Annotated in this window: 236 protein-coding genes, 1 tRNA gene, 5 pseudogenes, 4 riboswitches and 2 other annotated features (2 of these 248 running past the window's edge); of the genes and pseudogenes, 173 read left to right on the plus strand and 69 right to left on the minus strand. The window is 41.6% G+C overall.

The window, feature by feature from the left end; translation table 11 throughout:
* A protein-coding gene (locus C6W21_RS00675) for an EcsC family protein (protein ID WP_106048915.1) crosses the window boundary here: on the plus strand, positions 1-211 show its end. Its footprint begins 497 nt before the window's first position; 211 of the gene's 708 nt are visible here — the last part of the coding sequence; its start codon lies off the left edge, out of view; it ends in the stop codon at positions 209-211.
* A gap of 181 nt (positions 212-392) precedes the next feature.
* Here C6W21_RS00675 and C6W21_RS00685 read toward each other — a convergent pair whose 3' ends face one another.
* Positions 393-1,580, minus strand: coding sequence for a M20 family metallopeptidase (locus C6W21_RS00685; protein WP_106048917.1), 1,188 nt, complete (start codon positions 1,578-1,580; stop codon positions 393-395).
* A gap of 285 nt (positions 1,581-1,865) precedes the next feature.
* On the opposite strand from C6W21_RS00685, the gene C6W21_RS19140 reads away from it, so the two are divergent.
* Entirely contained in the window at positions 1,866-2,018 is a 153-nt protein-coding gene (locus C6W21_RS19140) for a hypothetical protein (protein WP_223249501.1), read from the plus strand.
* A gap of 85 nt (positions 2,019-2,103) precedes the next feature.
* On the opposite strand, the gene C6W21_RS00695 is transcribed toward C6W21_RS19140, so the two are convergent.
* The gene (locus tag C6W21_RS00695) at positions 2,104-2,589 is read right to left on the minus strand and encodes an antibiotic biosynthesis monooxygenase family protein (protein WP_106048918.1); all 486 of its coding nucleotides are present in this window, start codon (positions 2,587-2,589) and stop codon (positions 2,104-2,106) included.
* 127 nt (positions 2,590-2,716) lie between these two features.
* Here C6W21_RS00695 and C6W21_RS00700 point away from each other — a divergent pair, with 127 nt between their 5' ends.
* From C6W21_RS00700 to C6W21_RS00730, 7 genes are all read left to right on the plus strand, one after another.
* The gene (locus tag C6W21_RS00700) at positions 2,717-4,852 is read left to right on the plus strand and encodes a transglycosylase domain-containing protein (protein ID WP_106048919.1); all 2,136 of its coding nucleotides are present in this window, start codon (positions 2,717-2,719) and stop codon (positions 4,850-4,852) included.
* Between the two features lie 124 nt (positions 4,853-4,976).
* Positions 4,977-6,035 carry a uroporphyrinogen decarboxylase gene (hemE, locus tag C6W21_RS00705; protein ID WP_106048920.1) on the plus strand — a complete coding sequence of 353 codons (1,059 nt, stop codon included), beginning with the start codon at positions 4,977-4,979 and terminating at the stop codon, positions 6,033-6,035.
* 31 nt (positions 6,036-6,066) lie between these two features.
* Positions 6,067-7,005, plus strand: a complete 939-nt coding sequence (gene hemH, locus C6W21_RS00710) for a ferrochelatase (protein WP_106048921.1) — start codon at positions 6,067-6,069, stop codon at positions 7,003-7,005.
* A gap of 22 nt (positions 7,006-7,027) precedes the next feature.
* Positions 7,028-8,440, plus strand: a complete 1,413-nt coding sequence (gene hemY / locus C6W21_RS00715; protein ID WP_106048922.1) for a protoporphyrinogen oxidase — start codon at positions 7,028-7,030, stop codon at positions 8,438-8,440.
* A gap of 173 nt (positions 8,441-8,613) precedes the next feature.
* Positions 8,614-9,192 (plus strand): TetR/AcrR family transcriptional regulator, encoded by a 579-nt coding sequence (locus tag C6W21_RS00720; RefSeq protein WP_189318128.1) that lies wholly within the window; start codon positions 8,614-8,616, stop codon positions 9,190-9,192.
* 63 nt (positions 9,193-9,255) lie between these two features.
* A complete protein-coding gene (locus C6W21_RS00725; protein ID WP_106048924.1) occupies positions 9,256-11,565 on the plus strand; it encodes a YhgE/Pip domain-containing protein in 2,310 nt (769 codons plus the stop codon).
* A gap of 143 nt (positions 11,566-11,708) precedes the next feature.
* On the plus strand, positions 11,709-12,758 hold the full coding sequence (locus tag C6W21_RS00730) for a M42 family metallopeptidase (RefSeq protein ID WP_106048925.1): 1,050 nt from the start codon (positions 11,709-11,711) through the stop codon (positions 12,756-12,758).
* Between the two features lie 33 nt (positions 12,759-12,791).
* Here the strand turns inward: C6W21_RS00730 and gltT are convergent, their stop codons facing one another.
* The gene (gene gltT / locus C6W21_RS00735; RefSeq protein ID WP_003211494.1) at positions 12,792-14,081 is read right to left on the minus strand and encodes a glutamate/proton symporter GltT; all 1,290 of its coding nucleotides are present in this window, start codon (positions 14,079-14,081) and stop codon (positions 12,792-12,794) included.
* A gap of 339 nt (positions 14,082-14,420) precedes the next feature.
* Complete coding sequence (gene yhfH, locus C6W21_RS00740) at positions 14,421-14,558, minus strand: protein YhfH (protein WP_008359029.1); 138 nt, start codon at positions 14,556-14,558, stop codon at positions 14,421-14,423.
* A gap of 156 nt (positions 14,559-14,714) precedes the next feature.
* Between yhfH and C6W21_RS00745 the strand changes: the two genes are divergently transcribed.
* The 3 genes from C6W21_RS00745 (at position 14,715) to C6W21_RS00755 (ending at position 18,175) form a co-directional block, all read left to right on the plus strand.
* Positions 14,715-15,458, plus strand: a complete 744-nt coding sequence (locus C6W21_RS00745; RefSeq protein ID WP_189318161.1) for an MBL fold metallo-hydrolase — start codon at positions 14,715-14,717, stop codon at positions 15,456-15,458.
* Between the two features lie 2 nt (positions 15,459-15,460).
* Positions 15,461-16,450 carry a lipoate--protein ligase gene (gene lplA, locus C6W21_RS00750; RefSeq protein WP_106048927.1) on the plus strand — a complete coding sequence of 330 codons (990 nt, stop codon included), beginning with the start codon at positions 15,461-15,463 and terminating at the stop codon, positions 16,448-16,450.
* Between the two features lie 171 nt (positions 16,451-16,621).
* On the plus strand, positions 16,622-18,175 hold the full coding sequence (locus C6W21_RS00755; protein WP_106048928.1) for a fatty acid--CoA ligase family protein: 1,554 nt from the start codon (positions 16,622-16,624) through the stop codon (positions 18,173-18,175).
* A 117-nt stretch (positions 18,176-18,292) separates the two neighbouring features.
* Here the strand turns inward: C6W21_RS00755 and C6W21_RS00760 are convergent, their stop codons facing one another.
* A complete protein-coding gene (locus C6W21_RS00760) occupies positions 18,293-18,700 on the minus strand; it encodes a YhfM domain-containing protein (RefSeq protein ID WP_106048929.1) in 408 nt (135 codons plus the stop codon).
* 177 nt (positions 18,701-18,877) lie between these two features.
* Between C6W21_RS00760 and C6W21_RS00765 the strand changes: the two genes are divergently transcribed.
* Positions 18,878-20,161 (plus strand): M48 family metallopeptidase, encoded by a 1,284-nt coding sequence (locus tag C6W21_RS00765; RefSeq protein ID WP_106048930.1) that lies wholly within the window; start codon positions 18,878-18,880, stop codon positions 20,159-20,161.
* Positions 20,162-20,204: 43 nt separating this feature from the next.
* Here the strand turns inward: C6W21_RS00765 and C6W21_RS00770 are convergent, their stop codons facing one another.
* The 5 genes and pseudogenes from C6W21_RS00770 to C6W21_RS00785 form a co-directional block, all read right to left on the minus strand.
* Complete coding sequence (locus C6W21_RS00770) at positions 20,205-21,350, minus strand: serine alkaline protease SapB (protein ID WP_106048931.1); 1,146 nt, start codon at positions 21,348-21,350, stop codon at positions 20,205-20,207.
* 387 nt (positions 21,351-21,737) lie between these two features.
* On the minus strand, positions 21,738-22,322 hold the full coding sequence (locus C6W21_RS00775) for a histidine phosphatase family protein (RefSeq protein ID WP_106048932.1): 585 nt from the start codon (positions 22,320-22,322) through the stop codon (positions 21,738-21,740).
* A gap of 61 nt (positions 22,323-22,383) precedes the next feature.
* Complete coding sequence (locus C6W21_RS19415; RefSeq protein WP_411266020.1) at positions 22,384-22,995, minus strand: methyl-accepting chemotaxis protein; 612 nt, start codon at positions 22,993-22,995, stop codon at positions 22,384-22,386.
* A 144-nt stretch (positions 22,996-23,139) separates the two neighbouring features.
* Positions 23,140-23,679 (minus strand): annotated as a pseudogene (locus C6W21_RS19420) (protoglobin family protein); the annotation flags it as partial.
* Positions 23,680-23,770: 91 nt separating this feature from the next.
* Positions 23,771-25,303, minus strand: coding sequence for an FAD-dependent oxidoreductase (locus tag C6W21_RS00785; protein WP_106048934.1), 1,533 nt, complete (start codon positions 25,301-25,303; stop codon positions 23,771-23,773).
* 147 nt (positions 25,304-25,450) lie between these two features.
* On the opposite strand from C6W21_RS00785, the gene C6W21_RS00790 reads away from it, so the two are divergent.
* Positions 25,451-26,311, plus strand: a complete 861-nt coding sequence (locus tag C6W21_RS00790) for an SDR family oxidoreductase (protein ID WP_106048935.1) — start codon at positions 25,451-25,453, stop codon at positions 26,309-26,311.
* A 56-nt stretch (positions 26,312-26,367) separates the two neighbouring features.
* Here C6W21_RS00790 and C6W21_RS00795 read toward each other — a convergent pair whose 3' ends face one another.
* Complete coding sequence (locus C6W21_RS00795) at positions 26,368-26,604, minus strand: IDEAL domain-containing protein (RefSeq protein WP_008348804.1); 237 nt, start codon at positions 26,602-26,604, stop codon at positions 26,368-26,370.
* A gap of 289 nt (positions 26,605-26,893) precedes the next feature.
* Between C6W21_RS00795 and C6W21_RS00800 the strand changes: the two genes are divergently transcribed.
* The 8 genes from C6W21_RS00800 to C6W21_RS00835 all read left to right on the plus strand — a co-directional run bounded on the left by C6W21_RS00800 (position 26,894) and on the right by C6W21_RS00835 (position 33,682).
* Complete coding sequence (locus C6W21_RS00800) at positions 26,894-27,472, plus strand: competence protein ComK (protein WP_003212419.1); 579 nt, start codon at positions 26,894-26,896, stop codon at positions 27,470-27,472.
* A gap of 289 nt (positions 27,473-27,761) precedes the next feature.
* On the plus strand, positions 27,762-28,244 hold the full coding sequence (locus tag C6W21_RS00805) for a hypothetical protein (RefSeq protein ID WP_106048936.1): 483 nt from the start codon (positions 27,762-27,764) through the stop codon (positions 28,242-28,244).
* 289 nt (positions 28,245-28,533) lie between these two features.
* Complete coding sequence (locus C6W21_RS00810) at positions 28,534-28,809, plus strand: barstar family protein (RefSeq protein WP_106048937.1); 276 nt, start codon at positions 28,534-28,536, stop codon at positions 28,807-28,809.
* 165 nt (positions 28,810-28,974) lie between these two features.
* A complete protein-coding gene (locus tag C6W21_RS00815; RefSeq protein ID WP_106048938.1) occupies positions 28,975-29,925 on the plus strand; it encodes an ABC transporter permease in 951 nt (316 codons plus the stop codon).
* On the plus strand, positions 29,918-30,868 hold the full coding sequence (locus C6W21_RS00820) for an iron chelate uptake ABC transporter family permease subunit (RefSeq protein WP_106048939.1): 951 nt from the start codon (positions 29,918-29,920) through the stop codon (positions 30,866-30,868). Before C6W21_RS00815 ends, C6W21_RS00820 begins: the two co-directional genes overlap by 8 nt.
* On the plus strand, positions 30,859-31,617 hold the full coding sequence (locus C6W21_RS00825; RefSeq protein WP_106048940.1) for an iron ABC transporter ATP-binding protein: 759 nt from the start codon (positions 30,859-30,861) through the stop codon (positions 31,615-31,617). The genes C6W21_RS00820 and C6W21_RS00825 overlap by 10 nt, the downstream gene beginning before the upstream one ends.
* 22 nt (positions 31,618-31,639) lie before the next feature.
* A complete protein-coding gene (locus C6W21_RS00830) occupies positions 31,640-32,584 on the plus strand; it encodes a siderophore ABC transporter substrate-binding protein (RefSeq protein WP_106048941.1) in 945 nt (314 codons plus the stop codon).
* 141 nt (positions 32,585-32,725) lie between these two features.
* On the plus strand, positions 32,726-33,682 hold the full coding sequence (locus C6W21_RS00835) for an LCP family protein (protein ID WP_106048942.1): 957 nt from the start codon (positions 32,726-32,728) through the stop codon (positions 33,680-33,682).
* 68 nt (positions 33,683-33,750) lie between these two features.
* Here the strand turns inward: C6W21_RS00835 and C6W21_RS00840 are convergent, their stop codons facing one another.
* On the minus strand, positions 33,751-34,113 hold the full coding sequence (locus tag C6W21_RS00840; protein WP_106048943.1) for a YhjD family protein: 363 nt from the start codon (positions 34,111-34,113) through the stop codon (positions 33,751-33,753).
* 150 nt (positions 34,114-34,263) lie between these two features.
* On the opposite strand from C6W21_RS00840, the gene C6W21_RS00845 reads away from it, so the two are divergent.
* Complete coding sequence (locus tag C6W21_RS00845) at positions 34,264-34,881, plus strand: TVP38/TMEM64 family protein (protein WP_034663493.1); 618 nt, start codon at positions 34,264-34,266, stop codon at positions 34,879-34,881.
* The gene (gene lepB / locus C6W21_RS00850) at positions 34,881-35,393 is read left to right on the plus strand and encodes a signal peptidase I (protein WP_106048944.1); all 513 of its coding nucleotides are present in this window, start codon (positions 34,881-34,883) and stop codon (positions 35,391-35,393) included. The genes C6W21_RS00845 and lepB overlap by 1 nt, the downstream gene beginning before the upstream one ends.
* 34 nt (positions 35,394-35,427) lie before the next feature.
* Here lepB and C6W21_RS00855 read toward each other — a convergent pair whose 3' ends face one another.
* Entirely contained in the window at positions 35,428-36,573 is a 1,146-nt protein-coding gene (locus C6W21_RS00855; protein WP_106048945.1) for an AbrB family transcriptional regulator, read from the minus strand.
* A gap of 266 nt (positions 36,574-36,839) precedes the next feature.
* On the opposite strand from C6W21_RS00855, the gene C6W21_RS00860 reads away from it, so the two are divergent.
* From C6W21_RS00860 to C6W21_RS00870, 3 genes are read left to right on the plus strand one after another with little or no spacing between them, the layout of a single operon-like run.
* The gene (locus C6W21_RS00860; RefSeq protein ID WP_024425495.1) at positions 36,840-37,262 is read left to right on the plus strand and encodes a BlaI/MecI/CopY family transcriptional regulator; all 423 of its coding nucleotides are present in this window, start codon (positions 36,840-36,842) and stop codon (positions 37,260-37,262) included.
* Positions 37,255-38,094, plus strand: coding sequence for a M56 family metallopeptidase (locus C6W21_RS00865; RefSeq protein ID WP_106048946.1), 840 nt, complete (start codon positions 37,255-37,257; stop codon positions 38,092-38,094). Before C6W21_RS00860 ends, C6W21_RS00865 begins: the two co-directional genes overlap by 8 nt.
* A 57-nt stretch (positions 38,095-38,151) precedes the next feature.
* Complete coding sequence (locus C6W21_RS00870) at positions 38,152-38,562, plus strand: DoxX family protein (RefSeq protein WP_106048947.1); 411 nt, start codon at positions 38,152-38,154, stop codon at positions 38,560-38,562.
* A gap of 197 nt (positions 38,563-38,759) precedes the next feature.
* Here the strand turns inward: C6W21_RS00870 and C6W21_RS00875 are convergent, their stop codons facing one another.
* Positions 38,760-39,206 (minus strand): ferritin-like domain-containing protein, encoded by a 447-nt coding sequence (locus C6W21_RS00875; protein WP_106048948.1) that lies wholly within the window; start codon positions 39,204-39,206, stop codon positions 38,760-38,762.
* Between the two features lie 167 nt (positions 39,207-39,373).
* Between C6W21_RS00875 and addB the strand changes: the two genes are divergently transcribed.
* The 5 genes from addB to C6W21_RS00900 are packed head-to-tail and all read left to right on the plus strand — an operon-like array spanning position 39,374 to position 51,475.
* A complete protein-coding gene (gene addB, locus C6W21_RS00880) occupies positions 39,374-42,883 on the plus strand; it encodes a helicase-exonuclease AddAB subunit AddB (RefSeq protein ID WP_106048949.1) in 3,510 nt (1,169 codons plus the stop codon).
* On the plus strand, positions 42,861-46,565 hold the full coding sequence (addA, locus tag C6W21_RS00885) for a helicase-exonuclease AddAB subunit AddA (protein WP_106048950.1): 3,705 nt from the start codon (positions 42,861-42,863) through the stop codon (positions 46,563-46,565). Before addB ends, addA begins: the two co-directional genes overlap by 23 nt.
* A gap of 26 nt (positions 46,566-46,591) precedes the next feature.
* A complete protein-coding gene (gene sbcD, locus C6W21_RS00890) occupies positions 46,592-47,767 on the plus strand; it encodes an exonuclease subunit SbcD (RefSeq protein ID WP_106055876.1) in 1,176 nt (391 codons plus the stop codon).
* Positions 47,764-51,156 carry an AAA family ATPase gene (locus C6W21_RS00895; protein WP_106048952.1) on the plus strand — a complete coding sequence of 1,131 codons (3,393 nt, stop codon included), beginning with the start codon at positions 47,764-47,766 and terminating at the stop codon, positions 51,154-51,156. Before sbcD ends, C6W21_RS00895 begins: the two co-directional genes overlap by 4 nt.
* A gap of 19 nt (positions 51,157-51,175) precedes the next feature.
* A complete protein-coding gene (locus C6W21_RS00900; protein WP_106055877.1) occupies positions 51,176-51,475 on the plus strand; it encodes a hypothetical protein in 300 nt (99 codons plus the stop codon).
* A gap of 46 nt (positions 51,476-51,521) precedes the next feature.
* Here the strand turns inward: C6W21_RS00900 and C6W21_RS00905 are convergent, their stop codons facing one another.
* The 8 genes from C6W21_RS00905 to C6W21_RS00940 all read right to left on the minus strand — a co-directional run bounded on the left by C6W21_RS00905 (position 51,522) and on the right by C6W21_RS00940 (position 54,988).
* Complete coding sequence (locus C6W21_RS00905) at positions 51,522-51,740, minus strand: spore germination protein (RefSeq protein ID WP_003211468.1); 219 nt, start codon at positions 51,738-51,740, stop codon at positions 51,522-51,524.
* 22 nt (positions 51,741-51,762) lie between these two features.
* Positions 51,763-52,194, minus strand: a complete 432-nt coding sequence (locus C6W21_RS00910; protein ID WP_106055878.1) for a spore germination protein GerPE — start codon at positions 52,192-52,194, stop codon at positions 51,763-51,765.
* The gene (locus C6W21_RS00915) at positions 52,194-52,370 is read right to left on the minus strand and encodes a spore gernimation protein GerPD (RefSeq protein ID WP_106048954.1); all 177 of its coding nucleotides are present in this window, start codon (positions 52,368-52,370) and stop codon (positions 52,194-52,196) included. Before C6W21_RS00915 ends, C6W21_RS00910 begins: the two co-directional genes overlap by 1 nt.
* Complete coding sequence (locus C6W21_RS00920; RefSeq protein WP_106048955.1) at positions 52,367-52,981, minus strand: spore germination protein GerPC; 615 nt, start codon at positions 52,979-52,981, stop codon at positions 52,367-52,369. The genes C6W21_RS00915 and C6W21_RS00920 overlap by 4 nt, the downstream gene beginning before the upstream one ends.
* Before the next feature lie 31 nt (positions 52,982-53,012).
* Positions 53,013-53,246, minus strand: coding sequence for a spore germination protein GerPB (locus C6W21_RS00925; RefSeq protein ID WP_003210877.1), 234 nt, complete (start codon positions 53,244-53,246; stop codon positions 53,013-53,015).
* A 14-nt stretch (positions 53,247-53,260) separates the two neighbouring features.
* A complete protein-coding gene (locus tag C6W21_RS00930) occupies positions 53,261-53,482 on the minus strand; it encodes a spore germination protein (protein WP_003211745.1) in 222 nt (73 codons plus the stop codon).
* A gap of 127 nt (positions 53,483-53,609) precedes the next feature.
* The gene (locus C6W21_RS00935) at positions 53,610-53,771 is read right to left on the minus strand and encodes an aspartyl-phosphate phosphatase Spo0E family protein (protein ID WP_012009503.1); all 162 of its coding nucleotides are present in this window, start codon (positions 53,769-53,771) and stop codon (positions 53,610-53,612) included.
* A 122-nt stretch (positions 53,772-53,893) separates the two neighbouring features.
* Positions 53,894-54,988, minus strand: coding sequence for a CotH kinase family protein (locus tag C6W21_RS00940; RefSeq protein WP_106048956.1), 1,095 nt, complete (start codon positions 54,986-54,988; stop codon positions 53,894-53,896).
* Between the two features lie 205 nt (positions 54,989-55,193).
* Here C6W21_RS00940 and C6W21_RS00945 point away from each other — a divergent pair, with 205 nt between their 5' ends.
* The 3 genes from C6W21_RS00945 to C6W21_RS00955 all read left to right on the plus strand — a co-directional run bounded on the left by C6W21_RS00945 (position 55,194) and on the right by C6W21_RS00955 (position 57,211).
* Positions 55,194-55,718: a CotG/ExsB N-terminal domain-containing protein gene (locus C6W21_RS00945; protein ID WP_106048957.1), complete on the plus strand. Its 525-nt coding sequence runs from the start codon at positions 55,194-55,196 to the stop codon at positions 55,716-55,718.
* 126 nt (positions 55,719-55,844) lie between these two features.
* Positions 55,845-56,750 carry a fumarylacetoacetate hydrolase family protein gene (locus tag C6W21_RS00950; RefSeq protein WP_106048958.1) on the plus strand — a complete coding sequence of 302 codons (906 nt, stop codon included), beginning with the start codon at positions 55,845-55,847 and terminating at the stop codon, positions 56,748-56,750.
* A 92-nt stretch (positions 56,751-56,842) separates the two neighbouring features.
* Positions 56,843-57,211: a YisL family protein gene (locus tag C6W21_RS00955; RefSeq protein WP_034663442.1), complete on the plus strand. Its 369-nt coding sequence runs from the start codon at positions 56,843-56,845 to the stop codon at positions 57,209-57,211.
* A gap of 38 nt (positions 57,212-57,249) precedes the next feature.
* On the opposite strand, the gene C6W21_RS00960 is transcribed toward C6W21_RS00955, so the two are convergent.
* A complete protein-coding gene (locus tag C6W21_RS00960) occupies positions 57,250-57,777 on the minus strand; it encodes a DUF2777 family protein (protein ID WP_106048959.1) in 528 nt (175 codons plus the stop codon).
* 155 nt (positions 57,778-57,932) lie between these two features.
* Between C6W21_RS00960 and asnB the strand changes: the two genes are divergently transcribed.
* From asnB to C6W21_RS00980, 4 genes are all read left to right on the plus strand, one after another.
* Positions 57,933-59,774: an asparagine synthase (glutamine-hydrolyzing) gene (asnB, locus tag C6W21_RS00965; RefSeq protein WP_106048960.1), complete on the plus strand. Its 1,842-nt coding sequence runs from the start codon at positions 57,933-57,935 to the stop codon at positions 59,772-59,774.
* Between the two features lie 147 nt (positions 59,775-59,921).
* Positions 59,922-61,439, plus strand: a complete 1,518-nt coding sequence (locus C6W21_RS00970) for a phytoene desaturase family protein (protein ID WP_106048961.1) — start codon at positions 59,922-59,924, stop codon at positions 61,437-61,439.
* Positions 61,436-62,911, plus strand: coding sequence for a phytoene desaturase family protein (locus tag C6W21_RS00975; protein ID WP_106055879.1), 1,476 nt, complete (start codon positions 61,436-61,438; stop codon positions 62,909-62,911). The genes C6W21_RS00970 and C6W21_RS00975 overlap by 4 nt, the downstream gene beginning before the upstream one ends.
* The gene (locus C6W21_RS00980) at positions 62,904-63,743 is read left to right on the plus strand and encodes a phytoene/squalene synthase family protein (protein ID WP_106055880.1); all 840 of its coding nucleotides are present in this window, start codon (positions 62,904-62,906) and stop codon (positions 63,741-63,743) included. The genes C6W21_RS00975 and C6W21_RS00980 overlap by 8 nt, the downstream gene beginning before the upstream one ends.
* Positions 63,744-63,772: 29 nt before the next feature.
* On the opposite strand, the gene C6W21_RS00985 is transcribed toward C6W21_RS00980, so the two are convergent.
* The gene (locus C6W21_RS00985) at positions 63,773-65,149 is read right to left on the minus strand and encodes an MATE family efflux transporter (RefSeq protein ID WP_106055881.1); all 1,377 of its coding nucleotides are present in this window, start codon (positions 65,147-65,149) and stop codon (positions 63,773-63,775) included.
* A 113-nt stretch (positions 65,150-65,262) separates the two neighbouring features.
* Between C6W21_RS00985 and C6W21_RS00990 the strand changes: the two genes are divergently transcribed.
* The 3 genes from C6W21_RS00990 to C6W21_RS01000 all read left to right on the plus strand — a co-directional run bounded on the left by C6W21_RS00990 (position 65,263) and on the right by C6W21_RS01000 (position 67,065).
* Positions 65,263-66,129 (plus strand): AraC family transcriptional regulator, encoded by an 867-nt coding sequence (locus C6W21_RS00990; protein WP_106048964.1) that lies wholly within the window; start codon positions 65,263-65,265, stop codon positions 66,127-66,129.
* 14 nt (positions 66,130-66,143) lie between these two features.
* Positions 66,144-66,707, plus strand: a complete 564-nt coding sequence (locus C6W21_RS00995) for a GNAT family N-acetyltransferase (RefSeq protein WP_106048965.1) — start codon at positions 66,144-66,146, stop codon at positions 66,705-66,707.
* A 97-nt stretch (positions 66,708-66,804) separates the two neighbouring features.
* Complete coding sequence (locus tag C6W21_RS01000; RefSeq protein ID WP_044139886.1) at positions 66,805-67,065, plus strand: hypothetical protein; 261 nt, start codon at positions 66,805-66,807, stop codon at positions 67,063-67,065.
* Here C6W21_RS01000 and C6W21_RS01005 read toward each other — a convergent pair.
* A complete protein-coding gene (locus C6W21_RS01005; RefSeq protein WP_106048966.1) occupies positions 67,060-67,596 on the minus strand; it encodes a serine O-acetyltransferase in 537 nt (178 codons plus the stop codon). The genes C6W21_RS01000 and C6W21_RS01005 overlap by 6 nt on opposite strands.
* Before the next feature lie 386 nt (positions 67,597-67,982).
* On the opposite strand from C6W21_RS01005, the gene C6W21_RS01010 reads away from it, so the two are divergent.
* The 6 genes from C6W21_RS01010 to C6W21_RS01035 are packed head-to-tail and all read left to right on the plus strand — an operon-like array spanning position 67,983 to position 76,293.
* Positions 67,983-69,329, plus strand: a complete 1,347-nt coding sequence (locus tag C6W21_RS01010) for an aspartate aminotransferase family protein (RefSeq protein WP_106048967.1) — start codon at positions 67,983-67,985, stop codon at positions 69,327-69,329.
* The gene (locus tag C6W21_RS01015; protein ID WP_106048968.1) at positions 69,316-70,812 is read left to right on the plus strand and encodes a pyridoxal phosphate-dependent decarboxylase family protein; all 1,497 of its coding nucleotides are present in this window, start codon (positions 69,316-69,318) and stop codon (positions 70,810-70,812) included. The genes C6W21_RS01010 and C6W21_RS01015 overlap by 14 nt, the downstream gene beginning before the upstream one ends.
* Positions 70,809-72,590 carry an IucA/IucC family protein gene (locus C6W21_RS01020; RefSeq protein WP_106048969.1) on the plus strand — a complete coding sequence of 594 codons (1,782 nt, stop codon included), beginning with the start codon at positions 70,809-70,811 and terminating at the stop codon, positions 72,588-72,590. The genes C6W21_RS01015 and C6W21_RS01020 overlap by 4 nt, the downstream gene beginning before the upstream one ends.
* On the plus strand, positions 72,587-73,141 hold the full coding sequence (locus C6W21_RS01025) for a GNAT family N-acetyltransferase (protein ID WP_106048970.1): 555 nt from the start codon (positions 72,587-72,589) through the stop codon (positions 73,139-73,141). The genes C6W21_RS01020 and C6W21_RS01025 overlap by 4 nt, the downstream gene beginning before the upstream one ends.
* On the plus strand, positions 73,116-74,465 hold the full coding sequence (locus C6W21_RS01030; protein ID WP_106048971.1) for a lysine N(6)-hydroxylase/L-ornithine N(5)-oxygenase family protein: 1,350 nt from the start codon (positions 73,116-73,118) through the stop codon (positions 74,463-74,465). Before C6W21_RS01025 ends, C6W21_RS01030 begins: the two co-directional genes overlap by 26 nt.
* A 13-nt stretch (positions 74,466-74,478) precedes the next feature.
* A complete protein-coding gene (locus C6W21_RS01035) occupies positions 74,479-76,293 on the plus strand; it encodes an IucA/IucC family protein (protein WP_106048972.1) in 1,815 nt (604 codons plus the stop codon).
* Between the two features lie 41 nt (positions 76,294-76,334).
* Here the strand turns inward: C6W21_RS01035 and C6W21_RS01040 are convergent, their stop codons facing one another.
* From C6W21_RS01040 to C6W21_RS01055, 4 genes are all read right to left on the minus strand, one after another.
* A complete protein-coding gene (locus C6W21_RS01040) occupies positions 76,335-77,192 on the minus strand; it encodes a GNAT family N-acetyltransferase (protein WP_106048973.1) in 858 nt (285 codons plus the stop codon).
* Between the two features lie 112 nt (positions 77,193-77,304).
* Positions 77,305-80,733, minus strand: a complete 3,429-nt coding sequence (gene metH / locus C6W21_RS01045; RefSeq protein WP_106048974.1) for a methionine synthase — start codon at positions 80,731-80,733, stop codon at positions 77,305-77,307.
* Complete coding sequence (locus C6W21_RS01050; protein WP_106055882.1) at positions 80,717-82,558, minus strand: bifunctional homocysteine S-methyltransferase/methylenetetrahydrofolate reductase; 1,842 nt, start codon at positions 82,556-82,558, stop codon at positions 80,717-80,719. Before C6W21_RS01050 ends, metH begins: the two co-directional genes overlap by 17 nt.
* 78 nt (positions 82,559-82,636) lie before the next feature.
* A riboswitch (SAM riboswitch) is annotated at positions 82,637-82,755 on the minus strand.
* 81 nt (positions 82,756-82,836) lie between these two features.
* Positions 82,837-83,328, minus strand: coding sequence for a YajQ family cyclic di-GMP-binding protein (locus tag C6W21_RS01055; protein WP_034663377.1), 492 nt, complete (start codon positions 83,326-83,328; stop codon positions 82,837-82,839).
* Between the two features lie 237 nt (positions 83,329-83,565).
* On the opposite strand from C6W21_RS01055, the gene C6W21_RS01060 reads away from it, so the two are divergent.
* The 3 genes from C6W21_RS01060 to C6W21_RS01070 all read left to right on the plus strand — a co-directional run bounded on the left by C6W21_RS01060 (position 83,566) and on the right by C6W21_RS01070 (position 87,270).
* Complete coding sequence (locus tag C6W21_RS01060) at positions 83,566-84,414, plus strand: CvfB family protein (RefSeq protein WP_106055883.1); 849 nt, start codon at positions 83,566-83,568, stop codon at positions 84,412-84,414.
* Between the two features lie 232 nt (positions 84,415-84,646).
* Complete coding sequence (locus tag C6W21_RS01065; RefSeq protein WP_106031491.1) at positions 84,647-85,624, plus strand: BMP family lipoprotein; 978 nt, start codon at positions 84,647-84,649, stop codon at positions 85,622-85,624.
* Complete coding sequence (locus tag C6W21_RS01070; RefSeq protein WP_106055884.1) at positions 85,621-87,270, plus strand: methyl-accepting chemotaxis protein; 1,650 nt, start codon at positions 85,621-85,623, stop codon at positions 87,268-87,270. The genes C6W21_RS01065 and C6W21_RS01070 overlap by 4 nt, the downstream gene beginning before the upstream one ends.
* 48 nt (positions 87,271-87,318) lie before the next feature.
* On the opposite strand, the gene C6W21_RS01075 is transcribed toward C6W21_RS01070, so the two are convergent.
* On the minus strand, positions 87,319-88,176 hold the full coding sequence (locus C6W21_RS01075) for a DegV family protein (protein WP_034663363.1): 858 nt from the start codon (positions 88,174-88,176) through the stop codon (positions 87,319-87,321).
* A 140-nt stretch (positions 88,177-88,316) separates the two neighbouring features.
* On the opposite strand from C6W21_RS01075, the gene C6W21_RS01080 reads away from it, so the two are divergent.
* Both C6W21_RS01080 and C6W21_RS01085 read left to right on the plus strand, forming a co-directional pair.
* The gene (locus C6W21_RS01080; RefSeq protein WP_034663360.1) at positions 88,317-89,159 is read left to right on the plus strand and encodes a YitT family protein; all 843 of its coding nucleotides are present in this window, start codon (positions 88,317-88,319) and stop codon (positions 89,157-89,159) included.
* Between the two features lie 14 nt (positions 89,160-89,173).
* A complete protein-coding gene (locus C6W21_RS01085) occupies positions 89,174-89,629 on the plus strand; it encodes a BsuPI-related putative proteinase inhibitor (RefSeq protein WP_106055885.1) in 456 nt (151 codons plus the stop codon).
* A 60-nt stretch (positions 89,630-89,689) separates the two neighbouring features.
* Here the strand turns inward: C6W21_RS01085 and C6W21_RS01090 are convergent, their stop codons facing one another.
* The 3 genes from C6W21_RS01090 to C6W21_RS01100 all read right to left on the minus strand — a co-directional run bounded on the left by C6W21_RS01090 (position 89,690) and on the right by C6W21_RS01100 (position 90,931).
* Entirely contained in the window at positions 89,690-89,881 is a 192-nt protein-coding gene (locus C6W21_RS01090; protein WP_024425070.1) for a DUF3813 domain-containing protein, read from the minus strand.
* Positions 89,878-90,030 (minus strand): competence protein, encoded by a 153-nt coding sequence (locus C6W21_RS01095; protein WP_106055886.1) that lies wholly within the window; start codon positions 90,028-90,030, stop codon positions 89,878-89,880. Before C6W21_RS01095 ends, C6W21_RS01090 begins: the two co-directional genes overlap by 4 nt.
* A gap of 88 nt (positions 90,031-90,118) precedes the next feature.
* Positions 90,119-90,931, minus strand: coding sequence for a Cof-type HAD-IIB family hydrolase (locus C6W21_RS01100; RefSeq protein WP_012009535.1), 813 nt, complete (start codon positions 90,929-90,931; stop codon positions 90,119-90,121).
* Between the two features lie 136 nt (positions 90,932-91,067).
* Between C6W21_RS01100 and C6W21_RS01105 the strand changes: the two genes are divergently transcribed.
* The 13 genes from C6W21_RS01105 (at position 91,068) to C6W21_RS01165 (ending at position 105,543) form a co-directional block, all read left to right on the plus strand.
* On the plus strand, positions 91,068-91,853 hold the full coding sequence (locus tag C6W21_RS01105) for an alpha/beta fold hydrolase (protein ID WP_060595985.1): 786 nt from the start codon (positions 91,068-91,070) through the stop codon (positions 91,851-91,853).
* A 45-nt stretch (positions 91,854-91,898) separates the two neighbouring features.
* Positions 91,899-92,207, plus strand: coding sequence for a metal-sulfur cluster assembly factor (locus C6W21_RS01110; protein WP_060595986.1), 309 nt, complete (start codon positions 91,899-91,901; stop codon positions 92,205-92,207).
* Positions 92,208-92,329: 122 nt separating this feature from the next.
* Complete coding sequence (locus C6W21_RS01115; RefSeq protein WP_106055887.1) at positions 92,330-93,775, plus strand: FAD-binding oxidoreductase; 1,446 nt, start codon at positions 92,330-92,332, stop codon at positions 93,773-93,775.
* Positions 93,772-94,320 carry an MFS transporter gene (locus C6W21_RS01120; protein WP_034663338.1) on the plus strand — a complete coding sequence of 183 codons (549 nt, stop codon included), beginning with the start codon at positions 93,772-93,774 and terminating at the stop codon, positions 94,318-94,320. Before C6W21_RS01115 ends, C6W21_RS01120 begins: the two co-directional genes overlap by 4 nt.
* Before the next feature lie 137 nt (positions 94,321-94,457).
* Positions 94,458-95,495: an N-acetyl-gamma-glutamyl-phosphate reductase gene (gene argC / locus C6W21_RS01125; protein ID WP_189318129.1), complete on the plus strand. Its 1,038-nt coding sequence runs from the start codon at positions 94,458-94,460 to the stop codon at positions 95,493-95,495.
* Between the two features lie 20 nt (positions 95,496-95,515).
* Positions 95,516-96,736 (plus strand): bifunctional ornithine acetyltransferase/N-acetylglutamate synthase, encoded by a 1,221-nt coding sequence (gene argJ / locus C6W21_RS01130; protein WP_106048990.1) that lies wholly within the window; start codon positions 95,516-95,518, stop codon positions 96,734-96,736.
* A gap of 14 nt (positions 96,737-96,750) precedes the next feature.
* Positions 96,751-97,527, plus strand: a complete 777-nt coding sequence (gene argB / locus C6W21_RS01135; protein WP_106048991.1) for an acetylglutamate kinase — start codon at positions 96,751-96,753, stop codon at positions 97,525-97,527.
* The gene (gene argD, locus C6W21_RS01140) at positions 97,524-98,675 is read left to right on the plus strand and encodes an acetylornithine transaminase (protein ID WP_106048992.1); all 1,152 of its coding nucleotides are present in this window, start codon (positions 97,524-97,526) and stop codon (positions 98,673-98,675) included. Before argB ends, argD begins: the two co-directional genes overlap by 4 nt.
* 69 nt (positions 98,676-98,744) lie before the next feature.
* On the plus strand, positions 98,745-99,806 hold the full coding sequence (locus tag C6W21_RS01145; RefSeq protein ID WP_106048993.1) for a carbamoyl phosphate synthase small subunit: 1,062 nt from the start codon (positions 98,745-98,747) through the stop codon (positions 99,804-99,806).
* Entirely contained in the window at positions 99,799-102,879 is a 3,081-nt protein-coding gene (carB, locus tag C6W21_RS01150; RefSeq protein ID WP_106048994.1) for a carbamoyl-phosphate synthase (glutamine-hydrolyzing) large subunit, read from the plus strand. The genes C6W21_RS01145 and carB overlap by 8 nt, the downstream gene beginning before the upstream one ends.
* Positions 102,876-103,826, plus strand: coding sequence for an ornithine carbamoyltransferase (argF, locus tag C6W21_RS01155; protein WP_106048995.1), 951 nt, complete (start codon positions 102,876-102,878; stop codon positions 103,824-103,826). Before carB ends, argF begins: the two co-directional genes overlap by 4 nt.
* A 101-nt stretch (positions 103,827-103,927) precedes the next feature.
* On the plus strand, positions 103,928-104,107 hold the full coding sequence (locus tag C6W21_RS01160; RefSeq protein WP_034663316.1) for a YjzC family protein: 180 nt from the start codon (positions 103,928-103,930) through the stop codon (positions 104,105-104,107).
* Positions 104,108-104,277: 170 nt separating this feature from the next.
* Positions 104,278-105,543, plus strand: a complete 1,266-nt coding sequence (locus tag C6W21_RS01165; RefSeq protein ID WP_106048996.1) for an MFS transporter — start codon at positions 104,278-104,280, stop codon at positions 105,541-105,543.
* Between the two features lie 117 nt (positions 105,544-105,660).
* On the opposite strand, the gene C6W21_RS01170 is transcribed toward C6W21_RS01165, so the two are convergent.
* The gene (locus C6W21_RS01170; protein ID WP_003211779.1) at positions 105,661-105,855 is read right to left on the minus strand and encodes a YjzD family protein; all 195 of its coding nucleotides are present in this window, start codon (positions 105,853-105,855) and stop codon (positions 105,661-105,663) included.
* 211 nt (positions 105,856-106,066) lie between these two features.
* On the opposite strand from C6W21_RS01170, the gene C6W21_RS01175 reads away from it, so the two are divergent.
* The 4 genes from C6W21_RS01175 to C6W21_RS01190 all read left to right on the plus strand — a co-directional run bounded on the left by C6W21_RS01175 (position 106,067) and on the right by C6W21_RS01190 (position 108,719).
* A complete protein-coding gene (locus C6W21_RS01175) occupies positions 106,067-106,807 on the plus strand; it encodes an alpha/beta fold hydrolase (RefSeq protein ID WP_106048997.1) in 741 nt (246 codons plus the stop codon).
* Positions 106,808-106,882: 75 nt separating this feature from the next.
* Positions 106,883-107,458, plus strand: coding sequence for a nad binding enzyme (locus C6W21_RS01180; protein ID WP_106048998.1), 576 nt, complete (start codon positions 106,883-106,885; stop codon positions 107,456-107,458).
* 90 nt (positions 107,459-107,548) lie between these two features.
* Positions 107,549-108,511, plus strand: a complete 963-nt coding sequence (locus C6W21_RS01185) for a BMP family ABC transporter substrate-binding protein (RefSeq protein ID WP_106048999.1) — start codon at positions 107,549-107,551, stop codon at positions 108,509-108,511.
* A 10-nt stretch (positions 108,512-108,521) separates the two neighbouring features.
* Positions 108,522-108,719 carry a ComZ family protein gene (locus tag C6W21_RS01190; RefSeq protein ID WP_003211983.1) on the plus strand — a complete coding sequence of 66 codons (198 nt, stop codon included), beginning with the start codon at positions 108,522-108,524 and terminating at the stop codon, positions 108,717-108,719.
* Positions 108,720-108,729: 10 nt separating this feature from the next.
* Here the strand turns inward: C6W21_RS01190 and C6W21_RS01195 are convergent, their stop codons facing one another.
* Complete coding sequence (locus C6W21_RS01195; RefSeq protein WP_106049000.1) at positions 108,730-108,963, minus strand: hypothetical protein; 234 nt, start codon at positions 108,961-108,963, stop codon at positions 108,730-108,732.
* Between the two features lie 169 nt (positions 108,964-109,132).
* On the opposite strand from C6W21_RS01195, the gene C6W21_RS01200 reads away from it, so the two are divergent.
* The 11 genes from C6W21_RS01200 to C6W21_RS01250 all read left to right on the plus strand — a co-directional run bounded on the left by C6W21_RS01200 (position 109,133) and on the right by C6W21_RS01250 (position 121,254).
* The gene (locus tag C6W21_RS01200; protein WP_012009552.1) at positions 109,133-110,071 is read left to right on the plus strand and encodes a beta-ketoacyl-ACP synthase III; all 939 of its coding nucleotides are present in this window, start codon (positions 109,133-109,135) and stop codon (positions 110,069-110,071) included.
* 21 nt (positions 110,072-110,092) lie between these two features.
* Positions 110,093-111,334 carry a beta-ketoacyl-ACP synthase II gene (gene fabF / locus C6W21_RS01205; protein WP_106049001.1) on the plus strand — a complete coding sequence of 414 codons (1,242 nt, stop codon included), beginning with the start codon at positions 110,093-110,095 and terminating at the stop codon, positions 111,332-111,334.
* A gap of 77 nt (positions 111,335-111,411) precedes the next feature.
* A complete protein-coding gene (locus C6W21_RS01210) occupies positions 111,412-112,206 on the plus strand; it encodes a DUF2268 domain-containing putative Zn-dependent protease (RefSeq protein WP_106049002.1) in 795 nt (264 codons plus the stop codon).
* Between the two features lie 170 nt (positions 112,207-112,376).
* Positions 112,377-113,357: an ABC transporter ATP-binding protein gene (locus tag C6W21_RS01215; RefSeq protein WP_106049003.1), complete on the plus strand. Its 981-nt coding sequence runs from the start codon at positions 112,377-112,379 to the stop codon at positions 113,355-113,357.
* Positions 113,354-114,376 carry an ABC transporter ATP-binding protein gene (locus tag C6W21_RS01220; protein ID WP_106049004.1) on the plus strand — a complete coding sequence of 341 codons (1,023 nt, stop codon included), beginning with the start codon at positions 113,354-113,356 and terminating at the stop codon, positions 114,374-114,376. The genes C6W21_RS01215 and C6W21_RS01220 overlap by 4 nt, the downstream gene beginning before the upstream one ends.
* A gap of 81 nt (positions 114,377-114,457) precedes the next feature.
* The gene (locus tag C6W21_RS01225) at positions 114,458-116,092 is read left to right on the plus strand and encodes a peptide-binding protein (RefSeq protein ID WP_106049005.1); all 1,635 of its coding nucleotides are present in this window, start codon (positions 114,458-114,460) and stop codon (positions 116,090-116,092) included.
* A 133-nt stretch (positions 116,093-116,225) separates the two neighbouring features.
* Complete coding sequence (locus C6W21_RS01230) at positions 116,226-117,176, plus strand: ABC transporter permease (RefSeq protein WP_060595999.1); 951 nt, start codon at positions 116,226-116,228, stop codon at positions 117,174-117,176.
* Between the two features lie 33 nt (positions 117,177-117,209).
* Positions 117,210-118,109 (plus strand): oligopeptide ABC transporter permease, encoded by a 900-nt coding sequence (gene opp4C / locus C6W21_RS01235; RefSeq protein ID WP_106049006.1) that lies wholly within the window; start codon positions 117,210-117,212, stop codon positions 118,107-118,109.
* A gap of 118 nt (positions 118,110-118,227) precedes the next feature.
* Positions 118,228-118,980, plus strand: coding sequence for an SAM-dependent methyltransferase (locus C6W21_RS01240; protein ID WP_106049007.1), 753 nt, complete (start codon positions 118,228-118,230; stop codon positions 118,978-118,980).
* Positions 118,981-119,142: 162 nt separating this feature from the next.
* Positions 119,143-120,429 carry an MFS transporter gene (locus tag C6W21_RS01245; RefSeq protein ID WP_223249503.1) on the plus strand — a complete coding sequence of 429 codons (1,287 nt, stop codon included), beginning with the start codon at positions 119,143-119,145 and terminating at the stop codon, positions 120,427-120,429.
* A gap of 72 nt (positions 120,430-120,501) precedes the next feature.
* Positions 120,502-121,254: a YjbA family protein gene (locus tag C6W21_RS01250; protein ID WP_073979845.1), complete on the plus strand. Its 753-nt coding sequence runs from the start codon at positions 120,502-120,504 to the stop codon at positions 121,252-121,254.
* A 35-nt stretch (positions 121,255-121,289) separates the two neighbouring features.
* Here the strand turns inward: C6W21_RS01250 and trpS are convergent, their stop codons facing one another.
* Positions 121,290-122,285 carry a tryptophan--tRNA ligase gene (trpS, locus tag C6W21_RS01255; protein WP_106049008.1) on the minus strand — a complete coding sequence of 332 codons (996 nt, stop codon included), beginning with the start codon at positions 122,283-122,285 and terminating at the stop codon, positions 121,290-121,292.
* A 53-nt stretch (positions 122,286-122,338) separates the two neighbouring features.
* Positions 122,339-122,557: a binding site (T-box leader), on the minus strand.
* Between the two features lie 480 nt (positions 122,558-123,037).
* On the opposite strand from trpS, the gene C6W21_RS01260 reads away from it, so the two are divergent.
* From C6W21_RS01260 to spxA, 8 genes are all read left to right on the plus strand, one after another.
* Positions 123,038-124,675, plus strand: a complete 1,638-nt coding sequence (locus C6W21_RS01260; RefSeq protein ID WP_106049009.1) for a peptide ABC transporter substrate-binding protein — start codon at positions 123,038-123,040, stop codon at positions 124,673-124,675.
* Positions 124,676-124,791: 116 nt separating this feature from the next.
* Positions 124,792-125,736 (plus strand): ABC transporter permease, encoded by a 945-nt coding sequence (locus tag C6W21_RS01265; RefSeq protein WP_034663268.1) that lies wholly within the window; start codon positions 124,792-124,794, stop codon positions 125,734-125,736.
* 3 nt (positions 125,737-125,739) lie between these two features.
* The gene (locus C6W21_RS01270; protein ID WP_106049010.1) at positions 125,740-126,657 is read left to right on the plus strand and encodes an ABC transporter permease; all 918 of its coding nucleotides are present in this window, start codon (positions 125,740-125,742) and stop codon (positions 126,655-126,657) included.
* 12 nt (positions 126,658-126,669) lie between these two features.
* Complete coding sequence (locus C6W21_RS01275; RefSeq protein WP_034663262.1) at positions 126,670-127,749, plus strand: ABC transporter ATP-binding protein; 1,080 nt, start codon at positions 126,670-126,672, stop codon at positions 127,747-127,749.
* Between the two features lies 1 nt (position 127,750).
* Positions 127,751-128,671: an ABC transporter ATP-binding protein gene (locus C6W21_RS01280; RefSeq protein WP_106049011.1), complete on the plus strand. Its 921-nt coding sequence runs from the start codon at positions 127,751-127,753 to the stop codon at positions 128,669-128,671.
* A 205-nt stretch (positions 128,672-128,876) separates the two neighbouring features.
* The gene (locus C6W21_RS01285; protein WP_223249504.1) at positions 128,877-129,062 is read left to right on the plus strand and encodes a hypothetical protein; all 186 of its coding nucleotides are present in this window, start codon (positions 128,877-128,879) and stop codon (positions 129,060-129,062) included.
* 136 nt (positions 129,063-129,198) lie between these two features.
* Positions 129,199-129,777, plus strand: a complete 579-nt coding sequence (locus C6W21_RS01290) for a GNAT family N-acetyltransferase (protein ID WP_106049013.1) — start codon at positions 129,199-129,201, stop codon at positions 129,775-129,777.
* A 193-nt stretch (positions 129,778-129,970) separates the two neighbouring features.
* The gene (gene spxA / locus C6W21_RS01295; protein ID WP_003211421.1) at positions 129,971-130,366 is read left to right on the plus strand and encodes a transcriptional regulator SpxA; all 396 of its coding nucleotides are present in this window, start codon (positions 129,971-129,973) and stop codon (positions 130,364-130,366) included.
* Between the two features lie 39 nt (positions 130,367-130,405).
* Here spxA and C6W21_RS01300 read toward each other — a convergent pair whose 3' ends face one another.
* Entirely contained in the window at positions 130,406-131,071 is a 666-nt protein-coding gene (locus C6W21_RS01300; protein WP_106049014.1) for a TerC family protein, read from the minus strand.
* Positions 131,072-131,246: 175 nt separating this feature from the next.
* Here C6W21_RS01300 and C6W21_RS19425 point away from each other — a divergent pair.
* The 5 genes and pseudogenes from C6W21_RS19425 to pepF form a co-directional block, all read left to right on the plus strand.
* Positions 131,247-131,367 (plus strand): annotated as a pseudogene (locus C6W21_RS19425) (hypothetical protein); the annotation flags it as partial.
* Positions 131,334-131,999, plus strand: a complete 666-nt coding sequence (mecA, locus tag C6W21_RS01305; RefSeq protein ID WP_106049015.1) for an adaptor protein MecA — start codon at positions 131,334-131,336, stop codon at positions 131,997-131,999. The pseudogene C6W21_RS19425 and the gene mecA, both read left to right, overlap by 34 nt.
* A gap of 85 nt (positions 132,000-132,084) precedes the next feature.
* Positions 132,085-133,605 (plus strand): cardiolipin synthase, encoded by a 1,521-nt coding sequence (cls, locus tag C6W21_RS01310; protein ID WP_106049016.1) that lies wholly within the window; start codon positions 132,085-132,087, stop codon positions 133,603-133,605.
* A gap of 161 nt (positions 133,606-133,766) precedes the next feature.
* Positions 133,767-134,927, plus strand: coding sequence for a competence protein CoiA (locus C6W21_RS01315; protein WP_106049017.1), 1,161 nt, complete (start codon positions 133,767-133,769; stop codon positions 134,925-134,927).
* 214 nt (positions 134,928-135,141) lie between these two features.
* On the plus strand, positions 135,142-136,968 hold the full coding sequence (gene pepF / locus C6W21_RS01320; protein ID WP_317615072.1) for an oligoendopeptidase F: 1,827 nt from the start codon (positions 135,142-135,144) through the stop codon (positions 136,966-136,968).
* Between the two features lie 103 nt (positions 136,969-137,071).
* Here the strand turns inward: pepF and C6W21_RS19145 are convergent, their stop codons facing one another.
* From C6W21_RS19145 to C6W21_RS01340, 5 genes are all read right to left on the minus strand, one after another.
* On the minus strand, positions 137,072-137,245 hold the full coding sequence (locus C6W21_RS19145) for a hypothetical protein (protein ID WP_223249505.1): 174 nt from the start codon (positions 137,243-137,245) through the stop codon (positions 137,072-137,074).
* 296 nt (positions 137,246-137,541) lie between these two features.
* Positions 137,542-138,453, minus strand: coding sequence for a ClpXP adapter SpxH family protein (locus C6W21_RS01325; protein ID WP_106049018.1), 912 nt, complete (start codon positions 138,451-138,453; stop codon positions 137,542-137,544).
* Positions 138,450-138,848, minus strand: a complete 399-nt coding sequence (locus C6W21_RS01330; protein ID WP_008355333.1) for a globin domain-containing protein — start codon at positions 138,846-138,848, stop codon at positions 138,450-138,452. Before C6W21_RS01330 ends, C6W21_RS01325 begins: the two co-directional genes overlap by 4 nt.
* A 275-nt stretch (positions 138,849-139,123) precedes the next feature.
* A complete protein-coding gene (locus C6W21_RS01335; protein WP_106049019.1) occupies positions 139,124-139,891 on the minus strand; it encodes a lytic transglycosylase domain-containing protein in 768 nt (255 codons plus the stop codon).
* Between the two features lie 21 nt (positions 139,892-139,912).
* On the minus strand, positions 139,913-140,491 hold the full coding sequence (locus C6W21_RS01340) for a CYTH domain-containing protein (protein WP_106049020.1): 579 nt from the start codon (positions 140,489-140,491) through the stop codon (positions 139,913-139,915).
* A 236-nt stretch (positions 140,492-140,727) separates the two neighbouring features.
* Here C6W21_RS01340 and C6W21_RS01345 point away from each other — a divergent pair, with 236 nt between their 5' ends.
* The 4 genes from C6W21_RS01345 (at position 140,728) to C6W21_RS01360 (ending at position 143,533) form a co-directional block, all read left to right on the plus strand.
* Positions 140,728-141,093 (plus strand): UPF0738 family protein, encoded by a 366-nt coding sequence (locus C6W21_RS01345; protein ID WP_106049021.1) that lies wholly within the window; start codon positions 140,728-140,730, stop codon positions 141,091-141,093.
* 33 nt (positions 141,094-141,126) lie between these two features.
* Positions 141,127-141,756 (plus strand): GTP diphosphokinase, encoded by a 630-nt coding sequence (gene yjbM / locus C6W21_RS01350; RefSeq protein ID WP_003211990.1) that lies wholly within the window; start codon positions 141,127-141,129, stop codon positions 141,754-141,756.
* A 65-nt stretch (positions 141,757-141,821) separates the two neighbouring features.
* Entirely contained in the window at positions 141,822-142,622 is an 801-nt protein-coding gene (locus C6W21_RS01355; protein ID WP_060596013.1) for an NAD kinase, read from the plus strand.
* Positions 142,623-142,666: 44 nt separating this feature from the next.
* Positions 142,667-143,533 (plus strand): RluA family pseudouridine synthase, encoded by an 867-nt coding sequence (locus C6W21_RS01360; RefSeq protein WP_106049022.1) that lies wholly within the window; start codon positions 142,667-142,669, stop codon positions 143,531-143,533.
* 42 nt (positions 143,534-143,575) lie between these two features.
* Here the strand turns inward: C6W21_RS01360 and prpE are convergent, their stop codons facing one another.
* Complete coding sequence (prpE, locus tag C6W21_RS01365; protein WP_106049023.1) at positions 143,576-144,319, minus strand: bis(5'-nucleosyl)-tetraphosphatase PrpE; 744 nt, start codon at positions 144,317-144,319, stop codon at positions 143,576-143,578.
* A 162-nt stretch (positions 144,320-144,481) separates the two neighbouring features.
* Here prpE and C6W21_RS01370 point away from each other — a divergent pair, with 162 nt between their 5' ends.
* From C6W21_RS01370 to C6W21_RS01420, 11 genes are all read left to right on the plus strand, one after another.
* Positions 144,482-146,323 carry a monovalent cation:proton antiporter family protein gene (locus C6W21_RS01370; protein WP_106049024.1) on the plus strand — a complete coding sequence of 614 codons (1,842 nt, stop codon included), beginning with the start codon at positions 144,482-144,484 and terminating at the stop codon, positions 146,321-146,323.
* 59 nt (positions 146,324-146,382) lie between these two features.
* Positions 146,383-146,492: riboswitch (TPP riboswitch) on the plus strand.
* A 78-nt stretch (positions 146,493-146,570) separates the two neighbouring features.
* Positions 146,571-147,281, plus strand: a complete 711-nt coding sequence (gene tenA, locus C6W21_RS01375) for a thiaminase II (protein WP_106049025.1) — start codon at positions 146,571-146,573, stop codon at positions 147,279-147,281.
* A complete protein-coding gene (gene tenI / locus C6W21_RS01380) occupies positions 147,256-147,873 on the plus strand; it encodes a thiazole tautomerase TenI (RefSeq protein ID WP_106049026.1) in 618 nt (205 codons plus the stop codon). The genes tenA and tenI overlap by 26 nt, the downstream gene beginning before the upstream one ends.
* Entirely contained in the window at positions 147,857-148,969 is a 1,113-nt protein-coding gene (thiO, locus tag C6W21_RS01385) for a glycine oxidase ThiO (RefSeq protein ID WP_106049027.1), read from the plus strand. Before tenI ends, thiO begins: the two co-directional genes overlap by 17 nt.
* Positions 148,966-149,169 (plus strand): sulfur carrier protein ThiS, encoded by a 204-nt coding sequence (gene thiS, locus C6W21_RS01390; protein WP_106049028.1) that lies wholly within the window; start codon positions 148,966-148,968, stop codon positions 149,167-149,169. The genes thiO and thiS overlap by 4 nt, the downstream gene beginning before the upstream one ends.
* 4 nt (positions 149,170-149,173) lie before the next feature.
* Positions 149,174-149,941 (plus strand): thiazole synthase, encoded by a 768-nt coding sequence (locus C6W21_RS01395; protein ID WP_106049029.1) that lies wholly within the window; start codon positions 149,174-149,176, stop codon positions 149,939-149,941.
* Positions 149,938-150,951 (plus strand): thiazole biosynthesis adenylyltransferase ThiF, encoded by a 1,014-nt coding sequence (locus tag C6W21_RS01400; protein WP_106049030.1) that lies wholly within the window; start codon positions 149,938-149,940, stop codon positions 150,949-150,951. The genes C6W21_RS01395 and C6W21_RS01400 overlap by 4 nt, the downstream gene beginning before the upstream one ends.
* Before the next feature lie 17 nt (positions 150,952-150,968).
* The gene (thiD, locus tag C6W21_RS01405) at positions 150,969-151,778 is read left to right on the plus strand and encodes a bifunctional hydroxymethylpyrimidine kinase/phosphomethylpyrimidine kinase (protein WP_106050185.1); all 810 of its coding nucleotides are present in this window, start codon (positions 150,969-150,971) and stop codon (positions 151,776-151,778) included.
* 140 nt (positions 151,779-151,918) lie between these two features.
* On the plus strand, positions 151,919-152,695 hold the full coding sequence (fabI, locus tag C6W21_RS01410; protein WP_003211867.1) for an enoyl-ACP reductase FabI: 777 nt from the start codon (positions 151,919-151,921) through the stop codon (positions 152,693-152,695).
* Positions 152,696-152,809: 114 nt separating this feature from the next.
* Positions 152,810-153,478, plus strand: a complete 669-nt coding sequence (locus C6W21_RS01415) for a CotO family spore coat protein (RefSeq protein WP_106049031.1) — start codon at positions 152,810-152,812, stop codon at positions 153,476-153,478.
* Positions 153,479-153,609: 131 nt separating this feature from the next.
* Positions 153,610-154,961, plus strand: a protein-coding gene (locus C6W21_RS01420) for an IS1182 family transposase (RefSeq protein WP_106049032.1) whose coding sequence is annotated in 2 segments (ribosomal slippage) — positions 153,610-153,817 and positions 153,817-154,961 — 1,353 coding nt in all. Because the reading frame shifts where the segments join, the coding sequence is not laid out codon by codon here.
* A 118-nt stretch (positions 154,962-155,079) separates the two neighbouring features.
* Here the strand turns inward: C6W21_RS01420 and C6W21_RS01425 are convergent.
* From C6W21_RS01425 to C6W21_RS01445, 5 genes are all read right to left on the minus strand, one after another.
* Positions 155,080-155,523, minus strand: a complete 444-nt coding sequence (locus C6W21_RS01425; RefSeq protein WP_106041592.1) for a CotY/CotZ family spore coat protein — start codon at positions 155,521-155,523, stop codon at positions 155,080-155,082.
* A 206-nt stretch (positions 155,524-155,729) separates the two neighbouring features.
* Entirely contained in the window at positions 155,730-156,221 is a 492-nt protein-coding gene (locus C6W21_RS01430; protein ID WP_003211658.1) for a CotY/CotZ family spore coat protein, read from the minus strand.
* A gap of 146 nt (positions 156,222-156,367) precedes the next feature.
* Positions 156,368-156,847, minus strand: coding sequence for a spore coat protein (locus C6W21_RS01435; RefSeq protein WP_106049033.1), 480 nt, complete (start codon positions 156,845-156,847; stop codon positions 156,368-156,370).
* An 88-nt stretch (positions 156,848-156,935) separates the two neighbouring features.
* A complete protein-coding gene (locus C6W21_RS01440) occupies positions 156,936-157,271 on the minus strand; it encodes a spore coat protein (protein ID WP_106049034.1) in 336 nt (111 codons plus the stop codon).
* Positions 157,272-157,314: 43 nt separating this feature from the next.
* Positions 157,315-157,710, minus strand: coding sequence for a spore coat protein (locus tag C6W21_RS01445; RefSeq protein ID WP_223249506.1), 396 nt, complete (start codon positions 157,708-157,710; stop codon positions 157,315-157,317).
* 167 nt (positions 157,711-157,877) lie between these two features.
* Between C6W21_RS01445 and C6W21_RS01450 the strand changes: the two genes are divergently transcribed.
* The 5 genes from C6W21_RS01450 (at position 157,878) to spoVIF (ending at position 159,354) form a co-directional block, all read left to right on the plus strand.
* Complete coding sequence (locus tag C6W21_RS01450; protein WP_034620057.1) at positions 157,878-158,228, plus strand: DUF1360 domain-containing protein; 351 nt, start codon at positions 157,878-157,880, stop codon at positions 158,226-158,228.
* Between the two features lie 71 nt (positions 158,229-158,299).
* Positions 158,300-158,428 carry a hypothetical protein gene (locus C6W21_RS19325; RefSeq protein ID WP_262982808.1) on the plus strand — a complete coding sequence of 43 codons (129 nt, stop codon included), beginning with the start codon at positions 158,300-158,302 and terminating at the stop codon, positions 158,426-158,428.
* A gap of 86 nt (positions 158,429-158,514) precedes the next feature.
* Positions 158,515-158,736, plus strand: coding sequence for a hypothetical protein (locus tag C6W21_RS01455; protein ID WP_106049036.1), 222 nt, complete (start codon positions 158,515-158,517; stop codon positions 158,734-158,736).
* Between the two features lie 84 nt (positions 158,737-158,820).
* Positions 158,821-158,958 carry a YjcZ family sporulation protein gene (locus tag C6W21_RS01460; protein ID WP_003212017.1) on the plus strand — a complete coding sequence of 46 codons (138 nt, stop codon included), beginning with the start codon at positions 158,821-158,823 and terminating at the stop codon, positions 158,956-158,958.
* Positions 158,959-159,096: 138 nt separating this feature from the next.
* Positions 159,097-159,354: a sporulation-specific transcription regulator SpoVIF gene (gene spoVIF / locus C6W21_RS01465; protein ID WP_003212292.1), complete on the plus strand. Its 258-nt coding sequence runs from the start codon at positions 159,097-159,099 to the stop codon at positions 159,352-159,354.
* Positions 159,355-159,370: 16 nt separating this feature from the next.
* On the opposite strand, the gene C6W21_RS01470 is transcribed toward spoVIF, so the two are convergent.
* Positions 159,371-161,683 carry a UvrD-helicase domain-containing protein gene (locus tag C6W21_RS01470; RefSeq protein WP_106049037.1) on the minus strand — a complete coding sequence of 771 codons (2,313 nt, stop codon included), beginning with the start codon at positions 161,681-161,683 and terminating at the stop codon, positions 159,371-159,373.
* A 126-nt stretch (positions 161,684-161,809) separates the two neighbouring features.
* Between C6W21_RS01470 and C6W21_RS01475 the strand changes: the two genes are divergently transcribed.
* Positions 161,810-162,067, plus strand: coding sequence for a hypothetical protein (locus C6W21_RS01475; RefSeq protein WP_034663177.1), 258 nt, complete (start codon positions 161,810-161,812; stop codon positions 162,065-162,067).
* Positions 162,068-162,145: 78 nt separating this feature from the next.
* Here the strand turns inward: C6W21_RS01475 and C6W21_RS01480 are convergent, their stop codons facing one another.
* The 3 genes from C6W21_RS01480 to C6W21_RS01490 are packed head-to-tail and all read right to left on the minus strand — an operon-like array spanning position 162,146 to position 163,895.
* Entirely contained in the window at positions 162,146-162,580 is a 435-nt protein-coding gene (locus tag C6W21_RS01480) for a GNAT family N-acetyltransferase (RefSeq protein ID WP_106049038.1), read from the minus strand.
* Positions 162,581-162,586: 6 nt separating this feature from the next.
* Complete coding sequence (locus C6W21_RS01485; protein WP_106030372.1) at positions 162,587-163,102, minus strand: YjcG family protein; 516 nt, start codon at positions 163,100-163,102, stop codon at positions 162,587-162,589.
* 52 nt (positions 163,103-163,154) lie between these two features.
* Entirely contained in the window at positions 163,155-163,895 is a 741-nt protein-coding gene (locus tag C6W21_RS01490) for an alpha/beta hydrolase (RefSeq protein WP_106049039.1), read from the minus strand.
* 221 nt (positions 163,896-164,116) lie between these two features.
* Positions 164,117-164,238: riboswitch (SAM riboswitch) on the plus strand.
* A 78-nt stretch (positions 164,239-164,316) separates the two neighbouring features.
* Here C6W21_RS01490 and C6W21_RS01495 point away from each other — a divergent pair.
* From C6W21_RS01495 to C6W21_RS18930, 5 genes and pseudogenes are all read left to right on the plus strand, one after another.
* On the plus strand, positions 164,317-165,435 hold the full coding sequence (locus tag C6W21_RS01495) for a methionine biosynthesis PLP-dependent protein (RefSeq protein ID WP_106049040.1): 1,119 nt from the start codon (positions 164,317-164,319) through the stop codon (positions 165,433-165,435).
* Positions 165,432-166,610 carry a cystathionine beta-lyase gene (gene metC / locus C6W21_RS01500; RefSeq protein WP_106049041.1) on the plus strand — a complete coding sequence of 393 codons (1,179 nt, stop codon included), beginning with the start codon at positions 165,432-165,434 and terminating at the stop codon, positions 166,608-166,610. The genes C6W21_RS01495 and metC overlap by 4 nt, the downstream gene beginning before the upstream one ends.
* Positions 166,611-166,738: 128 nt before the next feature.
* A tRNA-Val gene (locus C6W21_RS01505) sits at positions 166,739-166,811 on the plus strand.
* Positions 166,812-166,957: 146 nt separating this feature from the next.
* A pseudogene (locus C6W21_RS01510) lies at positions 166,958-167,207 on the plus strand (peptidoglycan-binding domain-containing protein); the annotation flags it as partial.
* 107 nt (positions 167,208-167,314) lie between these two features.
* Positions 167,315-167,491, plus strand: coding sequence for a hypothetical protein (locus C6W21_RS18930; RefSeq protein WP_189318130.1), 177 nt, complete (start codon positions 167,315-167,317; stop codon positions 167,489-167,491).
* A 121-nt stretch (positions 167,492-167,612) separates the two neighbouring features.
* Here C6W21_RS18930 and C6W21_RS01515 read toward each other — a convergent pair whose 3' ends face one another.
* Positions 167,613-167,906: a hypothetical protein gene (locus C6W21_RS01515; RefSeq protein WP_106049042.1), complete on the minus strand. Its 294-nt coding sequence runs from the start codon at positions 167,904-167,906 to the stop codon at positions 167,613-167,615.
* A 269-nt stretch (positions 167,907-168,175) separates the two neighbouring features.
* On the opposite strand from C6W21_RS01515, the gene C6W21_RS01520 reads away from it, so the two are divergent.
* From C6W21_RS01520 to C6W21_RS01540, 5 genes are all read left to right on the plus strand, one after another.
* Complete coding sequence (locus tag C6W21_RS01520) at positions 168,176-169,006, plus strand: sialate O-acetylesterase (RefSeq protein ID WP_106049043.1); 831 nt, start codon at positions 168,176-168,178, stop codon at positions 169,004-169,006.
* Positions 169,007-169,160: 154 nt separating this feature from the next.
* A complete protein-coding gene (gene catA, locus C6W21_RS01525) occupies positions 169,161-169,823 on the plus strand; it encodes a type A chloramphenicol O-acetyltransferase (protein ID WP_106049044.1) in 663 nt (220 codons plus the stop codon).
* 205 nt (positions 169,824-170,028) lie between these two features.
* Positions 170,029-171,147, plus strand: coding sequence for a Rap family tetratricopeptide repeat protein (locus C6W21_RS01530; RefSeq protein WP_106049045.1), 1,119 nt, complete (start codon positions 170,029-170,031; stop codon positions 171,145-171,147).
* Complete coding sequence (locus C6W21_RS01535) at positions 171,137-171,313, plus strand: RapH phosphatase inhibitor (RefSeq protein ID WP_106049046.1); 177 nt, start codon at positions 171,137-171,139, stop codon at positions 171,311-171,313. Before C6W21_RS01530 ends, C6W21_RS01535 begins: the two co-directional genes overlap by 11 nt.
* Positions 171,314-171,459: 146 nt before the next feature.
* The gene (locus C6W21_RS01540) at positions 171,460-172,281 is read left to right on the plus strand and encodes an SMI1/KNR4 family protein (protein ID WP_411266021.1); all 822 of its coding nucleotides are present in this window, start codon (positions 171,460-171,462) and stop codon (positions 172,279-172,281) included.
* Positions 172,282-172,321: 40 nt separating this feature from the next.
* Here C6W21_RS01540 and C6W21_RS01545 read toward each other — a convergent pair whose 3' ends face one another.
* From C6W21_RS01545 to C6W21_RS01560, 4 genes and pseudogenes are all read right to left on the minus strand, one after another.
* Positions 172,322-172,570, minus strand: coding sequence for a DUF2651 family protein (locus tag C6W21_RS01545; RefSeq protein ID WP_106049047.1), 249 nt, complete (start codon positions 172,568-172,570; stop codon positions 172,322-172,324).
* Between the two features lie 19 nt (positions 172,571-172,589).
* Complete coding sequence (locus C6W21_RS01550; protein WP_223249507.1) at positions 172,590-173,045, minus strand: hypothetical protein; 456 nt, start codon at positions 173,043-173,045, stop codon at positions 172,590-172,592.
* A gap of 293 nt (positions 173,046-173,338) precedes the next feature.
* Positions 173,339-173,706, minus strand: a pseudogene (locus tag C6W21_RS19150) (GNAT family N-acetyltransferase).
* A 16-nt stretch (positions 173,707-173,722) separates the two neighbouring features.
* On the minus strand, positions 173,723-174,613 hold the full coding sequence (locus C6W21_RS01560) for a LysR family transcriptional regulator (RefSeq protein WP_106049048.1): 891 nt from the start codon (positions 174,611-174,613) through the stop codon (positions 173,723-173,725).
* Positions 174,614-174,740: 127 nt separating this feature from the next.
* On the opposite strand from C6W21_RS01560, the gene C6W21_RS01565 reads away from it, so the two are divergent.
* From C6W21_RS01565 to C6W21_RS01640, 11 genes and pseudogenes are all read left to right on the plus strand, one after another.
* Positions 174,741-175,898, plus strand: a complete 1,158-nt coding sequence (locus C6W21_RS01565; RefSeq protein ID WP_106049049.1) for an MFS transporter — start codon at positions 174,741-174,743, stop codon at positions 175,896-175,898.
* A 258-nt stretch (positions 175,899-176,156) separates the two neighbouring features.
* Positions 176,157-176,399 (plus strand): GNAT family N-acetyltransferase, encoded by a 243-nt coding sequence (locus tag C6W21_RS19430; protein ID WP_411266010.1) that lies wholly within the window; start codon positions 176,157-176,159, stop codon positions 176,397-176,399.
* A gap of 189 nt (positions 176,400-176,588) precedes the next feature.
* Complete coding sequence (locus tag C6W21_RS01575) at positions 176,589-177,110, plus strand: ClbS/DfsB family four-helix bundle protein (protein WP_106049050.1); 522 nt, start codon at positions 176,589-176,591, stop codon at positions 177,108-177,110.
* A gap of 1,110 nt (positions 177,111-178,220) precedes the next feature.
* On the plus strand, positions 178,221-178,679 hold the full coding sequence (locus tag C6W21_RS01590) for a GyrI-like domain-containing protein (RefSeq protein ID WP_106049052.1): 459 nt from the start codon (positions 178,221-178,223) through the stop codon (positions 178,677-178,679).
* A gap of 750 nt (positions 178,680-179,429) precedes the next feature.
* Entirely contained in the window at positions 179,430-179,723 is a 294-nt protein-coding gene (locus C6W21_RS01605) for a hypothetical protein (protein WP_106049054.1), read from the plus strand.
* 478 nt (positions 179,724-180,201) lie between these two features.
* Positions 180,202-180,825, plus strand: a complete 624-nt coding sequence (locus tag C6W21_RS01610; RefSeq protein ID WP_106049055.1) for a hypothetical protein — start codon at positions 180,202-180,204, stop codon at positions 180,823-180,825.
* A gap of 288 nt (positions 180,826-181,113) precedes the next feature.
* Positions 181,114-182,295 (plus strand): alanine racemase, encoded by a 1,182-nt coding sequence (gene alr, locus C6W21_RS01615; protein ID WP_106049056.1) that lies wholly within the window; start codon positions 181,114-181,116, stop codon positions 182,293-182,295.
* Positions 182,296-182,501: 206 nt separating this feature from the next.
* Positions 182,502-182,753, plus strand: a complete 252-nt coding sequence (locus tag C6W21_RS01620) for a Kelch repeat-containing protein (protein WP_223249508.1) — start codon at positions 182,502-182,504, stop codon at positions 182,751-182,753.
* A gap of 203 nt (positions 182,754-182,956) precedes the next feature.
* Positions 182,957-183,796, plus strand: coding sequence for a flagellin Hag (hag, locus tag C6W21_RS01625; RefSeq protein WP_106049058.1), 840 nt, complete (start codon positions 182,957-182,959; stop codon positions 183,794-183,796).
* Positions 183,797-184,085: 289 nt separating this feature from the next.
* The gene (gene hag, locus C6W21_RS01630) at positions 184,086-184,907 is read left to right on the plus strand and encodes a flagellin Hag (protein WP_044141245.1); all 822 of its coding nucleotides are present in this window, start codon (positions 184,086-184,088) and stop codon (positions 184,905-184,907) included.
* Between the two features lie 365 nt (positions 184,908-185,272).
* A pseudogene (locus tag C6W21_RS01640) lies at positions 185,273-185,650 on the plus strand (methyl-accepting chemotaxis protein); the annotation flags it as partial.
* 36 nt (positions 185,651-185,686) lie between these two features.
* On the opposite strand, the gene C6W21_RS01645 reads toward C6W21_RS01640, so the two are convergent.
* Positions 185,687-186,058 (minus strand): DUF5412 domain-containing protein, encoded by a 372-nt coding sequence (locus tag C6W21_RS01645; protein WP_044138938.1) that lies wholly within the window; start codon positions 186,056-186,058, stop codon positions 185,687-185,689.
* A 244-nt stretch (positions 186,059-186,302) separates the two neighbouring features.
* On the opposite strand from C6W21_RS01645, the gene C6W21_RS01650 reads away from it, so the two are divergent.
* Positions 186,303-186,926 (plus strand): poly-gamma-glutamate hydrolase family protein, encoded by a 624-nt coding sequence (locus C6W21_RS01650; RefSeq protein WP_106049059.1) that lies wholly within the window; start codon positions 186,303-186,305, stop codon positions 186,924-186,926.
* Between the two features lie 25 nt (positions 186,927-186,951).
* Here C6W21_RS01650 and C6W21_RS01655 read toward each other — a convergent pair whose 3' ends face one another.
* Positions 186,952-187,500 (minus strand): ImmA/IrrE family metallo-endopeptidase, encoded by a 549-nt coding sequence (locus C6W21_RS01655; protein WP_106049060.1) that lies wholly within the window; start codon positions 187,498-187,500, stop codon positions 186,952-186,954.
* 310 nt (positions 187,501-187,810) lie between these two features.
* Here C6W21_RS01655 and C6W21_RS01660 point away from each other — a divergent pair, with 310 nt between their 5' ends.
* Complete coding sequence (locus C6W21_RS01660; RefSeq protein WP_106049061.1) at positions 187,811-188,710, plus strand: N-acetylmuramoyl-L-alanine amidase; 900 nt, start codon at positions 187,811-187,813, stop codon at positions 188,708-188,710.
* Positions 188,711-188,930: 220 nt separating this feature from the next.
* On the opposite strand, the gene C6W21_RS01665 is transcribed toward C6W21_RS01660, so the two are convergent.
* The 5 genes from C6W21_RS01665 to C6W21_RS01685 all read right to left on the minus strand — a co-directional run bounded on the left by C6W21_RS01665 (position 188,931) and on the right by C6W21_RS01685 (position 192,289).
* Positions 188,931-189,107 (minus strand): type II toxin-antitoxin system SpoIISB family antitoxin, encoded by a 177-nt coding sequence (locus tag C6W21_RS01665; protein ID WP_106049062.1) that lies wholly within the window; start codon positions 189,105-189,107, stop codon positions 188,931-188,933.
* The gene (locus C6W21_RS01670) at positions 189,076-189,846 is read right to left on the minus strand and encodes a type II toxin-antitoxin system SpoIISA family toxin (protein WP_106049063.1); all 771 of its coding nucleotides are present in this window, start codon (positions 189,844-189,846) and stop codon (positions 189,076-189,078) included. The genes C6W21_RS01665 and C6W21_RS01670 overlap by 32 nt, the downstream gene beginning before the upstream one ends.
* Positions 189,847-189,992: 146 nt before the next feature.
* Positions 189,993-190,991, minus strand: coding sequence for an inorganic phosphate transporter (locus tag C6W21_RS01675; RefSeq protein ID WP_106049064.1), 999 nt, complete (start codon positions 190,989-190,991; stop codon positions 189,993-189,995).
* Positions 190,992-191,006: 15 nt separating this feature from the next.
* The gene (locus C6W21_RS01680) at positions 191,007-191,624 is read right to left on the minus strand and encodes a DUF47 domain-containing protein (protein ID WP_003212390.1); all 618 of its coding nucleotides are present in this window, start codon (positions 191,622-191,624) and stop codon (positions 191,007-191,009) included.
* A gap of 206 nt (positions 191,625-191,830) precedes the next feature.
* A complete protein-coding gene (locus tag C6W21_RS01685; RefSeq protein WP_106049065.1) occupies positions 191,831-192,289 on the minus strand; it encodes an ASCH domain-containing protein in 459 nt (152 codons plus the stop codon).
* Positions 192,290-192,516: 227 nt separating this feature from the next.
* Between C6W21_RS01685 and ggt the strand changes: the two genes are divergently transcribed.
* From ggt to C6W21_RS01755, 14 genes are all read left to right on the plus strand, one after another.
* A complete protein-coding gene (gene ggt / locus C6W21_RS01690) occupies positions 192,517-194,268 on the plus strand; it encodes a gamma-glutamyltransferase (protein WP_106049066.1) in 1,752 nt (583 codons plus the stop codon).
* Between the two features lie 528 nt (positions 194,269-194,796).
* Entirely contained in the window at positions 194,797-195,264 is a 468-nt protein-coding gene (locus tag C6W21_RS01695; RefSeq protein ID WP_106049067.1) for a PTS sugar transporter subunit IIA, read from the plus strand.
* A gap of 53 nt (positions 195,265-195,317) precedes the next feature.
* Complete coding sequence (locus C6W21_RS01700) at positions 195,318-196,691, plus strand: PTS galactitol transporter subunit IIC (RefSeq protein WP_106049068.1); 1,374 nt, start codon at positions 195,318-195,320, stop codon at positions 196,689-196,691.
* 19 nt (positions 196,692-196,710) lie between these two features.
* Entirely contained in the window at positions 196,711-196,989 is a 279-nt protein-coding gene (locus tag C6W21_RS01705; RefSeq protein WP_003212259.1) for a PTS sugar transporter subunit IIB, read from the plus strand.
* 61 nt (positions 196,990-197,050) lie between these two features.
* Positions 197,051-197,497: a hypothetical protein gene (locus C6W21_RS01710; protein ID WP_003211419.1), complete on the plus strand. Its 447-nt coding sequence runs from the start codon at positions 197,051-197,053 to the stop codon at positions 197,495-197,497.
* Positions 197,494-198,525, plus strand: a complete 1,032-nt coding sequence (locus C6W21_RS01715) for an alcohol dehydrogenase catalytic domain-containing protein (RefSeq protein ID WP_106049069.1) — start codon at positions 197,494-197,496, stop codon at positions 198,523-198,525. Before C6W21_RS01710 ends, C6W21_RS01715 begins: the two co-directional genes overlap by 4 nt.
* Positions 198,526-198,707: 182 nt before the next feature.
* A complete protein-coding gene (gene pdhA, locus C6W21_RS01720) occupies positions 198,708-199,691 on the plus strand; it encodes a pyruvate dehydrogenase (acetyl-transferring) E1 component subunit alpha (RefSeq protein WP_106049070.1) in 984 nt (327 codons plus the stop codon).
* A 31-nt stretch (positions 199,692-199,722) separates the two neighbouring features.
* On the plus strand, positions 199,723-200,703 hold the full coding sequence (locus C6W21_RS01725; RefSeq protein WP_106050186.1) for an alpha-ketoacid dehydrogenase subunit beta: 981 nt from the start codon (positions 199,723-199,725) through the stop codon (positions 200,701-200,703).
* Between the two features lie 17 nt (positions 200,704-200,720).
* Positions 200,721-202,043 (plus strand): dihydrolipoamide acetyltransferase family protein, encoded by a 1,323-nt coding sequence (locus C6W21_RS01730; RefSeq protein WP_106049071.1) that lies wholly within the window; start codon positions 200,721-200,723, stop codon positions 202,041-202,043.
* Between the two features lie 12 nt (positions 202,044-202,055).
* On the plus strand, positions 202,056-203,438 hold the full coding sequence (gene lpdA, locus C6W21_RS01735; RefSeq protein ID WP_106049072.1) for a dihydrolipoyl dehydrogenase: 1,383 nt from the start codon (positions 202,056-202,058) through the stop codon (positions 203,436-203,438).
* 25 nt (positions 203,439-203,463) lie between these two features.
* Positions 203,464-204,165, plus strand: a complete 702-nt coding sequence (locus tag C6W21_RS01740) for an SDR family NAD(P)-dependent oxidoreductase (RefSeq protein WP_223249509.1) — start codon at positions 203,464-203,466, stop codon at positions 204,163-204,165.
* Positions 204,143-204,928, plus strand: coding sequence for an SDR family NAD(P)-dependent oxidoreductase (locus C6W21_RS01745; RefSeq protein ID WP_106049074.1), 786 nt, complete (start codon positions 204,143-204,145; stop codon positions 204,926-204,928). The genes C6W21_RS01740 and C6W21_RS01745 overlap by 23 nt, the downstream gene beginning before the upstream one ends.
* A gap of 93 nt (positions 204,929-205,021) precedes the next feature.
* Positions 205,022-205,978: a sugar-binding transcriptional regulator gene (locus C6W21_RS01750; protein ID WP_034663059.1), complete on the plus strand. Its 957-nt coding sequence runs from the start codon at positions 205,022-205,024 to the stop codon at positions 205,976-205,978.
* Positions 205,979-206,041: 63 nt separating this feature from the next.
* Entirely contained in the window at positions 206,042-206,371 is a 330-nt protein-coding gene (locus C6W21_RS01755) for a bh protein (protein ID WP_088003241.1), read from the plus strand.
* Between the two features lie 11 nt (positions 206,372-206,382).
* On the opposite strand, the gene C6W21_RS01760 is transcribed toward C6W21_RS01755, so the two are convergent.
* Positions 206,383-207,708 carry an APC family permease gene (locus tag C6W21_RS01760; protein ID WP_106049075.1) on the minus strand — a complete coding sequence of 442 codons (1,326 nt, stop codon included), beginning with the start codon at positions 207,706-207,708 and terminating at the stop codon, positions 206,383-206,385.
* A 318-nt stretch (positions 207,709-208,026) separates the two neighbouring features.
* Here C6W21_RS01760 and C6W21_RS01765 point away from each other — a divergent pair, with 318 nt between their 5' ends.
* Positions 208,027-208,983 carry a ring-cleaving dioxygenase gene (locus tag C6W21_RS01765; RefSeq protein ID WP_106049076.1) on the plus strand — a complete coding sequence of 319 codons (957 nt, stop codon included), beginning with the start codon at positions 208,027-208,029 and terminating at the stop codon, positions 208,981-208,983.
* Positions 208,984-209,142: 159 nt separating this feature from the next.
* Here C6W21_RS01765 and C6W21_RS01770 read toward each other — a convergent pair whose 3' ends face one another.
* Positions 209,143-210,459, minus strand: coding sequence for a S1C family serine protease (locus C6W21_RS01770; RefSeq protein ID WP_106049077.1), 1,317 nt, complete (start codon positions 210,457-210,459; stop codon positions 209,143-209,145).
* Between the two features lie 166 nt (positions 210,460-210,625).
* Here C6W21_RS01770 and proG point away from each other — a divergent pair, with 166 nt between their 5' ends.
* From proG to C6W21_RS01820, 10 genes are all read left to right on the plus strand, one after another.
* Positions 210,626-211,450, plus strand: coding sequence for a pyrroline-5-carboxylate reductase ProG (proG, locus tag C6W21_RS01775; protein WP_106049078.1), 825 nt, complete (start codon positions 210,626-210,628; stop codon positions 211,448-211,450).
* 189 nt (positions 211,451-211,639) lie between these two features.
* Entirely contained in the window at positions 211,640-212,464 is an 825-nt protein-coding gene (locus C6W21_RS01780; protein WP_106049079.1) for a M55 family metallopeptidase, read from the plus strand.
* An 18-nt stretch (positions 212,465-212,482) separates the two neighbouring features.
* The gene (locus C6W21_RS01785; RefSeq protein ID WP_106049080.1) at positions 212,483-213,418 is read left to right on the plus strand and encodes an ABC transporter permease; all 936 of its coding nucleotides are present in this window, start codon (positions 212,483-212,485) and stop codon (positions 213,416-213,418) included.
* On the plus strand, positions 213,415-214,377 hold the full coding sequence (locus tag C6W21_RS01790) for an ABC transporter permease (RefSeq protein ID WP_106049081.1): 963 nt from the start codon (positions 213,415-213,417) through the stop codon (positions 214,375-214,377). The genes C6W21_RS01785 and C6W21_RS01790 overlap by 4 nt, the downstream gene beginning before the upstream one ends.
* 7 nt (positions 214,378-214,384) lie before the next feature.
* Positions 214,385-215,395 carry an ABC transporter ATP-binding protein gene (locus C6W21_RS01795; protein WP_106049082.1) on the plus strand — a complete coding sequence of 337 codons (1,011 nt, stop codon included), beginning with the start codon at positions 214,385-214,387 and terminating at the stop codon, positions 215,393-215,395.
* Positions 215,395-217,017 (plus strand): peptide ABC transporter substrate-binding protein, encoded by a 1,623-nt coding sequence (locus tag C6W21_RS01800; protein WP_106055889.1) that lies wholly within the window; start codon positions 215,395-215,397, stop codon positions 217,015-217,017. Before C6W21_RS01795 ends, C6W21_RS01800 begins: the two co-directional genes overlap by 1 nt.
* A 119-nt stretch (positions 217,018-217,136) precedes the next feature.
* The gene (locus C6W21_RS01805) at positions 217,137-218,078 is read left to right on the plus strand and encodes a S66 peptidase family protein (RefSeq protein WP_106049084.1); all 942 of its coding nucleotides are present in this window, start codon (positions 217,137-217,139) and stop codon (positions 218,076-218,078) included.
* A complete protein-coding gene (locus C6W21_RS01810; protein ID WP_106049085.1) occupies positions 218,075-219,154 on the plus strand; it encodes a mandelate racemase/muconate lactonizing enzyme family protein in 1,080 nt (359 codons plus the stop codon). Before C6W21_RS01805 ends, C6W21_RS01810 begins: the two co-directional genes overlap by 4 nt.
* A complete protein-coding gene (locus C6W21_RS01815; RefSeq protein ID WP_106049086.1) occupies positions 219,154-220,071 on the plus strand; it encodes a C40 family peptidase in 918 nt (305 codons plus the stop codon). The genes C6W21_RS01810 and C6W21_RS01815 overlap by 1 nt, the downstream gene beginning before the upstream one ends.
* Positions 220,061-221,029, plus strand: coding sequence for an ABC transporter ATP-binding protein (locus tag C6W21_RS01820; protein WP_106049087.1), 969 nt, complete (start codon positions 220,061-220,063; stop codon positions 221,027-221,029). Before C6W21_RS01815 ends, C6W21_RS01820 begins: the two co-directional genes overlap by 11 nt.
* Positions 221,030-221,069: 40 nt before the next feature.
* Here the strand turns inward: C6W21_RS01820 and C6W21_RS01825 are convergent, their stop codons facing one another.
* On the minus strand, positions 221,070-221,951 hold the full coding sequence (locus tag C6W21_RS01825; RefSeq protein WP_106049088.1) for a dimethylarginine dimethylaminohydrolase family protein: 882 nt from the start codon (positions 221,949-221,951) through the stop codon (positions 221,070-221,072).
* 179 nt (positions 221,952-222,130) lie between these two features.
* Here C6W21_RS01825 and C6W21_RS01830 point away from each other — a divergent pair, with 179 nt between their 5' ends.
* The 5 genes from C6W21_RS01830 (at position 222,131) to C6W21_RS01850 (ending at position 225,024) form a co-directional block, all read left to right on the plus strand.
* Positions 222,131-222,652, plus strand: coding sequence for an acyl-CoA thioesterase (locus C6W21_RS01830; protein ID WP_060596084.1), 522 nt, complete (start codon positions 222,131-222,133; stop codon positions 222,650-222,652).
* 115 nt (positions 222,653-222,767) lie between these two features.
* Positions 222,768-223,094 carry a PadR family transcriptional regulator gene (locus C6W21_RS01835; protein WP_106049089.1) on the plus strand — a complete coding sequence of 109 codons (327 nt, stop codon included), beginning with the start codon at positions 222,768-222,770 and terminating at the stop codon, positions 223,092-223,094.
* A 4-nt stretch (positions 223,095-223,098) separates the two neighbouring features.
* On the plus strand, positions 223,099-223,851 hold the full coding sequence (locus C6W21_RS01840) for an HAAS domain-containing protein (RefSeq protein ID WP_106049090.1): 753 nt from the start codon (positions 223,099-223,101) through the stop codon (positions 223,849-223,851).
* Between the two features lie 120 nt (positions 223,852-223,971).
* Positions 223,972-224,460 carry a small multi-drug export protein gene (locus C6W21_RS01845; RefSeq protein WP_106049091.1) on the plus strand — a complete coding sequence of 163 codons (489 nt, stop codon included), beginning with the start codon at positions 223,972-223,974 and terminating at the stop codon, positions 224,458-224,460.
* Positions 224,461-224,478: 18 nt separating this feature from the next.
* Positions 224,479-225,024, plus strand: a complete 546-nt coding sequence (locus C6W21_RS01850; RefSeq protein WP_106049092.1) for a GNAT family N-acetyltransferase — start codon at positions 224,479-224,481, stop codon at positions 225,022-225,024.
* An 18-nt stretch (positions 225,025-225,042) separates the two neighbouring features.
* Here C6W21_RS01850 and C6W21_RS01855 read toward each other — a convergent pair whose 3' ends face one another.
* Positions 225,043-226,086, minus strand: coding sequence for a bifunctional transcriptional activator/DNA repair enzyme AdaA (locus C6W21_RS01855; RefSeq protein ID WP_106049093.1), 1,044 nt, complete (start codon positions 226,084-226,086; stop codon positions 225,043-225,045).
* 279 nt (positions 226,087-226,365) lie between these two features.
* Positions 226,366-226,473: riboswitch (guanidine-I (ykkC/yxkD leader) on the plus strand.
* A gap of 66 nt (positions 226,474-226,539) precedes the next feature.
* Here C6W21_RS01855 and C6W21_RS01860 point away from each other — a divergent pair.
* Both C6W21_RS01860 and C6W21_RS01865 read left to right on the plus strand, forming a co-directional pair.
* Positions 226,540-226,869, plus strand: coding sequence for a DMT family transporter (locus tag C6W21_RS01860; RefSeq protein WP_106049094.1), 330 nt, complete (start codon positions 226,540-226,542; stop codon positions 226,867-226,869).
* The gene (locus tag C6W21_RS01865; RefSeq protein ID WP_012009690.1) at positions 226,866-227,180 is read left to right on the plus strand and encodes a DMT family transporter; all 315 of its coding nucleotides are present in this window, start codon (positions 226,866-226,868) and stop codon (positions 227,178-227,180) included. The genes C6W21_RS01860 and C6W21_RS01865 overlap by 4 nt, the downstream gene beginning before the upstream one ends.
* Positions 227,181-227,213: 33 nt before the next feature.
* Here C6W21_RS01865 and C6W21_RS01870 read toward each other — a convergent pair whose 3' ends face one another.
* A complete protein-coding gene (locus tag C6W21_RS01870) occupies positions 227,214-227,399 on the minus strand; it encodes a hypothetical protein (RefSeq protein ID WP_106049095.1) in 186 nt (61 codons plus the stop codon).
* A 162-nt stretch (positions 227,400-227,561) separates the two neighbouring features.
* Between C6W21_RS01870 and purU the strand changes: the two genes are divergently transcribed.
* The 3 genes from purU to C6W21_RS01885 all read left to right on the plus strand — a co-directional run.
* Positions 227,562-228,464: a formyltetrahydrofolate deformylase gene (gene purU / locus C6W21_RS01875; RefSeq protein WP_106049096.1), complete on the plus strand. Its 903-nt coding sequence runs from the start codon at positions 227,562-227,564 to the stop codon at positions 228,462-228,464.
* A 43-nt stretch (positions 228,465-228,507) separates the two neighbouring features.
* Positions 228,508-228,725: a binding site (T-box leader), on the plus strand.
* 55 nt (positions 228,726-228,780) lie between these two features.
* The gene (proB, locus tag C6W21_RS01880; RefSeq protein ID WP_106049097.1) at positions 228,781-229,878 is read left to right on the plus strand and encodes a glutamate 5-kinase; all 1,098 of its coding nucleotides are present in this window, start codon (positions 228,781-228,783) and stop codon (positions 229,876-229,878) included.
* A gap of 12 nt (positions 229,879-229,890) precedes the next feature.
* Positions 229,891-230,686, plus strand: partial view of a glutamate-5-semialdehyde dehydrogenase gene (locus C6W21_RS01885; protein WP_106049098.1) — the 5' portion only. 452 nt of this gene lie beyond the right edge of the window; the window shows 796 of its 1,248 coding nt (coding positions 1-796); it begins with the start codon at positions 229,891-229,893; its stop codon lies off the right edge, out of view.

The following is a 230,686-nucleotide window of genomic DNA, read 5'->3' on the forward strand; positions in this document are numbered from 1 at the left end:
CTTAGATGATTGGGAAACGAGCCGCGAGGAAATGGATTGGTACAGCTTTCAGCAGGAGTATCGAGATTATATTGATCTAGTGAAGCTGTTTCAATTAATGCCGATCGTTGGAGCCGCTGTTGGCGGTATGGCAAATCATCACCTGACAGGACAGCTCGGAGATGTCGCTCGTCATGTGTTTCACTTACGGGTGTTGAAAGAAATGAAATAGAAAAGCCGCTTGCGACAGCGGCATCAGCGTGTAGACAAACCCTCGCATTCGTTGTCAGATCTACGTTCCGGTGCTCACGAATGTTCAATTCGCTCCACTCCGGTACTCGTCCTTCCTAGACTGCAAAGGTTTTCTATCACGCTGAAAGAAGACAAAAGCCGCTGGCGACAGCGGCTTTTTTTCATTCATCGTAGGAAAGGACAGCACGGGCGAGTACCTTTGCTGCGACAGGCATTGCTTTTTCGTTAATATCAAACTTCGGGTGATGATGGGGATACACGTCCTGGCTGTTTTCAGGCATGGCGCCTGTGTAAAAGAAGGTACCAGGGACATGCTGAAGATAGTAAGCAAAATCTTCTCCACCCATTTGGGTTTCCGCTTCTTTTACTTCTGTGACACCTTCTGTCTGTTTTGCGATGTCAGCAATATATTCAGTCGGCTTTGAATGATTTTTGACAGCAGGATACCCTCTCACATATTCATATGTGTAGGCGGCATCATGCATGGCGCACACCCCTTTTACGACCTGTTCAATTTCTCGTTCGATGGTGTGTCGTGCACTTTCTTCAAAGGATCGTGCAGTACCAGTCAAAACAGCTGAATCTGCAATGACGTTAAAAGCATTCTCTGCCACAAAACCTCCAACAGATACAACCGCAGAATCAACTGGATTGACTTTACGGGCAACGACTTGCTGCAGGTTTGTGACGATTTGTGAACCGATGAGTACAGCATCTTTCGTTAAGTGAGGCTGGGCGCCGTGTCCGCCTTTCCCCTGGACTCGAATTGAGAAGCGATCGGCGGCTGCCATAAAGTTCCCGTTTTTATAAAGAACCGTGCCACAAGGCTCTGGAGACCAAAGATGCGTACCGAATATGACATCGACACCGTCTAAGCAGCCGTCTTCAATCATTGGTTTTGCACCGCCTGGCGCATATTCTTCTGCGTGCTGATGAATGAGGACGATTTTCCCTTTTAATTGATCGCGGTGCGCATTCAAGATTTTCGCTAAAACAAGAAGTGTCGCTGTGTGCCCATCGTGCCCGCATGCATGCATCACACCGGGCTTTGTCGATTTGTAGGAAACTTCCTTCTCATCGTGGATGGGAAGTGCATCAAAATCAGCCCTGAGGGCAATCGTCGGCCCCGGAGAAGCTCCTTCAATAAAGGCGAGTACGCCATGGCCACCCACCTGTGTACGTGTTGGTATATGTAATGTGTCATAGTAGTTGGCGATGAAAGCGGCTGTTTCTTCTTCCTGGAAAGAAAGTTCAGGATTCATGTGGAGATGGCGTCTAATTTCAACCATTTCCTCATAATGTTCATCAAGACGTTCATTGATGCTTTTTTGTAAAGTGGATATTGTCATTGAGTTGAAAACCTCCTTCATGCTCTTTTACTGATTGTATGGTAATTGTTAGAATCTTTCAACAGAAGAGGATGTCGTATGCTGCATCAAAAGGTCATTTTACATAAAAGTTGAAGTTGCTATGAAGCGGGGAAAAAGGGGGGAATTGTTTTGGGAAGCTGTCCAAATTGTTCAAAAGCATTTTCTTTCGTTGAGAAGTTTCATTTATCACATACGAAAATGATGATGTGTCCAAGCTGTCGGCATCAAATCAAAGAAACCTTTGTATCAAAAATGAGTTTTTTCATGATCTGTTTGATTCCGCTATTGGTGATGCTCATTCAATTGAAAGGTGCTTCACCTATGTTGAAGTGGCCGATCTTATTAGGATGGATCCTATTGAATTTCTATGTGCTTCAGCCGATCATTCATCGGTACGAGCTGACATCACGACGATAAAATGAGTGCTGAAAGCAGCACTTCCTAGATTGTTGACAAAGGGCTAAAATGATCTTTATTTTAGCCCTTTGTCTTCTTTACTTCCTTAACTGTCTGTAACGACATGATAGGATGTGAGATAGGCGGGACGAGAGAAGATGGAGCCGGTATCATCGTTTGGCTGAAAGAACGCTTCTGATTCTTGAAAGTCTTCAAATAAGTCCTCTGATTCCCAAAGTGTCAAAATCAAATACACTTCTTCATCTTTTTTCGGTCTTAAAACTCGAAGAGCCTGGAAGCCCCGCTGATGTTCTGAGATGTTTGTCTTCTTCTGAAAAGTAGATTCAAAAAGTGCTCTGCTTTCAAGCTTCACAGGGATATGATTCAAGGTGACGAAGCCAGAATGGACTAGCTCACCTTTCGCATAAATCACATCATAGGCATGAGGGGCTTTAAAAATAGTCTCGCCCTCCGTCTCATGGAAAAGAGCTGCTTGTTCTTTTCCGACCATATAAAGCAGATGTTCCTGATCGTGTTTCTTTGCGATTTTATGCAAGAAATCTGCTGTTCCATATGTGATATAGACATTCATCTAAACCGCCTCCTGCTTGATAGTATAACAAAAGAATGATATATAATTCTTTGGTAGTCAATCCATAAAACATATTATGAAGCAATACATCCCATACTATCCGTATAAAGGAATGAGGTGACCTAATTTGAAGAAAAAGAAGATAATCATTCCATTAGTCATTGCAGGAAGTACCATCGTACTTTCATTTATTGGCTATCTGACCATTTTATTTTTAGGACATTATGTCATAGATGAAAAGAAGCTTGTTTTTCACGCTTCATCCCAAATCATTGATCGGAATGGAAAAGAACTCACAAGTATGTATTCAGAAAATCGGGACCCTGTGTCAATAAAGGATGTACCTGATAAAGTAGCAAAAGCTTTTGTGGCTGTCGAGGACAAGCGGTTTTATGAGCATCATGGAATTGATGCGCAGTCAATTTCAAGGGCGATTTATCGAGATATATTAGCAGGTGGAAAGGTAGAGGGCGGCAGTACAATTACTCAGCAGCTCGCAAAAAATATTTTTCTCACAAATGACAAAACCTTTCTTCGAAAAACAAAAGAAGTCATCATTGCGATTAATTTAGAAAGAGATTATTCAAAGGATAAGCTGCTTGAGATGTATTTGAATCAGCTTTACTTCGGTCATGGCGTTTACGGTATTCAGGCAGCAGCCAATTATTACTTTAGTAAAGATGTGAAAGATTTAACTGTCAGCGAAGGGGCTACACTCGCTGCGATGCCGAAGGCGCCGTCTACTTACTCGCCTGTTTTACATCCTGATAAAAATAAACAAAGGCGGGACACCATCCTTAATTTAATGAATGAGCAAGGATATTTATCATCAACAGAAACAGTAGAAGCAAAAGGGAGAACACTAGGCATTCATTTGAAAAAGAAATCAGAAACACCTTGGGTGGACAGCTATGTCGATCTCATCATTAAGGAAGCAGAATCAGAGTATGCCATTTCACATGAACAATTGCTTCAAGGCGGTTATACCATTACAGTTCCAATCGATATGAATTTGCAAAAGGTCGCCTACGATGCGATGAAAAACAACCGTTATTTCCCGGGAAAAAGCGGTTCTCCTGAAAGCAGCGCCGTCTTTATTGATAACGAGTCTGGGGGAGTAAAAGCAGCGATTGGAGGACGAGAATATCAAGCAAGGGGCTATAACAGGGTCACTGCTGTTAGACAGCCTGGATCTGTTTTCAAGCCGATCGCGGTATATGGTCCGGCGCTGCAGGAGAAAAAATTCCGACCTTATTCCCTGCTTGAAGACAAAGAAAAAAGCTATGACGGCTACTCACCAAAGAATTACGATGGGCAGTATGAAGGCAAGGTCACGATGGTGGAGGCCCTCATGAAAAGTAAGAATACAGCTGCGGTGTGGACATTAAGCCAGCTAGGCATCGATACCTCGAAATCACATCTCGAGAAAATGGGAATGGATATTTCGGATCAAGGACTTGCCATGGCGCTTGGCGGATTAGAAAAAGGGGTTTCTCCACTTCAAATCGCTGGAGCTTTCCACACATTTGCAAATGAAGGCGTATATAAAAAGCCTTTCTTCATTCAGAAAATCACCAATGATGAAGGAGAAACTGTAGAGAAAAATCGCAGTAAGCCAGAACGAGTGTTTAGTGTGCAGAATGCTTGGAATATGACAAGAATGCTGCAGCAAGTCGTCAAAGACGGAACAGCCCAGAGCGGTTCATATGCTGGAGATTTAGCAGGTAAAACAGGAACGACCACATATTCGGGTGTAAAGGGTGCAACAAAAGATGCTTGGTTTGCCGGCTATACGCCAAGTACAACGGGTGCGATCTGGATGGGGTATGACAAAACCGATAACAGTCACTATTTAACTGGCGGCAGTCAATACCCAGTGCAGCTGTTTAAGGATATTTTAACGGCAGCCCAAATTACTAATGAAACGTTTGAAAAACCAGAGGGGATTAAAGAACTTCAAGCGCCAATCCATTTAGAGGGACTTTCAGGATTTGAAGCCCGCTATGCGTTTAAAATCAAAGGGTTGTTTACATTAGAGCTGTCTTGGGACAAGCAGGAGGATAAACGAGTTGAATACCGTATTTATGAGAAGAGAAATGGAAACGAGACGCTGATCGATTCAGTGACAGGCGTGGGCAGCTACACAATGCCGTATGCCAACGTGTTTTCAGATGCGGAGTATAAGGTTGTTCCATATAATACCCAAACGCAAGAAGAAGGAGAAGGCAGTCCGTATGTCAAGCCAGAGGCTTTTGGACGTTAATATTCGGCGATTTTTTGAACATTGAGCCGCTTTAGTATACCGTGCCTTGAAAAAGCGGTATAGTAAAAGCAGTGTTTGAGCCTTATACAAAGAGAGTGTAAGGCGAAAGGTGGAATGAAAGGTAATGGGAAAAACGATGGCTTTTAATGACACGTTCTTAAAGGCGTGCAAAGGGGAAAAAACAGACCATGTACCAGTTTGGTATATGAGGCAGGCAGGACGCTCACAGCCTGAATATCGTGCCCTTAAAGAAAAATACGGGCTATTTGAAATTACGCATCAGCCAGAGTTATGCGCTTATGTAACACGACTTCCTGTAGAACAATATGGTGTAGATGCCGCGATTTTATATAAAGATATTATGACCCCACTTCCGGCGATTGGAGTGGACGTTGAAATTAAAAATGGAATTGGACCTGTCATTGATTCACCGATTCAGTCGAAAGCAGATATCGAACGTCTTGGGGAACTTCATCCTGAAGAAGACCTGCCATATGTGCTTGACACCATTCAGCTTTTAACGAAGGAACAGCTGAATGTACCGCTCATCGGTTTTGCTGGTGCACCATTTACGATGGCTAGCTATATGATTGAAGGCGGTCCATCTAAAAATTATCATAAAACAAAAGCGCTGATGTATCGTGAGCCTGAGACATGGATGCTGCTCATGAACAAATTAGCTGATATGACGATCACTTACATACGCGCGCAGGTAAAAGCAGGGGTCAGTGCATTTCAAATCTTCGACTCATGGGTGGGCGCTTTAAATGCAGCAGATTACCGGACATTCATTAAACCTGTCATGCAGCGAATTTTCACAGAGTTGAAGAGTGAAAATGTACCAATGATCATGTACGGAGTTGGTGCAAGCCATCTCGTGAAAGATTGGCATGACCTCCCGCTAGATGTCGTTGGACTGGATTGGCGTATGAGTGTAGACGAAGCGCGAAAAGAAGGGCTCACAAAAACGTTACAAGGAAATCTTGATCCAACGATCTTACTTTCTCCTTGGGAAGTCATTGAAGAAAGAGCAAAAGAGATTTTAGATCAAGGGATGAAATCAGATCATTTCATCTTTAACTTAGGTCATGGGGTATTTCCAGATGTTTCACCAGATACGTTAAAGAAGCTGACCGATTTTATTCACGACTATTCAGCTACACGTAAAAAATCATCCATCTAAACTATTCAAATGATCTGAAGGAGTGTTGGTTGTGGAGAAAAAGAAAATGGGGCTTCTTGTCATGGCATATGGCACCCCATATAAAGAAGAAGACATTGAGCGTTATTATACACATATTCGTAGAGGCAGAAAGCCGGAGCCGGAAATGCTGCAAGATTTAAAGGATCGCTACAAGGCAATCGGCGGTATTTCTCCTTTATCAAAAATAACAGAGCAGCAGGCAAATGGTTTGTGTGAGCACTTGAATGACATTCAAGACGACATTGAATTTCATGTCTACATTGGCTTAAAACATATCGAGCCTTTCATCGAGGATGCAGTTGCTGACATGCACAAGGACGGCATTACAGAAGCTGTGAGTATCGTTCTTGCGCCGCATTTCTCAACCTTCAGTGTGAAATCGTATAACAAACGTGCACAAGATGAGGCAGACAAGCTGGGCAATCTACAGATTACGTCTGTTGAAAGCTGGTACGATGAGCCGAAGTTTGTGGACTATTGGGTGAAGCAAGTGAAGGATACGTATGCATCAATGAGTCAAGAGGAAAGAGATTCCGCGGTACTTATTGTATCTGCACACAGTCTGCCTGAAAAAATTATTGCAGCAGGAGATCCTTATCCTGATCAGCTCGCACAATCTGCCAAAATGATTGCGGAAGGTGCGGGCATTGAACGCTATGAAATTGGCTGGCAAAGTGAAGGCAACACGCCGGATCCATGGCTTGGACCAGACGTGCAAGACTTAACGCGCGACTTATTTGAACAAAAAGGCTATCAAACATTCGTGTATGTGCCTGTTGGTTTTGTCGCTGATCATCTTGAAGTGTTATACGACAACGATTATGAATGTAAAGTCGTGACAGATGAAATTGGTGCAGCCTACTATCGTCCAGAAATGCCAAATGCGAAACCAGCATTTATTGATGCTCTGGCAACAGTCGTATTAAAGAAGCTTGACGAAAGCAAGTAATCATATAAAAGAAGGCGATCCTATGCATGACAATCAAAAACACCTTGTCATCATTGGCGGTGGCATCACTGGTTTAGCCGCCGCCTTCTATTTGGAAAAGGAAGTCGAAGAAAAAGGTCTTCCGATTCAAATATCTCTTATTGAAGCGAGCCCTAGGCTAGGTGGAAAAATACAAACATTATATAAAGACGGGTACATCATTGAACGTGGACCTGATTCATTTTTAGAAAGAAAGGTCAGTGGACCGCAGCTGGCGAAGGATGTCGGTCTGTCCGATCAGCTCGTCAATAATGAAACTGGGCAAGCGTATGTACTCGTCAATGAAACGCTTCACCCGATGCCAAAGGGTGCTGTGATGGGGATTCCAACTCAAATCAGCCCATTTATTACAACTGGTCTTTTTTCAGTTGCGGGGAAAGCGAGAGCGGCGATGGATTTCGTGTTGCCAAAAAGCAAGCAGACCGAAGATCAGTCGCTTGGTGAATTTTTTAGAAGACGTGTGGGTGATGAGGTCGTTGAGAATTTAATCGAGCCGCTTCTATCAGGCATTTATGCAGGGGATATTGACCGCCTGAGCTTAATGTCCACCTTCCCGCAATTTTATCAAACAGAACAGCAGCATCGCAGTTTGATTCTTGGGATGAAAAAATCAAAGCAGCATGAGAAAGCGCAGCAAGTGACTGCGAAAAAACAAGGACAGTTCCAAACGATCAATCAAGGACTGCAGTCGCTTGTGGAAGCAGTAGAAAGTAAGCTCAAGCTGACAACGGTGTATAAAGGGACAAAAGTGAAGCAGATTGAAAAAACAGAGGGAGGCTATGGCGTACAATTAGACAGCGGTCAAACGCTTTTTGCCGATTCAGCCATTGTCACGACTCCGCATCAATCGATCTATTCCATGTTTCCTAAAGAAGCAGGGCTAGAGTATTTGCATGACATGACCTCTACTTCTGTTGCAACAGTAGCACTCGGTTTTAAAGAAGAGGATGTTCATAATGAATATGACGGCACTGGTTTTGTCATCTCAAGAAACAGTGATTTCTCTATTACGGCCTGTACATGGACAAACAAAAAATGGCCGCATACAGCTCCGAAAGGAAAAACGCTATTGCGTGCGTACGTCGGAAAAGCTGGTGATGAATCGATTGTCGAGCAGTCAGACAGTCAAATCGTCAGCATTGTGCTGGAAGATTTAAAGAGAATCATGGATATTAAAGCAGATCCAGAATTGACGACAGTGACTCGCTGGAAGACCAGTATGCCGCAATATCACGTCGGTCATCAGAAAGCTATTTCGAACATGCGAGAAACGTTTAAGCAATCATATCCTGGTGTTTATATCACAGGTGCTGCTTTTGAAGGTGTCGGAATCCCTGATTGTATTGATCAAGGAAAAGCCGCCATCTCAGAGGCTGTATCGTACCTATTTTCATAAAAACAACTCCCTTTTCTGTCATGGAAAGGGAGTTTTTCATGTTCGAATCATTCGAAAAGAGTTGGGAATCATAAATATGAACAAAGTTGTTGCATCCGGGGAAAAGGATATGGTATATTACTTTCTGTACTTAATGACCAAAACGTTCAAATAGTCATTTCGGGAGTGAGATCATGAGTGTTGATAGGAGACAAATGATTTTAGATGGTGCGACGAAGGCATTTACTCAATTCGGGTATAAAGCGACCACAATGGACCTTGTGGCAAAGCTTGCCAACGTCGGAAAAGGAACCATTTATACCTTTTTCAAAAACAAAGAAGAGTTGTTCGATGAAATTTTCACATCCCTTTTACTAGAGATGAGGAAAATTGCGGATGAGGCAATTGATGAGAAGAATAGTTTCTCTGAAAACCTTCACTTAGCACTCTTTGCAATTTTAGAATTTCGAAAAAACCACCAGCTCACAATTAAGATTTTTCAGGAAAATACGGAGCTTGGCACGTCAGCGGTCAAGGAAATGATCGAAAAGATGGAGCAGATGATCATTCGCTATATCAAAATGAAAGTACAAGAAGCGATGGATAAAGGCGACATTAAGCCTTGTGATCCTGAATTGACTGCATTTGTGATGGTGAAGCTATATATTGCACTGATTTTTGATTGGGAAAAGCGATACGAGCCTTTAACAAAAGAAGAGGTAGCCGAATCGCTGGAGCTTTATGTTTTAAAAGGGCTTTCTGTAACAACATAATTTTTTTGAGTTCAAATGACCAAATTTCATATTTAGTCATTCATCTATGGGAGGAAAACAGCAATGAATTTAATTCGGAATCAATGGAAAGACATTGTAACGAGCAAAAAACTACTGATCCCGATTTTAGCTGTCTTATTTATTCCGCTGATTTACAGTGGTGTATTTTTAAAAGCATATTGGGATCCATATGGTACAGTTGATCAACTGCCTGTAGCGGTTGTCAACTTAGATGAAGGCAGTCATTATGACGGGAAAACCCTTCATGTTGGCGATGATTTAGTGAAGGAACTAAAGAAAAACGATAATTTCAAATGGAACTTTGTCGATAGTGAAGAAAAGGCCGTGAAGGGATTAAATAACGAAGATTATTACCTCGTTGTGGAAATACCAAAGGATTTTTCGAAAAATGCAAGTACAGTGCTAGATAAACATCCGAAAAAATCGAATCTGAAATATTATACGAATCCAGGCGCCAACTATGCTGCGTCACAAATTGCGAATAATGCCATTATCAAATTAAAAGATTCGGTTTCAAAGGAAGTCACAAAAAATTATGCTGAGGTCATCTTTGATAACTTCAAAACGATTGCAAAAGGATTAGATCAAGCAAGCGATGGTGCGAAGAAAATTGATGAAGGAACAAAAAACGCAAAAGATGGAAGTACAAAGTTAAAAGACAATTTAGCCAAATTGGCAGAAGGTACGTTAACCTATAGCGAAGGTGTTCATCAGTTCGCAGGGAAAATGGGTGAACTGAACACAGGCATACAGTCTCTAGACAGTGGTCTTGGTCAACTATTAACAGGCTATCAAACCATTGATCAGAAATTTGGAGAGCTTGGTACAGGAATTGATACATTGACCGAAGGGTTAAACACAAGCCAAGAAGGACATCAGCAGCTTGCTTCTAAAATGCCGCAATTCACAGCGGGCATTGAGCAGCTAAACAACAAAGCCCAATCCTTTTCGGAAAAAATTGCAGCAGTAGAAAAAGTCTTGTCGTCACCAGAATTAGCGAATCTAGAGAAGATGGCGCCTAAACTCGATCAGGTGAAAAAAGACGCAAAAACGTTCAGTACGAAACTTGCTTCATTAAAAGAAGCATTATCAAATCGAGATGCTAAAGTAAAAAGCATTATTCAAAACAGCTCCATGACAGATGAAGAGAAAAAGGCGGCAATGGATCAGCTTGACAGTCTGCCTAAAATCGAACTGCCTGATCTGTCTGGACTTGAACAAAGCTTAGCGGCCTTGCAGGAACTGCCTGATGCAAGTGAGGTTCAATCTGCGGTTGCTTCTGCAAAAGCACAGCTGCAGCAAGTCAAACAGCTGCCAAAGAAAACGGAACAGCTGTACACGTCTACAGTCGCGATACAAAATGCGATCGATCAAATGACATCTGGTACGAATAAATTGTATCAAGGTGCACTGAAGCTTCAAACAGGTCAAGGCCAATTACAAGATGGCCTGCAAACAGCAAATGGAAAGCTTGATACAGCGAAAAGCGGAGCGGATAAGCTTGCAAATGGATCAAGCCAGCTGAGCGCAGCGTTAAATAAGCTGGAAAGTGGTTCAACCAATATCCAAAGCAATACATCTAAGCTTGCCGAAGGCTCAAAATCGCTTGATAAAGGATTGGGAGATTTAAAGAGCGGTACAGGTAAGCTGTCCAATAAATTGAAAAGCGCCGCTGATGAAACAGGAGAAATTGATGCTGGGCAAGACAATTACAATATGATTGCTAGCCCAGTTAAAACAGAAAATGATACAGCGAAGAAGATTGATAATTATGGAACAGGGCTCACGCCTTATATTTTATCCATGGGACTCTTTGTTGGGGCTCTGATGCTCACTGTTGTATTCCCAATGAAAGACCCTGCTGGGCGCCCTAGAAATGCGTTTGAATGGTTTGTCAGCAAATATAGCGTGCTCCTGCTTGTCGGTATCTTGCAAGCAGTCATTGCAAGTACTATGCTCATCTTTGGGCTTGGTCTTGAGGTGGAAAGCCTATGGCGCTTCTATCTCTTTGCGATCATCGTCAGTCTAACATTCTTAGCGATCATTCAGCTGCTAGCGACAACAATGGGGAACCCAGGACGCTTCATTGCCGTCATTATCTTAGTTCTTCAGCTCGCAGCAAGTGCTGGTACATTCCCGCTTGAGCTTGTGCCGAAATTCTTCCAAGTCATTCATAGCCTGCTTCCTATGACGTATACAATCAATGGATTTAGAACGATCATTGCAAGCGGTGATGACAGCTATTTATGGCAACAAGCAGCGATTCTTGGAACAGTTGCGATCATCATGATGGCGGCAACAACCGCATACTTTGCTTGGAACGTAAGAAAAATGAAACAAGACGAAGCTTAATCAATGAATCCTTTCTCTTTATAGAGGAAGGGTTTTTGATTTGAAATTCGACATCTTGAACCCGAAGCGATATATTTTAAGAAGAGATGCTATAAAAGGCATACATGGAAGGAATTGCTTTCAGACAAAGGAGGAAATGCCGAATGACAACTGAAGTAAACGAAACCGTTCAGCTGATTCAAAAGCTCGTATCAATCCCAAGTCCGTCAGGTAATACAGAAAAGGTGATCGGCTTTGTTGAACGCTTTTTACAAGATGTAAATATTGAGACAAAACGAAATCGAAAGGGCGGCTTAATTGCCACAATCAAAGGAACAGACGACAAGGAGCACCGTATGCTGACAGCACATGTCGATACGCTCGGTGCGATGGTAAAGGAAATTAAATCAAATGGACGGCTTCGTCTTGCACTGATTGGAGGCTTTCAGTATAACTCAATCGAAGGTGAATACTGTGAAATTGAAACCGCTTCAGGCCATACATACACAGGAACCATTCTCATGCATCAAACGTCAGTTCATGTTTATGCGGATGCGGGAAAAGCAAAACGAAACCAAGAGAATATGGAGATCCGACTCGATGAAAAGGTGCAAAATGCAGACGATGTCAAAGCACTTGGCATTCAAGTAGGAGACTTTATCTCGTTTGACCCGAGAGTGGAAGTGACGTCTTCAGGTTTTATTAAATCTAGACATCTTGATGACAAGGCAAGTGTGGCGCTCTTGCTGAGACTTATCCACCGCATTCAAAAGGAAAACATCACATTGCCGCATACGACGCACTTCTTAATTTCCAATAATGAAGAGATTGGCTACGGTGGAAATTCCAATATTCCAGAAGAAACGGTGGAATACCTCGCTGTTGATATGGGGGCTATTGGCGATGGCCAATCGACAGATGAATACAGTGTATCTATTTGTGTGAAGGACTCAAGCGGTCCTTATCATTATGGATTACGCAAGCATTTAGCCGCATTAGCAGAAAAGAATCACATTGATTACCGTCTAGATATTTACCCTTATTACGGCTCTGATGCATCAGCAGCGATTAGAGCAGGGCATGATATCATTCATGGACTGATTGGTCCTGGCATAGATTCCTCGCATGCTTTTGAACGAACGCATGAGGATTCCCTTGTCCATACAGCGAATCTTCTTTATCACTATGTTCAATCAGCATTAATCACGGCATAAAAAAAGAACCCCGATAGAAGGGGTTCTTTTTGATTAGCTTGAAAGCTGAGTCGGTTCAGGTACATCTTGTCCAGTCATCACGCGATGTCCTTTTTCAGGGTCATATTGCCCTTCCCATTTAGACATCACAACAGCTGCAAGTGCATTTCCTGTTAAGTTAACAACTGTTCGCGCCATATCCATGATACGATCCACACCTGCAATAAATGCAAGACCCTCAGCAGGTACACCAATCGTTCCTAATGTGGCGAGTAATACAACAAAGGAAGTACCAGGAACGGCAGCCATTCCTTTAGATGTCACCATCAGCACAAGAACAAGTGTGAGCTGCTGGACGATCGTAAGGTCAATGCCGTATACCTGTGCAAGGAAAAGCGCAGCGATCGCTTGATACAAGACAGAGCCGTCCAGGTTAAACGTATAACCGATTGGGATAACGAAAGAAACAATTCCCTTTGGACATCCGATGCGCTCCATTTTATCCATAACTCTTGGTAAAACTGTTTCAGAGCTGGATGTACTAAAGGCAAGAAGCATTTCGTCTTTCATGTAAGCAAGAAATCTGAAAATATTGACGCCAATCATCTTTCCAATAATTCCGAATACAACGATAAGGAAGAGAGCGAGCGCAAAATAAACAAGACCTACAAGCTTACCTAATGAAATAAGAGATTCAAGACCAAATTTTGATACAGTCACACCAATGAGTGCGAAGACACCAAATGGTGCAGCTTTCATCACAACATTGACGACATGGAACATGGCGTGTGATACACCTTCGAAGAAGGCGAGCACTGGTTTGCCGCGTTCACCAATGGCTGAAACGCCAAGAGCAAATAACACAGTGAAGAAAATAATCGCAAGCAAATCACCTTCTGCCAATGATTGGAAGAAGTTCGTTGGAACGATATGAAGGAACGTATCAGCAACTGATTTGCTGCTTTGCTCTTTTTCCGTTTCAACATACTGGCTAATATCTTGTTTTTCCGTATTTCCAAAGTCAACGCCTGCACCAGGTTGAACAAAGTTTGCAAGCACAAGACCAAGAATAATCGCAAATGTTGTGATAATTTCAAAATAAAGAATAGTTCTAAAACCAAGTTTCCCTACTTTTTTACCATCACCGGCACCTGCAACACCTAAAATTAAGCTAGATACGACAATTGGTATAACAATCATCTTAATGAGTCTTAAGAAGAAGTCTCCAATTGGTTTTAAATAAGTCTCAACGCCTGGGTTACCGAAAAAGATTGCCCCGACAACGACACCGAGAATAAGACCGATTAGGATTTGTGTAGCTAATCCAAATTTTAATTTTTTCATAGATTTCCTCCCTAACATATTCATTAAAGGAATATTCCCATCATATTAAGTTTTAATATATGAATTAAAGTATAACTAAAATTAAATAGATTCGTCCACGATTAAATTATATTAAGAAAATACAAAATTATTTGAAAAAATGAACATTTAGAACCTCCTTTATTGATTCAAGTCAATAAAAAGTGCCTTCAGAACTAAAACTCATCATATGAAAATACTAAAAAAACCTTTTAGGACAAGGGTTTTACCTTTTTACCTATTTTTCAGAAAAAATAAAAAGCACTTTTGACTCCAACTGACGATGGAGGAAAAAAGTGCTTTTTAATTCAATTTTTTACCTTATTTAAGATAACTTACTTGTGAGCATTCCTCACATTCATTACCGTAACACTCGTGTTGTTCCATTAAATCATTTCCACATTTTGTGCATTTCTTTGAGGGCAAATTTCTAAAAAACTCAGTGATTTTTCCTAGCATTTGTCATCCTCCAATACGTTTTGTTGTTATCATTGTATTATAACAGATTGATAATTGTCAATCTGTTTTGTAACAATAGGCGGAAAGAATGCTTTTTTCATGAAAAATGGGTATATTGTAAGAAGGGGATTTTTAGAAAAGGAGGGAAAAATGATGATGAAATTAACTGTCATTGGATGCTACGGAGGGTTTCCGGCCGCTGGTGAAGCGACGTCAGGGTACCTTTTTGAATCAGATGGCTTTCGCCTGCTTGTAGACTGCGGGAGCGGTGTTCTTTCCAAACTGCAGCAATACATTGATATAGAAGAACTAGATGCTGTTCTCCTTTCTCATTATCACCACGATCATATTGCAGATATCGGACCACTCCAATATGCGAAGCTAGTGGGATATCATTTAGGAAAAAGCAACGGTCCGCTTCGGATCTATGGACATACGGGTAATCATGAAGCATTTGGGCGGCTTGCGGATGGTGTACATACTAAGGCAGAGGCTTATCAGCCAGAAGAGGGAATTCAAATTGGGCCATTTCAAATTGATTTTTTGAAAACGGTTCATCCGGCAGAATGCTATGCTATGAAAATTCAGGCAGGGGGTGCTGTGGTGGTGTATACAGCAGACTCAAGTTATCAGGACGCATTTATTCCATTTAGCAAGGATGCGGATTTACTGATTGCTGAAAGCAATTTTTACGCTGGACAGGACGGATTGGGTGCAGGACATATGAACAGTACAGAGGTGGGCAAGCTTGCAAAGGAAGCAAATGTTGGGGAGCTCATCATCACCCATCTGCCCCATTTTGGTCGTCATAAAGACCTAGTCAATGAAGCACAGGCGTTATATACTGGCAATATACACCTTGCCCATTCAGGGCTTAGATGGAACAAGGAAGGAAGATAGAAATGCTGTTTATCGATAACGAACAACATTATGATCCAATGATTAATTTAGCAATTGAAGAGTATTGCTTAAAATATTTAGATCCAGAAGAAACGTATTTGCTGTTCTATATTAACCAGCCGTCGATTATCATTGGAAAGAACCAAAATACAATAGAAGAAATCAATACGAAGTATGTGGAAGACAACGGCATCAAAGTTGTACGCCGACTGTCCGGTGGTGGCGCAGTTTACCATGACAAAGGAAACTTAAACTTCAGCTTTATCACAAAAGATGACGGGGACAGCTTCCATAATTTTAAAAAGTTCACGGAGCCAGTCATCAAAGCGCTTGAAAAGCTAGGCGTCAAAGCTGAATTAAGCGGCAGAAATGACATCATGGCAGATGGTCGGAAAATTTCTGGAAATGCCCAGTTCGCTACAAGAGGACGTATTTTTAGCCATGGCACGCTTTTATTTGATTCAGAAATTGAACATGTCGTTTCGGCTTTAAATGTGAAAAAAGAAAAGATTGAATCAAAAGGCATTAAATCTATTAGAAGCAGGGTTGCCAATATTAGTGAATTGATGGATCAAAAGATGACAACAGAAGAATTTAGAAAAATTCTTTTAAGCTACATTTTCGATACGAATGGGGATGTCCCTCAATATCAGTTGACTGAGAAGGATTGGGAAAAGATTCACGAGATTTCTCGGGATCGATATCAAAAGTGGGAATGGAACTACGGCCGTTCACCGAAATTTAATTTACAGCATTCTAAAAGATTCTCAGCAGGCTCCATTGATCTTCGATTAGAAGTGAAAAAAGGCAGCATCCAAGACTGCAAAATCTTTGGTGATTTCTTTGGTGTAGGGGATATTGCTGATATTGAAAAAAGACTCATTGGGCAGCAATATGATCGCAAAACGATCAGTGACGTTTTAGAAGATATGGACATGCGCCACTATTTCGGCAATGTATCAAAAGAGGATTTTCTTGATTTGATTTATTAAGAGGGAAAAGCACGGCTAGAGATAGCGGTGCTTTTTTGATTGTAAGAAATGAAAGCGATTCATATTTGATCTTGTGGATTTTTTCGATTGTCTATTATAATAGAAAGGAGGAATGTTTGGCCATAAAATGAATGGTTATTCATTCATTGAAGACATGTAAGGGGTGGGAGAATGGATTTGATCAAAAATCTAGAGCAGACGGCGATGAAGAAGGGAGAAAATATCGCACTGATCTTTGAAGGAAAAAAGTGGACCTATCGAGAGCTAATGACAAGTATCGAGCGATTTGCAGATGGAATAGTGAGCGAAGGATTTCAAGCTGGTGATCATATCGCGCTTATTTTAGGAAATTCACCGCATTTTGTCATTTCTTTTTTTGGTGCCTTAAAGGCAGGGCTTATCGTAGTACCAGTCAATCCAACATACACGCCTAGTGAAATTGGCTATATGCTGATTACAGGTGATGTAAAAGGCATTGTTGCCCCTGAACAACTGCTGCCAGTATACGAGCAGGTGTACGAACAGCTTCCGTCTATTGAACGGGTGATTATTTGTGCAGAAAATGAATCTGCATGCAGATCAAGTTTTAAGGAAGTATCTGATCGTCTTGTCTTCTTTGGAAAGCTTGTGTCTGGTCATGCGAAAGAGAACGTGCATCCTTCTATTCATCAGGACGATACGGCAGTGATTCTATTTACATCTGGCACGACAGGTAAACCAAAAGGTGCGATGCTGACTCATTTCAACCTTTATTCAAATGCCAGAGACGTCGCTGAGTACCTATCCATTGATAAAAAGGACAAGGTCATTGCCGCATTGCCGATGTTCCACGTATTTTGTTTAACGGTTTGTATGAATGCACCATTGATTCATGGCGCGACCATTTATGTCCTTCCGCATTTCAGCCCATCAGAGCTTTTGCGTATGATGGAAAAAGAGAAGCCAACGTTATTTGTTGGAGTTCCCACTATGTATAACTATTTGTACCGCCAGGAAGGACACGAGGAAGCGATGTCCTCAGTGAGGATTTGTATATCAGGCGGTGCCTCAATGCCTGTCGCCTTACTTCACGGTTTTGAGAAAAAATTTGGTGTCACGGTGCTGGAGGGCTATGGATTATCAGAGGCTTCCCCAGTGACTGCATTCAATCCTCTTGATGGAAAAAGAAAACCCGGTTCAGTTGGGACCGACATTATGAATGTGAAGAATAAGATCGTGAATGAACTGGGAGAAGAAGTCGGTCCAAATGAAGTCGGAGAGCTGATAGCAAAAGGACCAAACATTATGAAAGGCTATTATCAAATGCCAGAAGATACTGAAGCTGCACTAAGAGGCGGCTGGCTGTACACCGGTGATTTAGCGAGAAGAGATGAAGAAGGATACATTTATATTGTTGATCGGAAAAAGGATATGATTCTCGTTGGCGGTTATAATGTGTATCCAAGAGAAGTAGAAGAAGTGCTTTATCAACATGAAGCTGTAGCAGAAGCCGTCGTCATCGGTGTGCCAGATCCGAACACCGGAGAGGCTGTCGTCTGTTACATTTCCCCTAAGAAACATGCTCACATCAATCACGAAGACATCATCACACATTGTTCACGCTTTTTAGCGAAATATAAGCAGCCCCAAACGATCCATTTCATAGATAATATTCCAAAGAACACAACAGGTAAAATTTTAAGAAGAGCACTAAAGGAAAAGTATCAAGCAGAGGAAAGTAAATAAAAAAGGGAGTCTCTTATGAGGAGACTCCCTCAGCGTGTAGACAAACCCTCGCATTCACGTCTGAAAAAGTTTTCTATCACGCTGAAAAGAAGACAAAGGGCTAAAATAAAAATCATTTTAGCCCTTTTGAATCGCTTCTTTTAACTGTTTCTGAAAAGAATTAGACTGTTTTTGATTCAGTTCATAATAAGTCCCACTTACTAAAAAAACGACCTGTGAACGGCTCGTCCAGAGCTGAAAGGTGGTGCCATTTGTTCGGCCGTACATCACCTTGGCGATATAATCTGGTTCCTTTAAATTTTTCTTGAGATGATTACTTGTTTGCTTGCCTTTGTTTAATTCTTCTATTAAATCTTCTGCTGTGTCCTTATCATCTATTTCATAAGAAATGGACTCGTTTGCAGGTGAAAGCAGCAATTTTTCTGCTCGATTCTCATCAAAGATTTCGCTCGTCCGGCTGAACACATAAAAGAAGGTAATAAGTAAAAGTCCAAAGATCACAACTCCTGCAAGGATTTTCTTCATTTTGATCCTCCAACTCTCTGTTTTATATGTAGCATCTCCGATTTTCAAGTAGCATAATCATTTTTTTCGCGAAAGCTTTTTCAGATGGGGCATGCTATGATGGAGCCACATGAGACATGTTCTAAACAAAAAAATGAATGATTAGAATAGAGAGAGGGAAGGAAAGGAGGCTGACCTGTGCGAGTACGTAAATGGGTAGCTCTTGCAACGGTAGCATACATATTGTACGGTCTTTTTATTTATTCTTATTTGTTTCTATTTGGGGATTCATCGGTTCCTGAAAGTGTAAAAGGAACAAGTGCAGATCCGCATACCTTTATGACAAGCCATGAGCTTGTCATCAGTGAGAATTTCTCAAACATACGTAATTTGCTGTATTTCATGACAATTCCATTAGATTGGTATGTCTTTTTTCTTCTGCTCATTTCAGGGTTTTCACGAAAATTAGCAGACTGGAGCCTGGCAGCAGCTCGCTTCACATTTTTAAGCAAACTTGTATATGTGTTTGTGCTGTCGCTTTTGACAATGCTGATTTCATTGCCCATTAAGTGGATTGGCTATCAGCTGTCTTTGCACTACGGAGTATCTGCTCAAAGTACGGCAAGCTGGTTTAAAGATCAAATACTGGATTTTTGGATTCAATATCCACTTCTTGCCCTATGTGCAATTGTATTCCTTTGGCTCATTCAAAAAAGAAGAAAACGCTGGTGGCTTTATGCCTGGTGTTTGACAGTTCCATTCACGCTGTTCCTTTTCTTTATACAGCCGGTCGTCATTGATCCGTTATATAACAATTTTTATCCACTGAAGGATCAAGCGCTTGAGAACAAGATCTTAACGCTTGCAGACAAAGTAAATATCCCGGCAGATCATGTATATGAGGTCAATATGTCTGAGAAAACGAATACAATGAATGCTTATGTCACAGGGATAGGTGAAAATAAGCGAATTGTGTTATGGGATACGACACTGCAAAAGCTGAAAGATCGCGAAATTTTATTTATCATGGCACATGAAATGGGACATTACGTCATGAAGCATGTCTATATAGGATTAGCAGGATATCTAGTGCTGTCGCTTGCCGGTTTTTTTGCAATCGACCGTCTTTATTTTTATTTTTATCAAAAGGGAGCAGTCCCATTTCGGCTGAAGGTGCCACATGACATCGCTGCTCTTCCGCTTCTTCTCATTATTGTATCGATGCTGTCATTTGCAGCTTCACCTTTTACAAATGCAGTTTCAAGGCATCAAGAACGAGCAGCTGACGAATATGCGGTAAACCTGACAAAAGACGGGGAAGCAGGAGTGACCTCTTTTCAAAAGCTTGCAAAATCAGGGCTGTCTCAAGTGAATCCACCATTTTTAGTGAAGGTATTCCGCTACGGGCACCCAACCATGATGGAGAGAATCATGGACATGGAAAAAGCAGCGGAAAAAGAGGAAACATCGAGGAAGCAATGAATAAAAAAATCCGGCTGAATCAGCCGGATTTTTTGACGCTTGTTTAGTTAGAAGCCGCTTGAACGTTGATTAACCCTTTTCCGTAATAGAAGGAGTTACCAAGCGGTGTTGCCGTGTTTTCTAAGCGCTGGCGAACCTGTGAATTTGATAGATTCGGGTTCTTAGAAAGAATAAGCGCTGCTGCTCCTGCTACATGAGGAGACGCCATAGAAGTTCCAGTATAAGATGTGTATCCACTGCTTGGTACTGTACTTAAAATAGAAGTACCAGGTGCAGAAACATCTAATTCAGGACCTGCGCTGGAAGACGAGTTTCTCACGTTGCTGCTGTTTACATTGGCAACGGCAATGGTAGAATCATATTTTGCTGGATAGCCAACTGTACTTGTAGAGCCAGTGGAACCTGAGTTACCTGCGGCCGCCACAACAACGACTCCGCGGTTATTTGCTGTATCAACGGCATTTTTAAGCGCTGTTGAACCGTTTGGTCCGCCTAAACTCATATTGATGACATCCATATTATTGGCTACTGCCCATTCGATACCGCTAATGATCCAGCTATATTGTCCGTCGCCATTTCGGTCTAATACTTTAACAGCATATAGGGAAGCACTTGGAGCGACCCCAAGAACACCAATTGTGTTATCAAGGGCTGCAATGGTTCCGGCTACGTGAGTTCCATGTGATTGAAAGTCTTGGGTGGCATTTGGCTCTGAAGGGACGAAGCTGGCACCGCCTGCAACATTTAAGTCAGGATGTGCAGCGTGGATGCCAGTATCAAGGACAGCTACTTTGACATTAGCGCCTTTATAACCTTGAGCGTGTACAGCTGGAGCTTTGATTTGAGGGATTCCATAAGGGACGGTTTGTGCATATGCTTCTGCTTTGTGGTCTTCTTCTACGTAAGCAATGCTAGGGTCATGTTCAAGTTTTTTTGCGGCTTGTTCGGACATCTTCACTTGTGCGGCATTAATGAGACGATATTGCTTTTCAAGTTTTCCGCCATTTTGAGTGACCGCTTGTTTCTTAGAACTGTTTGTGGAGGCAGAGGCTTTAAAGCCAACAATATAGCTCTTTTCACTATCTGACTTTGAGACCGTCTCGGCATTTGCCATGGAGCCTCCAAACCCTGCTGAAAACAGAAGAGGGACAGCCAATAAAACACTTGTCATCACATTTTTCTTTTTCACTCACAATCCACATCCCTTTTTTCTTATTTCAGAATAGTCATTCGTAGTCTATAAGAATGATTTGTTTGACTATTCTGTATATTCAGTTTAAGGGAAGTAGGCAAATAAGAGTAGACCCGAATTTTTGTGAAAGTCCTAGCGGAAATTGGGGAATTAAGTCACTTGGAAATGATGGAAAAATATGTTTGTTCTACTATTTCAGCGGTTATCTGTTAAAAAGGAAGTGTGCTTTTTTTCTTATGATCCATTTTCGGATAAATATTCGATACCCGAAAAGCCTTAAAATAGGTAGAAACGTCTAGGATCTATTTCGAATTTCGATATAAAAAAATATTATTTTATCATTTTTTTGTCATTTAAAAAGAACCTGTTAACATAACAGGTTCTTTAAGTAGGGGAGGATTGAGTTAAATGGCTGACCACGTTGTAATCAAGGACCTTCCATTCACCATCTTTCCATTCCACATAATTTAAGCAAGCATTGACAAGTCTCGTGTTCTCAAGACCTAGATGTTCATCCGCTAAGGTGGTGAGTAAAGCATGGATAGCAGCACCGTGCGCCACGATCAGGACTTGTTGATTTGGATAGGCTGTTCTGACTTTCTCAATGCCTTCTATCATTCGATCTTGAATCGCCTCAAGCGGCTCCATATTTGGATACTGTTTATCTGGAAACAGCTGTTGGCGCTCCTCAAACGACATGCCTTCAGCGTCGCCATAATCACGTTCAATGAAATCATCCATGATGACAAGAGGCGCATCTACATGTTTTAAAATCAAGTGAGCCGTTTCTTTTGCCCTTGTGAGTGGACTGGAAATGACAACATCCCAAGGAACATCCTTTAAATAAAGTCCCGTTTGTTCAGCCTGCCATTTACCAGTGTCATTTAAAGGGATATCTGTTCGTCCTTGAATTCGTTTCGCTGCATTCCAATCTGTTTCCCCGTGTCTGACTAGGCAAATTGTTGTCAAGCAAATCCCGCCTTTTCTATCTTTTCTTCTATTATACTAAAGCAGAAGAAAAAAGACTGGATCAGCGATTTGTGAGACTTGTTAAGGATTCGACTGAGCTGGCAACTTGGGACACCGTTTGTTTGACTTCCTTCAATTCGTTAAGGAAGGTTTGAAGGTCTATTTCAATTTTTCCATTTTGGTTTTTGCTTAAGTTCATGCTGCTGACGATATCATCGAAGAGCGAATTGATTTGAGTCATTTTTTCTTTACTGTCTGTCACGAGTAAATTGACGTCCCCAATGTGCTGAGACACAATGGAGATTTGTGAATTGGTATTGTTGACGAGTTCAGACACGGTTGAAACCGTTTTCTTTGTGTCCTCTGATAATTTACGAACCTCGTTTGCGACGACAGCAAAGCCTTTTCCGTGTTCACCTGCTCGTGCAGATTCGATTGAGGCATTTAAAGATAACAAATTCGTCTGCTCTGCAATGCCGGTGACAATACCAAAGATTTGTTCAATTTGTTTGGCGATTTCTTCTAAGCGCTTAATTTCTGTTTCAATCTTTGTCATGCTGCCATCAATTTGGTTCATTTGTGTTTGTTGAATTTCTAATTCTTTTTTACCGCCGATCGATTTTTCCTCGACCTGTGCAGAAATTTGCGTTCCAGCTTGCGCCATGTCCGCCATCTCATCAGATTTTGATACAAGCTTGTCCACTGCATTTGTTGTGTTTGAGAAGAGAGAAGCAAGCGAATTTGATGTTTCTGTGATTTTTGTATGAAGCTCCTGCTGCTGTTCTTCTGCTTCATCACGAATTTTAGAATATTCATTTTGGAATGTATCCAGGACAAGCTGCTGCTCTAAATTTAAGATTTTCGTCGTCGCTTTGACTGCTGTCTGATATTCTTTGAAATCTTGGATATGCTGAGCAAATAAATCCATAATTGATAGCAGAAGATCCTGGAATGCTGCCATATACCACTTAGGCTGGAGACCAATCCGTAAATGAACTTGCGCAATTTTAATTCGTTTTGCCACATAGGCTTCATCAACCACACCTGCAAACATTTCACTAATATGTATGCGGAGTGTTTTTTTCAAACGATCGACAGAACTATTGTCTTGAATGATATGCATCAAGGAAGATTCGACTTCTAAATTTTTATAAAATTTATCAACGATACGTGCAATATCCTCCTGAACAATTGGATTGAGCTGTTTTAGAATAAATAGGTCATGCTGCGTCAGGTCTATCATTTTGATTTGTTTCGCGATATCCGTATTGTCCAGAAAGTTGATACGTTTTATTACATCATCCTGCTGTGTGAAAAAAGCAGTGTTTTTTCTTTTCGTCTCTTTTTTAAATAACAATGTTTTGGTCCCCCCATAATCATCACAAAATATCAGACTTTATATTATTTATCGGATAATATTGGATTTTTTAAAGGGAATCAGTAAAATTTTACTGTTCTTTATAAGACCTTTTTAGTGGTTTCTTTGCTGGGCCTTCTACTACCTCGCCAGTAATGGAAAAACGTGAACCGTGACATGGGCAATCCCAAGTGCGGTCGCTATTATTCCAAGCGACTTCACAGCCTAGGTGAGTACACGTTGTATCCACAAGAAAGATATTCCCGTCCTCTGATTTAAAGGCGCCGCATTTTTTATGTTCATACGATACAATGCCGCCTTCACCAGGCTTTAAATCCTCAATTGTTTGATCGGTTCGTTTTAATTTACCACTGATCAGCTTGGCAGCGACATTGCTGTTTTCTTTAACGAAATCTTTGACGAAAGAGTCAGAAATAGGTCTTGATGGCGTAAAAATTGATTCGTATGGATTCGATTTTCCCTCAATTAAATCACCGATAAGAGTGGCTGCGACATGGCTTGTCGTCATGCCCCATTTTCTAAAACCGGTCGCAACGAAGATATTTTGGTGGTGTTTGGTCAGGTGGCCAATGTAAGGGATTTGATCCATTGTGACCATATCGTGTGTCGACCAGCGATACAGCACCTCTTCAATTCCAAGGGTGGCGTCTCCAAACCTTTCTAGTCCTTCATAGTGAGCAGATTCATCCCCGCCTTGTCCAGTTTTATGGCCTTCTCCTCCGATGAGAACCACTTCCTCACCATGCAGTTCTGCCGTTCTTAAAGAATGAGCAGGCTGGTCAATCCCTAAATACATCCCGTCTGGGAGCGGCTTCGTTGTTTTGGCTGCTACCACATAAGATTGCTCTGGGTGAATTCGCGTGAAATAAAGTCCTTTCCCATCATAAAAAGGAAAGTGCGAACAGGAAATGATATAGCGCCCTGTCAGGTGATGGCCGTCTTTTGTGACGACAGCAGGGCGGTTTCCTTCTTTCACGTCAACAGCAGTTGTCTGTTCATAAATACGTACACCTCTCTCTAGGAGCTGGTCAATTAGTGCATTTAAATAATGAAGGGGATGAAACTGTGCCTGCTGCGTCATTGCAAGGGCGGCCTTGATGCCATCATCAAAAGGAAGCCCTGTTTTCCATTCCCGGTCAATCCCAAGCTGTTTGTAGGCATCTAATTCCTTTTTTAATCTTTTTACACCGCTTTCTTCCTTTGTATAAAGGTACGCATCTTTGACTTCTAGCTGACAATCAATGTTGTACTCTTTGACACGGGCTTGAATCAGCTCTTTTGCTTTTTCATTTGCTTCTACATACAAACGAGCTTTGGGCATGCCAATTTGCTGAATCAGCTCATGGTAGTACACATCGTGCTGTGAGGTGATCTTAGCTGTCGTATGTCCGGTCGTACCTTGCAACAATTGATCAGCATCAATGAGGATGACATCCAGCCCGCGCTCTGTCATTTCAAACGCAGTAGTGATACCGGTAATACCGCCGCCAACAATGATGACATCTGCTGTGAGATCCTCATGTACAGCAGAAAAAGAATGCTTTTGGCTTTCTGCTAGCCATAATGATTTTGCCTGTTCCAATCCTTTATGTTCTTGCTCCATATTGTCTTCCTCCCAGTTAGTGACTTGTTGTGTATAATTTTTCCACGATGAAGAAAATCATACATTCGCAAGGAAACTAGTTAGACATACATAAAAAAATAGCCAACACATAAAAATAAACAAGATAAAAGGAAGGAGTGGACAGACGTGTCAACAAAGCAGCCGAAGAAAACATTGCCGCCTCAGCATCAAAATGAACGACCAGGTCTTGAATATAAAATGAACCCTAGACCTGTTTTTGATCGAGAGGTGCCGGATAAAAAGTTAGCAGGGAAAACAGCCATTGTGACAGGTGGAGACAGCGGGATCGGAAGAGCAGTCTCGGTCTTGTTTGCGAAGGAAGGAGCCAATGTCGCCATTGTTTACTTGAGTGAACACCGCGATGCAGAGGAAACGAAGGACTATATTGAAAAGGCGGGAGGCCGCGTCATTTTAATTGCAGGTGATTTAGGAGATGAGGCGTTTTCAAACGAGGTCGTCAAAAAAACGAAAGATGCTTTCGGTTCCATTGATATTTTGGTGAACAACGCCGGGGAACAGCATCCGCAAAAAAGCATTGAACAGATTACCTCACATCAGCTTCTTCGAACATTTCAAACGAATATTTTTTCCATGTTTTATTTAACAAAAGCTGTACTTCCTCATTTAAAGAAAGGAAGCAGTATCATTAATACTACATCTGTCACAGCCTATAAAGGGCATGAAACCTTGATCGACTATTCATCTACAAAAGGGGCAATCGTGACATTTACGAGATCATTATCTTTATCGCTCATTAAACAGGGGATCAGAGTGAATGGGGTAGCCCCAGGGCCCATTTGGACACCGCTCATTCCATCGACCTTTACGGAAAAGGAAGTCTCTGAATTTGGCGGAGATGTTCCAATGGAACGTCCTGGTGAGCCAGTAGAGCTTGCGCCGAGCTATGTATTTTTAGCGAGCGAAGACTCCTCTTATATGAATGGACAAATCCTGCATGTAAATGGCGGAACCATTTTAAATGGATAAACAAAAAACTTGCGGTAAAGAGACGAGTTGCTGTCTCTTTGCCGCAAGTAAAATCATCATGATTGATGTAAGCAGTGTTCTGCATATTGAGCTGACAGGTCGTTGAATCGCTTTTCATCACGCTGATCCAGTGCCTTATCAATCTCTTCTCTAAGGAAGGTTAAGCGCTGTTTATAAAGCGCCTCATCTAAAACCATTTGAATATAGATGTCTAAAATAGTGACGCCGTTTTCTTCGGTTTTTTGGGTGTTGCGGGACTTCATGAGCTCAGCATACGTTTTTTTCTCTTTCATAAAGAATCCCCCCGATGCCTTTTTTATAGTATATGGATTGGCAGAGAAAAAATCAACAAGAATTTATAATTTTTAGACAATTTATTTTTGAGCGAAATCGACACCTCTTGTCCGATCGACAGGATGTGATATATCTTTAAAAAGGGCTTTTCGATAGATCGAATGGACTAAAAAATACGATAAAAAGATGATTTTTAATAAATTTTGAAAAAATCCTGTCGTTTCTTATATGTTGGTGATAGATTAATAGTATCTAAAATAACCAAAAATTAACACAGGAGGAAATGAAGTGTCAGGAATTAGTGAAACACCTTTAGATTCATACGTCATTAATCAAACAACAATGGCGATCCTTCCGGTTGAAGAAGGAAAAAGAGTATATTCAAAAGTCATAGAAAGAGAGACAAGCTTTTACGTTGAATTAAAGCCCTTGCAAATTATTGAACGCAGCTGCAGATTCTTCGGCTCAAGCTATGCGGGCAGAAAAGCGGGAACATATGAAGTAACAGGAATTTCTCACAAGCCTCCAATTGTGATTGACTCATCCAATCATCTGTATTTCTTCCCAACCTATTCATCCAACCGTCCTCAGTGCGGCTGGATCTCCCACAAATACATTCATACCTTCCAGGAATCATCCCTCGGAGACACGGTGGTCATCTTTACAAATGAGCAAACCGTCAAACTTGATGTCTCATATAAATCATTTGAGAGTCAGGTGCACAGAACAGCGTATCTCCGAACGAAATTTCAAGATCGCCTTGATGGAGGTCTTCCTAAAAAACAAGAATTTATGCTGTATCCAAAGGAACAACAGCTCAACCTTGTATACGATTTTATATTAAGGGAGCTTCGGAACAGATATTAACTAAAACCAGCGGCAGGACAGCCGCTGGACTCCTTCATGAACATGAATTCATTGAAACCAAATCCATATATCCAATCGTCTATTGAGTGTATCGGTAGACTGTCAACCCAATGACAGGGAAATGTGGATCCTTAGACGTATTTTTATCCATTTACTCATAAATCACAGAAGTGACACGAGCTGTCTGTTACAATAAAAGAAATCATTTCTTGCAAAGTGTTCGTATGTGGTAAGGATACTCCTATTTTGACCGATATGAACGAATGGGAATAAGAAATGGAGGCTCTGTATGAAAAAACAATCGCATTTGATGCTGCTATTCACTTTAACAGTGACATTACTAGCAGCCTGTCAGCAAGCAGGTCAATCGCCTTCAAAAGAAGACACAAAAGAAGCGGCGTATGAACAATGGGTTCAGCGTTATATGGATGAGTTAAATGAAGCTTATGAAAACATGACCGACCAATTTATTTCAGATGGACATGGAAAGATCCAAGTAAATAAAAAATTGAAAAAAGCGACGAAAGCCTTTGATCGTGTGATTCAAAAGGGGCTTGCTCATCAAGAAGTTCCAGCCGCTTATCAAAAGGCGGATCAACAATTAAAGACAGGTCTTGCTTCATTTGAAAAAGGAGTCGATAAAGTGGAGCAGCTATTAAAGCGCCCTGATCAAGAAAAGCTGTTTATATCCGCTACCCATCATCTGCAAGATGGATTGCAGCAGACAGCTGCATTTATTGAAGAAGTAGGCCGCATTCAGCAATCAACGTAAAAAAGCTTGGAAGACGGACTTCCAGGCTTTTTTACATATAAAGATTTGCTTTAAGCGGCGGATACCACTTGAATCATGTTTTCGTCCGTACAGGCGAAGCCTAGCAGTAATCCCTTTCGATTGCTTTCAAATCAATAAGGACTTAATGGATAAATGCCGGCGCCCGCAGCTTTGGCCGCCTGTCTCATACTGTTTATCTCAGGTTTCAGTCGGAAACAAACGTGAGATGCCCATCTTTCTCTTTTTTGATCAATTCGTTTAAAATAAAGGCAAGAGAGGGGAAGATGACATGGAAAAAGTGCAGCTAGACGGCGCATCGTGCAGGTCGCAAGAAGAGCTTCATGACCAACTAAAAACAGTTTTACACCTTCCTGACTATTACGGGAAAAACCTTGATGCCCTTTGGGACTGTTTAACAGGAGAAGTGAATCTTCCTGTAGAGCTGACATGGGTGAATTTTGAAACGAGCAAACACGCTCTTGGCGAGTATGCAGAAAGCTTAAGGCAGTTATTTCAAGAAGCAGAACAGGAATTGAAGGGACAATTTCAAGTGAATATTCAATAATTGGGGAAAAAGCAGCTGATACCATAGGCTGTTTTTTTATGTGCTTCGGTCCTTTCTCATTCCGGTATTGAATATTTTACTAGATGTGATAATATATGAATTGTCGCTTAATTGATAATGATAATCATTTGTAGCGGAGAGCTTGATAGAAAGTGAGAAACCTGTATGAAGTTGTATCAATTGAGTTTGTTATTTGTGTGTTTGGCAATTGCATCGCTGTTTGTTGGTGTACAGGACCTTTCCATATTACAGCTGTTTCATCTAACGGATGTTCAGATGCATACTTTGTTTTCAAGTCGCATCCCACGATTGATGAGTATTGTGCTTGCCGGCATGAGCCTTAGTTTATGCGGATTCATCATGCAAAGCATGACGAGAAATAAATTTGTTTCACCGACCACTGCAGGAACGATGGATTGGGCCAAGCTTGGTATTTTAGTCGCCATGCTCGTTTTTACACATGCGAGCCCGCTCATGAAAATGGGGATCGCGTTTCTATTTACTTTAGCTGGTAATCTCCTATTCTTAAAAATTCTGCGTCATATTAAGGTGAACGATACGATCTATGTACCGTTAGTTGGCTTAATGTTCGGCGGGATCGTCAGTTCGATCTCAACGTTTATCGCCTATAAATATGACCTGATCCAAAACGTATCCGCATGGCTTCAAGGGGATTTTTCGCTTATTGTTCAGGGACGTTATGAAATGCTCTATGTCAGTGTTCCACTTTTGATCATCGCGTATTTATATGCTGACCGCTTTACAGTGGCTGGTATGGGCGAGAGCTTTGCCATCAACTTAGGGTTAACGTATAAACGTGTGATGGCGGTTGGTTTGGTGATTGTTTCCATGATGACTTCTGTCACGATTTTGACTGTCGGAATGCTGCCATTTCTAGGCTTAATCATTCCGAATATTGTATCGATCTACCGCGGCGATCACTTGAAAAAAAGCCTCCCGCATACAGCCTTACTAGGGGCCATTTTTGTTCTTATTTGTGATGTGCTCGGAAGGGTGATCATATATCCATATGAAATTTCAGTTGGGCTCATGGTCGGCATCATCGGAAGTGCGATCTTCCTGTACATGTTATTAAGGAGGAAACGCTATGCGTAAAAAACATACATTATTCCTCATTGCAGCCATTGCAGCTGTGCTTGTCGTCATCTTCATTACCTTTCAAATGGGGTACTGGCAATACACAGTGCCGAGCCGTTTAAAAAAGGTGCTTGCGATGACATTAACGGGAGGGGCTATTGCGTTTTCATCTGTTGTGTTCCAAACCTTAACGAATAACCGAATCTTAACACCAAGCATCTTAGGGTTAGACGCACTGTACTTGTTCTTGCAAACAGCGATTATTTATCTGTTTGGATCGACCAATTTCATGATCGTCAATAAAAACCTGAATTTTTTCCTTTGCGTTGGTCTGATGATTCTTTTTTCCGTGCTGCTTTATACGGTGATGTTTAAACGCAAAAACAAGCACATTTTCTTACTTCTACTTGTTGGGATTGTATTTGGTACATTGTTCAAAAGCCTTTCCTCCTTTATGGAAATGCTGATTGATCCGAATGAATATCAGGTCGTACAGGATAAATCCTTTGCAAGCTTTAACCATATGAACACAGATATCTTACTCGTTGCCTCTGTGTTATTTTTGGCGCTTTGTCTTTATATTTGGACATTCCGCTCTAAATTAGATGTGATGTCGTTAGGAAAGGAACATGCTGTGAATCTTGGGATTGACTATGACGGTATCACGAAAAAGATGCTGATTGTAATCGCCGTCCTTGTTTCCATTGCGACTGCCCTCGTCGGACCGATTACGTTCCTCGGCTTACTCGTCGTGAACGTGGCGAGAGAGCTATTTCGTACATACCAGCATTCCTATTTGCTATTAGGCTCTTTTTTCATCGGTGTCATTGCCCTTGTAGGCGGGGAGTTTCTTGTCGAAAAGGTATTTACCTTTCAAACGCCGCTGAGTGTTTTGATTGATTTAGTTGGCGGATTGTATTTTATTTACTTACTTTTAAAGGAGAGTCGTTCATGGTCGTGATGAAGGGAGTCAGTAAGACATATAACGGAAAAACAGTGCTTCACGACACAACTGTCAGTATGAAAAAAGGACAGCTGACCTCTCTCATTGGTCCAAATGGTGCGGGGAAAAGTACACTTTTATCCATCATGAGCCGCCTGATTCAGCCAGACACAGGTGCAGCTTATTTAGAAGACAAGCCGTATAGCGCGTATCCACCACAGGAGCTTGCGAAAAAGATGAGTATTTTAAAGCAGTCCAATCATATGAGTGTACGCCTGACCGTCCGGGAGCTTGTCAGCTTTGGTCGCTTTCCTTACTCACAGGGCCATCTGACAAAAGAGGATGAGAAGATGATCGATGTGTCCCTCCAATACATGAGGCTTGCCGATATCCAGCATCAATATGTAGATGAACTGAGCGGCGGACAAAGGCAAAGAGCCTTTATTGCGATGGTGCTGGCGCAGGATACAGATTATATTTTCCTAGATGAGCCTTTAAACAATTTGGACATGAATCATTCTGTTGAGATGATGAAGCTGTTTAAGCAGCTCGTCCATGATCTCGGGAAAACGATTGTTGTGGTTCTCCATGATATTAATTTTGCATCTGTGTATTCCGATCATATCGTCGCCTTAAAAGATGGACAGGTGATCAAAGAAGGCGGAGTAGAAGAAGTGATTCAAACAGATGCACTTGAACAAATTTATGACATGCGCATACCGATTGAAGTCATTCGCGGTGAGCGTATTTGCTTATATTTTTCTTAAAAAAATGAAGAGGTGATCAAGTATGAAAAAATGGATTTGGATGATGACTGTATTAACAGCGATTGTTGTACTCGCTGCCTGCGGGAACCAAGGAAAAACAGAAGGAACAAAAGAGGAAACCGTCACGGTAAAAGACATGCTGAATAAAGATGGCGTGAAGATCAAGAAAAACCCGAAAAAAGTTGTCGTGTTTGATATGGGAAGTCTTGATACGTTAGACAAGCTAGGTGTAAATGTGACAGCATTACCAAAACAAGTGGTCCCAAAATATCTATCCAAATATGAGGATGACAAATATGAGAATGTCGGCGGTTTAAAAGAGCCGAACTTCGAAAAAATTGCAGAGATTAAGCCCGATTTGATTATTATTCAGTCTCGTCAATCAGATGCATTCGATGAATTTTCTAAACTTGCTCCTACGATTTTGATGGATGTAGACACTGCCAACTATATGGAATCATTTAAAAAGAATGCCACGACGTTAGGGGAAATTTTTGATAAGGAAGACGAAGTCAAAAAAGAACTAGCAGCCATTGATCAAAAAGTAGATGCATTAAAGAAACAGGCAAAAGAGTTGAAACAGAATGGTTTAATGATCATGGCCAACGACAGTAAAATGACAGCCTTTGGTGCTAAGTCAAGATACGGACTCATCCATGATGTGTTTGGTATCACGCCGGCAGATCAAAAGCTTGAGCCATCTGACAAACACGGACAAAGCATTTCGTATGAGTACATGGTCAAAACGAATCCGGATTACTTATTTGTCATTGATCGAGGCGCAGCGATCGGAGAAGAAACTTCTGCGAAACAGCTTGTTGAAAATGATTATGTGAAATCGGTCAAAGCGATTAAAAACAAACACGTGGTGTATTTGAACTCTGATATGTGGTATTTATCTGGCGGTGGTCTTGAATCATTAACTGCCATGATTGATGAAGTGAAACAAGGAATTGAACAAAAATAATGGATGAAAAGCTGCTCGTCTTGAGCGGCTTTTTTTAATTGTGGATTCATAAAAATATGTTGCGTGCAGGAAACTTCCATTAAAATATGTTATAGTGGAACCTACATTGATAGACTAATATAGAGTGAGGGTTCGGAAAGGATGAAGGAGAAAACAAGATCAAAAAGAAGGCTGAGACCTTGGGTGAAAGCCGTGCTGTTTATCATGGCATTTGTCATGGTGATGGCAATATCCGTGACAGGATACGCCTATTATAAAATTTCAAAAGCGTCGAATAAGGCGCAAGTGTCATTAGAAAGAGGAGACACCTCGCAAAAGCGTGTGAAAGCTTTTGATCCAGGGAAGGATAGCTTTTCGGTCCTGCTGCTTGGAATTGACAGTCGTCCAGGTGAAACGGTAGACGAAGCAAGAAGTGATGCGGTCTTACTGGCGGCGGTGAACCGAACAGAGAAAACCATCAAGCTCCTCAGTATTCCTCGTGATTCTTATGTAGATATTCCGGGAAGAGGATATGATAAAATCGCCCACGCCCATGCGTTTGGGAGTGCAGATTTGTCAGTCAAAACGGTCGAAAACCTGTTGAATATTCCGGTAGACTATGTGATTTCAGGGAACTTTAAGGCGTTTCAAGACATTGTAGACGAGCTAAATGGAATTGACGTAACGATTGAAGATGAAGGCATCGCCAAACAAATGGAAAAGGATTCAAAAGGTAAAGTTCATGTGCAAACAGGCACACATACACTGAATGGCGAAGAAGCATTAGCCTTTGTAAGAACGAGAAAGGCAGATAGTGACCTCATGCGCGGAAAGCGCCAAATGGAAGCACTTCAAGCCATCTTTGAAAAATCTAAATCTATTTCTTCGATCCCGTCATATGACAACATCATTGATACACTTGGTGATAATGTTTCAACCAATCTGTCCATGAAGCAGTTTATCGGTCTTTTCCCGTTATTGAGCTCATTGAAATCAGTGGATACCATTCAGCTGAAGGGCCATGATTATCAGCCTGGGAATGTGTATTACTTTGAGTTAGATGGAGCTGGATTAGAAGAAGTGAGAACAGAGCTGAGAGAACAGCTTGAATTATCATAAACAAGAAGGAGCCTGCCGCTGTGGCAGGCTTTTTGCTTTGAATGGGTAAGCGCGACAATTAAGCAAATTCAGTTCGCTTGATGAAGAAAAAACTGAGTCAGCAGTTCCTCTACCCGGTGGCGTATACGTGGATTAAAGTATTTATGCTTTTCTTCATAGCCATCCATGATAAATAAATACGTTGTAAATCCTTCATCGTGTTCAATTTGCTGTACCTTCATTTTTTCTTTGCGTAAACGCTGCTTCAGTTCATAAAGTGCTTTCTGTGCTTCCTTTAAGGCAGAGGTCACAAGCTGAATGTATGGTTCATTTAGTTTAAATGTTTGATGTTGTTTTAAGTGAGTCAAATCACGATTGAGGATGGAGATGACCATTGGAAGAAAGATGGCCTGTTCCATCATCTGAAGCTGTATTCTTGATAGTCTCGTCATATCCAAGCCTGCTTTCTTTATATATAGAACGCATGTTCCTGTTTATTATATCGAATGAGTCAAACAATCTCAAGGGGGGGATTCATTTGTATATTTTTATGTTTTCCATGTAAAATGAAAAGTAGACAAACCTTGAAGGAGTCAAACAAGTTGACATCATTTCTTTCCCTATTTACTCATGAAAATATCACATCATTTTTTGAGAGCTACAAGGCCTTTGGACCGATTGTGGCCATATTGCTCCCCTTAATAGAAGCATTTCTTCCGTTTTTACCACTCGTTGCGTTTGCTGTAGCGAATGCAAATGCATTCGGCCTTTGGGAAGGCTTTTTATTGACCTGGATTGGTGCAAGTGCAGGGTCTATTCTTGTCTTTTTGCTGATCAGAAAATTTGGACAGATGAGAATGCTCAACTTTATCAGCAGGCATCCTTCCATTAAAAAATTGATGCTTTGGGTGGAGAAGCGGGGATTTGGTCCGTTATTTATTTTACTTTGCTTTCCTTTCACGCCCTCTGCTGCCGTCAATGTTGTAGCGGGTTTATCAAGAATTAGCTTTTGGCAATTTTCATTAGCTGCTTTATCTGGCAAGTGTGTCATGCTCTTTATCATTAGTTTTATTGGCTATGATCTTTCTGCTTTAGTTAAGAATCCGTTAAGAAGTGTTTTTGCGGTTCTAGTTATCGCGTTATTATGGTATGTTGGAAAGAGAGTAGAAAATAGGTTGAACATTCGAATGAGCAAGCGTGAGGACAAAGGAGGCTCTTAATGAAAAAGAAGCCATTGCTATGGTTGATGATTATTATAGGCATCGTCTTATTGTTCCAAGTAAAGAATTTCATGTTTGTCACGTATAAAGTAGAAGGGATTAGTATGGACCCAACTTTTACAGATGGAACAGAATTATTAATCAATAAGTTCTCACCAAAACTCACGAAAATTAGCCGGTTTGATTATGTGTTATTTCACGGACCTAAAAATCAAATTTTGATCAAACGGGTCATTGGACTCCCAGGAGAAACGATCAAGTATGAAGATGATCAGTTATTTGTCGATGGTGAAAAAAAGAAGGAACCTTATTTAAAAGAGCAGAAAAAACATAAAATGGGGAATGTCCTGACAGGAGATTTTCAGCTGAAAGCCATCACAGGAGACGATAAAATCAAAAACAATCATTACTTTGTGGTTGGAGATAACCGAATACATAGCTTTGATAGCCGGCATTTTGGCACCATTTCAAAGGATCAAGTCGTCGGTGTCAAAAGGAATACCAGCGAATAAAAAAGGCGCTCTGCATATGCAAAGCGTCTCTTTTTTATTTCGCAGCTTTATAATCCGGCTGCCTTTTTGCCCAGACATGATGTAAGAACCGGAAAAACGGTGGCAGCATTGCAATGACGAGAATAATTCTGACGACTTGTACAGCGACAACAAAGGTGGAATCCTCATGAAGTGTGACTGCTGTTGTCGCCATTTCTGCAATACCGCCAGGCGAAAAGGCAAGAATGGCTGTAATGACAGAAATACCTGTGATTTCTGCAATGGCAATTGAACTGAGAACAGTCGCAGCAATTAGCCCGGCTGAGCTGACGACAGCCACAATGAGAGTGTTTTTTAGCCCGACAAACATCTGTTTATTCATTTTTGAACCGATGGTTGCACCTAGAAATACTTGAGACGCAATGTTCGCTTGTGCCGGCCAATAAGGAATTAAATCATGACCTATGAATGCGCCCGCACCAACTTGAAGAGCTGCGACGCCTAGCATGCTGCCGATCAGCCAAGGGGCAGGAAAATGAAGCCGAACCGCTAGGCGTGACATGAGCCACGCCCCTAAAATGAGCGCAGCGGTCCAAGAGATATTTGACAGGGTGAAAACGCCCGAAGAAAAGGCGCTCCCTTGCGTAGCTACAGCCGTATCCGCTTGGTTTTTTGTATTTAAATAAAACACTGTAAATGGGATAGTGAGTACAACCATTAATACACGTATCGTTTGCACGAGACTCACAACAGCTGTATTTGCTCCCACCTCTTGGGCAATCCCCGGCATAGCGGATAATCCGCCGGGGGCAGTTCCGACAAAGCTTGTCAGCATATCTGTTTTGCTCAGCTTCCATAAGACAAAGCCTGAGAGCATCGCCAGTAGAATAGAAAAGACGAGCATGAAACTCACAGGGAGCCAATTTTCAGCGAAAATGTGAAGAACTTTCATGTTCATTTTCTGTCCGAGTTCGATTCCGAGAATGAATTGACCAAGGAGCAGCCATCTGCTGTGAATACGTAAGGTGCTAGTTCCTTTACGCTGAAACAGGGTGGGGCGGCGCATAGCAATAAAAGCTGCGGTGATTAATGTACCCACCATCCAGCCAATAGACATTCCTGTTAAAGACAAAAGAAATCCACCTAAACCGCTTATCGCAATCAGAATGAGATCGGTTCGAAGGCTGTTTCCTTGTTTCATCACATGTAAACCTTCTTCCTATATGTTTGTTCAGTAAGTGAAATGTTGTTATCTTCACTATAATACAAAAGTCTCTATAAATAAAATACGAATTTTTTCACCATTTTCATAAGTTTATCTTATCACTAAATGGTTAGTAAATTTTTATAATGAAATATGTAATTTTTACCAAAATCAAAGTCGATATACAACGATTTTCCCCTATTTATCTTATCAGTTGACTATCATTTTCAATTACACTACAATGCTTAGTGTGGGGTGATAACATGAAAATTCCTTCTTTTAAATATAATGAAAAGGGATTGAATCGTTTTTTTGGTCCTTTAGAGGGAAGAATTATGGAGATCCTTTATCAAGGTGAGGATATGCCGATTAAAGAGGTGCAGCAGAAGCTGTCAGATGAAAAACCGATTAATTTCAACACGGTGATGACTGTGCTGAACCGCTTAACCGAAAAAGGAATTGTGGAGAAAAAAACAAAAGGGCGCTCATCTATTTATAATCCCATTTTAACAAAAGAAGAATTTCTAAATGAGCAAACAAAATGGATTACACAAGGATTGATGGACGATTTCGGTCCACTGGCAGTGAATCATATGGTGGATGCGATTGAAAGTGCTGATCCTGAATTACTCAAAGTACTAGAAGCAAGGCTAGCATCTAAAAAAGAGGAGCAGCAAAATGAATAAAATGAAGTCGAGTCTGCTGTTTTTAGGCGGTATATTGATTGGTTTAGCCATTTTTTATCAGATGGGGTATTACGTGCTTTCAAGCTTTTTTGGCTGGAATCAAGCATATAACCTGATCCATGTATGCCAGTCTGTGCTCGAATTCTATGGATTCACTCCTTTAAAATACTTTCTGGATGCCTTAGTCCTCTACACATTGGGTTTTGCGATTTTCTATATGGCAAAGCAAATCAGAAAGTACATTCAATTCAAACGACATATGATGTTGGCAGTCGAACAACAGTCAACCGAATCTCTGTCAGAGAAATATCAAAACGACATCATTGTGTTTCACTGTCAAGAACCGCTTGCCTTTGCAATGGGGATGCTTCACCCAAAGGTTTATTTATCAACAGCTCTCATGGATATGCTGGATGAAGAGGAGAGTGACGCTGTGGTTCATCATGAATTGCATCACAAATACAGCTATGATCCCTTAAAAGCTTTCATGTTCTCAATGCTCACAAAAGTCATTTGGTACATTCCAGTGTTAAAGCATATGAGACAAAGCTACTCTGTTTTTCGTGAAGTGATTGCAGATGACTATGCCATTCGGCAGACAGGTACTGAGCTTGGAGTAGGGCAGGCCCTTTTGAAACTGATTAAATCGAGAACCCAGTTTCAAAAACAAACAAAGTTTGCGGTGTCCTTTGGAGATCGGGCATTGAATTTAAGAATACAAAAAATCTTAAATCCAACATACAATATTCCTTTTAATGTACCAATTATTCCAATTGTCACATCAGCCATTCTGATGGTGGTCTTAATGATTATGCTTAACCTCGATTATTAATTTTTTTTACTTATTAACATTACATTATGTAGTGTAAAAACAGGAGGAAATCACTATATGAAAACGAATCAAGAAATAGGAACACTTTTTGTACGCGTTATTTTAGGTATTATTTTCTTTTTACATGGGCTTCAGGCATATCAAGGAGGGCTGGGAGACACAGCAGCATTCTTTGGACAAATCGGTATACCTGAATTTATGGCCTATATTGTCAAGACAATTGAGCTGGTCGGTGGTATCGCCTTGATTTTAGGTCTAGGGACACGTATTTTCGCAGCATTATTTGTACCAATTATGGCTGTAGCGATTATCACTGTTGGTTTTTCTAGAGGATTTGTTGGCGGTTATGAATTTGAACTTTCCCTGCTCGTCATGGCGCTTTATTTAACTCTTAGCGGCAGTAAGCTGCTGTCAATTGATGGGGTACTCAAGCATCAGCAGCAAAGCAATGAAGCAAAATTTCATTAAAAGATCATGAAAAAACTCCTTTTGCTATTAATGGCAGAGGAGTTTTTTTAATGGTCAAATTCTCATTTTCTCGTTTGAAAATGTGGAAGAGATGTGAGTATTTGCTACATTTAGCACTTTCTTTACCATATTGAATGAACGAAAAATCGATTTCATTTTTTGACGGAACATACGATCTCCTATTAAAATAGGACTATCTAAGACATATGGTGCGTTAAAAGGTATAAAAACCATACAGCATGCTGCTGTTCATCTTGAGCGATACGTTTCATTAGCTCTTTTGTTCCTTGATCCCGTACATAGTCTGATACGCTTAAGTAAAAATCGACCGTTTTTTGTTCATCTTTAAAGGCAAACATAAGTCCTTCTCTGAATTGTTCTGGACAAGGTTCTGTTACGCTTGGTTTGTGGTTTTTACCTGTTAAAGAATAATATAGCTTTGAAAATAGTTGATAGTGTCTGACTTCATCCTGGCGTATTTCTTGAATGACCTTTTTCGCCTCAGGATTTTTTGCTTTTTGGGCAAGTTTTTCGTAGCATTGGATCGCAGAATATTCACCATTGATCGCCTTCTCAAGGTCTGAAATGATCCTTGTGTTTTGGCGCATGTCATATGGCGAGTAGTCATAGTAACCGTAATACATGATATTGCCAGCCTCCTTTTTGTTCATGATGGTTTATGATATGAAAAGAGTGAGGAAAGGTGCCTATGTTATGTCAATCAGATAGGAGAATGGGAACGTGATAGGAAAATAGCTATTTACCTTTATTTTCGCTAGAATATGAGTACATAAGAAAGGTGTTGTGGAACGTGGAGATTCAGTTTTTAGCAGGCAGGTCGGGGAGTGGAAAAACGACTGCAATCTTAGAGGAAATCAAAGAACAGCTTCGGCTTGATCCGTTGGGTCCGCCAATCATTTTTTTAGTCCCGGATCAAATGACATTTTTAATGGAATATGAGCTTGCAAAAACGTCTGAAGCTGGCGGAATGATCAGAGCCAAAGTATTTAGTTTCACTCGTCTTGCTTGGTCTATTTTACAGCAGACTGGCGGAGCGAACAGGCAATTTGTGACAAGCACAGGAATTCAAATGCTTTTAAGAAAAGTGATTGAAGAGCAGAAAGACAAGTTTAAGGTATTTAAAAAGGCGAGTGATAAGCCAGGGTTTGTGGAGCAAATAGAAAAGACGATGGCTGAATTTAAAAGATACTGTATGCTGCCGGAGGATATTGAGAAAATTTCAGCGTCCAGCATGCATTCAGAGTATACAGAAGAAAGACGGGCAGCCGAAAAATTGCATGATCTGCATGTTCTTTATCAGCAGATGGAGCAGCATTTACAAGATGAATATGTGCACTCAGAAGACTATTTGACACTTCTCACGCAGCAAATCCCTTCATCTGAAGAAATAAAGGGAGCACACATTTATATAGATGGTTTTTATCAATTTACACCGCAGCAGCTTCTTGTCATTGAACAGCTCCTGCTGCATGCAGCAAAAATAACTGCTGCTTTCACAGTGGATCGCTCCTATCATGATAGGCAGCCAAATGAGCTTGATTTATTCCGTATGACAGGTAAAACGTATTTCCAGCTCTATCAGCTTGCTAGAGAGTGCGGAGCTGACATTTCCGAGAACGTTTTGGAAAGAAATAAACGGCACCTTTATACACCTGATCTTGCTTATTTAGAACACCAATATGAGCAGCGGCCAGTGCAGCCATATCAGGAAAACACCCCTCATCTCACAGTGTCTAAAAGTGCAAATAAACGAGCTGAAGTTGAGGGAGTAGCGAGAGATATCCTTGATTTAGTAAGAGAAAAAGGATTCAGACTGAGAGATATCTCGATTGTTGCACGGCATGTAGACGACTATAACGATACGTTAAAAGAGGTTTTTCGAGATTACGATATACCTTTTTTTATTGATGGAAATGAATCGATGCAGTATCATCCGCTCATTGAATTGATTCGTTCGAGCTTGGATGTCATAAAAGGAAACTGGCGGTATGAAGCGGTATTTCGCTGCGTGAAAACAGAGTTCTTATTTCCGCTTGAACTCGCTAAGAACAAAGCGAGAGAGCAGGCAGATCAGCTCGAAAACTATTGTATTGCTTATGGTGTAAAAGGAGAACGCTGGACAAACGGTTCCCGGTTTCATTACAGGCGCTTTCAATCATTAGATGAGGATTTTGGACAAACAGATCAAGAAATTGAAATGGAGCAAATGCTAAATGACGTTAAAGAATGGATCGTGCCCCCGCTTGACCAGTTGCAAAAAAGGCTCAAAAAAGCGCAAAAGGTAAGAGACATGGTAGAGGCTGTCTATGTCTTTTTAGAAGAGATACAAGTACCAGATAAGCTTGAAAAAGCGAGGCTTGAGGCTGAAGAAGCAGGTAGATTAGCTGAAGCAATGCAGCACGGGCAAGTATGGGATGCGGTTATTCAATTAATGGATGAATTTGTTGAAATGCTAGGTGAAGAAGAGCTCTCATTTCCTTTATTTCAACAGATGATGGATACAGGATTAGCTTCTTTAAAATTTGCTTTGATTCCGCCTTCACTCGACCAAGTATTTATTGGAAGTATGGATTTATCGAGAATGTATCAAGTGAAGTGTACGTTTATCATTGGTGTAAATGATGGCGTTATTCCTGCACGCCCCTCTGATGAGAGTGTATTGTCTGAGGATGACCGTGAATGGTTAAAACGAGCAGGAGCAGAGCTGGCAGAGACAGGAAAGGAACGGCTGCTAGATGAGCAATTTTTAATTTACCAAGCGTTATCGAGTCCATCCCGTCATTTGTATCTATCCTATTCGGCTTCTGATGCAGAAGGACGTTCTCTTTTGCCTTCGACACTCATCAAGTATTGCCAAGAGCTTATGCCAAATTATCAGCAGGCTCTTTATGTGTTAGATCCAGAACAGCTGGATGACGAGGAGCAATTAAAATTTGTAGCGAATGAGCATGTTTCGTTATCGTATACCGTCTCACAGCTGCAGCAATGGCTTAATCAATATCCCATTAGTGGTGTATGGTGGGGTGTCTATAATTACTTAATGACTTCTCCTAATCGGGATGTATCAAAAAACATCATGTCAAGTTTGTTTTTTACAAATCGAGCGAAGCCATTAAAGCCTAATGTCACAAAAGAGCTTTACGGTGATCATATTCAGGGCAGTGTTTCAAGAATGGAGAAATTCAATGCGTGTGCATTTTCTCACTTTGCTTCCCATGGGTTAAAACTAAAGGATCGACAATTTTATAAATTGGAAGCACCCGATATCGGTCAGTTGTTTCACTCGGCTTTGAAGCATATTTCAGATACGCTAGTTGAACAAAAAAAGGATTGGAAAAACCTAACGAAAGAAGATTGTGTCACCTATTCAAGACATGCAATCGAACAGCTTGCTCCGCGTCTTCAAAAGGAAATTCTATTAAGCTCTAATCGGCATGCTTATATTAAAGAAAAGCTCCAGAAAATCTTAATTCGAGTCTCTTCTATATTAAGTGAACATGCCAAAGTGAGTGGATTTTCTCCAGTAGGGCTTGAGTTAGGTTTTGGGGGGCAAGGGCCATTGCCGCCGTTTACTTTTCAATTAAAGAATGGCTGCACGATGGAGCTTGTCGGAAGAATTGACCGGGTAGATAAAGCAGAAGGTTCAAAAGGGCTGCTCTTGAGAATAGTCGACTACAAATCCAGTGAGAAAGGTCTTGACCTAGCAGAAGTATACTATGGGCTGGCCTTGCAAATGCTCACTTACTTAGACCTGACCATTACGTATTCGAAAGAGTGGCTCGGGGTTGAAGCGACGCCCGCTGGCATTTTATATTTCCATATCCATGATCCTCTCATTCAAGCACCTATTCCGCTTGCAGAGGATGAAATTGAGCAGGAAATATTCAAGAAATTTAAAATGAAGGGTTTATTGCTTGAAGATGTAGAAGCAGTAAAGCTAATGGATCAAACGCTTGATTCAGGTAAATCACAAGTCATTCAAGCCGGCTTGAAAAAAGATGGGTCTTTCCGTTCTGATTCTGCAGTTTTAAGTGAAGAGCATTTCCATATACTCACACAACACGTTCGGCGCACGTTTGAAGAGGCAGGCGAAAGAATTACAAATGGAGAGGTCGCAATTAATCCGTATAAATTAAAGGATCAAACACCTTGCCGCTTTTGTTCATTCAAGTCTATATGCCAATTCGATGAATCGATAGAAGATAATGATTTTAGGGTGCTTACCTCTGAGAAAGATGATGTTGTGATAGACCGGATCAAAAAAGAAGGGGATCAGTATGCAAATACCAAAACCGAATAACAGTACGTGGACGGATGACCAATGGGAAGCCATCGTTTCAGAAGGACAAGATATCCTTGTTGCGGCGGCGGCAGGGTCAGGTAAAACAGCTGTTTTGGTGGAACGGCTGATTCGAAAAATGATCCGGCCTGAACATCCAGTTGATGTGGATCGTCTGCTCGTTGTGACTTTTACAAATGCCTCTGCGGCAGAGATGAAGCATCGGATCACTGAAGCACTTGAAAAAGAATTAGCCAAAAATCCTGGATCACTTCATATGAGAAGGCAGCTGTCACTCATGAATCGTGCCAATATTTCTACCTTGCACTCCTTTTGCTTGCAGGTTCTGCGCACCTTTTACTATGAAATTGATCTTGATCCAGGCTTTCGTTTGGCCGATCAAACAGAAGGAGAATTATTAGGAGATGAAGTGTTAGATGAATTGTTTGAGGATGAATATAAGGCTGGAAAGCCATCATTCTTTGAACTGGTTGATCGTTACACTTCAGACCGCCATGACTTAGATTTGCAATGGCTCGTGAAGAGAATTTATGAGTTTTCCAGATCTCACCCTTCTCCGGAGCAATGGATGCGGGCATTCCTTTCTCTTTATGATGTAGATGCTCAAACAAAAGTAGAAGAATTACCATTTTACCCATATATCAAAGAAGATCTTTCTCTCGTTCTGCGGAGCTGCCAGGAGCTGCTTGAACGAGCTCTTTCGCTCTCAAAAGAGCCGGGCGGCCCAGCTCCGAGAGCAGAGAATTTTATAGATGATTTAGAGCAAGTCAATGAATTAATCCGTCATCAAGATGATTTTGCGAAGCTTTACGAGCTTTTGCCGAACGTCAATTTTAAAAGGCTCAAAACGTGCAAAGGGGACGAATATGACCCTGTTTTGTTAGAAAAGGCCACAGATGCACGTAATCAAGCAAAAAAACAACTAGAAAAGCTAAAAGATGAATACTTTATGCGCAGTCCTGCCCAGCATTTAAAAAGCTTAGCTGAAATGAAGCCAGTTGTGGAGACGCTTGTAGAGCTTGTGATCCAATTTGGAGAGCGTTTCGAAAGAGCGAAGCAGGAAAAGTCAATCGTCGACTTTTCGGATTTAGAGCACTATTGCTTACGCATTTTAGCGGAGCAGGATGCAGAAGGACATTTGATCGAAACAGAAGCTGCTAAGTACTATCAACAGCAGTTTGAAGAAGTGCTCGTTGATGAATACCAGGATACAAACCTTGTACAAGAAACGATTTTAAAGCTTGTGTCTAAAGGGGAACATTCTGAGGAGGGCAATCTGTTTATGGTTGGTGATGTAAAGCAGTCCATTTATCGTTTTAGACTGGCTGAGCCCATGCTCTTTTTAAACAAATATAAACACTTTCAACCAGACGGCAAAGAAACAGGGAAGAGAATTGATTTAAATAAAAACTTCCGAAGCCGTTCAGATGTGTTAGACAGTACGAACTTTTTGTTCAAGCAGCTGATGGGTGAAACAGTTGGAGAAATTGAATATGATGAGCAAGCTGAATTAAAGCTTGGAGCGAGTTATCCAGAAAGCAAAGATACAACGACAGAAATGCTCCTTGTTCATTTAGATCAACAGGAAGCAGAAAGCGACGAAGAGCGAGAAGAACTAGAGACCGTACAACTTGAAGCGAGAATCATTGCTAAAAAAATAAGAGAATTGGTGGAGCAGCCATTTCAAGTGTACGATGCAAAACAGCAAATGACCCGTAACTTACAATATCGGGACATTGTCATTTTGCTTCGGTCTATGCCGTGGGCTCCGCAAATGATGGAGGAATTAAAGAAGCAGGGAATCCCTGTATATGCGAATCTTTCCTCTGGTTATTTTGAAGCAACAGAGGTGTCTGTCATTCTTTCTTTGTTAAAAGTCATCGATAATCCGTATCAGGATATTCCGCTTGCAGCTGTTTTAAGATCACCTATTGTTCATTTAGACGAAAATGAAATGGCACTTATTCGAACGAGTGATAAAAAAGGCACTTATTATGATGCTGTAAAGGCATTCATGAGCGTGACGCATTCTGATCACCCTACATGCAAAAAACTAGAGCGATTTTTCCAATTGCTGCGTAAGTGGCGTGATTTCTCCATCAATCATTCGGTGGCAGAATTAATTTGGGAAGTCTACCGAGATACGCAGTATCTAGATTATGTTGGCGGGATGCCTGGAGGTAAGCAGCGGCAGGCGAATCTTCGTGCTCTTTATGATCGAGCCAAGCAATATGAAAAAGCTGCCTTTAGAGGGCTGTTTCGATTCCTTCGTTTTATTGAAAGAATGCAGGAGCGTGGAGATGATCTTGGTGCGGCAAAAACGTTCAGTGAAACAGAGGACGTTGTTCGCATGATGACGATCCACAGCAGTAAAGGATTAGAATTTCCAGTCGTCTTTACCGCAGGACTCGGCAGAAACTTTAATATGATGGACTTAAATCAGTCCTACTTACTTGATAAAGAGCTAGGCTTTGGAAGCAAGTATATCCATCCTGAGCTGAGAATTAGTTATGCGACATTACCGCTTGTGGCGATGAAAAAAAAGATGAGAAAAGAGTTATTATCTGAAGAGCTGAGGGTCCTATATGTGGCGCTCACAAGGGCTAAGGAAAAATTATTTCTGGTCGGCTCTGTCAAAAATCAGGTGAAAGCATTAAGCAAATGGCAAAATGCCGTGACTGGAGAAGAGTGGCTGCTCCCTGATTTTGAACGTTATCAATCGAAAACATACTTAGATTTTATTGGTCCTGCCCTCATCCGTCATCAAGCGATGTCATCTATTTTAGAAGAAACAGGCGATGTTGTTCTTTCGCATCCGTCCACATTCACTATCTCATTTACGCAAGCTTCTGATCTTTTAAAGGAAGATATGTCACTTGAAAAGAAGCAGCAAGACGAGGTAGTACAAGCATTGATGGATGGTCTGGCTGTTGAAGGCTATGGTGATGCTGATGAGAAGGTGGCAGAGAGACTCTCATGGAAATATCCATATCTAGCGGCCTCGCAAGTCGGCACAAAGCAGTCTGTTTCCGAGATAAAAAGGATGAAAGAAATACAGGATGAGTACAGTGTTCCTTCTTCTATTCGAAAAGCTCGTGCAACATTGTATGACCGGCCGGCTTTCATGAAGAAAAAAGCACTCACTGCCGCAGAACAAGGCACCGCAATGCATACAGTCATGCAGCATATCCCGCTTCCTTCTGAGGAACCCTATGATGAATCACGTATAGGGCACCTGCTCGAATCCTTACAGCAGCGAGATTTGCTAACAGGTGAGCAAGTCCAGTCAATTGATCAAGAAGGAATTGCTGCTTTCTTCTCTACTTCAATTGGTCAAAAACTGCTAAAAGCGGACTGGGTGAAACGAGAGGTATCATTTAGCATGGTGTTACCTGTTAAAGAGGTATACAGTCATATTGATACTGAGGGAGAGCCTGTTCTGATTCAAGGAATGATTGACTGTTTATTTGAAACAGATGGAAAGCTATATTTACTAGATTATAAAACAGATAGAGTGCAAGGCAGATATACAGGTGGACTTGACGCTGCTGAACCTATCTTGAAAAAGCGTTATGAAACTCAAATAGCGTTATATGCAAAAGCTGTAGAGCGTTTGACAAACAGAACATTAGAGGAGAAAATTCTCTATTTCTTCGATGGGAATTTAGAAATCTCTTTATAAATGTATCGGAATGAGAGGTGAATCACATGAAGATTCTGCATACAGCGGATTGGCATTTAGGGAAAACCCTTGAAGGTCGAAGCCGGCTTGATGAGCAAGCACAGTTTTTAGATGAACTGTATCAAATCGTAAAAGACGAACACATTGATGTTATTGTGATGGCCGGTGATGCCTTTGATACAGTGAATCCGCCTGCTAGAGCAGAGCAGCTTTTTTATGAAAGTCTATCTGCCTTATCTGATAAAGGAAAACGGCAGGTAGTGGTCATCTCAGGCAACCACGATAATCCGGATCGCTTATCAGCCGCATCTCCTTTAACAAATGATCAAGGGATTCATTTAATTGGATATCCGACAAATGACATCATCCGTGTCGATGTTCCTTCTGCGAGTGAACGTTTATCCATTGCAGCACTCGCTTATCCGTCTGAGGCGAGACTAAATGAGGTGCTAGCTGAAACATTTGAAGAAAAATTGCTTCGTGATCATTACAATTTAAAAATTCAGCAAGCATTTCAACATTTAAGTACTCAATTTCAAACGGATACGGTCAACATTGCAACAAGCCATATTTATGTGGCAGGAGGAAGTCAAACAGACTCAGAAAGACCGATTGAAGTAGGCGGCGCCTATACCGTTGCGGCTGAAAGTCTGCCAGAATCCGCTTGCTATGTTGCCCTTGGTCATTTGCACCGCCCGCAAACGATCAAACGTGCCAAAACGATTGCCCGGTATTCTGGATCACCTCTTGCTTATAGTTTTTCTGAATCAGGCTATGCCAAATCAGTCACAATTGTAGAGGCAAAACCTAATGAAAAAGCAAGCTGGAAAGAAGTGTTTCTATCAAGCGGAAAACCACTTGTGAAATGGAAGGCGACGGAGGGACTGAGTCAAGTGCATGAGTGGCTGGATGAAAAACGTGATCTTCAGGCGTGGATTGATTTAGAGATTCATTTAACAGACCAGCTCTCTATTGAAGAGATTCATCAGCTTCGAAAGCAGCATAGTGGGTTTGTTCACATTCGACCAAAGTTCAAAGAACTACAGCAAATAGAAGAGCAAAAGCAAGTGGAAAAGCTCTCGATCGAAGAGCGGTTCGTGAAGTTTTATGAGCGCCAGACAGGCGGCGGTCTGCCTGATGAAAAAACCGTCAAACTGTTTTTAGAGCTAGCCAATGAAATGCAAGAGGAGGAAGCGACTTGAAGCCGATTACGCTGACCATTAAAGGACTTCATAGCTTCAGAGAAGAACAAACAATTGACTTTAGCTCATTATGTGATGCAGGTGTGTTTGGCATATTTGGACCGACAGGAAGTGGAAAGTCGTCCATATTAGACGCCATGACCTTGGCACTCTACGGGAAAGTGGAACGTGCGTTAAATAATACACATGGTATTTTGAACCAAGCGGAAGAAAAGCTGTCGGTTTCCTTTACATTTGCTTTACAAAAGGAACACCATATTTCTTATAAAGTTGAGCGTGCCTTCAAACGAGCTGATGAAATGAAAGTCAGAACGACATTGTGCCGCTTGATTGAAATCGGTGACACGCAGACAGTTCTCGCAGATAAAGCGAGTGAGGTCAATCGTAAAGTAGAAGAATTACTCGGATTAACCATTGATGATTTTACGCGAGCGGTTGTCTTACCTCAAGGGAAATTTGCAGAATTTCTCTCCCTAAAAGGGACAGACAGGCGTCAAATGCTTCAGCGGTTGTTTAACTTGGAAAAGTATGGGGATCAGCTCGTCAAGCGTTTGCGTGCGAAGGCTCAGAATCAATATGGGCAAAAAAACGAACTGCTGGCTGAATTGAATGGTTTAGGAGAAGCCGGCCCAGAGGCGCTGGCAAAAGCAAAGGAAGCGGCTGAGCAGGCAAAAGCCATTTTTCATGAGAAAAAACAAGCTCGGGACGAAGCGTTTACTGCTTTTACAAATGCGCAAGCGATCTGGCAATATCAAAAGGAACAAGATGCTTATGAGACTGAACAAAACAAACTGAATCTAATGTTACCATCAATGGAAGAGAAAAAGGCTAAGCTCAATATCGCAGAGCAGGCAGAGACACTAAAGCCCTATGCGGATGCATTAACAAAGGCTGAAAAACAGCTTTCTCAAGCATCAAAGGAGAAGCGGGAAGCAGAAAAGCAGCTGCTGCATCAACGAACGATCTATGATCAAATGACGCAGGAGTATGAGCAAGCCCGGCAAAAGAAAAAAGAGACTGAGCCAGAACTTCTCCAAAAGAAAGAGCAGCTGATTCATCTAAAGGAAATTGAACGAAAAAAAGAGGCAGCTCTTCAGGGGAAAGCAGGAATAGAACAGCAAAAAAATGAAAGAACGCAGCAATTCATACAAAAGAAAAAAGAAGCGGACAATCTTCAATCTTTATTAGAGCGTGCACTAGCGAAACAAACACAGCTGAAGCATGAGCTGGAGCAGTTACATGTTTCAATAAAAGAACGGAAAAGTGTACAGGATGCTTTACGTTTAAGTGAAAATGTTGAAAGAATAAACCTCAGCATTCAAAAAGAAAAGAAAAAGCTTGAGGAGCTCAAAAAGCGAGCCTCACAGACTTCAGAAGCATATGAAAAGCTTCAAAAACAGCAAAACGACCATCATGAAAAAATAGACCAATCGTTTCAAGCAATTGAACACCTCTATTTTTATGTATGTGAACTCGAACGAGCTCTGACAGAATGGAGTAAAAAAGAACAACATCAGAAGCTTGAAAGATTAAAACAGCGTGATGCGGTAAGGGCGGCTGAATTAAGAAAAGAATTAGCGGCAGAGCTAGTAGATGGTGAGCCATGTCCGGTTTGTGGATCAATTCATCATGATCCAAAGGCTTTGGAATCCAATGACCATGAAGAAACCGTGGCACAAGTCGATGAAGTCATTCAACGGATGGACAAAGAGCTCAAGCAGGCAGAGGAGTATGCGAGAGACATGTATGCCGCAAAGCAGCTCCTCGAAACGAATGCCAATCAATTAGTGAAACAATTCGCTTTCTTATCTCAGAAAGCCCCGGGGACGGAAGTAGCTGCAGCAGTAGAAACCGTACAAAATCCGCCTTTGCAGGTTCTGATGCAAGAATGGAAAGGCATAAAGCAGGATATTCAAGAAGTTGAACGTAAACGAGCTCGTTTAATGGATGAAACGCAAACTCAAGCAGCAGAGATGAGCAAGGTGAAAGAGCAAATGGCTTTTGAACAGCAGCGCATCGAAGAATTAGAGGTGCTGATCAAAGAGCTTCAATCTGAGCTTTCAGAGCAAACGACTCAATTTGAACAAGCCTTCCCGCATTTTACATTGAACCAAGTACAAGAGCTGCAAAAGCAAATCGATGAAAAGGATCAACAAGCGGAAGGCTATAAAGAACGTATTGAGAAAAGTATTTCGTTTTTGGATGAAAAACAGCTAGCAAAGGAGCAGTTACAGACAGCGATATACAATGTCGAAAAAGAACTTGATAAACTAGCGCATCAGTTAGAAAGTCAGCAGCAGCTTATCCATCAATATGAAACAGATTTAGGCCGATACCCATTAAAAGCTGCCTCTATTTCTGATGAACTGATTGAGGTTGAACACGCCCTTTCTCTTCTTAATGAAAAAGAACAGCAATCGTACAAGCAGCTGCAGCACGTGCAGCAGTTGTTTAGTGAGGCGCAAAGCCATTTTTCAAGCAGTGAGCGTCAGCTTCAAGAAGCGAACCGGCGAAAACAAGAAGCAGAAGCAGCATGGGAAAAAGAAACAGAATCCTCTCCTTTTCATATGCCGCAGGAAATTGAGTCTGCTTCAATGGAACAGACAGTACGTCAATCGGTCAAACAGGAAATTGAGGAATTTGAGGATAAAAGAAAGCAATGTGCCGCAAACTTAAAGCGAATTTCTGAATTACTGAAAGAAGAGTCACTGGATGAAAAGCAGTGGACTGACATTCAGCACAGAAAAGATGCAGCTGAAAAAGCATTGGAAGAAGCGACAGCAATGAGTGGGTCCGCACATGAACACCTGCGTGTGATTGAAGAAAATCATCAGCGCTTTGCAAGTATTCACGAACGCTTGGAAGCACTGCAGCAAGAAATTGATCGCCTCGATAAACTACAAACCGTTTTTAAAGGGAATACGTTTGTTGAATTTTTAGCAGAGGAACAGCTTGAAAGTGTCAGTCGTGATGCATCCGCCCGCTTAGGTATGTTGACGAGACAAAGATATGCGATTGAGGTCGACTCAGAAGGCGGCTTTGTTATGCGTGATGATGCAAATGGCGGTGTCAGGCGTCCTGTGTCCAGCTTGTCCGGCGGGGAAACCTTCTTGACATCGCTGGCGCTTGCCCTTGCTCTTTCTGCACAAATTCAGCTGAGAGGTGAATTCCCGCTGCAATTCTTTTTCCTTGATGAAGGATTTGGAACGCTCGATCAAGACTTGCTCGATACGGTCATTACCGCATTAGAGAAGCTGCAGTCTCACAATTTAGCAGTTGGTGTTATCAGCCACGTGGAAGAATTGAAAATGAGACTGCCGAAGAAACTGATTGTCCATCCAGCAGATCCAAGCGGGAAAGGGACAACGGTCTCAATGGAGTTAATGTAAATGTTGAGGTGATGACAGGGTGGCAAAGCAAACCATTGGATTATGTGAGCTGTGCGGAAGACAAAATGTCCTGCTCACAGAACACCACTTAACACCAAGAGAAGAAGGTGGGGTTTTTTTACCGACTGCCTTCCTGTGTATCCCCTGCCATAAACAAGTGCATGCCCTCTTTACAAACCAGGAGCTTGCCGCACGCTTGAACACACTTGATGCACTAAGGCAGGATGAAAAGCTTGCTTCGTACATCAAATGGATTCGGAAACAGCCGGCAAGCAAACTGGTTAAAACAAAAAAATCGAGACAACGCAGAAAAAAATAAGCATAAAAAGCGCTCCTCTAAATGAAATGACTGTAGAGGAGCTGCTTTATGCATTGCCTACCATATTCTGATCATTTAAGTCAGGATCCACATAGTTGGTGGCGCTAATGCCATTATTTAATATCAAGAAATCTCCGGTATTTCCCGCTCCAGAGCCTAAAGCAGATTTTGACGAACTTTTAGGCGACAGGTAGAATGAGTCACCGACGTTTACGACGCCTCCAGAAATAGAGTTAATGTAAATGGGCCCGACAATTGCTGGCATAATCGACATCCTTTATTCGAAGTCATATCACCATCATATGCGTAGGTAGGTCCATTTGTGAGTTTGGCGGACTTTCGTCGTTGCTAAATAACTCTCGAATATGCTTCACTCTTGCAACGCCATTCATTCCACACGTAGAGCCAATTTGAAACACAGAGGAGGAAGACACCCCTTCTACATGTATTGAAGACACTTTAATCACAGGCTTTTCATGGTAAAATGCTGTTCTGACGGATCGTTCCGGCAGCATCAATGGAATAGGCTCATAATACACTTCAAATTCCTTCGCATTTAAGTTTTCTGCTTCATTGCCATAAAACAAACTAACGGTTCGTTGAACAGCTAACACCTTGACCTTCGGGCATAGCTCCTGCGTATCACCAATTTGAACAACACTTGAAATCCCGACAGAATTCACCTTCGTGAACTTCACTTGAGATGTGCGCTTTATCATTATCCAGGTGCCAGAGGAACAAACGGGCCAATGATAAGAGATTCTGGCGGTGTATCAAAAATGGAGGATAATTGTACATGATCTGTGTCCCCGATGATAAATAGGGAAGAGGACGAAACCCCAACTACTTTAATGCTTCCGGTCTCGATGTTTCGGTTGACGACTGTGAAATTCATCCGTTTTCCTCTCCTTTCGTTTCATTTGGAATATGGGCTAAGAAGTGCTCAATCGCTCGTTTGACATCATGCTTCACATATTCAGCAATTTGCTCTGAACGCTGCAGCGGGGTCATATCTTCCTGGTGCGGGAGCTGTCCTGCATAGTATTTGATTCTGCTGTCAATTTGCTTGCGAATGTCCTCAATGATGTGGTGCTTGTTGCTTTCATCAAGAGACCCTTCATATCGCTGCTCCAGCTCTTCAAGAAGTTCTGGCGCTTCTTCATTTAAGAATGCGTCGACAAGCTGGCGTGTTTGATTGAAAAATTGATCAGCCATTTCTTGCTGCATCATTCCAATACCCGGGGTTGTTGTTTGGCCCACTTCAAAGTTTTGAACACTGTTTGGATCAGATGGATTGAGGCCGATGTTCAGCGTGCCTTCAAGCCGCTCGATTTTCAGTTGATCAAATTGATAATCAATCCGTTCAATCGTCGTTGTCGGTTTATCTTTGATCATTTGCATTTCCTGCTGAAGCTCGTTAAGCCTTTTTTCAAGCATCATGATTTGTTGTGTTTGCTTTTGAATGATGCCGTACACCTGTGAAGCGTTGCTTTGATAATCGTACATTGACATACACCTCCGGGGATTGCAGATGAACTTAAGTTGTTGGTGACTGAAGCGGTACAAAAGGTGCTGTGCTTGCGCCTTGGGATTCTTCAATTCCTTGTGTGCCTGCTGCGGCAGGTGCTGCTTCTACGTAGCTGCCCGTGTTATACAGGTTGGAAAGAGCTTTAATTGAACCAGCGCTCCCAATTTGCAGTACAGAGGAGTTACTAACAGACTCTACACGCAAATAATTAATTTGTATCGCTTGATTAATATAGAAGTTCAATGGATTCTCACTCCTTACAAGTTACCAACAAGCGGTTGATCAATGACATCACTGTCGTACGTATTTGTCACACTTTTATAGTTGCTAATGCGCAATTGATCACCAGTGTTAAAACTGCCTGCACCAGCAAACGTTTTAACCTGACTATTTGGAGAAATGGTGATGCAGTCTCCAACATGAACGACTCCGCTCGTTCCGACGGCATTTACTTTAAAGGCTCCAACAATAGCCGGCATAGCGGTGCACATCCTTTATAAAAATAAGGCACTTTGTTTTTGGGCGTTTCACCATAGCTTATGATGGGTCTTTTAATGTGTGATTGTCTTTTTGAAAGCTTTTGATGAGAGGAATTAGGTATATGGTTTACCCTTTTTTAGAGCATTCATTCGAGGTGTATTTGATGCCTTTATTTAAGAGTGTATCAAGCTCTTGACTGCACCTGATGGTTTCTTCGGCATTCATCCCGAATTTTTTTGCGGTCTCAATTAAATGTAATCTTTTTTGTTCAATTTCATAATTGATCATAACGGACGCCAACTCTCACATTTTTTATATAATAGAAGGATATGGTTAGTATACCCTATTTTTCTATAAAAAAAGCTGTTTCGTCAATATGAGTAATAAAGTGACAAAATTCGAAAGCTTCCTTACGTGTCATATGTCTCTTTTCTTATTTCAGCCTGTAAATAACGTCGTCTTTTGTTGATATACTGCCGGATGATCTCTCGTTCTGATTGTAGGATGTCTTTTCGATCTCTCGTATAAGGATCATCTTCAATTCGGTTCTCGATAGAGGCATGCCATTTTTCGATGATTGGACAAAGCCGGTCTTCTAAAAAATGTGTATTGAGTACATGCTGAAAAAGCGTGTAATAGGCTCTCTTAAATGAAGGAATATCTAGTAACCTAGCAGTTAAAGTATTAAAGCCGTTTACTGGAATATAATCAAATGCCATTTCTTCTCCATGAATGTCACGGCCCCATGTCGCATCATAGTCCCAAGGAAGTACTTGAAATTTTCCTTGTTCATTCACATAAAGAGCGTAGTTATGGACAAAGCCGTCAAAGTTTTGTGTGCACACGACACCAATGAGCCAGCGGAAATACTGTGTTACATCTAGGTATTGCTCAATTTTTTCTGCAAATATGTCATCTTTCGCTGTGTTGAGAAAGTAAATAAATTCACTCAGCTGCTGGTCATGTTGAGAAGTCCCCATTTTTTTCTCGTACCCGAGGAGAAGGTGTTTTTTTGGCTTTTTATCAAACGAACTCAAAAGGGAGAAGTTGGCATCGTCATCGACTGCATAATAAATGCCGCCTCCTGAAAGCTGCCTTTTCTGAAAAAAGTGCTCATCGACGGATTCTATTTTTAAATAAATGCCTTCTTTTCTTCCGTTTATAGTGAGAAACACATGAGACGCAGCAGGGCTTAGCACCCCTATCTGCTCGAAGAAATAAAAGGACAGCCTGTTTCGGATAAACGAAGGGTCATTGTACTCTGCATTTAAATGAAAGATAGATTCGCCTTGTCTTTGCTTTGGCTTACGATATTCCATTTGATAGGACTTTTTTTTCAGCTTTCTAATGTGAGACCCGCGGTATGAAGCATAAATATGTGATTTGATCTGTCCGGTTTTCAAAATGGCCTCAACAGGTTCGTCGTTCCATATGTCTTTTCTTAATTCAATCAGGTCCTTTGGATGAATCCAAATATCCATTTGCTTTAAAGGTTCTGTGGTCATGCGTTCATCCTCCTCCTATGCTCTTCTTTACGATATGAAAATGAAGGAATGTCCTGTACCCATTTGTTAGGTATTCATGGAGTTTTAAAAGAAAGGGGCATCCGCCAAGAACACTTGTCTACCAAGTCTCGTAACATAAAGCAGAGAAGATAAACAGCTTGATCTGTTTGTTTTGTCAAAGTATAGACTGGGAGGGGAATCGTTCGTGAGCACATTTGATCATTCACATATTGAACATGCAGTGGATTCACTTCGAAGTGAAGGACGTGATCATCACTTAGATCGTGAACCAGAATCGAGACGGTCGCACAAGTCAGCACGTTCTCGCCATTCAAATCGCCGTCATTGGTTCTTTGGTGGAGGCGGATGCCGTAAATCACACCGCAGTAAAAAAAGCTATAAGAGCTATCGTTCGAAAAAAAGCCGCTGTTCAAAGAAAAGCGTGAAAAGTGAGAAACCATGCAAAAGTAAAAAGTCGTGCAAAAGCAAGAAATCTTGCAGAAGTAAAAAGAGTGAACCGAAAAAATCATGCCGCAGCAAACACAGATCCCATCATAAGAAAAGCTGCCGCAAGTCACATCGCAGCCATCGATCTAAAAAATCTCATCACCATAAACGCAGCCGCTCTTGCAAAAGATGTGGAAAGAAAAAGCATCATTACCGCAGCAGAGGAAATGTTGATCGCAAATGGGATCAAGGGAACATGTGGGAGTATCGCCGCTACCGCTAAACATCAGGTCATCATTTTTGAAACCCTTTTTAAAAGAGAGTATGATAAAAAAGGGTTTTTTTTATTTCATAGAGAAATAAAATGAGACATCATCACTTAGCGAAATGAAGATTGTGAGGGGAAGACATGAAGTTTTTTACAGGTGAGATACATAGCAGGATGTTTATTGGGGTAGTCATTGATGATGAATGGGTCATGGACGTCAAAAAGGCAGAAGCCAAATTATTCGAGCTTGAGACACTGCCAAACTCTTTAGTTGAATGTATCAATATGGGGGACAAGTTTGTTGAGCATGTCAAACAGCTCCTTGACTGGGCTGAGAAAAAAGAAGAAGACCGCGGTTCTTATGTATATCCGTTTTCGGACGTGAAACTCCATGCGCCGATTCCAAAGCCAGCTAAAAACATCATGTGTGTTGGAAAGAATTATCAAGATCATGTCATGGAGATGGGAAGTGCAGCGGATATTCCTAAAGATGTGATGATCTTTACAAAGGCACCTACTTCAGTCGTTGGACATGAAGCGGATATTCTCCTTCATGAAGATGTGACCAGTGAACTGGATTATGAAGGGGAGCTTGCGATCGTGATGGGCAAATCAGGGAAGAATATTGCACCTGAAGAGGTCCGCGATTATCTATTCGGTTACACCATTTTAAATGACGTAACGGCAAGAGATTTGCAAAAAAAACACAAACAATTTTTCATAGGTAAAAGCTTAGATACAACCTGCCCGATAGGACCTTATATTGTGCATAAGTCAGTGGTCGAGGATCATGGTGCGCTCCATTTGGAAACAAAGGTAAACGGAGAGATTCGCCAGTCTGCAAGTACAGAATTAATGATTTTCTCCATCGAGAACATTGTGTCTACTCTTTCAAAAGGGATGACACTAGAAGCTGGTGACATCATTGCAACAGGAACACCTTCTGGGGTTGGCAAAGGCTTTGAACCGCCTAAGTTCTTAGCTTCAGGGGATCGAATTGACATCACGATTGAACCGATTGGGACGCTATCGAATCGCGTCAAATAAAGTGCGCGATGACACAGGATTGTCGCTTTGTGTTCGACTTATTTCGTGGTACGATGAGAAGGTAATTGTTCTGATAAAGGGGGAAACAACAGATGGGAACGCATTTACATATTACAGCATGGGTGCTAGGAATTATTTTATTCTTCGTGGCCTTTGCTCTAGCAGGTAAAAACGACAAAGGTGCTAAAATTGTGCACATGATTGTCAGACTATTGTACTTGATCATTATCGCCACAGGCGTAGAGCTGTATGTTCGCACAGGAATGAAGATTCCAGGTTTCGGTGGCGAGTATATCGGTAAAATGATTCTCGGTATCCTTGTGATCGGCTTCATGGAAATGGTTCTTGTACGCAAGAAAAAAGGAAAATCGGTCACTGGTGTATTGATTGGTTTTATCGTATTTGCGATTGTGACCATTCTTCTCGGTTTACGTCTGCCGATCGGTTTCCATATCTTTTAATATAAAAAGGACATTGCTTATACGAAGCAGTGTCCTTTTTATATGCCATCAAACTGCGAAATCGACCGGTGACCATCAGAAGTGGTCCATTCAAAACGAATTTGACCTGCGGAGGAGTCGTGGTGACATTGAAGGGCAAGTGATTGTGTATCTGTCGAAAACTGAAAGAAAGAAACTCGCTCAAAAGAATGAAAGGAGGAGAAAACACAATCGTAGACGGAAAAACCAAGCTGCTCTACCTGTGCAATGATTTCATAAAAGACGTTTTCAGGGACGAACATCAATAGGTCAAGCCATCCTTTCGCAAGTGATGCCGTATATTGAATCACTTCACCGCCTTGTACGTCTAACAGCTGCCCATTTTCATGGAGTATCATGGACCCGATCAGTTCCCCTTTTGTCCACCTGCCATTTTCCTTCAAACAGATCATCGTGCTTTGAAGACTTTCTGGCAGCATGACTTCTCCTTCTTCATCTTCAATAAGGCAATGCCCGTTTTCAATTAGTAAATACCCGTTACACCATCTTCGGGTGCAGCGTTCAAGCTGCTTCATTCGTTTTTCCATTTGCAAAAGCTCCTTTCCTCTTTCTTTTCTTACCAAATCATCCTTGTCCTATACGCCCGAGATAAAAGGACAAATCAACTATCAAGGAGACGATGCATAAACTAAGAAAGGCTGAATGAGAACACTTGAGGAAAAACGGATGGGAGCTGATGATGATGTGTGGAATAACAGGCTGGGCAGACTTTAAAAAGCAGCTCATCCAACAGGATCATGTAATCAATCAAATGACAGATACATTATCTAAAAGAGGGCCAGACGATACAAATACGTGGAAAAGTGAGCACGTTCTATTTGGGCATAAAAGGTTAGCGGTTGTAGATGTAGAAGGCGGAAAGCAGCCGATGACATATACACATCAAAACCATGCTTATACCGTTGTATACAATGGAGAACTCTATAACACTGAGGATATAAGAAAAGAATTGTTAAAAAGGGGCCACCGCTTTCTTGGGCATTCTGATACAGAGGTACTTCTTCACGCCTACACAGAATGGAAGGAAGAGTGTGTGACCCATTTTAATGGTATTTTTGCATTTGTGATCTGGGATAGTGAGCGTGAATTATTATTTGCAGGGAGAGACCGGCTTGGCGTCAAGCCATTTTTCTATACAGAACGTCATCATTCCTTTTTATTTGGTTCGGAAATCAAAGCGCTTCTTGCTCACCCTGATATGAAAGCAAAAGTCGATCATGAGGGATTATCGGAAATCTTTGGTTTAGGACCGTCTAGAACACCAGGGCAAGGAGTGTTTAAAGGGGTAAAAGAGCTAAGACCTGCACATGCCTTGACCTTTTCAAAAGACGGACTGCGTGTGTGGAGATACTGGAATGTCAAAAGCAAGGCGCATACGGACTCACTTGATGACACCGCACAGCACGTCAAGCATCTCTTTACAGATGCCGTCACAAGGCAGCTCGTCTCTGATGTGCCTGTTTGTACATTTTTATCGGGTGGTGTCGATTCGAGTGCCATTACCGCCATCGCCGCTAAGCACTTTGAGAAAATAGGGAAAGCACCGCTTCATACGTATTCTGTTGACTACGAAGGAAATGATCAATTCTTTGAAGCAAGTCAATTCCAGCCGAATGCTGACGGCCCATGGATTGACCGCATGACCAAGGCGTTTCAAACGAATCATCACAGCTGCGTCATTGGACAAAAGGAGCTGGCTGCTTATTTGAAGGAAGCGGTTGAGGTCCGAGACTTACCGGGTATGGCAGATATTGATTCTTCCTTGCTTTGGTTCTGCCGAGAAATTAAAAAGGACTTTGTTGTCGGTTTGTCAGGTGAATGTGCGGATGAAATCTTTGGAGGCTATCCTTGGTTCCATATGGCAAATGAAACGAATGGTTTTCCTTGGATGAGATCGACGGAAGCCAGAACGCAGCTTTTGCAAGACTCGTGGCAAAAGAAGCTGTCACTTAAGGAATATGCACAAAGCAAATATGAAGAAACCGTGGCTGAAACGCCTCTTTTAGATGGAGAAACTGGAGTGGATAAAGCCCGGAGAGAACTATTTTACTTAAATATGATCTGGTTTATGACAACATTGCTTGATCGAAAAGACCGAATGAGTATGGGGGCAAGTCTTGAGGTACGTGTGCCATTTGCAGACCATAGGCTTGTTGAATATGTGTGGAATATTCCTTGGGAAATGAAAATGCATGGAAATCGTGAAAAAGGGGTTTTACGAAAAGCATTAGAGGGAATTTTACCGAATGAAGTGCTTTATCGCAAGAAGAGTCCTTACCCGAAAACACATCATCCAGCCTATACCCAGGCTGTGAAAGAGATGTTAACAGATTGCCTTGCGCAAAAAGATTCTGTACTTCACGAATTTCTAGATCCACATCAATTAAAGCAGCTGATTGAAACGGAAGGGGCTTCCTTTCAAGTGCCTTGGTATGGCCAGCTTATGAAGGGCCCGCAGTTAATCGCTCATCTGGCGCAGATTCATCATTGGTTTGAAACGTATCGAATTGATATAGAAGCGTAATAAAGGGTCGGCTTTCTTACATTTGTTGAAGGGAAGCCGGCTTTTTTGATACATAACATGAGACGAATAGAGCACATCAAAAGTTGATCTAATCTTTCTAATTTGTATAATTAACTTAAAGTGAATTAATTTGGAGGAAAAAGGATAATGAAAATCGTTGTGATCGGAGCAGGACCAGGGGGACTTGCGGCAGCTATGATGCTTCAAAGCAAAGGACATGATGTTCATGTATACGAAAAACAGCCCTTTGTTGGCGGACGTAACTCTAAGTTTCAACTTGGGGATTTCACGTTTGATACGGGTCCTACCTTTCTCAGCATGATTCATATTGCAGAGGAGCTGTTCACCTTTGCTGGTAAAAATCTTTATGACTATATTGATGTGATTGAATTAAAAGAAATGTATAGATTAATTTTTCAAGACGATCAGCTAGATATGATTCGAGATCGTGATGAAATGTACAGACGGTTAGAAGCCTTTGCACCTGGTGAGGGCGAAGGGTATTTACGTTTTATGAACGATACAAAGCGCAAAATGGATCGGCTTACACCTATTTTACAAAGTAAAATGGATCGTTTTCATCATTATTTGCGTCCAAAGGTGCTCAAAGCACTTCCCCAGCTTTCATTGAATAAGAGTTTATATGATGTGCTGTCAGATTATTTCTCAAATGAATCAGTGAAATATGCGTTTACATTTCAATCAAAGTATTTAGGCATGTCACCGTGGGAGTGCCCTGGTGCGTTTTCCATTCTTTCGTTTATGGAACATGACACGGGTGTTTTCCATCCGAAGGGAGGGGTCAATCAGCTGTCAGAAGCGATGGCAAAAGCGGCGGTTGAAGCTGGAGCGACGCTTCATCTGTCAGCCGGCGTCGAAAAACTGCTGACAGATGGCAGGAAAGTAAAAGGAATTCGCTTAGAATCTGGGGAAGAAGTACAGGCAGATGAGATTGTCGTAAATGGAGACTTTGCACATGTGATGACAAGGCTTGTAGAGCCAGGACTCTTAAAGAAATATAGCGAGAAAAAATTAAAAAAGAAAAAATTCTCATGCTCCACCTTTATGCTTTATTTAGGATTAGATACCATGTATGAGGAGCCGCATCATACCATCGTATTTTCCGATGATTATGCTCAATTTGTCAAAGGCATAACGAAAACGTATGAACTGCCAGATGATCCATCTATTTATATTCAGAATGCAAGCGTCACAGATGACTCACTTGCGCCAAAAGGGAAGTCAGCTCTTTATGTGCTGGCTCCTGTTGCCAACAATCAAAGCGGTATTGACTGGGAAGCGCATCAAGATGAATTTAGAGAACTTGTGCTGGACACACTTGAGCGAAAAACTGGTTTTAAACATGTGAGACAGCATATAGAAGTCGAGCGGATGATCACACCGAAGCAATGGGAGGAAGACCTTTACGTATACGAAGGAGCTACATTTAACCTTGGCCACCAGCTGACGCAGATGATGGTCCTAAGGCCTCACAATGAATTTGATGAGTTGGATCACTGCTGGCTCGTAGGAGGAGGAACGCACCCAGGAAGCGGGCTGCCGACCATTTTAGAATCAGCACGTATCACGACAAATGCGATTCTTTCAAAAGAGAAACATACGCATAAAACATTGCCGCATCAAGAAAAGGGGAGCGCCTCATGAAAAAACATATATTGATTGCAGGTGGCGGTATTGGCGGGATGATTTCAGCGCTTTATTTAAAAAAAGCTGGACATGATGTTACGCTTGTCGAAAAAAATGAACGACTTGGCGGAAGACTTGCTTTTGTAAGTGAGAAAGGATATAAAGTAGATGAAGGTCCGACCATTGTCCTACTTCCTGATATGTTAAAAGGTATTTTACACGAGGTTGGAATTGACGAAGCATCTCTTTATCTTTTGCAGCTTGATCCGCTGTATACGATTCAATATCAAGATGGAACCTCCTACACGAAATACTCTGATGCATTTCGTCAGCTAGAGGAAATCAGACGTGTTTTTCCAAAGGAAGATCAAGGGTTTCTAAGGTTTATGGAAGAAATGACGGACCGTTTTCAAGAAGGACAGCAAGCCTTTCTAGAGAAATCATTTCATGAAAAACGTACATTTTTTACAAAAGCAAACATGAAGATTTTAATGAAATTAAAGGCGTATCGAACGGTTCAAAGTGCTCTGAAAAAGTATTTCTCAGACGAACGCCTGCGAGATGCATATGCACTTCAAACCCTCTATGTCGGAGGGAATCCGTATGAAGCATCTGCTATTTATTCACTTGTTTCATATAGCGAGCACGCACATGGAATCTACTATTTAAAAGGCGGCTATGCGAGCTTAGTAGATATATTGGAGAGGCAGCTCATGAAAATGGGTGTGCATGTAAGAAAAAATGAAGAAGTCACGGAGCTAGAGTTTGAGGGGAAGCGCGTGGTTACAGCAAGAGTCAGTGACAACCATATAGCAGCTGATGCATTTGTCATCAACGGAGATTATCCAGCTGCGTTAAAACAGCTTGGTTTAGACGAACAAGATCGGCGTAAATACGTGCCCTCTTCTGGCTGTGTGATGGTGTATCTCGGGTTAAACAAGGTGTACCATGATGCGCCTGTTCACCAATTTTTTATGGGAGAACACTTTGATCAGCATATGAAAGAGGTTTTTCAAACGAAGACGATCCCTCAAGATCCGTCGTTTTATACATTTAATCCATCGATTATTGATCCATCTCTTGCCCCGGAAGGCTGTAGTGTTTTATATATGCTGATTCCCGTTCCCTCAGGAGATCATATCAACTGGGAAGAGGAGACAGATTTTGTAGAGAAAATGGTGGATCGTCTTGAGAAAAGAGGCTTACCAAGATTGCGAGAGTCGATTGTCTGGAAAAAAATCAGAACACCAAATGATTCCTGGCGAGAAGGATTGTTTGAAGGTGGCAGCTTTGGACTTGCGCCTAACTTGTTTCAATCAGGTGTCTTCCGCCCGCAAGTGAAGGTAGCTGAGACGGGCAATCTTTATGCAGTAGGTGCTTCCATCCATCCTGGGGGCGGAGTGCCGATCGTGATGCAAAGTGCGAAGCTGATGGCTTCTGTGCTGTTAAAAGATTTGAATGACAGAAAGGAAGTGAAGCTAAGTGGTTGATGTACAAACAGCATTGAAATTATGTGAGGAGACAATTCAAACCCATTCTAAAACGTTTTACCGTGCCTTTTCCATGCTGCCTAAAAAGAAAAGACAGGCCGTCTGGGCCGTGTATTCCTTTTGCCGGAGAGCAGATGATATTGTAGATGAGTCCCCCTCGCCAAAAGAGGAGCTTGCATCCTTTCGAGAGACGTTTGATCGATTTTTACATGGTGAGATAGATCGGAATGATCCGATGTGGGTGTCGCTAGAACATACATTTCAAGAGTTTCGTATGGATGAAGCCCCGTTCCGTGACTTGCTCCAAGGTCAAGAGATGGATTTAGAGCAGCACCGGTATGAAACGTTAGATGAACTGCTCATCTATTCCTACCATGTTGCTAGTACCGTTGGGCTTATGCTGCTTCCCATTATTGCACCGCGTAAAAAAGAACAGCTGAAAGAAGCAGCCATTTCATTAGGTATTGGCATGCAGCTGACCAACATCCTTCGTGACATTGGCGAGGATAAGGCTGAAAGAGACCGCATTTATTTGCCAAAGCAAGTCATGGATCAATTCGGATATACAGAGCAAGAATTGCAAGAAGGCATTGTCAATCAAGCATTTCAGCACGTATGGGAGTACATTGCCTTTGAGGCAGAGGCATACTACGAGGAGTTTTTTGACCATCTTCATGAATTCCCGCTTTATTCACGTATATCAGTGAAAGCAGCTGCTCACTTTTATAAAGCCATTTTAGATAAAACAAGAGAAAATGAATACCGCGTGTTTACACAGCGATCATTTATTTCAAAGCAGGAAAAAGAACTTATTTTAGAAGATATTACGTAAAAAAGGAAGGACTGCACCCGCAGTCCTTTTTATGTGGAAGAAAAGCGATACTCTGTCCATACCCTTGAACGCCACCGCCTATACATAAAGATGCCTCTTACCCATTCATCCACGATAAAAGAAATCCAAACTCCAATGAGACCCATCTCAAGCTGAATGCCTAACAAGTAAGCGATCGGAAGCCCAATGCCCCACATTGAGATCATCGCCATATACACTGGAAACTTCGCGTCACCAGCAGCCCGCAAGGAATTGATAATGACCATATTAAAAGAACGGCCCGGTTCCAAAATAATTGTCAAAAGGAGGAGTGTGGTGGCTGTTTGAATGATCTCGCTGTTGCTAGTAAAGAAAGCAAGCAAATGAGTCGATGATAAAGATAAAGCAGTGGAAGAAAGAAGGGAGATGCCAATGGCCCAGTATAAGCTTTTCATGCATCTGTGATAGGCAGCATCGAATTCCTTCGCCCCAATATGGCGCCCGATTAAAATTTGTGTCCCTTGGCTAATGGCTGCACCAAACAACATAATGAACATCATGACATTTTGAGTATAGACCTTTGCTGCTAATGCCTGCGTCCCCATAAATGTAATAAACAGTGTAATGATCATTTGAGAGCCGTTATAAGAAAGCTGCTCTCCAGCAGAAGGAATCCCGATTTTCAGCAGCTTTTTTAAATGTGTCCGCTGGATGTGAAACATCTTCTTCAGTGAAAAGCGTAATCCAATTCGGCGGCGTACAATGAGGATCATTGCCATTAATCCGATCAACCGAGCAAGTGAGGTAGAAAAAGCGACCCCCATCACACCTAATACAGGGAAGCCAAACGGACCGAAAATGACCAGATAGTTACCGGCAACGTTTAGCAAGTTCATTCCGATGGTGACATACATCGTATCTCTTGTATATCCGTAGCTTTTTAAAATAGCACTATATGTCATAATGAGCGCTTGAATAAAAGAAAGCAGCCCGACAATTTGTAAAAATACCGACGCATCCGGCATGAGCTCACTTGATAGGCCCATCAGATGTAAAATTGGAACAGCTGATACAAACATGAGAAGACTAATGACAAAGCTAATCAAGAAGTTTGTTCCTAGTGAGACATAGGCGACTTGAGTCGCTTCCTGCCTGCGGCTTGCTCCTAAAAGCTGCGCAATCACAATCGTCGTTCCAGTTGTAATGAAACTGAACATGACAATCAATAAATTCAGGAGCTGGTTGCTTACACCAACTGCGGCAACACTATTATCGGAATATTGGCTGAGCATGAGGGTATCCGCGCTTCCCATGAGCATATATAAAGAGATTTCAATAAAAATAGGCCAAGTTAATGCAAATAATGAAGGATGGGTTTTCTTATCCTCGGCTTGAACCTTTTGAATTGGCAGTGCTTGAGGTTTCATCAATAAGCCTCCTTTCGTATAAATCCGTTTTATAGTGTACCTTGCATCGACTATAATAAGAAGAGATGAAACCGAAACTTATTGGAGAAATCCGACTTCATAAGGGGATGCATATGAATCGATTTATTACATTTACTGTACCGCCGTTCCCGGTTTATATTGCTTCAGGCAAAGGGGTATTTCATCAAGGAGAAAGACATATCTCTAGAACCTTCACCGTGTTTGATCTTCTCTATGTCACAAAGGGGGAACTATGGATCACAGAAGACAGAGAGGCTCATCACGTAAAAGAAGGAGAATATATCATTCTCTCACCTGGCTTGTCTCATGGCGGACACCTGCCATGCGAAGAAGAAACTCACTATGAGTGGTTGCATTTCTCAATTGATCCATATGAGCTGACGAATCGGCCGAGAGAACACTGGTTTGATATGAAACAAAATCAAGCCACTTTTGAAAAGCCGGCAACATATGAATTTAGCCTGCCCCGTATAGGAAAAGTGAAAGGAAGGAATGTATTAGAAAAGCATCTTGCACAGATGCGGGCACTAAATGATGACGCGTCTGAACTGCCGCTGAAAAAGCAGCTTCAGTTTGAGGAAATGCTCATTCATTTACAAAAAGAAGCATTTCATATTCCAAGTGCAAAGGAGAATGTCGCCTTAGAAGTGGTTCATTATCTTGAGCGTCACTTTATGAAGAAATTGCAAATGGAGGAGCTTGCAGAGAAGCTGCACTATCATCCTGATTACATGACAAGGTGCATGCAGACTGTCTATGGACTGACGCCAAACCAATATATCAATCGTCTCAAGGTCGAAAAAGCTAAAAGCATGCTTGCCTCAACGAATGATAAAATTGCAGCTATTGCTGATCACGTAGGCATTGATGATCCTACTTATTTTTCTAAGCTGTTTCGGCAAAACGAAGGCATGACACCTATCGAGTACCGTCATCTCGCAAAAAGAACGACAAAGTAAAGGAACGTGAACAGATGAAAAGGGAAAAGGAAAAGCTTGTGAGTATACAAGCATTAAACGAAGCTGATTTAGAGGTGGTATGGCATTTAAGGTTCAAAGCACCAGACCAGTCCTATCGAAAGTGGAATGCCCCATATTTTCATGAACACGAAATCCCGCTTGCTGCATTTAAAAAACGATACTTACAGGACACATCCTTTCCGCCAAAGCTATATGGCATTGAAATAGACGGTGAAATCAAAGGCACCGTGTCATATTATTGGGAGAATGAACGTACACGGTGGCTTGAATGCGGCATTCTCATTTATGACTCGCGCTTTTGGAGCGGTGGCGTTGGGACAAAGGCGTTAAGTCTATGGACTGATGAGTTATTTGCCCATATTGATATCCCTCGAATTGGTCTTACCACATGGTCGGGAAATGAACAGATGATGCGGTGCGCAGAAAAATGCGGATTTGTCCTTGAGGGGAGACTGCGAAAGGTCCGTTACTATCAAGGAGAATATTATGATTCGATGCGCTATGGGATGCTGAGAGAAGAATGGCAAAGCCTTCCGCGTCATACCACTGAACAATGATGAATCATTTTAGGACAAAAGGATCGTAAGTTGAAGAAGAAGGGGGGCTAAAACGCATAATAGAGAACAAGCATTTTACATAAGGAGGAGTTTGAACGTGAGAATAACGGGTTTATTCGTTTCACTTGCTGTTGCCATCTATTTATGGTTTGATGCGCCAAAGCATGATAAAGACAAATGGCTGTGGGCTATTTTAGGCGTCCTATTTAGTACCATCGTTCTCGGTATTTATTTGATCAAGACAGAGAGGAAGGGACTTGGTTGGACAATTCTCATTTTAACAATCTTGTTTTATCTCATGCTGCTCATCTCTGTTTTGATCGGTATCATTCTTTTTTATCAGGTAGGTCCTTCATGAAGAAGGGCTTTTTTCTTTTACCTTTTGCGCAGGCACACCTGCAATAACAATCTTCTCCTCGTGAAAAGAACGGTTTACAACAGCGTTTGCTCCGATGGAAATATGATTTGCAATATAAATGTCCCCAAACAGCTTAGCACCCGGGCCAACCCATACATGATCCCCAATGGTTGGCACATCCTTTTCATGATGGTTCTGACCAATATTCACCCCTTGATGAATATCACAAAATGCCCCAATTTTTGCATGCTTGTTCACAATTAAGAGACCCGTATGATTGATTCTAAGGCCAGGGCCGAAGACACCAATCGGAATATCAAAGCCAAGCTGCATGCCTTTCTTTTTATGTAAATAGCGATAAAACCATTTGCGAAGTGCAGCGCCGCTATTAGAATAGTATTCATATTTGCGTAAAATCCTTTGGTATTTCCATATATCATCCCCAAACCACTTAGGTCTTTTGCGCTTAATGGCTAATGCTTTCTTATCTTGCGCCAAGTAGTGGTGAAGATCGTGCTTCGTTAAAATCATCAGATCCCTCTCCATTCCCTTTTGTTTCAGAGAAATTATACCATTATAACCATTTATATCAATATAGAGAGGCGTTTATTTCTTTCTTTTTCTACATCACTTTCATCCAGTTTCCTATATAAAATAAGAGTTTCGTAATGAGTAGAACAAAAGAACCAGGAAGATTGATTTGTAATTTTTTTCTACATCATTCCCTCTCATCCGTTTTATCTCTTTATGGCAGTAGAGGTTTGTAAAAATTACACGAAAATACTCGCTAAAAAGAGAATATAGCATTCATATGCTTTTCGAATCATCTTTTTGAATACAATTGACTTTCATATCTCACATCCTCTAGGCTAGTAAATGAAAATGATAATCTTTATCAATTGGAGGAGTGTTTTATTATGTCCATCAAAACCGTTTCTAAAAATCAGCAATTTTTAGAGCAGCAAAGTCAAAGAGAATCGAATGCAAGGTCTTACCCGAGACGGTTCCCATTAGCCATGCAAAAAGCCGAGGGTATGATCGTGACAGATGCGGATGGCAGAGAGTTTTATGACTGCCTGGCAGGCGCAGGAACACTTGCACTTGGTCACAATCATCCAGTTGTTATAGAAGCTATTGAACGTATGCTTCATGAAAAAAGACCGTTGCATACGCTGGACATAACCTCAGAAATTAAAGAAGAATTTGTGAATGAAATTTTTTCACACTTACCAGAAGAGTTTGCAAAAAGAGCCAAAATTCAATTTTGTGGGCCAACTGGTGGTGACGCCATAGAAGCAGCTATTAAATTAGTCAAGACAGCGACAGGGAATCGTTCCATTCTTTCATTCCACGGTGCGTATCACGGTGCGACACATGGCACGATGTCATTAAGCGGGAATTTATCTCCAAAGGAAAGAGTGCAAGGGTTAATACCTGATGTTCATTTTATGCCTTACCCATATGAATATCGCTGCCCATTTGGAATTGGAGGGAAGGATTCGCATCGCATTTCAAGTTCGTATATTGAGCGCGTATTAAATGATCCTGAAAGTGGTATTCTTCCGCCAGCAGGTATGATCTTTGAAGCAGTCCAGGGCGAGGGAGGCTCCATTCCAGCATCAATTGAATGGATGAAGGAAATGAGAAGAATCACAAAAGAAAAAGGGATTCCACTCATTATTGATGAGGTTCAATCAGGCATCGGCCGAACAGGTAAGATGTTTGCCTTTGAACATGCAGGAATTGTACCTGACGTTATTGTGCTGTCAAAAGCCATTGGTGGAAGCCTGCCGCTTTCAGTTGTGATTTATGATAAAGATTTAGATCAATGGAATCCAGGTGCACACATCGGGACATTTAGAGGGAATCAAATGGCGATGGCTGCAGGAACCGCTACGCTTAAATTTATAAAAGAAAACAACCTGCTTGATCATGTAGAACGGTTAGGAGATCGTATGCAGGCTCACCTAAAAGACATCCAAAAACAAGTACCTGCTCTCGGTGATGTTCGAGGAAGAGGTTTAATGATTGGCGTTGAAGTAGTCAATCCAAATGAGAAACAGGATGTGGACGGAAGCTATCCAGCGAATCCAGAGCTGGCCAGTCTTATTCAAAAGAATTGCTTCGATAAAGGCTTAATTGTGGAGACAGGAGGCCGCTTCGGAAGTGTCATTCGATTCCTGCCGCCACTCATTATGACAGAAGAACAGCTTGAAAAAGTCATCGCTATTTTTAAAGAGGCCGTGTACGATGCCATCAACTAAAGCTTCTGTGGATTCATTATTTATGAATCAAAGCCAGCTTGGAAGAGAGTCCTTCCAAGCGGCTCTTCATACATCTATCGACAGTTTACTGGATCAATGGCAAAAAGACACAGGACCATACAGTGGAATATTGCCTGGGAAATTAGCGGCTAGTGTCGAATCGTTATTCCGATTTCAACCGTCTGGAGAATCCATTGAATCTGTCTTTCAAGATATAAAAGAACATCTTTTGCCGCATTTGATTGATGTATCGCATCCTAAATGCTTGGCACATCTGCATTGTCCTCCGCTCATTCCTGCACTTGCCGCAGAGGTGATGGTGAGTTCTTTTAACCAATCAATGGATTCCTTCGATCAAAGCGGTATTGCTTCTTTGGTTGAGGAGGAAATCCTCAAGTGGCTATGTGCAAAGTTTTCTTATGGCGGCCTAGCAGATGGGACATTTACAAGCGGTGGAACCCAATCTAACTATATGGGGCTGCTTCTGGCAAGAGATGCCTTTTGTGAAAACACATGGCAGTGGAATGTTCAGCAGAAAGGCTTACCAAGTGAAGCTCACCGCATGAGAATTCTTTGCTCTAAAAATGCTCATTTTACGGTGAAAAAATCTGCATCCCAGCTCGGTTTAGGGGAGCAGGCTGTTGTACTGGTCGAGACGGATGAGCATCACCGAATGGACCTCAATGATTTGAAGAAGAAGATGGTTGAGTTAAAGGATCAGAACCTGCTTCCTTTTGCGGTAGTAGCGACTTGCGGGACAACTGATTTTGGAAGTATTGATCCGGTTCGAGATGTGTATGACATCGTCAAACCAGACGGTCTGTGGATTCACGCAGATGCTGCCTACGGCGGAGCACTTGTATTAAGTGAAACCTACCGAAGTAAATTAGACGGTATGGAGCTGGCTGATTCAATCACGATCGACTTTCATAAACAATTTTATCAGCCGATATCCTGCGGGGCATTTTTGCTGAAGGATAAAAGACATTTTGGTTTGATCGATTATCATGCAGATTATCTTAATCCAAAGGAAGATGAACTAGATGGTATTCTACATCTCGTCAATAAATCTATCCAAACGACGCGCCGGTTTGATGCTCTGAAATTACTTCTCTCTCTTCGTCTAATAGGAGAAGAAGGATTTGGTGACATCATTGACCATACCATTCATTTTGCGAAGGATGTGGCCGCGCTTATTGAGAGAAATGCTCACCTTGAAGTCATCAATCCTGAGCCAGAAATCAATGCGATTGTGTTCCGATTTAAGGATGAGCACCAAGCAGATGACATCAATAAAATCATTCATCGGACATTGTTCAAAACGGGAACTGCTGTCATTGCGAAAACAGTGGTTGATGGCCAAACATGCTTGAAATTCACTTTGTTAAATCCGAGAACGACAATCACACATATTGAGGAAATCCTTTCTGACATCGTTGATATCGGGATCGCTCATATTCAATCCGGGAGGGTACTACGTTGAGTCAATATAAACAAATGGCTGAAAATGCAACCATGCAAAGCTTTTTAAACTGTTTTTTACGCGAAACAGGAATCGATCGATCTGCAAAAAAAGAGAAGAGAGCAGATGGCTCGCTTGTATTCATCGCAAAACTAGCAAAGCAAGATCTAGAGCTTGTGATTCCGATCCGATATTTTTCATCTGTTGGCCGCCATCTCTTTGATTTTCCGATTCGCTTTCGCCCGCAAGGCAGTGAACAAGAGGGCGCAATCGTCGATTACACGACACTTGTTGCTCTATGTTCAAAGGAGCTTCTCATTGAATATGGCCGCACAGATGCAGAGGATGAATTCATGCTTCGCATCATTTTAAGCTGCCGCAATATTGAACGATTCTTAAAGGAGCGAGAAAGTGATCGAGCAGCTCTTTCTGAAGCCGATTTTGAATATATCGAGGCTGAGCAGTCACTTCTTCTTGGACATTTAACGCATCCCACTCCAAAAAGCAGACAAGGGATGACAGAGGAGGAAGAAGCGGTCTATTCTCCTGAGCTGAAAGGGGCTTTCCAGCTTCATTACTTTAAAGCGCACCATTCGATTGTGCTTCAAGATTCGTCTATTGCACAGTCTGCGGCAAGCCTCATGCTAGAAGAGCTCATGCGCCAGGTACCAGAAGAAACAGAGAGACTGAATACGTTAACAGAAAACGGAGAATATGTGCTCATTCCGATTCACCCGCTGCAAGTCAAAGTGGTCATGGAGAAAGCGTTCGTCCAGCGTTATATAGAGGAAGGGAAACTCACTTATTTAGGACCGCTGGGGTCTGAATACACAGCGACCTCATCCTTTAGAACCGTCTATCAAAAAGATTCTGCTTACATGCTCAAATTCTCTGTTCCTGTGAAAATTACAAACTCCTTACGCGTCAATAAACAAAAGGAACTGGATCGCGGAGTAGAGATGTCTCGCATTTTAAAAACAGAATTAGGCATTTCTTTATACGACAAATTCTCTGGATTCCGGGTCATTGAAGATCCTGCCTATTTATCTATTCAAGGAGAAGAGGCGGAATCTGGCTTTGAAGTAGTCATTCGGCAAAATCCATTTTTGTATCGTGAAAAAGGGGCAAGCTTAATTGCTGGGTTATGTCAGGATCATGCGTATGGTGGAAAATCGCGATTAGCCGGGATCATTCATGAACTTGCAGACGCAGAAGGCCGATCAACGAATGCTGTGAGCCAAGATTGGTTTAAGCAATATTTAACCATTTCGTTAGAACCGATGCTCTGGCTGTTTGAAACATATGGTCTTGCACTGGAAGCCCATCAGCAAAATGCTGTTGTGCAAATGAAGGCTGGCTACCCGGACACCTTCTATTATCGTGACAACCAAGGCTACTATTATAGTGAATCGAAAAAGGATAAACTCGCAAAACTTGTCCAAAACTTGAGCGTGAGAAGTGAAACTATTTGTGCAGATGATGTAGCCGTTGAGAGACTGCGTTATTATTTCTTCTTTAATCATTTATTTGGTCTCATTAACGGCTTTGGCACAGAAGGACTGGCAAAGGAAGAAGACTTGCTGGCACTCGTGAGAGACACATTGCTCGCTCATGAGGAAACATACGGGGCATCTGAACTGACAAACAGCCTTCTCCGCTCAAAGGAACTGCCTTCAAAAGCGAATTTGCTGACACGGTTTGAAGATATGGATGAGCTGACAGGAGCTCTGGAAACACAGTCTCGTTACACAGCTGTCTTGAATCCGCTCTTTTTACATAAGGAGGCGCTGATTGGATGAGGCATCGTATTAGGTTTATTCGCGCTGAATATGAAAGGGATGTCCGGCTTGTCCACAAGTGGATGCAAGAAGAGTATGTTCACCCATTTTGGCATTTGAATATTCCGTTTCATGCTTTTGAAAAGCATTTTTATCAGGCGATTCATGATCCACATCAAACCCTTTATTTAGGCACAATTGATGGGACGCCAATGAGTTATTTTGAGGCATACAACGTCAAAGGTGACGTCATTGAATCCTACTATCAGCCTTCTCCGCATGATCAAGGAATCCATCTATTAATAGGGGAGCCGGATTATGTGGGAAAAGGATTTGCGGCTCCACTGCTTCAGGCAATGACAGCATTTCAATTTGAGCAGAACAAACGAACAGAAAAAATCGTCGCAGAGCCGGATATTCGCAATGAAAAAATGATCCATGTATTTGAAAAATGCGGCTTTGAACGTGTAAAACCAGTCAATTTACCCGATAAAACAGGTCTTTTGATGTTTTGTGATCGAGAACGATTCGAAAGGAAGTATAACCATGACGCGGTTCAACAAGCGAAATAATGTAGTGGATGTAATTGGAATCGGCATTGGTCCGTTTAACCTGGGACTTGCCGCATTATCTGAAGAGGTAAATGAAATCGACGCTTTGTTTTTTGAAAGAAGTGAAGCCTTTCATTGGCACCCAGGGATGCTCATTGAAGGGACGACACTGCAAGTTCCTTTTTTAGCGGACCTTGTCAGCATGGCAGATGTGAAAAGTAAATATAGCTTTCTCAACTATTTGCAGGAGCAAAACCGTTTGTATTCATTTTACTTTCTAGAGGATTTTCATATCCCGCGCAAGGAATACAGTCATTATTGCCGCTGGGTCGCAGACCAGTTAGACTCTTGCCGATTTGGCATGAACGTCGAATCTGTCTCATTGATCGAGAAAGCAGGAGAAAAGCGATATGAAGTGCATGTTCGTCATGTGAAAGACCAAACGGTAGAGGTGTTTGAAAGTAAGCATCTCGTCTTAGGAATTGGTACACAGCCGGCGATACCAGCATCGCTCCAGCCAGCTTTAGGAGAGAAAGTTTTTCACTCTGCTGACTATTTAAAACGAAAGAAAGAAGGCTGTTTCAAAGGGAAATCTGTGACAGTTATCGGCTCTGGCCAAAGTGCGGCAGAAGTGTTTTATGATATTTTATCAGATGATGAGGCGAAGGATATTCACTGGTTCACACGCTCTAAAGGATTTTTTCCAATGGAATATTCAAACCTGGGTCTTGAATATTTCTCTCCAGATTATATTGATTTCTTTTATGAGCTTCCGCAAACAAAAAAGGATGCGTTGTTAAAGCAGCAAGACTTGCTGTATAAGGGCATCAGCTCTGCAATGATCCGTGATATTTATCACTTGCTTTACGAACGTTCTGCCTGCGGAGAGCAGTTGAACACAGTGCTTCAAGCGATGACAGAGGTCAACTTGATTGAGGAAACAGCGGAAGGCTTGTCTCTTTCATGCATGCAATGGGTCAAAGAGGACTCCTTTACACATGAGACCGATATTGTCGTGCTGGCGACGGGCTATCAATCGGTACTGCCGCCGTTTATCAACCCAATTTCTCATCACATTCAATGGGACGATCAAGGACGATTCCAAGTCGAACGTGAATATCGCTTGAAAACAAATACAATGGGTGAAAATGATATTTTTGTGCAAAATGCAGAGCTTCATACACATGGGGTTGGCGCTCCGGATTTAGGGCTTGGCGCTTACCGAAACAGTGTGATTATCAATGAACTTGCTCGTCAAACTGTGTATCCACTTTATGAAAAGCACGTCTTCCAGACATTTGGTACACACAAGAACGTCAGCACATTTGAAGAAATCAAAGGTTAAGGAGGATGAAGCGATGAGTGTACAAGATGAATTGAAAAAAGCGGTGAATCCTGCTGCTTGGAAAAAGGCAAACCAGCGAATGGTGGCAAAAATGCTGTCTGAATACATGTATGAGGACATGCTTCATCCCGTACAGCTAGATCGTAAGGATGGCATCGCTCAGTATGAATTAATTATTCACGAACATAAGAAATATCGCTATCTCGCAAAACCTCGTTTGTTTGATAGTTTTGATACAATTGCTGAATCAATCGAGTGCTGTCAAGACGGGAAATGGTCAAAGGATGTCAGTGCGATTGTGTTTTTACTAGACATTCAGCCACTCATTCCAATGTCTTCTGATACAACAGGCCATCTTATCAAAGAGCTTCATCATACCCTGTTAGCAGATGTACATTTGCTGTCGAAAAAAGCACTTCGTGCGGATGAACTGACAGATACAGATTACGCGTGGATTGAAGGAGAGATGACAGGCCATCCTTGGATTGTGTATAACAAAGGACGCATTGGGTTCAGTTACGATGACTACCTAGCCTATGCACCGGAAAGGCAAGAAAGTGTGCAGCTGTCTTGGATTGCTGTTCACAGGGACCTTGCGACATTCCATGCGGTCGATCATGAAAATTATGAGCAGGTGATCGCCAAAGAATTAGATGAAGTCACGATCCGCCAATTTCACCGCGCGTTAAAGGATGAAGGATTGAATGCAGCTGATTATTATTTGATGCCTGTTCATAAGTGGCAGTGGACACATATGATTATTCAGCATTTCCCGGAAGATTTGGCCTTGCGCCGGATTGTATATGTAGGAGAGGGACTGGATCAATATATCCCGCAGCAGTCCATCAGAACCTTTACAAACATCTCAAATAAAGGCAAGCATCATATTAAACTGCCAATGAGTATTTTAAATACACTCGTGTACCGGGGACTTCCATCAGAACGGACTGTCATTGCTCCGCGCATTACAGCACATATTAAAGGGATTGCCGATCAAGACTCATTTTTATCTGATGTCTGCCGCGTGATTTTACCTGGTGAGAATGCAAGTATCAATGTCGATCATCCTTACTATAGCAAACTGCCTGGTGCGCCGTATCAATATCTTGAGATGCTCGGTGTGATTTTTAGAGAAAGCATTTACACGTACTTAGATGAAGGAGAGAGCCCTGTTACACTGGCGGCACTCACTTATGAGGACCATGAAGGTGAGCCATATGTGAAACAGCTGATTGAAAAATCAGGTCTCTCAGCAAAAGATTGGATGGCGAAATTTTTCCATGTCGTGATGCCGCCGCTGCTGCACTTTATGTATCAATATGGCACAGTCTTTTCACCACACGGGCAAAATACGATTCTTGTGTTAAAAGATCATCAGCCGCATCGTTTGGCGATCAAAGATTTCGTTGATGATGTGAATATTAGTGATCAGCCGCTGCCTGAATTGGCTTCACTAGGAGAAGATTTGAAAGAAGTGCTGCGGAGTGAGCCGCCGGAAGGGTTAGTGCAGTTTATCTTTACAGGACTGTTTATTTGTAACCTGCGTTACGTATCAAATGTGTTAGACAATCATCAGCTGTTAGATGAAACAGTGCTCTGGCGCTTGCTTGCAGAAGAAATTCAGCAATATCAAAAGCAATTCCCACAGCTAAAGGACCGTTTTGAACTATTTGATTTATTCCAGCCGAAGCTGACAAAGCTGTGCTTAAATCGTAATCGAATGATTGATTATGGGTACGGAGATGGGGATGACCGCCCGCATGCGTCAGAGCATGGGAAGGTCACAAATGCACTCGCACATGTTCTTTCGTCCGCCTGTGAGAAGTAATAGAAAAGCTGTAGACATCAAGCGTCTACAGCTTTTTATTTTTACGAAAATGCTTGAGAGGCAAGGAAATAAAGAAGTGCGGGATCGTTCAGTTTTTCTTTTCCACGAATCATCATAAAATGTGCCTTGTTTGTTTTCGTAAAACCTGCTTCAACAAGTGATGCGTGCAGGCGCTCAGCTGTTTCCTCCTGCATATCTAAACGAATTGCACCTGAATAAGACGAGATGAGAGAATGGATGAGCGAGAGAGCTGTAAGTTCATCATTTGCTGTAAGCGGTCCAATCATTAAATTGGCAGGCGTTTCAACGCCAAACGCAAAGCCAGTTGTTTCGTGATGTTCATTTTGTGCAATGATACGCCGTGCTGCCCGGTTCATCCGGCTTTTTAAAAAGCTTGATCGATTCGTACCTGCGCCTTTTTCATCAAGTGCTTCAATGGACGAAAGGCGCGTTTCATCTGCAGGAGACAGGTGAATGTCATCTGACACACGAAGAGCCGCTGGGTTTGGTTTCTGCGCTTTGTAAGTATGAATATAACCAGCCGTGTGAAACCCGATTTTTTCGTAAACTGGCCGTCCTTGTACAGTAGCGGTTAAAACGACAGGAATGCTTTGATCGCATTGATCTAGCAGGGTGTCAATCATTTTCCTTGCAAGACCTAAGCCGCGATGTGTCTCAGATACAATGACGGCACCAATTGACGCCATTCGATCATATTGGAAAAGTCCTGCACATGAGATGACTTGTCCGTCCTTTGTTGAAAAACCTGTAAAATATCCATTTGTTAAAAGAGATGTGAGTTCTTCCGCATTGTAATCAGGCCAGTCTACCTCTTGAGACAATGCGATAAGATCTGGTATGTCATCAAGTGTTAATGCTCGTTGAACAACGTTTGTCATGACACGCAGCTCCTTCTTAGCTGAATTCATTTATATGTATCATACCATAAGAAGGATAGTGTAAAATGGGTGTTTACAATCAAAAAAGAACCTCCTATCCGGAGGTCCCGCATTAATGAACATTAAAATATCGAGCTTCAGGATGAGAAACAACGATCGCTGAAACAGATGCTTCAGGTTCCATCATGAAACCTTCTGTCAGATGGATGCCAATTTTTTCAGGCTGAAGCAGCTTGAACAGCTTTTCTTGGTCTTCAAGATTTGGACAAGCGGGATAACCAAAGGAATAGCGTTGCCCTTGATATTTCGCTTGGAATCGTTTTTCCATTGTGAAGTCGACTGGGTCGGGGAAGCCCCATTTGTCACGAATCACTTGGTGGGTTCTTTCGGCTAATCCTTCAGCAAGCTCAAGCGCCAGAGCTTGGACCGCATGCATTTTTAAATAATCTCCTTCTTGCTTAAATTGCTGCGCGACTTCACGTATACGCGCACCAGCTGTAACGGCAAATAAGGCAATATAATCTTTCTCTTTTTCATCATTTTTCCGCACATAATCAGAAATAGAGCGGTACGGAAGCTTCTCCTGCCTTGGAAATTGGAACGTTTCAATGATGCGGTCAGGTGCTTCGGGATCATAAATATGCAGATCATCTCCGTTTGAACTGGCAGGGTAAAATTGATAGACAAATGCAGGGGCAAACCATTTTTTCTGTCTTCCTTCGTTTAGAAGGTCTGTGACAAGCTGCTTTAATTCCAATGCTTTTGGATGCTGTTCGGCCAACAGCTTTTTGACCTTTCCTTTTAATCCAAGGTGGTGACCAATGAGCATTTGTTCATTCACATAAGGCATAATGTGATGCAAATCGATGTCCCGCACATAATGACGTGCCGTATTCTCTGGTATAAAAATAGGTGCCTGCGGGAGTTCCGCACGTTTTTCTAGTAATTTAATGACAGCTTGTGGCTGCTTTGTTTCTTTCTCTTTGAAAGGTGCCGCAGGCTCTTCTCCGGGCTTTGTTTGAAACTGAAGAGGATTTGTTTTTAACTCATTGGCTAAAGATAAGCCGTCCATCGCATCTTTGGCATAAAGAACAGGTCCGTCATAATGAGGCGAAATCTTCATTTTCGTAAATTTCCGAGAAAGTGCAGCTCCGCCAACCAAAATGGGCACGGAAATCTTCGCTTTTTGTAAATCCTGAGCGGTGAGCACCATTTGCTGTGCTGATTTCACAAGCAACCCTGATAACCCAATCATATCTGGCTTTTCCTTTTGCACAGCTTCGATCAATGTTTGAGGTGTCACCTTGATGCCGAGGTCGACCACTTGAAAGCCATTATTGCTCAAAATGATGTCGACAAGGTTTTTCCCGATATCATGGACATCTCCTTTTACAGTCGCAAGTAGAATTTTACCTTTCCCGCTTGCATGCTGCTTTTCCATATATTGCTCGAGATACGATACAGATGCTTTCATGACCTCTGCCGATTGAAGCACTTCCGCCACAATCAGTTCGTTTTGATTAAAAAGACGCCCAACCTCAGCCATTCCCTGCATTAACGGACCATTGATGATATGAAGTGGTGATTCGAATTGCTCTAGAGCAAGGGATAAATCATCGATAAGTCCTTCTTTTGTTCCTTCGACGACGTAGAGTGCCAGCCTTTCATCAAGTGATAAGGAGACCTTTGGTTTTTTCACCGTTTTCTTTTTGCCTCGGTAAAATTGGGTGAATTCAGCAAGGGTTTGATCATTTGTTTCATAGAGCAGTGTTTCAGCCAGCTTAATTTCTTCCTTTGGAATGGAAGCGAAGCGTTCAAGCTTTTCTGTATTCACGATGGCGTAGTCAAGTCCTGCTTGGACGCAGTGATACAAGTAGACGGCATTCAAGATTTCTCTGCCAAGAGGCGGGAGTCCGAAAGACACGTTGCTGATGCCTAAAATCGTAAGGCACTCAGGCAGATTTTCCTTGATCATTTGGATGCCTTTGATCGTTTCTTCGGCAGCGCCAATATACTGCTCGTCTCCAGTACCTACTGGAAAGACGAGTGGATCAAAAATGATGTCACTTGCGGGAATTCCATATTTCTTCGTTAATAGATCATGAGAGCGTACGGCAACCTCGAGCTTTCGTTCTGCTGTTACGGCCATCCCTGTTTCATCGATTGTGCCGACAACAAGTGCACCGCCGTACAGCTTCACAAGTGGGAGAATTTCTTCAAACCGTTCTTCGCCATCCTCAAGGTTAATGGAATTGATAATGGCTTTCCCTTGGGAATACGTGAGCGCCTTTTCAATCACGTGTTTATCCGTTGAATCAATGACAAAAGGGGCTTTGACTTTTTTCATGGCCTCTTGTAAAAAGTCTTCCATATCAGCCGCCTCCTCGCGGTCTGGATCAGCGAGACACACATCAATCACGTGAGCGCCGTTTTTTACCTGTGCACGAGCAATTTCTGACGCTTCTTCAAATTTTTGTTCAGCAATGAGTCGTTTGAATTTGCGAGAACCAATGACATTGGTCCGTTCGCCTACAAAAAGAGGACGCATTGATTCCTCATACATAAGGGGCTCAATTCCTGATACGGTATGCTGAGACGATTCATGCGCGATGTGACGCGGCTGAATCGTGCGTACTTCATCTGACAATGCCTGTATATGTGCAGGTGTTGTTCCGCAGCAGCCGCCGACAATATTTAACCAGCCTTCTTTGGCAAAGGCGGCGATTTTTTTAGCAAGAGAAGCAGGGGATTCGTGATATTGACCTTCTTCATCTGGGAGACCCGCATTTGGATAGCAGCTAACTGCTGACTTGGCGATGGAGGAGAGCGTGCGAATATGGTCTGTCATAAATTCTGGACCAGTCGCACAGTTAAGGCCGACACTGATTGGATTCATATGCTCAAGCGAGATATAAAAGGCTTCAATGTCTTGACCAGCAAGGGTGGTGCCCATTGGTTCAATCGTACCTGATACCATGAGTGGTAATTGAATGCCTGCCTGCTGAAAGGCTTCCTGAATCCCTTTGAATCCAGCTTTTACATTCAGCATGTCTTGGCTTGTTTCTAAAAGAAGGGCATCACATTTGCCATCAATCAGAGCGCGGGCCTGCTCTTCATAGTTTCTGGCGAGCTCATCGAAGGTTGTGCCGCCTGTCACAGATAAAGTTTTTGTTGTGGGGCCCATTGCGCCTACAACAAAACGAGGCTGCTCTGGTGTGGAGAAACGGTCAGCTTCATTCCTTGCCAGCTGGGCAGCTCGTATATTGAGTTCATAGGCAAGGTGGCCAAGCCCGTATTCATCAAGGACGAGCTTTGTAGCCCCGAACGTATTCGTTTCAATAAGATCGGCATTTGCCTCAAGGTATTCTCTATGAATCGCGCGGATGATGTGAGGGGCTGTTACATTCAAATACTCGTTACAGCCCTCATACTCTTCTCCGCCAAAGTCCTCTGCTGTGAGATTGGCATTTTGAATCATGGTCCCCATTGCACCATCAAGGACAAGGATGCGTTTCTTGAGCTGTTCAGTGATAGTTGACATGGATGTTTGACTCCTTTTCTTTCTGATGAATGTAGGTGGTCAGTTCTGCTGTTAAATCTGATCGAAGGAAAGGGGTAATTAAATAAATGCCATTAAACAATTCGCAGGCTGTATCTAATAAAGAGCGGGCAATCGCTAAGCCTTCTGCTCGCTGCTTTTCCTTATCCTCGCCAGCCTTGGCCATAATGTCACGAATGGAATCAGATAATTTGATGCCTGGAATTTCATGATGAATAAACTCTGCATTTCGGCTGCTTGTTAACGGCATAATGCCAATGTAAATCGGTTTATCCAAATGACGGCTTTCTTCATGAATTTTCACAAGCTGTTCCTCACAATAAACAGGCTGTGAGATAAAATAATCAGCACCGTATTCTATTTTTTTCTCAAGACGTTTGACCGCTTTATCAATATGACGCACATTCGGGTTAAACGCGCCAGCTACTGAAAAATTGGTCTTTTTGCCAAGGGGCTTTCCTGAGAAAGAAAGGCCTTCGTTAAACTGTTTGATGAGACGAATCAAATCAAAGGAGGTTAAATCATAAACTGAAGTTGCACCTGGGAAGTCTCCAATTTTAGATGGATCGCCTGTGATGGCTAAAATATCGGTTAATCCAAGGGTGTCAAGACCCATCAAATGGGATTGAAGCCCAATCAAATTACGGTCTCGGCACGTGATATGAACAAGAGAACGCATATCAAGCTGCTGCTTTAATAATGCGCCGCATGCGACATTGCTAATGCGAGGAGTCGCAAGAGAATTATCGGCTAACGTCAACGCATCAATGCCTGCACTTTTTAATTCATTTGCAGCGACGAGAAATTTTTCGAAGTTCAGTTTCTTCGGTGGATCAAGCTCTACGATAATCGATCGTTTTTTCACAGCGAGCTCATCAAGACCTGGTTCAGTGCGCTGATCTTGAATCGAAATGATTTCTTCTTTTAATACTTTCACTTCTTTTTCAGTGATCGGCGCTAAATCCTTGACCGCTTCAGCCATTGCGTGAATATGCTGAGGCGTTGTTCCGCAGCAGCCGCCGATAATACGTGCGCCCTGATTTCTAAATTCAAGTGCACTTTTTCGAAAATAATCGTTATCTGTATCATAGACGAGTCTGCCTTCTTCAAGAGAGGGGAGACTGCTGTTAGGATAGACAGATAAATGCGAATTTTCCAAAAGTGGGACACCTTCAAGTGCCTGAATCATATGATAAGGGCCTAGCCTGCAGTTGATGCCGACGACATCTGCGCCAAGAGAGGACAATTCAGATAAACCATCCTTGAGCGAGGTTCCATCCTGCAAAACACCTTGTTCATGCATTGAGACGTTCATGACAATCGGGAGAGTCGTTTCTTTGCGTGCAATTTGGAGAACGGCCTTCGCTTCTTCCATGTCATAGTACGTTTCTAGCAATAATCCGTCAGGCTGTTCATTTAATAGAATGTACAACTGCTCTCTAAAGCTTCGTTTAATTTCTTCAATAGAGTAGGCATTTTTGTTAAATGTTCGAATGCCGCCGATCGTTCCGAGTACATAAGCGGAGCCTGCGGCTGCTTTTGCGATTTGTACGGCCTTTGTATTGATGCGCTTCGTTTCTTCCTCTAAGCCGTAGCGGGATAGTTTAATATAATTCGCACCGTACGTATTTGTTTGGATGATGTCAGCACCAGCCTGCACATATGCCTCATGCACGCGCTTTACTTCCTCTTCTTTCGATAAATTTAATTCTTCAAAGCAGCGGTCAATGCCGTAAGAGTATAAAAGTGTTCCCATTGCACCGTCAGCAATCAGTACGCGGTTTTGTAAGTCTTGTAATAGGCCCATTGGTTTCCTCCTTATTTCTATGTAACAAAAAAAGCCTTCTGATAAGAAGAAGACTTTTTGGCTGTATCGTAATTCTTCTCCTTATCTTCCAAGCAGTTGCTTGCTGGATTTAGCACCTTGGTCATAGAAAATATATTTCTACTACACCGGTTGCTGAGGCTTCACAGGGCCAGTCCCTCTGCCTCTCTTGATAAGAAAGCGATATGAACATGTCAATGAATTGAACTTCCATCCACTGTATCGAAAAAATCGGAAATAATCAATGGAAAATTTGAAATTTATCGAAAATTTATAAATTGAACATCAATTGGCAAATCTGCCTTGCGCATAAGAGAAATAACCTCTTGTAAATCATCTTTATTTTTCCCTGTTACACGCACTTGGTCATCTTGAAACTGTGACTTCACTTTGATGCCGGATTGCTTAATGAGTGCATTGATCTTTTTGGCGTTGTCTTGATCAATCCCGCTGATCAGCTTCGCGCGCTGGCGTACTGTTCCGCCAAGGGCATGCTCGGTTTTTCCGTAGTCGATGTTTTTAGTTGGAACATCTCGTTTGATCAGCTTTGTCACAAGCACATCTTTTAGCTGCTCCAGCTTGAAGTCATCATCAGAGATGAGAACGAGCTCTTCTTTTTCAAGAGAAATATCACTTTTACTTCCTTTAAAATCATAACGGTTTTTAATTTCTTTCAGCGCTGCTTGAACAGCGTTTTGCACCTCTGGCAGTTCAACCTTCGATACAATGTCAAATGAGCTTTCTTTTGCCATAACACATGACCTCCATGTATAGATATTGCGTCTATTTTATCATGCAAATAGGAGAAGAAGAAACTTTATCGAAGAGACGAGTCAAAGAGTTCAGCCGGCAGCGGTATAAATCGTGTCCAGTTTGTCCACTTTAGCTAACAGAACTAGAGATGTTCATGTGAGGAGAAGTATAGTAGAATAAAGTGAATCAAAAGATGAACGAACGCTCTTTTATGGGCAGATAGGAAGGAAGAGAACATGAGACCAGGTGAGCAACTGACCTTGCAAATAGAGAACGAGATGGAATACGGCTACTTTTTGACAGATGGTGAAGATTCGGTCCTCTTGCACCGCAGTGAGATGACAGAGGATATTGGTGACCGAGATGAAGTAGAGGTCTACTTATATGTAGATCATGAAGAAAGACTGGCTGCCACGATGAAAATACCTACAATCAATGCGCATACATATGGCTGGGTAGAAGTCGTAGACGTGGTAGAAGACATGGGCGCATTTGTAGATGTCGGGCTGTCAAAGGATGCACTTGTTGCAACAGAACACCTCCCGCCTTTTGAGGAAGCATGGCCAAAAAAAGGAGACAAACTCTACTGTATGCTGAAAGTCACAAGCTACGGCAGAATGTTCGCAAAGCCAGCCACTGAAGATGTGGTCAGTGAATTGTTTACTGAGGCACCTGAAACCTTAATGAACAAAGAAATCACTGGAACCATTTATCGCTTAATTGCGACAGGCTCTTTTATGCTGACAGATACAGGCGTGCGAGGGTTTATCCACCGCACGGAACGAAAGGAAGAACCAAGATTAGGATCGACCGTGACAGGACGCGTCATTGCCGTGAAAGAGGATGGAACCGTGAACGTTTCTCTGCTTCCTAGAAAACAGGAAGCGTTATCTGTCGATGCAGAAGAAATCTTAACCTATATGAGAACGAGAAATGGTGCTATGCCTTATGGGGACAAAAGTGATCCAGAAGACATCCGTGAACGATTCCAAATGAGCAAGGCAGCCTTTAAACGAGCATTAGGCCATTTGATGAAAAATGACTTGGTCTACCAAAAAGAGGGCTGGACATACGAGAAAAAATGAGCAGCGTGAAAGCAAACCCTGACTTCAAAGGTTTTCATATCACACTGAAAAGAAGAAAAAGGGATAAAATCATCATGATTTTATCCCTTTTTTTATATTTGTTATAAATAATGGGTTTTTTCAGTGAAAAAAGTCATGAAAAAAGCTGAAAAACCTTCATTTAATCATTGAAACAACGCCTCTCAAATCCGATAAGAAAGGAGTAAGGATGATAAAAGGAGTGTGTGTGTGGATGAAAGTGAAAATTTCATTGCTTCTGGTGGCAGCCCTGCTTATGGTGCTCGCCGCATGCAGCAATCAGCAAGGGAAACCACCGGCATCAAATGCGAAGCATATTGGCGTTATGCTCACAGATGATGGTCTTGGTGATCAATCATTTAATGATTCATCATTTAAAGGATTAGAAAAAGCACGTGATGACCTAGGGATTGAATTTGATTATAGAGAAATTGCAGAAACCGATACATATGAAAAAGGACTGACCGAGCTCGTAAAAGATGGCAATGACCTCGTCATCGGAGTAGGCTTCAGTATGCAAGAAGATTTAGAAAAAGTCGCAAAGAAATATCCGAAGAAGCAGTTCCTTCTCATCGATGCCATATCTGAGCTGAAAAATGTGACCTCCGTGACGTTTAAAGAAGAGCAAGGCAGCTATTTAGCGGGCGCACTTGCTGCCATGACAACGAAAAGTGATGTCATTGGATTTGTTGGCGGTGTCGATGCGGATTTGATCCATCGTTTTGAAAAAGGGTTCCAAAAAGGCGCTAAATCAGTAAATCCGAACATCAAGATCTTATCCACCTATGCTAATACGTTTAGTGATGCGGGCAAAGGCAGTAAAATAGCCAAAGGCATGATCAAAAAGAAAGCTGACGTTTTATATGCCGCAGCTGGCTATACAGGTGTCGGTGTATTAAAAGAAGCGCAAGCGCAGGGCAAATATGCCATTGGTGTAGATAGTGATCAGTACTACACCGCTGAAAAAGCGGTAATTTCGTCCATGGTAAAAAAAGTCGATGAAGTGGTCTATCAATTCAGCGAACAGCTCGTCAAGAACAATCAAATCAAAAATGGGCATGTTATCTACGACTTAAGCAATGACGGAATCGATATGGCAAGAATTCGGGTGCTGAAGAACGCTGAAACATTGACTAAAAAAGTAAATGAGCTGAAGCAGAAACTTCTGAAAGAAGAGGGGGACGCATCATGAGCTTGCGCATCAAAATTTTACTCAACTCACTCGTCTCACTTCTTTTAGCAGTTGGCGTCATCGCCTTTATCATTGTCAGTATGACAAAGATCCAATCATCAAATGAAACAGAAGTTCAAACCTTATTAAACGTTCAAAAAACAAAAGCAAGCTTTGAAAGCGTCGAACAAGCCATGACCAATTATTCAATGACACTTTCTGATGAACAGCTAGAGGTTGTTCAAACCGATATTTCTACAGCAAAAAAACAGCTGCAAACGTTAAACAAACATGCAGGAAATATCAACAAAGATGCATTAACAAGGTTAAATGCAAAATATGACACGTGGACCAAGGAAGCGAATCATGCCATTGGTGAAAAAAACGCATCGGATGCAAGACGGGTCGCTGCAAGAATTGATGGCGTCTTAAACGACGTGCATACAATGAATAAAAGAGCTGAAGAAGCGTATAAACAAAATCTAGAGAATACAGCTGATAATGTGCAATGGATCATCACAAGTGCACTCGTTGCAGCCCTCACACTAATTGTCATTGCTGTCTTTTTAAATATTGGGTTAACAAGATCCATCGTGACACCCATCAAATCACTATCCTACCGAGCGAAGCAGATCGCAGAAGGCAACCTTGCTGTCGAACGGATGGACATTCAGCGCAAGGATGAAATCGGCGGCTTGAATGAATCCTTTAATCAAATGACAGATCAGCTGATTAGTCTGATTAAAGAAATCAGCAATGTCTCAAGTCAAGTAGAGACATTCTCGATCCAGTTAGATGATGAAAACAAAAAGCTGATGGAATCTGCAAATCAAGTATCTGTCTCGACAGACGAAATGGCAAATGGGTCACAAGCCATTTCAGAGGATCTCCAGCATGGCGTCAGTTTGATTGAAAAGATGGATCAGCATGGACGTAAAAATTCCGAACGTTCACAAACAGTCATCCAAAGTACTGAGGATGCCATAGAAGCAGTGGAAAGTGGAAAGCACACGTTAACAGAAACAAAAACTGCGATTGAAAAAAATACACATGCCACAAGGCAAATCGAGCAGTCAGCAGGAGAATTCACGCAATACGCCAGCGGCATCTCGGCCATGGCCAAAACTGTTTCTGACATTGCGAATCAGACAAACTTACTTTCGCTAAATGCGGCGATTGAAGCGGCAAGAGCAGGTGAAGCTGGAAAAGGCTTTGCTGTTGTTGCAGATGAAATTCGTAAGCTTGCCGATGAATCATCTAACGCTACAAGACAAATCTTTGATATGGTCAGTCATATTGAAAGAGGCATTCAATCCATTAGTCAAACTGTCAAAGAAGGAGTCAAGCTTTCACTTCAACAGCAGGATGCGATGGACAAAACCTCACACTCCTTTGAAGATATAGAAACAAAAGCGCAGCACATTAAACAAGAAATGGCTGTCTTAAATGACCAAATTGTTCAATCAACAGAGCTTGGCGGACAAGTGCTGAACTCGATTGAAAATATTAGTGCGGTTGTAGAAGAAACAGCAGCTGGCAGCGAAGAAATTTCTGCCTCGGCCAATGAACAGCTGCAATCATTCCATCAAATGAACAAACAGGTAGAAGAACTGATGAGTATGACGGCAAGGTTAAATGAAACCGTCCATCGGTTTAAACTTTCATAAGTCATAAGAAAAGCACCCTTCCCGTGATGTGTCAGGGAAGGGTGCTTTTTATGATGGTTTGCCTGTAAAGAAGATGGCAAGCGTGCCTGGGCCTGAATGGGACCCAACAGCCGCGCCGACAATCTGAATATCAATTTCTTTTGGATGAAATTCGGCTTCAATCAATTGTCTCATGTCTTCTGCAAGTGCAGGATCATCACCATGACTAATGCCCACAGTTTGATTTGGCCAATCCGTTCCACGTTCTTTCATCAGTTCAATAATGCGTTTCAACAGCTTTTTACGTCCGCGGATTTTCTCAAGTGGTATGAGCTTTCCATCCTCGACGTGTAAAATGGGCTTAATGCTTAATAAACCGCCAACAAATGCGGACGCTTTACTGATTCTTCCGCCTCTTGCTAAATACGATAAATCGTCTACAGTAAAAATATGTTGTAAAGATTCGCAAAAATGCTTTACAGACGTTTCAATTTCTTGTATTGTATTTCCGTCAATGGCAAGTGATTGAGCGTGTTTGACAGCAAGCCCATAGCCGAGTGAAGCACATTTAGAATCAATGATTCGCAAATCAAAATCAGGGTATTCTTCCTTCACTTCGTTTGCCATCATCACAGCTGTTTGGTATGTACCGGAAAGCTCTGATGAAAAGGCAACATAGATTGCAGATGTATGAGTTTGTGCGACAGAAACAAAGGCTTCTTTGATTCGGTTTGGTGAAGCTTGTGACGTTTTTGGGCTGGCACCTTGTCTCATCGCATCAAATACTTGTTTTGGTTCAATGGTGATCAAATCTTCAAATTCCTGCTCGCCAAGTAACACACGCAGCGGAATGAGCGTCATGTTATGTTCATCATAATAAGAAAGAGGCAGATCAGCAGCACTGTCTGCTATGATATGAACAGTCATCAAAATCCCTTCTTTCTAAAAATATCAGCCATATTTTACATCTTTTTAGCCTAACTATATCACAGAAATCATCTATTCGTGTTCAAATTCTAAATTTTAGGGAAAACCATAGAGAGAATGGTAAGTGGAGGAATGACAATATGTTCATTGGAGAAGCAAAAAAACTCATTGTCGTCGTCATTGGTGCACTGCTCAATGCGATTGGACTGAACTTATTCTTAATCCCAGCTGATGTATACGCGAGCGGGTTTACAGGGGTAGCCCAGCTGTTATCCAGCTTAATGGATCAATATGCGCCATTTTATATATCAACAGGGATCCTATTATTTATTTTAAATATTCCAGTCGGCATTTTAGGCTGGATGAAAGTTGGCCGTTCCTTTACGTTATACAGCATCATCAGTGTTGCACTGACGACCATTTTCCTCGGCATCTTACCAGAAACGAGTGTTTCACAGGATATATTACTAAATGCTGTGTTTGGCGGCGTCATATCTGCACTCGGGATTGGGATCACCCTCAAATACGGGGCATCAACAGGAGGGCTCGACATCCTTGCCATGATCTTAGCGAAGTGGAAGGATAAACCAGTCGGCACATATTTCTTCATTTTAAATGGAATCATCATCTTTACAGCAGGATTATTACAAGGTTGGGAGAAAGCATTATATACCCTTGTCACATTATATGTGACCACAAGGGTCATTGATGCCATCCATACAAGACATGAGAAGCTGACCGCGATGATTGTGACGAAGAAAGCTGATGAAATCAAAGAAGCCATTTATGGAAAAATGGTCAGGGGCATTACAACTGTACCTGCAAAAGGAGCTTTTACCAACGAGCAAAAAGAAATGATGGTGATCGTCATTACAAGGTATGAGCTGTATGAACTTGAACAAATTATTAAAGAAGTCGATCCAAAAGCCTTTACAAATATTGTGCAAACAACCAATATTCTTGGGTTTTTCAGACGAGATTAAAAGGTGGGTAGCAAATGAAAAAAGGGTTGGTGCTTCTTCTCGTTTTATTGATTTTAGCCGCTTGTGAACAACAAAAAAAGGATGAACCAGACAAGGAGGTATCCGGTCAAATGGGAGAAAAAACGGTTGTACTCACAGTAGACCCCGTCCAGAAAGGTTCTTCGGTTCAATTTAACATGTCGCTGAAAAATGAATCAGATCGAGATATTGAATTTACTTTTAACACAAGCCAGAAATTCGAGCTCAGTGTGTATGACGAAAACGGAAATGAACAATACCGCTATTCGAAAGACCGTATGTTCACACAGGCCATCCAATCTTTTGTACTGAAGAAAGGCGAAGCCTATGATTTTCAAGATACGTGGTCAAACGGTGTCAAGCCGGGAATGTATGAAGCGGTCGTCACATTTAAAGGAAAAGCAGAAGGGCTGAAGCAAATCACGGAAAAGAAAACGTTCCAAGTGAAATAAGTGCTTCCTGCTTCATGAGAATCAGAAAAAGCTGTCCAATGGTGGACAGCTTTTTTTATGTTAGAGATCATCGAGCAAGTCTTGGAAGGTATGCAGCTGGTTTCTTTCTGCATCTGTCGAATTGGCAAATGCAGAAGATACGGCATTTTTGGCTCGTTTGACCGCCTGTTGACGCTCTAACCCAGATGAAAATGAAGAAGTAAGGGCTTCTTCAGTAAATGATTTGGCTTGATCAAAAAGTTCGTTTCTCACAATGAACCTCCAGAAGCATCAGTCTTCATATTTCCCTTGTCCGCCGCCGCTTCTTCAAGTGTCGAACGATAAGGAAAACGTGCGTCATGCAGACTGACTGAATCTTTACCTTGTTGTATAAAGCGTTTCGATTTGCTTCTTTTACCCATTCGGAATCCGCCCCTTTACACAAGCTGACAGGACAACCTGTCTAACGGTAGTATGCCCGCTTCCTTCGGTTATGTATGAATGGAAAAATTAAAGCGAGAAGTAATTCGTTAGAAACTTTGCAATCCCATCTTGTTCGTTCGTATCAGTGACTTCATTTGAAACACGTTTCACCGCATCGATTCCATTGCCCATTGCCACTCCGCATCCAGCAAATTCAAGCATTTCTAAATCATTGTCTTCATCTCCGAATGCCACAATCCGCTCTTGGGGAACGCCGTAATAATCACTGATCTTTTGCAGTCCAACGGCCTTATTCATGCCTGTTTTAATGATTTCAATCACGTGCCACGGAGCAGCCCATCGCCGATGATCAATCACTTCTGCATGAACATCTGATAAATAGCTTCGAATGGCTCCGACGTCCTCTTCTTTTGCATGGATTAACACGCTCGTCACATTTTCTCCAAGGTTGTCCCGAAGGTCTCCCACGGTGACTTTATTTGCATTCATATTAAATATATCAATGAGCTTCTCATCATGGTAATGGAAATACAAATCATCTAACACTTCAGCTAGCACATTGTGCACTTTATACTCCTCACTAATGTCTACAAGCTGTTTAACGACTTGGAGATCAAGTGACGTATGAAATCTGCCCCATTTTTCATCAAGAGGATGATGGACAAACGCTCCATTAAAATTCACAATGGGTGAATCAAGCTGTAATTGCTGATAATAAGGAGAGCTGGAACGAAATGGCCGGCCGGTTGAAATACAGACATGATGCCCGCTGTCTTTCACTTTTTGAATGACGTCAAGCGTGTGTGTAGAGATGGTTTTATCATCTTTTAATAACGTGCCATCCAGGTCAAGTGCGATTAGATAAGGTTTAGTCTCCATAAAATCTCCTTTGATCTGTAAGTGATAGGAGGCAGTTCGTGCGGCGCCTCTACCTATAGTGTATCTTTATCACATCTTTGTTGTCTACATGTTAAAATAAACAAAGACGGGAATGATAAAGGAGGATTCATAGGCTGTGATCACCATTGATGAGCAAACTGAACACGATATTCCATTTTTACATATCGTAAAAGCTGAAAATAAAGACAAACCGCTTCCGCTTGTATTTTTCATACACGGATTTACAAGTGCACGTGAGCACAACTTACACTTCGCCTTTCATTTGGCGGAAAAAGGCATGAGAGTGATTTTGCCTGACTGTGCTTATCATGGTGTAAGATCAGAAAACCTCAGCTTAGAGGAACTGGCATCAAAGTTCTGGGAAATTGTCCTGAACGAAATACGTGAAATCGATATACTCAAAACATACTTTCAAGAAAAACAATTGATTGAAGCCGATCTGATAGGTGTTGCGGGTACTTCCATGGGCGGCATCACCACCTTTGGTGCACTGGCCAAGCATGATTGGATTAAAGCAGCAGTCAGCTTGATGGGCAGTCCGAAATATACGACATTTCTACAAGCACAAATCATGGACATGCGGCACAAAGGGTTGATGAAAGAGATTACAGACGAAGAGGTTCATCAGCAATTAGACGCCCTGCGCCCTTATGATTTAACGCTGCAAACGGATCGATTAAACAAAAGACCACTGTTATTCTGGCATGCAGAAAACGATCCAGTTGTCCCTTACCGGCATGCAAAGGCTCTTTATGACGAGTTAGCAGCAACCCAATATAAAGAAGACCCGCACCTGATTCGTTTTATCACAGACGGACAAGCTGGCCATAAGGTCTCAAGACAAGCAATGTTTGAAACGATTGACTGGTTTGTGACACATCTGAAAAGCACAAACGTTTAGTCAAAGGAAAAAGTACGTTATACTAATGGAAAAGGAGTGGATATCATGGATGAAGCATTGAAAGAAAATATTTTAGGCGCCCTAGAACAGGTGATTGACCCTGAGCTAAATGTCGACATCGTCAACCTTGGACTTGTCTATGATGTCGATCTTGATGAGAATGGAAAAGCGGATGTCACCATGACCTTAACATCAATGGGTTGTCCTCTTGCACCAATTATCGTGGATGAAGTCAAAAAAGCATTAAGTGATCTTCCAGAAGTAAAAGAAACAGAAGTTCACATCGTATGGAATCCGCCTTGGACACGGGACAAAATGTCAAGATACGCAAAAATTGCGCTCGGTATTCAATAAGCACATATGAAAAATGCCTGGTATGAGTTGAACTCATGCCAGGTTTTTTTTATGAAAAAATAAGGTGGAGGAAGAGAACGTATTGATATAATGGGTGTAATATAACAGATCGGAGCCTCATAATGAAACGAAAATGGTTATGGATTGTTCTTTTAGTGGGATACGCTGCTGCATTTTTTGCATCAATCACCATTCGTGAGGAGCAAGCACACAAAAGCCAAGATCTTGAAGCCTTTACAGATGTCAGTCATCTTATGCCTGTCAAAATAAAAAAAGTCGTTCAAGGAAAAGAAATAGACACTTTAAAAGAAGTATTAAAAGAAGCGAAAGCAAAAAACCTGCCGATATCCATTGCAGGGAAACAGCATAGCATGGGTGGCCACACGTATTATGAAAATGGCATCGTGCTTGATATGACCAAATTCCGTCAGATTTTAGCATTTGATGAAAAAAAGAAAACGATTCGGGTCCAAAGCGGCGTTACATGGGATGATATACAAACATATGTGAACCCATATGGTCTTGCCGTGAAGGTCATGCAATCACAGAATATCTTCACGATTGGCGGTTCTCTCAGTGCAAACGCACATGGACGTGACATTCGCTACGGATCACTCATTGACACGGTTCGTTCCTTTAGGCTGCTAAAGGCAGATGGGGAGATCGTTACAGTGAAGCCAGGCGATGATTTGTTTACAGCCGTGATTGGCGGATATGGTTTGTTCGGCGTGATTTTAGATGTTGAGCTTTCGCTAACGAGAGATGAATTATACAAAATGGAGACAACCTCTCTTGATTATCGTGAATACACCGATTATTTTCAAAAGCATGTCAAACACAATAAAGAAGTACGCATGCATCTCGCAAGAATCTCAACAGCGAAAACAAACTTTTTGAAGGAGATGTATGTAACGAACTATTCCCTCTCAACTCATCAAGAGCTCGAACCATACCGAGAGCTAAAGGAAGATCAGCTCGTCATGCCATTGAAATTTATGCTCGGCCTTTCAAGAAGATTTGATATGGGGAAAGATCTGCTCTGGAATTTGCAAAAAAAGTATTTCCAAAGTCAAAATGATCAGCTGATCACAAGAAACAATGTGATGCGTTCAGATTCTGCTTTTTTAGAATATGAAAATGAGTCAGACACAGATGTGCTTCAGGAATATTTCGTCCCAGTTGACCGCTTTCGTGCGTATATCGATGAAATGAGAGACTTTTTACAACAGGAAGAATTGAATTTAATGAACATCACGATACGCTACGTACAAAAAAATGAAAAAGCGGATCTCTCATATGCGAAAGAAGATATGTTTGCCCTTGTTCTTTTAGTGAATTATGGTTTTGAGAAAGAAGAGAAGGCAGAAGCAGAGCGGATCATCCGGCAAATGACAGATATCACGCTGCGGCACCATGGAAGCTATTACTTACCGTACATGCCTTATCAAACGAAGGCACAAATGAAGCGGGCGTATCCTAAAACCGATGTATTCTTCCAAAAGAAAAAGAAAGCAGATCCAGATGGCAGGTTTATCAATTACTTTTATGAAAGGTACAATACACAATGAATGCAAAAGCAATGAAATGGTTCGTCTACTCACAAAGCCTGCTGTTTTTCGCCAGCAGTTTGATTTTCCCTTTTTATATTCTTTTTATTAAAAATGTTGGTTCAAGCTATTCACAGTTTGGTCTTGCCTATGGCCTCTTTGGTTTAAGCGGAGCGTTTATTCATTTACTCTTAGGGAAACTACCCGAAACTACTGACAGGCGTCTCTTTTTAATCATTCATTCGTTCGGTATGGCGTTTCTTTTACTGCTATTTCCGCATATAACAGAAGTGGAGCAAGTGTATATGATTCAGCTTGCACTTGGTGCGTTAGGCGGCTTTCAAAAACACGGGGAGAAACTGCTCGTCACGGAACTGACAACAGGTAATAAAAGAATGAAGGAGGTTGGCCACTATCATTTTTGGACAGCTCTTTTTTCATCCATCGCGATTATGCTTGGCGGCCTGTTTGCTGATTTCTTTACCGTTCATTTCATTTTTTATGCAAGCTCCATATTATATTTATGCAGTGCGCTCATGGTCATCTATATCAAAAACGAAAGATAAATCCGCATGTCTCATGAAGATATGCGGATTTTTTGTTGAAAAAAAATGAAAAGAAATATTAAATATACAATTGAATTAATTTTTATACATGTTATAATGTTAAATAATTTCACAAAGATCAAGAGGGTGTATTGACGTTGAAAATAGGTATTATAGGTGCTACAGGGTACGGGGGTGCGGAATTGGTTCGTATCTTCAAGCATCATCCACATGTGGAGGAATGTATATTGTATTCATCAAGTGGTGATGGGCAATTATACAGTCAATCTTATCCGCATCTGACAACTATTACTGATCAAACATTAAAAGCCATTGATCCAGCTTCCATTGTGCGAGAAACAGATGCTGTGTTTTTAGCGACACCAGCAGGCGTATCAAGTGAACTTTCGCCGAAGCTCATGAATCAAGGAGTGCCCATTATTGATTTATCAGGTGATTTACGCATTCAAGACGGAGCAACCTATGAAGCTTGGTATAAACGAAGGGCAGCTGATCAAGCATCTGTTCAACAAGCTGTGTACGGATTATCTGAATTGAATCGTGAAACAATTGAGCAGGCTGAAGTCATTGCAAACCCAGGGTGCTTTCCTACCGCAGTTCTTCTCGGTTTAGCACCGCTGATGAAACAGAATCTAATCGATGAATCTATGATCATAATAGATGCAAAAACAGGAGTGTCCGGTGCAGGACGATCTGCCTCACTTGGAACGCATTTTTCAGAGCTAAACGACAATTTTAAAATTTATAAGGTAAATGAACATCAACATACACCTGAAATAGAGCAAATATTAAGAGAATGGAATCCGCAAACGGCGAACATCACATTTTCAACGCACCTTGTCCCGATGACAAGGGGGATTATGGCGACGATGTATACACAGCTGAAATCAGACATCACAAAAGAGGAATTGATGAAGCAGATGAAGGGCTTTTATGAAGATTCCTATTTTGTCAGAGTGAGAGATCACGGGGTGTATCCGCAAACAAGAGAAGTATACGGCAGTAATTTCTGTGACATTGGCTTTCATTTAGATGAACGTACAGGCAGACTCACGATTGTGTCTGTGATCGACAATCTCATGAAAGGCGCAGCCGGCCAAGCGGTTCAAAACTTCAACATCATCAAAGGCTTAGATGAAGAGGCGGGCCTCACAATGACACCTCTCTATCCATAAGAACAGGGGAGACAACAAACATGATCGAATTGAATGAAAAAAGCATTGTTAAAATAGACGGTGACGTATCATCACCAAAAGGCTTTGAAGCGAAGGGGATTCATATTGGATTACGCTATTCAAAAAAAGACCTTGGACTCATTATCAGTGAGGTGCCGGCAGCGAGTGCAGCGGTATATACACAAAGTCACTTTCAAGCTGCGCCTCTACAAGTCACTCAGAAAAGCTTAAAAAAGACAGGACAATTAAAAGGTGTCATTGTCAATAGTGCCATCGCCAATGCATGTACCGGTGAACAAGGTTTGAAGGACGCATTCGAAATGCAGGCAGCCTGCGCAGATATGTTAGGGGTAGAATCTGATTACATTGCTGTCTCTTCTACTGGTGTCATTGGAGAGTGTCTCGATATGGATAAAATCAAAAAAGGCATCACTCAGCTGAAAGAAGCAAAAGCAGGAAATGGTCATTTTGAAGAGGCGATCTTAACGACAGATACAGTCATTAAAAATACAACATACACCCTGACGATAGACGGCAAAGAGATTCTAATTTCAGGTGCAGCAAAGGGTTCTGGCATGATTCATCCGAACATGGCAACGATGCTTGGCTTCGTGACAACGGATGCAAATGTCGAGCAGGAAGCACTGCAAAACGCACTTCGTGACATTACCGATGTGACCTTTAATCAAATTACCGTCGACGGGGAAACATCGACAAACGATATGGTACTCGTGATGGCAAATGGCATGGCAGAAAATGAAGTGCTAAATGAAGAGCATCCAGAATGGCCATTGTTTAAAGAAGGATTAAAGCTAGCTTGTGAGGATCTTGCCAAAGAGATTGCAAGAGATGGAGAAGGTGCAACGAAATTAATTGAAGCGCAAGTTGCAGGCGCTAAAAATAATTTAGAAGCCGGTATCATAGCGAAGAAAATCGTTGGTTCAAGTCTAGTGAAAACAGCCGTATATGGCACCGACGCCAACTGGGGGCGTATCATTGGAGCCATTGGTCATAGTGCAGCTTCCGTCACACCGGAAGAGGTAGAAGTGTATTTAGGCGGACAATGTCTGTTTAAACATAATGAACCGCAGCCATTCTCAGAAGAGGAAGCAAAAGCGTATCTAGAGCAGGATGAGATCACGATTTTGATTCAAATGAATGAGGGAGATGGTGAAGCAGCAGCATGGGGCTGTGACCTTACCTATGATTATGTGAAAATTAACGCGAGCTATCGCACATAATGAAGGAGATAGACATGGATAAAACGATCGTGTTCAAGTGTGGAGGCAGTGTCATTCGAGAACTTTCAGATACTTTTTATGAAAATGTCCGCTCACTTCAAGCTGCTGGATTTAAGCTAGCTATCGTCCATGGCGGAGGTCCTGAAATCACCAGCATGCTGCAAAAATTAGAAGTGAAAACAGAATTTGTTGATGGGCAGCGCAAAACAACGAAGCCAGTATTAGAGGTAGCTGAAATGGTCCTTTCGGGAACGGTCAATAAATACTTTGTGTCAGAGCTCGCAAAGCATGATATTTCATCTGTCGGCGTATCTGGGAAAGATGGGCAGATGCTTGTCGCCGATTTCCTCGATCAAGACGTGTACGGGTACGTTGGCGAAATCAAAGAAGTCCATCCAGAGATGGCAGAAGCATTAATGGAAGCACAGTTTATTCCTGTTATTGCACCGCTGTCTATGACAGAAGAGTGCCAAACGTTAAACGTCAATGCTGATTTAGCAGCATCAGCTGTCGCAGGAGCGATGAAAGCCGATAAGCTCATGTTTGTCACAGATGTGGAAGGCATCTTAAAAAATGGTGAGCTTTTAGATGTCGTCACCGAGCAAGAAGCTCTTTCACTCATTGATGAAGGTATTATTTCCGGGGGAATGATTCCAAAAGTACAATCCGCTTTGAGTGCTTTATCAGGAGATGTGGATGAAGTCATGATCGTGAATGGCAAAGGCAGTATCTTTACAGGGGAAACCTTTAAAGGAACAAGAATTGTGAAACAAAAGGAGGCGGTCCTGTGAGTCATCTCTTTCAAACATATGGACGGTGGAATGTTGAAATTAAAGAGGCAGCAGGTTCTTGGGCAGTCGATACAAATGGAAAAAAATACTTAGACTTTATACAAGGCATTGCGGTCACAAATCTAGGCCACAATCACCCAAAGGTCAATCAAGCCATCAAGAAGCAGCTTGATCACGTCTGGCATGTATCGAATCTATTTGAAAATGGACTGCAAGAAAAAGCAGCAGAAAAGCTGGCGGCAAACAGTTCAGGGGACCTCGTGTTTTTCTGCAATAGCGGAGCTGAGGCAAATGAAGGTGCGATCAAATTAGCGCGTAAATCAACAGGGAAAACAAATATCGTGACATTTTTGCACTCATTTCATGGGCGTACGTATGCTGGTATGGCTGCTACAGGTCAAGATAAAATCAAAACTGGCTTTGGCCCTATGCTGGAAGGCTTTCATTATGTACCGTTTAATGACCCAGACGCTATTGCGGCGTGTGAAGTCGATGATGTGGCAGCGGTGATGCTCGAGGTTGTGCAAGGAGAAGGTGGGGTAAATCCAGCGACAGCAGAATTTCTAGAAGCCGTTCAAGCGTTTTGCAAAAAACATGAAGCACTGCTGATCGTAGACGAAATTCAAACGGGTATTGGACGTACAGGGACAGCATTTGCATACGAGCAGACTGGACTTGATCCTGATATTATCTCTTCTGCTAAAGGCTTAGGAAATGGCTTTCCAGTCGGTGCAGTCATCGGGAAAAAGGCTTTAGGAGATGCATTCTCACCAGGTTCACACGGAACAACCTTTGGTGGCAACATGCTTGCAATGGCCGCAGTGAATGCAACACTCGATGTCATTTTCAAAGAGGCGTTTCTTACAGAAGTCAAAGAAAAAGGCGCTTATCTGTTAGAAAAGCTGCAAGATCTGAAACAACTGAATATCGTAAAAGAAGTACGCGGAAAAGGATTGATGGCAGGGATTGAATGTCATCAGCCAGTCGGTGATTATATCACAGCTCTTAGAGAACAAGGGTTGCTAGTACTTCCAGCTGGTCCGAATGTGATTCGGTTATTACCTCCGCTGAATGTGGAAAAGGCAGAAGTAGATCAAGCAATAGAAGCGATTACTCAAGTTTTAGCAAATGAAACAGTGCCGGTATAAATTTTTTTACACCAAAACGCATAAAAATGCATTTGTATTACTAATTATTCAATTTGGGGTGACACAAGCATGAAAGGTTATTTAAATTTAGAAGATGGAGCCTCTTTTGAAGGAGATCTGACAGGAGAAGCTGGCATGACAGGTGAAGTGGTTTTCTTTACAGGGATGACGGGTTACCAAGAGGTGCTCACAGATCCTTCCTATAAGGGACAAATCATTGTTTTCACATATCCACTCATCGGAAATTACGGTATTAATCATGAAGACTTTGAGAGCAAAAAACCACAAGTGAAAGCTGTCGTTGTATATGAAGCAGCTGATCATTTCTCTCACCATCTTGCAGCGGTTAGCTTAAAAGATTATTTACAGAAGTGGAACATTCCGCTTCTGACACATACCGATACGCGTGCAGTCGTACAAAACATCCGGGCAAATGGGACGATGAACGCTGTGATCAGTGTAGACGAAAACGAAACACCGCCTGCCATGAAACAAGACAATGTGGTCGCACAGGTGACAGATGACGAGATCTACACACAAGGCAGCGGCGAGGAACATATAGCGCTCATTGATTTTGGCTTTAAAAAATCAATTGCAGATTCGCTTGAAGCGCGCGGCTGTAAAGTAACCGTCATTCCGTACAAACAACTGGAAAAGGTGTTTGAGATCAAGCCAGATGCGATTCTGCTGTCAAATGGACCAGGTGATCCAAAAACAATGAAGCCATATTTAAAAACCATACATGACATCATGATGACCTTCCCGACACTTGGGATCTGCTTAGGTCATCAATTAATCGCTCTAGCACTTGGCGGGGATACGTATAAGCTTCCATTTGGCCACCGCGGGGCGAATCACCCTGTACAAGATACAGAATCCAAACGTGTTTTCATGACCAGTCAGAATCATAGCTATGTGGTGAATGAAAAAAGCATGAATGACAAAGAAGTGGATGTGAAATTTCTTCACGTAAATGATGGATCTGTCGAAGGATTCATTCATAAAGAGAAGCTGATTATGTCAGTTCAATTTCATCCAGAAGCACACCCAGGTCCTGCTGAAAGTGAATGGGTATTCGATGATTTTATTGAGAAAGTGAAACAAGCAAGGAGAGAAGTTGCACATGCCTAAAGATCAAAGCATACAAACCATTCTAGTCATCGGGTCTGGTCCAATCATTATTGGTCAGGCAGCAGAATTTGATTACTCAGGAACACAAGGATGTATGGCTCTAAAAGAAGAGGGCTACAAAGTCATATTAGTGAATAACAACCCAGCAACCATTATGACAGACGAATCATTTGCTGATGAAATCTATTTTGAACCGCTTTCAGTTGATTCAGTGACAAGAATCATCGAAAAGGAAAAACCAGATGGTCTTTTAGCCAATCTTGGCGGACAGACCGCTTTAAACCTTGCTGTCGAGCTAGAAAAAGCCGGTGTGCTGAAAAAACACGGGGTAACCCTGCTCGGAACGTCAGTTGAAACAATTGAAAACGGTGAAGATCGAGAGAAATTCCGTGCTCTCATGAAGCAGTTGAACGAACCTGTGCCAGATAGTGAAATTGTGGATAATGCAAAGGATGCCCTTCAATTTGCAAAAGAAGTAGGCTTCCCAGTCATCCTAAGACCAGCATACACACTTGGCGGAAAGGGCGGCGGAATTGCTTTAACAGAAGAAGCATTTAAACCGCTTATTGAAGGAGCCCTTTTAGCGAGCCCGATTCATCAGTGTTTAGTTGAAAAAAGCATTGCTGGCTTTAAAGAAGTCGAATATGAGGTCATGAGAGACCGTCAAAATACGTGTATTACGGTTTGTAATATGGAAAATATCGATCCAGTTGGTGTGCATACAGGAGACTCGATTGTCGTTGCACCTTCGCAAACATTAACGGATCAGGATTATCAAATGCTTCGTTCAGCGAGCCTGAAAATCATTTCAGCACTGGATGTAGTCGGTGGATGCAACATCCAATTCGCCCTTGATCCACTCAGTAAAGAATACTTTGTCATTGAGGTGAATCCGCGGGTTAGCCGTTCATCCGCTCTTGCCTCAAAAGCAACGGGCTATCCGATTGCTAAAATGGCAGCAAAGCTTGCGGTAGGCTATACACTAGACGAATTGAAAAACCCGCTCACAGGCACAACTTATGCTAGTTTTGAGCCGGCACTCGATTATGTCGTCGTGAAATTCCCGCGCTGGCCGTTTGATAAATTCAAACAGGCGGATCGTCAATTAGGCACAAAAATGAAGGCAACTGGTGAAGTCATGGCGATTGACCGTAATTTAGAGTCGGCCATTCAAAAAGCTGTCGCATCCCTTGAAATCAAAACAAAGGGCTTCCACCTGCCAGAATTGAAAGGCCAATCGACTGAACAACTATTTGAACTGATCAAAACACCAGACGATCGACGTTTCTTCGCTGTCATGGAGCTTCTTTCAAGACAAGAAACGGTCGAAACGATTCATCAAGCGACGAAAATCGATCTATTCTTCTTACATGTGTTCAAGAATATGATCACACTCGAACAGGAATTGAAGAACCATGAGGGAACGCTCTCAAAAGACACCTTGAAAAAGGTAAAGGAAAAGGGCTTCCTTGATGAAACGATTGCTCTTCTGACAGGCCGCAGTGAAGAGGCCATTAGACAGCTTCGTCAAGAATATGGTATTACGGCTTCATTTAAAATTGTCGACACATGTGCGGCGGAATTTGATGCAAAAACGAACTACTTCTATTCCACATACTTTGGCAAAAGTGATGGAGAGCATCAGGAGAAAACAAAGCAGCGTGCACTCATCATTGGCTCTGGTCCGATTCGAATTGGGCAGGGAGTCGAGTTTGATTATAGTGCAGTGCATGGTGTTCTTACCCTGCAAAAGCTTGGCTTTGAAACCATCATGATGAACAACAATCCAGAAACGGTCAGTACGGATTATGAGATCGCAGATCGTTTATATTTTGAACCCATTACATTAGAGCACATCTTAAACGTTGTCGAAGCAGAACAAATTGATTTCGTCATCGTCCAATTTGGCGGACAGACTGCCATCAATGTAGCAGAAGGCTTAGAAAAAGCGGGCGTCACGTTGTTAGGTACATCCTTTGACACGCTAGATGCGCTGGAAGATCGTGATTTGTTCTATCAGCTTCTTGATGAACTGAATCTTCCTCATGCAAAAGGAAATACGGCTGACTCAAAAGAAGAAGCACTCGCTCATGCAAGAAGCATTGGTTACCCTGTGTTAATTCGTCCATCGTATGTCATTGGCGGAATGGGAATGATCGTTGTCCAGTCAGAAGCACATTTGACATCCCTGCTTGATCAGCCAGATCATTTGCCGTACCCAATTTTAATTGATGAGTATGTTACTGGAAAGGAAGTTGAAGTGGATCTGATTTCTGACGGAAAAACGACCTTCATTCCAACGATTGTGGAGCATATTGAGAAAGCGGGCGTCCACTCAGGTGACAGCTTTGCCATTTTACCAAGTGTCTCCATCAGCGAGGACATCAAACAGCAGGTGCATGCTGCGTCCGAACAAATAGCGAAGAAATTAGCGTTTAAGGGCATTATGAATATTCAATTTGTGATCAAAGGGGATCAGGCGCTTGTACTAGAGGTAAATCCGCGGGCAAGCCGGACCGTTCCAGTCGTCAGTAAAGTAATGGGCATTGACATGATTCCGCTTGCGACTCAATTATTAGCGGGTGCGACGCTTGAAGAACTGAACCCTGCAACGAAAAACAAAGGGGGAACAGCGGTCAAATTCCCAGTCTTCTCATCACATGCCATTCAAGATATTGACTTAAAGCTGACACCTGAAATGAAAGCGACAGGAGAAGGAATGTGTGTAGGCAAGAACGCTGAAAGTGCCTTGAAAAAAGTGTTTGCAACGATCTGGCATCAGAAAGGCAGCCTCTTTATAAAAGGCAGTGACCAATTGGTAGATGAAGCGAAACAAGCAGGCTTTGACGTCTGGACGGACAGCTTTGAAACTTGGCTGCAAAACGAAGATAAATCCCTTCATATCCATTTAGGGGAAGATGAAGAGGCGAAAGAGCAGCGTATAAAAGCACTCACACATGGCGTCCAAGTCCTAACCGAATATGAAACAGTTCAAGCATTCCTGCAAGGGAAAAATGGAGATGTATCACCAGTATCACTCCAAGAATTATACAAAAAGGAAGTGACGGCATGAGTCAAGTCGACGTGCAACCGGCATTATACGGAAAAGACTTTTTATCGTTAAAAGATTTCTCAATCAATGACATTGCTTATTTAATTGAAAAAGCAGAAGAAATGAAACAAAATCCCTATCAAGATTTATTCAAAGGGAAAACGTTAGCGATGATCTTTGAAAAATCGTCAACTAGAACCCGTGTATCGTTTGAAGCGGGAATGACGCAGCTTGGAGGGCATGCGCTCTTCCTCAGCTCAAATGATTTGCAAATTGGCAGAGGAGAAACGATCAGTGATACAGCGCAGGTGCTGTCTGGCTATGTAGATGGCATTATGATTCGGACCTTTGAACATGAGAAGGTCGAGGAGCTGGCGCAATACGCGTCCATTCCTGTCATCAATGGACTGACTGACTACTCCCATCCATGTCAGGCACTTGCTGATTTATTGACAATTAAAGAAGCAAAAGGCACACTAAAAGGTGTGAAAGTGGCGTACATCGGTGACGGAAATAACGTGGCTCATTCCTTGATGGTCGGCTGTGCGCAGCTAGGCTGTGACATTGTCGTTGCATCACCAAAAGGCTATGAACCACTTCAAGAAGTAACAGACACGGCACGTGAGTTTGCAAAACAATCAGGCGCAGAAGTCATCGTTACGACAGACCCAATCGCTGCTGTTCAAGATGCAGATGTCATTTATTCCGATGTGTTTACAAGCATGGGGCAGGAAGCAGAAACAGAGAAACGCCTTGCTGAATTTAAAGAATATCAAGTCAATGACGAACTAATGCGTCATGCAGCAAAAGATTATATTTTCCTTCATTGTCTCCCGGCACACCGCGGAGAAGAAGTGACAGCAGACATTATTGACGGGCCGCACTCAAAAGTATTTCAGCAGGCAGAAAACCGCCTGCATGTACAAAAAGCGTTAATCAAAGAGCTCATGTATCAACAAACCAAATAATGAAAAGTGTCCCTGACTCGTAGGAGCAGGGACTTTTTGCATAAAGGATTGGAGAGGCAAATGACGGGACATAATAACATCATCGAGAAAGGAGGATGGAAATGGGTCAGAAGCATCAGTTTAAATCCGGGAATAAAGCGCCAAATAATGGTGTGTATATCGAGATCGGTGAAACGGGCAGTATGGTGAAAGATCCTTTAAAGATTAAGCTTCAAGCAGGCGACGTCTTTCCGGATAACTCGAACCATAATCGTGTTTGGACCTACCAGAGAAAGCCGTAAGCAATTGACTAAGAGTCAGTAGGAATAAGTCTTTAGAGGCATGTGTCATGCCTCTTTTTTCTTTATAATAAAAAACAATTAAGTTCAAATTTTCAAATAAATAGTATGAAAAAGAGAGAGCTTAAGGTAAAATATGTAATTGAGATTAACTTGTTGAAAGGATTTGTGTGATGGAAAAGATGAATCTCAGTGAAAGTGTTTGGAATAAACGCTTCACCTCATTATTCATATCAAGACTCATAAAAAACACAGGAGAAAGTTTTGCTTTTACATCCGTCCTTTGGTTATTGATTTTGAGAGGGGATGGAGCACTCGGTACAGGACTTCTCCTAGCAGTAACTGTTCTTCCTTCATCTTTGCTAGCCCCAATACTAGGACCTCTTATGAAAAAGCACCATTTGTCTAAATGGATGTTCGCTTCAGACGTCGTTCGAGCAACAATTGTACTCATTATTCCGCTTCTGCATTTTTCGCATCTATTACCTTTATGGTTATTGATCTCATTAATGGTTATTCAATCGGCAACAGGTGCAGCATATAATCCAGCTTCTGTGGCGATTTTACCGCAGATTGTTCCGAAGCATCTGATTCAAAAAGCAAATGCAATCCTGCAATCTTCTTTTGAGATTGTCGCACTTGCAGCAGTTATGGTGGCAGGTCTCTTGGTCAAATTAATCGGACCTGCAGATACCCTGCTCATCACCACTGCCTTATTCATCATATCCGGCCTGTTTATTATCGGCGTCAAACTAAAGAAAACCGATGAAGAAAAAGCAGCAGGCATTAAACAAGCAAAAAATACATATTTGTATAACTTAAAAAGAGGTTTTCTCGTCGTCAAAAATCATCACATTTTATTTGCACTGACGCTGTATTGTATTTTAATGAATGTCGCCGCAGCTCCGTGGCAGGCACTATCTGCTGTATACGTAGCAGAAGCACTGCAAAGCGATTCCATGGTGTATTCCATTTTAAGAGGTGTTGCCGCAGTCGGCGCGTTTATGATGGGCTTTGCTCTAGCGAAAGTGAAAATTAAGAGATTTGGTTTGTTCTTTATTGTCGCTGGTATGATTGAAGGGGCTGCATTCTTTATCACAGGAATGAGTACCTGGCTACCAGTCGTTCTACTTGCTTCCTTTATATTCGGTGCCGCCGTTAGTGCGATCAATGTACCGGAAATGGTCATTATTCAAACGTCTGTCGACCAAGATGATCAGCCGCAAGTATACGCCGTGATCAATGCTTCATCAAATGTTTTTCTCCCGTTTGCAGCTGTCGTATCAGGCGTCCTGGCAGAAAGATTTGGAGCGGGACCTGTCATTGCTGGCGGCGGGGTCCTTGAAATTTTATCAGGTATCGCGATCTTCCTGTTTACAGGGCTTGCGAAAAGCCATTTGACAGCAGACAAACAGAAGTCCAAAACCGTCGAGGTGTAACCGATCAAAAAACCCCCTGTGGCTGCAGGGGGTTTTAGCGTACCGCTTTTCAATCAAAAAGAAGAAGAGCTAAAATCAAGATCATTTTAGCTCTTTCTCACATTCATGTCTTACGTATTAAGAGTGTTTTGTTGAACTTTCCGTTTCTTTCATTGGACTTACTTCAGCAAAGATGAATAAAATAACCGTAAACACCACTGCAAGAATAGAAGTCAAAGTAAAGTCATAAGCAGCGCCATTCATCGAGGCAACGATGTAACCAGCCATATGTGTCAGCAGAAAAGTCCAAATGAGGGTGATAATATAATGCATAATCCCACCGTCCTTTATGTAACAATCTATTGATTATCATACCATAGATACGAGTGAGGGGAAAAGACTGTTTTAGCCTTTATGTGACCATTTTTAGACCTTCTGCTATAAAAATAAAAAGAATTCTTCTGTCATTAGGGGATTTCCTTATTCCTACAAGAGTTGTTGTTCATATCATAGAAAGCAGAATCACTGAAAGGAGGCTGGCCATATGGGTGTAAGCGAACGGTTTTTCCAGCTTGGTTCCCAGTGGAACGTCATTCACCTTCCTCAAAAACCAAATGGCTTTGGCATTCTTATCCTCGGTGACCGAAATCACTTTGTGCAGGAAAATACATCATTCTGGCTTCAGCACTATGGAAGAAACCAGCTTTTAACTGCCTTAAAGGATGAAGGATATACATTGTTTAATAGTCATCTTCATGGGAATCACTGGGGATGCGAAGATGCTGTTTTTAGTGCAAAGCAGCTCGTTCATCACACATTAAAACAAGAAATATTAAACCGGGAAATTCATGTGCTGGCAGAGGGGATGGGTGCACTCGTTGCCATGAGCCTTGCGGAAGAGATGCCAGAAGTGCTAAGGTCCATTGCGCTCGTGAATCCATGTCTGCATCTCTATGCACAACGAGAAAGAGAAAAGGAACACAAATTCTTTTATAAACAGCTGATCAAAGAATTAGCGAAGAGCTACGGCTGCTCTGAAAAGGAGGCGGAAACGTATCCACTCCCTGCTTGCCCTGTTCATTCTGCTCATGTACCGATTCACATATGGCAAAGACTAAACGGCGCACCATATGCATATGAACTGCATGCAAAGCCTTTTATTGATCAGCATATGAGGAATCCAGAGCATTGTCAGATCGATCTCACCTTGCATATGTTTGATCATCCGAGAAGAATCTTTCAATCCATTCACAAGTTTTATAAATCGCATGAAAGAGAATTGTGATGAATAGGATGATAACAGCCCTTCATGGAAAGGGCTCTTCTTTTTATTCGATAAGCTAAAAAAGGGGACATGAACATGGAAACAGGACTGATCATAGGGGCAGATGAATTTTTTGGCCTAGCGCTGTGTGAATATATGATGAAAGAGGGCATTCAAGTGGATATCACATGTCCTCATGATCATACAGAAGAGCAAGAGATGTTATTAGAAGAGCGAATGATGTGGCTTGGCAGAAATGATCTCTTCCGTGTCATTGATCTTCAGGATGGAAAAGACACGTATGACCTCATCTTTATTCAATCAGAAGAGCCAGATAAAAGACCGGAAGACATGAAAGCGAAGCATGGCATGTACCGGGTTCTTTACGAAAAACCAGAAGACGAATCGTCCAATCAGAATGTGCCGGCTGTTATTCTTCCCCGCATGTTCGGGCCATGGACACTTAATAAAGAAAGAACTAAGCGTGATGAAGCATTTTTTGTAGAAGATGTGGCAAGGGGTTTGTTCAAGTGGGCATCGGGCACTGAACAACGGCAGGAAATGACATATGAATTGAAGGTAGAAAGACAAACGGATGACAAACAAGCAGAAGAAATGATGGCAGAATGGAAAAGACAAAACTCAACATTTTTCGACAAAAAGCAAGAATGATCTTCCATCTTATCTTTTTTCAGTATAAAATAAACCTATATTTAACATACAGGTTCATGCCTGCATGTGGCAAAGGGAGTTGAACATGGCATGAAGTTTCAGCGGCTTGTCATGATCTTTTCGTTCCTTCTCCTATTATCTGCCTGCACACAGGCACCTTTAAAAGGACAGATTGAGAAGGTGGGTTTACTCGTCCCCGATACAATTAATGATCAAGTTTGGGGAACGAAAGGTTATAAAGGCTTATTAAACATTCAATCAGCATTTGGTGTAGATGTTTATTATAAGGAAGGAATGGTCGACAAAGAGAAAACCGTTGATGCCATTGAAGAATTTCACAAAAAAGGAGTCAATTTGATTATTGGCCATGGCAATGAATACAGCGAAATTTTCAACTTAATTAGTGAAGATTATCCGAAAACACAATTCATCACGGTAAATGGAAACAAGCCTCAGGCGGATAATGTCGCGAATGTGACGTTTAAAGGTGAAGCGATGGGCTTTTTCGGAGGTATGACAGCAGCACATATGTCAAAATCAAAAAAGATTGGTATTCTTGCTACATATGATTGGCAAAGCGAAGTAGATGGCTTTATCAAAGGTGCAAAATATCAAGATGAACATGTACAAGTGCTTGCAGAGTTTGTCGAAAACTGGGATGATGCTGATAAAGCCGTGAAGCTCTATCAAAAATTGAAAAAGCAGGGCGTGGATGTTGTATATCCAGCAGGTGATGGTTATAATATCCCTGTCATTGAACAAATCAAAGCCGATAACTTATCAGCGATCGGATATGTCACCGATCAATCCAACCTCGGCAGTCATACCGTCTTAACAAGCACAGTCCAGCATGTGGATAAAGCGTACAGTATTATTGCGAAGAAATTTAATGAAGGCAAGCTAAACGAACAAGGTGACTACTCCTTTGACTTTAAAGAAGGAGTGATCGAAATGGGGAAATTTAGTTCCACCATTGACCGTGCTTTTGTGAAAGATATTGAAAGTGATATTGCGTCTTACAAAAAAACTGGCAAACTGCCAAATGAAAAGTGAGGATACGACGATGCAGCACGAAAAATCGATGGAGTTTTTACAAATTGCCATGAAGTATTTTCCGCAGGCAAAAGAAGAATTAGATAAAGCAGGTATTCAGCTTGAGCCCGAAGCTCTTCAGCCGCTTTTATCATTGTTTACATCTGTCATGCAAGAGGCATATGAGCTTGGAAAAGCAGATGCAGAATCAGAAAAAGCCACAGAATAGTGGCTTTTTTTTATGATAATTTTTTCTTGAAGGCACTAATCATAGGGCCAACATCTTTAAACACAGGCTTCAGCTCATCGATGGAATTCATAATGTTCCCAATTTGATTCATGACGTGCATGTAGTCAATTGAGTCTTCACTTGAAGTTGTCTCCTCACGTTCCTCCTTTGCTTCTGTCTTGCTTTTCTCCTTTTCAAGCGGTTGGCCAAACATCATAGCCGAAAAAATATCTTTTTGCGCCATATCACATGCTCCTTTCTACTATTGGTATATCAATAATCTATGAAAAAAGTGAGAGGAAAGGTTAGACGTTTGTATTGCCAAGGAGAAAAAAATAAGGTAAAATTAGTACCAGATACTAATATAAGATCACAATATCACATGCTCGTATGAGTAAAAGGAGTCTTATTCAATGAATGCTGGAATTATTGGCCTTGGCCGCTATATACCTGAAAAAGTGTTAACAAATCTTGATTTAGAAAAAATGGTTGAAACTTCTGACGAATGGATTCGTACTAGAACAGGTATAGAAGAAAGAAGAATTGCTTCTGATGATGTCAATACATCTCATATGGCGCTTGCTGCTGCAAAAAAAGCATTAGCTGACGCAGATGTGGCTGCAGAAGATATCGATATGATTCTTGTGGCGACAGTCACGCCAGATCAAGCATTTCCGACAGTCGCTTGTATGATTCAAGAACAGCTCGGTGCACATAAAGCATGTGCAATGGATATTAGCGCTGCGTGTGCTGGCTTTATGTATGGGCTTGTTACTGGAAAACAATTTATCGAATCAGGTACCTTCAAGCACGTGCTCGTCGTTGGCGTTGAAAAGCTTTCTCGCATTACCGACTGGGATGACCGCAATACAGCTGTTCTGTTTGGAGATGGAGCAGGTGCTGCTGTGTTAGGAGAAGTCAGCGAAGGTAAAGGAATTCTCTCATTTGAGCTTGGAGCCGATGGAAGAGGCGGGAAGCACTTGTACTTAGATGAAAAAGATCATACAATCATGAATGGACGAGAAGTATTTAAATTTGCTGTAAGACAAATGGGCGAGTCAAGCGTAAACGTCATCGAAAAAGCTGGACTATCAAAAGAAGACGTTGACTTCTTGATCCCGCATCAAGCAAATATTCGCATTATGGAAGCAGCCCGCGAACGCCTAGAGCTGCCAGTTGAAAAAATGTCGAAGACAGTCCATAAATATGGAAACACATCAGCAGCATCTATTCCAATTTCACTATGTGAAGAAATCGAAGCCGGTAAAATTCATGACGGCGATGTGATTGTAATGGTAGGTTTTGGTGGCGGATTAACGTGGGGCGCAATCGCTATGCGATGGGGCCGATAAAAGAGTGAGGTGCACAAATTAATGGATAAAAAACGAGTAGTTGTTACAGGATTAGGTGCTTTGACACCTCTTGGCAACGATGTAGAGTCAACATGGAAAAATGCTGTAGCAGGTGTATCAGGAGTTGGACCAATCACACGTGTCGATTCAAGTGAATATACCGCAAAAGTAGCTGCAGAACTAAAAGATTTTAACATTGAAGATTACATGGAGAAAAAAGAAGCGCGAAAAATGGCACGCTTCACGCAATATGCAGTCGTTGCTGCTCAAAAGGCGCTAGAAGATTCACGTCTTGAAATCACAGATGAAATCGCACCGCGTGTTGGTGTATGGGTTGGGTCTGGTATTGGCGGTCTTGAAACATTTGAAGAGCAGTTTGAAGTGTATTCAAATAAAGGGGCAAGACGCGTAAGCCCATTCTTCGTCCCAATGATGATTCCAGATATGGCAACAGGCCAAATTTCAATTGCACTTGGCGCAAAAGGGGTTAACTCTTGTACTGTGACAGCATGTGCAACAGGTACAAACTCAATTGGTGATGCATTTAAAGTCATTCAGCGCGGAGATGCAGATGCGATGATCACAGGCGGAACAGAAGCGCCGTTAACAAAAATGTCGTTTGCAGGTTTCTGTGCGAACAAAGCCCTTTCGACAAATCCTGATCCAGAGACAGCAAGCCGTCCATTTGACAAAAACCGTGACGGATTTGTTATGGGTGAGGGTGCAGGAGTTATCGTTCTTGAAGAACTTGAGCATGCGTTAAAACGTGGTGCGACGATTTATGCAGAAATCGTTGGATATGGTTCAACTGGTGATGCCTATCATATTACAGCACCAGCTCCAAACGGAGAAGGCGGCGTCCGCGCAATGAAAGAAGCGATTCGAGATGCTGGGTTGTCTGTGGAAGAAATTGATTATATCAATGCCCACGGAACAAGCACACCTTACAATGATAAATTTGAAACAATGGCCATTAAAGAAGTGTTCGGAGAGCATGCGAATCAGCTTGCCATCAGTTCGACAAAATCAATGACAGGTCACTTACTTGGCGCAGCAGGCGGAGTAGAAGCCATTTTCTCTATTCTTGCGATTAAAGACAGCGTCATTCCTCCAACCATTAACCTTGTAACACCGGATGAAGAATGTGATCTTGATTATGTGGCAAATGAAGCACGTTCAAAAGAAGTACAAGTGGCTCTAAGTAACTCACTTGGCTTTGGTGGACATAATGCGACAATTATCTTTAAAAAATACGAAGCGTAATATTTCCTAAGAAGGCGGCGATCCATAAACAGATCGCCGCTTTTTTGCATATGATGAAAATGGAGGTGTTTAGCGGTATGGGTCTAGTCAATACACAATATCTCATTCATCAATCATCATCATTTCAGGAGCTTGCGTCACGCTTTGTTCCTTATTTTAAAGGGGCAGAGGAAAAAGAATGGTCCTCTATTCTCTCCCACCTGCATTATCACGGAATGATTCGGTCTTTTAGATCATGCAAAGACATGATCGACAAGCTCAAAGAAAAGGGGTACTTCCAGCTCGTCATGAAAGAATACCGGGCGCTGCAAAAGCAGTGGAAAGGCCCTGACATTCCTGTCTTTATTTTGCCAGTCAATGAGAGCAGCAAAGAAATTAGAGAGCAATTTTATTATCAATCCGGCATGGCATTTGATGACAAGGTCTTTCTCTTTTTGTCGCCAAATACTCCGAAAGAACGTATCGGTACATTGCTGACTCATGAATATCACCATGTATGCAGGTTGTATTTTCTCACGAAAGAAGAAAAAGATTTTACATTCCTTGATACAATCATGATGGAAGGGCTCGCTGAATATGCTGTGTATCATAGGTACGGAGAAAGCTATACAGCCAAATGGACCACTCTCTATGACGAAACGCAGCTTCAGCGCATGTATCAGAAATGGGTATCCAGTCATCTTGATCAAAAAGTGCAGGATGACGAAAGACTGATACAGAACCTCCTTTATGGAAAAGGGAACTACCCCAAAATGCTTGGTTACGCCACTGGGTTTTATATCGTGAAAAAGTATTTCAGTGAGCACCGAATCAGTGAGGAGTCTATGATTGCAGAGCCGTCGGAAACTTTTTTAAAAGCGATAGACTCATAAAGTGAATAATTCACATAAAAAGAGACATATTACAAATTTACTAAATTCTTCTTGATTTCGCCATAACAATGTAATAATATACAAATATAAATTTTGATCATTCTTTTTATTCTAAAAAAACTGAATTTTCCAATTCGATTCTATTGATTCATGGAGAAAGGGGCGAATAAATGACCACGCTGCTTGAAGTGCAAAACTTAAAAACATATTTTTTTCGAAAAAAAGAACCGATACCCGCTGTTGATGGCGTTGATTTCAGCATCAATAGAGGAGAAACTGTCGCATTAGTCGGTGAGTCTGGATCTGGTAAAAGTATTACGTCCTTATCCATTATGGGGTTGATTAACGGCACTGGTGGAAAAATTATGGACGGTTCCATCAAGCTTGAGGGCAAGGATCTAGTTACATATAGTGAAAAGGAATTATGCAGCATTCGTGGTAATGACGTCTCTATGATCTTTCAGGAACCGATGACCTCACTTAATCCCGTCCTAACCATCGGGGAGCAAATTACAGAAATTCTCATCTATCACAAAAAACTTTCAAAAAAAGAAGCGACTAAAAAAGCGATTGAGCTGCTGAAGCTTGTTGGTTTTTCCAGACCGGAACAAATCATCAAAGATTACCCGCACCGTTTATCAGGCGGCATGCGGCAAAGAGTGATGATTGCCACTGCGCTAAGCTGCGATCCGAAGCTTCTCATTGCAGATGAACCGACAACTGCCCTAGATGTAACGATTCAAGCCCAGGTGCTCACATTGATGAAAGATTTATGCTCGACATTTGGTACATCGATTCTTCTCATAACTCATGATTTAGGTGTCGTATCTGAAGTGGCAGATCGAGTGATTGTCATGTACTGCGGACAGGTTGTTGAAAATGGGACCGTCGAAGAATTATTTGATCAGCCGCTTCATCCTTACACAGAAGGGCTGCTTGAATCGATTCCTGTCATTGACGGAGACATACAGCCGCTAGCAGCGATCAAAGGGAATGTCCCTGCGCCAGATCAGCTTCCGGCCGGCTGCCGATTTGCTCCTAGATGCCCGAATGTGAAGGAGCGCTGCCTAGGAGAGTTGCCTAAGCTGAGGACATTTGAAAATGGCAGAAGCGTCAGATGCTTCTTATATGAGGAGGCAGACCAAACATGACCCTTGCTCAAAATCAACCACAGCCAACAGATCTAACAGAGAAAGAAACCATCCTTGAACTGAAACATATTCGAAAACATTTTCCGATTAAAGCAGGCGTCTTTCAGAAGAAAGTCGGTGCAGTCAAAGCTGTTGACGGCATAGACTTGAAGATTTATAAAGGTGAAACGTTAGGCATTGTTGGGGAGTCAGGATGCGGTAAATCTACACTAGGCCGGACAATGATTCGCTTATATGAGCCAACTGACGGTCAAATCTTTTTTAAAGGGCAAGACATCTCCCGCGTATCAGAATCAAAGCTAAGACAATCAACACGAAAAAACATCCAAATGGTTTTTCAAGATCCCTTTGCATCACTCAACCCTAGAAAAACTCTTCGAAGCATCATCAAAGAACCCTACAAAACACATCACTTATATTCCTTAAAAGAAAGAAATGAAAAAGTAGAACAGCTTTTATCAAAGGTGGGACTTCATCCAAGCTTTGCAAATCGTTACCCTCACGAATTTTCTGGCGGGCAGAGGCAGCGAATCGGCATCGCTCGTGCGCTTGCCATGAATCCAGAAATGATCATCGCAGATGAGCCGGTATCAGCACTTGATGTATCCATTCAGGCGCAGGTGATTAATCTGATGGAGGAGCTTCAGGAGGAATTTGACCTGACATATCTATTTATCTCTCACGATTTAAGTGTGGTCAGGCACATTAGTGATAGAGTCGGCGTGATGTATCTCGGCAAAATGATGGAACTTGCCGATAAGCACAACCTGTATGATGAACCGCTCCATCCATATACACAGGCACTGCTTTCTTCTGTTCCTGTTACCCGTAAAAAGGGTCAGATCAAAAGAGAACGGATCATGCTTCAAGGCGATCTGCCAAGTCCTGCAAATCCGCCAAAAGGCTGCGTATTTCACACAAGATGCCCGTATGCGAAGGAAATCTGTAAAGAAAAAATACCAGCATTTCAGGAATTAAAAACAAACCACTTCGTTGCCTGCCACCTCTACGACGCTTAATCAGCTTGGATGATTTCATCTTTGAGAGGGGGGATGAAGCGGCATCTGTATCATTTCTAAAAAAGATAGGGGGAATTGTATATGAAAGGTAGAAATAGAAAGTCCATTTTGATCAGTTTACTACTGATCTTTACACTCATGCTTGCGGCTTGCTCTAGTGGAAATAAAACCTCTGGAGAAAGTGAAAAGAAATCCACTGGTAAACCTGTACAAGGTGGTGATCTTGTGATCGGTTCCATTGCAGAACCAACATTATTTAATTCGCTGTATTCAACAGACGTGGCAAGCTCTGATATTGAGGAAAGAATCTACAGCTTTTTACTTCAAACGGACGGAAAGCTAAACCCTCAACTATCGCTGGCAGAGGATATTAAAGAATCTGATGACGGCAAGCAGTTTGATGTGACCATTAAAAAAGGCGTAAAGTTTCATGATGGTGAAGAATTGACGGCTGATGATGTTGTGTTTACATACAGCATTCCGATCAATAAGGACTACAATGGAGAGCGCGGATCAGGCTTTGAAGTATTAGATTCAGTTAAAAAGACAGGGGATTACTCAATCGAATTCAAGCTCAATAAAAAAGATCCCTATTTCTATAATGTCACACTAGGAAGCTATGGCATTTTGCCTAAGCATATTTTAGGTGATGTGCCTGTAAAGGATCTCGGTGAAAATGAATTTAACCGAAAAAAACCAATCGGTTCAGGTCCATTTAAATTTGCTGAGTGGAAAGAAGGGGACTACGTTAAACTAGAGGCCTTTGACGATTATTGGGATGGGCGTCCATACCTTGATACCGTCACGATTAAAACCATTCCTGATCAGAATGCAGCGATTGCCCAGCTGTCAGCAGGTGATATTGATTTCTTTGCTGTACCGGGAGCAGAGCTGCAAACGGCTGAAAAAGTCAGCAACATTAAAATTGAATCTGATCTAGGGCTCAATTATTCATACATTGGCTGGAACCAGAAAAATGATCTCTTTAAAAGTAAAAAGGTCCGCCAAGCGCTGACACATGCCATTGATCGCCAAACGATTGTCGATCAAGTGTTGGATGGAGACGGCAAAGTAGCCAACATTCCAGAAAGTCCGCTGTCATGGAACTATCCGAAGAATGATAGTGTTCCAGTATTTGAGTTTGATCAAGAAAAAGCGAAAAAGATGCTGAAAGAAGAGGGCTGGGAGGATACAGATGGAGATGGCTATCTTGATAAGGATGGAAAAAAATTCTCCTTTGTCATCAAGACCAATCAAGGAAATAAAGTTCGTGAAGATATCGCTGTCGTTGTCCAGCAACAGCTCAAAGAAGTTGGTGTGGAAGCGAAGCCGCAAATTGTGGAATTCAGTGCACTCATTGAGCAGACGACACCGCCTAAGTGGGATTATGATGCGCTGCTGCTCGGCTGGAGCCTTGCCACATTCCCTGATCAATTCAGCATCTTCCACTCAAGCCAGTCAGAAAAAGGCTTGAATAACATCTGGTATAAAAATGAGGAGGTCGATAAGCTGTTAGTGGATGCTAAGAACTTAAGCGATCGAAAAGAATATTCAAAGGCATATGAAAAAATTTATGAACTGATCGCAGAAGATCAGCCATATACGTTCCTTTATTATGCCAACTCACATCGCGCGATGCCATCTAACCTACAAGGCTACTCTTATCATCCGAAAGATGAGTATTACAAAATCGAGAAATGGTGGATTGAACAGTAGGCTGCTAATGAAAAAGAGGAGGGTTTTCCCCTTTCAGCGTGAAGACAACAAAAAAGACAAAGGGCTAAAATAAAGACCATTTTAGCCCTTTTTCATCACAGTATGGCAATCCGATGAAAAAGGAGTTGTGCATATGGTTACATATATCATTAGAAGGACACTGCTTTCCATTCCCATCTTATTTGGGATTACCATTTTGTCCTTCGCCATTATGAAAGCAGCACCAGGCGATCCGATGTCACTCATGATGGACCCAACCATTAGTGCCGCAGACCGGGAGGCCTTCATTGATAAGTACGGCTTGAACGATCCTGAATATGTGCAATATATGAAATGGCTTGGCAATATGCTTCAAGGTGACTTTGGCACCTCCATTGTTAAAAAGGGGACGCCCGTGGCTGATTTGATTTTTGCCCGGCTGCCAAATACCCTCATCCTCATGATCTTTTCTACATTAGTCGCCCTAATCATCGCCATCCCATTTGGTGTTCTTTCAGCAAAACGTCCATATACAAAGCTAGACTATGGCATTACGGTTACATCTTTTATCGGACTGGCTATTCCGAACTTTTGGTTTGGACTCATTCTGATTATGGTTTTATCTGTGAATTTAGGATGGTTCCCGACAGGCGGTGTCTCTACCTTAAATGCCGATTTTAATGTGTTTGACCGGCTCCATCATATCATTTTACCAGCCTTTGTTTTAGCAACTGCTGATATGGCAGGGCTCACCCGGTACACAAGGTCGAGTATGCTTGATGTCATGAGGCAGGATTACATTCGCACCGCAAGAGCGAAAGGCTTTCGAGAAAACAAAGTCATTTTCAAGCACGGATTAAGAAACGGCCTCATGCCTGTCATTACGATTTTCGGATTGATGGTTCCATCCTTTATTGGCGGCGCAGTCGTGGTGGAACAAATTTTCACTTGGCCAGGGCTTGGAAAGCTGTTCATCGATTCTGCCTTTTCGAGAGATTATCCGGTCATTATGGCGATGACTGTTATTTCCGCAGTGCTCGTGGTGGTTGGAAATTTAATAGCGGATATTCTATATGCGATCGTTGATCCGCGTATTGAATATTAGAAGGGAGCTGAAGCACAATTGGCACAGCCTAATATGGGAACACCTCCTGTTGATCTCAAATTAAAAGAGGGTCTTCCGCCAAAGCCAGAGACGATGCTGCGTTTATTTTGTGAGAAATTTTTCAAAAATAAACTGGCGGTTGCCGGCTCCGTGATCTTATTGGTCATTATCTTTTCAGCCATTTTCGCTCCAGTGGTCGCTCCATATGCACCAGAGCAGCAAGATTTATTGAAGCGGCTCCAGCCGCCAAGTGCTGAGCATTTGATGGGAACTGACAAGTTTGGCCGAGATATTTTCTCAAGGGTGCTTTATGGCGCAAGGGTCTCTCTGTTAGTTGGCTTCGTCTCAGTGGTCGGGGCGATCACCATTGGCACTGTGGTCGGAGCGGTAGCGGGGTATTTCAAAGGATTGGTTGATTCTGTCTTGATGAGATTTGTTGATGTGGTATTGTCGATTCCAGACATTTTTCTATTGATTACGCTCGTCACCATTTTCAGACCGGGCATTGATAAATTGATTTTAATCTTTGCTTTGACCGGCTGGACAACAACCGCGAGACTCATCCGCAGTGAATTCTTATCACTTCGAACAAGAGAATTCGTACTCGCGGCGAGAACCATTGGAACGAAAAACCATGTCATCATCTTTTCGCATATTTTACCGAACTGTATCGGTCCTATTATCGTGTCAGCTACACTGAAAGTAGGTTCCGTCATTTTAGCCGAATCAACGCTGAGCTATCTAGGGTTTGGCATACAGCCGCCAACAGCAAGCTGGGGCAACATGCTGCAAGATGCACAAAACTTCTCGATTATGGTGCAAGCGTGGTGGTATCCGCTCTTCCCTGGTTTACTGATATTGCTGACCGTTTTATGCTTTAATTTCTTAGGAGATGGGCTGAGAGATGCGCTTGATCCTAAAAAGCTGAAGTGAATCTCAATACTTAAGTAGCAAAAATATGTATTTTTATAACAAAAAAGGTTGAAAAAGGTATTTTTGCATGGTACCATAGATTTACAATAAATAAAGAGATTGAGAGGAGAGCTCCTAATTGTCTGCTAAAGTGGAAACACCAATTTCAGATGAAGGCACAGATTTCTTTGGTGCTCAGTATAAAGAGATTTACTCACATCTTTTATCTCGTAATGTCGATGTAGAAATTGATTTCATTCGCAGAAAAATCCTTCAAACTTATGATCATCCGCACATATTAGATTTTTGTTGCGGGCATGGAAGACATCTCCTTAAACTTTGGGAAGAAGGATATCAGGTAGATGGACTAGACCTCAATCAGGATTTTTTGGCGCATATTGAAGAAGTTTCAAATCACCGAGTGACAACTTTTTTAGCAGACGGAAGAGACTTTCAGCCTCCTAGAACGTATGATGTTGTGCTTAATATGGAAACGTCCATTGTCTATATGTCAGATGAGGAAAACATGAAAATGCTTAGAACCATGTATGCATGTTTAAAAGAAGGCGGAACTTTTCTTCTCCATCTTGCAAATAGAGAATTTATAGTAAAATATTTCCATCCTCTTATTTGGTTTGGTGACGAAGAGACAGGCTATGCTTTAGAAAGAAGACAGTTAGACATTGTAAACAGCACCATTAAGATAGAGCAAACAAGAATAGTGAAATACAAAACAACCAGACATGTTATTACGATGAGGTTATACAGTGTCTCTGAAATCACAAATATGTTAAAAGATATTGGTTTTATCGTCCAACAAATTTATGGAGATTTTGAAGGTAATCATTATACCGTAGAAGCTCACAACACGATACTTTTATGCACTAAATAAAGCATTAAAGGGGGTGAGTCATATGAAAACAAACGTAATCATCATCGTACCAAAATAACTGTCTATAGAAAACGAATCATTTATATTTATTCTGTAAAGTGCGTGTGAAAGAACACGCACTTTCTTACGTAAAATAATTCAATAGAAGAGAAGATAGAGAGGTTGATTTTATTGATCGCTATCCTGAAACAGCCGCGATTTTTAACCTTTTGTTTAGCGCAACTGATTTCCCGTTTTGGGGACGGTCTGACCACTATTGTCATCCTTTATATTGTTGGAACCACTTCCGATGATCCTTTATTAATTGGATTTGTCTTGTTTTGTCAATATTCACCTATGTTTTTTTTCGGATTAATTGGTGGTGTTGCGGCAGACCATTTTAAAAAACATCATATCATGATAGCTGCCGATTTATTTCGAGCTCTCATATTAATAGGGATGATCTTTAGTATAAACCACCCAGTTTATGTAATTATTCTTGTTTTTTTATCAGGTATAGGAAGTGCTTTTTTTTATCCAGCGCGTTCCTCTTATATCCCGGTTGTAGTAGGGGAGAAAAATATTACAGAGGCAATGGGCGTTTCACAGAGTATTTATTCTGTTATGCAAATTGCGGGACCTGGTATTGCAGGGCTGTTGCTTCTTTTTTTCTCTCCAACTATACTGCTCATGATCGATATTCTTTCTTATAGTCTATCCGCATGTTTGATTTTGTTAACGGCTGTACTTGTGAAAAAGAAAAATAAAAAAGAAGAAGAGATTTCCTCATCATCTAAAGAAAAACAATGGACGGCGATCAAACTAGGATTGAAGGTTGTATTTCAATCAGCACCGCTTGCTTTTTTAATCATTTTATTAACACAAGTAATGTTTATCGCTGGTATTTTTAACACAACATCAAACTCCATTTTGCTGCACGAGTTTCAAGTCACAGGTTTTCATTTTGGAATGATTGAAGCATTTTCAGGGATCGGTGCGGTTATTGGTTCCATTTTAGGTCCATATTTGTTAGGTAAATTAAAACCAGGCTATATCTTAATCACCACGACGATCTTTATGGGGCTTTGGATGACGGCCATCCTACCGATTGAGTTTTTAGAAACACTATATGGATTACCACCAGTCTATATTTGGATGTTTGGTATAGGATTAATGAACGCTTTCTTGAATGTACCGATTAGCAGTTTATTTCTTGGGCTTACTCCAAATGCCTATAGAGGACGTGCGATGTCCATTTTACAAATGTTTTCTAATTTTGGTATCATCCTCGGTTTAATCATCGCCGGTATTTTTTCTAAATATATTGGTGTTATATGGATTACTGCCATTTCCGGCGGAGTATTGTTGGCTATCAGTTTATTGTCAATGCGAATGAAAGGTTTTGCGGCCTTATTAACTGTAACGAAAAAAAATAAAGACACTTCAACTGCTACACAGCTTGAAGTTTAATAAAGTTGGAATAATTTCTCTATCCCTTGCCCATACTGTGGACAACAGTTTTTAAAAAGTGAGGGATTGGTTATGTTATTTCTTCATGACGTATGGGTGAATTGGTTTGAAGGGGAAGAAAATGGCTACAATGTGTGTCATTTTCATGAGTGGCGCAAGGAGGACAGTGTTGAGCTGTTAGATCAAGTGCCTTTACTCAAGGTGCAGAGTCCTTTGTTTGATTACATAGAGAACGATCTTTCAGAGCTGCCAAAGACGCTGCTAGAATCTGTATTTGAGAAATCATATATTCGAAAAAATCATGAACGGCGTAAATTAGAGTATTGCTTTGTGGTCACAGACGGCATTCGAATCATTGCCGTGGATACGATTGGGTATTCCATTCCTGTGAGAAAAAGCCGTTTGATTCCAAGGCAGGAGCAATTGGTGTATGAAATGGTGAAAGATGTGAAGGCAGAGGAATATGAATTCTCTAAGGGCAGCCTTGAATCGACGAAGGAGTACCACATTCTATCACTGCCGCCGCAACATATCAGCGGATTAACGAGAAAAGAAAGACAGCTGAAGCAGCTAATGTTTATGGCGCTCGATCAATTAAAAGGGCTCCAAAACAGGGCGGAAATTGCGTATTGGTATACAGAATGGAACCCGCGCATGTACAACCAAATCAAACGAATGTCATTCGAAGAGATTTGGAACATGCTTTACAATGAAACGATTGATGGGTGGTCAGAGAATCATTTAGCATTCTGTGAAAAAATGATTAAAGGACAGCCGTTTTTTGAAAAGCTTTGGGAAATGGAAAACGAATCAAAGGTGAATTAGAAAAAGCTTGCAGCTTGATGTGCTGCAAGCTTTTTTTATTTGCGCTTTCTGCCAAGACCCATCGCATTCTCCATTTTTTTCAGCATTTTGTTTGCTGCGCGGTTTGCTTTTTCAGCACCTTCGTCTAGAATGCGGTCAAGCTCGTCTGATTCAATGAGTTCATAGTATCGATCTTGAATTGGTTTTAAAGCATCAACGACAACGTTCGCAAGATCTCCTTTAAACTCACCATACCCTTTGCCTTCGTACTTTTGCTCCAGCTCTGCAATCGATATGTTACCTAATACAGAATAAATCGTCAGCAAGTTAGCAATGCCAGGCTTGTTCTCTTTGTTATACTTGACGATGCCTTCAGAATCCGTCACAGCACTTTTAATTTTCTTTTCAAGCTGCTTTGGTTCATCTAATAAGGTAATGAAGGATTTTTGGTTCGGATCGGATTTGCTCATCTTTTTCGTTGGATCTGTTAAAGACATAATCCGAGCGCCTTCTTTTGGAATTTTCACTTCAGGTACAGTGAAGATGTCATTGTATTTTCGGTTAAAACGTTCAGCAAGCGTTCTAGTCAATTCAAGATGCTGCTTTTGGTCTTCTCCAACAGGGACTAAATCAGTACCATATAATAAGATATCGCCAGCCATTAATGGGGGATACGTTAATAGGCCTGAAACAACCGCTTCCTTACCAGCGGATTTATCCTTGAATTGGGTCATTCTTTCTAATTCCCCAATATAAGCAACACATTGCAGCATCCATCCTGCCTGGGCGTGAGCAGGTACCTCTGATTGAATAAACAATGTCGCCTTCTCTGGATCAAGTCCAACGGCTAAATAAAGAGCTGCTAAGCTTCTAATATTTTGGCGAAGCGCTAGCCGGTCCTGACTCACTGTAATCGCATGCTGATCGACTACACAAAAATAGCCATGATAATAATGCTGCAAATCGACAAATTGCTTCATTGCCCCAATATAGTTCCCTAAAGTCACAGAACCGCTCGGCTGAATGCCAGAAAAAATTGTCTTCTTTGTCATACTAAAACCTCTTTTCTTCAATATAAAAAGGCCCACCCGTCACTTTTCAACAGAAAAGGGACGAATGAACCGTGGTACCACCCTTGTTATTTCACAAAGAAATCACTCAAGACGTTGATATCGGAGACTGCTCCGTCTAAGCCTACTTACTTCTAAAAGTGTTCGGTTAGCTGCTCCAAAGCCCATTCCATACATGCCATTATCTGCTCCCACCAGCCGCAGACTCTCTGTAAATAGTGAATATATGTACTCTTCTTTTTCATCGCAACAGTATGTCTATCTATTATAAAGGATGACCATAAAAAAGTCACGAAGCCCCATGTGACCTTCTCATCATGTCGTTTGACACTTAAAATTTTAGATAAAATACTAACTATCTGTTAGAATTTTTTAAAAAAGGATGATTAATTATATGTATAAAACATTATTCTAGCTGAATTTGTTAAATTATTTTAATCAATTTACGCTTTAATTTGTTGAAGTGATTGAGACTTTAGTTTATAAAAATCCCTCTTTATCCCCATTTACGTTTTTTAAAAATATATGAAATTGATATTGCAATAAATTATTCTATTCATTATAATTAATTTGTTCACACGTTTGTGCTAGGCTCTTTACATAGTGAAAATTCAGAAAAAACAAAAGAAATAGAAAGTAAGCTATTTAGGGACTTTTTTACGCTATTTCTTAAATCTGAATCTCATCTTCTATCGAGACCTTTGAACTAAAACATATTATAAGGGGGAATACAGTTGAAAAAGCGTTGGTCTGTTGTTACTTTAATGCTTATTTTCACACTTGTATTAAGCGCTTGTGGTTTCAGCGGAAACAAATCAGGCGACAGCAATAGCAGTTCTGGAGAGGCTAAAACAACATTAAATGTGAATATCTCCACTGAGCCTTTTTCTCTACATCCGGGATTGGCAAATGATTCAACTTCAGGAAGTGTCATCCGTCAGACTTTTGAGGGATTAACAAGAATTAACGCTGAAGGAAAGCCTGAAAATGCAATGGCTTCTGATATCAAAACAAGTGCTGATGGTAAAACATACACATTCACACTTCGTGATGCAAAATGGTCTAATGGTGACCCTGTTAAAGCAGAAGATTTCGAATATGCTTGGAAATGGGCATTAGATCCTAAAAATGAATCTCAATATGCTTACCAGCTTTACTATATTAAAGGTGCTGAAGCAGCGAACAAAGGGAAAGCGAAAGTTGCTGATGTTGGCATTAAAGCAAAAGACGACAAAACGCTTGTAGTTGAGCTAGAGAACCCAACACCGTTCTTTACTGAACTAACTGCATTCTATACGTATATGCCAGTCAACAAAAAAGTGGCTGAAAAGAATAAAAACTGGTACACAAATGCTGGTGAAAACTACGTATCTAACGGACCATTTGCTCTTACTAAATGGAAACATGGTGGTTCAATCACGCTTGAAAAGAACAATGAATACTGGGATAAAGATACTGTGAAATTGAAAAAGATTAACATGTCTATGATCAAAGATACAAACACTGAGCTTAGCATGTTTGAAAAAGGCGAGCTTGACTGGGCTGGTTCTCCAACTGGAAACCTTCCTACTGAGTCTCTAAAATCATTGAAAAATAAAGGCAATCTTAAGATCCAGACGATTGCAGGTGTTTATAATTATAAATTTAACACTGAAGTAAAACCTTTAAACAATGCAAACATCCGTAAGGCACTTGCTTACTCAATCAATCGTCAAGCGATTGTTGACAAAATTACGCAAGGTGAACAAGTTCCAGCAATGGCAATCGTTCCTCCAACAATGGAAGGTTTCGAGGACAACAAAACTGGATACTTCAAAGATCATGATGTAGCAACTGCGAAAGAATTTCTTGAAAAAGGTGTGAAAGAATTAGGTTATAAGTCAGTTTCTGATCTTCCAGCATTGAAACTTTCTTACAATACAGATGAAGCTCACCAAAAGATTGCGCAAGCAATTCAAGAAATGTGGAAAAAAGACTTAGGCTTAAAAGTTGAACTTGATAACTCTGAGTGGAACGTTTATATCGATAAACTTCATAGTGGAGATTACCAAATTGGACGTATGGGCTGGTTAGGTGACTTCAACGATCCAGTGAACTTCCTTGAGCTTTACAAAGATAAAGACGGTGGAAACAACGACACTGGATGGGAAAGCAAAGAGTACAAACAATTGTTGAATGATTCTGCGAAAGAAACAGATAAAACGAAACGTGAAGAAATGCTGAAAAAAGCAGAAGAAATTATCATCAACGATATGCCTATAGCACCAATTTACTTCTACACTCAGCTTTGGGTACAAGATCCAAAACTAAAAGGTGTGGTTGTATCTGGACTAGGTGATGCACAATACAAATGGGCACATTTCGAAAAGTAAGAATTATAGTATAAGAGATCTACGGCAAGGATCTTAAGGTATATGGAGGATGTCTCTCCATATACCTTTCTTGCTGATTAGAGAAAATGTTGTAAAATCATGGAGGTGCAATTCCGTTGCTTAAATATATCGGTAAGCGATTAATATATATTTTAATCACACTGTTTGTTATTGTAACTGCAACTTTCTTTCTCATGCAGGCAGCACCGGGTGGTCCATTCTCTGGTGAGAAGAAACTTCCTGCTGAAATTGAAGCAAACCTAAACGAGCACTACGGGTTGGACAAGCCCTTATTTGTTCAATATGTAAACTACTTAGGTTCAGTTGCAAAATTAGATTTTGGTCCCTCATTTAAATATAAAGGACAAACTGTAAATGACTTAATCAGTTCTGGATTCCCCGTTTCCTTTACCCTCGGAATTGAGGCAATTCTCCTCGCATTAGCATTTGGTGTATTGTTTGGGGTCCTTGCAGCGCTCTATCATAACAAGTGGCAGGACTATACGATTGCCATTTTAACGATCTTTGGAATTTCAGTTCCAAGTTTCATTTTAGCTGCACTACTACAATATGTATTTGCATCTGAGGCAAGCGTTATAGCGATTTTCCCAGTTGCAGGATGGGAGTCTTGGGCCAGCACCGTACTACCTTCTATTGCACTTTCCTTCATGCCTATGGCATTTATCGCTAGACTTGCACGGTCAAGTATGCTTGAAGTTCTAAACAGTGACTACATTAGAACGGCTAGAGCGAAAGGATTAACGAAATCAGCTGTAACGATTAAACACGCAATTCGAAACGCATTGTTACCTGTCATTACATATATGGGACCAATGGCTGCTTCAGTGTTAACAGGTAGTTTTGTCGTGGAGAAGATTTTCGGTATTCCTGGATTAGGCTCTCACTTTGTCACAAGTATTACAAACCGTGATTACACAGTCATCATGGGTGTCACAGTCTTCTACAGTATTATTCTATTAATCAGTATTCTAGTCGTTGACGTCCTCTACGGTATTATCGATCCTAGAATTAAACTGACGAAGGCGAAGAAAGGGGTCTAACACATGGAAGAGATGAGAAAAGATTTATTTGTTCCTGCGACAGCTGACGCAGCAGAATCTGAAAAAATTTCTAAACCTAGTCTATCTTTATGGAAGGATGCTATGCTTCGCTTCCGTGCAAATAAACTTGCAATGGTAGGACTCACAATCATTTTTATTATTGTGATGCTGGCCATCTTTGTTCCGATTTTTTCTAAGTATGATTACTCAACGACTGATTTACTGAATGCAGACCAGCCGCCTTCAAAAGAGCACTGGTTCGGTACAGATGATTTAGGACGTGACATGTTTGTCCGTACATGGGTCGGGGCAAGAATTTCGATCTTCATCGGTCTTGCTGCAGCTATTCTTGACGTAATCATAGGGATTATTTGGGGAAGTATTGCAGCATTCAAAGGCGGCCGTACAGATGAAGTGATGATGCGTATTGCTGACGTTTTATGGGCAATTCCAACACTTCTAATGGTCATCTTAATGATGGTTGTTCTGCCAAAAGGATTATTAACGATTATCCTCGCCATGACCGTCGTAGGCTGGATAAACATGGCACGTATCGTTCGGGGACAGGTTCTACAATTAAAGAGTCAAGAGTACGTTCTTGCTGCACAAACATTAGGTGCGAAAACATCTAGACTTTTATTTAAACACTTAATTCCAAACTCAATGGGACCAATTCTTGTCACAATGACACTCACCATTCCTTCAGCTATTTTCACGGAGGCATTCTTAAGCTATCTAGGACTTGGTGTACCGGCTCCATTAGCGAGCTGGGGAACGATGGCGTCTGATGGAATTCCGGCCATGACGTACTACCCGTGGAGATTATGGTTCCCAGCCGCATTTATCTGTATAACAATGTTTGGTTTTAACGTGGTTGGAGACGGACTAAGAGACGCTTTAGATCCGAAGTTGCGTAAATAAGGAGTGATTAGGATGGAACGTGAACGTATTCTAGAGGTGAAAGACCTTGCAATCTCATTTAAAACATATGGTGGAGAAGTTCAAGCCATTCGTGGTGTGAACTTCCACTTAAATAAAGGCGAGACACTTGCTATTGTGGGTGAATCTGGCTCTGGTAAAAGTGTGACATCACAGGCCATCATGAGGTTAATACCAATGCCGCCGGGTTATTTCAAGCGCGGACAGATCCTGTTTGATGGGCAAGACATTGTCAAGAAAACTGAAAAACAAATGCAAACCATTCGAGGAAAAGACATCTCAATGATCTTCCAGGATCCAATGACTTCTTTGAATCCAACGATGAAGGTCGGGAAACAAATTACAGAAGTACTGTTCAAGCACGAACAAATTTCAAAAGAAGCGGCTGAAAAAAGAGCCATTGAATTACTGGAACTTGTTGGAATTGCAATGCCTGAAAAAAGAATCAAGCAATACCCACACGAATTTAGTGGCGGGATGAGACAAAGGGTTGTCATTGCGATGGCACTCGCAGCAGATCCGAAGCTATTGATTGCCGATGAGCCGACGACAGCACTAGATGTAACGATTCAGGCGCAAATTTTAGAATTAATGAAAGAAATTCAGCAAAAGGTGGAAACATCTATTATCTTTATTACGCATGATCTAGGTGTTGTCGCCAACGTCGCTGATCGTGTAGCCGTTATGTATGCAGGACAGATTGTGGAGACAGGGACTGTTGATGAAATTTTCTACAACCCAAAACATCCATATACGTGGGGACTTTTAGCATCAATGCCGAGCCTTGACACAGATGGCGGAGATGAAGGAAAGCTGACTGCAATCCCAGGAACACCGCCAGATCTGACAAACCCGCCGAAAGGAGATGCATTTGCACTTCGAAGCGATTATGCAATGAAAATTGACTTTGAACAAGAACCGCCAATGTTCAAAGTATCAGATACGCATTATGTGAAATCATGGCTACTTCATCCAAATGCACCTAAAGTTGAACCACCTGCTTCTGTAAAGGCGAGAATGCGTGAACTAGAAGGTAGCTACGAAAAACCTGTATTAGTAAAAGAGGGTGAATAGCATGGCAGAAAAACTGTTAGAAATCAAAAATTTGAAGCAGCATTTCCATACAGCAAGAGGAACTGTGAAAGCAGTTGACGGCGTTTCATTTGATATTTACAAAGGCGAAACACTTGGCCTTGTAGGGGAGTCTGGATGTGGTAAATCCACTACGGGCCGATCCATCATTAGACTTTATGATGCGTCAGATGGCGAGGTTCTTTATAAAGGGGAAAGTGTACACGGGAAGAAATCAAGACAAAAAATGCTTGAGTTCAACCGTCAAATGCAGATGATCTTCCAAGATCCATATGCCTCACTGAACCCTAGAATGACAGTGCTTGACATCATTGCAGAAGGCATCGACATTCATGGTCTTGCGAAAACAAAGCAAGCGCGTAAAGAGCGTGTGTACCAATTGCTTGAAACCGTTGGCTTGAACAAAGAGCATGCAAACAGATACCCGCATGAATTCTCTGGTGGTCAAAGGCAGCGTATCGGGATTGCCCGTGCATTAGCAGTTGAACCAGATTTTATCATCGCCGATGAACCAATCTCTGCATTAGATGTGTCGATCCAAGCGCAGGTCGTCAACTTAATGAAAGAGCTTCAAGAAGAAAAAGGCTTAACGTACTTATTCATTGCCCATGACCTCTCTATGGTAAAATACATCAGCGATCGTATTGGCGTGATGTATTTCGGAAAGTTGGTTGAGCTGGCACCAGCGAATGAATTATACGAAAATCCGCTTCATCCATATACAAAATCATTACTATCTGCGATTCCGCTTCCAGATCCTGATTATGAGCGTAACCGTAAACGAATCAAGTATGATCCATCTGTTCACAAAGGAACAAACACCGAGTTCCGTGAGGTGAAGCCAGGTCACTTTGTGAGCTGCACAGAGGAAGAATTCAAAGAGCTTCAGGCAAAACAATCATAAGAAGAAAGAAGCACTGCTGCGTCAGTGCTTCTTTTTTTATTTTACAAAAAAACAAGATGATGGTAATTTCTAGTTAACAACAAGTAGGTTCTAGGAGGAAATCAGATGCGATATGGATGACGTTCGCTACTCATTGTTTCATTTTCTGATCGTATTCATGCTTTTTTCAACGTCTTTTTTGAGGAAATCAAATGGAGGACAGTGGATGCTCGTGTTTATGGTGCTCATTGGCATTGTGTCTTTTTCAGTGGAATATATGCTTAACCGAAAGACAAGCAATCAGAAGCAGGAAGGACGGCGCATGAAGTATCTTTATTTCATCATGTTTCACATAGCGATGACACTCATCCTGTTTGTCTGTTTTCAACTACTCATGGACCGTTCGATATAAAACTTTTTTCTGTTGTTTGAAAAAAAGTGAAACTAGTGAAGGCTTTGCTGCGTCTTACTAGTACAGGCGTTTAAATAGCAGGAAATAGGGAATATTTAAGGAAGTGGTTCTTAACGATATCATAAGGAGCGGATCCATGAATTGGTATGAAAAGCTCAGTGAATACTTCCCGATAGAAGAAATGAAGTCAAAAGAGCATATGGAAGCTTTATTAAAGGAAAGAAGTGATATTTATCATAAGGAGGAAGGACCTCATCATGTAATGATGTACGCCGAATTTGATTCTTTCATCTTTATTGATTATTTATTTGTTTCCAGAGATGCAAGAGGTGAAGGCCTCGGATCAAAGCTCATTCATAAGCTGAAGGATAAAAAGAAACCGATCTTGCTTGAGGTCGAGCCTGTAGATGAAGATGATGCAGATACTGCGAAACGCCTAAAGTTTTACCAAAGAGAGCACTTCAAGCATGCAGAATCAATCGGTTATAAACGCAGGTCACTTGCAACAAATGAAGTGAACCGCATGGAAATCCTTTATTGGTCGCCTCTTACAGATAATGAGGAAGAAATGATGGAGGCTATGAGGAAGACCTATGAACGAATCCATACGTATAAAGATGAAGAATGGTATGGGCAGTCGTATGAGGATGTTGATGATGTATTGAAGGTCATTGAAAATAGAAAACAAAAAAATATTTTCGATCATCTCGACTAAATGAGAATGTTCAGACATCAAGCAGCACCACAAAATGAATGAAATTGTCTAGTTTTTGTCACAAAAATTGCAAGAAAACCTGTTCACACTTACTTTTTTATAGTATAATCACTATAAAGATTACTTATTTAGAACAATTTTAATTTAAGAATACAGATCAATATTCATTCTACAAATTGAGGAGTGAAGATTTATGGTAACATTATACACATCACCAAGCTGTACATCATGTAGAAAAGCAAGAGCGTGGTTAGAAGAGCACAATATTCCGTATCAAGAGAGAAACATCTTTTCTGAGCCTCTTTCAATCGATGAAATCAAAGAAATTCTTCGAATGACTGAAGACGGTACAGATGAAATTATCTCTACACGTTCAAAAGTATTCCAAAAGCTAAATGTGAATGTTGAGACAATGCCTCTTCAACAGTTGTATAAACTGATCAATGAGCATCCAGGTCTTTTAAGACGTCCAATCATCTTGGATGAAAAAAGACTACAAGTTGGCTACAATGAAGATGAAATTAGACGTTTCCTTCCAAGAACGGTTCGTACATTCCAACTAAGAGAAGCTCAGCGACTTGCTAACTAATTGAAAAACGAAAAGCTGCCGACCATTTGGCAGCTTTTTTTATTTGTTTTCAGCCGTTTGTTCGTAAAATAGGCTGGCTAAAATGACCATTATGACCGTTAAAAACGGGAGCATGAATTCAAGAGTCGCATGCTGAGCCATAAATTCATTCAATTTCACATCACGAACAATCATTTCACCGCCAGTAAAAGCCAAAAGAGCACTTCCTCCGTATAAAAGAAACGGGAATTTGGTTAAAGCGGCATGAATCAGCTTACTTCCCCAAATAATAATCGGTACTGAAATCATAAGGCCAAAAGCGGTCAGCAGCATGTTGCCTTTTGCCGCCCCTGCAACTGCAATCACATTATCAAGTGACATAAAGAGATCGGCAATCACAATGGTCTGAACCGCACGCCAAAGGGAGCCGCTGCTTTTAATGCGAATCGATTCTTTCTTTTGTTCAATTAACAAATTGTATCCTATATAAAGGAGAAAAAGCCCGCCGATAAATTGCAAATAAGGGATGGTCAATAAATATACTGCGGCACCTGTCATTGTAATTCTCATCAGCACTGCCAAAAGTGTGCCGATCCATATGGCTTTATTGCGTTTGTCATTTGACAAGCTACGACTAGCCATCGCAATGATCAACGCGTTATCTCCGCCTAAAATCAGATCTATGCCAATAATCATCAGTAAGGATACGATCCACTCTGTTTCCATCCATTTCACCTCATGTCTAATAGAGCTCGTACAACCAATATATGAAGACAATTCAAATATATGTTTCTGCAAGTTTTCTCTGCAAAAAATGCGTTTTTATTTCTTTTATTCATGTTTTATCATAAAATAGACAGTACGAAGTAATACCTCAATTCTTTAAACGGTTAACATGTAGACGGAACGGGTAAAGTGTAGTAAAGTACTATTAATTGGGAGCTTGTATGTCCCTTCAACATCTTATATAGAAGGGAAGGTTGGCAAAATGGAAATTGAAAGAATTAATGAACATACAGTGAAATTTTATATTTCCTACGGTGATATTGAAGATCGCGGATTTGACCGTGAAGAGATTTGGTATAATCGTGAGCGCAGTGAAGAGCTGTTTTGGGAAGTAATGGACGAAGTGCACGAAGAAGAAGAATTTGCAGTAGAGGGACCGCTTTGGATTCAAGTGCAGGCACTTGACAAAGGTCTTGAAATTGTCGTGACGAAAGCCCAACTTTCTAAAGATGGACAAAAGCTCGAATTGCCGATTCCAGAAGATAAAAAAGATCAAACAGACGAAGAAAGTCTAGACGCACTGCTTGATGATTTTCAAAAAGAAGAGCAGGATCAAGAAGACCATAATGAGAAGGACAAAAAACTTCAACTTCAATTTGTGTTGATAATGGATGACTTTGAAGATTTGATTGCACTTTCTCAATTAAATATGCAGGATTTTACCACAAGTTTATATTCGTTTGAAAACCGTTATTATCTATATGTTGACTTCCACGAGGATTTGTCAGATGAGCAAGTGGAGAATAAGCTCAGCATTTTGCTTGAATATGCTCATGAATCAGTGGTCAGCATTTACAGACTGAAAGAATACGGTCAGCTGATTATCGAAGGAAATGCCCTTGAAACGATTCAACAGCACTTCTCGTAACCAACAAAAGTCGATTTCTATAGAGGAATCGGCTTTTTTATCTGAATGAATAGGTAAATAAAGAGATCGGCAAGGAGAAAATGAAATGAGAAATTTAGTCAAAGTTCTATTTTTTCTTATCATTACGATAGGTGCTTATTTAGTCATTCAATTAATTGCCGGTGATTTAGCGGTAAGTGTATTAAGTTCTGTCAGTGTTCTATTCACTTTATCGATTATCTTCATCGGGTTTGTCATATTCTTGGAGAACCGGAATCCATCTCAAACGATAACGTGGCTTGTCCTGCTTGGTAGCTTTCCGTTATTCGGCTTTTTGTTCTACATTTTCTTTGGACGCAATATCAAAAAGCGCCGGCTGTTTGAAAAGAAAGCCATTCTGGACGAACAGTTAATCCAGGAAGATGAACATATTCATAGAGAAGCGATTGAGAAAATGACGCATATGGGTGATCATCAGCAGCTTTTATTTAAGCTGGCCCACAGACTTGGACATACCCCTATTACGTATCGCACGTCCTCTAAAGTCCTGACCAATGGAGAAGAAACATTCTCTCATATTTTTGAAGAAATCAAAAAAGCGACACATCACATTCATCTAGAATATTATATTCTCCGCCACGATGACCTTGGGCAAGAATTAAAGAATATTCTAATTGATAAAGCGAAAAATGGCGTGATTGTCCGCTTTTTATATGACGATGTAGGAAGCTTAAAGCTCTCTCGTCAATATATTGCTGACCTCGAAAAGGCTGGCGTTCAGATCGTTCCGTTTTTACCAGTCAGGCTCCCCCTGTTAAATAATAAAATCAATTTCCGAAATCACCGAAAAATTGTCGTGATTGATGGAGAAGTCGGATTTGTCGGTGGCCTGAACATTGGAGACGAATATATGGGCAGAAGCAGACAATATGGATTTTGGCGTGACACGCATTTGATGATTAAGGGTGAAGCTGTTCGTGATCTGCAGCAGATTTTCATGCAGGATTGGTACTATATGACGAATGAGAGATGCGCAGGTGTGGACTACTTCAAAGATTTCAGCCACATTGAGATTACAACAGAAGGCGTACAAATGATTGCTGGCGGTCCTGATAAACAGTGGGAGGTCATTAAAAATCTCTTTTTCTCCATGATCATCTCTGCCAAAAAGTCTATTTGGATCGCTTCACCATATTTTGTGCCGGATGATGATATTTTGTCTGCATTGAAAATTGCTGCATTAAGCGGAGTAGACGTACGGATTATTGCTCCGAAGAATCCAGATAAACGGATCGTCTTCCATGCGTCCCGTTCATACTTCCCAGAGCTTTTAGAAGCAGGGGCGAAGGTGTATGAGTATGATCAAGGCTTTATGCATAGTAAATTTATCATTGTGGATAGCGAGCTGGCTTCGATAGGAACGGCCAACATGGATATGAGAAGCTTTCATTTGAATTTTGAAGTGAATGCCTTCCTCTATAAAACGAAAAGCACAGAGAAGCTCGTCAATGACTTCTTAGGTGATTTAGAGCAGTCGCATGAAATTGTCCCAGAAGAATTTGCAAAGAGACCTTTAAGGGTAAGACTGTTTGAATCCACAGCAAGATTATTATCACCATTACTATAAAGATTGTATTTCCCCCCTTTTAATCAGGGGGTTTTTTCATTTTCCTCAGGAAAATATCAGTAAAATCATGTTTTGATACAATAAAATTTTATTTTGCTTATTCGCTCCCTAATAGACGAACAAGCTATAATACGGTCATCAAAGAGTAAGGGGCGAGCTGAATGAATACAGCGATCATGGATAATGGAAAGCTTATTCGAATTACACATCATTTATCAAAAAGCCGGCTGGAGCATGTAAGAACGACATGCAAATTTTATTGTCCTGAATGCAGGGAAGAGGTGCAATTAAAGCTTGGTGAACAACGTGTCTATCATTTTGCACATAAACAGCTGACAGCATGTCCTCTAGCCTCAGGCGAAACGGCTTATCATCAGGCGGGAAAAGAAGCCATGATGAATTGGCTTCAGCAGCTGGGACATAAACCGGTGCTTGAAAAGTATGTGTCAAAGGTTCATCAGCGTCCTGACGTGGCCGTCTCTATTGGGGGAACAAGCTATGCAATTGAATATCAATGTTCAAATATTACCCGGCAAGAGCTGCGTAAAAGAACAGCAGGTCTCCGTGAAGCGGGGCTCATCCCTATATGGGTAATAGGGGCAAATCGTTTAAAGCGAATATCTGCCCAGCTCTTTTCCTTCTCCTCCATTCATTGGGGAATGTTAAGGGAATCACAGAAAGCGAGTCTGATTTTTTACTGTCCGCTTCAGAATACATTCATTCATCTTGCTCAACTCCTCGTATTTCAACCAATGAAAATATGTGCCGCCATGACTGTCAGACCGCCAACAGCATACCGCGAACTTTCGGCGCTCCTATCTCCGCCCTCAAGCAAGCGTTCAGTCTACAAGCAATGGCTTAGATGTATACAGCAATTTAGGCAGCGGCCTCCTCGCATTTTATCAAATGAAAGCAAACGGTTGAGAGACGTTTTTTATGAGCATCATCAAACAGTTTTTCCTTTTCTGCCAACTGAATTATTTATCCCGCTGAAAGAAGCGTATATCTTCACAAGTCCCGTTTACGTCTGGCAGGGGTGTCTGTATGATTGGATAATGAGGAAAAAAGGAAACAGGCCAGTAACGATTCCACTGCTGATGAAAGAAATCAAGCGGTGTGTCCAGATGAAAGAAGTAAAGCTCCGATTTGGCGATATTTCAATAGAAGAAATAAAAGAGGTCATCACTGCATATGTTAAAGCGCTTGTCAGACAAGGGTTTTTACACATGACGAAAGAGGGTAATTATGAAGTAGCGTCGAATCAAATGCCAATACGAACAGTAGATGAAGCGTTCAAACGAGATGCTTTCTTATTTCATTAGCATGTTTCATGCCCACTTTGATCATGATAAGAAAAAGGTGGTGCTGCGATTGAATAGAAAGAAACGCTTTTTTCTCATTTTTTTAGTCTGTTTGGTATTTATTTCTGCATATGATTTGACAAATATAGTTCAAAACAAAGAAGATAAATACAACACCAATTTCTTTCACTTTCCGAAAGGTTGGTTCAACACAACTTATGCAAGGGGGATTCATATGACTTCACAAAGCAAAAACAACCATTTACCAGACAGAAGCGAAGTAAAAGAAGAAAACAAATGGCGTCTTGAAGATATTTTTGAAAGCGTCGATGCATGGAACAAGGAATTCGAAGCGGTCAAAAAAGAAATTCCTAAGCTAGCCCAATTAAAAGGTAAGCTGGCCCATTCTGCTGATGTACTGTATGAAGCCCTAACCTTTCAGGATCAGCTTTCTGAAAAGCTTGGCAAGCTTTATACATATGCGCACATGAAATACGATGAGGATACAACTAACTCATCATTTCAAGCGCTGAATGATAAAGCATCGAATTTATTTACACAGCTTTCTAGTACTTCTGCTTATATTGTTCCAGAGATTTTATCAATTCAAGAAGATAAATTGCAGCAGTTTATTCTGGAAAAGGAAGAATTAAAACTGTATTCCCATGCTCTCGAAGAAATTAATAAAGAGCGTCCACATATTTTAAGTGAGGAGCAAGAAGCTTTATTAGCTGAGGCCTCTGAACCTCTCTCAACTTCATCTACTACTTTTAGTATGTTTAACAATGCTGATATTTCGTTCCCTTCTGTAAAGGATGAAAATGGGGAAGAAAAGAAGATTACACACGGCAACTTTATCACATTTTTAAACAGTGATGACCGTGAAGTGAGAAAGAATGCCTTTAAAGCTGTGTATAAAACGTATGATCAGTATAAAAACACGCTTGCTTCGACACTGAGCGGTTCGATTAAAAAGGATAATTTTTATGCAAAAGTACGAAATTATAAATCGGCAAGAGAAGCGGCACTATCTAGAAACAGTATTCCAGAAGAAGTATATGATAATCTAATTGATACAGTTCATCAATATTTACCGTTATTACACCGTTATATTGAATTGCGTAAAAAGGTATTAAAGCTTGATGAAGTACACAATTATGACTTGTATACACCACTTGTAAAAGATGCTGGCATGAAACTAACCTACGATGAAGCAAAGGATTATATGCTAAAAGGGTTAGCACCATTAGGAGAAGAATATGTGTCCGTGTTAAAAGAGGGACTGAGCAATCGCTGGGTAGACGTTTATGAGAATAAAGGGAAACGTAGCGGTGCGTATTCATCTGGAAGCTATGGTACAAATCCATATATCCTCATGAACTGGCAAAATAATATTGATAATTTATTTACTCTGGCTCATGAATTTGGGCACTCTGTCCACAGCTACTATACAAGAAAGCACCAGCCATATCCGTATGGAAACTATAGCATCTTTGTAGCTGAAGTGGCTTCTACGACAAATGAAGCATTACTAGGCGAGTACCTGCTGAATCACCTAGATGATAAAAAGCAGCGTTTGTATGTGTTAAATCACTTGTTAGAAGGATTTAGAGGAACGGTATTCAGACAGACGATGTTTGCTGAGTTTGAGCATCTGATTCACGTGAAAGCGCAAGAAGGAGAGGCTTTAACGCCGGAATTTATGACGAACCTTTATTACGACCTGAATAAGAAGTATTTTGGAGAAGGCATGGTTGTGGATAAAGAAATCGGCTTAGAATGGACGAGAATTCCTCACTTCTATTACAACTATTATGTATATCAATATGCAACAGGCTATAGTGCTGCTCAGGCATTAAGCAAGCAAATATTAGAAGAAGGAAAACCTGCGGTGGAGCGCTACACAGACTTCCTTAAAGCAGGAAGCTCTGATTATCCAATCAATGTGCTGAAAAAAGCAGGTGTTGATATGGCTTCCAAAGAACCAATTGAAGCAGCATGTCAATTGTTCGAAGAAAAACTGAAAGAAATGGAAGAGCTCATCTCTAAAACGGGTGAGTAATGAAAAGACTTCTGTCAGACGTGTGAGTGGAAACTCATCTTTTGACAGGAGTTTTTTTCTCAAAAAAAAAGACCTCTTCGCATGTAGAGGCCGTTCCTTATCATCAACCTTTAAATCCCTTAAAGGTCTTCCGGTGGTTCATCCGATAAAGTGTAAAAAGTATTGCAGCAAATAAGAGTGGGGATGTGAAATAAAGAGGAAGCATTTTCATTAAGCCTAATATATTTAAAAAGAAACATAAGCCAATGGAAACAAGTCCAATGGTTGTGCTGCGCATGCAGATCCCTCCATTTTTTCGTTACTTTCACTATATGAAAGTGACAACCCTCTTATGTTTTGTGACAAAAATATGAACATATAGTATATCTGTTGTCATAAGTCGACAAAATTTGATATACTACAGATGTGAAATTAATCACATACAAACATTACCCCTTTGTTTGACCGTGAAAAATTTCTCCCATCCCCTTTGTTGTCGTTAAGACATAGTGAAACCGCGCTTATCCCGGCGCGGTTTCTTCGTGGTTTGAAAAAGAACAAATGTTCCCTTGGGGGATAAAGAAAAAACATGGGTCAGCACCCATGTTCATTCTCACAGCGATAGACATCAAGATCTGAATGATGATCATCTTCTTTATAGCGCCAAAACATTTCTTGATGTACTTGTACACGTTCTACTTTTTTAGCGAAAGCCAGCTTTTTCATTTCTCGTTCAACTTCTTCAAGTGTCAGGTCATAAACGACAGCAATCTCTTTTGCAGATGCAAATTGAAAGTAAGCAATAAACCATTCAATTGGAGGCCGTTCTGAAGGGGTTGGTTTTTCACCAATCATTTCAAAAAGGATTTCCTCGTATACATCATAAGAGTACGCACCTGAAATTTTTAATCCTTCATCTCCGTTTACTGTATTAAAAAAGGCGAATGTTGGAAGCTCAGATACGTCCATTTCAGCGGCAATTTTCATATCACATTTTAGTGCTTTGACAGCACTTTGAGAATGAATATCACGCTGGAATTCCTCGATGTCTAGTCCAGCGCTTTTTGCATTTTCTAGCAGCACATGTTCACTTGTCACATCTTGCTGATGGCAAAAAAGTGACTCTTGAATGAGACGCAGAAATTTCATTCCGCATTTTCTGCCTTGAAGTTCAGCCGCTTTTAATGCAAGTGAGGCGAGGTAGGGTGAAGTCACAATTTGTTCAGACAGCATTTGTTCTTTTTTGGTCTGAGTTTTGGTAGCAAATTTCCCCCATGCTTCGGTCAGTAAATGCTTTTTTCGTTTTCGATTCAATGCATTAATACTAGAACTTGTCACTGTTCGTAAAGTGAAAAAACGGCCGTACTTCATTTTCAATTTTTTAATGGATGGCTCTAATAACCAGCAGTCTGGGCTTAGAGGATCAATGAATACATAGATTTCAATCGGCTTTTGAGGATGTCCGTGACAGTGTGAGAAATATTGATCGTGCGGATTGCAGCTCAAGATCGTCCATCCTTTTCAGGTGTTTGATTGACCATATGACGAGCCGTTAGAGAAAGTCGCTCAAATAAAAAGTCACGAATATCGCCGGTTAGTCCTACTTGATCCATTGCATCCTCCATGCATTCAAGCCATGCGTCAGCCCGCTCCTCAGTAATTGGAAAAGGGAGATGTCTCGCCCGTAGCATAGGGTGGCCATGCTCCTCTGTATAAAGCGGGGGTCCGCCTAAATATTGCGTTAAAAACTGTTTTTGTTTTCTTGCTGTTTCTTTTAAGTCATCCGGGAAAATAGGATGAAGCAAAGGATGACACTTTACATTTTCATAAAAAGTATCAACAAGTTGCGATAGAAGTTCCTCTCCAACCGCTTCGTAAGGTGCGTTAAACGATTGTACCATGTTGACTACTCCTTTTACTCGTAGTTAATAGGATGAAGCGCCCTATTGTGAATTCATTTATTTCAAAAGTGATATTCAGTTTGTTCTATTTTATTGTTTCTATTCTTGTATACTTATTTTAACAACCTCAACTCAATTCCACAAACAAACCGCTTTGGTCTATTGAAATAAGGGGAGAGGCGGGTTCCGTGATCAATTGACCATATCATAACACATTCAGTCAAAAAAGGGTGAAAAGCGACATACAAAAAACCGAAGAGGTTATTCTCTTCGGTTTAAGCGAAATATTGAGCTGTGATTTTCTTTACATAATTTTGAGTTTCTTTAAATGGTGGAATGCCTCCGTATTTATCAACATTCCCTGAGCCTGCATTATAAGCAGCTAAGGCAAGTGAGACATTTCCATTATATTTCTGAAGCATTTGTTTGATATACTTCGTGCCGCCTTCAATGTTTTGGGCCGCATCAAAGGCATTATTCACGCCAAGTGACTTAGCAGTGGATGGCATGAGCTGCATGAGGCCAAGTGCTCCTGCATGGCTGACCGCATTCGTACGATAGCCGGATTCTTGTTTGATGACCGCATGAATCAGTTTCTCTGGAACTCCATGTTTTTGAGCCATTTGTGACACGATTTGATTAATTTCTTTTGATGATGAGCCGCTTGTAACAGCCTGTTGAAGTGGCGGCGTGTTGCTGTTGTTTAAGACATTCCCAATGCCATTCGCTGTATTCAATTGAGCGTCATTTGCATATGAAGATTGAGATTGAAGCTGCTCATTGCCAGCGATAGCAGACAAATATGGGTTTGTACGCGCGTATTGTGTGTTCGGTGCCGTTGATGGGTCCGTTCCCATAAATGCAGAAATAGAAAGCGGCAGGCGTGATAATTCTGATCCGCCTAAAAAATCTTGCAGCAGCGACTGAAATGAAGCTTGTGCATTCGATTCTTGGCCGGCCGGCATTTGCGTTTGTCCAGGGTCTGATTGTAACGTTTTAAGCGCTTGGAGCTGCATAAAGGATTGAAGTTGATTGACGTTCATCATGTTCCTCCTTAAAGGAATTCATCTATTCTGTGTTTTCATTTTCTCTTCATAAAAACGTACGACTTTGTTTTTCGTGTTTCGTACAGGGATTTGGAATTTTTGGAGCAATGCGGAGAATACGGCTTGTCCGATTTCCAGGTCGCTCACTTCAAATTCAAGTTCATAGTCCTCTACTGTTAAATATCGGCTGTAATCCAAAACAATTAAGCCTTCTTTGATCATTTTTTCAGCTCTCGACGTTTCAAGTGAACCAAAATATACAATTTGATCCTTTTGAATGTTCAGATGGTCTAACCTGTCAGCCACTTCGCCTTCTGGCAGCTGAAAATCGTCAAGGTTTGAAGGAGGAGCGATCGTTTGGTGGGTTTCGAGCAAGCCTAATTCGTGTGGTTCCTTTAACGTGAGAACCCACTGACCGTCTTTTTCTCTCATTCTTAGTGCAGCGAATTGAGATTTTATATCAAATTGAGGTGTATCAAGGTAATAGTTGGTTTGCGTGTGAAAATCCGAATCCTTCAATTGAAAATGCTGTTTCAGCTGTTCAAATTCTTCTTTCATTAACAATTGCTTTAGTTCTATTTCAATTTCCTGTGCCATTTTGACATCAACCTTTCATTTAGAGGAAATATGATTATTGTACATGAAGTGTGTTCATCATGTAAAAGACTGTTTTTATCTCATATTTCTCTTTCCACATGTGCCAAAATAAATGGAGAATCATGTGAAAGGATCATTTATAAGAAGAAAATAGGATTTTCTCAAAAAGTTCGGTTTATCAATATTGAACTTGATATGATAAAATAAAGCTGTACTTTGTTGTAAAGGAGATCATGATGCAAAATCGAATTGAAATCACAGAAGCAACTTTAAAAGAAGACAGGCTGATTTTGACGACCAAGTCAGGAGAGCAAATCCAAAAAGCAAAAGCATCAGGACAAGTGCTTGTTGATTCTGATCACTTTGCGTTCGTTTACATACTTGAAAACGAGGAGTCCTTTTCGTATCTTATCTTAGGGGAACATACATGGGCTCCATTAAAAGAAGCAATGAATCTTGACATCCCTGTCTATTTGGCAGCGGAAGAATATTCGTTAGAACTCATTCAGCTTCATCAAGAATTACATTATTTAATCGACAATATTAAAGACAATGCCAATTACGGAGATATGGAAGAGAAAGTGAAGAGCACATTCCTCTGAAATAATTAGGTATATGGAATTGGGGGAAGTTTCATGGACAAAAAACAATGGGATCAATTCCTCGCACCGTATAAACAAGCAGTCGAAGAATTAAAAGTGAAACTAAAAGGCATTCGAAAGCTGTATGAATTCGAGGATGACCATTCACCAGTAGAATTTGTCACAGGCCGCGTGAAGCCCGTTGCCAGCATATTAGAAAAAGCAAAGCGTAAAAACATCCCGATGCATGAAATCGAAACGATGCAGGATATTGCCGGGCTTCGCATTATGTGCCAGTTTGTAGAAGACATACAAGTCGTGAAAAAAATGCTCCAGTCACGAAAAGACTTTGTGGTTGTTGATAAACGCGACTATATTGCTGAGCATAAAGAAAGTGGATACCGTTCGTACCACCTTGTTGTGTTATATCCGCTGCAAACGATCAACGGAGAGAAGCAGCTCCTCGTCGAAATCCAAATTCGTACACTTGCGATGAACTTTTGGGCGACCATTGAGCATTCTCTGAATTATAAATATAGCGGGAATATCCCGGAAAAAGTCAAACTGCGCCTTCAAAGAGCTTCTGAGGCAGCATCTCTTCTTGATGATGAGATGTCTGAAATCAGAGGGGAAATTCAAGAAGCACAAGTGGCATTTTCCCGGAAAAAGAAAAACGATAGCTGAGCCTGAGCTTGATCAAATATGATGCTGCCCTCTCATAGCAGCAAGGTGGAAAAGGAGAAGAATTCATGAAATTTGCAGTTTCTTCGAAAGGGAATTCTGTTTCTGACACACTCAAAAATAAAATTCAGACCTACTTATTGGATTTTGGGATGGAACTCAATGAAGAGGAGCCGGACCTTGTCATTACGGTCGGTGGAGACGGCACCCTTCTTTATGCGTTTCACCGTTATAGCGACCGTCTGAATGAAACAGCTTTTGTCGGTGTTCATACAGGTCATCTTGGTTTTTATGCTGACTGGGTGCCAAGTGAAATTGAAAAACTCGTCTTGGCTATTGCGAAAACGCCTTATCATATTGTGGAATATCCGATCTTAGAAGTCATTGTCAGATACAACGACGGCGGCAGAGAAGAGAAATATTTAGCTATGAATGAATGTACCATTAAAAGTATGGAAGGGACGCTTGTGGCAGATGTTGAAATTAGGGGTCAGCTGTTTGAAACATTCAGAGGTGACGGTCTTTGTCTGTCTACACCGTCTGGCAGTACAGCCTATAATAAAGCACTTGGGGGCGCCATTATTCATCCTTCCATTAGAGCCATTCAGCTGGCAGAAATGGCTTCAATCAACAACAGAGTGTTTCGAACGGTCGGTTCACCGCTTATTTTGCCAGACCACCATACTTGTGTCATAAAACCGATGAATGATGTCGATTTTCAGGTAACCATTGATCATTTAACGCTGCTTCATAAGGACGTTAAATCCATTCAATGCCGGGTGGCAGACGAGAATGTCCGTTTTGCCCGATTTAGACCATTTCCGTTTTGGAAAAGGGTGCAAGATTCCTTTATCGGAAAAGGAGAATAAGAAAGAGGTCGTTCTCGCTGGAATACTTTACGCTAAACAAAATCATGACAGCCAAAGAAGAAGGGCTGCTTTTAAAGGATTATTTAATAGATCTTGGCATTTCGAAAAGAATGCTGACGGATATTAAATTTGATGGCGGTGATCTCCTCATTAATGAAGAGCATGTGACTGTGAGATACAAGCTGCATGAAGGGGACAGGCTCACCATTTTATTCCCGGAGGAAAAAGTGAGTGAAGGGCTGAAGCCTGCTCCGATTCCACTTGATATTTTATTTGAGGATGAGCATGTCCTTGTGCTGAATAAAAAGCCATATATCCCGTCCATTCCTTCTCGGGAGCATCCAGAGCACAGTATTGCGAATGGATTACTGCATCATTATGCAGAGCAGTCTGTTCGGCTGACGGTTCACTTGGTGAACCGTCTTGATCGTGATACATCTGGCGTCATGCTTGTGGCCAAGCATCGCTTTGCCCACAGCCTTTTATCAAAAGCGCAGAAAAGTGGAGCGGTCAAACGAACATACAGAGCGTTTACACATGGCATGATCTCAGAAAAGCGCGGCACTATTCGGGCAAAAATTGCTCGAAAAGGAGATAGTATCATCGAGCGAATGGTCGATGATACTGGACAGGAAGCCGTGACGCATTTTACAGTGCGAGCGGTGGACGCTGAGTTGAACATGTCAGATGTGGCTCTAGCACTTGAAACGGGGAGAACACATCAAATTCGTGTTCATATGAAGTATCTTGGTCACCCGCTCATCGGAGATACGCTATATGGCGGAACGAGTGAGCGGATGAACCGGCAGGCACTGCATAGTGAGACTCTTGTCTTTCCTCATCCGATGACTGGAGAGGAAATGACATTCTCAGCTCCACTTCCAGAAGACATGAAATCATTGCTGATTTAAATAGAGAAACCCGGCTATCTGCAAGCGCAGGACCGGGTTTTTTTATGATGTGAAATGCTGAAACCTTGAATCGTCATAAGGCATAGAGGAAGGAACAGAGACCGTTTCAAGCTCAGGATATGTGAGGGCAGACAGCTGATGGCCAAATACGCAGCCTGTATCAATATTGACGGTTCTGCCAACGAATCGGGGTTCTTTCACTGGTGTATGTCCGTATACAATCCACGGTTTTCCGCGATATTCCTTTGCCCAATCCTTCCGCACAGGCCGTCCATCCGGCCACGTTTCTCCTGTGACTGCGCCAAATAATAGATAGGATCGCATCTGTTTGTTCGGCTTTCTTCCAATGTCCTTTTCCTTCATCGCTGCATGAGCAATAATCAGCTCATCAGGAATGAGCACATCATAAAGCGGAGCCTTCTCAAATAGCTGCTTAAATTCATGTGACAATTTGGTTTGTTCATGAAGGGGCAGCTTTTTAATTTCGTTCACTGTGGTTTCGATGCCATGAAGTAATTTCACGGGATTTCCTTTCAAATAGCGATAAAGCTTAAAGCAATGGTTGCCAGGTACGTAGCGGATCGCGCCGTGTGCGTAGGCATGAATGACAAATCGCATCACATCTACTGACTGAGGGCCTCGATCTGTTAAATCACCGACAAGGGCTAGCGTTCTCTTATCAGGATGGACGGGTAATCCATGTTTGAGTTCGTATCCTAGTTTGTGTATGAGGGTAAGTAGCTCTTCGTAGCAGCCGTGGATATCACCAATGATATCAAATTTCATAAAATTTCCTCCTGATCTTTCTTATCCATTCATCGGGGTTAAAGAAGTTTGAATTTTAGAACATATAACGAATGGCTTTCTTTTCATTTAGTCAATTGTTAGAATCAATGCTTTAACGTAAACCTTAAAAGATTAAACATCAATGTTAGGAGGCTTTAGCCAATGGAGCATACATCTGTTTCATCACTCGTTGTCGTTATTATTGTCGCCTTTTTCACCCCACTTTTATTGCACCGATTTAAGCTGACCATTCCGGTCGTTGTTGCTGAAATCATCATGGGGCTCATCATTGGAAAAAGCGGTCTTCAACTGGTAGTTGAACATGATGCATGGTTAGATACGTTATCCATGCTCGGTTTTATTTTTCTGATGTTTTTAAGTGGACTTGAAATAGATTTTTCTTCATTTGAGTCAAAGAAGAAAGCACGAGAACTGCCAAATGGTCTAAAAGAACCAAATACGTTTAAGGCAGCCACGATTATTTTTCTTGGCGTATTTAGTATTTCTTTTATCCTGTCCTATGCGTTTGTGCTTGCAGGGTTTATCCAAAATGCCTTTTTAATGACGCTCATTATATCGACCATCTCATTAGGGGTCGTGGTTCCAACCTTAAAAGAGGAAAAGTTGATGCAGACGAATATTGGTCAAATCATCTTGCTTGTCGCCGTCATTGCTGATTTGGTGACGATGATTTTACTTGCTGTGTTTTCCTCCATTTATGGCGATGGTACAGGGAATATGTGGCTTCTGCTCTTATTATTTGCTGCGGGCATACTTCTTTATTTATTTGGCCGCGTATTTAAGACAAAGTCAATTTTTCAGTCCATGTCAAAAGGGACCGTGCAAATTGGGACAAGGGCGATCTTTACTCTCATTATAGTCTTAGTTGCCTTATCTGAATCACTCGGTGCTGAAAATATTCTTGGGGCGTTTTTAGCGGGCGTACTCGTGTCCCTTCTTTCGCCGAATAAAGAGCTTGTCCAGCAGCTGGATTCATTTGGCTACGGCTTTTTGATCCCCATCTTCTTTGTGATGGTCGGAGTGGATTTGAATATATGGGCACTGTTCAAGGACCCAACCATTATGATCATGATCCCGCTGCTGTTTATTGCATTACTGATTAGTAAGCTCATCCCGATTCTCTATTTGAAAAAATGGTATGACATGAAAAAAGTGATCGGCTCTGGCTTTTTATTAACATCGACGTTATCGCTCGTCATTGCAGCTGCGACGATCGGGGAGCGGCTCGGAGTGATCGATCATAAAATGTCTGGAGCACTGATTCTAGTCGCGGTACTCACGAGTATTTTAACGCCTGTTTGGTTTAAAGCGCTGTTTAAAAAAGAACAAGCTGCGAGCCATAAAAAACGTGTGACCTTTATTGGTGCCAATCAGCTGACCTTACCTGTCACACTTGATTTACATCAGGATGAATATGATATTCGGATTTTGCATGTCTTTCAAGAAAATAAAGAAACGCTGCTTGCTGACTCCATCTTTGAAGTCGAATCAATTGAAGAGTACGACGATGAGACGCTGCGAAAGGCAGGCGTTGGCCAGGAGGATGTCCTCGTCGTCGCAACAGGCAGTGAGACGAAAAATAAGGAAATTGCTTTATTTGCAAAGGAAGAAGGAGCGAAACAAGTCATTGCTAGTGTCAACAAAGCTGAGACAGAGCTGACATTGAAGGAAGCAGGCATTGATACGTTTTCTAATTTCCTATCATCTAAAACGGTGCTAAGAGCCTTGATTGAAGCACCGGATGCGATTCGATTATTAACAAATGAGGATACTTCTTTGTATCAAATTCAAATGAACAATCATCGTTATCACAATGTCATGCTGAGGGAATTTCCGTTTACCGGTGATTTGGTCTTTGTCCGTATTTTCAGAGGGGTAGACAGCTTAGTACCACATGGAGATACGACGCTTAGAAACGGCGACCGTGTGCTTGTGTCAGGCTCTCGTGAGTATGTGGCAGGACTAAGAGCCCAATTAGAGTAAGAATGAACCCTTGACCAATGAACAATTCCTGATTAAGATAGAAGTACAACATCATATATTTGATCCACTAGGGGAGTCCTTTAAAAGGGCTGAGATAAAAGTGTCGACTTTTAGACCCTCATTACCTGAACAGGTTCATACCTGCGTAGGGAAGTGGTGCGGTTTTTGACTATGCTTTTTACAAATTCCAAGCCACTTTCCACGCGGAAAGTGGCTTTTTTATATGGAAAAACAGGAGGAGAGGAACATGACGTTTTCAACTGAATGTAAAGAAGCAGCAGCAACATGGTGGAATGGAAGCTTTACACACCCCTTTGTGAAAGGGATTGGAGATGGCACGCTGTCACTCGATCGTTTCACGTATTATGTGATGCAGGATTCATATTATTTAACTCATTTTGCAAAGGTGCAAGCATATGGAGCGGCGATTAGTGAGGACTTACATACGACTGGCAGAATGGCGTATCATGCGCAGGGTACGTATGAAGCAGAGCTGTCGCTGCATAGAAAGTTCACAGAGCTTTTGCAGATTTCAGATGAAGCCATTGAGAACTTTAAGCCTTCTCCCACTGCTTATGCGTATACCTCTCATATGTACCGATCTGTGAAAAGCGGACGATTTGAAGAGATATTAGCGGCGTTATTGCCGTGCTACTGGCTTTATTATGAGGTGGGTGAAAAGCTGAAACAAACCACACCTGACCATCCGATTTATCAGGAATGGATTTTGACATATGGAGGGGATTGGTTTAAGGAGCTCGTCTTTGAACAGGTCAACCGCTTTGATGAACTAGCCGAGAAAGCGTCAGAACATGTACGAGCTAATATGAAAGAAAATTTTGTGATTTCAAGCTATTACGAATACCATTTCTGGGAGATGGCGTATCAAAAAGAAATGTGGCAAACAGCATGCTTAGATGGGGTTGGTGCAAATGGAACTCCACGCAGTGACAAATGATTCGCTTCCTGTGGATAAACTGATCAAACAAATAAAAGCCATCGCACCTGAAGTGGATTTTATTCATATCCGGGAACGGTCTAAAACAGCAAGTGAGCTTGTTGATCTCGTGAAAAGACTCCTTTTAGAAGGTGTACCGAAAGAGAAGCTCGTCATTAACGACAGAGTAGACGTTGCACTGCTCACCAATATTCACCGGGTGCATCTCCCGGGCCATAGCTTTTCGCCAAAAGAGCTGCGGCAAAAATTCCCTCACCTTCATGCGGGTGTCTCTGTTCATTCGATAGAAGAAGCGAAAGCAGCGGAGAAAAATGGAGCAGAGTATGTCATGTTTGGGCACGTATATGATACCACTTGTAAACCAGGACTTCAGGCAAGAGGCCTACAGCTTGTGAAAGAACTGACATCTACACTGTCTATTCCAGTGGTGGCGATCGGTGGACTGACACCTGACCGCATTCCAGAATTGAGACACGCGAATGTGAAAGGGATTGCTGTCATGTCTGGGATTTTTACTCATCATCAGCCGCGCATGATGGCGCAAGCATTTTCTAAACAGGTAAAGGAGCATCCTTATGAAGAAGCATTATGATGTTGCAATCATTGGTGGTGGAATCATAGGGATGTCCATTGCCTATCACCTTGCAAAAGCAGGAAAGCAGGTCATCTTACTTGAGGCGAATGAGGTAGGGAAGCAAACGACAAGTGCGGCTGCTGGGATGCTCGGTGCACATGCTGAAGGAGAGGGTCATGAGGATATTTTTTTTCAAGCAGGCAGAGCAAGCCAGGCATTATACGAGAAGTTAAAAGTCGATCTAAAGCATGAATCTGGCATTGATATTCGGACATCAGCGGGCGGTATCATGAAGGTAGCCTTTACAGAAGAAGAGAAACAAGCACTTTGCCGGATGCAGCGTTTGTCTACATTTGAGTGGCTGGACGCAAGCAGCGTAAAAAAATGCATGCCTCAAATGGCAGATAACATCTTAGGAGCAGGTTTGATTAAAGAGGATGTTCATGTCGAACCTTATGCGGTATGCCGGGCATTTTGGCAGGCGGCGGTTCGGTACGGGGCAGATGTGAAAGAGTGTACACCTGTAATTGAAGTGAAGCGGGAGAAAGAAGCGTTAGCGATTAGAACAACGAAGGGAACATTCACATGTGATGATCTGACTGTAGCGAGTGGTGTATGGTCTGGCCGTTTTTTTGAAGAGCTTGGATTATCTCATTCTCTTTATCCAGTAAAGGGGGAATGTGTGTCTGTATGGAATAATGGTCCAGCACTCGCACACACCATTTACCATGATCATTGTTATATCGTTCAACGGGATAGCGGAAAACTGGTCGTTGGCGCAACGATGAAGCCAAACGAGTGGCAGGCTGTGCCAACGCTTGGCGGCATCGAAGCTGTGATTCAAAAGGCGTCTCAGCTTATGCCTTCGATCAAGGAGATGCCGATTGATCAGTGCTGGGCTGGTCTTCGTCCGGCGACAACTGACCGGCATCCCTACATCGGAAGACATCCAGAAGATCAGCGTATTCTTTTTGCTGCAGGACATTACAGAAATGGCATTTTACTTGCCCCGATTACTGGAGAGATCATTCGCGACCTGATATTAGGTGAACCGGTCAAAAAGGAATGGCTTCACGCATTTCGCATTGGCCGAAAGGAGGCACTGTTTGTATGAAAATTCAATTGAATGGCAGAATCGTTGATTTCGATCAAGAGAATGGAACGATCTATGATCTTCTATCAGCCTATCAGCTTGAAAATCGAGTAGTGATCGTGGAAAAGAACCAAGAAATCATTGATAAAGAAGCGTTTCAACAAGTAGAAATTCAACCAAATGACACGATTGAAATCGTTCACTTTGTAGGAGGAGGATGACAACATGCTGCACATTGGCGGAAAAACATTCACATCAAGATTATTACTTGGTACAGGGAAGTATCCATCATTTGAAGTTCAAAAAGAAGCCGTGAACGTATCAGAAGCAGAAATTTTAACCTTTGCTGTGAGAAGAATGAACATTTTCGAAGCATCTCAGCCTAACTTTTTGGAGCAGCTTGATTTATCAACATATACGCTGCTTCCGAATACAGCTGGTGCAAGTACAGCGGAAGAGGCAGTTCGTATTGCTCGTTTAGCGAAGGCTTCTGGACTGTGTGACATGATCAAGGTAGAAGTCATTGGCTGCTCAAGATCTCTTCTGCCAGATCCAGTCGAAACGTTAAAAGCATCGGAAATGCTACTCGAAGAAGGGTTTATCGTGCTGCCATATACATCTGATGATGTGGTACTGGCGAGAAAATTAGAAGAGCTTGGAGTCCATGCCATCATGCCGGGTGCGTCACCAATTGGTTCAGGGCAAGGCTTACTAAACCCTCTGAATCTCTCATTTATTATCGAGCAGGCGAAGGTACCGGTGATTATTGATGCTGGTGTAGGCTCTCCAAAGGATGCAGCTTATGCAATGGAGCTAGGGGCTGACGCTGTATTACTGAATACAGCTGTATCAGGTGCAAAAGACCCTGTGAAAATGGCAAAAGCCATGAAGCTGGCGATTGAATCAGGAAGACTAGGCTTTGAGGCAGGACGGATTCCTTTGAAAAACTACGGGACAGCGAGTAGTCCGCAGGAAGGAATGCCGGCATTTTGAGCACACGTTATTCACGCCAAGAGCTCTTTCAGCCAATCGGCACAGAGGGGCAAAAGCGGTTAAATGACTCAAAGGCTGTCATTATTGGTGCAGGAGCGCTTGGAACAGCTAGTGCTGAAATGCTCGTTCGTGCTGGCGTTGGATCTGTCACCATTTTGGATCGAGATTATATTGAATGGAGCAACCTTCAGCGTCAGCAACTTTACACGGAGCAAGATGTACAGGATCGACTGCCAAAGGCTGTGGCGGCTGAAAATAGACTCAAGCAGATAAACAGTGACGTGCATGTCAAAGGAATTGTCATTGATGTGACCGCTGAACATATTGATGAACTTGTCAGCGGGGCTTCGATTATCGTGGATGCAGCGGATAATTTTGAGGTGAGGATGATTGCAAATGATGCTGCTGTCAAACATCAGATTCCATTCCTTTATGGAGCCTGTGTAGCCAGCTATGGTATTCAATTTACTGTCATTCCTGGTGAGACGCCATGTTTACACTGCCTACTTGAACATTTACCCTCACAAAGCATGACCTGTGATACAGCTGGTATCATTAGTCCAGTGGTGCAGCAGGTGGCGGCATATCAAGTGGCAGATGCCCTTAAATATTTAACAGGCCATCAAGTGACGCCAATTTTAAGATCCTTTGATTTATGGACCAATGAACGATCTGACATCCGATCAGCCAGCTCCTTAAAGAAGAAGCAATGTCCAAGCTGTGGGCTGAAGACATATCCATTTCTCTCCTATGACAAGAGAGCGAAGGCAGATGTACTATGCGGCCGCAATACGGTCCAAATCCGCAGTGCTGCTGAAATCCCGCCGCCATTACACGAAGTGGCTCTCCGCTTAAAGAAAGCAGGAATGGATGTGCTTGAAAATCCGTATTTACTTTCTTGTCAAAAGGATGAATATAAACTTGTTTTATTTAAAGATGGCAGAGCACTTGTCCATGGTACAAATGATATGGCCAAAGCGAGAAGCATTTATCATCAATGGATAGGCTAATGAAAAGGAATGATAAAATGACGATCAAAAAGGCGTTAACAATCGCTGGTACAGATTCTAGCGGCGGAGCAGGCATTCAAGCAGATTTGAAAACCTTTCAGGAGCTAGGTGTGTACGGAATGTCTGCAATCACAGCGATAACAGCGCAAAACACACTTGGTGTTCATGGTATTTACCCTCTTTCAATCGAGGCATTAAAAAGTCAAATAGATGCAGTCGCAGAAGACTTGCTGCCAGATGCCGTCAAAACAGGAATGCTGTGGAGTGCCGAAATGATCAATACGGTTGCTGGAAAAACGGTTCAATATGAGATGAAGCTGATTGTCGATCCAGTCATGATCGCAAAGGGAGGTGCCTCTTTATTAAATGAAGATGCGGTCTCTGCGTTGAAAACACATTTGCTACCTGTCAGCTATGCCGTAACGCCGAATCTTCCTGAGGCAGAAGTGCTGACAGGCATGCGGATTCAGACAAAAGAGGATCGCTATCAAGCAGCGGAGCGTCTATATGAGCTCGGCACGAAATATGTTGTGATCAAAGGCGGCCACGGTCCCTCTGGCGGTATGATAACAGACCTGTTGTATGATGGAAAAGGCTTTATAGAAGTCACAAACGAACATATTGATACCCCGCATACACATGGCACAGGCTGCACGTTTGCAGCGGCATTAACAGCTGAAATAGCGAAAGGATACTCCATGAGGGAGGCCTTTGAAACAGCAGAAACCTTTGTCCATGAAGCCATCAAATTCCCTTTGAATATTGGAGCTGGACACGGACCTACCAACCATTTTGCTTATCAGCAAAATAGGGTCAAAAAGAGATGAACCGTCTTCACTTGCGAGGACGGTTTTTTGATGAAGAAAAACTTTCTTTCGGCGGAAATTGTCATTCTCTCATGATCTGTGATAATATTATGATCAGGTACTAATACTATGTCTTGAAAAAATAGGAGGCTTTATTACATATGAACTTTTCTTTAGAAGGCCGTAATATCGTGGTAATGGGTGTTGCCAATAAACGAAGCATCGCTTGGGGAATTGCCCGCTCACTTCACGAAGCTGGAGCTCGTTTGATTTTTACTTATGTTGGAGATCGTCTTGCTGAATCTGTAAAAGAACTTGCAAGCACACTTGAGCGCGATGATTCAATCATTCTTCCATGTGACGTGACAAGTGATGAAGAAATCGAAAAATGTTTCGCGACAATTAAAGAAAAAGTACAAGTCATTCATGGCGTTGCGCATGCGATTGCATTTGCAAACAAGGAAGAGCTTGTCGGTGAATATTTAAACACGAACCGTGAAGGTTTCCTTTTGGCGCACAACATTAGTGCGTACTCATTAACAGCTGTAGCAAAAGCAGCACGTCCATTGATGACAGAAGGTGGAAGCATCGTCACGCTTACATACCTAGGCGGAGAGCGTGTGGTATCTAACTATAACGTAATGGGTGTAGCGAAAGCAGCACTTGAAGCAAGTGTGAAATACTTAGCAGCTGATTTAGGCGCAGAAGGTATCCGTGTGAACAGTATTTCTGCTGGGCCAATTCGTACGCTGTCTGCAAAAGGCATCAGCGGCTTTAATACAATCCTGAAGGATATTGAAGAGCGTGCACCGCTTCGCCGTACAACGACTCCTGAAGAAGTTGGCGATACAGCTCTATTCTTATTCAGTGATCTATCACGCGGCATGACAGGTGAGAATCTGCATGTTGATTCTGGCTTCCATATCATTGCCCGCTAAACAAATAAATGATTTGCAGCATACCGAAGATGGGTATGCTGTTTTTTTATTTTTCTTCTGATTTGATTCATTCGCTCATATATATAAGGAATGAATCATTCGGGAGGGATTAGTATGTCAAATAAAGGTGATGAGAACCAAAAGCCGCTTATGTATATTGTTCAGCCGAGCTATGATGAATCAATGCCGGCCATGCAAAATATCGTGAGAAAGCGAAAGAAATCAGAAAAACCGCCAGAAAGTCATACGAGTGAAAAAGACGTGATCGAAGAAAGTACGCACGAGGAACCCGTCGCTCAAGAAATTGAGAAGAAAAAAGAAGCCGAGCCGCCTGAACTTCAGCAAGAACAAGACATCACGCAAGAAGCTGAGCTTACACAAGAACAAGACATCACGCAAGAAGCTGAGCTTACACAAGAACAAGACATCACACAAGAACAAGACATCACACAAGAACCAGAGCTTATACAAGAAAGAAAGCCCCAGCAAGAAGAGGAAAAGCCGCCAGAAGGTGTATTTCATGAAACAAAAGAAGAACCTAGAAGAAAACGAGTGAAAAAGCCTTTAAGTCAGATGAGTATTGACGAAAAAGTCGATTTTCTCACGAGCCTGCCTCATAATATGCCAAGAGCCCTTTGTCTGATTGAAGCTGATGGTAAAACATATAGAGGGATTATCATGGATCGAAAAGAAAATACAGTAGTCATTCGAACAGCGGGCGGGGGGAATCCAGTTGAATTAGCAATAGATGAAATTTCCTCGATTCATCCGCTTGGCTTTTAACGAATTAAAAAAAGTCCCATAGAGGGACTTCAGGCTGTCGAGAAAATCTCGACAGCTTTATTTTTTTCTTAAAATTTACATCTCCTCATTTTATAATAGAGAAAAGCCCACTAAAGGAAGGTGTTTTTCTCATGTTCCACACTAGAAATTCTTCTCAGCACGAAGCTGAATTTGTATTGCTAGATCAACTGGTCGAAGAGGATCACCTGCTTCGTAAAATTGATCAGTACATTGATTTTTCATTTATCGTAGATAAAGTAAGACCGTATTATAGCGAGAATAAAGGTCGTCCTTCTCTTGATCCACTTATTTTGTTCAAAATGATGTTTATCGGATACCTTACGGTATCCGTTCTGAAAGACAACTTGAAAAAGAAATTTACTATAACATGGCGTATAGATGGTTTTTAGGTTTGAACATCAATGACCCCGTTCCTCATCACTCGACCATTAGCTGGAATCGCCGTACTCGATTCAAAGATACAACGATTTTTCAAGACATTTTCGACGAGATTGTGCTTCAAGCTATCAATCATGATATGGTAGGAGGCCGCGTTCTTTTTACTGATTCAACTCATCTTAAAGCCAATGCCAATAAACATAAATATACGAGAAAAACGATTGAACAAGATACCCAGAACTATATAAATGATTTAGAAGAAGCGATCCAAGAAGATCGGGTGGCACACGGAAAAAAGCCCTTAAAGGTAAAAGAGGAGGTGAAAACGGAAAAAGACATTCGGCAAAGTATGACAGACCCTGAAAGTGGCTATCTTTATCGTGAAAACAAACCGGAAGGCTTTTTCTACCTGGACCATCGTACAACAGATATGAAGTACAATATCATCACGGATGCCCACATCACGCCCGGTAATGTCCATGATTCTGTTCCGTATCTTGATCGGTTGGATCACCAAATCGCACGATTTGGTTTTCAAGTAGAAGCTGTTGCCCTTGATTCTGGTTATTTGACTACCCCAATCTGTAAAGGTTTATCAGATCGCCGTATTTTTGGTGTCATCGCACATAGACGCTTTCATCCAACAAGAGGTTTATTTGAGAAGTGGAAATTCAAGTATGATTCTGAACATGATCATTACATATGCCCAAATGGTGAGAAGCTATTATATACAACAACTGATCGAAAAGGTTATCGATTCTACAAATCAGATCCTAAAAAATGTGCATCGTGTTCTTTCCTTGAAAGATGCACAAGGTCGAAAAATCATCAAAAAGTCATCTCAAGACACATATGGGAAGAACATAAAGAAAAGATCAGACAAAATCGTCTATCTGTCTCTGGAAAAGAGCTATATAAAAAAAGAAAAGAAAAAATAGAGCGAAGCTTTGCAGATTCAAAACAACTGCACGGGCTTCGCTACTGCCGGTTGAGGGGAAAACAAAACGTGAGTGAGCAAGTTCTTCTCACAGCTGCCTGTCAGAACATGAAGAAGATTGCCACACATCTAGCGAAGCTAGGTTAGGTGTGTGGGAGGCCTTTTTCATTAAATCTCATCCATCATCATTACGATGAAAATAAAAAAGATTGTAGAAAAACATGAGTTTCTCTACAATCTGAAGTCCCATAGAGGGACTTTTTTGTTAGCAGTTACGGTTGATGAGTCGTGGATTTAAGCACTCGATTGCGCAGAAGCAATCAAGATCTACTTCAATGCAATACTTCGATTTTTCTAATCGGAACACATCACATACGGAATCTTTATCTGTAAAATCTAAAATATGACGGTCTTTGTCAAATGCAATAAGCAAGCTGAGTGTTGCGCAGTGATCAGAGATGTGTTCGACTCTGAAAAATGCAGTGCTGAAGCAAGGACCTGCATCTACTTCTCCGACGTTTCCGAATGCGACGAATGGTTTTGATTTGGATGTAAAGAGAACAAACGGGACAGTGTCACCTAATGAATGGGATGGAGAAAGGAGATTGCTGTAACAGCTGGTCGGGCAATCTTCTTCGACGGCATTTTGTAAGTCGTTAATGTTTTCAACAGCCTCTGCTACACAGCTCCATGAATGTTTGCGGCTCATATTCAACCCTCCTATACTAGGGAAATTTGTTTGAGTGTTTGAGCACTGTCATCATCTACAAGCTTTTTTGTTTTGCCGATTGATACTTCTACTTTCAATCAATGCGGAAGCGGCAGCTCTTATGCTGACTGCTCCGCATGATTGACTGTTATCGTGAGGAAGGGGATGCTTTGACTCATGACAAGTGAGATCATTGGCCGGTTGATTTAGCCGTGGTGATGATGCTTTTTATCTTTCGATGGCATGACTCTGTCGACAAGCTCTGGGTTTAAGCATTGGATTGCGCAGAAGCAGTTTAGATCAACCTCAATACAAAAGTCCGTTTTTTCTAGACCAAAGAAGTCAGGGTCACAAGGGTGACACACGCTCAGCGTATGTCCGTGTACATCAACAGGTCTTAATACAGATAACGTAGCACAGCAGTCGTGTAATTTTTCAACCCGGAAGAAAATGGATTCGAAGCATTGGCAATCGTCAACAAATCCTCCAATGTTTCCGAAAGTAGAGAACAATCCGCCCTTTTTATCGAAAAGTAAAAACGGAATCGTATCTTTTCCAGAAACGGTTGGGCTTAATAAATTACTGTAGCAGCTCGTAGGACATTTATCTTCTACAGCTTCCTGCTCTGCTAAAATCTTATCAACCGCATCGCATACACAGTTTTCATCATGTCGGCCATGGTGTTTTCCGCAGCTCATGGATTTCAGCTCCTTTAACAAGGTATTTGACTTTAGTCCTTAACAACATATGTATGCGCCCTCTAGATGGTGTGGGTAAATGACTATTTATATTTGTTGTATTTTTATAAAAGGAAAAGCAGAGCTTTTCGCTCTGCTTTTGGACATTAGAGGATACCAATTGCAATGATTGTCGCAACAAGTGTTTGTGTAAGTGTTTGGATTGCGATCGAGATGTCCGCATCGATTGTCGATACTGTAACGTTTCTTGAATTTTCGATAACAAGTTTTTGACGGTTTGTTTGTTTGTGAGTAGCGGCTTGTAAAAGATCCTGTGTGACGCGGTCTGCTAAATCACCGTCTGCGATTGAGATGTTTGTAATGGTGACGATCGCTGTTTGAACAGCTACTTGGATAGATGCTGCAACCTGTGCATCAACAGAAGAGACGTTAATGTCACAAGAGTCTCTGACGATAATGACTTCCTCAGATGTCTGCTTTGTAAAACTCACTTGATCAAATTCTTGTAAGACATCTTCATCATTATAATAGTGGCCGTCACAAACTGCTTTTCTTTCATAGTTGTAATCGCCATGGTGTGTACAGTTACGATCTAGAGCGACCCAAGAATATGGTTTAGAATCCATTTCTATTCCTCCTTCCGTTTACTTTATTAAATGCTGGAATGCATGGTTTTGTCTCGGGCATTTACCCTATCACGCAACCCATTTTTATTTAATCGTTGTTTCGCTGCGCATCACGGCGCTGCTGAATGCGATCTCGAAGTGAATTTCGTTTTGGACGTACTTTTGGTTCAGGCTGTACTTCTTCCACATGTTTTGCTGTCTCTGCCTGCCTTTTTTTCTCCTGCTGCTGCTGTACGAAGTCATCTGCTTTCTTTTGTAAGTCCTCCACTAATTTCAAAATCATTCTTCTTTGATCATCTGTAATATTTGCTTTCTGATCATCGGTGATATTGTTTTTGTTTAAAACATCACTTACAAGAAGACTCGTTAATGGATCAACATCAGTATTGATTTGAAACTCCTTTTTTTCGTTCTCTTCAGCCACGATGATTTCACCTCTTTCATACGTCATGTTAGAAAAGAAAGGGTCAAAGAATGCCGGCTTCAACTAAGAGTACATTCAATGTTTGAGTGAGAATTTGGACGGAGCTCATAATGGATGCATCTGATAATGTAATTGTAATGTTATAGCAGTTGATGATTTGAATCACAGTTTTCTTTTGGACTGTCACTTGTTGTGTGGATAAAAGCTCATCTGTGATGTCTGCAGCCAATTCATCGTCTGGTACAAGAAGTTGAATTAAAAGAGTAATGATTGTCGTTACGGTCGCTTGAAGGGAGAGTGCGGCTGTTACATCTGTTTTATGAATTGTGACATTTTCGGAATCTTTGATCTCAATGAAATCATCATAATTGCTGATTAATTCGTTTAACAGTTGTGTGTATAATAAATCAGCACTTTCTTCAATAGACAATACTTTCACTCCTTTCTTATCTATACATTATTTAATGCAGCAGAGGCTCAAGGTGGAATCGGAAAGTGTGAAAAAGTACAACCCAATTTTAATTCCGCTCGATTCATCATGGCGGTCTTTCTCCTTGCATATATAAAGAAAGGACGGAAAAAGAATAAAAAAGGAGGTGAAGGCTCCTGAGCGGTGCTTTGTCATTTGTCGTGTTTGCCCTCGCATCCTTTAGACTGACGAGGCTGATTGTGTTTGATACCATTACTGCTCCTTTCCGCCGTTTATTTCATGAAGAACAGGAAGAGGTCAATGAACAAGGTGAAGTAGAGACATATATCATCATTAAAGGTAAAGGGCTGCGGTCTTGGGTAGGAGAGCTGTTAAGCTGTTATTGGTGTACTGGCATGTGGTGCACTGCTGCTTTACTTCTGATATACATATTATTTCCTGTCATTAGCATGTGGCTTAATTTACTATTAGCGATTGCCGCAGCAGCAGGCATTATTGAAGCGATCGTCTCAAAGCTGGTGAAATAAACAGGCATTCTGATCAGACACGCTTTTAAAAAATGCATATACTATCATGGAATAGGAAAGGAAGGGTTGCGATGAAACCAACTGAAACGCCGTCACATACGCTTCAAGGTTATCCAGCGCAGTCAAATCAACAATCTGTTTATACGAAGAAAATCAAGAAAACAGGCTGCGGCTGTGGAAACAAAAAGAAACCTCAATAGAAGAGAAAACAAAAGCCGGATTTATCCGGTTTTTTTGTTGCCCTTTTTTTGAGTGATGCATATGTAAGAGAGAAGGGGTGACCAGAATGGATGCATTCGAACAATTAATCGGCTCCTTGTTCACTAAACCTCATGATGGAAAAGAACAAGCGCACGAAAAGGGTGAAATGGATCTAGCGGATAAAGCGAAGGATCTTGAGCAGCACTTAAAGGCATTTGGCGAGAAGATGGATGCTTTTGCGAAAGAAACAGAAGCATTCATGATACGTCATGGAGAGGCAGATTACGTCTTTAAACAGCAGAAATAAAAATTCCGCACTTTTTTATGTGATCGTCCAAACCATTTGTAGTATTTTTCATATTTTGTAAGGGAGAAAAGGAGGTGCTTATATATGAGTTGTTACGGTTACGGTGGCGGTTCTTGCGGCGGCTACGGCGGAGGTTATGGCGGCGGATATGGATCAACATTTGTTCTTGTCGTCGTGCTTTTCATCCTTCTAATCATCGTTGGTGCTTCTTTCTTTAACTAAACAGTAAGAAGGTGAGGGAAGCAATTGGGGAGCCTTTTGCTTTCCTTTCTCTTTGGGCAAACGAGGCTTTAGGATAGGCACATATCTCGCCTATTTTCATATAGTAAGGTGATTACTCCACAAAGAGGAGGCAAATGAATGGATAATAAATTCTTTAAAAGCGTGGAAAATAAAACGGGTGTGAATATGAATGATGTTTTTAAGCTTGCAGGTTCTTTGCAAAATGCCAACTTTAAAGACGAAGCAACGGTTCGAGGCGTCATTAAAAAAGTAGCGCAGCTTGCGAACAAACGTGTACCGAAAGAAATGGAAGACAAAATCGTTCAATCGATTACAAGTGGAAAAGAAAAGCTTGATTTCAATACAATCGCTAAAATGATGAACAACAAAAAATAAACAACAGGCTCTCCGCTTAAAGGGGGGCCTGTTGTTTTTCTGTGAATAATTCTCGATTTTTCTTTAGAAGGGGATATAAAAAACGCGAGCGGTGAGCGGTTTTCCCTCGTCTAAATGATGGAACCGATAGATAAAGAGATTGTTCAGCTCTTGTCATGGCCACGTATAATAAACGGCGCTCTTCTTCCAAGGCTTCTTCATCACCGTTTCTGAGTTCATCAAGTGAGAAATCATGAGGCAATGCTCCGTCGACCACGCAAGTGATGTACACCGTTTGGAATTCCAGTCCCTTTGCACGGTGAATCGTCATGAGCTGAACACCTGGTTCGTCTGTTTTTTCCTTTTCGGCAGATTTCATATGTTCGGCATGTGCGAGAAAGGCTTCAATCGTTTCAAAGCGTTTGGCAGCGGTTTTTACATCTCGTACATCATCCGCCCCTTTTTCAAGCACATTCGTATCGTTCACTCGTTTTTTTAAGTAATCACCAAGTCCCATCTTTTGTTCAATAAACGCCACAGCGTCAGACGGCTTTAACGTTCGTAATGTACGGAACAGAGGAACAATGGATTGCAGCTTTTTCCGTTGAAACGGCTGAATATCTGTTAGTTTTCCGAGTGCGTCTACCATTGAACAATCTTCCGTGATGGTTAGTGCCTTCATCGTGTTCAAGGTCTGCTGCTTTAAAAAGAAAACCGGCAGCAGCTGTTTCATAGCAGCCACATCATCGGCATCCTGACTTAAAGAGAGGAAGGCGAGAAGAACCCGAACAATTCGTCTGCTGTAGAAGGCTTTGACACCAGCCTCCGTTTCATACGGAATCGCGGATTGATGAAGACGCTCATAAATCGCGCGGCCTCCTGTATTGGTGCGAAAAAGCACGCAGATATCATTCGGCTTTGCGCCGTTTTTAATTTTCTCCTGAATATCTGCCACGATCATGGTCGCTTCCTCTTCCTCGTCATATGGATAAAAGAGCGTAGGAGGGATTGTCTCCGAACGGACGGCTTTTAACGTTTTCTCATAACGATGCTGATTTTTCTTAATAATGGCATCTGCACTTGCGACAATCGTATGGTGAGACCGGTAATTGGCATGTAAGTGGACAATATGAGCAGAAGGGTAGTCCCGTTTGAATTCAAGAATGAAAGCAGGATTACTGCCCCTAAAGGCGTAAATGGCTTGATCATCATCACCGACACAAAATAGCTGCTCAGATTCTCCGGCTAACAGCTGAATCAATTGATATTGAACTGGATTAATATCCTGAAATTCATCCACTAAAATATACTGGAATCGTTCTTGATATCGTTTCAGCAGTTCAGGCTGTTCCGACAGCATATGTAAGCAGGCAATCGCCATGTCATCAAAGTCAAATTGCTGATTGTCTCGTTTTTGCTGTTCATAAGATTGATAGATCGTCCACATGTGCTTTTCCTTTTCATCTTTCAAATCAGGAAGCTCGCCTGGTAAAAAAGCATTTTTCCAATAGCCGATCGATTGCAGTACTTGATCGGTAGGGTAGTCTTTTTCATCAAGTCCTTCATTCATGATGGCTTTCCGAATGTACTGTTCCTTCTGCCAGTCAAACTTAATCAGGTGCTGGCCATTCCATTTGCTTGCGTCATCGTGAAGCAGCATTTTATAAAAAAGACTGTGGAAGGTGCCTGTCACCACTTGGCTTGCTTGTGATGGGTGAAGCTGGTATTGCTTCCGCAGTCTTTCTTTCATCTCACTGCTGGCTTTTGTGGTGAAAGTCACGAGTAAGATATGGTGAGCGGGAATGTGATGATGTGACATGAGATAAGCCGCTCTAGCCGTCAAGACTCTTGTTTTCCCGCTGCCGGCGCCAGCCAGCACAAGCATTGGACCGTCTTTATGTGTGACAGCTTGAAGCTGCGGCGTGCTAAAGGTGATATGCGGAAAGAGATCGATGGTATGTGCTTGTTCATTCTCTTCTAAATGTAACGCATCGCTAAATTGAATCGACCTTGGTTCCTGCCAGTCATATGATTCATTCGTTTGTGAGATGATCTGTTTGCCTGTTGGAAAACGGAAGCCTCCAAGTTCTTTATAGGAAGCCCTTTCCTCTCGCTCTGCGTTTTTTTTCTGATCTTCTTGTTCTTCTGCTTGTTCACACATCTCTTGCTGAGACATATGTTTGTGAAGAAAGGCAGGTTCCTCATGTATATTTAATCTGAAAAAGACTGGTTGTCCGCAATATGGGCAGGATAGGTGCCCTTTTTTTCCCTCGTCATGGAGGAATTGATAATGTTCTCTCGAATACGTATGTAATGAGATCGTTCGATCATGTCGTCGTGCGCATTTCAAAGCTAGTCCTCCAATAGTCAATCAATCTTAAAAAGAAACACATCTAATCATATCAAATGAGGCGTGTTTCAAACAGTCATAATTAGGGAATAGTAGAGTAGAAGAGAAGCAAAGGAGGCGTTCTTGATGGGATATATAGCCCCGATTCAGCCGGATCTGTATTTTCAATATATCAATCGTCCAGCTCCTCAGGATAAAGAAGACTACGCGAAAGTAACAAAGGTTACTCGCACCTTTCATGACAAGGTATACAGAGAGCTGGAGAAAAAAGAGGACTTAGTGACAGAAGCGGAAACGAAAGTACAGCAAAAAAAGCGGGAACGCTTTGTACGAGATATGTTTATGGAGGAAGGCAAGGGCGTTCATATTAATGCGTATATATAAATGATTGCGCTTTCTTCCCTTGACGAACGATGATAAAGAAAAGCCAGGGCATCATGGATGCTCTGGCTTTTCTTTTGGTCAAACAGACAGTATTTTTGTCATTTTGACATGTGTGATCCCCGCTTCTTCAAACGGTTCAGATACGGCTTTGTAGCCTTTTTTTTCGTAGAAAGGAAGAGCTTGGACTTGTGCGTGCATAACCGCTTCCTTCGCTCCATTAGCAAAGGCTTCAGCTTCTAGCGCTTCTAATAGCTTGTGGCCAAGGCCGAAAGAGCGTGCCTCTTTTAACACACAAATTCGTTCCAGCTTTGCCTTTGGTCCTTCAATGATCCGCAGTCTAGCGGCTGCTTGAGGCTTCATTTCATCATTATAAATGACAAAATGAATGGCCTCGTCCTCTAGTTCATCTATTTCAATCTCTAATGGAACTTCTTGTTCTTTTACGAATACTTCTTTTCGAACGTAATATGCATCTTCTCGTTGTGTTTGTGCTGTTGCGATGACTGTTTTCAAATGTCCTTAACCCTCTTCTCCTAAAATAAATGTTTCATAGACGGTCCAAGATCCGTTCTCTAATTGATATAAAAGGTGGAAGCGATCCACGGTTTCTTCATGGTCAATCTTTCTCAGCTTTAATGTGCCAAGAACGTCTGAATGCTCATCATCTGATAGTTTTTGAGCCACTGTCACATGCGGAACAAAGGCATATTCAGGTGTGCCAGCAAGTGGATCTGCGTACAATCTTTCATTGAGCGCCATGATTTCCTCGTTCGGTTCTACTTTCATATAAATGACGTTGTTTACAGGAGCGAATGAACTGAATTTTTTAATACGTAACGTAATAGGAGAAACATTTTTTGCATACTCTCTTAACGTTGAGACGACCTCAGCCGCTTCTAGATCCGTTAATTCAAAAGGTGTTCTTAATGTTAAATGAGGCGGTATAAGTGCATAGTTCGGATCATAACGCTTCCGATAAGAGTTCGCAATATCTTGCAATTTTTTTGATGGAAATATAACAACTCCGTATTTCATCGTGTTCCCTCCTGATTAAGAAAGTATTTATTATTGTTTATTATAACAAAATTCAGTTGATTAACGAATATGGTAGCATTCTTTTTAACGAAGGCGCAATGAGCGGCTGCCAAAACGTCCATTTATGATCCCCTTCGAATGTCTCAAATAAATAATCCGCACCTGACTGTTCAAGTAGCGCCTTTAAATCTTCGTTCGGCTGAATAAAATCAAGCACTTGGCCATCTGTCGTTTTCACAGCCGTTTCCTCCAGTCCAATTTGATGGATAATGGCATAATGAGAAAGGGCTTTCGACTGTTTAACGGCTTCTAGGACAGAATCATCAACGTAAGGAGACTGCAAAATCAGTCCGCCAAATAAAGAAGGATAATCAATCGCTGTCATAAGGGAAATCGTAGCACCTAGCGAATCACCAATAAACGTGCGTCCTGAGCCAATTTGATAGGTTGGATAGTGCGTATCAATATAAGGGACAAGTTCATTTGCTAAAAAGCGTTTATACGCTTCAAACTTTGTGCCATCTGGATGATACGTATTCCGTCTTTCCGTGACATTTTCATAAGGGACACCGATGATAATCGAGCGTTCCATTTCTTTGTTTTGCATCAATTCTTCCGCCTGTCTGCCTATTTTTCCTAGGCGGAAATAATCATGACCATCCTGGGCAATGATGACATGATATGTATAAAGGGGGGAGTAATTGACTGGCAAATAGATCAAAAGGGTCATATCCACCCCAAGTTCTTTTGAATGTAAGGTTTCTTCTTGAATAATGCCTGTTTTCTTCACCATAATCCATTCCTCCAGCTAACCAATTTCATCACAAAGTGAAACGTTTCCATTCATTGTAACATGAAAAACAGCGTTGTTCCTATATGCTAACATGCAATCCATTCAGTTGACATCGTATCTGTTATAAAATACAGAAAATTTCAATTAATTGTTCCGATTCCTCTTGAAAAATGAGATTTAATGGGTTACAGTATTAAGAATTAGAACAGACAGACAATACATTCTTATCGTGAGAGGTGGAGGGACTGGCCCTTTGAAACCTCAGCAACCGGTATGCATCACTTCATGTGATGTACCAAGGTGCTAAATCCAGCAAGCATCTTTTTTGCTTGGAAGATAAGAGGAAGCGATTAAACCCCTTCTTCTTATGAAGAAGGGGTTTTCTGTTTTGAAATCAGATTTTTACTTAGGATGGTGTCAAATGACAGAACATGTGGAAACGACATTAGCGCAAATTGGAAACCGCAGCGAAGAGGCGACTGGCACGGTCAGCCCCCCTGTTTATCTTTCAACAGCATACAGACATAGAGGCATAGGGGAATCAACCGGATTTGATTACATTCGAACGAAAAACCCAACAAGACAGCTTGTAGAGGATGCAATTGCTTCACTCGAAGAAGGGACGGCCGGCTTTGCCTTCAGTTCGGGAATGGCTGCGATCCAAACGATCATGGCGCTATTTGAAAGCGGAGATGAGCTTATCGTCTCATCAGACCTATATGGCGGTACATACCGTTTGTTTGAAAACGAATGGAAAAAATACGGCTTACGTTTTCTTTATGATGATTTTTCAGACGAAGACTGTTTACGCTCTAAAATCACACCAAACACAAAAGCGGTCTTTATTGAGACACCAACAAATCCATTGATGCAGGAAGCCGATATTCAAAAAATAGCAAAGATTGCAAAAGGACATGGCGCTTTGGTGATTGTCGATAACACCTTTTACACACCCGTAATGCAAAAGCCGATTACGCTTGGAGCCGACATTGTCATTCATAGCGCAACCAAATATCTAGGCGGACACAATGACGTCCTTGCCGGGCTTGTCGTCACAAAAGGAGAGAAGCTCTCTGAAGACATGTTCCAGCATCAAAATGCTATAGGAGCGGTTCTATCTCCGTTTGACTCATGGCTTTTAATGAGAGGAATGAAAACACTTGCTCTTAGAATGCGCCAGCACGAGGCAAATGCGAAGGAGCTCGCAGAGTTTTTAAAGAAACAGCCAGAAATTCAAGATGTCCTTTACCCAGGCAAGGGAGGAATGCTGTCATTCCGTGTAGCCGAAGAGGACTGGGTCAATCCATTTTTGAAGCAGCTGAAAACGATTTGTTTTGCTGAAAGTCTTGGCGGAATCGAAAGCTTCATTACGTATCCTGCGACGCAAACGCACATGGACATCCCAGAAGAGATTCGCATTGCAAATGGCGTATGTAACAAACTGCTCCGTTTCTCCGTTGGCATTGAGCACGTAGATGACCTGAAAGCAGACCTGAAACAGGCACTATCACAAGTGAAAGAGGAGGTACACGCCAAATGACCAAGCGCGATTGGACACTCGAAACCCAACTCGTTCATAATGCGTTTAAAACAGATCGTTCAACAGGTGCAGTCAGTGTACCGATTCAGCATGCATCCACCTTTCATCAAAGCAGCTTTGATGATTTTGGTCAATATGACTACTCAAGATCGGGAACTCCTACACGTCAAGCGTTAGAGGATACGATTGCGGCGCTAGAAGGAGGAACAAGAGGGCTTGCTTTTGCATCAGGGATGGCAGCCATTTCCACTGCTTTTCTTCTATTATCAAAGGGAGATCACGTCCTTGTCACAAGAGATGTGTATGGCGGAACTTTCCGGATGATCACCCAAGTTCTTTCGCGATTTGGCATTGAGCATACCTTTGTGGACATGACCGATTTGAATGAAGTCAAAAGAGGCATACAATCGAATACAAAGGTCATTTACATGGAAACACCGTCAAACCCGACTCTAGGTATTACGGATATTGGGGGCGTCGTTCAGCTTGCGAAAGAGCATAACTGTCTGACCTTTTTAGATAATACGTTTTTAACACCTGCTCTTCAGCGCCCGCTGGACCTTGGCGTTGACGTAGTCCTGCACAGCGCAACGAAATTTTTGAGCGGTCACAGTGATGTACTGTCAGGCTTAGCTGTAGTGAAAGACGAGAAGCTGGGAGAAGAACTCTATTCGCTGCAAAACTCCTTCGGTGCAGTCCTTGGCGTGCAGGATTGCTGGCTCGTGCTCAGAGGGTTAAAAACCCTTCAGGTCAGATTAGAAAAAGCAAGCCAAACGGCATTCGAACTGGCTTCATTTCTCAAAGAACATCCTGCGGTGAAAAAAGTATACTACCCAGGCTTAGATGACCATCCAGGGGCAGACATTCAGCGAAAGCAGGCAAAAGGAGCTGGAGCTGTTCTCTCATTTGAACTAGAAAACCAAGCGGCTGTCAAAGAATTAGTAGATGCCGTCACATTACCTGTATTCGCCGTCAGCCTCGGCGCCGTCGAATCCATTCTGTCATATCCAGCTAAAATGTCACATGCTGCTATGCCAAAAGAAGAAAGAGAAAAAAGAGGGATTACAGATGGCCTGCTTCGACTAAGTGTGGGAGTCGAAAACGGAGAAGACCTCAAACGCGACTTCAAACAAGCACTCGATCAACTAAAGCCCGTCCTTGTGAATCAATCATAAAGGAGAAAAAAAGCCGGCACGGCCGCCGGCTTTTTGACCTTTTTTGAATAAAACCATTGACGACGAATCAGGATGGTTATATAATAGAGACTGTCAGTAACAGAAAGCCCAGAACTGATACATAACCCGATTCCGTAGCTCAGCTGGGAGAGCGCTACCTTGACAGGGTAGAGGTCGCTGGTTCGAGCCCAGTCGGAATCATATTTGTAACCCTTGCGTAGCAAGGGTTTTTTTGTTTTTTCGGTAACAAATATTTGTTCTGTTTCTTTTGATTTGGGACGAATTTGGGACGAACTTTATCCACCAGATTGTTTCTCAGTATTTTTAGGATTAAAACGATTAAAGTGTTCAACTTACCATCTGGCATCGTTAAAGTGACCGAATTGACAAGGGGCGTTAGAGTAAAAGCCCTACAGAGAGCACTGGCTGAAGTATTTTTTTATCCTGAAAAAGGGAGTCAAAAACAATGGGAAAGACGGCTACTTTGGACCAAAAACAGAAAATGCGGTCAAACGATTCCAGCTCATGCATGGGCTTAGCGCTGAAGGCATCTATGGTCCGAAGACAAAAGTAGCTCTTCAAAAAGCATCGAAATAAGTAAATCCTGTCCTTTATTGGATATGGGTTTTTTGTGTTTTAATTGGGGAAAAGTTGGTTATAAGGGTAGATAAAACGTGATATGATTGTAAAAAGGAGGTAATATAATGACATTTAAAAAAGCGTTCAATATAGGTTATTTTGTTTTGCTTTTATCTTTTATTGTCGTATATTTCTTGCTTCCAGTCGATCAAATATTTACTGCAATCATCATCCTAACCGTACTATTTGGAGTATATCAATTTGTGATTTTCAAAAAACTAAAAGAACAAAAACAGCAATAAAAGACGCCCTAGTGCATTAGACTGGGGCGATTTTTTTCAACCAGTTCCACACATATACACTTTTCCTGGAGAACTTATTTCGTCCAGTTTTTTATTTTACGTTTACTGTCTGAGAACATTTTCAAATGGCTCTTTCTTCATAGTAACAAATGTCAGTGTCTGCACGTGTTCCCCAACGTACGGAGAAGTAATCTGTTTTCATTTTCAATTGGATCATTACTTGAGCAGTAGCAGCAATCCAGCCAACATAAGGAATACGGTTTAAAATTGCTGCTGCAATTACTCCTACAGCTGCCTTTCCCTCTACCGTAACACGGTAATGATCATATTTGGACCACGCCCATTTTCCCTTTTGTTTTTGTGTTGTGAAATTATTATTCGCTAACTGTTCAAGAGAATTACTAACTTTATTCATTTGATTTTCTAATACAATGCTATTTGCAATCTTATTTACTTGTTCTTCAATTGCGGCTATTTACTAGAAACAGAAATATTACCTGTCTCTTTGTTAGAGGTATAGGTGGTTGTTCCAAGTTCAGTTTTAAAAATTGTAGATTAATAGCTTTATGCACTTTTCGAATAAATTAAATGAAGCCCTAATCTAGAAATAACAGAGGAAAGATAAACTGATAACGTTCAGGAGAATACACATTTGATAAAATATTCAGTGGAGGGGAGAAAGATATGAAGTCACTTTTACTAATTGGACAATCAAATATGGCGGGGCGCGGCTTTAAACATGAAGTGCCTCCGATTTATAATGAAAGAATCATGATGCTGCGAAATGGTAGATGGCAAATGATGACTGAACCTATTCATTTTGATAGGTCGGTAGCTGGTGTAGGACTAGCGGCTTCCTTTGCGGAGGCTTGGTGTAAGGATCATGAAGGAGAGAAGATTGGTCTGATTCCATGTGCAGAAGGTGGCAGTTCCATTGATGAGTGGTCGCTAGATGGAGCATTATTTCGTCATGCAATAAATGAAGCTAAATTTGCAAAGGAAAATAGCGAATTGGTCGGGGTATTATGGCATCAAGGAGAAAGTGACAGCCAAGATGGGAAATACAAAGCATACTATGAAAAAATACTAAGATTATTTAATGAACTAAGAACTGAATTATCTGCACCTAACATTCCGCTTTTGATAGGAGGTTTGGGTGATTACTTGGGACAGGTGGCATTTGGCGCAGGGTGTGTGGAATATCAATTGATTAATCAGGAACTACAAAAATATGCACATCATAATGAAAATTGTTATTATGTTACTGCGAAAGGCCTTGCATCTAACCCAGACGGAATTCACATCAATGCGATGTCTCAGAGAATATTTGGTATAAGATACTATGAAGCATTTCGAAAAAAAGAACATATACATGAGCCATTACCAAATGAAAATGAGTTAGTCAATGAATGTCATAATAGAATGAATACCTCAGCGGAGAAAAAATACATAGCACTAGAAAAGTTCACGTTGGGCAAGATTACTTACGAAGAGTTGCTGGAGGCTTTAGCGTAGGTTAAGCTTATGGTAGCCTTTGAATGAAAACGTTAAAACTCACATTACTGATAGACAGAAACATGACATATCTCTTGAAAGGATGATTGTGGTGGTGAAAACAGATAAAGTCTCCTCCTGAATACATGAAATCACATTCAGGAGGAGATAAAAAATGTTTAAACAAATAGACGAAAATTACCCGCGAAAAGAGCACTTTCATCATTATATGACGTTAACCCAATGCTCATATAGCCTGTTGATCGATCTAGACATCACGACATTGTATTCAATATTGAAAGAAAAAAAGCTAAAAGTATATCCTGTGCAAATTTATTTATTAGCAAGAGCTGTGCAAAAAATACCGGAGTTTCGAATGGATCAAGTGAACGATGAACTTGGTTACTGGGAGCTTCTCCATCCTAGTTATACGATTTTAAATAAAGAAACGAAGACATTTTCAAGTATTTGGACGCCTTATGACGAAAACTTTGCTCTTTTTTATAAAAGCTGTGCAGCGGACATTGAAACATTTAGCGAAAGCAGCAAACTATTTCCGAAACCTCATATGCCAGAAAACATGTTCAATATTTCAAGTCTACCGTGGATTGATTTCACTTCTTTTCATCTTAATATATCTACAGATGAAACTTATTTACTGCCAATATTTACGTTAGGTCAATTTAAGATGAAAGAAGAAAAAATCATCCTACCAGTCGCCATTCAAGTACATCATGCTGTTTGTGACGGCTATCACGTCGGTCAATATGTGGAATATTTGAGATGGCTTATTGAACATTGTGAAGAGTGGTTAAATGATTCATTGCATATTTTCTAAAGACAAAAGGTGTTCCCATGGAAACCTAGAAGATGAAGGCAGACTGAAATGAGTCTGCCTTTTTGTTTTGTAATGATAATGAAATGTGCCAAAGGTTTATTGATGTAACAATTGTTCTTTTTGCGGTTTCTTTTCGGTGCTTTGTAAATTCCTGCATGTGATAATAAATGTAATATAAGGGGAATTAATGGAAGGGGAATAAGGGATGGAGAAAGTTCTTTCTTCACATGTAGGTGTGAAAATAAATGAATGGTATAAAATGATTCGACAATTCAGTGTACCCGATGCAGAGATTTTGAAAGCTGAGGTAGAACAAGAAATTGAACGAATGGAAGAAGACCAGGATTTACTGATTTATTATCAATTGATGTGCTTTCGTCATCAGCTTATGCTTGATTATATTAAACCCTCACAGCAGCGATCTTTATCCATTGCAGACTTAGTTGATAAAATCGAAAATTCAAATCATCAACTTTCCGGTATGTTGCAATATTACAATGCCTTTTTTAGAGGAATGCATGAATTTAGTAAGAAAGAATACATACAGGCTATCCAATATTATAAGATCGCTGAAAGGCAGCTTGCATTGGTTGTCGATAATATTGAGCAAGCAGAGTTTCATTTCAAGGTGGCTGAAGCCTACTATATTATGAAACAAACGCATGTTTCTATGCATCACATCATAAAGGCGCTAGATATTTATAAAGAACATGAGCAGTATAAAGTTCGCCAAATTCAAAGTCTAATTGTCATTGCAGGAAATTATGATGATTTCAAAAGATATGAAAAGTCGCTGCAACACTTAAAAACTGCTTATTCAATTGCTGTGGGCGCAAACGATCAACGTTTAGTAGCAAAAACATTATTAAATATTGGTAATACATATGATAGGCAATCAAAATATACAGAGGCAATAAAGCATTATAGAGAAGTGTTAGATTTAATATCCTCAGAAAAAAATGACATAAAGCCAATCACTCTATTTAGTTTGTGTTGGTCGCTGTACAAGTCTAATCAAACTGATGAAGCAGATCTGTTAGTTGAAGATGGTCTTATGTATTCCTTAAAGGTAAATGATTCGCTAAGTGTGTTGTTATTTAAAGCATTAAAAGCGATTTATATGGATACTGATGAACAAGCGTTTAAAGAAGTGTTGGCGCTTTTTGAAGAAAAGAAACTACATGTCTATGTGGAAGCATTTGTTCAAAGTGTCGGGTTGTTTTATGAAAAAAAAGGGAACTTTGAAAAAGCTGCCGAATATTACAGAAAGGCTCTTAAGGCTCAAAATGATATTCAAAAAGGAGAATGTCTATATGATTATTAAAAGGGTACTTTTCATATTAAGCATTGTATTATTGAGTGTATCAGCAGTAGAAACTTTGCAGGCCATTGAAACAAAGTCGATTCGAAATACAACAATGGAAGAACAACAAAAAATCGATCGAAACACGACTGTGATCGACCGAAATGCAACAATTCAAAACGTATAGGTGAAATGAAAACAGACCTGGAGGGGTCTGTTTTTTTTATGGGGAAGGATTTAATAGCTGTCAGATTGTAATAATAATTAAAGTGCATGTACAGTGATCAATGATATATACTGATCACATTAGGTTCTAGCGGCATACACTTTGAAATTATTCTGGGAGAAGAAGAGAGTTCTTTCACGTTAGAAAAGATAGATGAGGAAAAAATTCGTGAAGCAGAGGAAACACTTGGTGTCACTTTACCTGATACATACAAAAAACTCATTCAAGAATGGAATGGCGGTTTTTCAGTTTGTAATGCTTTTCCAACCGAACGGGCAAATTCATGGGCAAAGGATCATGTTCAATTTGACCATCTAAGAGGAATTGCCAAAGGTGATGGAAGTATGAACAGCCTTCAGTTAAGTGATGAATTGGATCTGCCTGAGGGACTTATTTTCATCAGCGGTGAAGAAGATACATGGATCGCAATGGATTATCGAGAAACGAAAGAACATCCTCCTATTCACTATTTTGATTTAGAGATGGATGTAGATTTTAAGCTGGTAGATACTTTCGATGATTTTGTTGAGAAATTATATACAGCTGAAGATGCGATGGTCGAAGTAGTAGAGATTGAGGAGGAAGCTTCAGATTTTTATGTCAGTAAAGAAGAGCTTGAACACATATTTGATAGTCAGGACCTTTGTCAGCAGATTCTCTTCAAAATGGCACATTATCCGATGGAAGAAACAGAAGAGATCAAATGGTTTTTCAATCGTATGAAACAATGCATCCAACAGATAATAGATCAACATGTCTTGTATGAAGCAGCGACAACGATTCACTCCGTCCTTCTGTTAAACCCGGATATGCCAAGGAATGACCGTATCAATCAAGAGCTGCAAGAAATTGCTGAGTTTCTAGAAAAGAGTGGAGAGCCTAATACCATCTTTTTGGGAGAAGACATTCGTCCAGTGAAAAAACCATAGTGAAAGAAGAAAAGCCCCTGAAAAGGGCTTTTTGTGTAGTTTATGACCTCTTTTTATTTAAAATTTTCATGATGAATAATGCTATATATGAAGCAATGAATGAGCCAAAAGTGTAAACAACTGCCCACCCTAAGAAGGAGACATTAAAAAGTGTAAATGTCAGGATGAGTAAAATGATAAAGCTCACAACTGGCATGAAATAAACCTTTTGTACAAACAATGTGACGATAAATGAAATAATGATTATACTTACTGGAAGCAAGCCGAATACGAATTCTAAATGAGTCATATCAATTCTCCCTTTAGGATCACCTATTAAATATCTTGAGAATATCCTTTCTATTTTGTTCTAACATCAAAAAATCATATTCAGATACATGATTCTTATCCAGAATTTTGTCGAGACCTTTTATCTTTAAAGAATTCAATCTTTTTCCCTTTTGGTATGAATAAGAAGAAATTTCATATTCTCCGGTCTTTTTTTGGTTTAATAAGTAGATATGATCAGAATTTAAATAGACGAACTTAACATTGAGTCCTTCCTCTTGCTGTTCTAAGGAATAGGATCCTTCTCGTTTCATCGTTTTTGTGTTAAATGTATAAATCTTAGAATTTGCAGTTAAGTGATATAAAATATCGTCTTTTATATAGAAGTGCTTTTCATTTGGTGGAATTAGTTGATCTTCACTTTTATAGCTGCCAAGTAAATATGCTCCCCTTAATTTTTTCTTTTCTATATCAAATACTGCTACTTTAAAAGACACATTCTTAGAATCTTCAGGAGTGTGATAGAGGATAAAATAAGCTAATTTGTCCTTAATGATAATATTTGAATAAACTTCCCAGTCTTCATTAATGAGTTTAACATGACCACCATTTTGAAGAGTCTTTTTTTCATCAGATCAATTGTTGCTAAAGGACCCATCCCGCCCGTAATTCCGATCGTTGTAGACATATTCGCCACCACATTTCTTTTTTTCAATTATAAAAAAAGAAAGCATGGTGAGCGTTATAGAAAAGTTCTAAATGTATATAGAAGGTTTATCAAAAGCGTCTTTTAATGGCGCTTAGCGGCCCACTCCGATTGAAGAATCGCATATTGATATTCATCAACCCAATGTCCTTTTGACATATAATTTTGTAGTTTCAACAATTCTAGGCTCGCAGTCAAGTGTATGAATGGCGCACTCTCCTATCAGCTGATTGGATTCAGATAAGGCAATAGTGTATTGAAACCATGTCCCCGGCTGATTAGGTTTTGCGTCAAAATGATTCAGCTTCTTTGTACGTATAGTTTTCTCAGGATTGAAATGTTGCAATAGAGGGATATGCTCGATATTGTTAGAACGCTTCAATATCTTATAGATCAAATTGGCGAATAACAACCCGGTTTGTCCTTGTAAATATGCTGTTTGCATTCTTCATGTTTTACCCTCATCTTTTAGTTTGTTCTTGATTTGAAAAAGTCTATCAGCCATTCAGATAGCTGCTGCTGTGCTTTGCTGACAAATCGGTCTGCATAATAAATTAATTCCAAGTGACGAACAGGTGCCGGCTCAGCAATAGGAATCGAAACAATATTGGGCCACGTCGAATGTTGTTTTAGTAATCCTCTTGGCTGAATGGTTGCACCGATCCCGGCTTCAACTAACTGCAATAGCGAAGATGCGGACCCAACCTCCATGGCAGTGTCTAGTTCAACACCCTGTTCTTTACATACGTCATCTACTAAATCCCTTCCTAGATATCCCTTCGGATACATGACCAAAGCATGCTGCGTCAGCTCTTCCAATGTCACTTCACTCTTTTGGGCTAGATCACTTTTTGAATGAACAAATAATTCGTAGGGCTCACTTCCAAGTGGAATTTGAACGAGGCGCTTATCTGCAGGCCCTCGCAGCCCGATGCCGAGATCCACTTTATGTGAAAGGACTTCTTCACGCACGAAGATATTTGAATATGCCTTCAGATTGGTTTCGGGATAAAGTGTTTTAAATTCTACAAATAGCGGAACAAGCTGAAAATCAAGATCGGAGGGGAGTACTGCAAGTCGTACGGTTCCGCGTTTTTCAGATAACAGCTCTTTCATCGCATTTTTTGCATCTCTTTCAGCTTGAAGCATTTTCATGCCGTATTGATAAAGCAGTGAACCAGCTTCGGTAGCAACGACTTTTTTGCCGATTCGATCAAAGAGCGGCATCCCAACTTCTGCTTCAAGCAGCCGGATCTGCTGGCTTAATGTAGGCTGTGATATGCCTAGCTGCTCAGCAGCCTTTGTAAAATGCAAATGATTGAATACAGCCATAAAATATGTGATATGCCGAGTATCCATATGTCATCCTTTCATTAATAATAGTTTTTTACTATCATCATAATACGAATTATTGTATTGATCAATGAATGCGGCAGATTTATACTCAAAGTAACCTCAACAAGATGAGAGAGAAGGAAGGGTATTGATGAAAAAAATATTTTATTTAGCCGCTTTATTTTTAGCTGCACTAAACTTGCGTCCAATTATTACGTCCGTGGCTTCCATGATGAGCATGATCCAATCAGAGCTTGGTGTAAACGCACTGACAGCAAGTCTTTTGACCACTTTGCCTGTCCTTTGTATGGGGGTATTTGCTCCCGTTGCGACAATACTCAGCCGGCGTTTTGGCTTAGAGAGAACACTTTTTTTCTCAATTCTTCTCATCACGATTGCCACGGCACTGCGTGGTACAAGCCAATCGGTTGCTATTCTGCTCATGACTGCGTTTGCAGGAGGGGTGGGGATTAGCTTCGCGGGTCCTTTATTGTCTAGTTTTATTAAAAAATATTTCCCGAGAAATCCTGGTATTGTCAGTGTGTATTCAATTTCGATGACAATAGGTGCAGCGCTCGCTTCCGGCTTCACCATTCCGATTTATTTACGCAGTCAGCATCATCTTCCGTTTGCATTGTCCTGCTGGGCTATTCTAGGGGTGATTGCACTTATTCTATGGGTAGGTTTAGTTCGCAAAAATGAGCAGAGTGATCATGTAACCTTGCCGCTAAAATTGCCGCTGCGAAACAAAAAGGCTATTCAATTCACCTTGTTTTTTGGTTTTATGTCCAGTATGTTTTATTCTTTGACGGCATGGATTTCACCGATTGCTCTTAGTTTCGGAAACAGTCCGCAATATGCTGCCATGCTACTGACCATATTTACACTCATTCAGATTCCAATTGCTTTACTCGTTCCTGGAATCGTGAATCGCTTAGGCAAGCCGAAATTATTTCTCATCTTATGCAGTGTGTCTGAGCTGATTGGACTCATCTTTCTTCTTCTGCCAATGCCGATCTTGCCAGCTGTCATTTTCCTAGGTATGGGTGCCGGAGGGTTATTTCCTTTAGCGCTTATGCTCCCTATTATGGAGACGAGTACTCCGGAGGAAGCCGGAACCTGGTCCGCGATGTCGCAGATGGGCGGGTACATCATGGGTGGATTCGGTCCGTTTTTCATTGGCTTGGTTTTCGATCTAAGCGGACATTTTTATGCTTCCATTGTTGCAATGCTTGTCATCGTCATGTTGATGATTGGCGTTCAGATATCAATGAAATTAGGTAGAAAAGAGGAAGAAGTGTCAAGTTAAATCATGCAGCTTCAAATTTCAATCAAAACGGGGGGATTTTATTGCTCATTCGAGAAGCAAAAACGATCGACTACCCACAATGAAGAGATATTTATTTAGCTGCCCGTCATCAAAGCTTTCATTGGGTGAACGCAGAAGACATGAATTTACATGACTTTGATCAGGATACGCTGGAAGAGCAAATTTTCTTAGCTGAGGAAAGCAATAAAATTCCTCGGATTTATCTATATATATGTACCAGATCGTTTTATTCACCTCTTGTTTGTACATCCCGAAGCTGCTGGTCAAGGGGCTGGTGATCTGCTGCTCAAACATGCTATAAAAGTGCTGAGAACACTGGTCACCCTCAAATGTCTCTCTGACAATCACAAAGCTTTGTCTTTTTATCAAAAAAGAGGCTGGAAGGCTGTGATAGAAGAAGGAGAACCTGGGGGAAATACTGGGTGCTTGTTTATGATGGAACGTAAAGAGTGTCTGCATTTTTCGCAGCCGGTTTTATAGATTTTCTTTATTAAACTTGCGTAGATGCTTTCATTTAACCAGAGAATGCTATTGCTTTTATGCTCGATTAAGAGTTTGATTATAATAGAGACTGTAAAACAGAAGACGATAGAATAATTCAGTATTATGAGCTCCAGTGAAAGATATGTTCCGAGAAAAATTTGCACAAAAAGAATAGAGGTGAATAATATGACAACCTATGAGTCGAAGGATATTTTAAAGCAAGCAATAATGAAGACGTACAATCAATACGATGAAGAATTTGATATGATTCCAGAAGAAATGAAAGATGATCGAATAGAGGATGTAAGCCGAAATCCTGCAGAAAATTTGGCCTATCAAGTTGGTTGGACAACCCTGCTGCTTCAATGGGAGCAAGACGAAACTGAAGGAAAGGTTGTCCATACGCCAGCAGAAGGTTATAAATGGAATCAGCTTGGCATATTATATTCTCTTTTTAATGAGAAGTATGCCTGTCAATCACTAGTCGCATTAAGAGCTCAGCTCAAACAGAACGTTTTAACTATTTGTAATATGTTAGATCGTATGAGTGAAGAAGAAGTGTTTAAACCTCATCAACGAAAATGGGCGGATGACGCTACAGCAAAGGCTGTTTGGCCAGTTTATAAATTTATTCATGTGAATACCGTTGCCCCATTTAAAAATTTCCGTACTCAAATTCGTAAATGGAAACGATTAAAACAAGTATGACGTGAAGGATATACTAGATGTACATATTTCGTTAGAACTAAACCTGATTGTATCATCTTATTTCAGAGAGTATAGGGGGGCGCTGATTCGAGCCCAGTTATTCCTCCTTATCAAAATGACGATCACTCACTTGGCTTCTTTAAAGAAGCTTTTTTTTGTTCTTTTGCGGTTTCTTTTCGGTGCCGGACGATTCATAATGATCATGTTCTATTATTGATATTCAAGTTTTTAAGATCACTATACATTGAAAATAATTTTGAGCAGTTGGAAAAAATAATGGAATTGTTAGAAGTAAAGTCAATGTATCCTGACCTTGAAGATTTAGCAAAAGATTATAATGAGATGGGAGATAAAGACAATGCGATGCATTTCTATGAAAAGATTCTTTATTTCCAAACTCAAGTAAAGCGGGGGGACTCTCAGTATAAAAACGTTATCAGTAGTATTCGTGATGATCAGTGTCATAAGTGTTGTTAGTTATTTTACGTCTGAAGTGACAGCAAGTCATGATGAAGCTAGGAGAGGTCATACGGCAAGTATCGGCTATTCTGCTTAAAAAGCCCTTTATGGGCTTTTTATTTTAAGGTATACCTGATGAGGAGTGGTTTCTTTCTAAGGGAAATATAATTAGAAGGGATGAAAATGACAATGTTAAAATCAACATTATTTCGAAGAATTTTCATTATATTTTTTGCTTTAACTTTTATGATTAGTCTTTTCAATATGGCTGTGTTTCCAGGGACGCCAGCGTCTTATTATGTTGGCCTGGTTTGTAAGATGTTGTTTATCAGCTTGTTAAATGGTATGTTTTTCGGAACAATCATCTATTTGATCTTTACCTTTATCAATACTAAGTCTTCTAAGCAAAATCAATAAGAAGTGAGCGGCCAATGGCCGTTCTTTTTTATTTGGAAAAATCTAACATCTTACAAAAGAGAAAATGAGATTACTTAATATTTCACCTATCCATCAGATTAAAACTCCTAAATATGTATTTTTTATAATGAATTCATTTATTTTTAATAACCTACTGCATTATATTTTAAAGGATGTTACCGTTGGATGTAAGGAATGATTGGCCAGTCTTCCAATAAGTGTTGGAGGGAAATCATGAATTACAAAATTGAAATGTTAAAGAATATGAAAATGGTGTTTATGAGAAATATAGGACCATACGGCAGCAAAAAGAATTTAGATATGATGAAAAGTTTTAAAAAATGGATAGCACAACATCATTTAAATGATGAATTAGAGGAATATGGCATATATGGTGTTCCTCAAGATGATCCTGAAAGAACTTTACCTGAAAGATGCAGATATGATTTCATGTTAATGACAAATAGAGATTTCTCAAAAGATCAAATGGTTCAGACTGGTCATTTTGAAGGGGGAAAGTATGCCGTTTTTACGGTGACACATACGACTGAAAAAGTGAATTTGTTTTGGAGTCATTTACCTCATGTTATTCAAAACAATCATTTGGACATTCGTCAGGCTCCTATTATAGAGCGATATAGAGAAGAAGAAGGCGAAGGTAAGGTGTGTGAGTTCTTACTGCCTATCTTTTAAAACCAGAATAAATTTGTAGATGTGACACGAAGATAACGACAATGCAGGAAGTGAAGCTGAGGGACAATGACAATCCTTGAAAGAATGAACGAAACTCATCATTGTAGTCCGAATAAGCACAACCTATAGACATAATGAAAACAGACCTTTATGGTCTGTTCAGATTGTTGACAAAGGGCTAAAATGATGTTTATTTTAGCCCTTTGTCTTTTTTTCAGCGTGATAGAAAACCTTTGAAGTCTAGGAAGGACGAGCACTGGCGCGGAGCGAATTTGTCATTCGTGAGCACCAGCGCTCAGGAATGACAACGAATGCGAGGGTTTGTCTAAACGCTGAAAGCCCTTAATGGGGCTTTTTATTTTAAGAGTGCGATATTGAATATATCGCATGAATGAGGAGTGATTAAAATGTTGAAATCAACATTATTCCGAAGGATTTTCACTATATTTTTTATGATTAGCCTATTCAATATGGCTGTGTTTCCAGGGGCACCAGCGTCCTATTATGTTGTCCTTATTAGTAAAATGAAGGCCCGCTTGATTGATAGGTGCCGTGCAGTTCACACAAAACATCATTCCTTTATTCGCCTGGAATGGAAGGCAGGCGTATAAGTCGATAACTGAACAACGCAGTCTCAAAAGTCCTTCGTGTCTCATTTTTCTATCGTAAAACTCCACTATAAACTCATTCAAAAAATTTCGATGGGAATAGACTATATGGAATAAAAAAATTAGAGAAGGAGGCATTATCGTGGGAAATATAACACAGGATTTATCGGCTCTTGGTTTAAACATCTCGCAAAGTGTAGGTTTTGATAAAAACCAATCCGCAAGTTCGAAATTTAATGGGCTTTTTGCGGGACTTACACCAGGTACTGCTCTCGGTATCGTCGGTGATTCAGGTTATTTTTATGGACCGGGTAGTTTTGTCACTTATAACCAAACAGCGGGCATTGTATTTTTTAATGACCCAACTTCGGTTGGAGGTACTGCAACTAGTTTAATAGATGTGAACAAGATTGAAAGTGTAACGTTCACTGGTTAAATATAGTAGACTTTCGGTAAAATGTGAATAAACCTATAGCTGGCATACGTTGGTATTAAATTAAGGGGAGATTTCCAGGGGAATAATCGAATTAAGCAATGAAGTTGCTAACGCTATATTCATTTGAAGATGTACAGAAAATGTTTTCATCATATAAGAAAAAATCATTCAGCTTTTTGCTGGGTGATGTTTTTCTTATATCAATAAACAGCTTAAAACAAAGTCGATTGGACATATAACAATTGAGGGGATCACGATTGAGTGTTTTTTACTAAAAGAACAGACCGTTAATCGATCTGTCAGCTAGCTCCTTATAGAGGATTTTGTTGTTGAATCATTCAATAGATTCAATAACAAGTGTCTGTAGAATCAAAACTTGATGCCATTTCTTCTTCATCACTTCATTCATCAGCATGTCCCCATGCTATACTTTGACTAGATCAATTTGTAAATGGAGGATCATGATAGGGGGAGCATTGTGTTATTCATCATAGGTATCGTTATCGCTTTTTTTATTGCTTTTTTAGGCTTTACTGTTTTATTAGAAGTTGGTAATGGCGTGGGAACTGCTATCAGTATAATTGGTGCAATGATCATTTTACTGATAGCGGGTAGATTACAAAGAAAGAGAGAACAGAACGATCCAAATATCATGTTAGACAAGATGATGATGCTCTTTCACGAAGATGGGTTTCACTCCTCAAAATACTTCTTTTCACAAAATGTTGACAAGGCATTGGCTGTTAATGAAGAGGCAAAGAAAATACGTTTTATTAAACATCAATCTGGCGGGTCATCTCGTAAATCTACATTTGCAGTCACTGACCTTTCACTGAAAGATATTCATCAAGTCGAAATTTTAGAAGATGGTGTACCGAGTGAACATTCAATTGAGATCGACTATACAGGAGCGTTTTCAGAAGAGATTTCGACGCTTCAATTAAGGTTAACAATGAATGATAAAGAAAAATCAACTATCACCATCACTTTTCTGCAATTTGATTTACCTGTTAGTAAGAATAACGCTGAATATTTGGCTGAACGAGAAAGTTTGGATGAGTTGTATCATGATATTGATGTAATGATGAAATCTGCTGATTAAATACATTCCATGAAGTTACTATAAAGAAAGGAGTCACAGTTTCATGTGATTCCTTTTTTTATCTTGGTTCTTGATCACCTATAGCATGGTGGAATTTAATGAAAATAGTAGGGTGAAGTGAACCGGAAAATTTCTCGTCCCATTTTCTTTTACACATAAAATGAACTACTGACAAGGCTGGTCCGGTTATTGTAGTTGAATGTTTTTCTCAAAAATGAATAAAGATAGACTAGACACGAAAACGAGCATTGATATTGATATGACTCATGTGATGAGGAGGAAACATAAATGCAAAAGCTTTGCAGGGAAGTCTGGATCGAAGTCAATCTTGACGCGATTAAAAGAAATATCCAAGCCATTCAAGCGCATATTCCGAGGAAAAGTAAGATCATGGCTGTCGTGAAGGCGAATGCTTATGGACACGGTTCAGTGGAGGTAGCCCGGCAGGCACTGGAAAGCGGTGCGACGGAGCTTGCGGTTGCTAGTTTGGAGGAAGGCATTGTATTGAGGAGAGCAAAAATTGAAGCACCGATTCTGGTTCTTGGATTTACCCCGCTAGATTGTGTGAAAAGGGCTGCGGCCTGGAGAATTGACCTCTCCGGCCTTCGAGAAGACTGGATTGTTGAAGCAAATGAGATCTTAGCGGAAGAAGATAGTCAGCGCCGGCTTGGGATTCATGTCAATGTCGACACAGGGATGGGACGATTAGGTGTACGAACGAAGGAAGAGCTGTTAGGAGTGGTTGAGGCACTTGAAAAGAGTGAAAACCTTAGATGGGACGGGATTTTTACGCATTTCTCCACTGCGGATGAGCCTGACCCTGATTTCACGCTACTGCAACACAGCATTTTTATTGATTTTCTTCGGTTTTTGAAAAAACAAGGAATTAAGCTGCCGACCGTACATATGAACAATACAGCGGCTGCCATCGCGTTCCCTGAATTTAGCGCCGATATGATTCGGCTTGGCATTGGGCTATATGGGCTGTATCCTTCGCAATACATTGAAAGCTTAGACGCTGTTCAGCTAGAGCCCGCTCTCAGTTTAAAAGCAAGGATTGCGTTCGTGAAAGAAATGGTGACAGAGCCAAGGACCGTCAGCTACGGTGCAACGTATGTAGCAAAACCTGATGAAGTCATTGCAACCATACCGATCGGTTACGCAGATGGGTACTCACGTGCTTTATCAAATCGGGGATTTATGCTTTTCCGCGGAAAACGAATGCCGATTGCTGGCCGAGTCACAATGGATATGACGATGATCAGTTTAGGAGAAATGAAAGCAAAGCAAGGCGAGGAAGTTGTCATTTACGGCCGTCAAAAGGGCGGAGAAATTTCTGTCGATGAAATTGCTGAAATGCTCAATACGATCAACTATGAAGTCATCGCCACCTTAAGCCGCCGCGTCCCAAGGTTTTATCGTCGAGGCGGGAAGATTATTAAAATATCGACGCCGGTGATGTATGTGTGAGGGTAAATAGAAGGTGTACTTTGGAAATATTCATTCTGGTGAATAATGATAAAAATTAAATTTTATTACAATTATGTATATAAAAGGAGGGTTATTTAAGATATGGAGGGAAAAAATGATCAAAAAAGGATTATTTCTAGTGCTTTTGACCATTTTTATGATGGTCGCAATTCAATTCTAATTCTGTGAAAAAAAGTATAAGTGAATTGACTGAAGCTAGAGTTGGATCAAGTGCTGTAACACTTGATGGTACGATATATATCATAGGTGGAAGGAATTTCAAAGAATATTATCATTCAAAATCGATTAAAAGTGATTACAAATCAGTGATTTCTATCTCATTAAAAGATTTGCAGATTGCTGAAGGTGAAACAAAACCAGATGATGGAACAAGCGAAGAACCAAAGGATCAAGACGGAACAAAACCAGGTGATGGGTCAACAGAAGAGAGCTACTGATTTTAAATCAGTAGCATTTTTTTATAGAATTGTTAAAATTAGGATCAACGTCATGAAAAAATGATATATTTTTTTAGAAATCTGCTAAACATCCTATAATCACATCCGATAATAAAATTGTCAGGGTTGATAAGCCCTAGAATAAAGGACTTTTTTCAGACAAGGACGTCTGTCAGGTCCCACATACATGGAGGTAATAGGAAATGAGAATTAACCACAATATCGCAGCACTTAACACATTGAACCGTTTATCTGCAAACAACAGTGCTAGCCAAAAGAACATGGAGAAACTTTCTTCTGGTCTTAAAATCAACCGTGCAGGAGATGACGCAGCAGGTCTAGCAATCTCTGAAAAAATGCGTGGACAAATCCGCGGCTTAGAAATGGCTTCTAAAAACTCACAAGATGGTATCTCTCTTATCCAAACAGCTGAGGGTGCATTGACTGAAACTCACTCAATCCTTCAACGTGTTCGTGAATTAACAGTTCAAGCGGGTAACACTGGTACTCAAGATGCAACAACAGATCTTAAAGCTATCCAAGATGAAATTGATAACCTTCTTGATGAGGTAGATGGAATTTCTGAACGTACAGCATTCAACGGTAAAAACCTTCTTGATGGTACTCAAACTGATGGATTTACTTTCCAAATTGGTGCTAACAAAACACAACAGCTGACAGTTCAAATTAGTGACATGAGTACTGCTGCTACTGGTCTTGATATGTTGAAAGCTGATTATGTTGTAACAACTGCTACAACAGCTAATACAGATGCTCTATTAGACAAAGTAGATGCTGCAATCAATAAAGTATCTTCTGAGCGTGGTAAACTTGGTGCGGTTCAAAACCGTCTAGAGCACACAATCAACAACCTTGGTGCATCTTCTGAAAACTTAACAGCTGCTGAGTCTCGTATCCGTGACGTTGACATGGCGAAAGAAATGAGTGAGTTCACAAAGAACAACATTCTTTCTCAAGCGTCTCAAGCAATGCTTGCACAAGCGAACCAACAGCCACAAAACGTACTTCAATTACTACGTTAATGAAGAGCCCCTTTTATGGGGCTTTTTTTTATGCTGTTTTTTCTTCGTATTTTCTCCAGTCTTATGATTCTTAAATCCCTCTGACAAATCATGAAAAATGGCCTTTAAATTTGGCATACTCTAGCGAAACGATCATAACGAATGAGACTTTTACCTCATTTATCCCTTTTTTGTTAAACAAATTCCATTAAAGTTCGATAAATGGATTGTAAGGCTTACAAAAAAATTCTAATTTAGAACTTTTGGACAAGGATGTTCAATTGGTTCAAACACATGGAGGTCATGAAACATGAGAATTAACCACAATATCGCAGCACTTAACACACTGAACCGTTTGTCTGCAAACAATGGAGCAGGGCAAAAGAACATGGAGAAGCTTTCTTCTGGTCTTCGTATCAACCGTGCAGGAGATGACGCAGCAGGTCTAGCCATCTCTGAAAAAATGCGTGGACAAATCCGCGGATTAGAAATGGCATCTAAAAACGCACAAGATGGTATCTCTCTTATCCAAACGGCTGAAGGTGCATTAACTGAAACACATGCGATTCTTCAACGTATGCGTGAATTGACAGTTCAAGCGGGTAACGTCGGTACTCAACAAACAGAAGATTTAACAGCTATTCAAGAAGAACTCACTGCATTGGTTGATGAAATTGATGGGATTTCTCAGCGCACAGCATTTAACGGAAAGAATCTGTTGGATGGTAGTGTTGAAGATGGATTCCAATTTCAAATTGGCGCAAACATTGAGCAAAATATCAACGTTCAGATCGGCAAAATGGACGCTGAAACCTTGACTGTCAAAGATATTAAAGTAAATGAAGATGGTTTTGACTTTGACGTCGAAGTAGCAAAAATTGATGAAGCCATCGGCGCAGTATCTAAACAGCGTTCAGCACTTGGTGCAGTCCAAAACCGCCTCGAGCACACAATCAACAACCTTGGTGCTTCTGCTGAAAACTTAACAGCTGCTGAGTCTCGTATTCGTGACGTTGACATGGCGAAAGAAATGAGTGAGTTCACAAAGAACAACATTCTTTCTCAAGCGTCTCAAGCGATGCTAGCTCAAGCAAACCAACAGCCGCAAAACGTACTTCAATTATTACGTTAATGAAAAAGCCCCACGAAGGGGCTTTTTTTGTTTCAATCTAATGATAGCAGGTGCTGCAAACGAAAGTCAGGAACCGCTTCATGGAAAAAAGCTCGATTGCCTTCATCACCCTATTGATCCCACTGACTCCACCATCCAGCAGTTTCTCCAGAGGTGTCGGCTTGAATCATGTCATGCAGCTGTTCTAAGTTGATGATGTCTTTTTCGATTCTGTTAAGAAAGATTGCATCCGGTGATACGCCTCAAGACGTTCAGGTTGGTTGTTACTATAGCGTACTGTACGTAGCGATTTAAAAATCCTTGTACGAACGTCAAATGGGGAATGGCTGTTTCTCCTTTGAATTCAACACCTTCCCGCGCCATATCAGCAAACACTTGAAAGCTCGAAAAAAACATCTGATATTACAAAAATGATTAAAGGTATCTCGAAACAAACGAGTTTGCTAGGATTGAATGCGTCAATCGAAGCGGCCAGGGCAGGAAAAGAGGGGGCTGGTTTTAGTGTTGTAGCAAGTGAGGTTCAAAAGCTTTCAAGTGAAACTTCAAGTGCAACAGAAAACATCGAAAGCTCATTGCAAGGAATTTCCTCCAATATACATACATTACTTGAAAGTATGGACCATATGAAAGGTTCTTCATCGGAACAGGCTTCACTTGTGACGGAGTTTAGTGAAATTGTTGAACGATTGACGACGGTTAGTAAAGATATGAAGGAATTTATGCAAACCGTGATGTCAACGTAAAAAACGAATCCAAGAGGGATTCGTTTTTTTGATGCGCTATTTTCTTTTGTTCTGATCAAAGCGATAATCATACGTGTCGCCCTTCACCACATTTAAAAACTCATGTCCAATTTGAACAAGCTGTCCGTTTTTCCATTGGATGAGAGGGTCTTTATCAGGGTATTTCCAGTAAATCGTTTTCTTGCGGTGGGTCAGTTTGTTTTCAATTTCTGCTCTGACTGCGTTTTCCTTTAGCTTTCCTCCGCTATGCTGATAGGTGTTGATGATGTACATTCCGTCAGGTGATGACATCGAGCGGATGAATGTTCCGTGAGACACGCCTTGAAGAGAGAAACATTTCCAATAAATAATGCCAGCGAAGCTAAGGAGTAAGATGATAAGGGTGAGGGTGGTTTTCTTTTTTAACATGAATTCCTCCAGATGTAGATCACAATATTTCTAATTTATGAGAGAGAATACAAAAAGATTCATATAGTCCAAAAGTTCTATTCCTTTCAATTATCGGTCATTTTTTCTCAAAATTCAACAGAAAGCCGTAAATGTAAGGAAAATTTAAGGAAAAATTCAAGTGGTGTATTTGATTCGAAACCTCTTTACAAAAGAATGAGGGATCAGTAGACTTATGCTCATATAGAGAAATGGGGCAGATGACATGAGGCAAATCAACGATACGTATCAAAGTTATGAAGAGCTTTCCGCTCATGAACGAAAAGGCATTGATTATCAAATTCTTCACGAGCGGAAAGGTGACCAGCTTCTGGTTTTGTCGCCTCATGCCGGAGGAATTGAATCCGGCGTGAGTGAGCTCATTCATGAAATATCTAGCGATTGTTCTATGTATTTATTTGAAGGCCTTAAAGTAAAAGGCAATCATGTTCTTCATATTACAAGTACACGTTTTGATGAGCCGATTTGCCTTTCACAGGTGCATACCCATCATTATACGTTTGCACTCCATGGTTACGGAGAAACAGAGGAGCTTCAAACGTTAGTGGGAGGTACGGACAGAGAAAGAGCGGCAGAAACAGTGAAACGTTTAACGCTAAATGGCTTTCACGCATTGCTGCTATCTGAATCTGATCGTTTTTCTGGAACACATCCTGATAATATTAATAACCAATGTCTGACAGGCCAAAGTGTACAACTTGAAATTAGTCAGGCGCAAAGAAGAGCATTCTTTCAAGACTTTAGGCGTCGCTACCGGCGTGATACACAAACTGAACAATTTTATCGATACACAAATGTACTCAAACAAGTATTAGCCCTTTATGAATAAACTATATCGATTTATGTCCGAGTATTTACGTTTGATAAACGGCTTCTTTTTCTGCTACCCTTTCTGCTTTCATTAAATAAGACGTAAACTCCTGTTGAAAGCGAATGCCTGCTTTTCGCTGTTCGAATAAGGCAAGCCGCTTTTCAGCAAAAGCCCAGGTGACGTGAAACGTTTGAGCAATATGCAAAATGGCTTGCTGCCGAAGGGTTGGAAGCTTCATTTGCAGCAGCATAAAGGTTGGAACACAAAAGTGATACATGAATTGTTTTGCCTGAAACTCCTGCAGTTCTCGAAAAAGTTTGTTCATTTTGAAATGATTGCCTGTATGCTTTAGCACATGACAAAGCTCGTGGGCAAAATCCTGCCATTGTTCTTCAGGTGATAGGGATCTGTTTAATATAATACTGTAAAGACCTTGATGCTGGATCATCATGCTGCCAGTCTCCTCGTAGTGAACCCATACATGAAATTCAGAAGCGATCCTTTGCATCTCTCTATAAGCAGGACCGCTTATTTGTAATTGAGCATATAACCGCTTAATATCTTCTTCTAAATGGGTTAAAAAACCAGTCATTTAAAAACCTCCATGCAAACGTACGTTCTATTTTTGGCGTAAAAGAAAAGTCCATATAGGACTAAATAGCTAATTGAGCTATTTCTTATTTTTTATATCGGCTTATTTTTAACAATTTTAACATAAAATCAAGGAAAATTGGAATTAATTCCTGTTTTTTTCTGTATTTTTGCACTTTCCACTACTAAAAAAAGTGGATTGAATTTGAATTTTACCATAATCTTCTCATGAAAACAAACAAGTATCGTCTTACGAACGCCACCGATTGATGAGAAAGATCAATTCAATCTAGCAAAAGGGAGTGCAGAACATGGTACAAATTTATCAAGATTTTATTCCAGTAGGAAACGGAAACCGGCCAGGATATGCGATGACACCGGAGTATGTGACGGTGCATAACACAGCAAACACGTCAAAGGGAGCGGATGCGAAAAGTCATGCGGCCTATGTAAAACGCCCAGCGACAGAGGTGAGCTGGCATTTTACAGTGGATGATCATGAAATCTTTCAGCATCTGCCGTTAAATGAAAACGGCTGGCATGCAGGGGATGGACATGGGAATGGTAACCGGAAGTCGATCGGAATTGAAATTTGTGAGAATGAAGATGGGAATTTTCAGCAAGCGGTGAAACATGCACAATGGCTTATTCAAAAGCTATTAAAAGAACATCACATTCCGATAGCAAACGTGGTCACACATCAGCATTGGTCTGGAAAAGCATGTCCACGCCAGCTTCTTTCTACATGGGGTGAATTTAAAAAAGGAATTGAAACGGCAGAAGATCCGGAGACGGTCATCACGTATGTCGTTAAAAGCGGGGATACGTTAACGAGTATTGCAAAAGCTCACGGGGTCACAGTTCAAGATTTACAGGAGTGGAATGACATTAGTGATCCGAATAAGATTCAAATTGGACAGGTTCTCAAAATTTATCGTAACGATGCAAAGAGCATGTATGAGCTGCCAGATGGGGTTTTAAAGGTGACTTCTCCATTGACAAAGGGAGAGCACGTACGACTCGTCCAACAAGCGCTTGCTGCTGTTTATTTTTATCCTGATAAAGCAGCTGCAAATAAAGGAATAGACGGAGTTTACGGAGAAAAAACGGCGAACGCTGTAGCGCGTTTTCAGCTGATAAATGGTCTGACAAGCGATGGGGTATACGGACCTAAAACGAAGGAAAAACTTCTGAAGCTGTTAAATCAGTGAGTGTTTCTGTTTGTATGATTGGATAACTGCTTCACTTTGTTCATTTAATCGAAGAATATAAGGCGACGACTTATATTCAGCAAACTGAACATATCTCAATTGTTTGATTTTCTTTTTCATTTATTGGCACCTCAATCGTTCAGCGTATAGATTATTGTATGCAAGTCTATGTGAAAATGGAAGAAGGACGCGGATTTTTGTTCCGCGTCCTTTAGTGTAATCAAGCCCTTTTATTTTTATACTCATCCAAGAGCTGTTCATTCTTTTTAAAAATACGCTCTGTATGGGGGCTTACCTTGTAATCCGCCATACTGATATGGCGCTTTTTCTTTAAAATCTTAAAAGGGTTTTTCTTGCGATTGTTGCTATCCCCTTGAAGTGCGTGGTCCATCTTCATCACCTTCCTCTTCGTCAGGCAAGATTAGATCATAAATTGTTGTAAGTGACGTCATTAATAAATAGTCGAACTCAGTGACAATCTCATCAGAGGTGAGCTTAATGACAAAGTGATCATCTGCTACAGAAAACGGGATGAGCACCAATTTGCCGAAATCATCATAATAGACTTCCTGCCTGTCAAGCTTCGCCTGAATAAGAGCTCGCTGGTCAAGTGTCCGCAGCAGGTCATCTTTTTGTTCCTGCGTATCGTATGGACAAAGAACCGCTTGAATATTCATCTTATCGGCAAAAGAATAAATGAGCCGCTCAATTCCCTCTATATATGCCTCTACACTTCCATAATATACATGGATCGGTTCGTTTTTCAATAGGTATTGGTACGTTTTTAGCTTATTGAGGTAAGAATGAAGTAGATCGTTATTTTGTTCTAGGAGTTGGTGGGTGTCGGTTTCCAGTTCGTGATTTCCGAGTTTTTTAATATAGGAGCTGAGAAAGATGAATGCATCGGTTAATGCAAAAAAAACGGCAATAATCAAGTAGTGCATCCAATCGGTGAAGATTGAAGAAGGGTCATTTGTCCAGTACACAACAGCACCAGCTACATAAATCCAATACCACGTTTTACGAATGGCAAACATCTTTTCTTTTACTTTTTGTTCAAATCGCCATACGGCAAATACATATACAGCAAGAGCACCTAGCAATAACCACACGGTCAATTGAAAAAATAATAGCATGTTCTTCTCTCCCATAGACAGCTGGATACTTATTTATTTCTATGGATATGATTGGAAACCCTGCTTCATGAAAAAATGGTTTGTAGGAATAAGGTGTTGAAGTGTGCGGGCAAATAAAAAAAGACCTGTCAGACAGGTCTTTGATATTAAATCATCGCATTTAACACAAAGTATATAAGAGCCCCTAGAGTTCCCGAAATCGGTAATGTGATCACCCAAGTGACAAGCATGCGTTTTGCCGTACCCCAGTTTACTCCTTTTACTCTGTGTGCAGAACCTACACCTAGAATAGAAGATGAGATCACGTGAGTGGTACTAACAGGTAAGTGAATAAATGTCGCACCGAAGATAATAGCTGCACCCGTTAAGTCGGCAGATACTCCGTTTACTGGACGAATTTTCATAATTTTACCGCCGACTGTTTTAATAATCTTCCAGCCGCCAATAGAAGTACCTAGTCCCATTGCAAGCGCACAAGAGAATTGTACCCAGAAAGGAATGTCATCTGTTGTATGCAAATTACCTGCAATTAAAGCCATCGTAATAATTCCCATCGCTTTTTGCGCATCGTTTGTTCCGTGGGTATACGATTGCAGTGCAGCAGTTAAAATTTGAACACGTCGGAATTGTTTATTTGTTTTTGCGAGATTGTTGTTTCTGAATATAATTTTGATAATGGTATACACGATATATCCCAATACGAAAGCTAGGATAGGTGAAAGCAATAGTGCTTGAATGATTTTAATGAACCCCGAATAGTTTAAAGCGCCAAAACCAGCAGAGGCAATAACAGCTCCTGCAATTGATCCGATCAGTGCATGCGAAGAACTACTCGGAATCCCGTAATACCAAGTAAGCAAGTTCCAAGTAATGGCCGCAATTAAAGCAGCCAAAATGACGACAGAACCGTTTTGAAGTGTAAAAGGATCTGCTATGTCTTTTGTAATGGACTTTGCCACACCTGTAAATGTCATTGCTCCTAAGAAGTTCATGAACGCTGCCATAATAATAGCATGTCTAGGCTTTAACGCCTTTGTTGAAACCGAAGTGGCAATGGCATTTGCTGTATCGTGGAATCCGTTGATGAAATCAAAAGCAAGTGCACAAATGACAATAAATATGGTAAGGATGAGTAATGTGTCCATGTTTAACTAACCCCGTTACGCATTCTTCATAATGATTGTTTCTAGATTGTTGGCAACACTTTGACAGGAATCAGCGATTTCTTCAAGTGTTTCGTAAATTTCTTTGTATTGAATGACCTTGATTGGATCAGTTTCTTTTCCAAATAAGTTCTTTAGTGATTTACGATAAAGATTGTCACAATTATGCTCGATCTCTTTGATTTTGATTGCGTGTGGTTGAATATCTTTTAAGCGATTTTCAGCCAGTAAATCAATTGTAATTAAAATTTCCTTTGCACATTCTCTGATGTAGTGGCTGAATTTGTCGATATGTTCGTCAGAGCTTGTCATTGAATAAATTTCCATTGTCGCTGAAAAATGCTCAATTCCATCTAAAACATCGTCGAGGCTATTCGTCAATTGAAGTATGTCTTCACGTTCAATCGGTGTAATAAAGGCTTTGTTCAGCTCTTTAATCATAGTATGAACATGATTATCACCTTTTGTCTCATATTCCTTCAATGTGTCAGAAAATTCTTTCAGAGTGGTTTGATTTGTTACTTTATAGCTAACAAAATACTCAGCAGTTTCATCTAAATTTTTAGCAATTTCCGTTAACAAGACGGAAAACTTGTCTTTTTTCCTTTTTAACATGTAAAAACCCTCCATTGTATAAATGAGACAATGCACACATCAAATAATTATATATTCTTTTGTCGAAAAAAAACAGGTGTAGTCGAAAATTTCTTCACTTTTTCTATTTGATCTTATTCTGACCTAAAGAAGTGTTCTCAACACACCTTTTTCAGAAAGGAGAAAAGAAATGAAAAAAGCGGTCCATTTTTGGCGCCGCTTAAAGCTTAAGAAGCTGAATAAACAAGTTTAAATCGCTCGCAAACTAGGAGCATGTCTTCTTTGAATTCTAATCCGTACGGTTTGAGTGCTTCTGTAAAAAATTCTTGATGGGCTCTGTACCAATAGTTATATGAAAGATCGCCTTCACCTTCTGCTTGTGCAAATGATTCTGGAACCTCATTCATTGGCATGACATCTACATGCGTGATCTCTATGATGGCTCTTGGTTCGTCATGGCTGTCCAAAATGACAGCATATTGTCCTGCCTTTGGAAGCGGCTCCTGTTCCTTTTCGTAAAAAAGGTGTCCAGAACAAGTGGCTGTTTTTTTCCCTTGCAAAACAAGGTCAAGCAAATGATCTGGGTCTGCTCCAAATGCCCAAGCGGAAACAGACACGTCAATTGGTGCACTTTCTGATTTTTCTTCCCAATATTTTTCCCAAAATAAGGTGCTTTTGTGATTCATCATTCTTCCCCCTTTGTGATGCGTTTATTATACCGTGAAATCAAAGACATGGAAGTGTTATGTCTTTATCCCTACTTATTAAGTGTGTCATATGTTTTGAAAATCCGCATTATATTTGATGAATATAGGAAGATATAATGAAAATTTTAGAAATTTTAGAATAATCTATTGTATTCTGGTCAAGAAGTCGGTATGGTCAAAGTAAGAATATGGAAGGGGTGTTGTGTATGAAACGCATTTCTCTAACTGTTTTGTCCATATGTCTGTTGGTTTTCTCGTTTTTTCTGCCTGTCAGTCAGGTCACTGCAAACGAAACTCATGGGAATAAAGTAGCTGTTGGGAAAGATGGCATGGTGGCTACTGCCCATCCGCTCGCATCAGAAGTCGGTGCTGATGTATTAAAGAAAGGTGGTAACGCTGTTGACGCTGCTGTTGCCATTCAGTACGCACTGAATGTGACAGAGCCAATGATGTCTGGAATTGGCGGCGGAGGATTTATGATGGTTTATGATGGGAAGACAAAAGAAACATCCATCATCAATAGTCGAGAAAGAGCACCACAAGGCGCAACACCAGACATGTTTTTAACAGATGAGGGGGAAGTCATCCCGTTCGCTGAGCGATCCACACACGGTAATGCTGTTGGTGTTCCAGGGACTGTGAAAGGTCTTGAGGCGGCCTTAGATAAGTGGGGAACCCGCTCGATGAAGGAATTGATCGAGCCTTCCATTCAGCTTGCAGAGGATGGATTTGAAATCGATTCTGTCCTGGCAAAAGCCATTGATGATCATCAAGGAAAATTGAAAAAAACGGCCGCTGCACCAATTTTTCTTCCAGATGGTCAGCCGCTCAAAGAAGGGGACCTCCTAGTTCAGCCAGGTCTTGCAAAAACATTTAAGCTCATTGCAAAAAAAGGAAGCAAAGCATTTTATGAAGGAAAAGTAGCAAAGGCACTTGCAAATACAGTCCAAGATTTTGACGGGACGATGACAACTGATGACATTGTTCGTTATGAGGTCGAGACTGACAAGCCTATCTGGGGAGACTATAAAGGATACCAGCTTGCAAGTATGCCTCCACCAAGCTCAGGCGGGGTGTTTATGCTACAAATGCTCAAAATACTTGATCACTTTAACCTATCTCAATATGACCCCAAATCATTCGAAAAATATCAGCTGCTTGCTGAAACAATGCATCTCTCCTATGCTGACCGTGCTGCATATGCCGGCGACCCCGAATTCGTAGATGTTCCACTAAACGGACTATTAGACGATGATTACATTTCAGAAAGAGCCTCTCTTATTCAATTAGATCAAATGAATCGTAACCCTAAAGAAGGAGATCCATGGGCGTATGAGGATGAAAAAAACCCATCCCCTATTGTCCCGCAGCCAGAAGATAAAACCATTGGTGAGACCACACATTTTACTGTTGCTGATCAGTGGGGAAATATAGTGTCATTCACGACAACCATTGAACAGTTATTTGGTACAGGGATTCTCGTCCCGGAATATGGTTTCTTCTTAAACAATGAACTAACAGATTTTGATGCAAGACCCGGCGGAGCAAATGAAGTTCAGCCGAATAAACGACCATTGTCCAGTATGACACCGACCATCATTTTTAAAGATAATAAGCCTGTCATGACAGTAGGATCACCGGGAGGAACGACCATCATTGCTTCTGTTTCACAAACCATTTTAAATTTGCTTGAATATGACATGGAGCTTCAGGATGCAGTTGAAGAACCAAGAATTTATACAAACAGTCCAACTTCTTATCGTTATGAAGTAGGTGTCCCTCTCGATGTGAGAACAAAGCTTAATGATATGGGGCATCGTTTTGGCAGTTCGCCTATTGATATAGGAAATGTTCAAGCACTACTCATTGATCGAAAAGCAGGAACCTTTACTGGAGTGGCTGACTCCTCGAGAAACGGAACTGCCGTTGGCGTCAATTTAAAGCTCTCTGCCGATTAAGAACATTTCCCGGGAAAAGAAGCGCCTCTTGAGGATGGCGTTTCTTTTTTGTCTAAATATAAGGAAAACAGAGCTGAAACCTGAGAATAGTTTGAATCATACATAGCTGATCAGACAACCGAAGGCTCTTGGCCATTTGAAGTACAGGACTGTGATGTATTTCAATGGCTAAGGGTCTTTTTTGCGCGTATGAATGACAAGGTTGCTGCTGACATCAAAGAGCGGGTACCGAGCTTTTAGAGGTTGTTCAGTTAACGAATCGATTTGTATCTGAGTTTTTAGATAGAAGAAGTCATATTTAACGCGTATTTGAAGAGAGATGCAGCAAAGACTGCATCTTTTTTATAAAAATTTTCCTAGGAACATTGACTTATAATTTCGAATATTATAATATCTTTACAAAGGTAACAGCATTGAACATTTTTCGGGATGTATAATTGTAAGCGCTTTATAAAAGGCTCTATTCCAAAATGTTCTTTCTTTTTGTTACATGTGTTCATATTTATTCCAAATGAAAGGGGTGGTTGTTTGAACAACTTGTTTGAGTTAGATGAACAGCTGATCAAGCTGCAGTACGATGCATCTTCGAGAGAGGAGGTGACCACATATTTAGCAGAGCGATTAGAAGCCGGAGGATACATTAAATCGAGCTTTTTACCAGCAGTGCTTGAAAGAGAAAAAACATATCCTACAGGCCTTCCACTTGCGACCTTTGGGGTAGCGATTCCACATACAGATCCTGAGCATGTGAACAAACCTGCGATAAGTGTAGCCACTTTAAAGGAACCTGTTATGTTTCACAAGATGGGGAGCCCTGATGAAACCGTGCTAGCCAAAATTGTGTTCGTCCTAGCAATCTCTGAACCTAGTAAGCAGCTCGTGATGTTAGAGAAGCTCATGACACTTTTTAGAAAAGAAGAAGTGATGACGAGGCTGTCTCACATGACATCGTATGAAGAAGCGGTTGACGTGCTTAAGCAAGAATTAAACCAATAGCCTTTCACAAAAAAATGTAAGCGCTTTATCTGAAAAATTCAGGAGGTGGATGTATGATCAAGCAAGCTGTCGATTTTATATTAGACCTTGGGCCAACTATTATGCTCCCGATTATTATGACGATTTTCGGTATGATTTTAAGGCAAGGCTTTAAGAAATCCTTCCGAGCCGGTATTACGATCGGCATTGGGTTTGTCGGTGTCAATCTTGTCATTAATTTGCTTGTGAGCGGCCTTGGACCAGCAGCAAAAGCCATGGTTAATTCCCTTGGGCTAAAGCTCGATATTTTGGATGTTGGATGGCCGATTGGAGCTGCTATATCCTTTGGTACACCCGTTGCCCCTTTGATGATTCCTCTTGTGCTTTTGTTAAATGTCATTTTATTGTCCGTTAACTTTACGAAAACGCTGAATGTGGATATTTGGAATTTCTGGCATTTGATTTTCGCAGCCTCTGTTACTTACTACGCTTATCATAATATGTTCTTGGCACTTGCTGTTGGTTTGATCGTCTCTGCTATCACGCTTAAATTAGCCGATTGGACGGCACCGACAATCGAACACCATTTTGGATTAAAAGGCGTATCGATGGCTCATGCTGAAACGGTCAACTTCGCGCCGCTTATGTATGCGTCCAACCGCGTCATTGATAAGATCCCTGGCTTAAACAAAATTCATGCTGATCCAGAAACATTGAAGAAACGTTTTGGCATTTTTGGCGAACCGCTTGTGATGGGTCTCATACTTGGTATCATTATTGGTCTTTTAGGCAGCTATGATGCGAAAGGCGTCATGACGCTTGGTATTCAAATGGCAGCAGTTCTTGTACTAATGCCAAGAATGGTTGCGTTATTAATGGAAGGTCTTATTCCAATCTCTGAGGGCGCACGTTCTTATATTCAAAAGCGCTTCCCTGGGAAAAATGTCTATATTGGTTTAGATACAGCGATTGTGATTGGACATCCGGCGAATATGGCGGTAGCCCTTCTTATGGTGCCGATTACGATTTTACTTGCTGTCGTTCTGCCTTACAATGGCATGCTCCCGTTTGCAGACTTATCGGTTCTTCCATTTACAGTTGTATGGGCAGTAGCAGCCGCTCGTGGAAACATTATTCGCGGTCTTATTAACAGTATTTTTACATTAATGATTGTCTTCTTTATCGCAACGAATCTCGCACCGCTTGCGACAACAATGGGGAAAGCAGTCGGGTTTGACTTCCCAGAAGGAGCCAATATGATTTCAGGTATTGACCTTGGTTCCCACGTCATTCCTTGGATCATGGTGAGACTTCTTGATCCGAGCAACCCGTACTTTATTGCAGCCATCATCTGTGCTCTGGCTTATGCGCTTCTATGGTACTGGGTGCGAAATGATATTAGAAAGCAGTATGCGAAAGAAATGGGCTTAGATCAGAAAGATCAATAAAAGAGCTGGAGGGATTCTTATGGCAAAGAAAATATTGGTTTCATGCGGAACAGCGGTTGCAACATCAACGGTTGTTGCCAAAAAGGTCGAAGAGACGTTAAAGGAAAAAGGATATGATGTCGTGGTTGAACAGTGCAAGGCATCTGAAGTCCCGCAAAAAGCGGAGGGCGCCGATTTAATCGTAACGACAACACCAGTGAGTGATACGAAAGGAACGCCTGTGATTCAAACATTATCCTTTTTAACCGGATTTGGCATTGAAGATGATATTGAAAAAATCATCGATCATATTAAGTAAACAATCATTCCATGGAGGAGCTTTCCCGGCTCCTTTTATATATCTGAAAGGAGGACGTCTCATGCAGCATCATGCTTATAGCCGAACGTCTGCAGTGTTGTCTATTTTTCTTCCAGCCGTACTCATCTGTCTGTTTTTTCTTTGGTCTCTTTATACGTTAATGTCAGCAGGACCTGAACCGTTAGCTGTGTTAGGCGTTTATACGCTGCCTATCCTCATGCTTTCTAGCATCACTGGACTGAACCAGCCGACAAACGTCATCATTAGTGAAGATAAACTCAAAATCGGAGCTTTTGGCAGATGGCACACATATGCGGTCTCTGATATTAAAGGAAAGCTTTTTATCAAGCCATACCCTCATATCGGAAAAGTTTATGTCAGGGTGGGTCCATCTCGCATATTTGGAGGACGTTACTGGATATCCAGTGAGATGAGTGAGTACAAGCAGCTTGTGCAAACGTTGCAGGATTTTGCGAAAGGTGATGAAAAGGAGGATGCAGCTACATGAAATCAGCTGTCTTTTATTCTTCAGAGGACATTCGGTATGAGGAGCGGAACCGGCCTGCGATTGGTGATGATGAAGTGCTATTAAGAATGCGTGCCTGCGGCTTATGCGGCACAGATATTTACAAAGCAACACATGAGACGGTACCTCCAGGAACGGTACTAGGGCACGAAATCGCTGGTGATATTGTTGAAACTGGAAAGCATGTAACAAATATAAAAACGGGAGACAGGGTTTATGTTGCGCACCATGTACCTTGCTTCACCTGTGACTTTTGTCAAAAGGGATTTTATACAATGTGTCCGCAGTTTGCAGCCACTAATGTAGAGCCAGGCGGGTTTTCAGAGTATATCCGCGTACCTGCTTTGCATGTCAAGCACACAATGGGCAAGCTCCCGAATGACGTCTCATATGAGCAAGGGGCGATGGTGGAGCCAGTCGCCTGCTGCCTGCACGGGTTTGAACGAGCACCTGTTCATCCAGGAGATTCTGTGCTGATCCTTGGAGCGGGGCAAATTGGCTGTATTCAACTACAGCTTGCCAAGCATTACTTGGCTGGGAAAGTGATGATAACGGATGTGAATGAGAACCGGCTGCTGCAAGCGAGAAATTTAGGTGCAGACGTCGCTTTTCATCCTGCCTCTGAGCCGGTGGAAGACCGGGTCATGAGAGAAACAAATGGAAAGGGAGCAGACCTCGTCATTATTTCTGTTGGGAGTAGTGCGCTTTTAAAAGAAGCGTTTCAAGCGGTAGCGAGAGGTGGAACGATTTTAGTGTTTGCTCATTTTCCAAAGGGAGACGTCTCCATTCCGGCTGATCGGTTTTTCCATGATGAAGTGAAAGTAGTTGGAGCCTATTCCTCACATCCTTATCATTATCTCGAAGCCCTTGAACTTCTAAGAGCAAAAGTAGTCAATACAGAAAAGATGGTGACGCATCGTTATCCGTTAAGTCAGCTCCTTCAGGCAATAGAATGCGCAAGTCATCCTGAAGGTGAGAGTGTCAAAATCATGATGTATCCAGATGAATGAGGGCGCACTAGATTGGAAGAGAAAGAGAAGTTCTTTAGAAAAGGGCTTTGCCTTTCTCTTTTTTTCTGATAAAAGATGAAAACGCTTAAAAATGAAAGAGAAATGCTTGACTTCAATGATACTTAAACGTATGATAATTACAAATGTAACATATAAGAACAAATGTAAAGGGGAGAGAAGAAATGCAAAAACAAATCACTTTGCCTGAACAGATTAGTCATGAGAGATTAGCAGATTTATATAAACAAATGTGGTTAGTGAGATATTTTGATGAAAAGGTCGATCAATTCTTTGCCAAAGGACTTATCCATGGAACCACTCATTTATGTGTCGGACAGGAAGCGTCAGCTGTTGGATCAATTGCCGTATTAAAGGACGAAGATAAGATCATCAGCACGCACCGTGGACATGGTCACTGTATTGCAAAAGGTGCAGAGGTCAATAAAATGATGGCAGAACTATTCGGACGTGAGACTGGCTATTGTAAAGGAAAAGGCGGCTCGATGCATATTGCTGATTTAGAAAAAGGGAACCTTGGTGCAAATGGAATCGTTGGCGGCGGGATCCCGCTTGCAACAGGCGCGGCGCTTACATCTAAAATGAAACAGGAAGGCTTTGTTGTTCTTTGTTTCTTCGGAGATGGTGCGACAAATGAAGGCAGCTTTCATGAAGCACTAAACCTTGCATCCATTTGGGACTTACCTGTTGTGTTCATTTGTGAAAACAACCAGTACGGCATGTCTGGCCCTGTGAAAGAAATGGTCAACATTGAAGACATTTCAACAAGAGCAGAAAGCTACGGAATACCAGGAAAATCGATTGATGGAAATGACATGGTCGAGATTATGAACACAGTAGATGAAGCAGTCAGCCGCGCAAGAGCTGGAGAAGGTCCATCACTCATTGAAATGAAAACGTATCGCTGGAAGGGCCACTCTAAGAGTGATGCGAAAAAATACCGTACACGTGAAGAAGAAACAGAGTGGAGACAAAAAGACGGAATTAAGCGCTTTAAGTCTCTCTTGATTGAACTAAATGTTTTGACAGAAGAGCAGGCAGCGGTCTTACAGGAAGAAGCGAAGCAGGAAATTGAAGCGTCTGTAGAATTTGCTAAAAACAGTAAAGAACCGTCAATCGATACACTATTAGAGGATGTATACGCCTAATTAGGAGGGGAATCACGTGACAAAAACAACAGTGAGAGAGATTTCATATTTAGAAGCCGTTCGAGAGGCTATGAGTCAGGAAATGAGAGAGAACCAAGATGTATTCATTTTAGGTGAGGATATCGGCGTATATGGTGGTGCTTTTGGGGTCACGCGCGGCATGATTGAAGAGTTCGGTCCAGAGCGCGTACGCAATACACCAATCTCTGAGGCTGCCATCGCAGGAGGTGCAGTCGGAGCGGCTTTGACAGGTATGCGTCCGATTTTAGAGCTTCAATTCTCTGACTTTATTACAATCGCAATGGATCAGCTTGTAAACCAAGCAGCCAAAACACGATACATGTTTGGCGGAAAAGGAAAAGTACCACTCGTTGTGAGAACACCAGCAGGATCAGGAACGGGTGCCGCAGCGCAGCATTCACAAAGCTTAGAAGCGTGGATGGCTCATATTCCGGGACTAAAGGTGGTTCAGCCTTCAACAGCTTATGATGCCAAAGGACTTTTAAAAGCAGCAATGGATGATGACAACCCTGTCATTTTCTACGAGCACAAGCTTTTATATAAAACAATCGGCGAAGTGCCTGAAGAGCCTTATTCGATTCCTTTAGGGAAAGCTGATGTGAAAAGAAGCGGGAAAGACGTCACAATTGTAGCAACAGCGATTATGGTACACAAAGCATTAGAAGCGGCGAAGGAACTAGAAGCAGAGGGAATCGATGTTGAAATCATTGATCCAAGAACACTCGTCCCATTAGATGAAGAAACCATTATCGAATCTGTGAAGAAAACAGGTAAATGTATCGTGGTTCATGAGGCGGTCAAACGAGGCGGCTATGGCGGAGAGATTGCAAGTATGATAGCGGAAAGTGAAGCGTTTGACTACTTAGATGCTCCTATTAAACGTCTTGGCGGACTTGCGGTACCAATACCTTATAACCCAACGCTTGAAAAAGCGGTCATTCCACAAGTGCCAGATATTATTGAAGCAGTAAAAGAGCTTGTACGCTCTTAAATAAAGGGGAGAAGATCATGCCAAAAGAGATATTTATGCCGAAGCTAAGCAGTACGATGGAGATCGGAACCTTGCTTCAATGGTTGAAAGAAGAAGGAGATTCGGTTGAAGTCGGTGAGCCTCTTTTTGAAATTATGACAGACAAGATCAACATCGAGGTGGAAGCCTATGATGATGGCATTTTTCTAAAGAAATACTACGAAGCTGATGATCAAATTCCAGTCAATGCTGTTATTGGATATATCGGAGAGGCAAATGAACAGGTGCCAAGCGAGCCGCCAGCACAGGCTGATGAAGATTCCTCAGAAAGCGGCGAATCGTCTTCACCAGACTCGTCTTCATCCAGTTCTACTGAAGCCCCAAAAACATCTGATGAAAAAGTACGTGCCACGCCCGCAGCGAGAAAAACGGCAAAGGATCATCATGTGGCGATTCAAGAGGTATCTGGCACAGGGCCAAAAGGCAGAGTCCAAAAGCGGGATGTCGAGGCAGTCGTTCATTCTAGCGAGAAAGACCAGCGCGTCTCACCGCTTGCAGAAAAAGTCGCTGCTCGTGAAGGAATCGATTTAGCAGCAGTTTCTGGATCTGGCGCTCACGGTAAGATCATGAAGAGTGACGTACAAGCAGCAACGCAAACAAAAGAGGCTTCGCCTGTGAAAACACAAAAATTAGCTGGCATGAGAAAAGTGATTGCTGATCGCATGTCACAAAGTGCCTTTACAGCACCGCACGTCACATTAACAAGTGAAATTGATATGACGAAAGCAAAAGAAGTGCGTCAGCAGCTACTGCCAGCGATTGAAAAAGAGACAGGCTACCGATTGTCGTTCACAGAGATCATCATTCATGCGGTCAGCCATGTACTCACGCGCCATCCGCAAATCAATATGACATTTGAACAAAATGAGCTCCATTTCCATGAAGATGTGCACATTGGTCTCGCTGTTGCGGTGAAAGAAGGTTTGATGGTACCAGTCATTTCTCATGCGAATCAAAAAGGATTAAAACAACTGACAAAAGAAGCGAAAGAAATTGGCCGAAACGCACGCGATCAAAAACTGCTGCCAGACCAGCTGAAAGGGTCCACTTTTACGATTAGTAACTTAGGCATGTATGCCATTGATGCCTTTACCCCGATTATTAATCAGCCAGAAGTGGCGATTTTAGGTGTAGGACGGATTCAAGATAAACCTGTTGCAGTAGATGGAGAAATTCAGGTGCGGCCAATGATGGGTGTCAGTTTATCGTTTGATCACCGAGTGGTAGATGGCGCACCAGCAGCTGCCTTTTTAACAGACCTTAAAAAAGTGCTTGAACAACCATTTGAATTGCTAATGTAGGAGATGAATCGGATGACGAAAACGTATGATCTGACAGTCATTGGCGGAGGGCCTGGCGGGTATACTGCCGCCCTTCAAGCAGCTGAGCGCGGACGGAAGGTCGCTTTGATTGAAGAGGATTTTCTAGGCGGTACTTGTTTAAATCGAGGCTGTATCCCTTCAAAGACCCTGCTGAAACATGCAGAAGTGATTGAATCCATTGAAAAGGCGAAAAGCTGGGGAATCGAAACAGGTGACATGATCCTTTCCTTCGATAAAATGAGAAAGCGCAAAGATGACGTCATTGAAAAGCTCAGAGGCGGAATCGCCTTTTTATTAAAACAAGGAAAGATTGATGTGTATAACGGCAGAGGCACAGCTGTGACAAAGCATCGGATTGAGATTGAAAAAAAAGATGGATCAGAATCGATTGAAACGAAAGAACTGATCATTGCCACCGGATCTACACCAGCCATTCCGCCAATACCTGGGCTTGGAGACATTCAATTTGATACAAGTGATACGATCTTTGACATCCCAGATATCCCAGCTTCTGTCGTCATCATTGGCGGAGGTGTCATTGGGCTTGAGCTGGCTTGTATTTTCCAGAGTCTTAAATCAAAAGTCACCATTATTGAAGCGGCTCCGTCCATTATTCCGCAAGAGGATGAAGAAGCATCTAAGCTGCTAGAAAGAGAATTGAAGAAAAAAGGCATCCATATCGCAAAGAAAACCTCTGTGACAGAGGTGACGGAAAGCGAAGGAGTCAAAGCGGTTCATGCAATAGATGATAAAGGGGAGACACACATCTTTACGGCGGAAAGACTGCTTGTCTGCGTTGGAAGAAGACCGAATGTATCAGCTGTTAGCCAGCTTGATCTTCAGCTGAATGGTCCGTTTATCAAGGTGAATGATCAGATGCAGACAAGTGCTGAGGGTGTATATGCAGTTGGGGATGTTGCCGGCGGCTATCAGCTGGCTCATGCGGCGATGGCAGAGGCTGCTGTTGCGGTCAGCAATATTTGCGGCGTGTCTGAAAAAATGAATGCTGATATCATGCCTAGATGTATTTATACATTACCAGAGGTGGCAAGTGTCGGTCTTACGGAGAAAGAGGCAAAAGCTAAAGGGCTTCATGTACAAACAGAACGATTTGATTTAGCGGCAAGCGGTAAAGCGCTAGCGGCAGGTGTTCAATCAGGCTTTATTAAATTGGTGTACGATACAGCATATGGTGAAGTGATCGGCGCAACGATGGTTGGTCCGCATGTCACAGAGATGATTTCAGAAGCTTCCTCCTTTATGTATTTAGAAGGAACAGCAGAAGAGATGGCGAAAATGATTCACCCGCATCCGACCATCTCAGAAGGCTTTTATGAAGCAGCTCTTGATATCGTGAGCAAGCTGAGGAAATAAATGCCAAACAAGGGATAGGGAGGAGATGCATGTGCACGTCCAGCTTCATCAGAAAGCGGCACTTGTGACAGGTAGCACAGATGGGTTTGGAGAAGCCATCTGCCTGGCTTTAGCCCGGGCAGGTGCACATGTTTTTTTACACACATTTTATGATGAATCAAAGGCTAAATCCATTTATGAAGACATTCAAAAAATGGGCGGTCAGGCGAGTATCATCATGAACCCGCTAGAAACGCCGACTGATGCCACCCGTATGTTGAGGCAAGTGATCGATACATGCGGTAAACTGGATATTTTGGTCAATCAAGCAGCGCAAGGAGCGGAAGCGGAGCTGGATGCCGCTCACCCTGATGAGTGGGTGGACGAAGTGGAAACAGCTGTGAATACTGTCTTTCTTTCCAGTCAAGCCGCCGTATGGCACATGGTGGACCAGAAGCAAGGCTGCATTATTAATATATCGTCATCAGGCAGTATTACAGGTGATGGCGGGATCTCACATGCTACATCCAATTCTATGCTGAATGCTATGACAAAAGGGCTGGCGCGAGAATTTAAAGACAAAGGCATCCGGGTGCTCGCCCTATTGCCGCCTCCTCTTCATTTGGTTCCTGACACAGAGCAAATCAAGGAGACTGTGGCCCATATGACGGTCTTTTTAAGTACATCATATGGCGCTTTTACAGATGGTGCAGCGATTATGCTTGATGGGGGTGAGAGTGCTGGCTAATGATCAAAAACCAGTTCTCATCGTTGGCGGTGCCCAAGGGATTGGAAAGGAAATTGCCGAGCGTTTTTTAAAAGAAGGGCACAGAGTCGCTGTGTCTGATATAGATGAACAAGGACTTTCGCTTTTAAAAAAACAGCATTCTCAGCTGCTGACATTTCAAGCTGACGTTTCATCGTGGGAAAGTGTTCAGCAGATGATCTCAGCAGCTGAAAGGGAGCTTGGCGGCATTGCTCATCTTGTGTATTCAGCAGGGATGACAAAATCACTTCCTTTTTTAGAAGTCGATTTTTCACTTTGGAAAAAGACACTGGCTGTGAACTTGTATGGTCTTTACTATTGCATCAAAGCGTCAGCACCTTATATATGTGAGCGGCAAGAAGGAAGCATTGTCATGATTGGATCAGGATCTGCTATAACTGGCTCAGGCGGCGGTATTCAGTATTACGCCTCAAAAGCAGGTGCTTTTGGCCTGATGCGTTCGCTCGTAAAGGAATTAGGGGCACACCATGTGCGTATCAATGTGATTGCACCCCGCGTGATTGAATCTCAAATGCTTGATACGCTCTATCCTACTAAGGAGGAGAAAAAGCAACTGCAATCGCTTATTCCTGTTGGGAGATTAGGAAGACCTGAGGATATCGCAGAACTCACTTTATTTCTCACAAGTGACGAGGGAAGCTATTTGCACGGACAAATTATCCTGTTAGACGGCGGGAGAACGTATCAGCCGAAATATACGGAGGGAAAAAGAGCGGAGAGGTAATCGCTCTTTTTGTCATTTTCATAACAATTGTTCCAATTAGAAACGAATGTTTGGTATACTGGGAATCATAGTATATTAAAAGGATGATGTCACATGCTGAATTGGGAAGAAAGGCGACAGCTCGTCAAAGTTGCTCATCTTTATTATACAGACGGGTGGACGCAGCAGGAAATTGCAAAAAAGCTCAATGTCTCAAGACCAGTCATTTCAAAGCTCTTACAAAAAGCAAAAGATGTGGGAATCGTTGAGGTGTACATTAAGGACGAAAGTATTCATACTGTGGAGCTGGAAAAGCAGCTAGAAACCACCTTTCAATTAACAGATGCTGTCGTTGTCCCAAGTGTTGGGACAATGTCTGAGATGGTGAAACGGGCAGTTGGTCAAGCAGGCGCCTATTATCTATCTAAAAACATGAAAGATGCGGAGAAAATCGGCATTTCATGGGGAACCACACTGGCTGAGCTTGTAAAGGAATACCCGTTTGAGCGAAGAAACGATGTGAAGGTCATTCCTTTAGAGGGTGGAATGGGCAGGCAGGCAGTCGATATTCATGCCAATCAGCTGGCATATGAGCTGGCAAAGAAAATGAATGGCACGTGTTCCTATTTATATGCCCCAGCGATTTTAGAAACAGAAGAATTAAAAGAGCGGCTTATGGCAATGCAGGATATAGAAGCTGTGCTTGAAGAAGGTAGAAATGTAGATATTGCCCTCATCGGTATTGGCAACCCGCATAAAGGTTCAACTTTAAAAACAGTTGGTTACTTAAAAGAAGAGGATTTATCTGGTTTAAGGCAATCAGGGGCTGTTGGTGATATTGGTTTTCGTTTCTTTGACGGTCAAGGTAAACCTGTCCAAGATGAACTGAACCAAAAGGTCATTGGTTTATCACTGGAGCAGTTAAAGAGCGTCAAAACGGTCATCGCTGTTGTAGAAGGAACCCATAAAGCTGAAAGTATTTTAGGGGCTTTAAATGGCGGCTTCATTCAAGTACTGGTGACAGACGAACTAACGGCGGCAGCCATTTTAAAGGAAGCTTCCGTCCAATAAACGGCTGATAGCAATCGAATTGTATAAAAAGAGCAACATCAAACGAGAAAGGAGCTGTGTATCTTGAAGAAAACCGAAATGGAAGCAAACCTACATTGTACTCGGTGCCAAGAAGAGACCCTCCACAGCATCGTTTATGTGAATGATCAGATGAAAAGCGTTGAGTGTACAGAGTGTCATCAGAAGATCAGTGTGCAAGTCGACATCATGAAGGAATTTTACAAAGAAGTATATGAAAAAATTGCGACAAAGCCGAAGCGGGTGACGCAGGAATATAAGGCGAATTTGAATGGATTTATCTCAAGACTCCCAATCCGCGTGCTTAGTAAGCCATACCGGCTCATGAGATATTTAAACGAATCATACAAAGTGATCAAGCAATATAAAAAATAGCAGAGCGCTGTTTAGCGCTCTGCTTTATTTTGTGCTTTTTTCATATAATAATAAATAGGCAGTCCAGCAACCCCGATCAGCATGGAAATCAAACAGCTTTTCCAGTCGGTGATCATGGTGCTGATTAAGACGAATAAAGAACCGATAATCGCAACGATCGGTGTGAGCGGGTAAAGTGGTACGCTATAAGCACGCTTCATTCCGCTGTTTTGTTTTCTCAGCTTAAAAACTGCGAAAAAGGCCATGACATAAAAAATATAAATCATGAAAATTGAAACCTCTGACAGCTTTTCTGGATTACTGACGATCATAAACACAATGGCGATCAAAATTTGCACAAATACAGCAATCCAAGGTGTTTTGAAGGTAGGGTGAATACGTGAAATAGCGTTTGCGAAAGGAATTTGCTTTCGTTCTGCCATCGCGAAAATCACGCGTGGGAACGAAAGAACCTTTCCATTCAAACAGCCAAAGATACTAATGATGATTCCAATACTAATGAGCTTACCGCCGATTGGTCCAAAGAGCAGTGTTGCAGCAGTACTGGTCGCATTTTCACCTAGCTGGACGATTTGATCTGCTGGTAACACGTGCAAAAGAGCGACATTAATAAAGAGGTAACAAGCCGTGACGATTAAAATCCCGCCTGCCATCGCACGAGGAAGCAGCTTCTCTGGGTTTTTCATTTCACCGCCAAGTGCTGCAAGCAATATCCATCCATCATAGGCAAACAACGTAGCCAAAATCGCTGCACCGAAATTCATTTGAGCGATACTCTCGTTGACAGCCGTAAAGATATTTTCGTTTCCTTTCCATAAGCCAAACACAATAATAGCGGCAATCGGGACAAGCTTTCCGATGGTGGTCAGCCCTTGTACAAAACCGCCGTATTTTGTTCCCATGATGTTAATCAAACATAAAAATAAAACAGTGATAATGCCAATTGTTGTCGACCATAAGGAAGAAAGAGAAAATAAGTTGGCTAACAATGAACCAAAATAAAGACCGAGCGCACCAATGATGGCAGGTCCGTAAATGATAATCTGCACCCAGCCGCATAAGTAGCCCCAAAATTCACCGTACACTTCTTCAAGGTAGGCATACAATCCGCCAGTCCGAGGGATTTGTGTACCAATTTCAGCAACAGTGAGTCCGCCTGCAAGGGTTAAAATTCCACCTAGCAGCCAAGCGAATAATGCGATATCTGAGCTTCCTGAATAGGAAAGGACGTTGCCTGGCTTCATAAAGACGCCAGACCCGATAATAGTCCCGATGACAAGAGATAGGGCAAAAAATAAGCCGATGTCCTGTTTTAACGCTGGTTGTTCCTTGTTCATTACTCGCGACCTCCTGCATCACTTTCGTACGTTACTGTGACATGTATTTTGTTCATTGTAATACGATTTTAGGAAAACAAGAATTAAAAAAATTTTCTGATTTTCGTAATTGTATTTAAAAGTGTTCGTTTATTGGAGATATCAGGATGAATGTTGTCTTAAAAACGAACAATAAAAGATTATTTTCGATTTAATGTTAATTTTATCGTCAGAAACCGAACATCTAGCCAAATGGTTGACTTTTCTTGAAAAATGACATATTTTATTCATAAGGATATTATCTTGAATTCAAGATATTTTGAAATAGGAGTGAACGTAATGAAAATCAATGGGATTCACCACGTATCTGCATTAACAGCCAATGCTCAAAAAAATGTTGATTTCTACCGCCAGATTCTTGGCTTAAAACTTGTAAAGAAAACTGTCAATCAGGATGACCCATCTATGTATCATTTGTTTTATGGAGATGAGGTTGCTTCACCGGGAACGGAGCTCACCTTCTTTGAAATTCCAATGCTTGCCCGTCGATTGAAAGGAACAAATGCCATCACAAGCACAGGCCTTCTCGTTTCTTCTGAAGAAGCACTTTCATTTTGGGAAAAGCGGTTTGAAGAGACAGATGTGCAGCAAGAAACGGCTTCCTTGAGAGGAGGCAGACCTGCCTTGCGTTTTCAAGATCCAGAAGGGCAGCAGCTATTTTTAACAGTAGAACCGAACGCACAAGAAGCAGGCTCACCGCCAGTGCATGACGATATTCCAGCAGAGTTTGCCATTAAAGGCTTGGGTCCAGTTGAATTAACCGTTGCAGAAGCAGACAAAACGATTCGTGTTTTAACGGACATTCTTGGCTTCACTGAAAGAGCGCGTGAACAATCAAATGATGGTGAGATCGTGACCATTTTTGAGTCAGGAAATGGCGGTGCTGGAACGGAAATTCATGTGATTGAAAAATCAGAGGGACCTTCTGAGCGTTCCGGCAGAGGAAGTGTGCATCACGTAGCCTTTCGCGTGGAAGATGCAGAGGAGCTGGAAAAATGGTACGACAAAATATCAAAAGCAGGCTTCACGAACTCGGGTGTTGTGGAACGTTTCTACTTTAAAGCCCTTTACTTTAGAGAGCCGAATGGTATTTTATTTGAAATTTCAACAGACGGCCCTGGGTTTACAGTCGATGAAGGGGTGGATGAGCTTGGTGATCAATTAGCCCTTCCGCCATTTCTAGAGCACAAACGAGCAGAAATAGAACAAAGATTAACGCCAATTCAGTCATCATAAAAAAGCAGCTCACTGAGCTGCTTTTGTCTGTTTTTCAGCGTGATTGAAAACCTTTGAAGTCTAGGAAGATCGAGTACCAGAGCGGAGCGAATTTGACATTCGTGAGCACCGGCATGCAGGACTGACAACGAATGCGAGGGTTTGCCTGCACATTATGCGTTAGGAACTTACCTGCTTAGATTCAGATTGTGTTAATGTAACCTTCTTCGTTTCTTCTTTTCCGTTTCGAATGAGCGTGATGCTCACGGTGTCTCCTACTTTTGTATTTGTGTATAGCTCATGACGTAATTCACTTCCGGTGTTGATTTGTTTCCCATTGATGGCGGTAATGACATCCTCTGACTTAAAGCCAGCTTTGGCGGCAGGTGAGCCTGCGGCGATTTCTTTGACGTATACGCCTTTATCGAGCTGACTGCTTTTGAGACCGAGTGTTTCTTTCTGGTACACATCCGGGACTTGTTCGAGATCCAGCATGCTGATGCCGATATATGGACGCTCCATCTTTCCTTTTGCGAGAAGCTGATCGGCGATTGGTTTGACATCATTGATTGGAAGCGCGAATCCAATGCCTTCAACACCTGTTTCAGAAATTTTCATACTCGTGATCCCCACAACCTTTCCATCTGTCGTAAGAAGCGGGCCGCCGCTGTTACCTGGGTTAATAGCTGCATCTGTTTGAATGACATTAATGCTGCTTTCGCCTGCTGATGTATTCATAGAGACTGTTCGGTCGACACCGCTGACAATTCCTTGGGTCACCGTTCTTGATAGATCTTCACCAAGCGGGTTTCCGATCGCGATGACGGTTTCCCCAGCACGCAGCGAGGAGGAATCGCCTAATGCCGCAACCTTCGTCACATGACTGCTGCTAATTTCTACAACCGCTAGGTCAGTCAGCGGGTCAGCTCCAACCAGTTTACCTTCAACGGTTTTGCCATCGTGCAAGGATACTGTTAATTTATTTGCCCCTTCAATGACGTGGTTGTTTGTTAAAACATAGGCTTTACTGCCGGATTTTTTGAAAATCACCCCTGAGCCTGTACCTGTTTTTTCCTCTTGACTGCTTTTGTTTTGCTGTGATTCATCAAAAGGCGTATTGAAATCGCCGAAGCTCGTGTCTGTTTGACTTTGCGCTTGGTAGTTTGTAATGCCGACAATGGCTGGTGATACATTTTCGACCATGCTGGAGATGCTGTTCGATGAATGTGATGTTTGGACGGCGGTTGTTTTTGACGAATTGGCACTTGTATCATTTGTAGATACCGCTTCTGTTTTCGCTGCCGAATTATGTGCTGTGTTGTCTGATGCGTGCTGGGCATATGGCGAAAGGACGTACACACCTAACGCCAGCGTACCGCCTACAACACCGCTGACAAATGGCTTAAACCAGTCGCTAGGCTTCTTCTTTTGTTTTTGTGGCTGTTCCATTGTTTGAAGTTCATGAGAAGGGTGTTTTTCATTTTTGTGATGTGTCATTCGAATCACTCTCTTTCTTCAATTTTTCATGTGTAGTTCAAGGGGGTTTACCTTATGTGGTGGATACTGACTTGATCGTAAGAAAAAAGTGTGGGATAAAAATGAAAACATTGTGGGAAATTGTTAAAATAAGTAGTGATCTAAGCAAAATAGAGGAGATTAAACTGTGGAGACAATTGGAATGATTGGATATGGAAGCATGGCTGATATGATGGTGCAAAAATGGCTGGAAAAGGGGATACTCAAAGCCCATCAAATCATGATCCATACAAGAAGTGAAACGGACCGCCTGCATCAGCTCAAAGAAAAGCATCAAGAAATAAACATATGCTCATTAGACGAACTTTCTGCGTCATGTGATGTACTCTTTGTCTGCGTGCCGCCGCTTGCTGTACTTGATGTGCTGGATCAACTGCCTTCAGCAGCCAAATCGGTACATATTGTGTCAGTAGCAGCGGCTGTGACGTTAGACAAGTTATCAAAGCATACGACTCAACCAGTATCCAGATACATCCCAACACTTACGTCAGCTGTTGGAACGGGCGTATCTCTCGTTGCGCATGGTGAAACCGCAGGACAGGAAGAAAAGGAGCATTTGCACCGTCTCCTTTCAGCTTTTAGCATCGTCCGTGAAGTAGAGGAAGACCGGTTTGATGCGGCGAGTAACTTGACGAGCTCCTCTCCTGGTTTTATCGCTGCTATTTTTGAAGAAATGGCGAGAGCTGCTGTGAGAAATAGTGAGCTTTCCTTAGAGGAAGCGTATGAATTTTTAACCTATGCCCTTTTAGGCACAGGTCAAGTCCTTGTAGAACGAGGCCTCACCTTTGCTGAAACCGTCGATAGAGTGGCGACAAAAGGGGGCATTACAGGAGAAGGCGCCGAGGTCATTCAAAAGCAGGCACCTCAGATGTTTGATGATCTATTTACACAAACCATGAAGAAATATGAACAGCTGAAATCACAGATTAACGAAGCTGATAAACACCACTAAAGACATAGTTAGTGGTGTTTTATTTGTTAAAAAAATCCTTTGTTAGACAGTCTTTTGACCTGTATTATCTGAGTCTAATTTCCTTATTTTCAGACATTGTATTGAAAAATCAATCAAGTAATCATATAATTTTTTAGAAAATTTAGAAAAATATACACAAATTTTAAGTATAATTAAAGGGGGATGGGGATGAAGCTCTATGTATCTGTCGATATGGAGGGGATTACTGGTCTAGCTGATCATACATTTGTCGATGCCCGTCAGCACAATTATGAACGGGGCAGAAAGATGATGACGGGTGAAGTAAATGCCTGTGTAGAGGCACTTCTTCAGCATGGCGCAACCGATATTTTGGTCAATGACAGTCATTCTAAAATGAATAATCTGTTGATCGAAGATTTGCATGAAGAGGCTGCTCTTATATCTGGTGACGTCAAGCCTTATTCAATGGTTCAAGGATTAGATCAAACCTATGACGCTGCTGTTTTTTTAGGCTATCATGCGAGGGCATCTATGAAAGGTGTGATGTCTCACAGTATGATTTTTGGTGTCAGACATTTTTACATAAATGATCATCCAATTGGTGAAATGGGCTTTAATGCGTATGTTGCAGGCTACTATGGTGTGCCGGTGATTCTTGTTTGCGGAGATGATCAAGCAGCACTTGAAGCAGAAAAGCTGATGCCTGGTGTGAAAACAGTAGCAGTGAAAGAGACTATATCAAGATCTGCTGTGAAATGCTTCACTCCTGCCAAAGTCAATCAACAAATCTCGCAGCAAGTGGAAGCCGCAATGAAACAGATTCATCACATCAAGCCGCTGACGCCTCCTGATCAGCCGCTGCTGAAGATCGAGTTTGCCAATTATGGACAAGCTGAATGGGCGAATTTAATGCTGGGTACTGCCATCATAGAAGGGACAACAACGGTGACGTATCAAGCAGAAAATATATTAGAAGCCTACCAAGCGATGCTTGTCATGACAGAGCTTGCCGCACGTACAACATTTTGTTAAACGAGGGGGAGACAGCAGATGGCCAGCTTTTTGCTCAAGCGTTTTATTGCGATGATTGCCACGATCTTAACGATTACGACTTTAACGTTTATTTTAATGAAGGTCATCCCAGGGTCGCCCTTCAATGAAGAACGAAATACAAACGAAACCGTCCAGCGAAACCTCGAAAGCTACTATCACTTAGACGAACCACTCTATGTTCAATATGTCATCTATTTAAAATCCATCGTTACCTTTGATTTTGGTCCTTCCATTAAAAAGCCTGCAGAAAGTGTCAATGATTTATTGGCGAGAGGCTTCCCAGTCTCATTAGAACTTGGTCTTATCTCAATATTGATTGCTGTCATCTCCGGCATCCTGCTTGGGGTCATGGCTGCCCTCCGGCATAATGGCTTGATTGATTATATCGCCATGACCATTGCTGTTTTCGGTATATCCATTCCAAACTTTATCTTTGCTACCTTATTAATTCAGCAGCTTGCTGTGAATTTGAAACTCTTTCCTACAGCGATGTGGACAAGTCCGATGCACATGGTGCTGCCAACCATCGCTCTTGCTGTCGGTCCAATGGCCATTATTGCCCGGTTAACAAGATCGAGCATGATTGAAGTGCTGTCTCAGGACTATATCCGCACTGCCAAGGCAAAAGGACTTTCTCCCTTTAAAATTGTATTTAAACATGCGCTTCGAAATGCGCTTTTGCCCGTTGTGACCATTCTTGGGACACTTGTCGCAAGCATTTTAACAGGAAGTTTTGTCATTGAAAAAATATTTGCGATTCCTGGAATGGGAAAATACTTTGTCGAGAGTATTAACAACCGTGATTATCCTGTCATCATGGGGACCACTGTTTTTTACAGCATTATTTTAATCACACTTCTTTTCATTGTCGATGTGGCGTATCGCTTGCTTGATCCAAGGATTCAGTTGCATCAGAAAGGAGGAAAGGCATGAGTATACATTTGCAGCAGGATCAACCAAATCCGCATCATGAAGTGCCGGATGAATGGTTTTCTCCGAGAGAGCAAAAGAAAACGGAGGCCCATGCCATTAAAAGACCCTCTCTTTCGTATTGGGCAGACACGTGGAGAAGGCTGAAGCAAAATAAGCTTGCGATGTTTAGTCTATCGGTACTGATTTTTCTTTTTATCATGGCGCTATTAGGTCCATTGCTTGCGCCAAATAGTGTGACAGAGCAGCGTCTTTCGATGCAAAATCTGCCGCCATCCGCTGCTCACTGGTTCGGAACGGATGAGCTTGGACGAGATGTGTTCACGCGTACATGGTACGGGGCGCGTATTTCGTTATTTGTAGGCGTCATGGCAGCCCTTATTGATTTTGCCATCGGCGTGATTTATGGAGGCATTGCTGGTTATAAGGGCGGGAGATATGACCATGTCATGATGCGAATCGTCGAGGTGCTCTACGGTCTTCCTTATTTACTTGTTGTCATTTTATTGATGGTCCTGATGGGGCCAGGGCTTGTCACCATTATTGTAGCGCTCACTGTCACCGGATGGATTGGAATGGCAAGAATCGTGAGAGGTCAAGTTCTTCAGCTGAAAAGCCAGGAATATGTCCTTGCCTCAAAAACCTTTGGTGCAAAGAGCCTGCGTATCATTCGCCGCAACCTGCTGCCGAATACGATGGGGCCGATTATCGTTCAGATGACCTTGACTGTGCCGACCGCGATATTTGCTGAAGCGTTCTTAAGCTTTCTTGGTTTAGGCATTCAAGCACCGTTTGCAAGCTGGGGCGTAATGGCGAGTGATGCGCTGCCGACAGTGCTGTCAGATAACGGACATTGGTGGCGCTTATTTTTCCCTGCGTTTTTTATTTCACTCACGATGTTTTGCTTTAACAATTTAGGTGATGGCTTGCAAGATGCGCTTGATCCGAAGATGAAGAGGTGATGGCGCTTTGAAAAAAGTTCTACAAATCATCGATCTGCACGTCAGCTTTCGGACATACGGCGGTTCAGTTCGAGCGGTACGCGGAGTGAATGTGGATGTATATGAAAAAGAAACCCTTGCCATTGTGGGAGAATCAGGCTGCGGGAAAAGTGTGACTTCACAAAGCATTATGAGGCTGCTGCCAGCTTACAGCGCTCATGTCAATCAGGGAGAGATCTGGTTTGAAGACCGCAATTTGCTGTCATTATCTGAAAAAGAAATGCGCGCCATACGAGGTGTCGATATCTCGATGATCTTCCAAGATCCAATGACCGCACTGAACCCAACCTTGACAATAGGGGACCAGCTCATGGAGGCGGCAAAGGAGCATCAAAAGCTGACGAAAAAAGAAGTGAAAGAAGCCGCCATTCGGATGCTTGATTTGGTCGGCATTCCGCAGCCGAAGGAAAGGTTAAAGCAATACCCTCACCAGTTCAGCGGGGGAATGAGGCAGCGGCTCATGATTGCCATGGCACTGATTTGCGAGCCCAAAGTGCTGATTGCAGATGAACCGACGACCGCGCTGGATGTGACCATACAGGCACAAATATTAGAGCTATTTAAAGAGATTCAGAGAAAAACAGGTGTCACCATTATTTTAATCACACATGATTTAGGGGTCGTCGCCCAAGTCGCAGACCGAGTGGCGGTCATGTACGGAGGAAAAATGGTGGAGGTCGGAACGAGGCGAGATATTTTTTACAGTCCGCAGCATCCTTATACAAAAGGACTTCTGCAATCCGTTCCAAGACTTGATATGAAAGATGAACTCATTCCAATTGAAGGAAGCCCGCCTGATTTATTTGCTCCGCCAAAGGGCTGTCCGTATACAGATCGCTGTCCGGCCGCTATGAAGGTGTGTGATCATATCATGCCGCACGAAACGCAGCGGTCACCTACCCACACAGTGCATTGCTGGCTCCAAGATGAGCGCGCGAATCAAACGGTTTTATCTTCAACACAAAGGGGGAGTTTTTGATGAGAAAAAAAGGGTGGATCATCAGTATATGTTTGTTCACAATCATGCTGCTCGCAGGATGTACAGCCAATGAGCAAGCAGGGAAAGGAACATCAAGCAATAAGGATGAAAAGAAAGTGTTAACCTTAAATAACGAAAACGAACCGACGTCGTTTGATCCGCCGATTGGTTTTAATAATGTATCGTGGCAGGGACTTAATAACTTAATGGAGGGGTTAACGAGACTGAATGAAAAGCACGAACCATCTCCTGCAATGGCGGAAAAATGGGAGATATCAGAGGATGGAAAAACGTACACGTTTCATTTAAGAGAGGGCATCAAGTGGTCAAATGGTGATTCAGTGAAAGCGAGTGATTTTGAATACGCGTGGAAGCGGCTGCTCGATCCGAAAACAGGCTCCTCTGCATCGTTCTTAGCGTACATGATTGAAGGCGGGGAGGCATTTAACAGTGGAAAAGGCAAGAAAGAAGACGTTAAAGTCAGCGCTGTAAATGACAAAACGCTTAAGATCACACTGGCTTATCCGCAGAAGTCGTTCTTAAATATGACCGCAAACCCTGCCTTTTTTCCTGTCAATGAACAGGTAGCTAAGAAGGACCCAAACTGGGCAAAGGACGCCAAAACCTTTGTCGGAAATGGACCGTTTAAGCTGACAGAATGGAAGCATGATGAGAGCTTCACAATGGAAAAAAGTGAGACGTATTGGGACAAAAAAACAGTCAAGCTGGATCAGGTGAAGTGGCTGATGATCAGTGATCGAAACACAGATTATCAAATGTATCAATCAGGAGATTTAGATACTGCCTTTGTTCCAGCAGAGCAAAGTGAAAATCTGCTGAAAAATAAAGATGTACAAATTGAAGACCAGGCTGGACTGTTCTTTTATCGTCTAAATGTGAACATGGAACCATTTCAAAATAAGAACATTCGCAAAGCTTTTCAAATGGCGATCAACCCGCAAGATATCGTGGATTATGTGACGAAAAATGAAGAGAAGCCAGCACGCGCCTTTGTCTCGCCAGGCATTCTAGATTCAAAGGGTGAGGATTTCAGAGAAGCTGGCGGTGAGCTTGTGAAGAATGATAAGAGTGAAGCTGCGAAGCTATTAGAAAAAGGGCTGAAGGAAGAAAACTATTCAAAGCTTCCGCCCGTCACATTAACATATAGTACAAAGCCTGAGAACAAGAAAAAAGCGGAAGCCATTCAGCAGCAGCTGAAAGAAGCGATAGGTGTAGATGTGAAGCTTGCGAACATGGAAGCCAATGTATTTGCAGAAGATCAAAAGGCGCTCAAATTCCAATTCTCGCAAAGTTCATTTCTAGCAGACTATGCAGATCCGATCAATTTCCTAGAGAGCTTCCAAACAGGGAATGCCATGAACCGGACAGGATGGTCAAACGATACCTATGATCAGCTGATCAAAAAAGCGAGCCAGGAAGTAGACGAACAAAAGAGAAACAGCATTCTTCATGATGCGGAAGCACTTCTTATTGAAGAAGCACCGATCATTCCAATTCATTTTTATAACCAAGTCCATTTACAAAAAGAAGGCGTGAAGGGGATTGTCCGCCACCCCGTTGGCTATATCGATTTGAAATGGGCACAAGTAGATGGGGAGTAATTGAAGTAAAGGAGGAACAAAGGACGCTTTGAAATAAAAGCGTCTGTTCCTTTATTCGTTCATGTTATGAAGCAGAAGCCCATAGATTGAAAGAAACAAAGAGAAAGAGGGGATATGGCATGAGCCAGTTGCCAGTGGCACTTCAAACAGGGGATACGGTGGGGATTATTGCACCAGCAAGCCCGCCTGATGAGCTGAAATTAGCAAAAGGGATTGCCTTTTTAGAAAGCCTCGGGCTGAAGGTGAAAATAGGGAAGTATATCGACCGCCGGTATGGGTATTTAGCAGGTCATGATCATGAAAGAGTGGAGGACCTTCATCGCATGTTTCAAGATCCAGAAGTGAAGGCGGTTATTTGTGCTTGCGGAGGATACGGGACTGGAAGACTTGCGGAAGCCATTGACTATGACCTCATTCGCCGGAATCCAAAAATCTTTTGGGGCTATAGTGATATTACGTTTTTACATACGGCTATCCAGCAGCAGACCGGTCTTGTGACGTTTCATGGTCCAATGCTTTCCTCTGATGTGGGACTTGAGGAGGTCCATCCGTATACGAAAGATACCTTTTTACAGCTGTTCACACCGAAAGCCTTTACGTATGCACATCATTTGTCACCCCTTCATACTTTTTATCCGGGCACCGCTTCAGGTGAGATTGTAGGAGGAAATCTTGCCCTCATCGTGACAACACTTGGTACACCTTTTGAAATCGATACGAAGGGAAAGCTTTTGTTCATTGAAGATATTGACGAAGAGCCCTATAAAATCGATCGTATGATGCAGCACCTCACATCTGCTGGAAAATTGGAGGATGCGGCTGGATTCATCATTGGCGATTTTCATCAATGTGAGCCAAAAAAGAAAGAACAGTCCCTCACATTGAATCAAGTATGGAATACCTATATTGTGACTCAAAAAAAACCTGCACTTGGGGGCTTTCGGATCGGTCATTCATCACCGAACTTTGCCATTCCACTGGGCACGCAGGCTGCACTAGATGCGACCGGAAAAAAACTGCACATTTCTCCAGGTGTCGCTGCGAAAGAGGCGATCAAATGAAAATCGTCGATGTTCGTACATGCAGAATGAGTGTACCGCTAAAAAAGCCTTTCAAAACCGCTTTACGAACGGTGTATGACGCAGCATCTCTGATCGTTATCATCACATATGATCAAGATGACGTCAGCTACGGAGAGGCAGTCCCGACAACGGTGATTACAGGTGAAACGCTGGAAAGCATCGACTATGCCATCTGTGAAGTGATCAGACCAATTTTGCTCGGGGCCTCCTTGTCAGAGTATGAACAAATTTTTTCTCGCATGGACCGCGTGCTCGCTTGCAACACTAGTGCAAAGGCTGCCATTGACATGGCCATTTATGATGGCTTAGCGAAGCAGGCAGGACTTCCGCTTTATCAATACCTTGGCGGATATCGTGAACAGCTTGAAACCGATTATACGGTCAGTGTAAACCGGCCGCTTGAGATGGCGGAAGATGCAAACCAATACGCAGCTGAAGGCTTTCAGACGTTAAAGATCAAAGTAGGAAAAGATGACATAGACACGGATATTCAGCGTATTAAGCGGATTCGAGAAAAAGTCGGGCCGGATATTCAGATTAGGCTCGATGCGAATCAGGGCTGGACGTGGAAGGAAGCGATCGTAGCCATTCGGAAAATGGAGGCGCTGAATATCGAACTAGTAGAGCAGCCAGTGCCGAAAGAAGATATCGAAGGCCTGCGCCGTGTGACGGAAGCAACAGATACATTGATTATGGCAGACGAAAGCATTTTCAGTTTTCATGATGCCATCAAGGTACTTGAAACGAGAAGCTGTGATTTGATCAATTTAAAATTAATGAAATCAGGAGGCATAAAAGAAGCCCTAAAAATCAATGCTCTAGCAGAAGCATACGGCGTAAAGTGCATGGTAGGCAGTATGATTGAGTCAAAACTTGGCATTACAGCAGCTGCTCATCTCGCCGCAAGCCAGCCGAATATCACCCGCTACGATTTTGATGCCCCGCTTATGCTGCAAGAGGACAAGATAGAAGGCGGAATCGTGTACAAAGGAAAAGATCTATTTTTTCCGCCACATCATGGGTTAGGCATTCAAGGGGTGAAAGGAGTCTCATGATGATATTTGAATCAAAGGTTCCAGTTGCCAACGTATGGACAGCACCGCAGTCGCCAAGAGAAATCGATCAAAAGGTACTTCAGGGCTCCTTCAAGATCAAAAAGTGGATTGACCAGCAGACATATGAAGAAAAATTGGCTTTATGTGAAGAAAATCTGATCCAGTCTCAAGTACTGTTCGGTGAACGAGTCATTGGATTAGAAGAGACAGACGGCTGGATGAAAGTCGTCATTCCGCAGCAGGCCAGCCGGAAACATCCACAAGGCTATCCTGGCTATATACCTGCTAACCAATTAAAGCAAGTTACAGAGGGAAGTGCACCAGCTGCATCTCATATCGTTTGTCAGAAAAAGGCCATGCTCTATCGAAACGGGCAAGCGGACATGGAGATTAGTTTTTTAACAGAGCTGATAGCTGTAGAAGAAACGGATGATTGCTTTCATGTGGTGACCCCAGCAGGGACAAGAGAAATCAACAAAGCAGATGTGCAGCCAGTTTCATCCATTTCCTCTATGACCGGCAAAGATGTTGTAGACACGGGAAAGCAATTTGTTGGTCTTTCGTATTTATGGGGGGGCATGAGCAGCTTTGGTTATGATTGTTCAGGCTTTGCTTACAGCATGTACAAAGCGTGCGGATATCTTTTGCCGAGAGACGCAAGTGACCAAGCGGTGCAAGGAACACCGGTCGCATCAAGCCATTTAGAACCAGGCGACTTACTGTTTTTCGCAAATGACAACGGGAAGGGAGCTGTCCGCCATGTGGGGATCTACGCAGGTGACGGTATGATGCTTCACTCGCCTAAAACCGGCAGGGAAATTGAGCTTCTTTCCCTTTCTGGCACTTCATATGAAAAGGAATGGGCAGGTGCAAGACGGTATTTGCCAAGCGAGGGGAGGAAAGGTCATGGCAGTTGAACCACTTTTACAAGTTAACAATCTCAAAAAACATTTTCATCTATCGAAAGGAAGAACGTTAAAAGCGCTAGACGGTGTTTCTTTTCAGCTGAAACAAGGCGAAACGTTTGGTCTCGTTGGCGAGTCCGGCTGCGGGAAATCCACACTTGGAAAAGTGCTTATGCGTCTTTATGAACCGACAGATGGGGAAGCCTTATATGAAGGGAAAAGTCTTCATCACCTTTCTAAAAAAGAATCATTTGATTTCAATCGGCAAATTCAAATGGTGTTTCAAGATCCATATTCCTCCTTAAATCCGCGGCTGTCTGTAAAAGATATTATGCTGGAGCCAATGGAGATTCACAACCTTTACGGGAGTCAAAAGAAAAGGATTGCCCGGGTGAAAGAACTACTTGAAGCAGTTGGACTTAGCTATGACTTTGCCACTCGCTATCCCCACGAATTCAGCGGAGGACAGAGGCAGAGAATCGGTATTGCAAGAGCACTCGCCTTAGCGCCGAAATTTATTGTGGCGGATGAGCCAATTTCTGCACTAGATGTCTCTGTTCAAGCGCAGGTCGTGAATTTGCTGAAGAAACTGCAAAAAGAGGAAGGGCTGACATTTCTCTTTATTGCGCATGACTTGTCGATGGTCAAATACATCAGCGATCGAATCGGTGTCATGTATTTAGGTCATCTCGTTGAATTGACCAGCAGTGATGCGTTATATCAAACACCGCTGCACCCATATACACAAGCCTTGCTGTCTGCGATCCCCATTCCAGATCCTGACGTGGAGGACAAGCGCAAAAGATTCATTTTAAAAGGAGAAATTCCAAGTCCAGTGAACCCGCCAAGCGGCTGTGTATTTCGAACAAGGTGTCCTGCAGCCATGGATGTATGTGCCGAAAAAAAGCCAACATTACAAGCAGTAGAAGAAGGGCATGATGTCGCCTGTCATTTATACGATCGGAAATAAAAATAGGCAGATAAAAAGCCAGCGTGTAGAACAAGCTGTTCTACACGCTGGCTTTTTTAGTGGATGAACGCCGAATCGGCAATGTGCAGCATCTAAAAGAGCCGCCAGATTTAATGATTTCTGAAAAATCCACTTCAATGACAGTGTATCCGTGAACGGTTAATGCAGCATTTGTTTGTTGATTGATGGGCAGACTGATCACTTTTTTCTGTCCAATGGACAAAACGTTTGGTCCGAGTGTGAATTGCTCTTGTTCGCTTATTTCAATCAGATCATAATGCGTTTTGAGCAGGTGAAGATCTTCTTTTTTGAACGCTTCAGGATAAATCAATATCTCATCATGAGACAGAATATTCATCACACAATCGAGATGCAAAATGTGAGGAGGAAGATGAATGGGAATGATGTCATGATCAGGCAGTTCTTTTTTGAGCTGATGGATAGCAGATGGGTTTGTTCTTTTGCTCGTTCCTACAAATACGCGAGTTTGATCCACAAGCACATCGCCGCCTTCAATCGTTCCATTTGTCAGTGTGACAGTTTTCCACCCTTTTCCCTGTGCCCACTCTTTTAACAATTGTTCTTCCCCTTGCCGGACCGGGGCGGCCATGCTTGAAACAAATAGTGTATGTCCAATCGTAAACCCAATATCCCGAGTAAAGACTTGCTCAGGAAAGCGGTCATTTGCCGGAAGCATGATGGGGCGTACTTGATGGTTCTTTAGGGTTTGGATCAATTGCTTATGCTGAGCAACGGCTTTCATTTGCGAAATATTTTCTCTCGCAAAATGTTTCTGGGTTTCGTTGATGATCTGTTTGATTTCCATATAGATGGGACTGCATAAAAGGACTTCTTGTAAATCGTCATATTCACTCATGCATTGCGGCATTTTGTGTATTTGTTCTGCTCTCATAGAATCCATCAAATGGCCTCCTTGTTTGTTCATAGTTCTATTATTCCTCGTTCTAGTCATAGTTGAAACATTTCCGAAAGAAAATCTCTCACAAGAGAGTAAAGCAAAAAGTTTAGACAAACCTAAAAGAATAGTGTTTAATAAAAGTCGTTCCGCATTCACGAAAACAGCAAGAAGGAGCTATGATGATGAGTGAAGAAAATTTCAAATACTGCAAGGAATCGAAAGTTGTGAAAACCAGCAGGGTATTTCCTCTCGATACGAATAACCACCAAACTTTATTTGGCGGGAAATTAATGAGTTATATAGATGACATTGCCTCCATCTCGGCAGCAAGGCACAGCCGCAGTGAAACGGTCACAGCGTCGATGGATTCTGTTGACTTTTTAGAGCCGATAGGACAAAAAGAATCAGTATGCTTGGAATCTTACGTGACATGGGTTGGCACGTCTTCCATGGAAGTGTTCGTCAAAGTCATGAAAGAAAACTTGATGTCTGGAGAGCGCAGACTCGCAGCGACTTCATTTCTCACATTTGTCTCGTTAGATGAAAACGGAAAGCCAAAACGAGTTCCACAAGTCGTACCGGAAACAGAGGAAGAAATCATGCTGCATCAAACAGCAAAACAGCGGGCAGAAGAAAGAAAAAGCCGCCGAAAGCATAGCAAGGCGCTGGCTGACGCACTTGGGACAGATAAACCATGGGCGTAAAAAATCACCCTTTAAGCGGTGGTTTTTTTCTAGGACGGTATCTTGCATGACAAGATAGTGTGTGATAAGATGATGCTATCTTGTGATGCAAGGTACTGGAATCGGAGGAACAAAGATGACAACATCCACACAAATGCTAAAAGGAATTTTGGAAGGCTGCCTGCTGTCGATTATTTCTGAGGGTGAGATTTATGGGTATGAAATGACGAAGAAGCTCGCTCATTATGGATTTGATCAAATTAGTGAAGGAAGTATTTACCCGATTTTGCTGCGTATGCAAAAGGAACAGCTCGTGACGACTGTCACAAAATCATCAGCAAGCGGGCCGAAAAGGAAATACTATACGCTCACACAAGCTGGAGAACAAGCGCTCACAGAGTTTATTACCCGCTGGAGTGAGCTTTCAAAAAATGTAAACCGCTTATTACAAAAAGGGAAGTGAGATTATGGTATCAAAAGAAACAAGACAAATCCTACTAGAGCTGAAATTCTATCTCATATCAAAGGGGAAAAATGAGGACGAAATTGATGAACTGATGGATGAACTGACAACACACGCGGTTGAGGCTGAAAAAGATGGCAAAACAGGGGAGGCTGTGTTTGGCACAGATCCGCGGGGCTACGCTGATGAACTTGCAAAAGAGCTGTCAGGACACCATAAAGACTGGGTTCCCTTCGTCAGTGCCTTTTTAATCGGGTCACTCTTTTACATGATTTTATCAGATGCGATCAGTCAAAGCTTATCCTATTCTTGGTATGCCTTGATTGGCTACCCGTTCATTTTAGTGGCCAATGTCATCATGACAATTGTGATGTTTAGAGCGTCTGCCTTTCAGACTAGCCGCAGGGCATTCCTTTACTTTTGGATCTTAGGAATCTTTCAGCTGACTGCGATGGTCACAATCAAACTATTGGATCAAAAGCTCGGCACACCATTGCTTGTGCTGACCTCAGGTCAAAGATGGGGCGTCATCCTGCTTATGCTGTTATGTATCATTGTTTTTAATGCAATCTTGAAGGCAAATGTCGTTTCATTGATTCCAATCATCTTTTTCGGACCGCAGCTCATATTCGAATGGCTTGGATGGACATCACCAAGCGTGCTTCTGCTGCAAAGTCTACTCTCGGTTGTGATCTTAATCGGGCTTATGCTCATGGTCTTACGCCGGGCGAACAAGAAAAATGAAAACACGATGTAAAAACAGAGCACATCCTATAATCCTATACGATGTGCTTTTCTTTTTCTAAAAAAATGTAGAAATGGTATCTTGTTTTTCATTACAATGGGAAGAGGACAAAAATGAAAAGGGGTTCTGTGCTTGGATATTTTATGGGGATATGTACTAGTGTTTGTATTGGCTGCTTTGCCTTTTTTTGAAGTGGTAGGTGTTGTTCCACTGGCTATTTTAAGTGGCATGCATCCTGTACCGACAGCAATTATTGGATTCACCGGCAATTTTTTGACCGTTTTACTTCTCATTGTTTTCGTAGACCGGTTTAAAGCATGGCGGTTGAAGAGAAAAGAGGACAAAAGTGATGAAAAAGGAGAAAAAAAGCAGCTGCGAGCCAGAAAAATTTGGGAACGATATGGTCTCCCAGGATTAGCGCTTGTCGGTCCTTTTATCATAGGCAGTCATTTAGCGGCGTTTATGTGCATGAGCTTTGGAACGAAAAGAAAGCAAGTCGCTGTGTGGATGACGGTTAGTTTAATGATGTGGACAGCGCTGGCAGCTAGTTTAACCGGTGCGGGCTTCCATTACTTTGCCCCGGATTCAAATGGATTGTTCGGAGATATTTTTAGTCAGTAAGCGAGGTGAGGATGATAAATGAAACATCAAACACGGACAGTGCTTGAAACAGAGCGCCTTAGACTGAGAACGATGAATGAACAGGATGCGCCATTTTTATATGACATGTTGTTTCAAGATGAAGAAGTGATGAAGTATTATCCTTCCTTAAAAGATGAACAGCAGACGAAAGAGTGGATTGCATGGAATCAAAAGAATGACCGCATGTATCATACCTCTTTGTGGATCATTGAAGATAAAGAAACGAATGAACCACTTGGACAAAGCGGGATTGTTCTACAAAACATCGAAGGACAAACAGAACTTGAAATCGGCTATATGCTTAAGAAAGCAGCGTGGGGAAATGGCTATGCTGCTGAGGCCGCAAAAGGCTGTCTCACCTATGGCTTTGAAGAAATGAAGGTTAGACGAATGGTGAGCTTAATTCGCCCGGAGAATGAAGCATCTGTAAAGGTCGCTTTAAAAATGGGGATGAAAAAAGAAAAAACCATTTCAAAATGGGACCAAATCATTGATGTATACAGCATCACCCGTAACGAAGAAAACGGCTCGCTTACCGAATAAGCAGAGCCGTTTTTTCTTTTATATACGCTGTTCTAGCTGAAGCAAATATTTCTTCCGTTCAACCCCGCCGCCGTAGCCTCCGAGTTCACCACTTGTTTGAATGACGCGATGGCATGGAATGATAATCGCTAATTGATTGGCACCATTTGCATTACCAACCGCCCGGACCAAATGCGGATCGCCTAGCATCATAGCAAGCTCTTTGTAAGAACTTGTTTCGCCTGATGGAATGCGCGTGAGTAGGTCCCACACCTTCATTTGAAATGGAGTGCCATGTAAGGAAAGTGGTACTGTAAACTGCGTGAGTTTTTTCTCGAAATATAAGGTCAATTCCTTTGCTAATTGCTGATGGACGTTTGTTTCCCCGAATAAAATGCGGGCATGATGCTTTTTTCTCATGTTCTCAATTTCCTTTTCGAGTCCCCGCCTGTCCATAAATTCCAGTAAGTACACATGCGTCGCATCTGTCACGCTGATCATCCGCCCGATCGGTGTAGAAATAAAATTGGCGTGGAGAATCTTGGTTTGCGCCTTTTTTGGGGGATTTCCCATAATTTTCGTAAATGCATCATTGAAGGCACTCGAAGATTCATAGCCCAAGGCGACCTGCTGATCAATCACTTTCTTTCCATTCAGAATTTCTTTAAAGGCAAGTCCCATGCGGCGTGATCTCGCATATTGAACAAAGGTCATGCCATAGATTTCTTTGAATTTTCGCCGTGCCGTTGCAGAGTGAATGCCTAATTGACGAAAGTCTTCTTCTTTCCAGCGTTTTTCAGGGTTTGTTTCAACTGCTGAAACGAGCGTTTTGACTTCTTCCGGAATGCTGTTAGGGTATGTTAATGGTGTGCAGCGCTTGCACGGGCGATATCCTGCTAGCAGTGCTTCCTCTGCTGTAAAGAAAAACTCACAGTTTTCATATTTTGGCTTTCTAGCGGTACATGTGGCATGGCAGAAGATACCGGTGGTCTTAATGCCGGCAAAGAAGGTACCGTCATATTGCGGGTTCTTGTCAACCAGTGCTTGATAAAATTCATGTTTCTGTTCTTCGGTTATCATCATACGATCCACCTCTTGGTTTCCTATAAAATGTGATTCAGCGTACTTTGTGCAGGTAAACAAAGCATCATCTTGGATCGTTCATCACAACAATCTTATTTCATTATATCAGCGATGTGATCGTTCCTCTGTCTATCATTTAGTATACGCCGGTCCCATATCATTTCTTTCGAAAAATGAACAAGTATATTTGAAGAGGGAGAGCAAACTGGTAGACCGGCATATCGGGGTGTGATAAGATTTTTAATACAGAATCTGCTCTAAGTCAGGTCTGTATATCATGAATTGGTTTTCTAGGGTTCCGTGCGCTGGTGCAGTCTGGACCGAGAGAAAACACATAGGGTCTTAGAAGAGGCCATATGGACACGGAGGGATAAAAGCCCGGGAGATTTGATCAAACGATCGGTTTCCAGGCTTTTTTTATTGGTTGGAATCGTTCAGAAAGGAGAAGATCAGATGAAATGGGGAAATGTCTTTATTGCGGCCATCTTTGAAGTCGGCTGGGTGATGGGGCTGAAATATGCCCACTCGCTCATAGAATGGGGCGCAACCATCGTTTGTATTATCGTGAGCTTTTATTTACTCATGAAAGCAACAAATGTACTGCCAGTTGGCACACTTTATGCCGTTTTTACCGGGCTTGGAACAGCAGGTACCGTCCTCATAGGCATGGTGCTTGGTGAGCCGGTTCAGCTTGTCAAACTGCTTTTGATTGTGATGCTTTTGTGCGGAGTATTAGGACTGAAGCTGACAACAGGTGAAAAGAAGGGAGAGGCTGAATCATGAGCTGGCTTTTACTTATTGGAGCAGGCATCTTAGAAATGCTTTGTGTGACCATGATGAACCAATTCCAAAAAGACAAGCATGTCAAATGGATTTTATTCATTGCAGCAGGTTTTTCGATGTCCTTTCTGATGCTGTCTCTTGCAATGAATACGATTCCGATGGGAACGGCTTACGCCATTTGGACTGGAATCGGAGCTGCTGGAGGCGCAATGGTCGGTATGCTGTTTTACGGAGAGTCGAAAGACGCAAAACGTATTTTCTTCATCGCACTGATTTTATCTGCGGCAGTAGGATTGAAAATCATTGAATAAGAAAAGGCTGGCAGATAGATGCCAGCCTTTTGGTTACATCGAATGATGATTGGAATCGTTTTCATTTTTGCGGTAAAGCTGGCTCACAAGCAGAAAACACACACCAAATGTGAGAAAAGGAATGAGTCTTTCACCGGCTATAAAAAGGGAAATACCTGTGATCAGACAAACGATGCCGAGCCAAAAGCTCACTTTACCAAACAAAGTCATACTTATCATCTCCATCACTCCTTTTATGATAAAAGGTCTATTCACATTATATCACGCCAGGTGCAGAATTGAATGAATATTCAATAAAAAATAGGGCTCTACATTGCTTTTTCTCTTTCCAGTCCAGTATAATATTTCATTAGAATGAAAACGTAAATGAGGTCATGATACATGAGAACTTTGATAACAGAGAAACTTGAGTTACACAGACAAAAGCATGAGCAAAAAGGCAGATTGCTTGCCAGCTGCCCGGATCAGCCTGGAATTGTATCAGCTGTTTCTTCCTTTTTATTTGAGCACGGAGCGAATATCATTGAATCCAGCCAATACACAACAGATCATGAAAGCGGCCGGTTCTTTTTAAGAATTGAATTTGATTGGAAAGACATCTCGGCAAATATGGATCAGCTGAAGCATCAGTTTGAGCCAATTGCAGCATCATTTCAAATGACGTGGAGCATGTCGCGTGCAAGTGAGCTGAAAAAGCTGGCGATTTTTGTGTCAAAAGAGCTTCATTGTTTACATGAGCTGCTATGGGAATGGCAAAGCGGAAATGTGATGGCTGAAATTGCGGTCGTGATCAGCAATCATGAAACGGCAAAAGATACAGTTGAAGCGCTTGGAATCCCGTACCATTTTGTGAAGGCAAACAAAGACATTCGCAAAGAAGCGGAAAAACAGCAGCTCGCATTATTAGAAGAGTATGATATTGATGCCATTGTGCTTGCTAGGTACATGCAAATTTTAACGCCTGAATTTATTGAACAGCACCCGAACAAAATCATTAATATTCATCATTCCTTCCTGCCAGCGTTTATTGGTGCGAACCCATACAAGCGGGCATATGAGCGGGGGGTCAAATTAATTGGTGCGACTTCTCACTATGTAACAAATGATTTAGACGAAGGGCCGATCATTGAACAGGATATTGAGCGGGTAGATCACCGGGATGATGCAGAGGCACTAAAGAATATTGGTCGTACGATTGAACGAAGTGTACTTGCACGTGCTGTCAAATGGTATTTAGAAGATCGTATTATTGTTCATGAGAATAAAACGATCGTGTTTAATTGACCGCTTGACTTTTCTGAAGCAATTGGTGATAATATAAAAAAATTAACGAGCGTTGAAAAGGAATAGTAAGCAGGAACTGATGCGTAAAGAGAGCAAATGACATGCTGAAACATTTGCCGCAGACAGCTGCTGAACCTGCCCTTTGAGCCTTAGAGGAAAAATCTAAGCGCGTGCCTGGCGTTACAGGAGTTGAGTGGAATAAGCAGACGCATGTTTATTCAATGAAGGTGGTACCACGGAAAATCCCTTTTCGTCCTTTACATAAGGAGAAAAAGGGATTTTTTTGTGCCTAAAGGTATAGCGGAGGGAATCAATAATGAAAAAGCAAAGGATCGTCATCAAAATTGGCAGCAGTTCATTAACAGAGCAAAAAGGAGCCATTGATGAACAAAAAATGCAGGATCATGTGAAAGCGATAGCAAAGCTGAAAGAGGCAGGGCATGAAATCATTTTAATTTCGTCAGGAGCCGTTGCAGCAGGATTCGGCAGCTTAGGGTACCCATCAAGACCTGTGACCTTAAAGGGGAAACAGGCAGCAGCAGCGGTTGGTCAGAGCTTGTTAATGCAGAAATATACAGAACTATTTTCACAGTTTCACATGACTCCTGCACAAATGCTTTTAACCCGTAATGACTTTTCAGATCGAACAAGATATCGAAATGCTTACGCAACGATGATGGAGCTGCTGGAAAGAAAAATATTACCAATTATCAATGAAAACGATTCAGTTTCCATTGAGGAGCTTACCTTTGGGGATAATGACATGCTGTCAGCTCTTGTCAGTGGATTAATTCATGCAGACCAATTGATCATCTTAACAGACATTAACGGAATTTATAATGCAAATCCATATGAGCATCCTGAGGCGAAGCGTTTTGATGTATTGACACACATTTCAGAAGAATTGTTTTCATATGCGAAGAGCACTGGTTCAAAAGTGGGAACAGGCGGGATGAAATCAAAGCTGTCTGCTACACAAACGGCACTTTCACTAGGCGTGAAAGTCTTCATTGGCACAGGTACTGGTGAAGATAAGCTGCTTCATATTCTAGCGGGTCAAGGAGACGGAACGTATATCGGTGAACAGGACTTATCAGCCGTCAACAACCGCCGTCAATGGATTCAATTCCATTCACCTGTCTCTGGGAAAATCATGATAGATGCAGGAGCGGAAGCGGCAATTTTGCATAATGGCAGAAGCCTTCTTCCGGCTGGAGTCATTGATGTCGCTGGTGACTTTTCTAAAGGAGAGGTCGTTGAAGTGGTCGGTCCGAACGGATTAGTGGGTAAGGGACAAACGTTGTACGCATCCGATGAGCTTCTCGGCATTAAAGGGATGCGAAGTGATGAGCTTTCAAATGAGAAGCCTGAAGTCATACACAGAGATCACTGGGTACAGCATGTACAAAACTGAGGAGGGAATACGATGAATGAAGTTGTTGAAAAAGCAAAAAAAGCAAGTACAGCCAAAGATAAGCTGCTGCTAAAAACGACGGAGCAAAAAAATGCTGCTTTACATGCCATCGCAAATGCACTAAAAGCATCTTCCGCTTATTTATTGGAGGAGAATAAAAAGGATGTACAGGCTGCCGAGGAAAAGCAGTTCACACCTTCTGTCATTGACCGGATTACTCTTACAGAAGAGAGGATTGAAGCCATCGCAGACGCTACTCTTCAGCTGATTCACTTAAAAGACCCAATTGGTGAAACATTAGAAACCATTCAAAAAGAAAACGGTCTGTTCATCGAAAAGGTGCGTGTGCCTCTCGGAACGGTTGGAATGATTTATGAAGCAAGACCAAACGTGACAGTAGATGCTGCCACCCTTTGCCTCAAAACTGGGAATGCTGTTATTCTTCGCGGTAGCTCCTCTGCTATTCATAGTAATAAAGCGATTGTCAAGGTGATCCATGAAGCGCTTCATACAACGGATATTCCAGTAGACAGTGTGCAATTGATTGAAGATACAGGTCGTGAAACGGCGAAAACGCTGTTCACTTTAAATGAATATCTGGATGTCCTCATTCCGCGCGGCGGGAAAAATTTAATTGATCTTGTCGTGAGAGAGTCTACCGTGCCAGTGCTTGAGACAGGTGCAGGGAACTGTCATATCTACATTGATGAAACAGCGAAAAACGAAATGGCTGAGCAGATTGTGCTGAATGCTAAAACCCAAAGGCCATCTGTTTGCAACGCGATCGAGAGCATCGTCATTCATGAAA

This window comes from Bacillus sp. NMCN1 (genome assembly GCF_002998085.1).
Lineage (GTDB): Bacteria > Bacillota > Bacilli > Bacillales > Bacillaceae > Bacillus.

What these genes read in the sequence shown, in the direction of transcription:
- C6W21_RS01700 (WP_106049068.1), top strand. Translation starts at nt 195,318, where the DNA reads ATGATCAAGCAAGCTGTCGATTTTATATTAGACCTTGGGCCAACTATT.
- catA (WP_106049044.1), top strand. Translation starts at nt 169,161, where the DNA reads ATGTTTAAACAAATAGACGAAAATTACCCGCGAAAAGAGCACTTTCAT.
- C6W21_RS01050 (WP_106055882.1), bottom strand. Translation starts at nt 82,558, where the DNA reads ATGGGCCTATTACAAGACTTACAAAACCGCGTACTGATTGCTGACGGT.
- C6W21_RS19415 (WP_411266020.1), bottom strand. Translation starts at nt 22,995, where the DNA reads ATGGCGGACATGGCGCAAGCTGGAACGCAAATTTCTGCACAGGTCGAG.
- C6W21_RS01490 (WP_106049039.1), bottom strand. Translation starts at nt 163,895, where the DNA reads ATGGTGAAGAAAACAGGCATTATTCAAGAAGAAACCTTACATTCAAAA.
- hemE (WP_106048920.1), top strand. Translation starts at nt 4,977, where the DNA reads ATGGGAAAAACGATGGCTTTTAATGACACGTTCTTAAAGGCGTGCAAA.
- C6W21_RS00865 (WP_106048946.1), top strand. Translation starts at nt 37,255, where the DNA reads ATGAATAAAATGAAGTCGAGTCTGCTGTTTTTAGGCGGTATATTGATT.
- C6W21_RS01865 (WP_012009690.1), top strand. Translation starts at nt 226,866, where the DNA reads ATGAGCTGGCTTTTACTTATTGGAGCAGGCATCTTAGAAATGCTTTGT.
- ggt (WP_106049066.1), top strand. Translation starts at nt 192,517, where the DNA reads ATGAAACGCATTTCTCTAACTGTTTTGTCCATATGTCTGTTGGTTTTC.
- yjbM (WP_003211990.1), top strand. Translation starts at nt 141,127, where the DNA reads ATGGACAAAAAACAATGGGATCAATTCCTCGCACCGTATAAACAAGCA.
- C6W21_RS00975 (WP_106055879.1), top strand. Translation starts at nt 61,436, where the DNA reads ATGAAAAAACATATATTGATTGCAGGTGGCGGTATTGGCGGGATGATT.
- C6W21_RS00955 (WP_034663442.1), top strand. Translation starts at nt 56,843, where the DNA reads ATGGGAACGCATTTACATATTACAGCATGGGTGCTAGGAATTATTTTA.
- C6W21_RS01075 (WP_034663363.1), bottom strand. Translation starts at nt 88,176, where the DNA reads ATGACTGTTCATATCATAGCAGACAGTGCTGCTGATCTGCCTCTTTCT.
- cls (WP_106049016.1), top strand. Translation starts at nt 132,085, where the DNA reads ATGAGAAATTTAGTCAAAGTTCTATTTTTTCTTATCATTACGATAGGT.
- C6W21_RS01810 (WP_106049085.1), top strand. Translation starts at nt 218,075, where the DNA reads ATGAAAATCGTCGATGTTCGTACATGCAGAATGAGTGTACCGCTAAAA.
- C6W21_RS01280 (WP_106049011.1), top strand. Translation starts at nt 127,751, where the DNA reads ATGGCAGAAAAACTGTTAGAAATCAAAAATTTGAAGCAGCATTTCCAT.
- C6W21_RS01220 (WP_106049004.1), top strand. Translation starts at nt 113,354, where the DNA reads ATGACCCTTGCTCAAAATCAACCACAGCCAACAGATCTAACAGAGAAA.
- C6W21_RS01010 (WP_106048967.1), top strand. Translation starts at nt 67,983, where the DNA reads ATGTCCATCAAAACCGTTTCTAAAAATCAGCAATTTTTAGAGCAGCAA.
- C6W21_RS01355 (WP_060596013.1), top strand. Translation starts at nt 141,822, where the DNA reads ATGAAATTTGCAGTTTCTTCGAAAGGGAATTCTGTTTCTGACACACTC.
- argF (WP_106048995.1), top strand. Translation starts at nt 102,876, where the DNA reads ATGAGTCAAGTCGACGTGCAACCGGCATTATACGGAAAAGACTTTTTA.
- thiS (WP_106049028.1), top strand. Translation starts at nt 148,966, where the DNA reads ATGAAAATTCAATTGAATGGCAGAATCGTTGATTTCGATCAAGAGAAT.
- C6W21_RS01825 (WP_106049088.1), bottom strand. Translation starts at nt 221,951, where the DNA reads ATGGATTCTATGAGAGCAGAACAAATACACAAAATGCCGCAATGCATG.
- C6W21_RS01705 (WP_003212259.1), top strand. Translation starts at nt 196,711, where the DNA reads ATGGCAAAGAAAATATTGGTTTCATGCGGAACAGCGGTTGCAACATCA.
- argJ (WP_106048990.1), top strand. Translation starts at nt 95,516, where the DNA reads ATGATCGAATTGAATGAAAAAAGCATTGTTAAAATAGACGGTGACGTA.
- C6W21_RS00805 (WP_106048936.1), top strand. Translation starts at nt 27,762, where the DNA reads ATGAAAAAACAATCGCATTTGATGCTGCTATTCACTTTAACAGTGACA.
- fabF (WP_106049001.1), top strand. Translation starts at nt 110,093, where the DNA reads ATGGATAAAAAACGAGTAGTTGTTACAGGATTAGGTGCTTTGACACCT.
- asnB (WP_106048960.1), top strand. Translation starts at nt 57,933, where the DNA reads ATGTGTGGAATAACAGGCTGGGCAGACTTTAAAAAGCAGCTCATCCAA.
- trpS (WP_106049008.1), bottom strand. Translation starts at nt 122,285, where the DNA reads ATGACAAAGAAGACAATTTTTTCTGGCATTCAGCCGAGCGGTTCTGTG.
- C6W21_RS01115 (WP_106055887.1), top strand. Translation starts at nt 92,330, where the DNA reads ATGAAACGAAAATGGTTATGGATTGTTCTTTTAGTGGGATACGCTGCT.
- fabI (WP_003211867.1), top strand. Translation starts at nt 151,919, where the DNA reads ATGAACTTTTCTTTAGAAGGCCGTAATATCGTGGTAATGGGTGTTGCC.
- sbcD (WP_106055876.1), top strand. Translation starts at nt 46,592, where the DNA reads ATGAAGATTCTGCATACAGCGGATTGGCATTTAGGGAAAACCCTTGAA.
- hag (WP_044141245.1), top strand. Translation starts at nt 184,086, where the DNA reads ATGAGAATTAACCACAATATCGCAGCACTTAACACACTGAACCGTTTG.
- spxA (WP_003211421.1), top strand. Translation starts at nt 129,971, where the DNA reads ATGGTAACATTATACACATCACCAAGCTGTACATCATGTAGAAAAGCA.
- C6W21_RS01250 (WP_073979845.1), top strand. Translation starts at nt 120,502, where the DNA reads ATGTTATTTCTTCATGACGTATGGGTGAATTGGTTTGAAGGGGAAGAA.
- C6W21_RS01780 (WP_106049079.1), top strand. Translation starts at nt 211,640, where the DNA reads ATGAAGCTCTATGTATCTGTCGATATGGAGGGGATTACTGGTCTAGCT.
- C6W21_RS01275 (WP_034663262.1), top strand. Translation starts at nt 126,670, where the DNA reads ATGGAACGTGAACGTATTCTAGAGGTGAAAGACCTTGCAATCTCATTT.
- C6W21_RS01655 (WP_106049060.1), bottom strand. Translation starts at nt 187,500, where the DNA reads ATGACTGGTTTTTTAACCCATTTAGAAGAAGATATTAAGCGGTTATAT.
- spoVIF (WP_003212292.1), top strand. Translation starts at nt 159,097, where the DNA reads ATGGATAATAAATTCTTTAAAAGCGTGGAAAATAAAACGGGTGTGAAT.
- metH (WP_106048974.1), bottom strand. Translation starts at nt 80,733, where the DNA reads ATGTCAACTATCACTGAACAGCTCAAGAAACGCATCCTTGTCCTTGAT.
- C6W21_RS01230 (WP_060595999.1), top strand. Translation starts at nt 116,226, where the DNA reads ATGGTTACATATATCATTAGAAGGACACTGCTTTCCATTCCCATCTTA.
- C6W21_RS01840 (WP_106049090.1), top strand. Translation starts at nt 223,099, where the DNA reads ATGGTATCAAAAGAAACAAGACAAATCCTACTAGAGCTGAAATTCTAT.
- C6W21_RS00990 (WP_106048964.1), top strand. Translation starts at nt 65,263, where the DNA reads ATGAATCGATTTATTACATTTACTGTACCGCCGTTCCCGGTTTATATT.
- C6W21_RS01340 (WP_106049020.1), bottom strand. Translation starts at nt 140,491, where the DNA reads ATGGCACAGGAAATTGAAATAGAACTAAAGCAATTGTTAATGAAAGAA.
- C6W21_RS01660 (WP_106049061.1), top strand. Translation starts at nt 187,811, where the DNA reads ATGGTACAAATTTATCAAGATTTTATTCCAGTAGGAAACGGAAACCGG.
- C6W21_RS01345 (WP_106049021.1), top strand. Translation starts at nt 140,728, where the DNA reads ATGCAAAATCGAATTGAAATCACAGAAGCAACTTTAAAAGAAGACAGG.
- C6W21_RS00935 (WP_012009503.1), bottom strand. Translation starts at nt 53,771, where the DNA reads ATGATCAATTATGAAATTGAACAAAAAAGATTACATTTAATTGAGACC.
- C6W21_RS01110 (WP_060595986.1), top strand. Translation starts at nt 91,899, where the DNA reads ATGGATGAAGCATTGAAAGAAAATATTTTAGGCGCCCTAGAACAGGTG.
- C6W21_RS01740 (WP_223249509.1), top strand. Translation starts at nt 203,464, where the DNA reads ATGCATGTGCACGTCCAGCTTCATCAGAAAGCGGCACTTGTGACAGGT.
- argB (WP_106048991.1), top strand. Translation starts at nt 96,751, where the DNA reads ATGGATAAAACGATCGTGTTCAAGTGTGGAGGCAGTGTCATTCGAGAA.
- C6W21_RS00825 (WP_106048940.1), top strand. Translation starts at nt 30,859, where the DNA reads ATGGTCGTGATGAAGGGAGTCAGTAAGACATATAACGGAAAAACAGTG.
- C6W21_RS00970 (WP_106048961.1), top strand. Translation starts at nt 59,922, where the DNA reads ATGAAAATCGTTGTGATCGGAGCAGGACCAGGGGGACTTGCGGCAGCT.
- C6W21_RS00685 (WP_106048917.1), bottom strand. Translation starts at nt 1,580, where the DNA reads ATGACAATATCCACTTTACAAAAAAGCATCAATGAACGTCTTGATGAA.
- C6W21_RS01160 (WP_034663316.1), top strand. Translation starts at nt 103,928, where the DNA reads ATGGGTCAGAAGCATCAGTTTAAATCCGGGAATAAAGCGCCAAATAAT.
- C6W21_RS00830 (WP_106048941.1), top strand. Translation starts at nt 31,640, where the DNA reads ATGAAAAAATGGATTTGGATGATGACTGTATTAACAGCGATTGTTGTA.
- C6W21_RS01760 (WP_106049075.1), bottom strand. Translation starts at nt 207,708, where the DNA reads ATGAACAAGGAACAACCAGCGTTAAAACAGGACATCGGCTTATTTTTT.
- C6W21_RS01415 (WP_106049031.1), top strand. Translation starts at nt 152,810, where the DNA reads ATGTCAAATAAAGGTGATGAGAACCAAAAGCCGCTTATGTATATTGTT.
- lpdA (WP_106049072.1), top strand. Translation starts at nt 202,056, where the DNA reads ATGACGAAAACGTATGATCTGACAGTCATTGGCGGAGGGCCTGGCGGG.
- hemY (WP_106048922.1), top strand. Translation starts at nt 7,028, where the DNA reads ATGCATGACAATCAAAAACACCTTGTCATCATTGGCGGTGGCATCACT.
- C6W21_RS01015 (WP_106048968.1), top strand. Translation starts at nt 69,316, where the DNA reads ATGCCATCAACTAAAGCTTCTGTGGATTCATTATTTATGAATCAAAGC.
- C6W21_RS01435 (WP_106049033.1), bottom strand. Translation starts at nt 156,847, where the DNA reads ATGGATTCTAAACCATATTCTTGGGTCGCTCTAGATCGTAACTGTACA.
- C6W21_RS01805 (WP_106049084.1), top strand. Translation starts at nt 217,137, where the DNA reads ATGAGCCAGTTGCCAGTGGCACTTCAAACAGGGGATACGGTGGGGATT.
- C6W21_RS01065 (WP_106031491.1), top strand. Translation starts at nt 84,647, where the DNA reads ATGAAAGTGAAAATTTCATTGCTTCTGGTGGCAGCCCTGCTTATGGTG.
- C6W21_RS01035 (WP_106048972.1), top strand. Translation starts at nt 74,479, where the DNA reads ATGAGTGTACAAGATGAATTGAAAAAAGCGGTGAATCCTGCTGCTTGG.
- C6W21_RS01025 (WP_106048970.1), top strand. Translation starts at nt 72,587, where the DNA reads ATGAGGCATCGTATTAGGTTTATTCGCGCTGAATATGAAAGGGATGTC.
- C6W21_RS01530 (WP_106049045.1), top strand. Translation starts at nt 170,029, where the DNA reads ATGGAGAAAGTTCTTTCTTCACATGTAGGTGTGAAAATAAATGAATGG.
- C6W21_RS00860 (WP_024425495.1), top strand. Translation starts at nt 36,840, where the DNA reads ATGAAAATTCCTTCTTTTAAATATAATGAAAAGGGATTGAATCGTTTT.
- C6W21_RS01030 (WP_106048971.1), top strand. Translation starts at nt 73,116, where the DNA reads ATGACGCGGTTCAACAAGCGAAATAATGTAGTGGATGTAATTGGAATC.
- lplA (WP_106048927.1), top strand. Translation starts at nt 15,461, where the DNA reads ATGCTGTTTATCGATAACGAACAACATTATGATCCAATGATTAATTTA.
- C6W21_RS00730 (WP_106048925.1), top strand. Translation starts at nt 11,709, where the DNA reads ATGACAACTGAAGTAAACGAAACCGTTCAGCTGATTCAAAAGCTCGTA.
- C6W21_RS00910 (WP_106055878.1), bottom strand. Translation starts at nt 52,194, where the DNA reads ATGATAAAGCGCACATCTCAAGTGAAGTTCACGAAGGTGAATTCTGTC.
- pepF (WP_317615072.1), top strand. Translation starts at nt 135,142, where the DNA reads ATGACTTCACAAAGCAAAAACAACCATTTACCAGACAGAAGCGAAGTA.
- C6W21_RS01670 (WP_106049063.1), bottom strand. Translation starts at nt 189,846, where the DNA reads ATGCTATTATTTTTTCAATTGACCGTGTGGTTATTGCTAGGTGCTCTT.
- C6W21_RS00855 (WP_106048945.1), bottom strand. Translation starts at nt 36,573, where the DNA reads ATGAAACAAGGAAACAGCCTTCGAACCGATCTCATTCTGATTGCGATA.
- yhfH (WP_008359029.1), bottom strand. Translation starts at nt 14,558, where the DNA reads ATGCTAGGAAAAATCACTGAGTTTTTTAGAAATTTGCCCTCAAAGAAA.
- C6W21_RS00905 (WP_003211468.1), bottom strand. Translation starts at nt 51,740, where the DNA reads ATGCCAGCAATTGTCGGGCCCATTTACATTAACTCTATTTCTGGAGGC.
- C6W21_RS01170 (WP_003211779.1), bottom strand. Translation starts at nt 105,855, where the DNA reads ATGCATTATATTATCACCCTCATTTGGACTTTTCTGCTGACACATATG.
- C6W21_RS01200 (WP_012009552.1), top strand. Translation starts at nt 109,133, where the DNA reads ATGAATGCTGGAATTATTGGCCTTGGCCGCTATATACCTGAAAAAGTG.
- C6W21_RS00695 (WP_106048918.1), bottom strand. Translation starts at nt 2,589, where the DNA reads ATGAATGTCTATATCACATATGGAACAGCAGATTTCTTGCATAAAATC.
- C6W21_RS01675 (WP_106049064.1), bottom strand. Translation starts at nt 190,991, where the DNA reads ATGGACACATTACTCATCCTTACCATATTTATTGTCATTTGTGCACTT.
- C6W21_RS01680 (WP_003212390.1), bottom strand. Translation starts at nt 191,624, where the DNA reads ATGTTAAAAAGGAAAAAAGACAAGTTTTCCGTCTTGTTAACGGAAATT.
- C6W21_RS19145 (WP_223249505.1), bottom strand. Translation starts at nt 137,245, where the DNA reads ATGCGCAGCACAACCATTGGACTTGTTTCCATTGGCTTATGTTTCTTT.
- C6W21_RS01180 (WP_106048998.1), top strand. Translation starts at nt 106,883, where the DNA reads ATGGAAACAGGACTGATCATAGGGGCAGATGAATTTTTTGGCCTAGCG.
- C6W21_RS01790 (WP_106049081.1), top strand. Translation starts at nt 213,415, where the DNA reads ATGAGTATACATTTGCAGCAGGATCAACCAAATCCGCATCATGAAGTG.
- C6W21_RS01095 (WP_106055886.1), bottom strand. Translation starts at nt 90,030, where the DNA reads ATGGGTAAAAGAAGCAAATCGAAACGCTTTATACAACAAGGTAAAGAT.
- C6W21_RS01285 (WP_223249504.1), top strand. Translation starts at nt 128,877, where the DNA reads ATGCTCGTGTTTATGGTGCTCATTGGCATTGTGTCTTTTTCAGTGGAA.
- C6W21_RS01290 (WP_106049013.1), top strand. Translation starts at nt 129,199, where the DNA reads ATGAATTGGTATGAAAAGCTCAGTGAATACTTCCCGATAGAAGAAATG.
- C6W21_RS01590 (WP_106049052.1), top strand. Translation starts at nt 178,221, where the DNA reads ATGAATTACAAAATTGAAATGTTAAAGAATATGAAAATGGTGTTTATG.
- C6W21_RS01060 (WP_106055883.1), top strand. Translation starts at nt 83,566, where the DNA reads ATGAGACCAGGTGAGCAACTGACCTTGCAAATAGAGAACGAGATGGAA.
- proB (WP_106049097.1), top strand. Translation starts at nt 228,781, where the DNA reads ATGAAAAAGCAAAGGATCGTCATCAAAATTGGCAGCAGTTCATTAACA.
- metC (WP_106049041.1), top strand. Translation starts at nt 165,432, where the DNA reads ATGACCAAGCGCGATTGGACACTCGAAACCCAACTCGTTCATAATGCG.
- C6W21_RS00835 (WP_106048942.1), top strand. Translation starts at nt 32,726, where the DNA reads ATGAAGGAGAAAACAAGATCAAAAAGAAGGCTGAGACCTTGGGTGAAA.
- C6W21_RS01535 (WP_106049046.1), top strand. Translation starts at nt 171,137, where the DNA reads ATGATTATTAAAAGGGTACTTTTCATATTAAGCATTGTATTATTGAGT.
- C6W21_RS18930 (WP_189318130.1), top strand. Translation starts at nt 167,315, where the DNA reads ATGACATTTAAAAAAGCGTTCAATATAGGTTATTTTGTTTTGCTTTTA.
- C6W21_RS00930 (WP_003211745.1), bottom strand. Translation starts at nt 53,482, where the DNA reads ATGCCGGCTATTGTTGGAGCCTTTAAAGTAAATGCCGTCGGAACGAGC.
- tenI (WP_106049026.1), top strand. Translation starts at nt 147,256, where the DNA reads ATGGAACTCCACGCAGTGACAAATGATTCGCTTCCTGTGGATAAACTG.
- C6W21_RS01300 (WP_106049014.1), bottom strand. Translation starts at nt 131,071, where the DNA reads ATGGAAACAGAGTGGATCGTATCCTTACTGATGATTATTGGCATAGAT.
- C6W21_RS01055 (WP_034663377.1), bottom strand. Translation starts at nt 83,328, where the DNA reads ATGGCAAAAGAAAGCTCATTTGACATTGTATCGAAGGTTGAACTGCCA.
- C6W21_RS01730 (WP_106049071.1), top strand. Translation starts at nt 200,721, where the DNA reads ATGCCAAAAGAGATATTTATGCCGAAGCTAAGCAGTACGATGGAGATC.
- C6W21_RS01315 (WP_106049017.1), top strand. Translation starts at nt 133,767, where the DNA reads ATGAATACAGCGATCATGGATAATGGAAAGCTTATTCGAATTACACAT.
- C6W21_RS01460 (WP_003212017.1), top strand. Translation starts at nt 158,821, where the DNA reads ATGAGTTGTTACGGTTACGGTGGCGGTTCTTGCGGCGGCTACGGCGGA.
- carB (WP_106048994.1), top strand. Translation starts at nt 99,799, where the DNA reads ATGCCTAAAGATCAAAGCATACAAACCATTCTAGTCATCGGGTCTGGT.
- C6W21_RS00840 (WP_106048943.1), bottom strand. Translation starts at nt 34,113, where the DNA reads ATGACGAGACTATCAAGAATACAGCTTCAGATGATGGAACAGGCCATC.
- C6W21_RS00870 (WP_106048947.1), top strand. Translation starts at nt 38,152, where the DNA reads ATGAAAACGAATCAAGAAATAGGAACACTTTTTGTACGCGTTATTTTA.
- C6W21_RS01850 (WP_106049092.1), top strand. Translation starts at nt 224,479, where the DNA reads ATGAAACATCAAACACGGACAGTGCTTGAAACAGAGCGCCTTAGACTG.
- C6W21_RS01750 (WP_034663059.1), top strand. Translation starts at nt 205,022, where the DNA reads ATGCTGAATTGGGAAGAAAGGCGACAGCTCGTCAAAGTTGCTCATCTT.
- C6W21_RS01745 (WP_106049074.1), top strand. Translation starts at nt 204,143, where the DNA reads ATGGGGGTGAGAGTGCTGGCTAATGATCAAAAACCAGTTCTCATCGTT.
- C6W21_RS00875 (WP_106048948.1), bottom strand. Translation starts at nt 39,206, where the DNA reads ATGTATTACGGTTACTATGACTACTCGCCATATGACATGCGCCAAAAC.
- C6W21_RS01800 (WP_106055889.1), top strand. Translation starts at nt 215,395, where the DNA reads ATGAGAAAAAAAGGGTGGATCATCAGTATATGTTTGTTCACAATCATG.
- C6W21_RS01370 (WP_106049024.1), top strand. Translation starts at nt 144,482, where the DNA reads ATGGAGCATACATCTGTTTCATCACTCGTTGTCGTTATTATTGTCGCC.
- C6W21_RS01485 (WP_106030372.1), bottom strand. Translation starts at nt 163,102, where the DNA reads ATGAAATACGGAGTTGTTATATTTCCATCAAAAAAATTGCAAGATATT.
- C6W21_RS00995 (WP_106048965.1), top strand. Translation starts at nt 66,144, where the DNA reads ATGAAAAGGGAAAAGGAAAAGCTTGTGAGTATACAAGCATTAAACGAA.
- C6W21_RS01270 (WP_106049010.1), top strand. Translation starts at nt 125,740, where the DNA reads ATGGAAGAGATGAGAAAAGATTTATTTGTTCCTGCGACAGCTGACGCA.
- C6W21_RS00720 (WP_189318128.1), top strand. Translation starts at nt 8,614, where the DNA reads ATGAGTGTTGATAGGAGACAAATGATTTTAGATGGTGCGACGAAGGCA.
- C6W21_RS01175 (WP_106048997.1), top strand. Translation starts at nt 106,067, where the DNA reads ATGGGTGTAAGCGAACGGTTTTTCCAGCTTGGTTCCCAGTGGAACGTC.
- C6W21_RS01100 (WP_012009535.1), bottom strand. Translation starts at nt 90,931, where the DNA reads ATGGAGACTAAACCTTATCTAATCGCACTTGACCTGGATGGCACGTTA.
- C6W21_RS01870 (WP_106049095.1), bottom strand. Translation starts at nt 227,399, where the DNA reads ATGATAAGTATGACTTTGTTTGGTAAAGTGAGCTTTTGGCTCGGCATC.
- C6W21_RS01715 (WP_106049069.1), top strand. Translation starts at nt 197,494, where the DNA reads ATGAAATCAGCTGTCTTTTATTCTTCAGAGGACATTCGGTATGAGGAG.
- C6W21_RS00815 (WP_106048938.1), top strand. Translation starts at nt 28,975, where the DNA reads ATGAAGTTGTATCAATTGAGTTTGTTATTTGTGTGTTTGGCAATTGCA.
- C6W21_RS01070 (WP_106055884.1), top strand. Translation starts at nt 85,621, where the DNA reads ATGAGCTTGCGCATCAAAATTTTACTCAACTCACTCGTCTCACTTCTT.
- C6W21_RS00820 (WP_106048939.1), top strand. Translation starts at nt 29,918, where the DNA reads ATGCGTAAAAAACATACATTATTCCTCATTGCAGCCATTGCAGCTGTG.
- mecA (WP_106049015.1), top strand. Translation starts at nt 131,334, where the DNA reads ATGGAAATTGAAAGAATTAATGAACATACAGTGAAATTTTATATTTCC.
- C6W21_RS01520 (WP_106049043.1), top strand. Translation starts at nt 168,176, where the DNA reads ATGAAGTCACTTTTACTAATTGGACAATCAAATATGGCGGGGCGCGGC.
- C6W21_RS01330 (WP_008355333.1), bottom strand. Translation starts at nt 138,848, where the DNA reads ATGGTACAATCGTTTAACGCACCTTACGAAGCGGTTGGAGAGGAACTT.
- C6W21_RS00795 (WP_008348804.1), bottom strand. Translation starts at nt 26,604, where the DNA reads ATGAAAGAGAAAAAAACGTATGCTGAGCTCATGAAGTCCCGCAACACC.
- addA (WP_106048950.1), top strand. Translation starts at nt 42,861, where the DNA reads ATGCAAATACCAAAACCGAATAACAGTACGTGGACGGATGACCAATGG.
- gltT (WP_003211494.1), bottom strand. Translation starts at nt 14,081, where the DNA reads ATGAAAAAATTAAAATTTGGATTAGCTACACAAATCCTAATCGGTCTT.
- C6W21_RS01575 (WP_106049050.1), top strand. Translation starts at nt 176,589, where the DNA reads ATGACAACCTATGAGTCGAAGGATATTTTAAAGCAAGCAATAATGAAG.
- C6W21_RS01335 (WP_106049019.1), bottom strand. Translation starts at nt 139,891, where the DNA reads ATGAACGTCAATCAACTTCAATCCTTTATGCAGCTCCAAGCGCTTAAA.
- C6W21_RS01770 (WP_106049077.1), bottom strand. Translation starts at nt 210,459, where the DNA reads ATGACACATCACAAAAATGAAAAACACCCTTCTCATGAACTTCAAACA.
- C6W21_RS01815 (WP_106049086.1), top strand. Translation starts at nt 219,154, where the DNA reads ATGATATTTGAATCAAAGGTTCCAGTTGCCAACGTATGGACAGCACCG.
- C6W21_RS01710 (WP_003211419.1), top strand. Translation starts at nt 197,051, where the DNA reads ATGCAGCATCATGCTTATAGCCGAACGTCTGCAGTGTTGTCTATTTTT.
- C6W21_RS01685 (WP_106049065.1), bottom strand. Translation starts at nt 192,289, where the DNA reads ATGAATCACAAAAGCACCTTATTTTGGGAAAAATATTGGGAAGAAAAA.
- C6W21_RS01855 (WP_106049093.1), bottom strand. Translation starts at nt 226,086, where the DNA reads ATGATGATAACCGAAGAACAGAAACATGAATTTTATCAAGCACTGGTT.
- C6W21_RS01820 (WP_106049087.1), top strand. Translation starts at nt 220,061, where the DNA reads ATGGCAGTTGAACCACTTTTACAAGTTAACAATCTCAAAAAACATTTT.
- C6W21_RS19325 (WP_262982808.1), top strand. Translation starts at nt 158,300, where the DNA reads ATGAAACCAACTGAAACGCCGTCACATACGCTTCAAGGTTATCCAGCG.
- C6W21_RS01495 (WP_106049040.1), top strand. Translation starts at nt 164,317, where the DNA reads ATGACAGAACATGTGGAAACGACATTAGCGCAAATTGGAAACCGCAGC.
- C6W21_RS01165 (WP_106048996.1), top strand. Translation starts at nt 104,278, where the DNA reads ATGGAAAAGATGAATCTCAGTGAAAGTGTTTGGAATAAACGCTTCACC.
- C6W21_RS00760 (WP_106048929.1), bottom strand. Translation starts at nt 18,700, where the DNA reads ATGAAGAAAATCCTTGCAGGAGTTGTGATCTTTGGACTTTTACTTATT.
- C6W21_RS01395 (WP_106049029.1), top strand. Translation starts at nt 149,174, where the DNA reads ATGCTGCACATTGGCGGAAAAACATTCACATCAAGATTATTACTTGGT.
- C6W21_RS01005 (WP_106048966.1), bottom strand. Translation starts at nt 67,596, where the DNA reads ATGATTTTAACGAAGCACGATCTTCACCACTACTTGGCGCAAGATAAG.
- tenA (WP_106049025.1), top strand. Translation starts at nt 146,571, where the DNA reads ATGACGTTTTCAACTGAATGTAAAGAAGCAGCAGCAACATGGTGGAAT.
- C6W21_RS00915 (WP_106048954.1), bottom strand. Translation starts at nt 52,370, where the DNA reads ATGAATTTCACAGTCGTCAACCGAAACATCGAGACCGGAAGCATTAAA.
- prpE (WP_106049023.1), bottom strand. Translation starts at nt 144,319, where the DNA reads ATGAAATTTGATATCATTGGTGATATCCACGGCTGCTACGAAGAGCTA.
- hag (WP_106049058.1), top strand. Translation starts at nt 182,957, where the DNA reads ATGAGAATTAACCACAATATCGCAGCACTTAACACATTGAACCGTTTA.
- C6W21_RS01545 (WP_106049047.1), bottom strand. Translation starts at nt 172,570, where the DNA reads ATGACTCATTTAGAATTCGTATTCGGCTTGCTTCCAGTAAGTATAATC.
- C6W21_RS01835 (WP_106049089.1), top strand. Translation starts at nt 222,768, where the DNA reads ATGACAACATCCACACAAATGCTAAAAGGAATTTTGGAAGGCTGCCTG.
- C6W21_RS01645 (WP_044138938.1), bottom strand. Translation starts at nt 186,058, where the DNA reads ATGTTAAAAAAGAAAACCACCCTCACCCTTATCATCTTACTCCTTAGC.
- C6W21_RS01215 (WP_106049003.1), top strand. Translation starts at nt 112,377, where the DNA reads ATGACCACGCTGCTTGAAGTGCAAAACTTAAAAACATATTTTTTTCGA.
- C6W21_RS00920 (WP_106048955.1), bottom strand. Translation starts at nt 52,981, where the DNA reads ATGTACGATTATCAAAGCAACGCTTCACAGGTGTACGGCATCATTCAA.
- lepB (WP_106048944.1), top strand. Translation starts at nt 34,881, where the DNA reads ATGAAAAAGAAGCCATTGCTATGGTTGATGATTATTATAGGCATCGTC.
- C6W21_RS01210 (WP_106049002.1), top strand. Translation starts at nt 111,412, where the DNA reads ATGGGTCTAGTCAATACACAATATCTCATTCATCAATCATCATCATTT.
- C6W21_RS01515 (WP_106049042.1), bottom strand. Translation starts at nt 167,906, where the DNA reads ATGAATAAAGTTAGTAATTCTCTTGAACAGTTAGCGAATAATAATTTC.
- purU (WP_106049096.1), top strand. Translation starts at nt 227,562, where the DNA reads ATGAGAACTTTGATAACAGAGAAACTTGAGTTACACAGACAAAAGCAT.
- C6W21_RS01430 (WP_003211658.1), bottom strand. Translation starts at nt 156,221, where the DNA reads ATGAGCTGCGGAAAACACCATGGCCGACATGATGAAAACTGTGTATGC.
- C6W21_RS01665 (WP_106049062.1), bottom strand. Translation starts at nt 189,107, where the DNA reads ATGAAGATGGACCACGCACTTCAAGGGGATAGCAACAATCGCAAGAAA.
- C6W21_RS00810 (WP_106048937.1), top strand. Translation starts at nt 28,534, where the DNA reads ATGGAAAAAGTGCAGCTAGACGGCGCATCGTGCAGGTCGCAAGAAGAG.
- C6W21_RS01190 (WP_003211983.1), top strand. Translation starts at nt 108,522, where the DNA reads ATGCAGCACGAAAAATCGATGGAGTTTTTACAAATTGCCATGAAGTAT.
- C6W21_RS01120 (WP_034663338.1), top strand. Translation starts at nt 93,772, where the DNA reads ATGAATGCAAAAGCAATGAAATGGTTCGTCTACTCACAAAGCCTGCTG.
- C6W21_RS01455 (WP_106049036.1), top strand. Translation starts at nt 158,515, where the DNA reads ATGGATGCATTCGAACAATTAATCGGCTCCTTGTTCACTAAACCTCAT.
- C6W21_RS01360 (WP_106049022.1), top strand. Translation starts at nt 142,667, where the DNA reads ATGACAGCCAAAGAAGAAGGGCTGCTTTTAAAGGATTATTTAATAGAT.
- C6W21_RS01830 (WP_060596084.1), top strand. Translation starts at nt 222,131, where the DNA reads ATGAGTGAAGAAAATTTCAAATACTGCAAGGAATCGAAAGTTGTGAAA.
- C6W21_RS01650 (WP_106049059.1), top strand. Translation starts at nt 186,303, where the DNA reads ATGAGGCAAATCAACGATACGTATCAAAGTTATGAAGAGCTTTCCGCT.
- C6W21_RS01185 (WP_106048999.1), top strand. Translation starts at nt 107,549, where the DNA reads ATGAAGTTTCAGCGGCTTGTCATGATCTTTTCGTTCCTTCTCCTATTA.
- C6W21_RS01195 (WP_106049000.1), bottom strand. Translation starts at nt 108,963, where the DNA reads ATGGCGCAAAAAGATATTTTTTCGGCTATGATGTTTGGCCAACCGCTT.
- C6W21_RS19140 (WP_223249501.1), top strand. Translation starts at nt 1,866, where the DNA reads ATGATCTGTTTGATTCCGCTATTGGTGATGCTCATTCAATTGAAAGGT.
- C6W21_RS01225 (WP_106049005.1), top strand. Translation starts at nt 114,458, where the DNA reads ATGAAAGGTAGAAATAGAAAGTCCATTTTGATCAGTTTACTACTGATC.
- C6W21_RS01765 (WP_106049076.1), top strand. Translation starts at nt 208,027, where the DNA reads ATGAAAATCAATGGGATTCACCACGTATCTGCATTAACAGCCAATGCT.
- C6W21_RS01475 (WP_034663177.1), top strand. Translation starts at nt 161,810, where the DNA reads ATGGGATATATAGCCCCGATTCAGCCGGATCTGTATTTTCAATATATC.
- C6W21_RS01860 (WP_106049094.1), top strand. Translation starts at nt 226,540, where the DNA reads ATGAAATGGGGAAATGTCTTTATTGCGGCCATCTTTGAAGTCGGCTGG.
- C6W21_RS00785 (WP_106048934.1), bottom strand. Translation starts at nt 25,303, where the DNA reads ATGGAGCAAGAACATAAAGGATTGGAACAGGCAAAATCATTATGGCTA.
- C6W21_RS00960 (WP_106048959.1), bottom strand. Translation starts at nt 57,777, where the DNA reads ATGGAAAAACGAATGAAGCAGCTTGAACGCTGCACCCGAAGATGGTGT.
- C6W21_RS00985 (WP_106055881.1), bottom strand. Translation starts at nt 65,149, where the DNA reads ATGAAACCTCAAGCACTGCCAATTCAAAAGGTTCAAGCCGAGGATAAG.
- C6W21_RS01785 (WP_106049080.1), top strand. Translation starts at nt 212,483, where the DNA reads ATGGCCAGCTTTTTGCTCAAGCGTTTTATTGCGATGATTGCCACGATC.
- thiD (WP_106050185.1), top strand. Translation starts at nt 150,969, where the DNA reads ATGACGATCAAAAAGGCGTTAACAATCGCTGGTACAGATTCTAGCGGC.
- C6W21_RS01560 (WP_106049048.1), bottom strand. Translation starts at nt 174,613, where the DNA reads ATGGATACTCGGCATATCACATATTTTATGGCTGTATTCAATCATTTG.
- C6W21_RS01425 (WP_106041592.1), bottom strand. Translation starts at nt 155,523, where the DNA reads ATGAGCCGCAAACATTCATGGAGCTGTGTAGCAGAGGCTGTTGAAAAC.
- C6W21_RS00755 (WP_106048928.1), top strand. Translation starts at nt 16,622, where the DNA reads ATGGATTTGATCAAAAATCTAGAGCAGACGGCGATGAAGAAGGGAGAA.
- C6W21_RS01565 (WP_106049049.1), top strand. Translation starts at nt 174,741, where the DNA reads ATGAAAAAAATATTTTATTTAGCCGCTTTATTTTTAGCTGCACTAAAC.
- pdhA (WP_106049070.1), top strand. Translation starts at nt 198,708, where the DNA reads ATGCAAAAACAAATCACTTTGCCTGAACAGATTAGTCATGAGAGATTA.
- thiO (WP_106049027.1), top strand. Translation starts at nt 147,857, where the DNA reads ATGAAGAAGCATTATGATGTTGCAATCATTGGTGGTGGAATCATAGGG.
- C6W21_RS01085 (WP_106055885.1), top strand. Translation starts at nt 89,174, where the DNA reads ATGAAAAAAGGGTTGGTGCTTCTTCTCGTTTTATTGATTTTAGCCGCT.
- C6W21_RS00950 (WP_106048958.1), top strand. Translation starts at nt 55,845, where the DNA reads ATGAAGTTTTTTACAGGTGAGATACATAGCAGGATGTTTATTGGGGTA.
- opp4C (WP_106049006.1), top strand. Translation starts at nt 117,210, where the DNA reads ATGGGAACACCTCCTGTTGATCTCAAATTAAAAGAGGGTCTTCCGCCA.
- alr (WP_106049056.1), top strand. Translation starts at nt 181,114, where the DNA reads ATGCAAAAGCTTTGCAGGGAAGTCTGGATCGAAGTCAATCTTGACGCG.
- C6W21_RS00725 (WP_106048924.1), top strand. Translation starts at nt 9,256, where the DNA reads ATGAATTTAATTCGGAATCAATGGAAAGACATTGTAACGAGCAAAAAA.
- C6W21_RS01040 (WP_106048973.1), bottom strand. Translation starts at nt 77,192, where the DNA reads ATGACAAACGTTGTTCAACGAGCATTAACACTTGATGACATACCAGAT.
- C6W21_RS01145 (WP_106048993.1), top strand. Translation starts at nt 98,745, where the DNA reads ATGAAAGGTTATTTAAATTTAGAAGATGGAGCCTCTTTTGAAGGAGAT.
- C6W21_RS01080 (WP_034663360.1), top strand. Translation starts at nt 88,317, where the DNA reads ATGTTCATTGGAGAAGCAAAAAAACTCATTGTCGTCGTCATTGGTGCA.
- C6W21_RS00940 (WP_106048956.1), bottom strand. Translation starts at nt 54,988, where the DNA reads ATGACCACAGAACCTTTAAAGCAAATGGATATTTGGATTCATCCAAAG.
- C6W21_RS00745 (WP_189318161.1), top strand. Translation starts at nt 14,715, where the DNA reads ATGAAATTAACTGTCATTGGATGCTACGGAGGGTTTCCGGCCGCTGGT.